General features: G+C 57.5%; 198 protein-coding genes, 12 tRNA genes, 2 rRNA genes and 1 pseudogene (2 of these 213 only partly in view). 124 read left to right on the forward strand and 89 right to left on the reverse strand.

The window, feature by feature from the left end:
- Both O3C79_RS05460 and O3C79_RS05465 read right to left on the reverse strand, forming a co-directional pair.
- Positions 1-432, reverse strand: partial view of a winged helix-turn-helix domain-containing protein gene (locus O3C79_RS05460; RefSeq protein WP_494385112.1) — the 5' portion only. The gene continues 264 nt to the left of window position 1, outside the view; only the first 432 of its 696 coding nucleotides appear in the window; it begins with the start codon at positions 430-432; the stop codon falls past the left edge of the window.
- A 115-nt stretch (positions 433-547) separates the two neighbouring features.
- Positions 548-1,324, reverse strand: a complete 777-nt coding sequence (locus O3C79_RS05465; protein ID WP_494385113.1) for a helix-turn-helix transcriptional regulator — start codon at positions 1,322-1,324, stop codon at positions 548-550.
- A gap of 188 nt (positions 1,325-1,512) precedes the next feature.
- Here O3C79_RS05465 and O3C79_RS05470 point away from each other — a divergent pair, with 188 nt between their 5' ends.
- From O3C79_RS05470 to O3C79_RS05485, 4 genes are read left to right on the forward strand one after another with little or no spacing between them, the layout of a single operon-like run.
- Complete coding sequence (locus tag O3C79_RS05470; protein ID WP_494385114.1) at positions 1,513-2,646, forward strand: aromatic ring-hydroxylating dioxygenase subunit alpha; 1,134 nt, start codon at positions 1,513-1,515, stop codon at positions 2,644-2,646.
- A 21-nt stretch (positions 2,647-2,667) separates the two neighbouring features.
- Positions 2,668-2,988: a 2Fe-2S iron-sulfur cluster-binding protein gene (locus tag O3C79_RS05475; protein ID WP_494385115.1), complete on the forward strand. Its 321-nt coding sequence runs from the start codon at positions 2,668-2,670 to the stop codon at positions 2,986-2,988.
- Positions 2,989-3,007: 19 nt separating this feature from the next.
- Entirely contained in the window at positions 3,008-4,216 is a 1,209-nt protein-coding gene (locus tag O3C79_RS05480) for an NAD(P)/FAD-dependent oxidoreductase (protein WP_494385116.1), read from the forward strand.
- Between the two features lie 42 nt (positions 4,217-4,258).
- Positions 4,259-5,311, forward strand: a complete 1,053-nt coding sequence (locus O3C79_RS05485; RefSeq protein ID WP_494385117.1) for a TRAP transporter substrate-binding protein — start codon at positions 4,259-4,261, stop codon at positions 5,309-5,311.
- 61 nt (positions 5,312-5,372) lie between these two features.
- Here O3C79_RS05485 and rimK read toward each other — a convergent pair whose 3' ends face one another.
- The 3 genes from rimK to O3C79_RS05500 form a co-directional block, all read right to left on the reverse strand.
- A complete protein-coding gene (gene rimK, locus O3C79_RS05490) occupies positions 5,373-6,278 on the reverse strand; it encodes a 30S ribosomal protein S6--L-glutamate ligase (protein ID WP_494385118.1) in 906 nt (301 codons plus the stop codon).
- The gene (locus O3C79_RS05495) at positions 6,275-6,757 is read right to left on the reverse strand and encodes an ATP-dependent zinc protease family protein (RefSeq protein ID WP_494385119.1); all 483 of its coding nucleotides are present in this window, start codon (positions 6,755-6,757) and stop codon (positions 6,275-6,277) included. The genes rimK and O3C79_RS05495 overlap by 4 nt, the downstream gene beginning before the upstream one ends.
- Positions 6,758-7,260: 503 nt before the next feature.
- A tRNA-Leu gene (locus tag O3C79_RS05500) sits at positions 7,261-7,347 on the reverse strand.
- A 147-nt stretch (positions 7,348-7,494) separates the two neighbouring features.
- Between O3C79_RS05500 and queA the strand changes: the two genes are divergently transcribed.
- The 6 genes from queA to rnr all read left to right on the forward strand — a co-directional run bounded on the left by queA (position 7,495) and on the right by rnr (position 15,500).
- Complete coding sequence (queA, locus tag O3C79_RS05505) at positions 7,495-8,547, forward strand: tRNA preQ1(34) S-adenosylmethionine ribosyltransferase-isomerase QueA (protein WP_494385120.1); 1,053 nt, start codon at positions 7,495-7,497, stop codon at positions 8,545-8,547.
- Between the two features lie 14 nt (positions 8,548-8,561).
- On the forward strand, positions 8,562-9,680 hold the full coding sequence (tgt, locus tag O3C79_RS05510; RefSeq protein ID WP_076463582.1) for a tRNA guanosine(34) transglycosylase Tgt: 1,119 nt from the start codon (positions 8,562-8,564) through the stop codon (positions 9,678-9,680).
- Positions 9,681-9,718: 38 nt separating this feature from the next.
- Positions 9,719-10,054: a preprotein translocase subunit YajC gene (yajC, locus tag O3C79_RS05515; RefSeq protein WP_417533914.1), complete on the forward strand. Its 336-nt coding sequence runs from the start codon at positions 9,719-9,721 to the stop codon at positions 10,052-10,054.
- 68 nt (positions 10,055-10,122) lie between these two features.
- Complete coding sequence (secD, locus tag O3C79_RS05520; RefSeq protein ID WP_494385121.1) at positions 10,123-11,976, forward strand: protein translocase subunit SecD; 1,854 nt, start codon at positions 10,123-10,125, stop codon at positions 11,974-11,976.
- A gap of 10 nt (positions 11,977-11,986) precedes the next feature.
- Positions 11,987-12,910 (forward strand): protein translocase subunit SecF, encoded by a 924-nt coding sequence (gene secF, locus O3C79_RS05525; protein WP_494385122.1) that lies wholly within the window; start codon positions 11,987-11,989, stop codon positions 12,908-12,910.
- Between the two features lie 106 nt (positions 12,911-13,016).
- The gene (rnr, locus tag O3C79_RS05530; protein ID WP_494385123.1) at positions 13,017-15,500 is read left to right on the forward strand and encodes a ribonuclease R; all 2,484 of its coding nucleotides are present in this window, start codon (positions 13,017-13,019) and stop codon (positions 15,498-15,500) included.
- Between the two features lie 33 nt (positions 15,501-15,533).
- On the opposite strand, the gene O3C79_RS05535 is transcribed toward rnr, so the two are convergent.
- A complete protein-coding gene (locus O3C79_RS05535) occupies positions 15,534-16,919 on the reverse strand; it encodes a VTT domain-containing protein (RefSeq protein WP_494385124.1) in 1,386 nt (461 codons plus the stop codon).
- A 70-nt stretch (positions 16,920-16,989) separates the two neighbouring features.
- Between O3C79_RS05535 and serB the strand changes: the two genes are divergently transcribed.
- Positions 16,990-18,213 carry a phosphoserine phosphatase SerB gene (gene serB / locus O3C79_RS05540; protein WP_494385125.1) on the forward strand — a complete coding sequence of 408 codons (1,224 nt, stop codon included), beginning with the start codon at positions 16,990-16,992 and terminating at the stop codon, positions 18,211-18,213.
- A 26-nt stretch (positions 18,214-18,239) separates the two neighbouring features.
- On the opposite strand, the gene O3C79_RS05545 is transcribed toward serB, so the two are convergent.
- From O3C79_RS05545 to O3C79_RS05570, 6 genes are all read right to left on the reverse strand, one after another.
- Complete coding sequence (locus O3C79_RS05545; RefSeq protein ID WP_494385126.1) at positions 18,240-20,390, reverse strand: EAL domain-containing protein; 2,151 nt, start codon at positions 20,388-20,390, stop codon at positions 18,240-18,242.
- 88 nt (positions 20,391-20,478) lie between these two features.
- Positions 20,479-20,553: transfer RNA gene (locus O3C79_RS05550), tRNA-Gln, on the reverse strand.
- Between the two features lie 11 nt (positions 20,554-20,564).
- Positions 20,565-20,641 (reverse strand) — tRNA-Met (locus O3C79_RS05555).
- A gap of 9 nt (positions 20,642-20,650) precedes the next feature.
- A tRNA-Gln gene (locus O3C79_RS05560) sits at positions 20,651-20,725 on the reverse strand.
- A gap of 11 nt (positions 20,726-20,736) precedes the next feature.
- Positions 20,737-20,813: transfer RNA gene (locus O3C79_RS05565), tRNA-Met, on the reverse strand.
- A 163-nt stretch (positions 20,814-20,976) separates the two neighbouring features.
- A complete protein-coding gene (locus O3C79_RS05570; RefSeq protein WP_494385127.1) occupies positions 20,977-21,975 on the reverse strand; it encodes a helix-turn-helix transcriptional regulator in 999 nt (332 codons plus the stop codon).
- Positions 21,976-22,133: 158 nt separating this feature from the next.
- On the opposite strand from O3C79_RS05570, the gene O3C79_RS05575 reads away from it, so the two are divergent.
- From O3C79_RS05575 to O3C79_RS05590, 4 genes and pseudogenes are all read left to right on the forward strand, one after another.
- A complete protein-coding gene (locus O3C79_RS05575; protein WP_494385128.1) occupies positions 22,134-23,090 on the forward strand; it encodes a helix-turn-helix domain-containing protein in 957 nt (318 codons plus the stop codon).
- A 120-nt stretch (positions 23,091-23,210) separates the two neighbouring features.
- Positions 23,211-28,157, forward strand: a complete 4,947-nt coding sequence (locus O3C79_RS05580; RefSeq protein WP_494385129.1) for an autotransporter domain-containing protein — start codon at positions 23,211-23,213, stop codon at positions 28,155-28,157.
- Between the two features lie 231 nt (positions 28,158-28,388).
- Positions 28,389-29,036: pseudogene (locus O3C79_RS05585) on the forward strand (ESPR-type extended signal peptide-containing protein); the annotation flags it as partial.
- A 306-nt stretch (positions 29,037-29,342) separates the two neighbouring features.
- On the forward strand, positions 29,343-33,635 hold the full coding sequence (locus O3C79_RS05590; RefSeq protein WP_494385777.1) for an autotransporter family protein: 4,293 nt from the start codon (positions 29,343-29,345) through the stop codon (positions 33,633-33,635).
- A gap of 85 nt (positions 33,636-33,720) precedes the next feature.
- Here O3C79_RS05590 and ychF read toward each other — a convergent pair whose 3' ends face one another.
- From ychF to O3C79_RS05625, 7 genes are all read right to left on the reverse strand, one after another.
- Positions 33,721-34,812, reverse strand: a complete 1,092-nt coding sequence (gene ychF / locus O3C79_RS05595; protein WP_076463556.1) for a redox-regulated ATPase YchF — start codon at positions 34,810-34,812, stop codon at positions 33,721-33,723.
- A gap of 21 nt (positions 34,813-34,833) precedes the next feature.
- Entirely contained in the window at positions 34,834-35,421 is a 588-nt protein-coding gene (gene pth / locus O3C79_RS05600) for an aminoacyl-tRNA hydrolase (protein ID WP_494385130.1), read from the reverse strand.
- Between the two features lie 21 nt (positions 35,422-35,442).
- Positions 35,443-36,033, reverse strand: coding sequence for a 50S ribosomal protein L25/general stress protein Ctc (locus tag O3C79_RS05605; protein WP_010322675.1), 591 nt, complete (start codon positions 36,031-36,033; stop codon positions 35,443-35,445).
- Between the two features lie 121 nt (positions 36,034-36,154).
- A complete protein-coding gene (locus O3C79_RS05610; protein ID WP_010322674.1) occupies positions 36,155-37,096 on the reverse strand; it encodes a ribose-phosphate pyrophosphokinase in 942 nt (313 codons plus the stop codon).
- A 63-nt stretch (positions 37,097-37,159) separates the two neighbouring features.
- A tRNA-Gln gene (locus O3C79_RS05615) sits at positions 37,160-37,234 on the reverse strand.
- A gap of 111 nt (positions 37,235-37,345) precedes the next feature.
- Positions 37,346-37,915: a lipoprotein insertase outer membrane protein LolB gene (lolB, locus tag O3C79_RS05620; protein ID WP_494385131.1), complete on the reverse strand. Its 570-nt coding sequence runs from the start codon at positions 37,913-37,915 to the stop codon at positions 37,346-37,348.
- Positions 37,912-39,639 carry a tetratricopeptide repeat protein gene (locus O3C79_RS05625; RefSeq protein ID WP_494385132.1) on the reverse strand — a complete coding sequence of 576 codons (1,728 nt, stop codon included), beginning with the start codon at positions 39,637-39,639 and terminating at the stop codon, positions 37,912-37,914. Before O3C79_RS05625 ends, lolB begins: the two co-directional genes overlap by 4 nt.
- A gap of 193 nt (positions 39,640-39,832) precedes the next feature.
- On the opposite strand from O3C79_RS05625, the gene hemA reads away from it, so the two are divergent.
- The 5 genes from hemA to O3C79_RS05650 are packed head-to-tail and all read left to right on the forward strand — an operon-like array spanning position 39,833 to position 44,228.
- Positions 39,833-41,101 (forward strand): glutamyl-tRNA reductase, encoded by a 1,269-nt coding sequence (hemA, locus tag O3C79_RS05630; protein WP_494385133.1) that lies wholly within the window; start codon positions 39,833-39,835, stop codon positions 41,099-41,101.
- Positions 41,102-41,128: 27 nt separating this feature from the next.
- A complete protein-coding gene (prfA, locus tag O3C79_RS05635) occupies positions 41,129-42,214 on the forward strand; it encodes a peptide chain release factor 1 (protein WP_076463538.1) in 1,086 nt (361 codons plus the stop codon).
- Complete coding sequence (gene prmC, locus O3C79_RS05640; protein ID WP_494385134.1) at positions 42,207-43,049, forward strand: peptide chain release factor N(5)-glutamine methyltransferase; 843 nt, start codon at positions 42,207-42,209, stop codon at positions 43,047-43,049. Before prfA ends, prmC begins: the two co-directional genes overlap by 8 nt.
- Positions 43,050-43,054: 5 nt before the next feature.
- A complete protein-coding gene (gene moeB, locus O3C79_RS05645; RefSeq protein ID WP_494385135.1) occupies positions 43,055-43,819 on the forward strand; it encodes a molybdopterin-synthase adenylyltransferase MoeB in 765 nt (254 codons plus the stop codon).
- A complete protein-coding gene (locus O3C79_RS05650; RefSeq protein ID WP_010322667.1) occupies positions 43,809-44,228 on the forward strand; it encodes a CoA-binding protein in 420 nt (139 codons plus the stop codon). Before moeB ends, O3C79_RS05650 begins: the two co-directional genes overlap by 11 nt.
- On the opposite strand, the gene O3C79_RS05655 is transcribed toward O3C79_RS05650, so the two are convergent.
- The 4 genes from O3C79_RS05655 to O3C79_RS05670 all read right to left on the reverse strand — a co-directional run bounded on the left by O3C79_RS05655 (position 44,229) and on the right by O3C79_RS05670 (position 47,039).
- A complete protein-coding gene (locus O3C79_RS05655; RefSeq protein ID WP_494385136.1) occupies positions 44,229-44,849 on the reverse strand; it encodes an ankyrin repeat domain-containing protein in 621 nt (206 codons plus the stop codon).
- Positions 44,850-44,862: 13 nt separating this feature from the next.
- Positions 44,863-45,819 (reverse strand): AEC family transporter, encoded by a 957-nt coding sequence (locus tag O3C79_RS05660; protein ID WP_494385137.1) that lies wholly within the window; start codon positions 45,817-45,819, stop codon positions 44,863-44,865.
- 120 nt (positions 45,820-45,939) lie between these two features.
- Complete coding sequence (locus O3C79_RS05665) at positions 45,940-46,830, reverse strand: DMT family transporter (RefSeq protein ID WP_494385138.1); 891 nt, start codon at positions 46,828-46,830, stop codon at positions 45,940-45,942.
- 86 nt (positions 46,831-46,916) lie between these two features.
- The gene (locus O3C79_RS05670) at positions 46,917-47,039 is read right to left on the reverse strand and encodes a hypothetical protein (protein ID WP_494385139.1); all 123 of its coding nucleotides are present in this window, start codon (positions 47,037-47,039) and stop codon (positions 46,917-46,919) included.
- A gap of 144 nt (positions 47,040-47,183) precedes the next feature.
- On the opposite strand from O3C79_RS05670, the gene O3C79_RS05675 reads away from it, so the two are divergent.
- Positions 47,184-48,137 carry an AEC family transporter gene (locus O3C79_RS05675; RefSeq protein ID WP_494385140.1) on the forward strand — a complete coding sequence of 318 codons (954 nt, stop codon included), beginning with the start codon at positions 47,184-47,186 and terminating at the stop codon, positions 48,135-48,137.
- On the opposite strand, the gene O3C79_RS05680 is transcribed toward O3C79_RS05675, so the two are convergent.
- From O3C79_RS05680 to O3C79_RS05695, 4 genes are read right to left on the reverse strand one after another with little or no spacing between them, the layout of a single operon-like run.
- Positions 48,129-48,752 (reverse strand): HvfX family Cu-binding RiPP maturation protein, encoded by a 624-nt coding sequence (locus O3C79_RS05680; RefSeq protein WP_494385141.1) that lies wholly within the window; start codon positions 48,750-48,752, stop codon positions 48,129-48,131. The two genes, O3C79_RS05675 and O3C79_RS05680, sit on opposite strands and share 9 nt — an antisense overlap.
- Positions 48,749-49,546, reverse strand: coding sequence for an HvfC family RiPP maturation protein (locus O3C79_RS05685; protein WP_494385142.1), 798 nt, complete (start codon positions 49,544-49,546; stop codon positions 48,749-48,751). The genes O3C79_RS05680 and O3C79_RS05685 overlap by 4 nt, the downstream gene beginning before the upstream one ends.
- Positions 49,527-50,381, reverse strand: coding sequence for an HvfB family MNIO-type RiPP peptide maturase (locus O3C79_RS05690; RefSeq protein WP_494385143.1), 855 nt, complete (start codon positions 50,379-50,381; stop codon positions 49,527-49,529). The genes O3C79_RS05685 and O3C79_RS05690 overlap by 20 nt, the downstream gene beginning before the upstream one ends.
- Before the next feature lie 55 nt (positions 50,382-50,436).
- Positions 50,437-50,775: an HvfA family oxazolone/thioamide-modified RiPP metallophore gene (locus O3C79_RS05695; RefSeq protein WP_417533936.1), complete on the reverse strand. Its 339-nt coding sequence runs from the start codon at positions 50,773-50,775 to the stop codon at positions 50,437-50,439.
- A 344-nt stretch (positions 50,776-51,119) separates the two neighbouring features.
- On the opposite strand from O3C79_RS05695, the gene O3C79_RS05700 reads away from it, so the two are divergent.
- The 3 genes from O3C79_RS05700 (at position 51,120) to O3C79_RS05710 (ending at position 53,383) form a co-directional block, all read left to right on the forward strand.
- Positions 51,120-51,704, forward strand: a complete 585-nt coding sequence (locus tag O3C79_RS05700; protein WP_494385144.1) for a histidine phosphatase family protein — start codon at positions 51,120-51,122, stop codon at positions 51,702-51,704.
- Positions 51,705-51,849: 145 nt separating this feature from the next.
- Positions 51,850-52,473, forward strand: coding sequence for a TetR/AcrR family transcriptional regulator (locus O3C79_RS05705; RefSeq protein WP_494385145.1), 624 nt, complete (start codon positions 51,850-51,852; stop codon positions 52,471-52,473).
- A 157-nt stretch (positions 52,474-52,630) separates the two neighbouring features.
- The gene (locus O3C79_RS05710) at positions 52,631-53,383 is read left to right on the forward strand and encodes an enoyl-CoA hydratase-related protein (RefSeq protein ID WP_494385146.1); all 753 of its coding nucleotides are present in this window, start codon (positions 52,631-52,633) and stop codon (positions 53,381-53,383) included.
- A 31-nt stretch (positions 53,384-53,414) separates the two neighbouring features.
- Here the strand turns inward: O3C79_RS05710 and O3C79_RS05715 are convergent, their stop codons facing one another.
- Entirely contained in the window at positions 53,415-54,419 is a 1,005-nt protein-coding gene (locus O3C79_RS05715; protein ID WP_494385147.1) for an AraC family transcriptional regulator, read from the reverse strand.
- Positions 54,420-54,654: 235 nt separating this feature from the next.
- Between O3C79_RS05715 and O3C79_RS05720 the strand changes: the two genes are divergently transcribed.
- From O3C79_RS05720 to O3C79_RS05745, 6 genes are all read left to right on the forward strand, one after another.
- Positions 54,655-55,839: an acetyl-CoA C-acyltransferase family protein gene (locus O3C79_RS05720; RefSeq protein WP_494385148.1), complete on the forward strand. Its 1,185-nt coding sequence runs from the start codon at positions 54,655-54,657 to the stop codon at positions 55,837-55,839.
- Between the two features lie 188 nt (positions 55,840-56,027).
- Positions 56,028-58,154, forward strand: a complete 2,127-nt coding sequence (gene fadB / locus O3C79_RS05725) for a fatty acid oxidation complex subunit alpha FadB (protein ID WP_494385149.1) — start codon at positions 56,028-56,030, stop codon at positions 58,152-58,154.
- A 91-nt stretch (positions 58,155-58,245) separates the two neighbouring features.
- Positions 58,246-60,024: an acyl-CoA dehydrogenase family protein gene (locus O3C79_RS05730; RefSeq protein ID WP_494385150.1), complete on the forward strand. Its 1,779-nt coding sequence runs from the start codon at positions 58,246-58,248 to the stop codon at positions 60,022-60,024.
- Between the two features lie 136 nt (positions 60,025-60,160).
- Positions 60,161-60,910, forward strand: coding sequence for an electron transfer flavoprotein subunit beta/FixA family protein (locus tag O3C79_RS05735; protein ID WP_494385151.1), 750 nt, complete (start codon positions 60,161-60,163; stop codon positions 60,908-60,910).
- A gap of 12 nt (positions 60,911-60,922) precedes the next feature.
- On the forward strand, positions 60,923-61,852 hold the full coding sequence (locus tag O3C79_RS05740) for an electron transfer flavoprotein subunit alpha/FixB family protein (protein ID WP_494385152.1): 930 nt from the start codon (positions 60,923-60,925) through the stop codon (positions 61,850-61,852).
- Positions 61,853-61,988: 136 nt separating this feature from the next.
- Entirely contained in the window at positions 61,989-63,635 is a 1,647-nt protein-coding gene (locus O3C79_RS05745; protein ID WP_494385153.1) for an electron transfer flavoprotein-ubiquinone oxidoreductase, read from the forward strand.
- A gap of 184 nt (positions 63,636-63,819) precedes the next feature.
- Here the strand turns inward: O3C79_RS05745 and O3C79_RS05750 are convergent, their stop codons facing one another.
- Positions 63,820-64,623: a YbaY family lipoprotein gene (locus tag O3C79_RS05750; protein ID WP_494385154.1), complete on the reverse strand. Its 804-nt coding sequence runs from the start codon at positions 64,621-64,623 to the stop codon at positions 63,820-63,822.
- 73 nt (positions 64,624-64,696) lie between these two features.
- Between O3C79_RS05750 and O3C79_RS05755 the strand changes: the two genes are divergently transcribed.
- Both O3C79_RS05755 and O3C79_RS05760 read left to right on the forward strand, forming a co-directional pair.
- Complete coding sequence (locus O3C79_RS05755; protein WP_494385155.1) at positions 64,697-65,644, forward strand: diacylglycerol/lipid kinase family protein; 948 nt, start codon at positions 64,697-64,699, stop codon at positions 65,642-65,644.
- Positions 65,635-66,465 (forward strand): metallophosphoesterase family protein, encoded by an 831-nt coding sequence (locus tag O3C79_RS05760; RefSeq protein WP_494385156.1) that lies wholly within the window; start codon positions 65,635-65,637, stop codon positions 66,463-66,465. Before O3C79_RS05755 ends, O3C79_RS05760 begins: the two co-directional genes overlap by 10 nt.
- Here O3C79_RS05760 and O3C79_RS05765 read toward each other — a convergent pair.
- The 6 genes from O3C79_RS05765 to O3C79_RS05790 are packed head-to-tail and all read right to left on the reverse strand — an operon-like array spanning position 66,426 to position 72,799.
- Positions 66,426-67,934 (reverse strand): MFS transporter, encoded by a 1,509-nt coding sequence (locus tag O3C79_RS05765; RefSeq protein WP_494385157.1) that lies wholly within the window; start codon positions 67,932-67,934, stop codon positions 66,426-66,428. The two genes, O3C79_RS05760 and O3C79_RS05765, sit on opposite strands and share 40 nt — an antisense overlap.
- 25 nt (positions 67,935-67,959) lie before the next feature.
- On the reverse strand, positions 67,960-68,661 hold the full coding sequence (locus O3C79_RS05770; protein ID WP_494385158.1) for an ABC transporter ATP-binding protein: 702 nt from the start codon (positions 68,659-68,661) through the stop codon (positions 67,960-67,962).
- Positions 68,661-69,428: a high-affinity branched-chain amino acid ABC transporter ATP-binding protein LivG gene (livG, locus tag O3C79_RS05775; protein ID WP_494385159.1), complete on the reverse strand. Its 768-nt coding sequence runs from the start codon at positions 69,426-69,428 to the stop codon at positions 68,661-68,663. The genes O3C79_RS05770 and livG overlap by 1 nt, the downstream gene beginning before the upstream one ends.
- Entirely contained in the window at positions 69,425-70,681 is a 1,257-nt protein-coding gene (locus O3C79_RS05780) for a high-affinity branched-chain amino acid ABC transporter permease LivM (protein ID WP_494385160.1), read from the reverse strand. The genes livG and O3C79_RS05780 overlap by 4 nt, the downstream gene beginning before the upstream one ends.
- A 12-nt stretch (positions 70,682-70,693) precedes the next feature.
- Positions 70,694-71,620 carry a high-affinity branched-chain amino acid ABC transporter permease LivH gene (gene livH / locus O3C79_RS05785; RefSeq protein ID WP_010322640.1) on the reverse strand — a complete coding sequence of 309 codons (927 nt, stop codon included), beginning with the start codon at positions 71,618-71,620 and terminating at the stop codon, positions 70,694-70,696.
- 57 nt (positions 71,621-71,677) lie between these two features.
- On the reverse strand, positions 71,678-72,799 hold the full coding sequence (locus O3C79_RS05790; protein ID WP_494385161.1) for a branched-chain amino acid ABC transporter substrate-binding protein: 1,122 nt from the start codon (positions 72,797-72,799) through the stop codon (positions 71,678-71,680).
- 176 nt (positions 72,800-72,975) lie between these two features.
- Here O3C79_RS05790 and O3C79_RS05795 point away from each other — a divergent pair, with 176 nt between their 5' ends.
- The 7 genes from O3C79_RS05795 (at position 72,976) to O3C79_RS05825 (ending at position 80,285) form a co-directional block, all read left to right on the forward strand.
- Entirely contained in the window at positions 72,976-73,530 is a 555-nt protein-coding gene (locus O3C79_RS05795) for a hypothetical protein (RefSeq protein WP_494385162.1), read from the forward strand.
- Between the two features lie 36 nt (positions 73,531-73,566).
- Positions 73,567-73,917, forward strand: a complete 351-nt coding sequence (locus O3C79_RS05800; protein WP_010322637.1) for a putative quinol monooxygenase — start codon at positions 73,567-73,569, stop codon at positions 73,915-73,917.
- Between the two features lie 142 nt (positions 73,918-74,059).
- Complete coding sequence (locus O3C79_RS05805) at positions 74,060-74,482, forward strand: hypothetical protein (RefSeq protein WP_494385163.1); 423 nt, start codon at positions 74,060-74,062, stop codon at positions 74,480-74,482.
- 19 nt (positions 74,483-74,501) lie between these two features.
- Positions 74,502-74,891 carry a hypothetical protein gene (locus tag O3C79_RS05810; protein WP_494385164.1) on the forward strand — a complete coding sequence of 130 codons (390 nt, stop codon included), beginning with the start codon at positions 74,502-74,504 and terminating at the stop codon, positions 74,889-74,891.
- A 68-nt stretch (positions 74,892-74,959) separates the two neighbouring features.
- The gene (locus O3C79_RS05815; protein ID WP_076463379.1) at positions 74,960-75,550 is read left to right on the forward strand and encodes a CBS domain-containing protein; all 591 of its coding nucleotides are present in this window, start codon (positions 74,960-74,962) and stop codon (positions 75,548-75,550) included.
- A gap of 126 nt (positions 75,551-75,676) precedes the next feature.
- On the forward strand, positions 75,677-79,291 hold the full coding sequence (nifJ, locus tag O3C79_RS05820) for a pyruvate:ferredoxin (flavodoxin) oxidoreductase (protein ID WP_494385165.1): 3,615 nt from the start codon (positions 75,677-75,679) through the stop codon (positions 79,289-79,291).
- Positions 79,284-80,285, forward strand: a complete 1,002-nt coding sequence (locus O3C79_RS05825) for a dihydroorotate dehydrogenase-like protein (protein WP_494385166.1) — start codon at positions 79,284-79,286, stop codon at positions 80,283-80,285. The genes nifJ and O3C79_RS05825 overlap by 8 nt, the downstream gene beginning before the upstream one ends.
- 31 nt (positions 80,286-80,316) lie before the next feature.
- Here O3C79_RS05825 and thpD read toward each other — a convergent pair whose 3' ends face one another.
- Positions 80,317-81,240 (reverse strand): ectoine hydroxylase, encoded by a 924-nt coding sequence (gene thpD / locus O3C79_RS05830; RefSeq protein WP_494385167.1) that lies wholly within the window; start codon positions 81,238-81,240, stop codon positions 80,317-80,319.
- A gap of 249 nt (positions 81,241-81,489) precedes the next feature.
- Between thpD and O3C79_RS05835 the strand changes: the two genes are divergently transcribed.
- Complete coding sequence (locus tag O3C79_RS05835; protein ID WP_494385168.1) at positions 81,490-83,241, forward strand: sensor domain-containing diguanylate cyclase; 1,752 nt, start codon at positions 81,490-81,492, stop codon at positions 83,239-83,241.
- Here O3C79_RS05835 and O3C79_RS05840 read toward each other — a convergent pair.
- Positions 83,238-84,143, reverse strand: coding sequence for a MurR/RpiR family transcriptional regulator (locus tag O3C79_RS05840; protein ID WP_494385169.1), 906 nt, complete (start codon positions 84,141-84,143; stop codon positions 83,238-83,240). The two genes, O3C79_RS05835 and O3C79_RS05840, sit on opposite strands and share 4 nt — an antisense overlap.
- Before the next feature lie 218 nt (positions 84,144-84,361).
- On the opposite strand from O3C79_RS05840, the gene O3C79_RS05845 reads away from it, so the two are divergent.
- The gene (locus tag O3C79_RS05845; protein ID WP_494385170.1) at positions 84,362-85,627 is read left to right on the forward strand and encodes a pyridoxal phosphate-dependent aminotransferase; all 1,266 of its coding nucleotides are present in this window, start codon (positions 84,362-84,364) and stop codon (positions 85,625-85,627) included.
- Between the two features lie 54 nt (positions 85,628-85,681).
- Here O3C79_RS05845 and acnA read toward each other — a convergent pair whose 3' ends face one another.
- The 5 genes from acnA to O3C79_RS05870 form a co-directional block, all read right to left on the reverse strand.
- Entirely contained in the window at positions 85,682-88,399 is a 2,718-nt protein-coding gene (gene acnA, locus O3C79_RS05850) for an aconitate hydratase AcnA (protein WP_494385171.1), read from the reverse strand.
- Between the two features lie 106 nt (positions 88,400-88,505).
- Positions 88,506-90,893 carry a Lon protease family protein gene (locus tag O3C79_RS05855; protein ID WP_494385172.1) on the reverse strand — a complete coding sequence of 796 codons (2,388 nt, stop codon included), beginning with the start codon at positions 90,891-90,893 and terminating at the stop codon, positions 88,506-88,508.
- 16 nt (positions 90,894-90,909) lie between these two features.
- The gene (locus O3C79_RS05860) at positions 90,910-92,160 is read right to left on the reverse strand and encodes an MgtC/SapB family protein (protein WP_494385173.1); all 1,251 of its coding nucleotides are present in this window, start codon (positions 92,158-92,160) and stop codon (positions 90,910-90,912) included.
- A 112-nt stretch (positions 92,161-92,272) separates the two neighbouring features.
- Positions 92,273-93,790 (reverse strand): succinyl-CoA:acetate CoA-transferase ScpC, encoded by a 1,518-nt coding sequence (gene scpC / locus O3C79_RS05865; protein ID WP_494385174.1) that lies wholly within the window; start codon positions 93,788-93,790, stop codon positions 92,273-92,275.
- A gap of 321 nt (positions 93,791-94,111) precedes the next feature.
- A complete protein-coding gene (locus tag O3C79_RS05870) occupies positions 94,112-95,494 on the reverse strand; it encodes a DEAD/DEAH box helicase (RefSeq protein WP_494385175.1) in 1,383 nt (460 codons plus the stop codon).
- Positions 95,495-95,742: 248 nt separating this feature from the next.
- On the opposite strand from O3C79_RS05870, the gene O3C79_RS05875 reads away from it, so the two are divergent.
- The 9 genes from O3C79_RS05875 (at position 95,743) to O3C79_RS05915 (ending at position 105,389) form a co-directional block, all read left to right on the forward strand.
- Positions 95,743-98,367 (forward strand): ATP-binding protein, encoded by a 2,625-nt coding sequence (locus tag O3C79_RS05875; RefSeq protein ID WP_494385176.1) that lies wholly within the window; start codon positions 95,743-95,745, stop codon positions 98,365-98,367.
- On the forward strand, positions 98,364-100,115 hold the full coding sequence (locus O3C79_RS05880; RefSeq protein WP_494385177.1) for a putative bifunctional diguanylate cyclase/phosphodiesterase: 1,752 nt from the start codon (positions 98,364-98,366) through the stop codon (positions 100,113-100,115). The genes O3C79_RS05875 and O3C79_RS05880 overlap by 4 nt, the downstream gene beginning before the upstream one ends.
- A gap of 118 nt (positions 100,116-100,233) precedes the next feature.
- Positions 100,234-100,698: a C40 family peptidase gene (locus O3C79_RS05885; protein ID WP_494385178.1), complete on the forward strand. Its 465-nt coding sequence runs from the start codon at positions 100,234-100,236 to the stop codon at positions 100,696-100,698.
- A gap of 445 nt (positions 100,699-101,143) precedes the next feature.
- Positions 101,144-102,109 carry an ABC transporter substrate-binding protein gene (locus O3C79_RS05890; protein WP_494385179.1) on the forward strand — a complete coding sequence of 322 codons (966 nt, stop codon included), beginning with the start codon at positions 101,144-101,146 and terminating at the stop codon, positions 102,107-102,109.
- Positions 102,106-104,895 carry an EAL domain-containing protein gene (locus O3C79_RS05895; RefSeq protein ID WP_494385180.1) on the forward strand — a complete coding sequence of 930 codons (2,790 nt, stop codon included), beginning with the start codon at positions 102,106-102,108 and terminating at the stop codon, positions 104,893-104,895. The genes O3C79_RS05890 and O3C79_RS05895 overlap by 4 nt, the downstream gene beginning before the upstream one ends.
- A gap of 82 nt (positions 104,896-104,977) precedes the next feature.
- Positions 104,978-105,065 (forward strand) — tRNA-Ser (locus tag O3C79_RS05900).
- Positions 105,066-105,088: 23 nt separating this feature from the next.
- A tRNA-Asn gene (locus O3C79_RS05905) sits at positions 105,089-105,164 on the forward strand.
- Positions 105,165-105,217: 53 nt separating this feature from the next.
- A tRNA-Lys gene (locus O3C79_RS05910) sits at positions 105,218-105,293 on the forward strand.
- A 20-nt stretch (positions 105,294-105,313) separates the two neighbouring features.
- Positions 105,314-105,389, forward strand: a tRNA-Lys gene (locus O3C79_RS05915).
- Positions 105,390-105,515: 126 nt separating this feature from the next.
- On the opposite strand, the gene greB is transcribed toward O3C79_RS05915, so the two are convergent.
- Positions 105,516-106,013, reverse strand: coding sequence for a transcription elongation factor GreB (greB, locus tag O3C79_RS05920; protein ID WP_494385181.1), 498 nt, complete (start codon positions 106,011-106,013; stop codon positions 105,516-105,518).
- A gap of 73 nt (positions 106,014-106,086) precedes the next feature.
- Between greB and O3C79_RS05925 the strand changes: the two genes are divergently transcribed.
- Both O3C79_RS05925 and O3C79_RS05930 read left to right on the forward strand, forming a co-directional pair.
- Positions 106,087-106,518, forward strand: coding sequence for a hypothetical protein (locus O3C79_RS05925; RefSeq protein WP_494385182.1), 432 nt, complete (start codon positions 106,087-106,089; stop codon positions 106,516-106,518).
- Between the two features lie 58 nt (positions 106,519-106,576).
- Positions 106,577-107,494 (forward strand): DMT family transporter, encoded by a 918-nt coding sequence (locus O3C79_RS05930; RefSeq protein ID WP_494385183.1) that lies wholly within the window; start codon positions 106,577-106,579, stop codon positions 107,492-107,494.
- On the opposite strand, the gene O3C79_RS05935 is transcribed toward O3C79_RS05930, so the two are convergent.
- The 11 genes from O3C79_RS05935 to O3C79_RS05985 all read right to left on the reverse strand — a co-directional run bounded on the left by O3C79_RS05935 (position 107,459) and on the right by O3C79_RS05985 (position 119,668).
- Positions 107,459-108,433 carry a zinc transporter ZntB gene (locus O3C79_RS05935; protein ID WP_494385184.1) on the reverse strand — a complete coding sequence of 325 codons (975 nt, stop codon included), beginning with the start codon at positions 108,431-108,433 and terminating at the stop codon, positions 107,459-107,461. The genes O3C79_RS05930 and O3C79_RS05935 overlap by 36 nt on opposite strands.
- Before the next feature lie 24 nt (positions 108,434-108,457).
- The gene (locus O3C79_RS05940) at positions 108,458-108,850 is read right to left on the reverse strand and encodes a hypothetical protein (protein WP_494385185.1); all 393 of its coding nucleotides are present in this window, start codon (positions 108,848-108,850) and stop codon (positions 108,458-108,460) included.
- Positions 108,816-109,115 (reverse strand): hypothetical protein, encoded by a 300-nt coding sequence (locus tag O3C79_RS05945; protein ID WP_494385186.1) that lies wholly within the window; start codon positions 109,113-109,115, stop codon positions 108,816-108,818. The genes O3C79_RS05940 and O3C79_RS05945 overlap by 35 nt, the downstream gene beginning before the upstream one ends.
- Entirely contained in the window at positions 109,112-109,939 is an 828-nt protein-coding gene (locus O3C79_RS05950) for a putative RNA methyltransferase (protein WP_494385187.1), read from the reverse strand. Before O3C79_RS05950 ends, O3C79_RS05945 begins: the two co-directional genes overlap by 4 nt.
- Complete coding sequence (gene dapE / locus O3C79_RS05955; protein ID WP_494385188.1) at positions 109,936-111,081, reverse strand: succinyl-diaminopimelate desuccinylase; 1,146 nt, start codon at positions 111,079-111,081, stop codon at positions 109,936-109,938. The genes O3C79_RS05950 and dapE overlap by 4 nt, the downstream gene beginning before the upstream one ends.
- A gap of 80 nt (positions 111,082-111,161) precedes the next feature.
- On the reverse strand, positions 111,162-112,193 hold the full coding sequence (gene dapD / locus O3C79_RS05960) for a 2,3,4,5-tetrahydropyridine-2,6-dicarboxylate N-succinyltransferase (protein WP_010322603.1): 1,032 nt from the start codon (positions 112,191-112,193) through the stop codon (positions 111,162-111,164).
- Positions 112,194-112,254: 61 nt separating this feature from the next.
- Complete coding sequence (locus tag O3C79_RS05965) at positions 112,255-112,605, reverse strand: ArsC family reductase (RefSeq protein WP_494385189.1); 351 nt, start codon at positions 112,603-112,605, stop codon at positions 112,255-112,257.
- 11 nt (positions 112,606-112,616) lie between these two features.
- Positions 112,617-113,813 carry a succinyldiaminopimelate transaminase gene (gene dapC / locus O3C79_RS05970; protein ID WP_494385190.1) on the reverse strand — a complete coding sequence of 399 codons (1,197 nt, stop codon included), beginning with the start codon at positions 113,811-113,813 and terminating at the stop codon, positions 112,617-112,619.
- Between the two features lie 88 nt (positions 113,814-113,901).
- A complete protein-coding gene (locus O3C79_RS05975) occupies positions 113,902-115,275 on the reverse strand; it encodes a class II fumarate hydratase (protein WP_494385191.1) in 1,374 nt (457 codons plus the stop codon).
- A gap of 20 nt (positions 115,276-115,295) precedes the next feature.
- Entirely contained in the window at positions 115,296-118,409 is a 3,114-nt protein-coding gene (locus O3C79_RS05980) for an efflux RND transporter permease subunit (RefSeq protein WP_494385192.1), read from the reverse strand.
- A gap of 2 nt (positions 118,410-118,411) precedes the next feature.
- Complete coding sequence (locus tag O3C79_RS05985; RefSeq protein WP_494385193.1) at positions 118,412-119,668, reverse strand: efflux RND transporter periplasmic adaptor subunit; 1,257 nt, start codon at positions 119,666-119,668, stop codon at positions 118,412-118,414.
- Positions 119,669-119,870: 202 nt separating this feature from the next.
- Between O3C79_RS05985 and O3C79_RS05990 the strand changes: the two genes are divergently transcribed.
- Positions 119,871-120,872 carry a hypothetical protein gene (locus tag O3C79_RS05990; RefSeq protein ID WP_494385194.1) on the forward strand — a complete coding sequence of 334 codons (1,002 nt, stop codon included), beginning with the start codon at positions 119,871-119,873 and terminating at the stop codon, positions 120,870-120,872.
- An 18-nt stretch (positions 120,873-120,890) separates the two neighbouring features.
- On the opposite strand, the gene O3C79_RS05995 is transcribed toward O3C79_RS05990, so the two are convergent.
- Positions 120,891-121,583 (reverse strand): hypothetical protein, encoded by a 693-nt coding sequence (locus O3C79_RS05995; protein ID WP_494385195.1) that lies wholly within the window; start codon positions 121,581-121,583, stop codon positions 120,891-120,893.
- Between the two features lie 117 nt (positions 121,584-121,700).
- On the opposite strand from O3C79_RS05995, the gene pdxH reads away from it, so the two are divergent.
- Positions 121,701-122,348 (forward strand): pyridoxamine 5'-phosphate oxidase, encoded by a 648-nt coding sequence (pdxH, locus tag O3C79_RS06000; protein WP_494385196.1) that lies wholly within the window; start codon positions 121,701-121,703, stop codon positions 122,346-122,348.
- Between the two features lie 9 nt (positions 122,349-122,357).
- The gene (locus O3C79_RS06005) at positions 122,358-122,828 is read left to right on the forward strand and encodes an FKBP-type peptidyl-prolyl cis-trans isomerase (RefSeq protein WP_494385197.1); all 471 of its coding nucleotides are present in this window, start codon (positions 122,358-122,360) and stop codon (positions 122,826-122,828) included.
- A 33-nt stretch (positions 122,829-122,861) separates the two neighbouring features.
- On the opposite strand, the gene O3C79_RS06010 is transcribed toward O3C79_RS06005, so the two are convergent.
- Positions 122,862-123,134: a hypothetical protein gene (locus O3C79_RS06010; protein ID WP_494385198.1), complete on the reverse strand. Its 273-nt coding sequence runs from the start codon at positions 123,132-123,134 to the stop codon at positions 122,862-122,864.
- A gap of 545 nt (positions 123,135-123,679) precedes the next feature.
- Positions 123,680-123,874, reverse strand: a complete 195-nt coding sequence (locus tag O3C79_RS06015; protein WP_010322592.1) for a hypothetical protein — start codon at positions 123,872-123,874, stop codon at positions 123,680-123,682.
- 189 nt (positions 123,875-124,063) lie between these two features.
- On the opposite strand from O3C79_RS06015, the gene O3C79_RS06020 reads away from it, so the two are divergent.
- Positions 124,064-124,204, forward strand: a complete 141-nt coding sequence (locus O3C79_RS06020) for a hypothetical protein (protein ID WP_175612017.1) — start codon at positions 124,064-124,066, stop codon at positions 124,202-124,204.
- A 109-nt stretch (positions 124,205-124,313) separates the two neighbouring features.
- A complete protein-coding gene (locus tag O3C79_RS06025; protein ID WP_494385199.1) occupies positions 124,314-124,943 on the forward strand; it encodes a YigZ family protein in 630 nt (209 codons plus the stop codon).
- On the opposite strand, the gene dacB is transcribed toward O3C79_RS06025, so the two are convergent.
- Positions 124,940-126,349, reverse strand: a complete 1,410-nt coding sequence (gene dacB / locus O3C79_RS06030; RefSeq protein WP_494385200.1) for a D-alanyl-D-alanine carboxypeptidase/D-alanyl-D-alanine endopeptidase — start codon at positions 126,347-126,349, stop codon at positions 124,940-124,942. The genes O3C79_RS06025 and dacB overlap by 4 nt on opposite strands.
- Positions 126,350-126,433: 84 nt before the next feature.
- Here dacB and O3C79_RS06035 point away from each other — a divergent pair, with 84 nt between their 5' ends.
- From O3C79_RS06035 to O3C79_RS06050, 4 genes are all read left to right on the forward strand, one after another.
- Positions 126,434-127,042 (forward strand): DNA-J related domain-containing protein, encoded by a 609-nt coding sequence (locus O3C79_RS06035; protein ID WP_494385201.1) that lies wholly within the window; start codon positions 126,434-126,436, stop codon positions 127,040-127,042.
- A 92-nt stretch (positions 127,043-127,134) separates the two neighbouring features.
- Positions 127,135-128,505 (forward strand): efflux transporter outer membrane subunit, encoded by a 1,371-nt coding sequence (locus O3C79_RS06040; protein ID WP_494385202.1) that lies wholly within the window; start codon positions 127,135-127,137, stop codon positions 128,503-128,505.
- Positions 128,502-129,704: an efflux RND transporter periplasmic adaptor subunit gene (locus O3C79_RS06045; protein ID WP_494385203.1), complete on the forward strand. Its 1,203-nt coding sequence runs from the start codon at positions 128,502-128,504 to the stop codon at positions 129,702-129,704. The genes O3C79_RS06040 and O3C79_RS06045 overlap by 4 nt, the downstream gene beginning before the upstream one ends.
- Positions 129,701-132,850 (forward strand): efflux RND transporter permease subunit, encoded by a 3,150-nt coding sequence (locus O3C79_RS06050; RefSeq protein WP_494385204.1) that lies wholly within the window; start codon positions 129,701-129,703, stop codon positions 132,848-132,850. The genes O3C79_RS06045 and O3C79_RS06050 overlap by 4 nt, the downstream gene beginning before the upstream one ends.
- On the opposite strand, the gene O3C79_RS06055 is transcribed toward O3C79_RS06050, so the two are convergent.
- Positions 132,844-135,561 carry a DUF2339 domain-containing protein gene (locus O3C79_RS06055; protein WP_494385205.1) on the reverse strand — a complete coding sequence of 906 codons (2,718 nt, stop codon included), beginning with the start codon at positions 135,559-135,561 and terminating at the stop codon, positions 132,844-132,846. The genes O3C79_RS06050 and O3C79_RS06055 overlap by 7 nt on opposite strands.
- 99 nt (positions 135,562-135,660) lie before the next feature.
- Here O3C79_RS06055 and O3C79_RS06060 point away from each other — a divergent pair, with 99 nt between their 5' ends.
- On the forward strand, positions 135,661-136,044 hold the full coding sequence (locus O3C79_RS06060) for a DNA-J related domain-containing protein (RefSeq protein WP_010322584.1): 384 nt from the start codon (positions 135,661-135,663) through the stop codon (positions 136,042-136,044).
- Positions 136,045-136,113: 69 nt separating this feature from the next.
- On the opposite strand, the gene O3C79_RS06065 is transcribed toward O3C79_RS06060, so the two are convergent.
- Both O3C79_RS06065 and O3C79_RS06070 read right to left on the reverse strand, forming a co-directional pair.
- Entirely contained in the window at positions 136,114-137,439 is a 1,326-nt protein-coding gene (locus tag O3C79_RS06065; protein ID WP_494385206.1) for a multiheme c-type cytochrome, read from the reverse strand.
- Between the two features lie 11 nt (positions 137,440-137,450).
- Positions 137,451-137,990, reverse strand: coding sequence for a cytochrome c3 family protein (locus O3C79_RS06070; RefSeq protein ID WP_494385778.1), 540 nt, complete (start codon positions 137,988-137,990; stop codon positions 137,451-137,453).
- 136 nt (positions 137,991-138,126) lie between these two features.
- Between O3C79_RS06070 and O3C79_RS06075 the strand changes: the two genes are divergently transcribed.
- From O3C79_RS06075 to O3C79_RS06085, 3 genes are all read left to right on the forward strand, one after another.
- The gene (locus tag O3C79_RS06075) at positions 138,127-138,681 is read left to right on the forward strand and encodes an NMCC_0638 family (lipo)protein (protein WP_010322581.1); all 555 of its coding nucleotides are present in this window, start codon (positions 138,127-138,129) and stop codon (positions 138,679-138,681) included.
- A gap of 7 nt (positions 138,682-138,688) precedes the next feature.
- Positions 138,689-139,102 carry an alternative ribosome rescue aminoacyl-tRNA hydrolase ArfB gene (gene arfB / locus O3C79_RS06080; RefSeq protein WP_010322580.1) on the forward strand — a complete coding sequence of 138 codons (414 nt, stop codon included), beginning with the start codon at positions 138,689-138,691 and terminating at the stop codon, positions 139,100-139,102.
- 122 nt (positions 139,103-139,224) lie between these two features.
- The gene (locus tag O3C79_RS06085) at positions 139,225-140,073 is read left to right on the forward strand and encodes a pirin family protein (RefSeq protein WP_494385207.1); all 849 of its coding nucleotides are present in this window, start codon (positions 139,225-139,227) and stop codon (positions 140,071-140,073) included.
- On the opposite strand, the gene O3C79_RS06090 is transcribed toward O3C79_RS06085, so the two are convergent.
- On the reverse strand, positions 140,074-140,619 hold the full coding sequence (locus tag O3C79_RS06090; RefSeq protein ID WP_083703080.1) for a DUF3087 family protein: 546 nt from the start codon (positions 140,617-140,619) through the stop codon (positions 140,074-140,076).
- Between the two features lie 149 nt (positions 140,620-140,768).
- On the opposite strand from O3C79_RS06090, the gene O3C79_RS06095 reads away from it, so the two are divergent.
- The gene (locus O3C79_RS06095; RefSeq protein WP_010322577.1) at positions 140,769-141,254 is read left to right on the forward strand and encodes a nucleoside deaminase; all 486 of its coding nucleotides are present in this window, start codon (positions 140,769-140,771) and stop codon (positions 141,252-141,254) included.
- A 20-nt stretch (positions 141,255-141,274) separates the two neighbouring features.
- Here the strand turns inward: O3C79_RS06095 and O3C79_RS06100 are convergent, their stop codons facing one another.
- Positions 141,275-141,751, reverse strand: coding sequence for a Spy/CpxP family protein refolding chaperone (locus O3C79_RS06100; RefSeq protein ID WP_494385208.1), 477 nt, complete (start codon positions 141,749-141,751; stop codon positions 141,275-141,277).
- Between the two features lie 322 nt (positions 141,752-142,073).
- On the opposite strand from O3C79_RS06100, the gene O3C79_RS06105 reads away from it, so the two are divergent.
- The 7 genes from O3C79_RS06105 (at position 142,074) to O3C79_RS06135 (ending at position 152,138) form a co-directional block, all read left to right on the forward strand.
- Positions 142,074-142,490, forward strand: coding sequence for a putative signal transducing protein (locus O3C79_RS06105; RefSeq protein ID WP_494385209.1), 417 nt, complete (start codon positions 142,074-142,076; stop codon positions 142,488-142,490).
- 133 nt (positions 142,491-142,623) lie between these two features.
- Complete coding sequence (locus O3C79_RS06110) at positions 142,624-144,210, forward strand: ABC-F family ATPase (protein WP_417533997.1); 1,587 nt, start codon at positions 142,624-142,626, stop codon at positions 144,208-144,210.
- Positions 144,211-144,569: 359 nt separating this feature from the next.
- Complete coding sequence (locus O3C79_RS06115) at positions 144,570-145,934, forward strand: SPFH domain-containing protein (protein WP_494385210.1); 1,365 nt, start codon at positions 144,570-144,572, stop codon at positions 145,932-145,934.
- Positions 145,935-146,081: 147 nt separating this feature from the next.
- Positions 146,082-147,383, forward strand: a complete 1,302-nt coding sequence (locus O3C79_RS06120; RefSeq protein WP_494385211.1) for a DEAD/DEAH box helicase — start codon at positions 146,082-146,084, stop codon at positions 147,381-147,383.
- A 111-nt stretch (positions 147,384-147,494) separates the two neighbouring features.
- The gene (locus O3C79_RS06125) at positions 147,495-150,542 is read left to right on the forward strand and encodes a PAS domain S-box protein (protein ID WP_494385212.1); all 3,048 of its coding nucleotides are present in this window, start codon (positions 147,495-147,497) and stop codon (positions 150,540-150,542) included.
- Between the two features lie 71 nt (positions 150,543-150,613).
- On the forward strand, positions 150,614-151,081 hold the full coding sequence (gene ybaK, locus O3C79_RS06130; RefSeq protein WP_494385213.1) for a Cys-tRNA(Pro) deacylase: 468 nt from the start codon (positions 150,614-150,616) through the stop codon (positions 151,079-151,081).
- A 100-nt stretch (positions 151,082-151,181) separates the two neighbouring features.
- A complete protein-coding gene (locus O3C79_RS06135) occupies positions 151,182-152,138 on the forward strand; it encodes an Acg family FMN-binding oxidoreductase (RefSeq protein ID WP_494385214.1) in 957 nt (318 codons plus the stop codon).
- A 30-nt stretch (positions 152,139-152,168) separates the two neighbouring features.
- Here O3C79_RS06135 and O3C79_RS06140 read toward each other — a convergent pair whose 3' ends face one another.
- The gene (locus O3C79_RS06140; RefSeq protein ID WP_494385215.1) at positions 152,169-154,673 is read right to left on the reverse strand and encodes a penicillin acylase family protein; all 2,505 of its coding nucleotides are present in this window, start codon (positions 154,671-154,673) and stop codon (positions 152,169-152,171) included.
- Between the two features lie 174 nt (positions 154,674-154,847).
- On the opposite strand from O3C79_RS06140, the gene O3C79_RS06145 reads away from it, so the two are divergent.
- Positions 154,848-155,723: a LysR family transcriptional regulator gene (locus tag O3C79_RS06145; protein WP_494385216.1), complete on the forward strand. Its 876-nt coding sequence runs from the start codon at positions 154,848-154,850 to the stop codon at positions 155,721-155,723.
- A 57-nt stretch (positions 155,724-155,780) separates the two neighbouring features.
- Here the strand turns inward: O3C79_RS06145 and O3C79_RS06150 are convergent, their stop codons facing one another.
- The gene (locus O3C79_RS06150) at positions 155,781-156,284 is read right to left on the reverse strand and encodes a MarR family winged helix-turn-helix transcriptional regulator (protein ID WP_494385217.1); all 504 of its coding nucleotides are present in this window, start codon (positions 156,282-156,284) and stop codon (positions 155,781-155,783) included.
- A gap of 75 nt (positions 156,285-156,359) precedes the next feature.
- Between O3C79_RS06150 and O3C79_RS06155 the strand changes: the two genes are divergently transcribed.
- Positions 156,360-156,674, forward strand: a complete 315-nt coding sequence (locus O3C79_RS06155) for a DMT family transporter (RefSeq protein WP_494385218.1) — start codon at positions 156,360-156,362, stop codon at positions 156,672-156,674.
- Between the two features lie 60 nt (positions 156,675-156,734).
- Here O3C79_RS06155 and O3C79_RS06160 read toward each other — a convergent pair whose 3' ends face one another.
- The 4 genes from O3C79_RS06160 to O3C79_RS06175 all read right to left on the reverse strand — a co-directional run bounded on the left by O3C79_RS06160 (position 156,735) and on the right by O3C79_RS06175 (position 163,066).
- Positions 156,735-158,672 carry a methyl-accepting chemotaxis protein gene (locus O3C79_RS06160; protein ID WP_494385219.1) on the reverse strand — a complete coding sequence of 646 codons (1,938 nt, stop codon included), beginning with the start codon at positions 158,670-158,672 and terminating at the stop codon, positions 156,735-156,737.
- Positions 158,673-158,998: 326 nt separating this feature from the next.
- Positions 158,999-159,439: a gamma-glutamylcyclotransferase family protein gene (locus O3C79_RS06165; protein WP_494385220.1), complete on the reverse strand. Its 441-nt coding sequence runs from the start codon at positions 159,437-159,439 to the stop codon at positions 158,999-159,001.
- Between the two features lie 185 nt (positions 159,440-159,624).
- Positions 159,625-160,059 carry a host attachment protein gene (locus O3C79_RS06170; RefSeq protein WP_010322562.1) on the reverse strand — a complete coding sequence of 145 codons (435 nt, stop codon included), beginning with the start codon at positions 160,057-160,059 and terminating at the stop codon, positions 159,625-159,627.
- 151 nt (positions 160,060-160,210) lie between these two features.
- Positions 160,211-163,066 (reverse strand): valine--tRNA ligase, encoded by a 2,856-nt coding sequence (locus tag O3C79_RS06175; protein ID WP_494385221.1) that lies wholly within the window; start codon positions 163,064-163,066, stop codon positions 160,211-160,213.
- A gap of 201 nt (positions 163,067-163,267) precedes the next feature.
- Here O3C79_RS06175 and O3C79_RS06180 point away from each other — a divergent pair, with 201 nt between their 5' ends.
- The 6 genes from O3C79_RS06180 (at position 163,268) to O3C79_RS06205 (ending at position 168,176) form a co-directional block, all read left to right on the forward strand.
- Positions 163,268-164,389, forward strand: coding sequence for an MlaE family ABC transporter permease (locus O3C79_RS06180; protein ID WP_494385222.1), 1,122 nt, complete (start codon positions 163,268-163,270; stop codon positions 164,387-164,389).
- Complete coding sequence (locus O3C79_RS06185) at positions 164,386-165,162, forward strand: ABC transporter ATP-binding protein (protein ID WP_494385223.1); 777 nt, start codon at positions 164,386-164,388, stop codon at positions 165,160-165,162. Before O3C79_RS06180 ends, O3C79_RS06185 begins: the two co-directional genes overlap by 4 nt.
- Before the next feature lies 1 nt (position 165,163).
- Positions 165,164-166,102 carry an MlaD family protein gene (locus tag O3C79_RS06190; protein ID WP_494385224.1) on the forward strand — a complete coding sequence of 313 codons (939 nt, stop codon included), beginning with the start codon at positions 165,164-165,166 and terminating at the stop codon, positions 166,100-166,102.
- A gap of 11 nt (positions 166,103-166,113) precedes the next feature.
- A complete protein-coding gene (locus tag O3C79_RS06195) occupies positions 166,114-166,734 on the forward strand; it encodes an ABC-type transport auxiliary lipoprotein family protein (protein WP_010322556.1) in 621 nt (206 codons plus the stop codon).
- A 47-nt stretch (positions 166,735-166,781) separates the two neighbouring features.
- On the forward strand, positions 166,782-167,648 hold the full coding sequence (locus O3C79_RS06200) for a bifunctional methionine sulfoxide reductase B/A protein (protein ID WP_494385225.1): 867 nt from the start codon (positions 166,782-166,784) through the stop codon (positions 167,646-167,648).
- 63 nt (positions 167,649-167,711) lie between these two features.
- Positions 167,712-168,176, forward strand: coding sequence for a YkvA family protein (locus O3C79_RS06205; RefSeq protein WP_494385226.1), 465 nt, complete (start codon positions 167,712-167,714; stop codon positions 168,174-168,176).
- Here O3C79_RS06205 and O3C79_RS06210 read toward each other — a convergent pair.
- The 6 genes from O3C79_RS06210 to O3C79_RS06235 form a co-directional block, all read right to left on the reverse strand.
- Positions 168,145-169,341 (reverse strand): ABC transporter permease, encoded by a 1,197-nt coding sequence (locus O3C79_RS06210; protein ID WP_494385227.1) that lies wholly within the window; start codon positions 169,339-169,341, stop codon positions 168,145-168,147. The two genes, O3C79_RS06205 and O3C79_RS06210, sit on opposite strands and share 32 nt — an antisense overlap.
- The gene (locus O3C79_RS06215; RefSeq protein WP_494385228.1) at positions 169,328-170,548 is read right to left on the reverse strand and encodes an ABC transporter permease; all 1,221 of its coding nucleotides are present in this window, start codon (positions 170,546-170,548) and stop codon (positions 169,328-169,330) included. Before O3C79_RS06215 ends, O3C79_RS06210 begins: the two co-directional genes overlap by 14 nt.
- Entirely contained in the window at positions 170,535-171,218 is a 684-nt protein-coding gene (locus O3C79_RS06220; RefSeq protein WP_494385229.1) for an ABC transporter ATP-binding protein, read from the reverse strand. Before O3C79_RS06220 ends, O3C79_RS06215 begins: the two co-directional genes overlap by 14 nt.
- Positions 171,215-172,348: an efflux RND transporter periplasmic adaptor subunit gene (locus O3C79_RS06225; protein WP_494385230.1), complete on the reverse strand. Its 1,134-nt coding sequence runs from the start codon at positions 172,346-172,348 to the stop codon at positions 171,215-171,217. The genes O3C79_RS06220 and O3C79_RS06225 overlap by 4 nt, the downstream gene beginning before the upstream one ends.
- A gap of 66 nt (positions 172,349-172,414) precedes the next feature.
- Entirely contained in the window at positions 172,415-172,846 is a 432-nt protein-coding gene (locus O3C79_RS06230) for a DNA polymerase III subunit chi (RefSeq protein ID WP_494385231.1), read from the reverse strand.
- Position 172,847: 1 nt separating this feature from the next.
- Positions 172,848-174,377, reverse strand: coding sequence for a leucyl aminopeptidase (locus tag O3C79_RS06235; RefSeq protein WP_494385232.1), 1,530 nt, complete (start codon positions 174,375-174,377; stop codon positions 172,848-172,850).
- A 181-nt stretch (positions 174,378-174,558) separates the two neighbouring features.
- Here O3C79_RS06235 and lptF point away from each other — a divergent pair, with 181 nt between their 5' ends.
- Both lptF and lptG read left to right on the forward strand, forming a co-directional pair.
- Positions 174,559-175,671, forward strand: a complete 1,113-nt coding sequence (gene lptF / locus O3C79_RS06240; protein ID WP_494385233.1) for an LPS export ABC transporter permease LptF — start codon at positions 174,559-174,561, stop codon at positions 175,669-175,671.
- A 2-nt stretch (positions 175,672-175,673) separates the two neighbouring features.
- The gene (lptG, locus tag O3C79_RS06245) at positions 175,674-176,735 is read left to right on the forward strand and encodes an LPS export ABC transporter permease LptG (protein WP_494385234.1); all 1,062 of its coding nucleotides are present in this window, start codon (positions 175,674-175,676) and stop codon (positions 176,733-176,735) included.
- A 163-nt stretch (positions 176,736-176,898) separates the two neighbouring features.
- Here lptG and O3C79_RS06250 read toward each other — a convergent pair whose 3' ends face one another.
- The 3 genes from O3C79_RS06250 to O3C79_RS06260 form a co-directional block, all read right to left on the reverse strand.
- On the reverse strand, positions 176,899-177,420 hold the full coding sequence (locus O3C79_RS06250) for an RDD family protein (protein WP_494385235.1): 522 nt from the start codon (positions 177,418-177,420) through the stop codon (positions 176,899-176,901).
- A 98-nt stretch (positions 177,421-177,518) separates the two neighbouring features.
- Positions 177,519-178,730, reverse strand: coding sequence for a YeeE/YedE family protein (locus tag O3C79_RS06255; protein ID WP_494385236.1), 1,212 nt, complete (start codon positions 178,728-178,730; stop codon positions 177,519-177,521).
- Positions 178,731-178,856: 126 nt separating this feature from the next.
- A complete protein-coding gene (locus O3C79_RS06260) occupies positions 178,857-179,666 on the reverse strand; it encodes a tetratricopeptide repeat protein (RefSeq protein ID WP_010322543.1) in 810 nt (269 codons plus the stop codon).
- Between the two features lie 256 nt (positions 179,667-179,922).
- Between O3C79_RS06260 and O3C79_RS06265 the strand changes: the two genes are divergently transcribed.
- Complete coding sequence (locus O3C79_RS06265) at positions 179,923-181,551, forward strand: methyl-accepting chemotaxis protein (protein WP_494385237.1); 1,629 nt, start codon at positions 179,923-179,925, stop codon at positions 181,549-181,551.
- A gap of 21 nt (positions 181,552-181,572) precedes the next feature.
- Here the strand turns inward: O3C79_RS06265 and gloA are convergent, their stop codons facing one another.
- Entirely contained in the window at positions 181,573-181,971 is a 399-nt protein-coding gene (gene gloA / locus O3C79_RS06270; protein ID WP_010322541.1) for a lactoylglutathione lyase, read from the reverse strand.
- A gap of 145 nt (positions 181,972-182,116) precedes the next feature.
- Between gloA and O3C79_RS06275 the strand changes: the two genes are divergently transcribed.
- A complete protein-coding gene (locus O3C79_RS06275; RefSeq protein ID WP_010322540.1) occupies positions 182,117-182,446 on the forward strand; it encodes a phasin family protein in 330 nt (109 codons plus the stop codon).
- A 73-nt stretch (positions 182,447-182,519) separates the two neighbouring features.
- Positions 182,520-183,035 (forward strand): flavodoxin, encoded by a 516-nt coding sequence (locus O3C79_RS06280; RefSeq protein ID WP_010322539.1) that lies wholly within the window; start codon positions 182,520-182,522, stop codon positions 183,033-183,035.
- Here the strand turns inward: O3C79_RS06280 and O3C79_RS06285 are convergent.
- On the reverse strand, positions 183,008-184,234 hold the full coding sequence (locus O3C79_RS06285; protein ID WP_494385238.1) for an MFS transporter: 1,227 nt from the start codon (positions 184,232-184,234) through the stop codon (positions 183,008-183,010). The genes O3C79_RS06280 and O3C79_RS06285 overlap by 28 nt on opposite strands.
- 157 nt (positions 184,235-184,391) lie before the next feature.
- Between O3C79_RS06285 and O3C79_RS06290 the strand changes: the two genes are divergently transcribed.
- Entirely contained in the window at positions 184,392-184,835 is a 444-nt protein-coding gene (locus tag O3C79_RS06290) for a c-type cytochrome (RefSeq protein WP_010322537.1), read from the forward strand.
- 56 nt (positions 184,836-184,891) lie between these two features.
- On the opposite strand, the gene O3C79_RS06295 is transcribed toward O3C79_RS06290, so the two are convergent.
- Both O3C79_RS06295 and nhaD read right to left on the reverse strand, forming a co-directional pair.
- A complete protein-coding gene (locus tag O3C79_RS06295; RefSeq protein WP_494385239.1) occupies positions 184,892-185,569 on the reverse strand; it encodes a cytochrome b/b6 domain-containing protein in 678 nt (225 codons plus the stop codon).
- Positions 185,570-185,585: 16 nt separating this feature from the next.
- Positions 185,586-187,034, reverse strand: coding sequence for a sodium:proton antiporter NhaD (gene nhaD / locus O3C79_RS06300; protein ID WP_494385240.1), 1,449 nt, complete (start codon positions 187,032-187,034; stop codon positions 185,586-185,588).
- Positions 187,035-187,176: 142 nt separating this feature from the next.
- On the opposite strand from nhaD, the gene prfB reads away from it, so the two are divergent.
- The 3 genes from prfB to ung all read left to right on the forward strand — a co-directional run bounded on the left by prfB (position 187,177) and on the right by ung (position 190,570).
- Positions 187,177-188,271 carry a peptide chain release factor 2 gene (gene prfB, locus O3C79_RS06305; protein WP_494385241.1) on the forward strand — a complete coding sequence of 365 codons (1,095 nt, stop codon included), beginning with the start codon at positions 187,177-187,179 and terminating at the stop codon, positions 188,269-188,271.
- Between the two features lie 23 nt (positions 188,272-188,294).
- Positions 188,295-189,797, forward strand: coding sequence for a lysine--tRNA ligase (gene lysS, locus O3C79_RS06310; protein WP_494385242.1), 1,503 nt, complete (start codon positions 188,295-188,297; stop codon positions 189,795-189,797).
- An 80-nt stretch (positions 189,798-189,877) separates the two neighbouring features.
- Positions 189,878-190,570: a uracil-DNA glycosylase gene (gene ung, locus O3C79_RS06315; RefSeq protein ID WP_494385243.1), complete on the forward strand. Its 693-nt coding sequence runs from the start codon at positions 189,878-189,880 to the stop codon at positions 190,568-190,570.
- Between the two features lie 59 nt (positions 190,571-190,629).
- Here ung and ygfZ read toward each other — a convergent pair whose 3' ends face one another.
- The 5 genes from ygfZ to rsgA form a co-directional block, all read right to left on the reverse strand.
- Entirely contained in the window at positions 190,630-191,622 is a 993-nt protein-coding gene (gene ygfZ / locus O3C79_RS06320) for a CAF17-like 4Fe-4S cluster assembly/insertion protein YgfZ (RefSeq protein WP_494385244.1), read from the reverse strand.
- Between the two features lie 78 nt (positions 191,623-191,700).
- A complete protein-coding gene (gene asd, locus O3C79_RS06325) occupies positions 191,701-192,564 on the reverse strand; it encodes an archaetidylserine decarboxylase (protein WP_494385245.1) in 864 nt (287 codons plus the stop codon).
- A 25-nt stretch (positions 192,565-192,589) separates the two neighbouring features.
- Positions 192,590-193,429 (reverse strand): sulfurtransferase, encoded by an 840-nt coding sequence (locus tag O3C79_RS06330; protein ID WP_494385246.1) that lies wholly within the window; start codon positions 193,427-193,429, stop codon positions 192,590-192,592.
- Between the two features lie 31 nt (positions 193,430-193,460).
- Positions 193,461-195,104, reverse strand: coding sequence for an HDOD domain-containing protein (locus O3C79_RS06335; protein ID WP_494385247.1), 1,644 nt, complete (start codon positions 195,102-195,104; stop codon positions 193,461-193,463).
- 3 nt (positions 195,105-195,107) lie between these two features.
- The gene (rsgA, locus tag O3C79_RS06340; protein WP_494385779.1) at positions 195,108-196,133 is read right to left on the reverse strand and encodes a small ribosomal subunit biogenesis GTPase RsgA; all 1,026 of its coding nucleotides are present in this window, start codon (positions 196,131-196,133) and stop codon (positions 195,108-195,110) included.
- Positions 196,134-196,228: 95 nt separating this feature from the next.
- On the opposite strand from rsgA, the gene orn reads away from it, so the two are divergent.
- Positions 196,229-196,771 (forward strand): oligoribonuclease, encoded by a 543-nt coding sequence (gene orn, locus O3C79_RS06345; RefSeq protein ID WP_010322524.1) that lies wholly within the window; start codon positions 196,229-196,231, stop codon positions 196,769-196,771.
- Position 196,772: 1 nt separating this feature from the next.
- Here the strand turns inward: orn and queG are convergent, their stop codons facing one another.
- The gene (gene queG, locus O3C79_RS06350; RefSeq protein ID WP_494385248.1) at positions 196,773-197,924 is read right to left on the reverse strand and encodes a tRNA epoxyqueuosine(34) reductase QueG; all 1,152 of its coding nucleotides are present in this window, start codon (positions 197,922-197,924) and stop codon (positions 196,773-196,775) included.
- A gap of 103 nt (positions 197,925-198,027) precedes the next feature.
- Between queG and O3C79_RS06355 the strand changes: the two genes are divergently transcribed.
- The 11 genes from O3C79_RS06355 (at position 198,028) to O3C79_RS06405 (ending at position 210,671) form a co-directional block, all read left to right on the forward strand.
- On the forward strand, positions 198,028-199,536 hold the full coding sequence (locus tag O3C79_RS06355; protein WP_494385249.1) for an NAD(P)H-hydrate dehydratase: 1,509 nt from the start codon (positions 198,028-198,030) through the stop codon (positions 199,534-199,536).
- A gap of 16 nt (positions 199,537-199,552) precedes the next feature.
- Positions 199,553-200,032, forward strand: a complete 480-nt coding sequence (gene tsaE, locus O3C79_RS06360; protein WP_494385250.1) for a tRNA (adenosine(37)-N6)-threonylcarbamoyltransferase complex ATPase subunit type 1 TsaE — start codon at positions 199,553-199,555, stop codon at positions 200,030-200,032.
- On the forward strand, positions 200,025-201,359 hold the full coding sequence (locus tag O3C79_RS06365; RefSeq protein WP_494385251.1) for an N-acetylmuramoyl-L-alanine amidase: 1,335 nt from the start codon (positions 200,025-200,027) through the stop codon (positions 201,357-201,359). Before tsaE ends, O3C79_RS06365 begins: the two co-directional genes overlap by 8 nt.
- A gap of 17 nt (positions 201,360-201,376) precedes the next feature.
- On the forward strand, positions 201,377-203,263 hold the full coding sequence (gene mutL / locus O3C79_RS06370; protein WP_494385252.1) for a DNA mismatch repair endonuclease MutL: 1,887 nt from the start codon (positions 201,377-201,379) through the stop codon (positions 203,261-203,263).
- Positions 203,263-204,210 carry a tRNA (adenosine(37)-N6)-dimethylallyltransferase MiaA gene (gene miaA, locus O3C79_RS06375; protein ID WP_494385253.1) on the forward strand — a complete coding sequence of 316 codons (948 nt, stop codon included), beginning with the start codon at positions 203,263-203,265 and terminating at the stop codon, positions 204,208-204,210. The genes mutL and miaA overlap by 1 nt, the downstream gene beginning before the upstream one ends.
- A 124-nt stretch (positions 204,211-204,334) precedes the next feature.
- A complete protein-coding gene (gene hfq / locus O3C79_RS06380; RefSeq protein ID WP_010322517.1) occupies positions 204,335-204,574 on the forward strand; it encodes an RNA chaperone Hfq in 240 nt (79 codons plus the stop codon).
- 8 nt (positions 204,575-204,582) lie between these two features.
- Positions 204,583-205,881 carry a ribosome rescue GTPase HflX gene (gene hflX, locus O3C79_RS06385; RefSeq protein ID WP_494385254.1) on the forward strand — a complete coding sequence of 433 codons (1,299 nt, stop codon included), beginning with the start codon at positions 204,583-204,585 and terminating at the stop codon, positions 205,879-205,881.
- 68 nt (positions 205,882-205,949) lie between these two features.
- A complete protein-coding gene (gene hflK, locus O3C79_RS06390) occupies positions 205,950-207,152 on the forward strand; it encodes an FtsH protease activity modulator HflK (protein WP_494385255.1) in 1,203 nt (400 codons plus the stop codon).
- Positions 207,152-208,036 (forward strand): protease modulator HflC, encoded by an 885-nt coding sequence (hflC, locus tag O3C79_RS06395; RefSeq protein WP_494385256.1) that lies wholly within the window; start codon positions 207,152-207,154, stop codon positions 208,034-208,036. Before hflK ends, hflC begins: the two co-directional genes overlap by 1 nt.
- A 120-nt stretch (positions 208,037-208,156) precedes the next feature.
- Entirely contained in the window at positions 208,157-209,338 is a 1,182-nt protein-coding gene (locus O3C79_RS06400; protein ID WP_494385257.1) for an ATP phosphoribosyltransferase regulatory subunit, read from the forward strand.
- Positions 209,339-209,375: 37 nt separating this feature from the next.
- Positions 209,376-210,671: an adenylosuccinate synthase gene (locus tag O3C79_RS06405; protein ID WP_076463215.1), complete on the forward strand. Its 1,296-nt coding sequence runs from the start codon at positions 209,376-209,378 to the stop codon at positions 210,669-210,671.
- 86 nt (positions 210,672-210,757) lie between these two features.
- Here the strand turns inward: O3C79_RS06405 and O3C79_RS06410 are convergent, their stop codons facing one another.
- Positions 210,758-211,573 carry an inositol monophosphatase family protein gene (locus tag O3C79_RS06410; protein WP_029511017.1) on the reverse strand — a complete coding sequence of 272 codons (816 nt, stop codon included), beginning with the start codon at positions 211,571-211,573 and terminating at the stop codon, positions 210,758-210,760.
- A 128-nt stretch (positions 211,574-211,701) separates the two neighbouring features.
- Here O3C79_RS06410 and O3C79_RS06415 point away from each other — a divergent pair, with 128 nt between their 5' ends.
- The 22 genes from O3C79_RS06415 to O3C79_RS06520 form a co-directional block, all read left to right on the forward strand.
- Positions 211,702-212,460: an RNA methyltransferase gene (locus O3C79_RS06415; protein ID WP_076463214.1), complete on the forward strand. Its 759-nt coding sequence runs from the start codon at positions 211,702-211,704 to the stop codon at positions 212,458-212,460.
- Positions 212,453-213,286 (forward strand): serine O-acetyltransferase, encoded by an 834-nt coding sequence (gene cysE, locus O3C79_RS06420; RefSeq protein ID WP_076463213.1) that lies wholly within the window; start codon positions 212,453-212,455, stop codon positions 213,284-213,286. Before O3C79_RS06415 ends, cysE begins: the two co-directional genes overlap by 8 nt.
- A gap of 82 nt (positions 213,287-213,368) precedes the next feature.
- Positions 213,369-213,863, forward strand: coding sequence for a Fe-S cluster assembly transcriptional regulator IscR (iscR, locus tag O3C79_RS06425; RefSeq protein ID WP_010322507.1), 495 nt, complete (start codon positions 213,369-213,371; stop codon positions 213,861-213,863).
- 19 nt (positions 213,864-213,882) lie between these two features.
- The gene (locus O3C79_RS06430) at positions 213,883-215,097 is read left to right on the forward strand and encodes an IscS subfamily cysteine desulfurase (RefSeq protein ID WP_494385258.1); all 1,215 of its coding nucleotides are present in this window, start codon (positions 213,883-213,885) and stop codon (positions 215,095-215,097) included.
- A gap of 31 nt (positions 215,098-215,128) precedes the next feature.
- The gene (gene iscU / locus O3C79_RS06435) at positions 215,129-215,512 is read left to right on the forward strand and encodes a Fe-S cluster assembly scaffold IscU (protein ID WP_010322505.1); all 384 of its coding nucleotides are present in this window, start codon (positions 215,129-215,131) and stop codon (positions 215,510-215,512) included.
- 43 nt (positions 215,513-215,555) lie between these two features.
- Positions 215,556-215,879, forward strand: coding sequence for an iron-sulfur cluster assembly protein IscA (gene iscA, locus O3C79_RS06440; protein ID WP_010322504.1), 324 nt, complete (start codon positions 215,556-215,558; stop codon positions 215,877-215,879).
- Between the two features lie 24 nt (positions 215,880-215,903).
- Entirely contained in the window at positions 215,904-216,434 is a 531-nt protein-coding gene (gene hscB / locus O3C79_RS06445; protein WP_076463210.1) for a Fe-S protein assembly co-chaperone HscB, read from the forward strand.
- A 10-nt stretch (positions 216,435-216,444) separates the two neighbouring features.
- The gene (gene hscA, locus O3C79_RS06450; RefSeq protein WP_494385259.1) at positions 216,445-218,325 is read left to right on the forward strand and encodes a Fe-S protein assembly chaperone HscA; all 1,881 of its coding nucleotides are present in this window, start codon (positions 216,445-216,447) and stop codon (positions 218,323-218,325) included.
- Positions 218,325-218,663 carry an ISC system 2Fe-2S type ferredoxin gene (gene fdx / locus O3C79_RS06455; RefSeq protein WP_010322501.1) on the forward strand — a complete coding sequence of 113 codons (339 nt, stop codon included), beginning with the start codon at positions 218,325-218,327 and terminating at the stop codon, positions 218,661-218,663. Before hscA ends, fdx begins: the two co-directional genes overlap by 1 nt.
- 11 nt (positions 218,664-218,674) lie before the next feature.
- On the forward strand, positions 218,675-218,875 hold the full coding sequence (gene iscX / locus O3C79_RS06460; protein WP_175612016.1) for a Fe-S cluster assembly protein IscX: 201 nt from the start codon (positions 218,675-218,677) through the stop codon (positions 218,873-218,875).
- A 124-nt stretch (positions 218,876-218,999) separates the two neighbouring features.
- Positions 219,000-219,407: a nucleoside-diphosphate kinase gene (ndk, locus tag O3C79_RS06465; protein ID WP_010322499.1), complete on the forward strand. Its 408-nt coding sequence runs from the start codon at positions 219,000-219,002 to the stop codon at positions 219,405-219,407.
- 57 nt (positions 219,408-219,464) lie between these two features.
- Complete coding sequence (gene rlmN, locus O3C79_RS06470) at positions 219,465-220,598, forward strand: dual-specificity RNA methyltransferase RlmN (RefSeq protein ID WP_494385260.1); 1,134 nt, start codon at positions 219,465-219,467, stop codon at positions 220,596-220,598.
- A gap of 9 nt (positions 220,599-220,607) precedes the next feature.
- Positions 220,608-221,381 (forward strand): type IV pilus biogenesis/stability protein PilW, encoded by a 774-nt coding sequence (gene pilW, locus O3C79_RS06475; protein WP_494385261.1) that lies wholly within the window; start codon positions 220,608-220,610, stop codon positions 221,379-221,381.
- Entirely contained in the window at positions 221,378-222,373 is a 996-nt protein-coding gene (locus O3C79_RS06480; RefSeq protein WP_494385262.1) for a RodZ domain-containing protein, read from the forward strand. Before pilW ends, O3C79_RS06480 begins: the two co-directional genes overlap by 4 nt.
- Positions 222,374-222,436: 63 nt before the next feature.
- A complete protein-coding gene (hisS, locus tag O3C79_RS06485) occupies positions 222,437-223,675 on the forward strand; it encodes a histidine--tRNA ligase (RefSeq protein WP_494385780.1) in 1,239 nt (412 codons plus the stop codon).
- 36 nt (positions 223,676-223,711) lie between these two features.
- On the forward strand, positions 223,712-224,371 hold the full coding sequence (locus O3C79_RS06490) for a YfgM family protein (protein ID WP_494385263.1): 660 nt from the start codon (positions 223,712-223,714) through the stop codon (positions 224,369-224,371).
- The gene (gene bamB, locus O3C79_RS06495) at positions 224,368-225,522 is read left to right on the forward strand and encodes an outer membrane protein assembly factor BamB (protein ID WP_494385264.1); all 1,155 of its coding nucleotides are present in this window, start codon (positions 224,368-224,370) and stop codon (positions 225,520-225,522) included. The genes O3C79_RS06490 and bamB overlap by 4 nt, the downstream gene beginning before the upstream one ends.
- Before the next feature lie 73 nt (positions 225,523-225,595).
- Entirely contained in the window at positions 225,596-227,029 is a 1,434-nt protein-coding gene (der, locus tag O3C79_RS06500) for a ribosome biogenesis GTPase Der (RefSeq protein ID WP_076463202.1), read from the forward strand.
- A 589-nt stretch (positions 227,030-227,618) separates the two neighbouring features.
- A 16S ribosomal RNA gene (locus O3C79_RS06505) occupies positions 227,619-229,158 on the forward strand.
- An 85-nt stretch (positions 229,159-229,243) separates the two neighbouring features.
- Positions 229,244-229,320: transfer RNA gene (locus O3C79_RS06510), tRNA-Ile, on the forward strand.
- A gap of 100 nt (positions 229,321-229,420) precedes the next feature.
- Positions 229,421-229,496, forward strand: a tRNA-Ala gene (locus O3C79_RS06515).
- 214 nt (positions 229,497-229,710) lie between these two features.
- A 23S ribosomal RNA gene (locus tag O3C79_RS06520) occupies positions 229,711-230,686 on the forward strand; it runs 1,909 nt beyond the window's last position.
- Together the 16S and 23S rRNA genes with 2 tRNA genes alongside form the textbook arrangement of a ribosomal RNA operon.

Below are 230,686 nucleotides of genomic sequence, written 5' to 3' on the forward strand. Positions count from 1 at the left end.
AAGTGCCTGCTTATTGAGCGTCCATTCGCTATTATAAGCAACATTTTTTTGTTTTAAACGTTCAATCCAGCGTTTGGCTGAGCGTATTTTAACGCACAGCATGCTGTCATACTGAGTGCTACCGTGAAAATCATCCACGCCGGCATTACGAACAATATATTCATCAGCACTGTTGAGCTGATCAGAGGCCAAAAGAATAGGGATATCGGTTTCGGCACGCAGTTTGAGCACCCAGTCCATAATACAGGCGTATTTGCGCTGGGTGATAATAACAAGCAGATTGTGCTTGCTGTCGAGAAGGGCAGTGTTGGCCTTGATTGCCTGAGGAGAAAAGTCGTCCTCTGTCAGCCGTTCAACAGGGACACGGAAGTCAGATTCTACTCGGGCAAACAGTTGGGCATCCGAGGCGTCAGAATAGATCATGATCTTCATACAGCAACCTGAATCTTATATTTATTGATAAGGCGTAATCTAGATTCAGGTCGTCAAATCGTCTTGAAGGTTCTTGATCTCTCTTGGTACAAAATTGAGCCCTCCTACTAAAGAACTAAAAGGGCAGGCGTCCTTCCACAACCAGTGCAAACAGCTGATTCTGAGTGCCAATACCCACTTTTTCATACAGGTTTTTGCGGTGGGTCAGCACGGTATTCATCTTGATGCCCAGGTCCAGCGCAATCGCTTCCGAGTTGTAGCCCAGTACGATCCGGGCGCCTACAGCCAGTTCTCGCGCAGTCAGCAGCTCTCCACAGGCACCTTGCAGGCGTGCCAGCACCCAGGGCAGGTCAAAGCGTACCTGCTGCTGTCCGGCAAAGGTGATGTGTCGCTCCAGTACCGATGCCAGCAGAGTGCCACCCGCTTCCAGCTGGCTGGCATCCAGAGTACGTGATGAAGAGTCGTGCAGTTTGTAGAGATTGAGGCAGAACGGCTGGCCGTTGCTTTGCCCCATGAAGGCCAGCTTCTCACGAATGCCGCAGCGGTCCATCAGTTGATGACGGTACTCGGGATCGCTCAGCTCTTCCACTTGAAGGGCTTGAATCTGGGGAGCGCTCACGGGCTTTCCGGCCTGCAGACGAGGCAGGTTGGGATCGCGCTGGTACAGCACTTCGTCGTACAGACGCCGGCATTCCTGTGCCAGCCCGGACTGGATGGCACCGGTGGTGAACAGGGTATAGGGATGCTGGGTGTAGGCCGGGTAGGACACCAGAATACAGTGATCGGCGCCGGTAAGTCGGTGCATGCTGTGGCTCAACACCTGATCAAAGCGGCGTTGTCCGATACTCGAAATGAGATGGTCGAGTGGCCATTGGTCGAGCGTTGGGTTCATCTGACGGCCTCGCAGGTCTCTTTATTGTTATGCAGTCGCCGATGGCAATGCGACGTGGACCGATCAAAGCAGTATTGCACGCGACTGCGTATTTATCGAGCCTCACAAGATCTTGTGAGTGCCTGGCCAGGGGCTCTGGATTAGCGTGTGCATACAGGCTAATCAACAACAAGAATCAGGAGAGCCTCATGTCACTGACACGAGTTCAGCGTGCCGCACAGGTTGCCGGCCGCAGCATGGCAGGTCGCAATACGCCCTTTATCTACAACGAATGGTACGTCGTCGCTCTCAGTCGTGAAATCGACCGTGAGCTGATGGCGCGCACGGTGCTGGATCGTCAGCTGGTGTTGTTCCGCAAGGAAGACGGCACCCCGGTGGCACTGGATAACCGTTGCGGCCACCGTTCTTTCCCGCTATCTCGCAGTGCCCTGGAAGGCGACACCGTAGTCTGTGGCTACCACGGTCTGCGCTATGACGAAAACGGCCAGTGTGTCGAAGTGCCTTCGCAGTGCAGCTGCGCGGGTATCTCCATTCGCAGTTATCCACTGCATCAACAGGGGCCGGTGGTCTGGATCTGGATGGGTGAGCCTGAAGAGGCAGATATCAGCAAGATTCCGGCCATGCCGATGCTGGAAGAGGGCTGGGTAACCTCAGAGGATTACATGCCGCTCAAGGCCAGCTACGTCTATCTGCATGAGAATCTGCTCGACCTGACTCACCTGAGCTTTCTGCATGCCAAAACGTTCGGGACACCGGATTATGCCAAGGCCGAGTTCGATACCGATATTGGCGACGGCCGTTTCTTGCTAAAGCGCTATGTAGTGCCGACACGCCTGCCCCCGGTCTGGGCAAAGCCGACTGGCCTGGAAGGCAAGGATGCGGCTCGCATTACCACCTCCGACTTTGTCTCGCCGGCTTTGCATATCGTGCACGCCCAGTTCTATGACATCTCGCTGGATGAGTCCGAGCGCCCGGACCAGCGCATCAAAACTGCACACATTCCGACCCCGGAGACGGGTACTTCAACACATTACTTCGTCGTGCACGGTCGCAACTTTGCGCTGGAGGAAAACGACGTCACTGACTTTATGCATGAGCAGCTGATGGCCGCCTTTGATGAGGATGTGGTAGGCCTGGAGGCGCAGGAAGAGTTGCTAGCATCGCGCCACGAGGATGATGACTTCTTCGAAATCTCGCTCAGCGCCGATGCCGCCAGCGTGGCCATGCGGCGCTACCTGAAACGCCGTGCGGAAGATGAAGCGGTCGTCCGCGAAGCCAAGAAAAAACCGTTCAGCGTCAAACCGACCGCTGCCTCAGCCTGAGCATTCGTTGGAGAAAACATCATGAGCATTGAAATCCATGTAACAGACGACCTGGGTGAGACTCAAACCCTGAGCGGCGAACCAGGTGGCACCCTTATGGAGCTGCTGCGCGATGAAAGTTCCGGCGTTGAAGGCATCTGTGGAGGCTGTGCTGCCTGTGGTACCTGCCACATTGTGGTCGACGAACCCTGGCAGGCTGGCCTGGGTGAGCCGGGCATGGATGAACAGATTCTGCTGGAAGCTCTGAACGAACGCACCACCGGCTCACGTCTGAGTTGCCAGCTGCGACTGGCGCCGGAAATGAGCGGCATGTCCCTCACCATTGTGCCTGCTGAATGTTGAACAGAAGAGGAGTCGGGCCATGCAGAAGTTGGTGATTGTGGGTGGTGGTCATGCCGCTGCCCAACTGATTCGCACCTTGCATAAGCGCGGTTTTGACGGCGAGATTGCCCTGATTACCGAAGAGTCGGTCCTGCCCTATAACCGACCACTGCTATCCAAGGATTACCTGTTCGGAGAAGTGGGTGAAGCCCAGCTGCCATTATTGCCCGCAGCAATCTACGACAAGCTGGGAGTGCAGGTGCACCTGAGCAGCCGGGTAGAGGAAATTGATCGCACCCGCCGTTGTGTACGTTTGCAGGACGGTCAGCAGCTGCCCTATGACCAGCTGGTACTGGCCACCGGCGCCAACCCTCGGCAACTGGACGTACCGGGCTGCCAGCTGGAGGGTATCCATTATCTTAAAACCTTGAACGATGCGCGCCGGTTACAGGAAAGTTTCGAGCCGGGTCAGCACCTGAGCGTGATTGGTGGTGGCTACATTGGTCTGGAGATTGCCAGCGCAGCGCGCAAATTGGGCCTTGAAGTGGATCTGCTTGAACGTGGCGAACGCATTCTGGGGCGTGTGGTAGCACCGGAAGTGGCAGGCTACTTCCACACTTTGCATGAAGATCAGGGTGTGGGTATCCGCACTGAAACCCAGGTTGCCGAGTTTCTGGGTGATGGCCAAGTTACCGGTGTTCGTCTGGAGAGTGGGGAATGCCTGCCCACCGATCATGTGGTGATCGGCATCGGTGTGGAGCCGGCCGAGCAGCTGGCGCTTGCGGCAGGCCTCCGGTGCGATAACGGCATTCTGATTGATGCCAGTTGCCAGACCAGTGATGCAGCGATCTATGCACTGGGCGACTGTGCGCGCCAATACCATCCCCATTACCAACGCTGGTTACGTCTGGAGTCGGTGCAAAACTGCACCAGCCAGGCTGCCATGCTGGCCAGCGCCTTGTTGAACGCCGATACGCCAGCCCCCGAAGTGCCCTGGTTCTGGTCCAGCCAGTTTGATCGGCGTCTGCAGATTGCCGGTTTGAATACGGGCTATACGCAGGTGATCCAGCGCGGCAGCGAGGCTGACTGCAGCTGGCTTTATCTACAGGACGGGCAGTTGATCGCCTGCGATTCCATCAACCGGCCGGCCGACTTCCTGCAGGCCAAAAAACTCATTGCCAGCCGTGCACGGCTGAACCCCGAACAGGCTAGGGACCTCTCCCGGCCCCTGACCGAGTGCATCTGCTAACAGATGCTGATACCGCCAAGACAACAATAAAAAGGTACACCTATGCTGAATCGATACTCTGTCAAAGCCACCCTGGTGGCCCTCTCGTTTGCGGCCAGTTTCAATGCCAAGGCCGACGAACCCATTATCATGCATGTGGCTACCGCAGGCCCGCCGGGACATGTGCAAAACAGTGTCGTCCTGCCCACCTGGGGCAAGTGGATTGAAGAGGCCACCGAAGGCCGCGTCAAAATGAAGCTGGAATATGCCCTGGGTGAGCAAAGTTCCTACTTCAATCTGGTGGAGGATGGTGTTGCTGATGCGGCCTGGAGCTTTCATGGCTATGTACCGGGTCGCTTTCGCCTGACCAAAATGGTGGAACTGCCCAACGCCGGTGTGAATGCTGAAGCCGCATCGGCCGCTTACTGGGATGTGTATCAACAGTATTTTGCCAAGGCCGCGGAGCATGAAGGCGTGGCGCTGATGGGACTGTTTACGCATGGCCCGGGTCAGATATTCTCCAAGCAACCCATTAATAAGCTGTCAGACCTGGAGGGCAAAAAAATTCGCCTGGGCGGCGGTATTCAACAGGACCTGGGTGAGCTGTTGGGCGTGTCGCCGGTATCCGCACCGGGCCCCAAGGTTTATGAGTTGATGCAGCAGGGCATTGTCGATGGGGTCTTCATGCCGGCCGCCAGCGAGAAGGATTTCCGTCTGGCTGAGGTCGCCCCGCACCTGACTCTGATGCCGGGTGGTCTATACATGGGCAGCTTTGCCATAGTGGCCAACGAAGACTTTCTCGACAGTCTCAGCCCTGAAGATCGGGAAGCGGTCATGAAGGTGTCCGGGGCGAAGTTATCGGCTCTGGCCGGTAAGGCCTGGGATCAGTCCGACAAGAACGGCATTGCCGAAGCGTTGAAGTATGAAGTCACTATCAGAGAAGTGGCTGAGGAAGCGCCCATGACGCAGGAGTTTCAGCAGCTGACCTCCGGCTTCGACCGGAAATGGGTGGAAAGCGTCAGCGATATGAATGTTGATGCTGCCGAGGCACTGGAAGCCTTCCGCAAGGCGGCGCGCCAGTATCAGGCGGAGGACGCATCAGTGGCTGAACGCTAACAATTGCAAACCGATAAAATGCCCTCCCGGCAGTGTCGCGAGGGCATTTTTACTGTCTGGCTTAACCCTTGCCGCGTGTGCGCGTTTTCCAGGGCTTGGCGCTTTTCTCAATATGCTGAACGATCATGCCGGCGATATCCTTGCCGGTCGCGTTCTCGATCCCTTCCAGCCCGGGTGAGGAGTTCACCTCCATCACCAGAGGGCCGCGCGAAGATCTCAGCAGGTCCACACCCGCGACACCCAGCCCCATTGCTTTGGCGGCGTCAATCGCCGTTTTGCGTTCCTGTGGCGTTATGCGTACCAGAGATGCGTGGCCGCCCCGGTGAAGGTTGGAACGGAATTCGCCCTCTGCCCCCTGGCGTTTCATGGCTGCGATGACACGGTCACCGATGACGAAACAGCGAATGTCAGCGCCGCCGGCTTCCTTGATGTATTCCTGAACCATAATGTCGGCCTTAAGCCCCATAAAGGCTTCAATCACGCTTTCGGCCGCCTTGCGGGTTTCTGCCAGTACCACACCAATGCCCTGGGTACCCTCCAGCAGTTTTATCACCACGGGGGAGCCGCCCACCATGTCCAGCAGGTCTTTTACATCGTCAGGTTTGCTGGCGAAGCCGGTTACCGGCATGCCGATGCCTTTGCGTGACAACAACTGCAGTGAGCGCAGCTTGTCGCGGGAGCGGGTGATGGCAACGGATTCGTTGACGGGGTAGACCCCCATCATTTCAAACTGACGCAGCACCGCACAGCCATAAAAGGTAACCGAAGCACCAATGCGTGGAATGATGGCGTCAAAGCCGACCAGGTCCTCACCCTTGAAGTGGATAGAAGGCTTTTCCGAGTTGATGTTCATGTAGCAACGCAACGCGTCGATCACCTTGACCTCGTGCTCGCGTTCTTTGCAAGCCTCAATCAGTCGGCGTGTGGAGTAGAGCGACGAGTTGCGCGACAAAATACCGATTTTCATAGAGCCTCTGCTTCGATTGAAAGCTGATAGGAAAGGGATGGATCAATCACCAGACGTCCGTTCATGGTGGTTCTGCCCACCAGCATGCGGAACTTCATGGTGTCGCGGTTGGTCAGCGTAAACTCTGCCGGCCAGCGCATGCCTTTGAACTCAATCTGGGTCCTGATCACATAGCGCATTTCGCGATGGCCACCGGAGTCGGTTACGGCACGGAAATCAGCCACCTCGGCTTCGCAGGTGACCACATGTTCAACATTGTTCTGCTCAGGGTGAACACTAAAACGCACCCACTGAGCGCCGTCCTTTTCAAAGGGTTTTACCTCGAATGCGTGGATACAAGACGTGCGTGCGCCGGTGTCCATCTTCGCCTTGATGCGGAAAATTCCCAGCTCGGGAAGGGAGACCCATTCCCGCCAGCCAGCGGTGTGTAGCCTGTGCTCCCTGGTTGCAACAGGGGAGCTTTCCTTCATACATTCCATACAGTTCTCACTGCTATCAATGAAGCCTGGAAAACGCCGGATATTGGCATAACTCCCAGGCAAATACACTGGATTTTAGCTGCTCGATATCACGAAAAATGCAGTATGACCGCCGGCTTGAAAGTGGCTGGTCAAAATCATCAGTTTAAGGGTAGTAGAAATGGGCTTGTTCTGCGGAGTTGAGGGCTGAACGGGTGTGTAATCGGTGACAGCAGTCTGGAAAAGCCTGTGCTATTTGAGATGACGGAGAATAGTCACTGAGATAGCAGTAATGTCTGTTTCCGTGCCTTGGAAAGAGCGTTACAAAAGTACGATTCAGTGATGCGTCAGCAAAGGCTGCAGAAACACTCGGCAATTAGTTCATACAGATGACGATATCGTCAGACTGAACCCGCTGAATCAATGTGGACACTTTGTGGATACTTCGAGCAAAGATGAGGAATCAGCCGCTTAAGTGCTGACTTGGCTTGCTCTGTAACTTACTGAATATACTTGGAAAGTAGTGGTACCAGCGGCCGGACTCGAACCGGCACACCCGTTAAGGCGGGGGATTTTGAATCCCCTGTGTCTACCAATTTCACCACGCTGGCACTATCTGACGGGGCCTGATGATCAGTGGCTCCGTGCAAGTGAAGGCGCATATTATATTTGTCTTTACTCGTTCGTCAATCAGGACTGAAAAAAACCTTCCATTCAGGTAGAATCGGCGCTTTCCAACAGGCTTCCAGTTTGAATTCATGCAGGTAAAAGATTTCTACTTCGAGCTCCCGGAGGAGCTGATTGCGCGCTACCCTCTGGAGCAACGCAGCGCCAGCAGGCTGCTGTGCGTTGACGGCAATACGGGCGAACGTACCCACCGTCAATTTTCCGATCTGCCCTCCATGCTGCAACCCGGCGATCTGCTGGTGTTCAATGACACCCGTGTGATCCCGGCCCGCTTGTTTGGCCATAAGGCCAGTGGCGGCAAAATCGAGATGCTGATTGAGCGCGTGACGTCTGACAGCGAAGCGCTGGCGCATATCCGTTCCAGCCGTGCTCCTAAACCGGGCACTGCATTGACGCTGGAAGGGGGGCTTGAAGCCGAGGTGGTAGGCCGCCAGCAGAATCTGTTCGAGGTGCGCTTTACTAACCTTGAGGGGCATCTGGTCAGTGCGCTGGAAGAACATGGTCATATGCCGCTGCCGCCGTATATGAATCGTGAAGATCAGCTGTCGGACCGTGAGCGCTATCAGACGGTCTATAACCGCAAGCCCGGTGCCGTGGCTGCGCCGACAGCCGGTCTGCATTTCGACGAGCCGCTGCTGGAACAGCTCAAGGCGATGGGCGTGGAGCAGGCGTTTGTGACCCTGCATGTGGGCGCCGGAACCTTCCAACCGGTGAAAGTGGATAATATCCATGAGCATCACATGCATGCTGAATATATTGAAGTCTCTGAAGAGGCCTGTGCGGCGGTGAAAGCAGCGCAGGCGCGCGGTAACCGTGTTATTGCCGTTGGGACCACCAGCGTGCGTTGCCTGGAGACCGCGAGCCAGTCAGGCGAAATCGAGCCGTTCTACGGCGATACGGATATTTTCATCTACCCCGGCTATCGCTACCGCACCGTGGAAGCCTTGATTACCAACTTCCACCTGCCCGAATCGACCCTGCTGATGCTGGTCAGCGCCTTCTCCGGTCATAAGGCGATGATGGATGCCTATGCCGAGGCCGTGGCCGAGCGTTACCGTTTCTTCAGTTATGGCGATGCCATGTTTTTGACCCGTCGCGAGGCGACGGACGAGGAGTCAGCGTGAGAAAAGAATGTTTCATGAAGTTCGAAACCACGACCACTGAAGGCAAGGCTCGTCGTGGTCGTCTGACCTTCCCTCGTGGTGTGGTAGAAACTCCGGCGTTCATGCCGGTCGGTACCTACGGCACGGTGAAGGGCATGACGCCGCGTGATATCGAAGCCACGGGCGCTCAGATTATCCTCGGCAACACCTTCCATCTGATGCTCCGCCCCGGTACCGAAATCGTGCAGCAGCACGGCGATCTGCATGATTTCATGCAGTGGAAGGGGCCGATCTTAACCGATTCCGGCGGCTTCCAGGTGTTCAGCCTGGGCAAGATGCGCAAGATCAGCGAGCAGGGCGTGACCTTCCAGTCACCGGTGAACGGTGACAAGGTACTAATGACGCCAGAAAGCTCCATGCAGGTTCAGCGCGAACTGGGCTCAGACATTGTCATGATCTTCGACGAATGTACGCCTTATCCTGCGACCCACAAGGAAGCCGCTGATTCCATGCGCCTGTCCATGCGCTGGGCACAGCGTTCCAAGGATGCCCATGGCGACAGCCCTTCAGCGCTGTTCGGCATCATCCAGGGCGGTATGTATGAAGACCTGCGTGACGAGTCTCTGGAAGGCCTGACCGAGATCGGCTTCGATGGTTATGCCATCGGCGGCCTGTCCGTGGGTGAGCCCAAGGAAGACATGAAGCGTGTGCTGGATCATCTGGCGTGGAAAATGCCTGAAGACAAGCCGCGTTACCTGATGGGTGTAGGTAAGCCGGAAGATCTGGTTGAAGGCGTCCGCCGCGGTGTGGATATGTTTGACTGTGTGATGCCGACCCGTAACGCGCGTAACGGTTTCCTGTTTACCCGCAACGGCATCGTCAAGATCCGTAATTCGTCCAATAAAACGAATACCGCACCTGTGGATGAAACCTGCAGCTGTTATACCTGTCAGAACTTCAGTCGTGCCTATCTGCACCATCTGGACAAGTGCCGCGAAATCCTGGGCGCACACCTTAATACCATCCACAACCTGCACTACTATCAGGAGCTAATGGCTGGTTTGCGCAACGCTATTGAACAGGGTAAATTGAGCGACTTTGTAGACGAATTCTATCGTCAGCGGGGACAGGAAACCCCACCGCTGACGGCGTGAAGCGAATACTTTTCACTGTAATCGGGAGTACAACCTGAATGAGCTTTTTCATCTCTCCGGCGCTGGCCGCTGATGCCCCTGCCGCGGGCGCAATGGATCCGGGTATGTTCAACATCCTGTTCCTGGTCGGTTTCGGTCTGATTTTCTACTTCTTCATGTGGCGCCCCCAGGCCAAGCGCGCCAAAGAGCACAAAAACCTGCTGGCTAACCTGGCCAAGGGTGATGAAGTGATCACCGCTGGCGGCATCATCGGTAAGGTTGTGCGTCTGAACGACGACTATGTGGTACTGGAAGTGTCTGAAGGTACCGAGCTGAAGTTCCAGAAAGCCCATGTGGCAGCCGAACTGCCGAAGGGAACGATCAAAAGTATCTGATCTCCCGTCTGAGTGATCCAGCGCCACTGTTCAGGTGGCGCTTTTGTTTTTGGTGAGGACCGAGCACGATGCTCAACCGCTACCCCCTGTGGAAAAACCTGATGATCCTGCTGGTACTGGTGATTGCCGGTATCTACGCAGCCCCCAACCTCTATCCCGATGATTTCGCTGTCCAGGTATCCAGCACTCGTACCACCGAGGTGAATGCCAATACCCTGACGCAAATTGAATCCGCCTTGCAGGCGTCTGGTGTTGAAACCAAGGACGTAGCCTTGCAGGAAGACGGGGGTGCTCTGGTGCGCCTGGGCACGTCCGATGCTCAGTTGGCCGCCAAGGAAGCGATCGCGGATCAGCTGGGTAGCGACTATGTGGTAGCGCTGAACCTGGCACCGACGACCCCTGACTGGCTCAGCAGTCTGGGGGCAGGCCCGATGAAATTGGGCCTCGACCTGCGTGGCGGCGTTCACTTCCTGCTGGAAGTGGATATGGCGCAAGCTGTAGGTCAGCGTCTGGATGTCTATGTCAGCGAGATCAAGACCAAACTGCGTGAAGAAAAACTGCGTTACCGTGTGGTTGATCACCTGGATGATGGCCGTCTGGCGATCCGCTTTGTTGATGCCGAAGCCCGTGATGCCGCGTCCAGCCTGCTGCTGCGCACCTATCAGGAGTTTCTGGTCGACAGCCAGGACGTGGACGGCGACGCCTGGTTGTACGTCAACCTGACCGAGCAGACCATCCGTGAAATTGAAGACTATGCGATCAAGCAGAACCTGACCACGCTGCGTAACCGCGTCAACGAGCTGGGTGTAGCCGAGCCGCTGGTTCAGCGTCAGGGTCGTAACCGTATCGTGGTGCAGCTGCCGGGCGTGCAGGATGCTGCCGCTGCCAAGCGTATTATCGGTAAAACGGCCAACCTGGAGTTCCGCCTTGAAGCCGGGCCGGATGCGAGCCGTGCCACAACCGAGATGTACGGCTTCCGTGATACACCGGAACGCACCGCTAACCTGGAAAAAGACGTAATCATCACTGGTTCCAGCGTGTCCAACGCTCAGGCAGCCTTTGATGAAAACGGCATGCCCCAAGTATCCATTACGCTGGACGCCAAGGGCGGTCAGATGATGAGCCGTGTGACCCGTAACGCCATCCAGCGTCGCATGGCGGTACTGTTTGTTGAGCACAAACAGCGCATGCTGGTGCAGACCATCGATGGCGAGCGTGTCGAGAAGCGTATTCCGTACACCGAGAAAGGCATCATCTCGCTGGCAACCATTCAGAGCACCTTGGGCAACTCCTTCCGTATCACCGGTCTGGATAGCGCCCAGGAATCCTCCGAGCTGGCGCTGCTGCTGCGTGCCGGTGCCTTGGCGGCGCCAATCTACTTCGTAGAAGAGCGTACGGTTGGCCCGAGCCTGGGCGCTGAAAACATCGAACTGGGTACCCTGTCGGTCAAGATCGGCTTCGCGCTGGTGCTGGTGTTCATGCTGGTGTACTACAAGGTGTTCGGTCTGTTGGCCAACGTGGCACTGACCTTGAACCTGGTGTTGCTGGTGGCGGTGATGTCGCTGATGTCGGCAACACTGACCTTGCCGGGTATCGCCGGTATCGTGCTTACCGTGGGTATGGCGGTGGATGCCAACGTTTTGATATTTGAACGTATCAAAGAGGAACTTAAAAACGGTCAGCCGGTCCAATCGGCTATCCACAGTGGTTTTGCTCGCGCGTTCACTACCATCCTCGATGCCAACGTTACAACGCTGATTGCTGCAGTAATCCTGTTCGCTATGGGCACAGGCCCGGTCAAGGGGTTTGCCGTAACCCTGTCTGTCGGCATCCTGACCTCCATGTTCACCGCGCTGCTGGTTACCCGTGCACTGGTTAATCTGGTGTATGGCGGTCGCACGCTGAAAAAAGTGATGATCTGAGGAGATACCCATGGCTACAGGTAAAATTTACAACTTCATGGGTGTTCGCAAGCTGGCGCTGGCGTTCTCCCTGATCCTGATGCTGGTTTCGATCGGCTCTCTGGCCGTTAATGGCCTCAAGTTCGGCCTCGACTTTACTGGCGGCAGTCTGGTTGAAATTGGTTACGAGCAGGCAGCAGATCTGGAGCAGGTGCGCTCCAGTTTGCAGACCGCAGGCTTTGAAGATGTCACGGTGCAGACCTTTGGTTCGCCGCGTGATGTGCTGATCCGCCTGCAGGCCGACCACGATCCCAAATTGGGCGACAAGGTGCTGGAAGCGCTGGAAACGGGTTCCGGCCAGAACCTGGAACTGCGCCGTAACGAGTTTGTCGGTTCTCAGGTGGGTGAGGAGCTGCGCGAGCAGGGCGGTCTGGGCATGCTGTTGGCATTGTTCATGATCATGATTTACCTGGCCTTCCGCTTCCAGTTCAAGTTCTCCATCGGAGCGGTGGTTGCGCTGGTACACGACGTAATCGTGGTACTGGGCTTCTTCTCCCTGCTGCAGGTGGAGTTCGATCTGACGGTACTGGCGGCCGTACTGGCGGTGATCGGTTACTCCCTGAACGATACCATCGTGGTGTATGACCGTATCCGTGAAAATTTCCGCGTACTGCGTAAGGGCGACTCCACTGAGGTGATGAACACCTCGTTGAGTCAAACCCTGAGCCGTACATTGATGACCTCCATCACCACATTGCTGGTGTTGGTGGCCCTGTTCTACTTCGGTGGCGAAATGATCCATGGCTTTGCCATGGCGCTGCTGGTGGGTGTGTTGATCGGTACCTACTCCTCGATCTATGTGGCGGCCAACGCGTTGTTGATGATGAATGTCACGCGTGAAGATCTGCTGCCGCCGCAAAAGGAAGAAGGTGAGGAAGGCGAAGAACTACCCTGATCTTACAAAGCCGGCTTCTGCCGGCTTTATTTTTTACATCTGTAGCAGCTATTCTGAAATGCATAAGCCAAAAAGGCGCGCGGTTACAGACAAAAATGGAATATGAATGACTAAGAATTGGCAAGAGAAAGATCCCAATGCTCAGCTGGAAGCTGAAAAATATTCGCAGCCGGTCCCGAGCCGCGACTTCCTGCTCAACTTTCTCGAAAAATGGGGTGCACCGATTGGTCACCCTGCACTCTGCCGTGAACTCGGCATCGAAGATGAAGACGGCATCGAGGGCGTGCGTCGCCGCCTGATCGCCATGTGCCGTGATGGCCAGCTGATCTCCAACCGTAAAAATGAGTATGGCCTGATCCGCAAGATGGATCTGATTTCCGGCCGTGTTATCGGTCACCGTGACGGCTTTGGTTTCCTCAAGCCGGATGCCGGTGGCGATGATCTCTTCCTCAGCCCGCGTAACATGCGCGAAGTGTTTGATGGCGATCGCGCTCTTGTCCAGCCAATCGGCATGGACAGTCGTGGGCGACGTGAAGGCAAAATTGTCGAAGTGCTGGAACGCAGCACCACCAAGCTTGTGGGGCGCTTTGATGGTCATGGTGGCTTCGGTAGCCTGATCTGTGAGAACCAGCGTATCACCAACCAGGTGATGATCATTCCTGACCCGACCACGGGTCTTGAGTATGAAGACGGCCAGCTGGTGGTGGCGGAGATTATCCAGCACCCGAACCGCAAGCAGCCGGCGCGTGCGCGTGTGATTGAAGTACTGGGCGACCGCATGGCGCCGGGTATGGAAATCCAGGTTGCCATCCACAATTACGAAATTCCTGACGAATTCCCGGAAGATGTACACCAGGAAATCGGTGAGCTGACACCGGAAGTACGCGAAGAGGACAAGCAGAACCGTGTGGATCTGCGTGATCTGCCGTTCGTCACTATTGATGGTGAAGACGCCAAGGACTTCGATGACGCGGTGTACTGCGAGAAGAAGACCTTCGGTGGCTGGCGCCTCTGGGTCGCCATTGCGGATGTATCCTACTATGTTCGCCCGGATTCGGCGCTGGACCAGGAAGCGGTCAAGCGCGGTAACTCGGTCTACTTCCCCGAGTTCGTGGTGCCCATGCTGCCGGAGCTGCTGTCCAACGGCCTGTGTTCACTGAACCCCAAGGTCGATCGTCTGGCCATGGTGTGCGAGATGACGGTTAGCCGCGCCGGCAAGCTGTCCGGTTACAAGTTCTACGAAGCCGTGATCAACTCCAAGGCGCGTCTGACCTACACCAAGGTTGGCGCCATGCTGGATCAGGAAAACGAGAGCTGTGCACCCTTGCGCCAGGAATATGCACATGTGGTCAAGCATATCGACCAGCTGCACAATCTGTACAAATCACTGCGCAAGGCCCGTGACGAACGTGGCGCCATCGACTTCGATACGGTGGAAACCCGCATCGTCTTCGACCAGGTGCGCAAGATCGATGAAATTGTGCCGGTACATCGTAATGATGCGCACAAGATCATTGAGGAGTGCATGCTGATTGCCAACGTAGCCACGGCACGTTTCCTGGCCAAATATGGCAAGCCGGCGCTGTACCGTATCCATGAAGGGCCCAAGGCGCAGAAGCTGGAAAACCTGCGTGCCTTCCTCGGTGAGCTGGGGCTGAACCTGCCGGGTGGCGAAACGCCTGAACCCAAGGATTACCTAAAGCTGGCTGAAGCGATCGACGGACGTCCGGATCGCCATATTATCCAGACGATGATGCTGAGATCCATGCAGCAAGCGGTTTACAGTCCTGAAAATCTCGGACACTTTGGCTTGGCCTATAACGCCTATGCTCATTTCACGTCGCCTATCCGTCGCTACCCGGATCTTCTGGTTCACCGTGCCATCCGTGGTGCCATTCACGGTGAGGCCAAGGTGAAGGGCGTCGAGCGACCGAAGAAGTTCGAGGCCAACAGCGCCTTCAAGTATCCGTACAGCAATGAGCAGATGCTGGTGCTGGGTGAGCATTGCTCCATGACCGAGCGTCGTGCCGACGATGCCACCCGTGATGTGGTCTCCTGGCTCAAATGTGAGTACATGCAGGACCAGATCGGCGAAGACTATCCGGGTGTTGTGGCTGCTGTTACAGGTTTTGGTGTCTTCGTTGAGCTGGAAGACCTGTATGTGGAAGGACTTATCCACATCACAGCTCTGCCCAGTGACTATTATCACTTCGAAGCGGCCAAGCAGCGCCTGGTCGGTGATCGCACTCGACGCGTGTTCAAACTGGGTGACCGTGTTGATGTTAAGGTCGTACGTGTCGATCTGGATGAGCGCAAGATCGACTTCGAACTGGTCGGCGAGCCGGATCAGGGCAAACCGAAAAAGAAGCTGAGCCAGCGCGAAAAACTGGCCAAGGGGCAGGTAGGTGATGGGCGCGGCAAGCCCAAATCACGGTCGCGCGGAGGTCAACGCGGAAAAAAGCCTGAAGGGCGTGCCAAGGGTGCCGGTCATGGTGACAAGAGCGGTGACAAGAGCGAAGCGCCCAAGCATAAGCCCAAGAAGGCCCGTAAACCCAAGCATCCACCCAAGGCCCGTCGCAAGAAGGCCTGATGCACACTCCTGGCTGGCCGGGTGTCTGTCGGTTCAACTGATCCGGTAGGTCTCGGCCGCTGGCCCCAGCTGCCAGGCGATATATGCCAACGCGAGTATAAGCAGTGCTCCCAGCCAGCCTAGGGGGGCCAAAGCTCTTGCTGGGTGGCGGTACAGCCAGATCCGATACATGGCTGCGACCGCCAGCCCCTCCGCAATACCCGCCACCACATCCAGTGGCCAATGAACCCCCAAAAGACAGCGCGACAGCCCGATCAACAGAATCAGTGGTGCCGCCACCAGGTAACAGTTGTGCCGTACTGCGTGGGGCCGATTATGTGCCCACCAGGCACTGGTCAACCCCAGCCACGCGGCGGCAGCAGACGCATGACCACTGGGAAAGCTGAAAGTGGTCAGGGCTGCCTGCTCCGGCCGGTCAATGGCAAACAGATGCTTCAGCAAAACATTCAGCCCCACCACCGCAAGTGTTCCCAACAATACGCCCCAGGCTTGGGGCTGGCGCAACCACAGGGCGCCAAACAGGCTGGTGGCCAGAGCGAGCGTCAGCGCCAGCTCCAGATCACCCAGCAGGGTTACGGCCAACACTGTTCTGGGCAGTAGCGTGCCCAACTCGTTCAGTGTGGGCAGTAGAGCCTGGTTCAGAGCCAGTCCTGACGGGCTTGGCGCCAGGGTGCTGATCAGCAGCAGCAGGCTGGCGGTGCCGGTCAGCATCACCAGCGGTGCAGGTGGCCAGGGACCTGGCAGCCACTGCGCCAGGCGGCGTGAGAACAGAGTATCGGGGTGCAGGCGATGGTGAATTTGCTGCCATACCAGCAGGACCATGACCAGGCAGGCCAAAAGCCAGAGCAGGGGCTCCAGTGCGGGCGGCATGGACTGAAGGCCACGGCCGGTAAAATAACCGGGCAGTAGATAGGCAGGTGCCCAGCCCAGCGCCGACAGCAGGTTGTACAGCATAAATCGAGGTGTTGGCATCTGACAGCTGCCGGCAACAAAGGGAATTACGGGCCGAAGCGGTCCGATAAAGCGCCCCAGTAAAATGCTGAGGCCGCCCCAGCGAGCAAAAAAGCGCTCTCCCTGCTCCAGCCAGGATGGATGGCGTTTGACCAGGCCCAGATTACGGATGCGATCAGTGCTGTGTTTGCCCAGCCAGAAGCTGATGCCATCCCCCAGCAGGGCGCCGGCCAGTGCCATCGCCAGGCAGGTGCCCAGGTCCATGCCAGTGGAGCCAGCGGCAAAAGCCAGGGCAAACAACAGCGCCACGCCAGGCAAGACCAGGCCGATGAAGGCCAGAGACTCGGCGGCGGCAACCAGTAAAATCAGGCTGAGCACCGCCCAGATGGGCAAATCGGGTAGCGTAATAAGGCTTTCTTCGGGCACAGGTAAAGTCCATTTCTGGTTGGGCTCAGGCATACGGGCCATTGGCCTGTCTGATATAATTGCAGTCTAGTGCTGGTGATGCCAGCGGTGCTTTATCAAACGGAAGGGTTCGATGAACGAAATCATCCTGCTGACAGTCTCCGGCGATGATCGTCCCGGGGTTACGTCTGCAATCACCGGAATTCTTGCTCGCTATAACATCAACGTCCTCGATATCGGCCAGGCCGTTATCCACAACACCCTGTCACTCGGGGTGTTGATTCAGGTGCCTGAAGAATTGGAGTCTTCGCCATTGCTGCGGGATCTGCTGTTCAAGGCGCACGAGATGAAAATGCAGGCGCGCTTTGAGCCGGTGGAAAGTGAAGCCTACGAACATTGGGTGGCGGGGCAGGGTAAATCCCGTCATATCATCACGCTGTTGTCGCGTCAGATCAGTGCCGAGCATATCGCCCGTGTCACCACCATTGCGGCGGATCACGGTCTGAATATCGACAACATCAGTCGTTTGTCCGGTCGTATCTCTCTGCAGCAGGAAGCCTGTAACAAGACGCGTGCCTGTGTTGAGTTCTCGGTACGTGGCCTGCCGGCGGATGCGGCAGCTTTACGTGAAGAGTTCCTTAAGGCGGCCAGTGATCTGGGTGTTGATATCGCCTTCCAGAAGGATGATATCTATCGTCGTAACCGCCGCCTGGTGGTGTTCGATATGGACTCGACGCTGATTGAAGCCGAGGTCATTGATGAGCTGGCTAAGGAAGCCGGTGTCGGTGATCAGGTGATTGAAATCACCGAAGCAGCCATGCGTGGCGAGATCGATTTCGACGAAAGCTTCCGTCGCCGTGTGGCACTGCTGAAAGGGCTGGACGCTTCGGTACTGGAGCAGATTGCCGAGCGCCTGCCGCTGACCGAAGGTGTGGCCGAGCTGGTGTCTCACCTCAAGGCGATGGGGTTCAAAACCGCCATTCTGTCTGGTGGTTTCACCTACTTTGGGCGTTACCTGCAGGACAAGCTGGGCTTTGACTATGTCCATGCCAATGAGCTGGATATCAAGGATGGCAAGGTGACCGGTGAAGTGACCGGTCAGATCGTCAACGGTGAGCGCAAGGCTCAGCTGTTGCGTGAGATTGCCGAGCGTGAAGGTGTACGTCTGGAGCAGACCATTGCCGTCGGTGATGGCGCCAATGACCTGCCTATGCTCTCCATTGCCGGTCTGGGGATTGCCTTTCGAGCTAAGCCGCTGGTGCGCCAGAGTGCCAAGCAGGCCATCAGCACGCTGGGGCTGGACGGCATTCTCTATCTGATCGGTTTCCGCGATCGCGACAGCGAAACGCTGATCTAGCCTCTCCTGCCCTATGGCCGGCCAGGTTAGCTGCCCTGGTCGGCCTCGCCAAAGAAGTCGTAATCCATATTCTCACGCGGTGGCTGCAGGTAATGCCCCTGAATCAGATGAATGCCGGCACCGTATAGCTGCGGAATCACCTGAGTGTTTTCCACCTGAGGCGCTATCAGTGTCCGTTTCTGATGCAGCAGAGGCTCGACCAGGGTGCCCAGTGTTTCCATATCCAGGCTGTCACTCTGCAGATCACGCATGTAGGAACCGTCGAGCTTGACGAAGTTGGTGCGCAACTCCTGACGGACATGGTTTGAATTGGGCGAACTGCCGAAGTGTTTCAGGCAGGTGCGGCAGTTCAGTTGCAACATGGCACCCACAAAGCGCCGTGCGGACATCAGATCCACGGCGGCATCACTTTCACTGAGCTGGAAAATCAACTGAGACGGGCTGATCGACGTTTCCGTCAGCTTCAGTGCCAGCCATTCCGGCAACTTGTTACAGCGAATCGATGGCCCTGACAGGTTGATAAAGAGGGATACGTTCTGCGCTTTGCATTCCGGTGACTGTAGAGCCTGGAGTGCGTGCTCGATCACCCAGCGGTCCAGCTCCCGGAGAATCTCGGGCTCAATGGTCTGAATAATAAACGCATTGGGCGAGATCGCCTTGTTGCTGTCGCTGACCAGCCGCAGCAGCACTTCGTAATAGGCGGATGGATGTGCCATGCGCAGGGGGACTACGGGCTGATACAGCAGGCGGAAACGGTCACGTTTCAGGGCATTCGCCAGGCGCTTGTTCATGCGCCCGTCCAGCTGCGTCAAATGGCCTTGCTCGGGATTATACAGCTGTACTCCGTTGCCGGGGCGATTGCCCTGGTGGAGGCTGGCGGCGGCCTTGCGTGCATGATCAAGCAGAGTGGCCGGGTCGGGTGTGCTGTCGTTGATCATGGCGATGCCCACCGACACCGTCGTATGAATAGATACCTGATCAACGTCACATATGTGATTGCGAATCGCGTGGCATAGCCCCTGGCCCAGGCTGATTGCCTTGTCAGGGTCAGCGTTGTGCATCAGGACCATGAAGCTGTCATCATCCAGGTGGCCCAGCAAGTGTGCCGGGCTCACTTTTTGCGTCAGAATGTGTGCAATCGCACGCAGTATTAACGCTTCGCCATCGGTACCTACCTCGGCACGAATAATCTTCAGGTGGTCCAGCCGCAACAGCAGCAGGCTACGGTCCTGGCCCCCGCGCAGAGCCCGCATGCATGCGGCTTCAAGCGCCTGCATACAGGCATGCTCATTCTGCAGGCCCGTCATTGGGTCCAGACTGCGGAAGGCTTCTTCCTCGCATTCGGGTTCACTGATTTCCACCGCGTGGCACATTTTGCCCTCAAATATCACGGGTGACAGGCTGAGCATGCCTTCGAAATATGTCTTGTCCGGGCGTGTAAAGGTGAGCGTTTGAGGCTTGCGATCGTCGGCTCCGTTTTCTGCCTGGCGCAGGCAATGGGTCAGGCGATCCTGTTGGTTACCAACAACGAAAGAATGCAGCTGTCGGTTGGACAGGTGAGCATGATCGGTGTATCCGAGCAGGCGAGCAAAGCTGTTGTTGCTGTATACAATCCGGCCTTCATGCAGGTAGCAGATGGCACTGTTGGAGTGTTGCACCAGATACTGGTTGCGCTCACGGAGCTGTTTCAGCTCCGCAAGTGTTGTGCGCAGCTCGCGGCGTTGGCACAGTTGCAGATATTGGCGCTCTATTTCATGGATGACCCAGTGATGGTCCGATTCGGGTACCAGGGCGGCTACCCCCAGGTCATGCAGTTCATTAGGCGCCATAACCTGCGGCTGGGGGGCCAGGACGATGACCGGCAGGTCACGTTCTTGCAGTTTGATCCAGTCTAAAGCGCTCTCAGGGCTCAGGGCTGGCCTGTAATCGTTTTTCCAGGTGAAGACCAATAAATCCCAAGTGCGCCTCTCAAAGGCCTGCTGCAGGGCTTCCAGGTTCTCTATGGCAAGGCCACGAGGTGCAAAATCCGTGTTGCGCAAATTGCTCAGCAGCAGTTCCATAGCGGCGCCGTCGCACTGTGCAAACAGGATGTTGATATTGCGACTGCTCGCATCGTTATCCCGGTGGGTGGGATGCTTGGAAAGTGCGGATAGGATTTGATCGGTTGAACTGGTCATGCACACTCCGGGGGCTATCTGAACGCGTGTTCGTTCATCTTAGCTTAAACATGGAGTGAAGGAGAATATACAAGAACTACTAGGAGGATGGCAGGGGTAGCAGGATTCGAACCTGCGCATGCTGGAATCAGAATCCAGTGCCTTACCGCTTGGCGATACCCCTGCAATGTAAAATGGTGGCAATAGCGGGACTCGAACCTGCGACCCTCGCATTATGAATGCGATGCTCTAACCAACTGAGCTATATTGCCACGCATAAGTGGCTGGGGTAGCAGGATTCGAACCTGCGCATGACGGGATCAAAACCCGTTGCCTTACCGCTTGGCGATACCCCAGCATTTGAAAGTGGTGGCAATAGCGGGACTCGAACCTGCGACCCTCGCATTATGAATGCGATGCTCTAACCAACTGAGCTATATTGCCAACTGCTTTCAAGGCCGCGAATTATTCCCTGTTTTTGAAATGCTGTCAACACCCTGAAAGCAAAGAAGTTTAAAAAAATGAGGGGTGGTCATAATCGGGCACAAACAGGGGATCGATTGCCGTATCAGATGGCACAACAGGTTCTGCCAATGGTATCTGCCAGCTACTCATCAGCGCTCGTATCGATGGTGCTCAGCCGCAGTGTTTGCCCTGGCGTTTCGCCAAAATAATCACGATAGGCCTTGGAAAAGTTGCTGACATGGCTGTAGCCCACTGCATTTGCAACCATCTTGACCGGAGCCCCTTCCTGTTCGATCAGCGACCGTGCGTGCTCAAGTCGTTCACGGCGCAGGAACTCTCTGGGAGAGCACTGTGCTGATACCTGAAACAGTTGGCTAAGCTGGCGCCGGGTAATGCCGAAGCGTTGGCATATATCATCTGCCTTGAGGGGCGCGTCCAGGTTGCTGCGGATGTAGGTCGTCAGGTTACTGAAAATCTGCTCCCCCCAAAGTGAGGCTCTGTCTTCGCACTCCGTATCGCCGGCCCGTATGGCTCGAGCCAGCTCTGCCAGAATAGACATGGACACCCCTTCCAGCGCAATTTCCTGCAGCGGGTCGGATGCGCAGGTGCCGGGTGCAAACACATTAGCTAACAGACTGCGCAAGCGGGTGTTGACCGGCACTTCACGGCTGACAACGCCAGACTCGGGAAATGAGGAAAAGCAGGCGAGGGCGCCGGGCAGTGTCTCGCCTAGCTGCTTGTGAAGGCCGGATATTTTACCGGCCACGCCTATATGTCGAAGCGTCTGGCCGCCTTTCATAAGAAAACGGGTGCCGTTATCACGCACGCGGTAGACGATGCCGGACTGAGGCGTGATCTCGTATTGTTTGCCATCCGGGGTTTCCAGCAGCATTTCGCCGCTTAACAGGAGCACGCTGCAGAGCAGGTTGGGCAGTTCGGATTCGCCTGCGCTGGTATCGATCACACAGTCGCGCTGGACCCGGAATTCGGACCGATAAAGCCGCAGCACATCATTGAAATCAAAGCGTTGCAGACGCCCCATGCCGCCGCCATCCGGCAGTGGAAAGTCCTGAGCCTCAAAGTCCCAAAGGGCACGGCTATCGCTGTTCAGGTGTTCAAAATCATTTTTGTTTTTATTCATGGCAGGCCAAAGGCTGAGTCAGTTGGGGGCAAGACCACACAGTCCTTTTTTACGCTACCAGAACTGATCGAGTGTTCAAAACGCATAAAAATGCGCGAAAATCATAAAACAGAATACTTGAAGTGCATATCATTCGAATGCATCGTTAACCGATGCACATGGATTGGAAGCAAACACATTTCTCATTGAGCGATGCCTCGTTGCAGGCGGCTGCCCAGCCCTGGCTTGATCTGGAAATGCACCAATTAAGCGGAGGGCCCTACGAGGGTGAGTGTTCAACACTGACACTGGACGACATGCACTTGGTGCATGAGCGCCAGAATCAGGCCGTCCACAAAAGCGGCGTTACCCAGGGTAACCTCTGTGCAATTTCCATCGCGAAAACAGTCTTTCCCGGGATGCGCTTCTCCCAGTTTTTAAACCCGATGGACTCCTGGCTCTATTTTTTGCCCAAGGATGCGGAGCTGGATATCCGGGTGATGCCGGAAAGCGAAACCTTCTACCTCTGCCTTGATCAGGACTGGTTACTGAGGGGCGCGCAGATACTTAACCAGCATGAAGGGGCAAAGCACCCGGCTGCTCCCCAGGCTTTCCATAGTCGACATACGGCCAGGCTTATGGCCGATTTCAACGCACTCATTCACCACAGCAGCCCGGCAAGGCTGATGCAGTCAGACAACTGCGCCCGGCTGCTGAGGGACAGTGTTGTCATCGCACTCAGCCAGGCTACCGCGATTGATACCGGTGTCTGCCGCAGCGTCCGTGCCGGCTGGCGAGCCCAGCGGCTGGTCTCGACCGCGCGGGAATACATGGGTGCCTGCCTGCAAACAGGGCAGGTGCCTACCCTCACCGATATCTGCGCGACGACTGAAGTGTCGGAGCGCACGCTGCAATATGCCTTTCGCAGTGCCATGCAGCTCACGCCCGTCGCCTACCTGCGTACCCTGAGGCTCAATCGGGTACGTACCGACCTTTTACTCGCTCAGCCAGCTCACACAACCGTGACCCAGATCGCCATGCGCTGGGGCTTTGTGCATCTGGGTGAGTTTTCCCAAGAGTACAAGCGCTTGTTCGGGCAGCGGCCATCCGAAACCCTCGCGCAACGCCCGGATTAAGCCTAAGGGACAACCTTGCTTTGCGGAATTCCGATAGTTGGCCAACACTTGTTTGACGATAATCCAGTATTAAAACTCGAGCCAGCCATCGGGCCATCAAGCGTTTACAGGGAGGTACTCATGAATCACGCCTATCGTGTTGTCTGGAATCAGGCGCTTCAGATCTGGATGGCGGTTGCCGAGATCAGCCGCAGTAAGGGTAAAACCAAAGCTTCGGTCCTGCTCAGCGGCCTGCTGCTGGGGGCATCGCCCGCCGGGGCGGTGGAGGAAACCTTTACGGCGCCTTCCGGGAACTGGTCGGTTGATGGCAACTGGGCGGACGGCTCGGCACCGGTTCCCGCGACGGACCTGCAGCTGAATTTTGACAATACTGCAGACCCGACTTTCGCGACGACCCACGATCTTGGTGATCTCACCGTGAACAGGCTGAGCTTCTCCACCTCGAACCCGATTTTCCCAGTTATTGTCGTCGATGCCGCTAGTGCCGCAGACAAGCTCACTTTTGACGGGGCCGACGCGACAATTGATGTGTCATCACCTTTGGATGCTTGGTTTGATGTAGATATTAACCCCGAGGTAGTGCTCGACAGCACCCTTAGGGTAGCTTCCAGTGGTCCAACATCGAACAAAAATGTCTTTTTTAAGAGCGGTATATCGGGAGCGGGGGGGCTCACGGTTTCAGAGGGTGTGGCCGTTCATCTGGCCGCCAATGATGGCGGGCTTTATACCGGCGACACTACCATTGCAAGTGGCGGGGTTTTGGCGAATGTTTGGCGCACGTCGAACACTCTTAGCGCCGCATCCCGACATATCGTCCATGGCGAACTCATGTTGCGTGAGTCTGGTGCCATAGGAAGTCTTGAAGGTAGTGGCCAGGTGATGATAGATGACGAGAAAAGCCTGGAAGTCGGTGCCTTGAATACCGACACCCTCTTCTCCGGGGTAATAAGAGAAGATGACTCATCCTTTCCCGGCAGTCTCATTAAAACCGGCACCGGCACCCTGACCCTGACCGGTGCCAACACCTACACCGGCGGCACCACCATCAATGGCGGTGCGCTTCAGATCGGCAACGGCGGCACCTCCGGGTCTATTGCGGGCAATGTGATCAACAACAGTTCGCTGGTGTTCAACCGTGCTGATGACTCGACCTTCGCCGGTGCTATCAGCGGCAGTGGCACCGTATCCAAACAGGGCACCGGCACCCTGACCCTGACCGGCACCAATACCTACACCGGCGAGACCCGCATCTCCAACGGCACCCTGTCAGTCCAGGATGGCGGCAGCATCAGCCATGGCGCTGTGCAGATGAGTGTGGGCGATACCGCCAGCCAGACCGGCACCCTTGAGATCGGGGCGGGCAGCTCTGTGACGAGTCACCGGTCCTCTGTCGGCTTAGGCGGTACCGGGGTGGCTCGCGTCGGTGGCAGCGGCGCGCTGTGGCAATTGACAGAACAACTTTACGTTGGAGTCCGTAGCGAGGGCACCCTGGAACTCCACGATGGTGGTGAGGTAGAGGTTGCCAGCGTGCTTTACGTGGGCACTAACCCGGGTGTAACTGGTCGGGTAACCGTGGATGGCGCCGGGGCGGAGCTCAGGGCGTGGCGACTGGCCGTGGGGGACCCTGGAAACGGCACCCTGACCCTGGCGAATGGAGGCACGGTTTCAGTTGACGAGGGCACTGGAACGGTTTATGTAGGCGCCCAAGTCAATGGGCATGGCACCCTGAATTTCGGCGCCTACGACCTTGCTGATCCGACCACTGCGGGCGTGCTCGGCGCTGACCGTCTCGAAATCGACCCTATTTCTAGTGGAGGTACGGGCACCATCAATTTCAACCAGACCGATGCCCTGAACCTGGCGGCCGATATCGTACAGGGCGGTGGAACGTCCAGCGTCAACCAGCGTGGCACTGGCACCACTATCCTGACCGGCACCAACACCTACACCGGCGACACCACCATTTCCGATGGTACCCTGCTGGTCAATGGCTCTATCCAATATTCATCAGTCAACGTCAACGGCGGTACGTTGGGTGGCAATGGCTTGTTGACGGGGGTTACGACAGTCAATACTGACGGAACCCTGGCCCCCGGCAACTCCATCGGTACGCTCAGCACCGGCGATGTGACGGCTAACACCGGCTCTACCTTGCAATTCGAGGTGGACAGTAGTGGGGCCTCGGACACTTTGGCGGTGGCCGGTGGGGTGACCCTGAACGATGGTGTGATCATCGACATCATTGCCCTGGATGCTCTAGACAGCCTGCCAATCCATAGCCAGCACACCCTGATCGATAATGATGGGGCAGATCCCATCGCTGGCAGCTTTACTCCGGGTACAGGCAGCCTCGGCAGTGACGGTGAACTGTTTTCTGTGCTTTCTACCACGGGCGGGGATGGCAACGACCTGGCGGCTGACAGTTACCGTACCGGCATTACCCTTGCCGATGGCGCTACCTTCAGTGATGACCTGGCCTTTCCGGATCACTTCCCCGGTTTTACGTTTACCGTGGAGAGCGCAGACAGTGCAGCCTTTAGCGGCATTTTGGGAGAAAGCACCACGCCGGTATCCCTGAGCAAAAATGGCTCCGGTACCCTGGTTGTTACTGGAGCCAACACCTACACCGGCGGCACCACCATCTCCAACGGCACCCTGGCCGTGCGCGATGGCGGCAGCATCAGCCATGGCGCTGCAGTGATGACCGTGGGTGATACTGCAGGACAGACGGGCACTCTGGAAATTGGGCCGGGAAGTCTTGTCGCTAGTGCGCAAGCCACCATTGGGCAAGCAGGCGCGGGTGAGGTCGATATTGGCGGTACCGGTGCCCATTGGCAGGTTGATGGTCGCATCGATATGAATAGCGGCGGTTCTGGCATCCTGAGAATTCATGACGAAGGTGTTGTGGACGTCGCCCACGAGTTACGTGTTAGTTCTGACTCTGCGGTAAGGGTCAGTGGTCCTGGGTCTTCGCTGAATGCCGATAGTCTGTGGGTTGGGCTACGTGGCAGTGGTTCGTTGACACTGGAAAATGGCGGCAATGTATCGGTTGGAGAAGGGGGTCTATACCTGTCGGGGGACGACGGTACAGGGGTGCTCAATTTTGGCGGGTACGATTTGTCTGTCGCAAGTACTGCTGGGTCACTTGGAGCCGATACTATTGTAGTCGGTTCGGATGATGGGGGTGGTATGGGTATTATCAATTTCAACCAGACCAATACCCTGACTCTGGCGGCTGATACGAGAGAGAGTCGCGGTTCGGGTAGCGTTCATCAGCGTGGTAGCGGCACAACCATCCTGACCGGCACACACTATTACACCGGCGATACCACCATTTCAGATGGCACTCTGCTGGTTAATGGCTCTATCGAACGTTCATCGATCAACGTCAACGGCGGTACCCTCGGTGGCAGCGGGTCGGTGGGTAACGTCACCGTCAACAGCGGTACTATCACTCCGGGTAACTCCATCGGCACGCTCACGGTTGGCGGCGACTGGACCCTGGGGGCTGGGGCTACCTACGAGGTGGAACTGATCGGTGGCGGCACCACCGCCGGCACCCATAATGACCTGGTGGATGTGGCCGGTACTGCCACCATTGCTGATGGAGCCCTGTTCCATGTGACACCAGAGAATGGAACGGATACAGGGCGCACAGGCTATTCCGATGGTGCCATCTATACCGTGGTTCAGACAGGTAGCGGTTTGACCGTCAACGGCCAGCAGACCGTGACCGATGACTACGCCTACCTGGATTTCCGTACCGACGATGACGGCAATGCCTATTACCTGATCAGTGATCTGCGGGTCATCACGCCGCCACCAGAGCCGGAGCCGGAACCGGAACCCGAGCCGGAACCGGAGCCAGAACCTGAGCCTGAGCCGGAACCTGAGCCTGAACCTGAACCCGAGCCTGAACCGGAACCTGAGCCTGAGCCAGAACCGGAACCTGAGCCAGAACCAGAACCTGAGCCAGAACCTGAGCCAGAACCTGAGCCGGAACCCATTCAGAGCTTCTGTCTCGATGGCATGTCCGGCAACCAGTGTCGTACTGGTGATAGCGCCTTCAGACTGGCAGCGGGGCATCCTATATATGATCAGGTTCTGAATATGAGTGAAGCTCAGGCAAGGGCGGCGTTGAATGCGTTGTCGGGTGAGCTGCATGCCAGTGTCCGCGCCCAGCTGGCGACCCAGAGCGACGGTATTCGCCTGGCGGCACTGGAACGGCTGCAGTATGCCCCCAGGGATGAGAGCAGTGGTCTATGGTTCGACATGTTGTACGGCGACGCTGAACTGAATGGCAAGAGTGGCATCGCGACATTGGATAGCCAAAGCCGGGGCCTGTTACTGGGCGCTGATGGCCAACTGCAAAACGGCTGGCGCCTTGGGGTACTGGGTGGCTATCAGGACAGTAATATGGACCTTGCTGCGCGCTCATCCTCTGCGGAAGTGGATAGTCTGTATCTGGGTGTTTATGCCTCTCGTCACTGGGACAACAACTGGCACCTGGGCTTAGGGGCTACGTTCGGGCAGCACCAGTTGCAAACGCAACGCCATGCGCTGGGCCAGACACTGAAAGCCGATTACGACGCCAGTAGCTGGCAAGCCTTTGCCGAAAGCGGCTATCGCTTCGAGTCTGATCATGGCTGGGTACAGCCGTTTGTGGGCCTGTCCTGGCTGAACCAGCGTAATGATAGGTTCACGGAATCTGGTGGCTCGGCGGCTCTGGCGGTGGAACGCACGGAGTCGAGTACCGGTTTTGCCAGTGTCGGTGTGCGCGGTGGTGCTGAGCTGGGCGCGGATCCTTTACCGGTTCGTGTGCAGGGCTCTATCAGCTGGCGCCATGCAGTTGAGGATATTGATACGGTCAGTGAGCACCGCTTCCTGGGTGGTGACAGCCGCTTTACGATCAAGGGCGCGCCGATTGCCGAAAATACGGTTGTACTGGATGCGGGGCTGGTTGTACCGGTATCGGAAAATACTGATATCAGCTTCGGCTACCGGGGTGAGCACTCAGACGAGAGTGATGTGCAGGAAGGGTATATTCAGATGAGTGTGCGCTTCTAGTTCGGGCGTATTGGTCATGCGCTGGGGCTGTGTTCACCTGGGTGAGTTTCCCGTGAGTATAAACGCCTGTTTGGGCAGGGGCCGTCGGAAACCCTCGCGCAACGCCCGGGTTAACTCTCAAGGCAGGAGTTGTTTGCGGATATCCGATAGTGGGCCAACAGTCGTTTGACGATAATCGCGGATTAACATTCGAGCCAGTTTTGCATTAAGCAGTTACATGGAGCCGTAACCATGAATTTCACTTTCCGACTACGTTACAACGCCAGTCTTGGTCTGTGGCAGGTAGCTGCGGAAACCTCGAAAGCACGGGGCCGGTCGTCTGGCGGTCGCGGTGCTCGTTCGACAGTTTTTTTGTCACTTAGCCCATTCCTGCGGCGGATAATTGCACTGGCCCTGGCAGTATCCCCAATGTCCGCACTTGCCCAGAGTGTTGAATCCACAGGGAATTTGGAAAGTGGGGTTTTTAATGGTGCGTGGACGTACAGCCCCGTTAGCTCCGTATCTCCAATCTGGGATGTCCCAGGGGATTCGTTCCATATCGGCCGACAGAGCGATGCAACCCTGGACATACTGGATGGGGGAAAGGTTACCAGCGACTATACAACGTTAGGGACTGGGGCTGGCGTTGATGGTTCTGCGACTGTCTCCGGAGCAGGCTCTATCTGGGATGTGTTGAGTTGGATGGTCATCGGAAGTGCCGGAAGCGGAGTGATTCATCTTCGTAATGGTGGTGTCCTTAATAGCGTGGGAACCGTCGCCCTTGGAGAGCGGGCCGGTGGTACTGGCACTGTCAATGTGGAAGGGGCTTCTACCTGGAATCTAGACGGAAATCTCTATGTGGGCCTCCGGGGCTCGGGTGTCCTGAATATCTCAAACGGTGGGAAAGTCAATATCGGTCGCATCGGTATTGTGGGAGCTGGGCAGAGAGTGTCAGGACCTGATCCTGATCATAGTGGCTCAGGAGTTGTTAACCTGTCTGGTCCGTTTTCCGTGTTGACGGCGGGTGGCAGCCCTGGTAGCCCGTCTAATGACGGGCTATATATTGGAAATGTAGTGGAGGGTACGTCGGGTACTTTTAGTGTCCAGGATGGTGCTCAAGTTGTCACTACCAATACTTTCGTTGGGCGTGGCGAAGTGGGTATTGTCAATCTGGACCAAGGGGCCAGTTGGACGAACTCAGCCAATATGTTTATTGGCGATGGGGGCAATGGCACTGTCACCGCTGACGGCGCTTCTGAAATCAGCAATGTCATTGGTCGCGTTGGCGTCCAGACAGGGAGTCAGGGCACGGTTAACCTGCTCAATGGCTCCAGTTGGGTAAACTCAGACGATCTGCACTTGGGGTTGGGAGGAACCGCCACTCTCAATGTCAGTGGTGGCAGTGAAGTTTATAGCCGTCATGGCAGCCTTGGTTACTACGCCAGTGGTGAAGGCGTTGCCACCCTGACCGGAGGTGGTCTCTGGGAGATGCAGGGAAACCTTCTTATCGGTAATGAAGGCACTGGTACCCTCAACATTGGCAGCTACGACGGAGCGGGAACCGCCGGCGAGCTTGTTGCAACCAGCATCGCGACGGGCAGCGGCAGCGGTACCATTAACTTTAACCAGACAAACACGGCTCAGCTATCCGCTCCTATTGCCGGCAACCTTGAGCTCAACCAGCGCGGCAGCGGCACCACGACCCTGACCGGGAACAACAGCTACAACGGTGGCACGACGGTGTCATCGGGTACGCTGCAAATTGGTAATGGGGGTACATCGGGAAGTCTCGCGGGCACTGTGGTCAATAACAGCTCACTGGTATTCAACCGGTCAGATGACTCCAGTTTCGATGGCATGATCAGCGGAACGGGCACACTGACGAAAGAGGGGGGAGGCTCCCTGACGCTCAGTGGCAATAATACTGTTACCGGGAATACCACGGTCAATGACGGCACCTTGCTCGTTGAAGGGTCGCTGGGTAACTCTAACATCCAGATAAATAATGGCAGTCATCTTGGCGGGTCGGGTACCGTTGGTAACACCGAGATTCAGGATGGCGGCACTCTGACTCCAGGGAGTTCACCCGGCCATTTGACGATAGCCGGTAACCTGTTCCTGGCTCCAAACTCTGCATTGAGCTTTGAGCTGGGGGATCCTTCAGGAACGGCGGGGGTTGATAGCGACCTGATTGACGTCAGCGGCGACCTGACATTGGATGGCACGCTTGACGTGGCGGATGCGGGCGGTTTTGGCCCGGGCTTGTACAGGTTGATCAATTACGGTGGAGCGCTCACGGATAACGGGCTTGAGGTTGGCGCAAGCCCCCGGGGGTACATCTCCGATGATGTTGAGGTGCAGACCAGCACATCGGGACAGGTAAATGTGCTGGTGTCTTCTCCCTCTGTTTCCGCACTCACCTTCTGGAACGGCTCGGCCTTAAGCGCCACCGGTTCTGTTGAGGGTGGAGATGGAGTCTGGGAGCTGAACCGTGCCAACTGGACCGACCCTGTGGGGGCGACGGCAGGTGTATACGACCTCGCAGGACTTCTGGTGTTCTCTGGTGACAGTGGCAGGGTGATCGTGGACAACAGTGATGGTCAGGTGACTCTGAACGCGGGTGCCGGTCTGCAGTTTGCTGCGGATGGGTACCGGCTAGAGGGTGATTCACTTGAATTTGTGGCCGCAGACACCACCCTTCGGGTCGGGGATGGAACCTCAGCTGGCGCGAGTTACAGTGTGACCCTGGCCAACGATCTGACAGGGTCTGGAGGCTTTGCCAAGACAGACCTGGGGGAGTTGGTGTTGACCGGAGACAGCTCTCTGGGCAGCCTTGCTTCCGTCCGGCAGGGTACCATGAGCATCAGGGATGGTGGTCGCCTGTCCAGCAATGCTGAAGGCCGTGTTGGCTATGCCAGTGACGAGGAGGGGAGAGTCACCGTTACCGGTCCGGGGTCCGCCTGGGTCAGCTCGGGGGATCTGCGGTTGGGGTCTGAGGGTGAAGGAAGCCTGCAGGTTCTGGGCGGGGCAACCGTCAGCAATCAGGAGGGGCTTGTCGCTCACCAGGATGGGGCCGTTGGCCACGTGTTTGTGTCCGGCGAAAATAGCCACTGGCATAACCAGGGCTGGCTTTACATCGGAGTTGAGGGAGACGGTGAACTCAAGATCGGTGATGGGGCCCAAGTGAGCAACACCGTTGCTTACGTCGGCCGGGGTAGTCTGGGCACGGGCAACGTGACGGTAACCGACGCCGGTTCCGAGTGGAATAGCTCCGATGACCTCTACGTCGGAGGCTGGGGCAGGGGAACCCTGAACATTCAAAATGGTGCGACGGTCAGCAGCCGCAATGGTCGCTTGGGCTACTTTCCGACAGGGGATGGAACAGTAACAGTAACAGGTGGGGGCGCTTGGAATAATCAGGGCAACCTTATTCTTGGGTATGAATCCACCGGAACCCTGAATATAGGAAAGGTGGACCTGAGCGATACCGCCGGGCAGGTGACGGCCAGCGAACTGGTCACGGGGACTGCTGGCAGCGGCACGCTCAATTTCAACCAAACCGACGATATCACCTTCAGCATACCCATCGCCGGGAATATCGTGGTGAATCAGCGTGGTGTCGGTACTACCATTCTGACCGGCACCAACACCTACTCGGGCGACACTACTATTTCCGATGGTGCTGTGCTGGTTAATGGCTCTATTATTAATTCCCGTATAGTGGTTGGTGGCGGCACTCTGGGTGGCAGTGGCTCCTTGAGTGATGTTGAAGTCAATAGTGGTAGCCTTTCGCCAGGTAACTCCATTGGCACCCTGAATGTGACAGGTGACTGGAGTCTAGCTAGCGGAGCAACTTATCTGGTTGAACTGATCAGCGGCGGTACAACGGCGGGTACGCACAACGACTTGGTCGAGGTGGGTGGTAACGCTACCATTGACGATGGCGCCCTGCTGCATGTGACGCCCGAGAACGGCAGTGATAATGGCTCCACCTATGCTGATGGCAGTACCTATGCAATTGTCCGCGCCGCAGGGGATATGATGGTAAATGGTACTCAAATCCTGAGTGACGACTATGCCTACCTGGATTTCAGTACCAGCCACGATAGTGATGGTTACTACCTGACCAGCCGTCTTATCAGCGCGCCAGAACCGGAACCTGAGCCCGAGCCTGAGCCCGAGCCCGAGCCCGAGCCTGAGCCTGAGCCTGAGCCTGAGCCTGAGCCTGAGCCCGAGCCTGAGCCCGAGCCTGAGCCCGAGCCCGAGCCTGAACCCGAGCCTGAACCCGAGCCTGAACCCGAGCCTGAACCCGAGCCTGAACCCGAGCCTGAACCCGAGCCTGAACCGGAACCTGAACCGGAACCTGAACCGGAACCTGAACCGGAACCGGAACCGGAACCGGAACCCGAGCCCGAGCCCGAGCCCGAGCCCGAGCCCATCCAGAGCTTCTGTCTCGATGGCATGCCCGGCAACCAGTGTCGCACCGGTGATAGCGCTTTCAGGTTGGCGGCAGGGCATCCACTCTATGACCAGATTCTGAATATGAGTGAAGCTCAGGCAAGGGCGGCGTTGAATGCGCTGTCGGGTGAGCTGCATGCCAGTGCCCGCGCCCAGTTGGCGACACAGAGCGACGGCATTCGTCTGGCTGCACTGGAGCGGCTGCAATCCACACCACAGCAAGCAGTTACCGGGCTCTGGTTCGATATGCTCTACAGCGATAGCGAGCAAGAGGGGGGTACCGGCATATCCCGTTTAGATAGCCAAAGCCGCGGCCTGTTGCTGGGCGCGGATGGCTACCTGCAAAATGGCTGGCGCCTAGGGGTACTGGGTGGTTACCAGGACAGCGATATGGACCTTGCTGCGCGATCATCTTCTGCGGAAGTGGATAGTCTGTATCTGGGCGTCTATGCCTCACGACACTGGGGTAACAACTGGCACCTAAGTCTGGGGACTACGTTTGGGCAGCACCAGTTGCAAACGCAACGCCATGCGCTGGGCCAGACACTGAGGGCCGAATACGACGCCAGTAGCTGGCAAGCCTTTGCCGAAACCGGCTATCGTTTCGAGTCTGATCATGGCTGGGTACAGCCGTTTGTGGGCCTGTCCTGGCTGAACCAGCGTAATGATAGGTTCACGGAATCTGGTGGCTCGGCGGCTCTGGCGGTGGAACGCACGGAGTCGAATACCGGTTTTGCCAGTGTCGGTGTGCGCGGTGGTGCTGAGCTGGGTGCGGATCCTTTGCCGGTTCGTGTGCAGGGCTCTATCAGTTGGCGCCATGCCTTTAATGATATCGATACGGTCAGTCAGCACCGCTTCCTGGGAGGTGACAGCCGTTTCAGTGTTAAAGGAACGCCGATTGCCGAAAATACCGTCGTGATGGATGCAGGGCTTGTCGTACCGATATCAGAGAATGCCGATATCAGCTTCGGCTACCGGGGCGAGCATTCAGACGAGAGTGAGGTACAGGAGGGGTATATTCAGATGAGTGTACGCTTCTAGTCCAGAAGCCTGGCCATGGCAGGCGAAAAGCGATATTGCCTGCCATGACGGGGCCTGGCACCGGAGTCGGTGTCAGGCGTCGTGCTTATACGTTGAAGCGGAAGTGGACCACATCACCGTCTTTGACGATGTATTCCTTGCCTTCCAGACGCCAGCGACCGGCATCCTTGGCACCCTGTTCACCCTTGTGCTCGATGAAATCATCGTAGCTGATCACTTCGGCACGGATGAAGCCTTTCTCGAAGTCGGTGTGGATAACACCAGCCGCCTGAGGCGCGGTAGCACCGATGCGGACCGTCCAGGCACGAACTTCCTTAACACCGGCGGTGAAGTAGGTCTGCAGGCCCAGAAGGCTGTAACCGGCACGAATCACGCGGTCCAGGCCCGGCTCTTCCATACCCATATCCTGCAGGAATTCGATTTTTTCATCGTCTTCCAGCTCGGAAATCTCGGATTCCAGCTTGTTGCAGATGGCTACGACTTCAGCATTCTCGGTTGCCGCCAGTTCCTTTACCTGATCCAGGTACGGGTTGTCTTCAAAGCCGTCTTCAGAGACGTTGGCGATGTACATGGTCGGCTTGGTGGTCAGCAGGTGTAGGGTCGGCACCAGTTTCAGCTCGGCCTCGTCCAGCGCCAGAGAGCGGACCGGCTGGCCTTCTTCCAGATGCGGGATCAGTTTTTCCAGCAGCGCCTTGGTGGCGATGGCTTCTTTATCACCACCTTTGGCTGTGCGCTGCACGCGCTGCAGCTGCTTTTCGCAGGACTCAAGGTCTGCCAATGCCAGCTCCAGGTTGATGGTTTCGATATCTTCCAGCGGGTGGATTCGGTTAGCCACGTGGATAACGTTGTCATCTTCGAAGCAGCGAACTACGTGGGCGATGGCATCGGTTTCACGGATATTGGCCAGGAACTTGTTACCCAGGCCTTCACCCTTGGATGCACCAGCGACCAGACCGGCGATATCGACAAACTCCATGGTCGTCGGGATCACCTTCTCGGGCTTGACGATCTCGGACAGCGCATTGAGGCGCGGATCCGGCATGGGAACAATACCGGCGTTCGGCTCAATGGTGCAGAAAGGGAAGTTCTCGGCGTCGATGCCCGCTTTGGTCAGGGCATTGAAGAGCGTAGATTTGCCGACGTTGGGCAGGCCGACAATACCGCATTTGAAACCCATGCTTAGATCCTGTAGTTGAAGTTAGCCGTTGAAGCTGTGCAACTGATTCATCGCCTTGGCCCAGTCACCATGAATGGCGAGGGGCAGGTATCTCAGTGCTTCATCAATCGCCGCTTGCGTTTTGTCACGTTCGGACACCGGGGCCTTGCTCAGGACAAAACCTGACACCTGAGCGGCGCTGCCAGGATGGCCGATGCCAACACGCAAGCGGTAGAAATTCTTGTCGTTCCCCAGTTTACTGATGATATCGCGCAAGCCGTTATGACCGCCGTGACCGCCGCCCTGTTTAAGGCGCGCTGTTCCCGGTGGGATATCCAGCTCATCATGCACGACCAGTATGTCACTGGTGGGAATCTTGTAGAAATTGGCAAGTGCTGCCACGGCCTGACCACTGCGATTCATGAACGTTGTCGGGATCAGCAGATGGACGGGGCGGTGGTCGATCAAGACCTTGCCGTAGAGGCCGAAGAATTTCTTCTCCGGTTGCAGGGGGGAGTGCTGGTGGGCAGCAAGCTGCTCCACCAGCTCGGCACCGGCATTGTGACGGGTTTTGCTGTATTCGTTCCCGGGGTTGCCGAGACCGACGATCAGTTGAATCCGGTCTTTCATGCCAGTGCCTGTCGCCTAAGCTTACTTGCCGGCTTTGGCGCCACGCGGAGCGTAGCAGTAGCCAACGCTCTGGTCGTGGTCTTCGCCGCGACGCAGGGCAACGATCTCAACACCTTCCGGCAGAGTGATGTCGGACAAGTGAGCAATCTGACCCAGTTCGATCTTGGACAGATCAACTTCCAGAACTTCCGGCAGATCTTTCGGCAGGCACAGGATTTCAACAGTAGAAGCTTCCTGAGCGAACTTGGCAGCAGCCTTGGAGGCAGCAGATTTTTCGAAGTTCACGAATGCCAGCGGCACCTGCAGTTTGATCTTCTGGTTGTCATCGATGCGCTGGAAGTCAGCGTGCAGAACAACCGGCTTGGACGGGTGACGCTGCAGGTCCTTGATGATGACCTTCTCTTCTTTACCTTCCAGGTTCAGAGTCAGGATAGAAGAGTAGAAGCCGTCTTCCAGCAGCATGCGGTACAGTTCACGTGCGATAACGGAAACTGCTTTCGGCTCGGAAGAACCGTAGATGATGCCCGGAACCAGACCTTCACGACGCAGGCGGCGGCTCGCACCCTTCCCCTGATCGTTACGGTCAACAGCGTTTACAGTAAAAATTGCCATGTTTAATACACCTTATATATTTAAACCGCATGCCTCCGCGACCAGATGCATGCGGTATGTGGTGGCTCCAGAGGAGCCGGACAGTTACACGGGGTTGAGCCCGTGGGTCAGCGCCTGTTCCTTATCGGAACATTGCACTAATGGATTCTTCGTTGCAGACGCGGCGTACCGCTTCTGCCAACAGGGGTGACAAGGACAGCTGACGGATCTTGTCACACTTCTGCGCCTGCTCGGACAGCGGAATGGTGTCGGATACGACCATTTCGTCCAGCTCAGAGGCGATGATGTTATTGATGGCCGGGCCGGACAGTACCGGGTGGGTCACGTACGACACGACGCGCGCAGCGCCCTTGTCTTTCAGTGCCTTGGCGGCCTTGCACAGGGTACCTGCGGTGTCGCACATGTCGTCGACCAGGATGCAGGTACGACCGGTAACGTCACCGATCAGGTTCATCACCTGAGCTTCGTTGGCGCGCTCACGACGCTTGTCGATGATGGCCAGGTCGCAGTCCAGCTGCTTGGCAACGGCACGGGCACGTACAACGCCGCCCACATCCGGGGATACTACGATGACGTCGTCGTATTGCTGGTCGACGATGTCGTCGAGCAGGATTGGTGAGCCGTATACGTTATCAACGGGGATGTCGAAGAAGCCCTGGATCTGGTCAGCGTGCAGGTCGACGGTGAGGACACGGTCGATGCCGACGCTGGAGATCATGCTGGCTACAACCTTGGCACTAATGGGTACACGGGCAGAACGCGGACGGCGATCCTGGCGGGCGTAACCAAAGTAGGGGATAACCGCGGTGATACGGGTAGCTGATGCGCGACGCATGGCGTCAGCGAAAACGATCAGCTCCATCAGGTTATCGTTGGTTGGGGCGCAGGTGGACTGGATAATGAAAACGTCCTTACCGCGGACGTTTTCCTGAATTTCTACACTGACTTCGCCATCGCTGAAACGGCCTACATGTGCTTTGCCCATTGGGATATCGAGGCGTTCGACAACTTTCTGAGCCAGCTCCGGGTTTGCATTGCCGGTGAAGACCATCATTTTAGACACGGCGATTACCTTCTCGATTGCGTCGGAATTTGATGAAGAAGAGAGGAAGTCAGTCATGGTAATTGGCTGGGGTAGCAGGATTCGAACCTGCGCATGCTGGAATCAGAATCCAGTGCCTTACCGCTTGGCGATACCCCAGTCGTCTCCTGTGGTGCGAACCACGCTAAGAAGGCGCATATTCTCTACAAACCTTTTGTAGAAATCAACCCCTGCGTCGCGAAATTCTGTCGGTTGTAAATCGGGACCACTTCAAGTTTCCCAGCGACTGAGGATTACGGTAAGGCGCAGATCCTCATGTTGCAAGCGTAGCTTCTCAGGCAGTGTCTGTCCTGCTTGAACGGAAAAACGCATATATTCTACGCGCCAGCCGGCCTGAGTGAAACCGATAGCAGGGGCGGCCAGAGGCGTAGAGGGGAATTTGGGGTCGGTAAGGCCGCGAATCCAGAAACGAGCCTGTGACAGGGGCAGGTGCCAGCCCAGCAGTTTCTGCATCAGCGCTTCGGGGCTGCTGGCGCGATAAACCTGGTCATCACCGGACTGGCGCAGGCTGACGCCCGTATTGTCGCCTTCGATGCGCAGGCCACCCTGGCCCAGAGGGCCGGTGAGGGCAATGCGGTATTCGTCCTGCTGCTGCCACCAGTCCAGGTTGGCACTGTGGCTCTCGCTGGCCATACGGATACCGATCCGGCCTTCGGCCTGCCAGCTGTGTAATTGTGCAGCACTGGCCGGGTTGAATCCTTGCGGCGGAGCCGGTTGCCGGGCGAACTGGCTGCAGCCGGCCAGTGCAAGGCTAAGTGTCAGGGCAAGCAGACGCTTCATGGTTGTTCATCCAGAGCGTCGACAGCCTCCTGCAGGTGAAGGTTGTCAGGTGTTTGTTCCAGACCTTCCTGCAGCATTTTCCGAGCAGTATCTTGTTCGCCCAGTGCCCAGAGTACCTGTACCAGATGGCTGCGCACCTCCGGGTCCGGGTAGGTGTCGAAAGCACGCTGGAGAAAGTTCAGTGCTTCGCGGTTGCGTCCCAGTTTGTGCAATACCCAGCCCATGGAGTCGAGAATGGCGGGGTCGGAGGGTTCCTGTTCCAGTGCCAGACTGATCAATTGATGCGCTCGTTCGATCTGATCGGGGGCATACAGCGTCAGGGTATAACCCAGTGCGTTCTGGATCATGGCGCTGTCCGGTTCAAGGGAATAAGCCTTGCGCAGATCGGCCAGCATGGATTCGCTCTGATCCGGTGTGGCAATCATGGCGCGGGTGTACAGCAGGTCGGCACTGGGCGGAAGGCTGTCGATGGCGTCGGTCAGAATTTCCCGTGCGGTATCGATGAGATCCTGACGTTGCAACCACTCTGCATAAAGGATGGTCAGGGTTTCGCGGCGCTGCGGGTGCCGGGCGACGTGGTCTTCCACCAGCAGCTCAACCTCGGCTACCTGATGTGGCTGGTCATAGAGTGACAGGGCGCGGCTGAATGCCTGCACGGCGTTGGGGCCGTCTTCAACCAGCAGGAAGTGGTCCAGAGCCTGTTGACGGTGGCCCTGCTCCTGAGCGATTACGCCCAGATAAAAGTGTGGCTGCAGGTTGTCAGGCTGTTTTTCCAGCAACTGCTGCAACAGCCTCTGGCTGTATTCGGGGAGATCATTCTCCAGCAGCAGTAGCGCGAAATAGTACTCCAGCTGAGGGTCTACCCCTTCCTGCTCTACTACCTGCTGGATTGCAGTCCAGGCTTCTTCTGTTCGACCAGAGAGTAGCAACAGTTGGGCTTGTACAGCAGCCAGTCGGGAATGGTTGGGGTTGTCCTGCATCGCCTTTTGTACCAGTGCCAGCCCTTTTTCCGGCTGATCCTGTCGACGATAGAGTTCCGCCCGCTGCAGTACCAGTTCGGCCTGGGTCGGTTCTACCTGTAAGCCCTGGTCGAGCAGAACCGCTGCCGCGTCCGGCTGCTGCAGGCGTTGCAGCAGGAGAACGCGGGTGAGCAGATAATCCAGGCGTTCAGGGTCGTCACCGCTGATGCGGGTGAGCAGCTGGTAATACTGACCGGCCACTTCCGGCGACATATGGTCAGCCTGAGTCGTGATCAGGGTTAATGCTTCATCGCCACCCTGTTGCAGCACCTTTTCCAGCAAGGGAGCTGCTTCTTCAAAGCGACCTTCGTGCAGCAGGATATTGGCCTGAATGTGCAGAGGCTCCAGTGCGTCAGGCGCATAGCGGCTCCAGAGGGTGCTGGCTGCCAGCACCCGTTTGGGGTCACGCAGGAATTGAGCGATGCGTGTGGCGCGTTCGGCAACGGCTGCGTCCCGGGTGGCCTCGGCCTGGCGCAGATAGGCTTCCAGCGCTTCGTCGAAGCGGCCCTGTTTGCCCGCCAATTCAGCGCTGAGCAGGTCGTAAAGACTGTCGGCATTGAGCTCTCCGGGCACCTGGGGAGATACCTCGAACGGCCGAGTAGAGACCGACTCCGGGGCCTGGGTAAGGCTTTGTTGGGCACATCCGGATATCAGCAACAGGGCTGTAACGCTGATCAGCTTGGGAAGAGTCCTCAGTATATACACGGTTCCATTCCTGCCGAGGGGGGTAAGCCCCACTATAGAGTAGAGGGCCGGAGCTTGTCATGGGGCTGACGAGCCCAGGCTGAACAAAGGTCTATTGATCAGTGTACGGTAAGGAAGCGCAGATGGGTTAATCCCGAGGCGGCAAAGGTGTATCATGTCGCGCTTGTCTGTAACGGGGTGACGCGAACCTTATATGGCTCTGCTGGCGTTAGGTATCAATCACAAGACGGCCTCTGTCGAGGTCCGGGAACGGGTGGCGTTTGCGCCGGAGGCGTTGGGCGAGGCACTGCAAGAAGCCAAGTGCCGGGCCGATCTCTCCGAAGTGGCGATTCTGTCGACGTGTAACCGTACCGAGCTCTACTGTTCAACAGAGCTTGAGGGCACGCGCGCGCTGCTGGAGTGGCTGGGCCAGTACCATGGTCTGGACGTGGACGAGCTGCAGAACTGTTCCTATGCCTATTGGAACGAGGAAGCCGTGCGTCATATGATGCGTGTCGCCAGTGGCCTGGACTCGCTTGTATTGGGTGAGCCGCAGATTCTGGGGCAGCTCAAGTCCGCCTATTCCGTGGCACAGGAAGAAGGACTGGCCAGTGTTGAACTGGGTCGCCTGTTCCGCACCACCTTTAACGTGGCCAAGCAGGTCCGCAGCCAGACCGCAATTGGTCAAAACCCCGTTTCCGTAGCCTACGCCGCCGTTAGCTTGGCCCAGCATATCTTTGCCGATATCAGCAGCAGCCGTGCGTTGTTGATCGGTGCCGGTGAAACCGTGGAGCTGGTTGCCCGCCATCTCAAACGGGCAGGTGTACAGAACATCACCGTTGCCAACCGTACCCTGGCACGTGCACTGGCCGTGGCCGAAGAGTTTGATGGCCGTGCCATCGAACTGAGCCAGATCCCGGATGAACTGCCCAATACCGATATTCTGATTGCATCCACCGCCAGCCAGTTGCCGATTCTGGGCAAGGGGGCGGTGGAAGCGGCGCTGAAAAAGCGCAAGCATCGCCCCATCTTTATGGTCGATATTGCTGTTCCGCGCGATATCGAACCCCAGGTGGGCGAGCTGGATGATGTCTACCTCTATACCGTGGATGACCTGCGTGAGGTGATCGAGGAAAACCAGCGCGAGCGCCAGAGCGCCGCACTGGAGGCGGAAGGCATCATCGAAACCGGTGCCCATGAATACATGCGTCAGCTGCGTGAGCTGGATGCGGTAGGAACACTCCGATTGTTGCGTGAGCAGGCCATTGCCGTGGCGCAGCAGGAGCTGGAGAAGTCCCGCAAACAACTCAGGAACGGCAAGGACGCAGAAGAGGTGCTGCAACGTCTGGCCCACGGCCTGACCAACAAGCTGCTGCACCAACCTACCGTACAATTGCGCAAGGCGTCGTCCGACGGCCGCTCCGATCTGCTGCAGCTGGTACAGGAACTGTATCAGCTGGACGGACCCGACAACCGCGACTGATCGTCCTGCCACAGGAGTGAACCTGTCATGAAAGCATCCATCATCACCAAGCTGGAGGCGCTGTGCGATCGCCATGAAGAACTGGCGGCGCTGCTGAGCGAACCCGAGGTGATCGCGGATCAAACCCGCTTCCGCGACTACTCGCGTGAGTATTCCGATCTGGAAGAGGTGACCAAGGCCTTTAATGCCTGGCGCCAGGCCGGAGAGGATCTTGAGTCGGCCCAGTTGATGCTGGAAGACGATGATCCCGATATGAAGGCGATGGCGCAGGAAGAGATCGATGCGGCGCGTGAGCAGATCGAAGCGCTGGAAGCCGAGCTGCAGATCCTGCTGTTGCCGCGCGACCCGAACGATCATCGCAGTGTGTTCCTGGAAATTCGTGCCGGCACGGGCGGTGACGAGGCGGCTATCTTCTCCGGAGACCTGTTCCGCATGTACTCCCGTTACGCCGAGCAGAAGGGCTGGCGCGTTGAAGTGATCAGCGCCAACGAAGGTGAGCACGGCGGTTACAAGGAGATCATCAGCCGGGTCGCCGGTGAAGATGTCTATGCCCAGCTAAAGTTCGAGTCTGGCGCCCACCGCGTTCAGCGTGTGCCGGAGACCGAGTCCCAGGGTCGTATCCATACCTCTGCCTGCACCGTTGCGGTAATGCCGGAGATGGACGAGTCGGCCGAGGTAGAAATCAACAAGGCCGATCTGCGTGTGGATACCTACCGCGCTTCCGGTGCCGGTGGGCAGCACGTCAACAAGACCGACTCCGCGATCCGTATTACGCACTTGCCCACCGGGCTGGTGGTGGAATGTCAGGAAGAGCGCTCGCAACACAAGAACCGCGCCAAGGCGATGGCGTTGCTGGCATCGCGTCTGCAGCAGGCCGAGATCGACAAGCAGCAGGCGGAACAGGCCAGTGCGCGTAAAAGCCTGGTAGGCTCTGGTGACCGCTCCGAGCGTATCCGTACCTACAACTTCCCGCAGGGGCGCTTGACCGATCACCGCATCAACCTGACCATCTATCGCCTCAATGAAGTGATCGCCGGTGATCTGGATCAGGTGATTCAGCCGCTGCGCAACGAATATCAGGCCGAGCAGCTCAGCAGTCTGTCCAATGACTGATGTTTGTGTGGCCGATGCGCTGGCAAAGGCCGAGCTGCTGGTAAATGTCAGTGACAGCCCTCGCGTGGATGTGGAGCTGCTGCTGTGTGAGGTACTCGATAAGCCGCGCAGTTGGCTGTTTACCTGGCCCGATAAGACGCTAAGCCAGGAACAGCAGGAACAGTTCGATCAGCTGCTGGCGCGTCGCCTGCAGGGTGAGCCGGTGGCCCATCTGCTGGGCTATCGTGATTTCTGGACCCTCAGGCTCAAGGTCAGCACCGATACGCTGATCCCGCGACCGGACACCGAATGTCTGGTGGAACAGGCGCTGAGTCTGTTGCCGAATCAATCTGCACGTGTAGCCGACCTGGGCACAGGCACCGGTGCCATCGCACTGGCGCTGGCCAGTGAGCGGCCCGCGTGGCAGTTACAGGCCACCGATTTCCACCCCGGCGCCGTGGCACTGGCTCGCACCAATGCAGAGCTGAATCAATTGAATAATGTTGAGGTGCTGCAGGGGAACTGGTGTGAGCCTTTGACCGGGCGCTACGACATGCTGGTCAGTAACCCGCCCTATATCAACCCTGAAGATCCGCACTTGCAGCAGGGTGATGTCCGTTTTGAACCTCTTAGCGCCCTGATTGCCGAAGAAGAAGGCATGGCTGATATTCGCCAGATTGCCGAACAGGCTACCCGCCACCTGTGTAACGGTGGCTGGCTGCTGTTTGAACACGGCTATGATCAGGGCGATGCCGTCCGCCAGTGCCTGACGCGTCTGGGCTATGCCGAGGTGGAAACGGTACGTGATCTGGGAGGCAATGAGCGCGTAACCCAGGGGCGCTGGCAGGAGAAATAATAAAGATGATGAATGATCAGGAACTGATGCGCTACAGCCGCAGCATCATGCTGCCGGAAGTGGACATTGCCGGTCAGGAAGCCTGGCGTCAGGCGCGTGTGTTGATTCTGGGCCTTGGTGGCCTGGGAGGACCGGTTGCCGCGTATCTGGCGGCGGCCGGCGTCGGTGAGCTGGTGCTGGTGGATGATGACGAAGTCGAAGCCAGTAATCTGCAGCGTCAGATTATCCATAGCGAAGAGGCCTGTGGGCAGGCCAAGGTAGAGTCCGCCGCTGCCAGCCTCCACGCCATTAACCCGGGCGTCAAGGTTGTTACACGTGCAGAACGCCTGCAGGGCGAGGCTTTGCAGCAGCAAGTAGCCGATGTGGACCTAGTGCTGGATTGCAGTGACAACTTTGCCACCCGCTTTGCGCTGAACAAGGCCTGCTTTGCCACCGGTACCCCTATGGTATCCGGCGCCGCCATCCGCTTTGATGGCCAGATCAGTGTCTATGATCCGCGTGACCCCGAATCGCCCTGTTATCAATGCCTGTACCGCACTGGCGATGATGAAGCGCTGACCTGCAGCGAGTCAGGTGTATTCCCGCCGCTGGTGGGTATCATCGGCAGTATGCAGGCGATGGAAGCACTTAAACTCTTGGCCAGGGTGGGCGAACCCCTGACCGGTCGTCTGCTGTTGCTGGATGGCCAACGAATGCAATGGCGCAGCCTCAAGCTGCGTCCCGACCCCGAATGTCCCATCTGCAGAGGAGAACACCGGCATGCAGGATAATCAGATCAAGTCATTGCTGGAACGTACTCAGCGTATCGCCCTGGTGGGAGCCAGTGCCAAGTCTCACCGTGCCAGCTATCAGGTGATGTCCTTCCTGATCGAGTCCGGTTATGAAGTCATTCCGGTTAACCCGGCTTTGGCCGGTCAGGAGCTAATGGGCCAGACCGTGGTTGCCAAACTGGCGGATATCGAAGGGCCTGTGGATATGGTGGATATTTTCCGCAACTCGGTAGATGCCGGCTACGTGGTGGATGAAGCAATCGAGATTGGTGCTCGTGCCGTGTGGCTGCAGCTGGGTGTCATCAATGAAGTGGCTGCAGAGCGCGCGGAAGCGGCCGGGCTGGAAGTGGTCATGGACCGCTGCCCGGCGATTGAGTTGCCCCGATTGGGCGTTATCTCGGCGGCCTGATCAGCCGCCCAGCATCATTTTACGGATGCGAATATCTTCCTTGACTCGCCTGAGCTGGAGCGCCAACGCCTCGTCTTCCAGTTGCTCCAGCCAGGCATCCTCACACTCGGCGCCCGATTGAATCAGAAACTGCAGCAGGGCCTGGTCGCTCAGTGGAATCAGCTTTTCCAACAGTGCCCGCCCGGCCTCATCCCGCGAATCCAGGTCGGCACCGTATTCCAGAAGCCGGCTGATATGCACCATCAGGCTGGTGGATGGACAATGCTCGGCACAGTGATGCAGCAAGGGCTGTCCTTGATGACTCAGGTTGGCATCTTCGCCGGCCTGGAGCAGAGCGCTCAGCTGTGCAAGGCTTTTGGTTTGCTGAAGGGCCAGTACTGTTAAGGGTGAGCCACAGCTGGCCGCAGGCAGAGGAGCCTGACATTTCTGCAGCAGCAGCTGCAGAAGCCTTGGTTCCTCCGCCTTGAGAGCATGTTCCAAAGCATGGCAGCCGTCCGCGTCTGTCTCATAAATGCTGTCGACCTCCACTTTGGCCAGCAGGCGGGCAAGCTTGTCTACATCGCCAGCCTGAATCGCCTTGATCAAACGCTGCTGCGGTGAGTTGAACAGTGACTTCAGCATCAGACCTCCTTAATCAAATAACGCCCAGCAGGCGCAACAGGTAGATGCCACCACTGAGGGTCAGTACCGAGCCCAGTGTGGTGGTCAGTACAATATTGGCCGCCAGTTGTGCATTGCCGCCCATCGCCTTGGCCATGACAAAGCTGGCCGCTGCAGTCGGGCAGCCGAACAGTACCATCAGAATCGCCAGATCCTGACCGCCGAAGCCATAGAGCCAGGCGCCCAGTGTCAGTACCAGCGGAATAATCACTAGTTTGAGCGCCGTGGCCCAGAAGGCCTGTGCCGAGGTGTCGTGCAGGCTTTTCAGGTTCAGCGAAGCGCCGATGGTCAAAAGCGCCAGAGGCAGGGTGAGGTTGGCGAAATAGGTTCCGGTTTTGGCAACTACCTGTGGCAACTGGATACCGAACCAGGATACCGGCAGGGCAAATATCACCGCCAGAATCAGCGGGTTTTTCAGTACTTCCAGCAGGGTGCTGCTGAGCTTCATGCTTTCGCCGCGCTGCATGGGCACGCTGAGGCAGAGAATCGACAGCACGTTAAACATGGGAATCACCAGTGCCAGCAGCAGCGATGCCTGGGCCAGTCCGGTATCGCCGAACAGGTTGAAACTGACCGCCAGGCCGATGATGCCGTAGTTACTGCGAAACGAGCCCTGGATAAACACGCCCAGATCTTCCGGTGCCTTGATCCAGCGTGCGGCGGCCCACCAGATCAGGCCAAAGGAGACCAGAATGCCCACCAGCACAAAGCCCATCTGCTCGGGATTAAATACGGCATGAAAGTCCATGCGGGCGATGGACATGAACACCAGCGCCGGCAGGGTAATCACAAACACCAGCTTGGAGCCGGTGGCGACAAAGGCCTCGTCAATCAGACGCAGGCGACGTAGCAGATAGCCCAGAAACAGGATGAAGAAGATCGGGGCAACGATATTGGCAGTATAGCCGAGGGTTTGCAGGTAGAGGTTCAAGCGGGGTCTCCGGCTGCGGTGAGAAGAAAGCGTATTTTACTGCAAAAAAGACTCATTTACTGGAATGGCGATGCAGCCTGGAATAGACGTGCCAGCGCCGGGGCGCTGGCACGTACTGATTCAGTGTACGGGGCTCCGCGCCGGTTGCAGTCGGTGTCCCCAGAAGAACAACCCAAGCCCAGCGACGACCAGCAGACAACCCTGCCAAAGCCCGGCGGTAAGCGGTTCGTCATTGAGCAGGTGGCCCAGCATCAGGGCGAAGACCGGTGTAATCAGTGTCACCAGGGCGACCGTGCTTGGCGGCAGATGGCGTAACACATGGAAGTAGCAGACAAAGCCCAGCAGCGAGCCGAAGGTGGCCAGGTAGAGAATCGACCAGAAGGAGCGGCTGCCCACCTCAATGGCCAGGCTGTCCGTGCCCGTAAACAGGCCGACCAACACAAACCCCGGCAGTGACCAGAGCAGGGAACCGACGGTATGAGCCAGCGGGTTGAGCTGACCGTTACAGCGCTTGACTAGAACCGCACTGAGGCTGAACAGGGTCACCGCCAGCAACAACAGCAACAGGCCGGGCAGACTTTCCGGCCCCAGCGCCACATCGTCGGTAAAAATAACCCCCAGGCCGGCAAAGGCGAGGAAGCAGGCGACCCAGCGATAGGCACGGAAACGCGCTTCATCCAACAGCCATTGCCCCAGCACGGCCGACAGGATCGGCGCTAGGCCGAACATGATGGAGATCAGGCCCGAAGGCACGTAGCGCGAGGCCAGGTAAGCACAGCACATGGCTCCGAACACGCCAATAGCGGCACAGGCATAGGTTTTTTGCGCACGGCGGTTCAGCGGCAGGGGTTCACGCAAAACAGCCAGCAGGACCAGACCCAGCAGAGCGGCGATCGCCATACGCAGGCCGGCCGCCACGACTGGATCAACGGATTCGCTGCTCCAGGCAATGGTTAAGGGTGTGGTGGACCAGATCAACACCACCGCGAGATAGGAAACAGGTACCGACATAACCACTCCGTGTCAGTCGACCGCAGCTGCAACGACAAAAACCGCAGCAACTGCTGCGGCCATGAGTCAATTTAATTCAGAACAGATCAGGGCTGGGCAGCTTCGCACAAGGGCGCATCTTCGGCGGTACGCCGACGACAGATTTTCGTCGTGGTAGATGGCATGGATAGTTGCTGGGCTGCATGCTTGGAGTCCTTATTGATCGGCATTCATCATCCACCATCCTCCCCCGCGCGGTCAACCATGAAAAAAATACACCTGTTGGCTGAGAATTAATCGTTTTAGCCACGCGCGTAAAAGCTGCACAATGTCGCATATAGTTAATATGTTAATTAAATGCCCTCGGAGGTGCGATGTTTCAACTTTTTCTCCTGACTTTGCCAATCTTTATGCTGATCGCGATCGGCTATTTTGCTGTCCGTGCCGGTTGGGTCAGCGAATCGGCCTTGCCGTCTCTTGGCAGCTACGTGATCAAGCTGGCGTTGCCGGCGCTGCTGTTTCAGTCAATGGCATCCCGTCCGGTGGAGGAATCGTTGAACCTGGATTATATCCGCGCCTATGCCCTGGGCTCGGTGGTGCTGCTGCTGGCGGCATTTACACTCAGTGCCAAACTGCGCAAGGCCAGTTGCTGGGAGTCCGCATTTCAGGGGCTGGGCGCAACGTTGGCCAATAGTGCCTTCATCGGTCTGGCGGTGGCGGGTGAACTGTTCGGCTCTGCGGCGGCGGTCGCGGTTGCACTGACCATGCTGGTGGATCTGCTGATTCTGATTCCGCTGGGGCTGGTGCTGGCCGAGCTGTGCAGTGGTCAGGGTGGAGCAGGCAAACGTGCGCTGGAACTGTTCAAACGTACCCTGACCAACCCGTTGGTGCTGGCGATTCTGGCCGGCCTTTTGGTGGCGGGGCTGGAAGTTCGTTTGCCGGATGCTCTGGATCAGGCAGTTGGCATGCTGGGCCGTTCGGCGGCTGCTGTGGCCCTGTTCGTAATTGGTGGCAGCCTGGTGAGCAGCTCCGTGAAAGGGCGCATGGCCGATATCGGCCAGATGACCGTCTTCAAGTTGCTGCTGCATCCGGCGGCGGTCGCATTGGCGGTTTGGGTACTGCCCGGCTTTGACCCCGCCATGCAGACCATAGCGATTCTGATGGCGGCCATGCCCATGGCCAGTGTGATCTCCCTGCTGGGCGAACGTTATGGGCAGGCCGCGCTCTGTGCGCCGGCACTGGTGGTAGCGACCGGCCTGTCCTTCATCACCGTCAACCTGGTGCTTTGGTTGCTTGGGTTGGCCGGTCGGTTACCGATGTCACTCTGATTTGTCTGCGACACCCAGTCCGGTGCGGCGGGCCAGCCAGTAATCCACACTGGTGAAACGCCCGCCACCGGTGAAAAACAGGCTCAGCAGCATGACAAAGTAGGTAGCCGCAAACTCGATACCGTTATTGAGAATGACCACGCTGCCGCGACCGGTGAGCCAGTCATAGTTGCCATATTCCTGCAGAATCGAACGGGCACGCTGCAGGCGTTCGGCTGATTCCATTACCCGGTCATTGGCGAGCCAGCTGGAGGTGTCGGCAATGGCGAGCCAGCCGTTATCCCAGTGCACAGTGAGGGCCGCGACCAGCATGGTGATCATCAGCGGAATGCTGACCCAGCGCACGGCAAAACCGATCAGAAGTAGAATACCGCCAAAGAACTCGGTACCTGCGGCCAGTGCGGCCATCAGCTCGGGGAAGGGCAATCCCAGTCCCCAGTCCGGGTTGCCGAACCAGGCGGCGGTGTCTTCGAAGTGGCTGAGCTTGTTCCAGCCGGCCTGCATCATGATGGGCGCGAGATAGAGTCGCAGCAGCAGGGGCGCAATACCGTCGCCCCACTGCAGATGCTGCAAGGCGCCCTGGAAGGGGCGGTAGGCAGTTGTTAAGCGGTTCATGATCCTGTCTCCTCACAGGGGGCCGTGGCGAAAATGATGTCCCGACTGACAAACTGCTGCATCAGATCCAAACCGCCCTGGAAAACGGTATCGGCAGGCAGCTGGGGCAGTTCGTCGGCCATCTGCTGCAATATGTCCTGGCCGCTGAGTTCAGGGTGTTGATTCAGGTTCCATAACAGATGAGCACTGACCGCGTTCAACTCCATAAATTCGACGCTATCGGCACGGTTTCGGTACACCAGCAGCCAGGTGGGTTGGTCCGGTGGCGTGTCTGGCTGATAGTCGGCGCAGATCTGATGCACGGGCCACTGGTAACTGAGCGACCAGGCCAGCGGTGAAACCAGCGGGTGTTCCTGCAGCAACTGCTCGGCCGTTACCGAGGCGGTCGACACACCTGTAAAGGGATCGTCTTCGGCAATATCCAGTACCAGTTCCACCCATTCATAGTGCAGTAACTCCTGCAGGAAAGGCGGGTCTTCGGGCTGGGGGGCACGGCTGTGTTCGACATAGTCGCGGTAGGCCTGGGCCAGGTCGCGAAACAAGGGGCTCTGGGAACTGTATTCCTGCATGAAACGACGAACTTCTGCAGCCCAGAAATCATCGCTGCACAGGCCGCGGTAGATCGGAAACGCCCCTTCCAGAAAGCCTGAAATATTGCTGAAGAACAGGTCCACATAGACCTGCATGCGTCGCGCTTCGATACCCTCGGGTACACGCTGATCGGGGTTGCGAATCTGGTCAGCAAAACGCCGCTGGCGTTGCACAAAGTCGGCTTCAGGCACTGAGGCGGTCATGATATTCAGCTCCCTGTTGCTGGTAATGACGAATCTGGCGCACCTCTTCCATCAACTCATGCAACGGAGGCAGGTTGAAGTCGCGCTCCAGCAAGGTGGCAACCGGACCCACACGGGCATAGGTTTTTTCCAGCAACGACCAGACCGGATCGATAATGGGCGCACCATGGGTATCGATCAACAGGTCTTCGGCTTCCTGGTAATGTCCGGCCACATGCAGACAAACCACGCGCTCGGTGGGCAGACTGCGCATGAAGGCTTCTGCATCGTAGCGATGGTTCACACTGTTCACGTAGATATTGTTCACGTCGAGCAGCAGGTCGCAGTCGGCTTCCTCCAGCACGGCGCGGGTAAATTCGGCTTCGCTCAACTCGGTGGCGAGCGGGGTGTAATAACTGACGTTTTCGATGGCGATGCGGCGCTGCAAGCGATCCTGCACCTGGCGAATACGCGCGGCCACATGCTGCACGGCCTCTTCGGTAAAGGGGATCGGCATCAGGTCGTACAGATGGGCATGGTCGCTGCAGCTGCTCAGGTGTTCGCTGTACAGCAGAATGCCATGCTGATCGAGAAAGCGACCCACCTGATCGACAAACGCCATATCCAGCGGCTCGGGACCACCCAGGGAGAGGGAAAGGCCATGAGCACTGAACGTATGCTGTTCGGTCAGGGCACGAAACTGGCGGCCCAGACGGCCTCCCATCTGCATCCAGTTTTCCGGTGCGACCTCAAAGAAGCTGACATCACTGAGGTCTGCATCCGGCAGTTCTTTCAGCATGGCACGTCTCAGGCCAAGGCCGGTGCCCTGTAATAGCGAGGGAGTAAGTTCACGCATGGAGCCTCCTGTTGAGTGTTCACCGGCTCCCGTAGGAACCGGTGACTAGGCTGGCTTAAGAGTTACCACCGCATTTGGCTTCACCACATTTGCCTTCGCCATCGGCTTTAGGCTTTTTATCTTCGCCGCACTTGGCTTCACCACATTTGCCTTCGCGATCAGCCTTGGCTTTGTCTTCGCCGCATTTGGCCTCACCGCATTTGCCTTCACGTTCAGCTTTATCTTCACCACATTTGGCTTCACCGCACTTGGCTTCGGCCAGTTCAGCATAGCCGCTGCTGAGAGGCTGAGCAGCGAAAGGATTCTCGGCGGCAGTAGCGCTTGATGTCGCACCCAGGCCCAGCAGAAAAGCAGTACCTACGGCAGCAATGGTCGGTTTGGTATGGTTAGACATTGTGATCACCTTATCGTTGGTTATATGTGTCCGTGTCGGCCAGGACGTTGTCCTGTACCGTTTTGTTGTGCTTCCTGATCATCAGTCGAGGTAAGACAGGATTCCTTACAGCCAAAATAAAATTTTTTTGGATTTTTTTGTGAAGGGTCTGCAGCCGAGGCTGAGTGATCAGTTAACCGAGGTAACAATCGATCCCGGTTATATCTTCGTACGTGTGGGTAAGCTGTTTTGGGTTTGTCAGGTTTCAGATCGATACTGCGTGCCTAAAATACGCGTTCGCCCACTCGGGAAAGCCTCGCGTGTGATCTGTATTCTTGGCATGCCGTTAGTGAGGAGGAGAGATAATGAAAGGCTTCTTGTCTGTGTTGGGGTTACTTGCATCACTATTTACAGCTCAGCATCTGGTTGCTGCTGACGCCAATAACGAAGAAAAAGCACTCTGGGATGCGCTGCGCTCGCCCAAACATTTTGCTCTGATGAGGCACGCACTCGCTCCGGGCACGGGTGATCCGGCCAACTTTACTTTGGGACGCCGTGAAACCCAGCGCAATCTTTCCAAGCAGGGCCGGCAGCAGGCACAACGTATTGGCGCGCTGTTCCGTGAAAACGGCATAGAAAGCGCTCAGGTGTTTACCAGCGAATGGTTTCGCTGCCGGGATACGGCCGAACTGCTGGGGTTGGGGGCGGTAACGCCGCTGCCAGCACTGAACTCTTTCTTCCGTAATTATGAGCAAAAAGAGCCACGCACCGAGGCACTGAAGCGCTGGCTATCTCAGCGGGATATGGATGAGCCTCTGGTGTTGGTGACCCATCAGGTCAACATTACGGCGCTAACCGGGGTGTATCCCGCTTCGGGTGAAGTCGTTGTGGTGGCACAGGATGCCGAAAACGGGCTGAAAGTGCTGGGCAGTATCAGAACCGATCTCTAAAGGTAGTTTCTTCATTCGACAGATTCTGGGTGCTACTTCTCTCATTGACTGAAGTTGCTCATGATTGATGCTTTCGTCTGTATTTGCCTGAATGAGAGGTGTCTGCAGGCTGGCTTGACGCTGTCTAGATTTTGTTTAGACTGTCATGATGAATCAAACAAAGACCTCATATCACCACGGTGATTTGCGAAGCAGTTTGCTTGAAGCGGCTACACAGTTAATTGCTGAAGGTGGCGTGGATGCCTTGAGCATGCGCAAGCTTGCTGATCGCGTTGGTGTATCTCGAACAGCGCCTTACCATCATTTTAAAGATAAACATGACTTGTTATCGGCTATTGCTGAAGACGGGTTTAGATCCTATGAACGCGCATTGCGTGAAGCCTTGGATGATGACCGCGCGAAAGAAGATTGGCTGAGCTGTTTTGTCCGTTTTTACCTTAATTTTGCTCAGTCATATCCCGAAACCTACAACCTGATGTTTGGCCATGATGTTTGGAAGTCAGGGCAGCCTACTAATGAACTTAAGACTCAGGCCCATGGATGTTTTCGTAAGCATGTGGACAGGGTTTCCCAATGGCAACAACGTGGATTAATCGGGAGTGATATTGATCCGCTGCGTTTCGCTCAAGTTACCTGGAGTACTCTTCATGGCTTGTCACGACTGCTGCTGGATGGCATCTATGTGGATAGCAAACAACTTGATGATGTTATTGATTTGTCCATAAAAATGTTCCGCTCAGTAGGCATTCACCCAGAAGAAACGGGATAAGCGGTATCTTTCTTACCCGTTGAGATAATGATACTGGTTTGATGTGAGGTAGCAGGGCAGCCTGAATAATATCTTTTAGCCTTAAACTTGACGTCGTCAAAATGATTTAAAATGAATAACCGAAACCGATAATTGCAATAATAAAGGAGGTTGAAGTATGAGTGACGCGATTCTCAGCCGTATTGAAGAGGGAGTGCTCTATCTGAGCATTAACCGTGCCGATAAAAAAAATGCCCTGACACTGGCCATGTATCAGACGCTGTGCGATGAGCTGGTAGCGGCTGACGAAAACCCCGAGGTGGCGGTTATTCATCTCACCGGCAGTGGCGACAGTTTCTGTGCCGGTAATGATATTGCCGATTTTGTCGAAGCAAGCCGTGCCGGTAATACCAAAACGCCGGCGCTGGATTTTCTGTTGCAGCTGAATGCCCAGCGCAAGCCGGTTGTGGTTGCGGTGAACGGCATTGCCGTGGGGATCGGCGTAACCCTGTTGTTGCACTGTGATTTTGTCTATGCCGCCAAAGGTTCCATGTTCCGCATGCCCTTTGTCGATCTGGGGCTGGTACCCGAAGGTGGCAGTAGCGTTGTAATCCCTCAGCTGGTCGGCCATCGCAAGGCTGCGGAACTGCTGCTGGCCTGTGATGCCTTTGATGCAGATGCAGCAGAAGGGTACGGCATCGTGAACAAGGCGGTTGCACCGGATCAGCTGCTGGCCACCAGTACCGATATGGCCAAACGTCTGGCCGCCAAGCCGCCTTTGGCATTGTTGCAGGCCAAGGCGATGCTCAAGGCCAATGTGGGGCAGCCGCTGGAGCAGGTGATTCCGGCGGAAGTGGAGTTGTTCATGCAGCACCTGGTCTCTGAAGAAGCCTCGCGCACCCTGGCTGCACTCTTTGGCGGCAAGTCATAACGCCGCCTCTGTTCTATATCTGATGCGGCGATCAGTGCTGGCGGAACGCCTTGGGTGTGACGCCAGTCCACTGCTTGAAGGCCCGTGTGAAAGCCGCCGGCTCTGAAAATCCCAGCTTGCGCGAGATTTCAGAGATCGGCAGTGAGGGCCGGCTTAAAAAGTGAATGGCGGTATCACGCCGCACACCGTCCTTCAATTCCTGAAACGTCGTGCCTTCCTCCGTCAGTTTGCGTCTCAATGTGCGGGTGGTCACATGCAAGTCATCGGCAATGCTCTCCATGCTGGTGTGGAGCAACCCATCTTCTTGTTCCAGGTGATCCAGTACCCGCCGTGTATAGGCTGGATAGTAGGCCTGGCGCATGAACCAGTCCAGGGGCACTCGGCGCAGGTAGGCGCGCAGGGACTTGGGCGTCTGCACAACCGGCGCGCTCAGTATGTCGGCATCAAACACCAGGCAGGTCTCCGGCTGGTCAAAATAGGCCGGGCAGGGAAACAGTAACCGGTACTCCCTCTTGTGATCAGGCGCTGGGTGGGCGAGATGGATCGCCCTCAGCGGGATGCGCTGTCCGATCAGCCAGCTGGGGAAGCGGTGCCAGATCAGCATCAGGAACTCGCACAGAGAGTGCGAGGGGTCCAGTTCCGGTTTGGTCAAGCGCATGGAGAAGCGGACTTCATCACCCTCAATACTCAGGTTGAGAGTCAGCGCGTCTGCCAGCAGATTATAGAAATGGCTGATGTGATGATATACCGCTCTCAGGTTCTGACAGTGTACCGCCTGCTTGGACATCAGCGTAAACACCCCATGGCGTGACGGCTGGCTGCCCATGCCCAGAAACTCATCGTCACTGGCCTGCCAGAATGCCCGCATCAGGCGGGCAAACTGGTTAGGTGTAATCCTCAGCTGTTCACTTTCCAGAATTACCCGGTTAAGCCCTGCCTCTTCCATCAGCTGTTCCTGATCCATCTCCAGACGGCCAGCCGAGGCCAGAATACTGCGTGCGTAATGGGACGAGATGGAGTGATGCTCAATGCTCATGGGATGACTCTTGTTGTATGCCTTTAGTCGCATGCCGGGGGCAGGCGTGACGTCCATTGTAAAACCCATGTCCGAAAAAGTTAATTATCAGGCTGGAATTGTCATTGTTGAAAAAGGCCCCTGAACCGAAACTAGATTCACCGGAGCACAGGGCTGAATCAGCAGCCCGATATGCTCATACCAAAACAACAACGGGTACCGAATCTGGCCATAGCGCCTGGAAAGGAGAAAACCGATGCAGAAACGTGAAGTGGTTGTCGTCAGTGGTGTTCGCACAGCAATTGGTGGCTACGGTGGCAGCCTGAAAGGTCACGCTCCCCACGTACTGGCTTCCATGGTAACCGACGAAGCGATCAAGCGTGCCGGTATTGCTCCTGAAAAGGTTGGTCAGAGTGTATTCGGTAATGTCCTGCCGACCGAACCCCGTGATGCTTACCTGGCCCGCGTGGCAGCGGTGAATGCCGGTGTACCCGAGTCAACCCCGGCCATGGGTGTTAACCGTCTGTGTGGCAGTGGCCTGCAGGCGATTCTGACCGCTGCACAGCAGGTGGAACTGGGTATCTCCGAAGCCGTTATCGCGGGTGGCGCCGAGTCCATGAGCCGCGCGCCTTATCAGCTGCCGGCCGCCCGTTTCGGTCAGCGCATGGGTGACGGTGTCATGGTTGATCCGGTTGTGGGTGCGCTGCACTGCCCGTTCAACCAGGTCCACATGGGTGTGACTGCCGAGAACGTTGCCGAGAAGTATGGCATCTCTCGCGAGCAGCAGGATGAACTGGCCACCCTGAGCCACAACCGTGCCCAGAATGCGATTGAGCAGGGCTACTTCAAGGACCAGATCCTGCCGATCGAAATCAAGGGCCGCAAAGGGCCGGTTGCCTTCGATACTGATGAGCATGTCCGTTTCGACTGCACTCAGGACGATCTGGGCAAACTGAAGCCGGTATTCAAGAAAGACGGTTCCGTGACGGCAGGCAACGCTTCCGGCATGAACGACGCGGCGGCGGCCATTGTGATGATGAACCGTGAAGCGGCTGAAGCCCAGGGCGTGAAAGCCATGGCGCGTCTGGTGGATTACTCCGTGGTTGGCGTTGATCCGAAGGTCATGGGGATCGGTCCGGTACCGGCGATTCAGGAGATCCTGGAGCGCAACAGCCTGAGCGCGCGCGATATCGATGTGTACGAAGTGAACGAAGCCTTTGCCTCTCAGGCACTGGCGGTCTGCCAGCAGCTGGACCTGCCGCGTGAGCGTGTAAACCCGAACGGTAGCGGTATCTCTCTGGGGCACCCGATCGGCGCGACCGGTGCGGTGATCACGGTGAAGGCGCTGTACGAACTGGAACGAGTCAATGGCCGCTACGCCATGGTCAGCCTGTGTATCGGCGGTGGCCAGGGTATTGCCGCACTGTTTGAGCGTGTTTGATCGGAACGATTGAACACCTTTGGGGAGTAACACCAGATGTCTGCTCTATTTGACCAGGGAAGGTCTCTTTTTAACTCCCCTACACTTGAAAGATTTTGGATTGTCTGCACCGAAGCCAGGAAGTGCCTTTAACTGGGCCAGCAATGGCCCATCTTTTTTCGCTGCAGACATGACTGAGGAACGCAACAATGTACAACGGCCAGGCTGTAAGCCTTAAAACACTTGAATCCGGCATGGTTGAGCTGGTACTGGATCTGCAGGGTGAATCGGTTAACAAACTGAATGCCCTGACCCTCAATGAGCTGGGCGATGTCGTCAAGCTGCTGTCTGAACAGAACTCCGTAACCGGTCTGCTGATTTCCAGTGCCAAGCCGGCATTTGTCGTCGGCGCGGATATTACGGAATTCCTGGGCATGTTCTCCCTCGCGGATGCTGAACTGCACCAGCGTATTGCTCAGACTCACGACCTTTTCTCCCGCCTTGAAGCACTGCCGTTCCCGACCGTTGCCGCCATCAATGGCATGGCGCTGGGCGGTGGTTTTGAACTGGCCCTGAGCACCGATTTCCGCGTGCTGGCCAGCGATGCCCGTGTGGGCTTGCCGGAAGTTGGCTTGGGTATCTGCCCGGGCTGGGGTGGCACTGTACGTTTGAGCCGTCTGATCGATACGGCCAGCGCCACGCAATGGATGCTGTCCGGGAAGCCACAGAAAGCCAAAGCTGCGCTGGAACTGGGTGCGGTTGATCGCGTTGTCGACGCGGCCGAGTTGCGCACCGAAGCACTGAACCTGCTGCAGTCTGCGGTGAATGGCGAGGTGGATCATCTGGCCAATCGTCAGCGCAAGCAGCAGGCACTGGAAAACGGTGCTGAAGTTGAAGCCGCTGCCGAGCAGATGGCGAAGAAGCTGGACCCGAACTACCCGGCTCCGCTGCAGATTCTGAAGCTGGTCAGCACGCATGCGACCCTGCCGTTTGACGATGCCCTGAAAGCCGAAGTGGATGCGTTTGTTGCGCTGGCAAAAACCGATGCGGCTGCCAGCCTGATCGGCCTGTTCATGAACGATCAGCTGCTGAAGAGGAAAGCACGTGGCTGGACCAAACAGGCAGCGCCGGTGAAGAAAAGCGCGGTGTTGGGTGCCGGCATCATGGGCGGCGGTGTTGCCTATCAGTCCGCTTCTACCGGCACGCCGATCCTGATGAAGGATATCCGGGACGAAGCCCTGGATCTGGGTATCAATACCGCTACCGGCCTGCTCAACAAGCAGATCGAAAAAGGACGTCTGGATGAGGCAGGCAAGGAAAAAGTCCTGAGTGCCATTGAGCCGACACTGGAGTACACCGGCTTCGATACTGTGGATATCGTCGTTGAAGCAGTGGTTGAGAATCCGAACGTGAAAGCAGCGGTACTGGCCGATGTGGAAAAAGCGGTACCGGCCAATGCTGTACTGACGTCCAACACCTCTACCATCTCTATCGATCAGCTGGCCAAGAGCGTGTCACGTCCGGATCAGTTCTGCGGTATGCACTTCTTCAACCCGGTACACCTGATGCCGCTGGTGGAAGTGATTCGTGGCAGCCAGACCAGTGACGCAACCATCGCGCGCACCGTCGCCTATGCTGCAGCCATGGGTAAAACTCCCATCGTTGTTAACGACTGCCCGGGCTTCTTGGTGAACCGAATTCTGTTCCCGTACTTCAACGCTTTCAACCGTCTGTTGGTGGATGGCGTGGACTTCGAGCGTATCGACCGCGTAATGGAAGGTTTCGGCTGGCCGATGGGCCCGGCGTACTTGGCCGATGTGGTCGGCATCGACACTTTGGTGCATGCCGACCACGTGATGCAGGAAGGCTTCCCGGGCCGTATGGGGCATGACGCCGATGTGGTTGCCGAGGCGCTGCTGGATGCTCAGCACCTGGGTCAGAAAAACGGCAAGGGCTTCTACGAGTACGGTAAAGACGAAAATGGCCGTCGCTTCAAGAAAGCCTCTGCGGTGGCTCAGGAGCTGATCGATGCCCGCATCAAGGCCAGGGTTGAGCTGACCGATCAGGACATCATCGATCGCATGATGATTCCGATGTGCATGGAGGCCGCACTTTGCCTGGAAGATGGCATCGTCGATACCTCGGCCGAAGCGGATATGGGCCTGATTCTGGGGCTTGGCTTCCCGCGCTTCCGCGGCGGTGCGCTGCGCTACATCGACACCCTGGGCCTTGAAGAGTTTGTCCGTCGTGCCGAAGCACACCAGGCCAATGGCCCGCTGTATCAGCTGACCGAAGGCTTCAAGGCGCGTTTGGCGGAAGGCCGTACCTACTATTGATGACATCAGCCCCCCGCCAGCCGAGGCAGGCGGGTCGGCCATAACAAGACAGGCTTGCAGATAAGCATCTGCAAGCCGGGAGCAGAAGAACATGAGCGAATACAAACACCCTCTTACCGATGCTGAATTTGCCCTCAATGAAGTGGTGGGCTTCGACGCCCTGTGCGCCGAAAACGGCTTTGACGATATCAACTCTGAACTGGCCTCTGTCATTCTGACCGAAGCGGGCAAGTTCGGTACCGGCGTTCTGTCTCCGCTGAACGTGATCGGCGATACCCAGGGCGTCAAATTGACCGAGAAAGGCGTTGAAGAAACGGCGGGTTTCAAGGATGCCTACCAGCAGTTCGCCGAAGGCGGCTGGAACTCTCTGATCGCTGACGAAGCCTACGAAGGCCAGGGCCTGCCGAACGTGCTGGGCACTGCTGTTAACGAAATCTGGCAGTCTGCCAACATGGCATTCGCGCTGTGCCCGCTGCTGACGCAGGGCGCGGTTGAAGCCATCGCCCACCACGGCAGCGACGAGCTGAAACAGACCTACCTGCCGAAAATGATCTCCGGCGAGTGGACCGGCACCATGAACCTGACCGAGCCGGATGCGGGTACCGATCTGGCGGCGATCAAGACCAAAGCTGTGCCGAACGGCGATCACTACCTGATCACCGGTCAGAAGATCTTCATCACCTGGGGCGACCACCAGATGACCGACAACACCATCCACCTGGTGCTGGCGCGTCTGCCGGATGCACCGGCGGGTGTTAAGGGTATCTCCCTGTTTGTTGTGCCCAAGTTCCTGCTGGATGAAAACGGTAATCCGGGTGCCCGGAACGATGCCCATTGTGTATCTGTTGAGCACAAGCTGGGTATCCACGCCAGCCCGACCTGTGTCATGAGCTACGGCGACAACGAAGGCGCGGTTGGTTATCTGGTGGGCGAGGCGCACAAGGGCCTGGCTTACATGTTCACCATGATGAACTGCGCCCGTCAGGCGGTAGGTCTGCAGGGTGTGGCCATTGCCGAGCGTTCCTACCAGCAGGCGCTGGAATACGCCAAGGATCGTCTGCAGGGTACCAAGAAAGATGGTAGCCGTTTCTCCATCATCAAATTCCCGGATGTGCGTCGCATGCTGATGCAGATGAAATCCGGTACCGAAGCCATGCGTGCGCTGGCGCTGGTGGGCGGTGCGGCGGTTGACCGTGCCGCTCGTGCCACTGATGAAGCCGCGCAGCGTAAAGAGCAGGCGCGCCTGGAGTTGCTGACCCCCATCGTAAAAGGCTGGATCACCGAGCTGGCACAGGAGCTGACCTATCTGGGTACCCAGGTCAACGGCGGCATGGGCTTTATTGAGGAAACCGGATCTGCGCAGCACTACCGTGATGCCCGTATTCTGACCATCTATGAAGGCACCACCGGTATCCAGGCGCTTGACCTGGTTGGCCGTAAAACGCTGCTGAACAAGGGCGAAGCGCTGGCCGACCTGCTGGCAGAGATCGAAGAAACCGTCGTTGCACTGGAAGGTGAAGCCGCCTTTGCCGAGCAGGGCAAGGCACTGCGCGAAGCACTGGACGCCGGTCAGGAAGCGCGCACCTGGTTGCTGGAAAATGCCGAGCAGGATCCGGCTGCTGCGGGCGCCGTCAGCGTTCACTTCATGATGCTGTTCGGCTTCCTGTGCGGTGGCTGGCTGATGGGCAAATCGGCCCTGCGTGCCCAGGCGCTGCTGGATGCCGGTAACGGTGATCCCGAGTACCTGAAAGGCAAGCTGGTAACGGCGCAGTTCTACTCCGAGCACCTGCTGCCGCGCACCAAGGCGAGCCTGGACACCATTCGCAAGGGCAGTGCCAGCATCATGGCACTGAGCGAAGATCAGTTCTGATTCCCCTGAGGTATGGCCGGATGGGGATGTCCCGTCCGGTTGCCTGACCCGAGACTGCCGTTGCTGCGGCAGGCTCAATAACAAGAAAGACAATCCCGGGCCGGTGTGATGGCCCGAGGTCTGAGTGAGGTAGAGCATGAAAGCACTTGTCGCTGTTAAGCGCGTCATAGACTACAACGTCAAGGTACGCGTCAAGTCGGACAACACCGATGTGGATCTGGCCAACGTCAAAATGGCCCTGAACCCCTTCTGTGAAATCGCGGTAGAAGAAGCCGTACGCCTGAAAGAAGCGGGCACCGTGTCTGAAGTCGTAGTTGTGTCCATTGGTCCCAAGGCCTGTCAGGAGCAGATCCGCACTGCGCTGGCACTGGGCGCTGACCGTGGTATCCAGATCGAAACCGACGAAATGCCGGAATCTCTGGGCGTTGCCAAGCTGCTGGCCAAAGTGGTTGCCGACGAGCAGCCGCAGCTGGTGATTCTGGGCAAACAGTCCATCGATTCCGACAACAACCAGACCGGCCAGATGCTGGGCGCGCTGCTGGATATGCCGCAGGGTACTTTCGCCTCTGAAGTGAAGGTTGAAGGCGACAAGGTCAACGTAACCCGCGAAGTCGACGGCGGTTTGCAGACCGTTGCGCTGAACCTGCCAGCCATCGTCACCACCGACCTGCGCCTGAACGAGCCGCGCTATGCCTCGCTGCCGAACATCATGAAAGCGAAGAAGAAACCGCTGGATGTTAAGACCCCGGCTGATCTGGGCGTTGAGCTCAAGGCGCACACCCGCGTGCTGAAAGTGACGCCGCCGGCCGAGCGCCAGGCAGGCATCCGCGTCAGCAGCGTGGATGAGCTGGTCGACAAACTGAAAAACGAAGCCAAAGTACTGTAAGGGGGTGATCTGATGGCTATTCTGGTAATTGCAGAACATGACAACAGCACCCTGAAGGGTGCCACACTGAACGCCGTCACCGCGGCTTCTCAGGTCGGCGGTGAGCTGCACCTGCTGGTCGCCGGCGAAGGCTGCGGTGCGGCTGCTGAAGCGGCCGCTCAGGTGGCCGGCGTCAGCAAGGTGCTGGTAGCGGATAATACTGCCTACGCGCATCAGCTGGCGGAAAACCTGTCTAAACTGGTAGCCGAACTTGGTAAGGACTACAGCCACGTAATTGCACCGGCGACCACCACCGGCAAGAACGTGATGCCACGTGTTGCGGCACTGCTGGACGTGGCTCAGTTGTCCGATATCACCGCGGTCGAATCCGACAACACCTTCCAGCGTCCGATCTACGCCGGTAACGCCATTGCCACCGTCGAGTCGCTGGACCCGATCAAGGTGATCACCGTGCGCGGTACCGCTTTTGATGCGGCCGCTGAAACTGGTGGCAGCGCCAGCGTAGAAGCCGTTGCAGCCGTTCACGACGCAGGTATATCTGCCTTTGTAGGTGAAGAAGTGGCTCAGTCTGACCGTCCTGAACTGACCTCCGCCAAGGTGGTGGTATCTGGTGGTCGCGGTATGGGTAACGGCGAAAACTTCGCCATTCTGGAAAAACTGGCCGACAAGTTGGGTGCTGCTGTGGGTGCCTCCCGTGCCGCGGTCGATGCCGGCTTTGTACCCAACGACATGCAGGTGGGGCAGACCGGCAAGATCGTGGCGCCTGAGCTCTACATTGCTGTGGGCATCTCCGGTGCCATCCAGCACCTGGCCGGTATGAAAGATTCCAAGGTGATCGTTGCGATCAACAAGGATGAAGAAGCGCCGATCTTCCAGGTCGCGGATTACAGCCTGGTGGCCGACCTGTTCGAGGCGGTACCGGAGCTTGAGTCCAAGCTGTAAGGGCTTGACGTCCTGTTGATCCGATCCATGCCCTGTCCTTGAGCCAAGCACAGGGCATTTTTTTCCCAACCCTATGTGTAAAAAAACCGAGCGCAGCCTCAGGCGCTTGGAGGCGTACGCCCTTTAGGAGTAAGTCATGCGCGAATCGATGGAATTCGACGTCGTCATCGTCGGGGCCGGCCCAGCGGGTCTGTCCACCGCCTGCCGCCTGATGCAGCAGGCACAGGAAAGCGAACAGGAACTGACCGTCTGTGTGGTCGAAAAGGGCTCTGAAGTCGGCGCCCATATTCTGTCCGGCGCGGTGGTTGAAACCCTTGCCCTGGATGAGCTGTTCCCGGACTGGAAAGAGCAGGGCGCACCGCTGAATACGGCGGTGACCGAAGACGAAGTCTATCTGCTCAAGGATCCCAAACAGAGTACCAAGGTGCCCAACGCGTTCGTGCCCAAAACCATGCACAACCAGGGCAACTACATTGTCAGCCTGGGTAACCTGTGCCGCTGGCTGGCGGAGCAGGCGGAAGCGCTGGGCGTTGAAGTCTTTCCCGGTTTTGCTGCCTCCGAAGTGCTGTTCAACGAGGATGGTAGTGTCAAAGGCATCGCTACCGGCGATATGGGTGTCACCGCCGAAGGCGAGCAAGGCCCCAATTACATGCCGGGGATGGAACTGCATGCCAAGTACACCATCTTCTCTGAAGGCTGCCGCGGCCATCTGGGCAAGCAGCTGATCAACCAGTTTAATCTGTACAAGGGCGCTGATGCTCAGCATTACGGCTTGGGCATCAAGGAGCTCTGGGATATCCCGGCGGAACAGCACCAGCCGGGTCTGGTGGTGCACGGTTCCGGCTGGCCGCTGGACAAGGAAACCAGTGGTGGCTTCTTCCTCTACCACACCGATAATAATCAGGTGGTGGTCGGTCTGATCATCGACCTGAACTACAAGAACCCGCACCTGAGCCCGTTCGACGAATTCCAGCGCCTCAAGCATCACCCGGTACTGTCGCGTCATCTTAAGGGCGGCAAGCGTGTGTCCTATGGCGCCCGTGCCATTACCAAGGGCGGTTACAACTCGTTGCCGAAGATGACCTTCCCGGGCGGTCTGCTGCTGGGCTGTGATGCCGGTACGCTGAACTTCAGCAAGATCAAGGGCACCCACACCGCCATGAAGTCGGGCATGCTGGCGGCTGAGGCGTTGTTCGAAGCGCTCAGCAATGGCGACGAAGGTGGCAAGGAACTGGAGCGCTTCAATGAACTCTATAAGGGTTCCTGGCTGTACGACGAGCTGTACCGCTCACGCAACTTCGGTCCGGCCATGCACAAGTTCGGTCAGCTGGCCGGCGGTGCCTTCAACTACATCGACCAGAACTGGTTCGGCGGTCGTATTCCGGTAACCCTGCATGACAACCACCCGGATCATGCCCAGCTGGCACCGGCGGACCATTATGAGCCGATCAAGTATCCCAAGCCGGATGGCGAGCTGAGCTTCGACAAGCTGTCGTCAGTGTTCCTGTCCAACACCAACCACGAAGAGGATCAGCCCTGTCATCTGAAGCTGGCCGATGCAGATATCCCACTCAAACAGAATCTGAAGCTGTTTGCAGAGCCGGCGCAGCGTTACTGCCCGGCGGGGGTGTATGAAATCGTGGAAGATGAGGCGGGCAAGCGGTTCCAGATCAACGGCCAGAACTGCCTGCACTGTAAGACCTGTGACATCAAGGACCCGGCGCAGAACATCACCTGGGTGACACCGGAAGGCATGGGCGGCCCTAACTATCCCAATATGTGAAGCGCCCAATATGTAAAAAAGCTCAACATCCAACCCTCTCCGACGGCGGCAAGCATGCCGCTGTCGGCTTTATGTGCCAGCCGACTCACACCTCACTCAAGAGCGTCTCACCCACGTTTTGTACTCGAGTCGTGCTGGCGCGCCATCCCTGGCTGCTCCCGCAGTGATATATCGGAAGAGCTGTTTACTGCAAATAAACAGCCTTGAAACGGGCTTCTTCACCGCTTTCGGTATTTTTCAGAATCAGCAGATCGCCCTGAACTGACCAGCTCAGCTCGCCCTGCAGCAGTTGCAGGAATGACTGTTCATAGGCGGCAGCCGGTACACAGGCACGCAGGGTGCCTGCGACTGGCCCCAGTTCAAGGCGGTTTGCCTTCTGGGTGTATTGGCCCATAAATTGGTTACAACCGGAGAAACCCTGCAAACGCTGATTGTTCTTGAAAATCAGGTGGGCTTCGCGTTGCTCCGGGGTGGCTGCAACCGGCATGTTACCCAGGCGTACCAGTTTCCAGTAGGTGTTGACCAGGCTGGCATTCGGCGTCTGCTGTTGTTGAGGCGCACGAGCCACTTTTTTCATGATCAGCTGATAGGGCTGTAGTTGTTCAGGATTGACAGGGTAGGCAGTGTCGGTGGTGAAAATCAGTTGCTCGCCCTGACGAATGCTGGCGCGCAGGTTGTAACGGTGCCCCGGCTGGAACTGGTCATCATCCAGGCTGAATTTAAACGTATAGGGTGGCGTGCCCGGGTTCTCACTGCGGCTCTGTGCCAGCAGTTCGGCAGGTGCATCCGCGAGTGAAACGTCCTCAAGGCGCACTTCCAGAATGCTGTTGGGCGGGAGCATGATGCGCTCACGATAGAGAGCCTCGCCGGACACGGTGATATCGGCTGCGGGTGTGCTATCCATCAGGTTATCCAGGGATGAGCAACCGGACAGCATAACCGTAGCCGCCAGCATTGAGGTCAGGTAACCTGAGCGTGAACGAAACATGTGGGGGTCTCCTTGCCTTGTATCTGCTCTGTGACCCGAGACCTGTGTTCGGGTTCCGCTGAGGAAGAGGGAAATGCACAAGGATCAGTATACACGACATTTTCTCGTCGCCATTAACCCCGGCGCGGGTGACCAGGCGGACGAAGCGCTAAAAGCCGAATTACGCACACGCATACCCGAGCAGCAGCTGGACCAGCTGGTAATGCTCAAGCACAGCAAATACGGACTGGAGCCACAGCTGCTGAAACTGGCCAAAATTTGCGCCGAGACAGGAGCCGTGTTGGTGGTGGCCGGTGGTGACGGTACCCTGAATGCAGCCCTGAAAGTGCTGATGAAACAGCCTGTCACGCTGGGCGTGATTCCCCGTGGTACCTTCAATTTCTTTGCTCGGGACCGCCAGATTCCCGAGCAAACCGAGGCCGCCATTGAAGTGCTCTTGCAAGGTGCTGAGCGAGAATTCCCCCTGGCCAGCGTGAATGGCTACCCCTTTTGTGTCAGTGCCAGCCTGGGCGTATATCCCAAGATTATTGCCGCACGTGAACAGGTCAGTGCCATTACCGGCCGTAACCGCCTGGTTTCGTTGCTGAGTGGGGTTTGGGTATTTCTCACGCGGGCGCGGGGTCGGCGTCTGGTGTTGGCGCATGATGGTGCTCGCCATACCGAAACCGCGCCCATGCTGTTGGCCAGTGTCAGCCCCAACCAGCTGGGCAACTTTGATCTGCCTGAAATCGACCGGATACGTCAGGGTGGCATGCTGGTGTTTGTCATGCGCTCTGACTCCTTGCTGTCCCTGCTGAGTTATCTCTGGGCCAGTATCAGGGGACAGCTGCACAAACTGGAAAAGCTGGATTACTTTATTACCAGAGGCCTGCAGGTGTCGACGCGGCGGCAAAAGGTGACGCTGGCCATTGATGGTGAGCTGCACCGCTTGTCGACCCCACTCAAATTTTCCATGCAGCCGAATGCCTACCGCTGCCTGGTGCCGGCGGAGACTGAATCCGGGGAGGATAGGTGCGTATAGTTCAACTCTCCGACCTGCATTTCGGCACCGAGACGCCCGCTGTTCTGGAAGCGTTGTTGGCGGCCTGCGCTGAAATAGAACCTGGCCTGGTGCTACTCAGCGGTGACCTGACCCAACGGGCCCGGCGTCATGAGTTTGATGCCTGCAGACAGTTGATAAAGCGGCTGGCGCCTGCACAGGTGCTGGCGGTACCGGGCAATCATGATCTGCCGCTGTTTAACGTCTGGCATCGGTTTCGTGCGCCCTATGCCGGCTTTAGACGCGTGTTTGGCTGGCAGCTGGAGCCGGTATTTGAAACGCCCGAAGTACTGGTAGCCGGGGTGAATACGACCGATCCCAGACGCCATGTGGATGGCTATTTTGATTCCCGCTCGGTCGATCAGGTAGCGCGGCAGCTGCAAGCCAGTTCGGCAACATTAAAGCTGGTGGTGGGACACCATCCGGTGGATGCCGTGCTGGCATCGGATGAACAGAATATAGCCGGCGGCGCACATGCGGCCATGCAGCGATGGAGCGAGGCGGGCATGCAGCTGTATCTGGCCGGGCATATTCATTACCCGTTCTTTGCTCCGCTCTGCCAGCGTTATCCCGACTTGCCGGAGCAGGCCTGGACTCTGCAGGCGGGGACGGCCATTTCGCGTCGTACTCGCGATGGCAAACCCAACTCCTTCAACCTGATCGAGTCCGATAGCCAGGACAAGACACTGCTCCTCTGTCGCTGGGACTTTGTAGCGGGGGGGGCCGATAATGGCAGCGGCGAGTTTGTCGCTGCCGAACGGGTTCAATTACCTTTGGGGGGGATCGCAGAACGGTCTGACTGATCCGGATCTGAAGGTGCCTGCTCGGCAGGTGCTGCCGGGTCAATGGTCCCCTGCTCGGAGCCGTCTGCCGGGACCGAAGTGGTATGAACGGTCTCAGGATCGGTCGTCGGCATCAACTCGCCCTCATTACCGGGCTCAACCCTGGATTTGCTCGCCTGTTCCGGCATCAGCTCACTTTCATTACCGGGCTCGGGAACGTCATCCTGAGGCGGAAAGAGGTCGGTCAGGGGGGTGTCAACAAAGGCATCATTACGCGGATCAATATCCGGAATGACATGCGTATCCGGTATGGCCGGGATGAAGTGCTCCTGGGCTTCCACGGGCAAGGGGGCCACACGCTGACGCCGGTACAGGGTAAAGCCGGCCAGTGCGGCCAACACCAGAGCCTGCAGCTGGAACAGGGCTGCCGGGCCAAAGACTTCCATCACCGAGGAGCTGAGCAGTGGGCCGGCCACGCTGCCCAGGCCGTAGCTGAGCAGCAGACCGGCGCTGGCAGACATGATTTGAGAGCTGTCCATCATGTCATTGGTGATCGCTACTGCCATGGAATATACCGTGGACGCCAGCCCCATGCAAAGGCAGAGCAGCACCAGCCTGGGGACGAACTCCTGCTGCACAAAGAAGGTGTTGCCCAGGCTGGCTGCGGCCGCCAGAACGCCGACGATCATCAGTACCGAGCTACGATGGAAACGGTCACATATCCAGCCTATGGGCCAGGCCAACAGCATGGCGGTCAGAATGGCACCGAACATGTAGTAGGAAATCTGATTGTTGTTGAGCCCGGTTTGGCTGGCAAACAGAGGAACCAGAGCATAGAAGGAACCGAGGAATATACCACTGGTAAAGGCAGCGCTGACGCCTACCGGGGCCTTGCGTGCCAGTGTCAGCAGCGACATGCGCTGGGTGCTTTCGTGGATCTCCGGCGAGTGCATGCGCGACAGCGACAGGGGGATAATACCGGCCACGATAAACAGCGCCGACAGTGAAAACAGCGCATAGTGGATCGGGTTGCCAAGACCAACCAACAGCTGGCCACTGGCGGCGGCCAAATAGGCTGCGATCTGGTAGATGGCAAATATCTTGGAGCGGTTGGCGTTGGTCGCGACCGCGCTGAACCAGCTCTCGATGGTGACAAACAGGGCGGCAATACTGATGCCGCCAAGGCCACGCAGAATGCCCCAGTGCCAGATATTGTAGGTCATGGGGTAGATCAGGGCGGCCATTGCCGCAACAGCAGCGAACACGGCAAAGGCGCGAATATGGCCGACCCGTCTGACGACGCGGTCGGCATAGAGGGATCCCAGCACAAAGCCGGCGGAGTAGCACACCATCACCATACCGATGGTGGAGGGCTCGATCCCCAGAGTGCTGAAGCGCAGGCCCAGCAGGGTAATCAGGAAGGAGTTGCCGACAATCAGTAGCGAAAGGCTGGCAAAGAGTGCCAGCAGTGAGATGACCAGCAGGTGCATGTGGGGGCCCTTCCGTCTACAACCATCAACCGCCGAGGTAGGCTTTACGCACGCTATCATCATTGAGCAGGGCTTCGCCCGTGCCACTCATGACGATACGGCCGTTTTCCAGCACATAGCCGCGGTCGGCAATCTTCAGTGCCTGGTGCGCATTCTGCTCAACCAGGAAGATGGTGACACCTTCCTCGCGCAGTTTTTCGATGATTTCGAAAATCTGCTGGATGATGATGGGCGCCAGACCCAGTGACGGCTCGTCCAGCAGCAACAGGCGAGGCTTGCTCATCAGTGCACGGCCGATAGCCAGCATCTGCTGTTCACCACCGGACATGGTGCCGCCGCGCTGGCTGTAGCGCTCCTTCAGGCGAGGGAACAGCTCCAGTACGTGCTCCAGCTGTTCCTCGGACTCCTCCTTGCTGCGGAAGAAGCTGCCCATGAACAGGTTCTCTTCCACCGTCATGGCCGAGAAAATACGGCGTCCTTCCGGAACGACCGCTAGTCCCTGACGCATGATGTCGGAGGTGTTCAGGTGCTGGATCTGCTGGCCGTCGAACTCGATATGGCCACCATGGGCACGGGGATCACCGCAGATGGTCATCATCAGGGTGGTCTTGCCCGCGCCATTGGCACCGATCAGGGTGAGGATCTCACCCTGGTTCACTTCCAGCGAGACGTTATGCAGCGCCTGAATCTTGCCGTAGAAGGTTGAAACGTTATCCAGTCGTAGCATCAGCTTTCCCCCAGGTAGGCTTTGATCACGTCGGGGTTTTCACGGATCTCTGCCGGGGTGCCGTCGGCCAGCGGGGCGCCCTGGTTGATCACGGTGATGTGATCGGATATCCCCATCACCAGTCCCATGTCGTGCTCGATCAAAAGGACGGAGATGTCCTGCTCATCACGCAAACGCATGATCAGCTGGTCCAGCTCCGATGTTTCCTTGGGGTTAAGCCCGGCCGCTGGCTCGTCCAGCATCAAAAGGCCCGGTTCGGTCACCATGCAACGGGCAATCTCCAGACGGCGCTGCTGGCCGTAGGAAAGGTTGCCGGCTTCACGGTTGGCGAATTCAAGCAGGTTGACCTGACGCAGCCAGTGCTCGGCCCGATCCATCGCCTCACGTTCACGGCGACGGTAGGACGGTGTTTTCAACAGACCAGCGAAATAGTTGGTGTTGAGGTGGCGGTGTTGTGCCACCAGCAGGTTTTCGATCACCGTCATTGTGGAAAACAGGCGCACGTGCTGGAAGGTACGTACCAGACCCTGCAGGGAAATATGGTTACTGCTCATCCCCTGAATAGCCTTGCCGCGATAGCGTACGTCACCGCCCGTGGGTTTGTAGAAGCCACTGATGCAGTTGAACACGGTGGTTTTACCGGCCCCGTTGGGGCCGATTACGGAATGGATCTGACGTGGCTTTACCTGCAGGCTGACGTTATCCACCGCCAGCAGCCCGCCGAAGCGCATCATCAGACCCGAGACGTCTAGCAGATTCTCGCTCATGAGGTTTTCAGCTCCAGGTGGGGACGTTTCATCGGCAGCAGACCCTGCGGGCGCCACAGCATCATCAGGACCATTACGCCGCCGAACATCAGCATGCGGTACTCCTGAAACTCACGGGCCAGCTCCGGCAGGATAGTCATGGCGATGGCCGCCAGAATGACACCGAACTGCGAGCCCATACCACCCAGCACCACGATGGCCAGAATGATGGCCGACTCGATGAAGGTGAAAGACTCGGGGCTGATAAAGCCCTGACGTGCGGCGAAGAAACAGCCCGCAAAACCGGCAAAGGAGGCGCCCATGGTGAAGGCTGACAGCTTGATGATCGTGGGGTTGAGCCCCAGTGAACGGCAGGCGATGTCATCTTCACGCAGGGCTTCCCAGGCGCGGCCGATCGGCATGCGCTGAACCCGGTTGATCACATAGATGGTCAACAGCACCAACAAAACGGCCACCAGGTAGAGGAAGATCACCTTATGGCTGCTGTCATAGTCGATGCCGAAAAACTCATGGAAGGTCTGGCTGTCTTCACTGGCGCGACGGCTGAATTCCAGCCCGAACAGGCTCGGCTTGTCGATACCGCCAATGCCGTTGGGGCCGCCGGTGACGCTGGTCCAGTTGTTGAGCAGGATACGGATGATCTCGCCGAAGCCCAGCGTCACAATTGCCAGATAATCACCGCGCAGACGCAGTACCGGGAAGCCCAGTATGCAGCCGAAGGTCGCGGCTAAAAGCCCGGCAATCGGCAGGCAGGCCCAGAACGAAAGACCGAAGTATTCCGATAGCAGCGCGTAGGTATAGGCCCCCACGGCATAAAAGGCCACATAGCCAAGGTCGAGCAGGCCGGCAAAGCCCACCACGATATTCAGGCCCAGACCGAGCATTACATAGATCAGCGTGAGCGTAGCCAGGTCGACCGCGCCACGCGACACCATGAACGGCCACACAAACAGACCCACAATGATCAGCGAAAACAGCCAGGGCTTGAGCCGGTTGCGCATCTGTTCACTTGGCAGCAGGCCGGTGGCATCAGCCGAAGGTATGCGCTGCTTGAGGCGACTGATCGGCCCCTGGAACAGCTGGAATAAAAAGACCACAACCACCGCAAAGGCGATCCAGCCCCAGGTACTGGCATCGGCGCCGACCACGGTCAGCGTCGGTCCTTCCTGTTCCAGGCGAACACCAATCACCAGACAGGTCAGCAGGAAGGTTACGCCCGCGGCAAACAGCGCGGGAAAGAGTGCACGTTGCATCATCGACTCCTTTTACACCTTCTCCACTTCCGGCTTGCCAAGCAGACCGGTCGGGCGGAACAACAGAATCAGAACCAGCAGGCTGAACGCCACCACGTCCTTGTACTCGGACGGGAAGAACGCAGCCGTTAATGCTTCGGTTACCCCCAGAATCAAGCCACCCAGCATGGCGCCGGGAATCGAGCCGATGCCGCCCAGCACCGCAGCGGTGAAGGCTTTGAGGCCGGCCATAAAGCCGATATAGGGGTTGATGGTGCCGTAATACAGACCCAGCAGCAGGCCGGCCACAGCCGCCAATGCCGCACCGATAATGAAAGTCAGGGCGATAATACGGTTGGTGTCGATGCCCAGCAGGTTGGTCATGCCCCGGTCCTGAGCACAGGCGCGGCAGGCACGCCCCAGGCGGGAACGGGAGATGAACAGCGCCAGCGCCGTCATGGAAATAAAGGTCACAACCCAGATAATCAGCTGCATCCAGGAAATGCTAACTTCAAATACTGCAGGATCACCGAACTCGATACCGCCGCTGATCAGCGCCGGCATGGCCAGGTCACGGGAACCCTGGGCCAGACGGATATAGTTCTGCAGGAAGATGGACATGCCGATAGCAGTAATCAGCGGAATCAGACGGGGGCCACCACGTAACGGCCGGTATGCGACGCGCTCGATGGCGTAACCATAGGTCGACGAAATTATGACCGCGGTCATCAGGGCCAGTAGCAGGATAATCGGCAGCGAGCCGACACCCATCGTCAGCAAGCCAATGATGGTAATGAATGCGGTATAGGTACCGATCATGTACACCTCGCCGTGGGCGAAGTTGATCATGCCGATAATGCCATACACCATCGTGTAGCCGATGGCGATCAAGGCGTAAGTAGAGCCGATGGTCAGTCCGTTGATCAGCTGTTGAAGTACATAGAGACTTGTTTCAGTCATCACTCGCCCTCAAACAGAGGGCCCTCCCTTGTGGGGAGGGCCCTTTGGATGCAGTGTTTACTTGCTGACAGGAGTTTTGCTGCCGTCAGCGTGGAGGGTGTAGATCTCGAACGTCGGTTCGGTCAGGTCGCCTTTGGCATCGAAACCGATTTCACCGATGGTGGTGTTGAAACGGTTGGCACGCAGGTACTCAGCCAGTTCGAACGGATCGGTTTTACCGGTTGCATCCATCGCCTCGGTCATCACCTGGATGGCAGAGTAGGCCGGGAATACGAACGGGCCGGACGGGTCTTCATTACGCGCTTTGAAAGCTTCTACCAGGGCGGCGTTTTCCGGGCTCTGGTCAAAGCTCTTCGGTGCGGTTGCCAGAACACCTTCCATGGCATCGCCAGCGATGGCCGCCAGGTCGGAGTTTACGACACCCTCAGGTCCCATGAAGGCAGCATCGAAGCCCTTTTCGCGAGACTGACGCAGGATCAGGCCCAGCTCCGGGTGGTAGCCACCGTAATAGACGAAGTCGATGTTGTTACGCTTGAGTTTGGCGATCAGGGCCGAGAAGTCCTTGTCACCCGGCGTCACACCTTCAAACATCACGGATTCGATACCGGCATCGCCCAGGATCTCTTTCACCGTGGTGGCGAGGCCTTCACCGTACTGCTGCTTGTCATGGATAACGGCCAGGCGCTGCGGCTTGATCTTGTCCTTGATGTAGTCAGCGGCCAGAGTGCCCTGCAGGCTGTCGAGACCGATGGTACGGAAGATCAGCTCATAGCCTTTCTCGGTGATGCTTGGAGAAGTGGAAGCGGCGGTGATCATCATCACGCCTTCTTCTTCGTAGATGTCAGAGGCCGGCTCGGTGGAGCTGGAGCACAGGTGACCAATGACATGGCGGATATCGTCATTGACGATACGGTTGGCGACAGCCACTGCCTGTTTGGGGTCACAGGCATCATCGTAAATAACACCTTCCAGAGTCATGCCGTTTACGCCGCCGGCTTCGTTGATCTTATCGATGGCCATCATGGCACCGATTTTCTGCATGTCACCATACTGGGCTACCGGGCCCGTTACGGGACCGGCAATGCCGATCTTCAATGTATCTGCATGTGCCGCGGTGATAGCGGCCATCAAAGTACCGGCTGCAACCAGAGTCTTGCCGAAGGTAGCTTTCTTCGTCATACAGTCCCCCTCATGGGTTAAGCTGAGCTCAGCAACACGGGGTGCGCTGATTATTATGATTTTTGTTAACGTCCAGTGAATATTACACAGTTAATATGGCACTGCGTAGATGCCTGAGCGAGTAAAATAGGCATCTGTTAGACTCCCAGATCAATGAAACTCCCTGGAGCCCCCTCATGCGTACCCTCAAGTACTCACTTGTCCTGCTTTGGATGCTGGCCAGCCCGCTGCAGGCGGCCGGCCTGAGCACAACAGCCATTGAAGCCTATCTGGAGACTTTGCCACAGGTCAGAGCGTTGGCGGAACAGCTGGAAGCCAAGGGGCAGGGCGACTTCCTCAAGCGTGAAATCATGCCGGGTACCGAACATTTCGACCCGCATCAACGCGGGGTTCGTGCACTGGAACAACAGGCGCCTGATGCCCATGCCGAGCTGGGCCGTATCGTGACCGCCAGTGGTTTCACCAGTGCCGGTAACTGGGCACAAACCGGTGACCGCATCGTACTGGCCTATGGCGCTGTCAAAGTGGAAGCGGAAAGCCCGGAAATACTGGCGTTGGCTCAGTCCGGTGCCAGCCTGGATCCGGCCATGTTGCAGATGCTGAGCCCAGAAATGCGAGTGCAAATGCAGCAGGCCATTACCATGGCCAAAGCGATCGCCCAGGTGCCTGCCGCTGACAAGCAGATGATTCATCCCTATATCGCTCGCCTGGATCAGGCGTTCGAGCAATAACCCCCGGGTTTTAACCCTCTTTAACAAGGAGCCCCTATGTCCTCTCTGGTCTATTGCACTGCCCAGTTCAAACCCAAGCCCGGCAAAGAGCGCGAACTTTTCCGCGTCCTCCAGTCACTGGAACCCAATGCCCACCGTGAAGATGGCTGTGTGCAGTACACCGTGACCCGCCATATCAGCAGCCCCTTTGCCGAGGGCACCAGCTTCCCGATCGTGTTCCAGGAGATCTGGAGCGACATGGAGAGCTTTGAAGCACATTGCCAGCGCAAGGAGATCGTCGACTTCTTTGAGCGTTATTGCCAGGCTGATGATGGCCTCGCTGAAGATTGGAACGTCTGTGTTTACACGGATGAGCCGGAAGAGTTCGATGCGCCCCAGCTTGGGTAGGGCTGCACCATTGTAGTGCCTGCTGCAGGTGGTTGCGGCAGGTAAATTGCAGTGGAGCGGTTTTGGCCTGTGTTGGTTCGTTTATTGCAAGGTTGTGGTGGAAAGCCATAAGGAACCCCAAGACGGATCAATGGAGGCCGCTATGGAAACTGGCTCTGCAGGTTTTGACGCCCTGAAAAAGGCACTCTTTACCCGCCTGGATGCGGGTACCACCGGGACGCTGTTTGTGGCGACAGACGACAACCACGCCGCCCAGATTGTGCTGTTCAAGGGGCAACTGCTGGGACTTGCCTATGCGGGGACGAGCAATGCCGATGCGCTGTCCGCATTGATGCATCTGAAGACCCTGCGTTTTTCCTTTACCCCGGAGTTGGTTTATCCGCTGGCTGATACACTGTTGCCGGATCAGTCGCAGCGGCTGTTGCAAGGCATCGGTTACCGTCCCCAGCCGAAACAGCTTGAGGCGCAACCGCAGCCTGCTCCCGAGACTGAGCCCGCAGAAGCGGCGCCGCGCTCGAAAACGCTCAGAGTCTATCGTGGGCAAGTGATTTCCGGTTCCCTTTAATCTCGACCCGATAAGGTCTATGCTGAGAATCAGAGCGCTCACTCAGCGCAACGAGGTTCCGGCAGTGCATTCAGGCTTTATCACATATCTGCGCCAGCGGCTGCATCTTGAGCAGCAGGCGGAGAACTATGCCTTGCAGCTGGTACTGACCTGCCTGTTGGCCTGGGCGCTGCTCTGGACGGTCGCGCCGGCACAGGCTGAAGTCACCACTTCCTTCGTATCCAGCCACCTGTCCTGCGACCTGGGACAATCCGATGTTTCCCAGGATCCACCTGACTGCACCAAGCACGCCGCTCTGGCTGTCGAACAGCAAAAACAGCGTGTGCTGGCGACGGCATGGCTGCCGCTTTTCTCTCCCGATTCTGCTTACTCCACTCCACAGGCGCGGGCACCGCCGGCACTGGTCTGACTGTTTGAAACATTTCAGAACATTTGCTGTAGCCATCATTCGCGCCTGCGGGCGTGTGGAGTATTACCATGCACAAGTATCACGAACTCAAAACCGTTAGCCTTGAGACCTTCAAAAGCCTGTCCGGCAGTGAGAGTGCCGAAGGCATTGATCTCAATTCACCGGCCGAAACGGTCATGACCGACTTCCGCCATGTCCGCCCCCTGACCATGAGCCTCAATGAAAGCGTCAACGATGCTACCCAGGCCATGCGCAAGGTTCACGTGCGTTCGGTGATTGTCACCGACAGCAGTGACCACTTCCGTGGCATCCTGACGGTCATCGACCTGGAAAGCCGCAAGGTACTGAGCCAGGCTACCAGCCTGGGGCTCAAGCGTGAGGACCTGAGCATCAAGGATGTGATGATCCCGCGTGACAAGCTGCGCGGTGTGCCGCTGGCCGTATTGCAGCAGGGCAGTATCGGCGACCTGTTGAAAACCCTGCAGAACGAGGGCAGTCAGCACATGCTGGTGGTCAACCCGGATAACGAAGAGATCTGCGGCATCATCTCCGCCAGCGAAATCGCGCGCAAACTTCAGGTGCCGGTGGAAATCAACCTTCAGGCCACCAGCTTCCGTGAACTGGTGGATAACCTGTTTGGCCGTGGTGAGGTCGCCTGATAATCGCCGAAAACACTCGCCAATAGTCATTGGCGGGTGCCGGGTAAGGGGGTTGGCACAGATCAACTCCGTACCCGGGTATCTTTGCCATACTGATGCAAAACCCTGCTGCAATAGGAGGTGAGCATGGTCAGGCCTGAGATACGGATGATGGACGGCAACGAGGCCGCCGCCCGCGTCGCCCACCAGCTCAATGATGTCATTGCCATTTATCCCATCACCCCGGCTTCGGTGATGGGCGAGCTTGCCGACAGCTGGAGCAACCGTCGGCAACCCAACCTCTGGGGCACTGTTCCCCAGGTTATCGAACTGCAAAGTGAAGCGGGTGCTGCCGGTGCCGTTCATGGTGCCTTGCAGGCCGGTGCCAAAACCACCACCTTCACAGCCTCACAGGGGCTGCTGCTGAAGATCCCCAACATGTTCAAGATTGCCGGTGAGCTGACGCCCACGGTCTTCCATGTGGCGGCGCGCTCGGTGGCAACCCATGCACTTTCCATTTTCTGCGATCACAGCGATGTGATGGCAGCGCGCTCGACCGGTTTTGCGATGCTGGCCTCCAGCAATGCGCAGGAAGTGATGGACCTGGCCTGTATTGCCGAGATGGCGACGCTGGAAGGGCGGGTGCCGGTGCTGCATTTCTTTGACGGCTTTCGCACCAGTCATGAGATCAGTCGAGTGGAGGTGCTGACAACCGAGCAGCTGCAACAGCTGATTGATCCCACCCTGCTGAAAATCAATCGTGACCGAGGATTGTCGCCGGTGCATCCTGTGGTACGCGGTACTTCACAAAACCCGGATCTGTTTTTCCAGTCCCGTGAAGCGGTTAACCCCTACTATGACGCCTTTCCGGTGATCATGCAGAACGCCATGAACCGTTTTGCTGCCGTCACAGGCCGGCAGTACCGCCTCTATGACTACCAGGGGGCAGAGGATGCCGAGCGTGTCATTCTGGTGATGGGCTCTGCTGCACTCTGTGTTCAGGAAACGGTTGATCACCTTAATGCCGAGGGTGCGCGGGTCGGGGTGTTGAACGTGCATTTGTTCCGTCCCTTTGCGGCAGAAACCCTGCTGGCGGCGTTGCCGAAAACGGTTAAGGCTCTGGCGGTACTGGACCGTACCAAAGAGCCAGGCGCTGATGGCGAACCCCTGTTCAAGGACATTGCCACGGCTGTCTTTGAGGCCTGCAGCGAAGGGCGCTGGCCGGGCGAGGGATTGCCGCGCGTGCTGGGCGGCCGTTTCGGCTTGTCCTCGAAGGAGTTCACGCCGGGGATGGTGAAGGCCGTGTTTGATCATCTGCAGCGGCCGGGCAGTGCACGCACTTTCACGGTCGGCATTGATGATGACGTGACGCGGTTGAGCCTGCGCTGGGATGACCATTTCCGCACCCAGGCTGCAGCCCGGCAAACCCAGGCGGTGTTTTATGGCCTGGGGGCTGATGGGACGGTATCGGCTAACAAGAACAGCATCAAAATCATTGGCGCCGGCGAAGCGCGTTATGCCCAGGGGCACTTTGTCTATGACTCGAAGAAGTCAGGGGCTGTCACCGTATCGCATCTGCGTTTTGGCCCCGAGCCCATTCGCTCCAGTTACGAAATCCAGGACGGTGAGGCGGACTTTGTCGGCTGCCATCAGCCGCAATTTCTGCAGCGTTATCCGATGCTGGACAAGGCCGCTCAGGGGGCAACCGTTCTGATCAACACCCACCTCAGCGGGGATGCCTTCTGGCAAAGTTTGCCGGCGCCCGTGCAGCAGGCAATGATCGACAAGTCGCTTAAGGTCTGGCTGCTGGATGCTTACCAGGTTGCAGCTGACGCAGGGCTGGGCAAGCGCATCAATACCATCATGCAAACGGCCTTTTTCGCCCTCACGGATATTTTGCCTCACGAAGAAGCGATCGCTCAGATCAAGGCCGCGGTGGAGTCAAGCTACGGCCGGCGCAGCCGGCGCATTGCGGATATGAATCTGGCTGCCATAGATAATGCCCTGACCCACCTGATTGAGTTTAAGGTTCCTCAGCAGACTGACAGTCTCATACCCCTGCATGAAGTAGATCCGGGGGATGCCAGCCCCTTCGTTAAACGGGTCACCGCAGAGCTGATCGCAGGTCGCGGTAACCAGGTGCCCGTCAGCCGTGTGCCCACCGATGGCACCTGGCCGGTGGGCACAGCTGCTTATGAGAAGCGTGATCTGGCGCGGGAATTGCCCCAATGGGAAGAGGATCTGTGCACGCACTGTGGCAAGTGCGTCTTTGTGTGTCCGCACTCGGTGATACGCTCCAAGGCGTTCGATGCGGAGCAGATGCAACGGGCACCGGAAGGCTTCAAGGCGGTGCCGATCAAAGGCAAGAAGGACTTTCCTGACAACACCCTGATCAGTTACCAGATATCCCCCGATGATTGCACAGGCTGTACGCTCTGCGTGGAGATATGTCCGATTCACGACAAATCCAACCAGAGCCGCAAGGCGCTGAATATGGTGCCCAAAGAGGAAATCGCCCAGCGGGAGCGGGAAAACTGGGACTTCTTCAGCCAGCTGCCGGAGTTTGATCGCACCGAACTGAAGGTGAATACGCTCAAGGGCTCGATGCTGATGCAGCCACTGTTCGAGTTCAGCGGCGCCTGTTCCGGCTGTGGTGAAACACCCTATATCCGGTTGTTGAGTCAGCTGTTTGGCGATCGCATGCTGGTTGCCAATTCCACCGGCTGTTCCTCCATCTACGGCGGTAACCTGCCGACGACGCCCTGGACCCACAACGCTGAAGGCCGTGGCCCGGCCTGGAACAACTCCCTGTTTGAGGATAACGCCGAGTTCGGCCTGGGCATGCGGGCGGCGCTGGATAAGCAGACCGAATATGCATTCGAGTTGCTGGACGCCCTGAGCGAGCAACTGGATGCTGAGCTGGTGGCGGCAATCAAGCAGGCGGATGAAAGTGATGAGGCGGGTGTGCAGGCGCAGCGTGAGCGAGTCGCACGCCTGCGCGGGCGTCTGGAATGTCTGGATGACCCGCGTGCGCACGAGTTGGGACGGCTGGCAGACAAGCTGTGCCGTCACAGCGTCTGGATCGTTGGCGGTGATGGCTGGGCCTATGACATCGGTTACGGCGGGCTGGACCACGTGCTGGCCTCAGGACGTAATGTGAATATCCTGGTACTGGATACGGAGGTGTACTCCAACACCGGTGGCCAGACCTCCAAGGCTACGCCGCGAGGTGCTGTAGCCAAGTTCTCGGCAGGCGGTAAGCCGGTGGCGAAGAAAGATCTGGCGCGCATCGCCATGGATTACGAACATGTGTATGTGGCGCATGTGGCCTATGCTGCCAAGGATGTACAGACCTTGCACGCCTTCCAGGAGGCCGAGAGCTGGGATGGGCCCTCTCTGATCATCGCTTACTCGCCCTGTATTGCACATGGCTTTGACCTGTCCGATAACCATGAGCATCAACGTCTGGCGGTTGAATCCGGCCACTGGCCGTTGCTGCGATATGACCCGCGCCGTGCAGAGCAGGGACAAAATCCGCTGAAGCTGGATTCCAAACCTCCTTCCATTCCCTACCAGGCGTTTGCCCGTACCGAGGCTCGTTTCAGCATGCTGGCCCGCGCCAACCCGGCTGCCGCCAAAGCCTTCCTGGAGCAGGCCCAGCGTGAGGTCAGCGAGCGTTATCATCGATATGAACAGCTGGCAGGCCTGAGCTGGGAGAGCGGAGAAATACCGGCGGGTGCCGAGGAGGGACAGGATGACTAAATCATTGCAAACAGAGTATCTGGGGCTGGCGCTGGATAGCCCGCTGGTGCCTTCGGCGTCACCGCTCACCGCAACCCCGGCGGGTGCCTGTGAACTGGAAGATGCGGGGGCAGCAGCCATCGTCATGCATAGCCTGTTTGAAGAGGAGTGCACCCGCGATCACGAGTTGCTGCACCGGTTTCTCTACGAACAGGAAATTGGCCATTTCGAAGCGGATGACTTTTTGCCCGTGCCCGATGCATTCAAAACCGCCGAAGAGCATTATCTGGAACGGCTAAAGGGCATGAAGGAGCGCCTGCAGATTCCCGTGATCGCCAGTCTCAACGGCGTCAGTCCGCGCGGCTGGGCTGAGTATGCCGTGCAACTGGCTGAAGCCGGCGCCGATGCATTGGAATTGAATATATTCCATATTGCGGCATCGGTGACCGAAAGCGGGACAGCCGTTGAGCAGCGCTATCTGGATATTCTCGATGGCGTGCGCGCGGCGGTGCCTGACCTGCCATTGGCGGTGAAGCTGTCTTCCCGGTTTTCCAGTCCGGTACACATGGTGGCGCAACTGAAACACCGGGGCGCCGATGCCGTGGTGTTGTTCAATCGTTTTCTGGAGCCGACACTTGATCTGGACGCTCTGGAAATCAGGCCGCAGCTTCAATTGTCGACGCCCTCGGAGTTGAACGAACGTCTGCGCTGGACAGCGATAGTCAAAGCCCAGGTGGCGCTGGATGTGGCGATTACCGGTGGTGTTCACAGCGCTGAAGATGTGATCCGAACCCAGCTGGTGGGTGCCGAGGTGGCACAGCTGGCCAGTGTGCTGATGCAGCAGGGCCCCGAAGTGATGCAGCAGATGAAACGGGGCATGAGCGAGTGGCTGGAGCAGCATGAGTACGCGTCTCTGGATCAGCTCAGGGGCAGTGTCAGCCATGCCAATGCGGCGAACCCGTCCGCCTGGGAACGAGCCAACTACGTTGATTCACTGGATCTGTGGCGCCCTTGAGCAGGCAGGGGCATACCCTGCCTGGAATGGATCAGCCGACTTTGCGTTCCCGGGCAGTGTTGTGCGGGGGCAGTATGGAAAATGTCTCCCGCGTGGCGAGAAACTCCGGCCGCGGCGGCTGGTTACAGAAAGGGGCAACACAGCGGTTACTGACCGCGTTGTAGACAAAGAACAGGTTACTGCGTGGCATGGGGGTAATGTTGCCGTTGGAGCCGTGCATCAGGTTGCAGTCAAACAGCAGTACTGAACCGGCAGGTGCCGCCGTGGACTCCAGGCCGTATTCCTTGTGCAGGCTGGCAAGGCTGTGGTTGTCGGGCGTACCCACGGTTTGCTGCTGCAGCGAGTGGCGGTAATACCCCTCAGGGGTTTCGCCTACGCAGCTGACATACTGGCGATGTGATCCCGGCATCACCATGAGGGAGCCATTGAAGTCACTGTTATCGGTGAGCAGGATAGAGGCGCTGAGTGCGCGCATGCGGGGCATTCCATCCTCTACGTGCCAGGTTTCAAAATCCGAGTGCCAGTAGAACTCGCGGCCATTAAAACCGGGCTTGAAGTTCAGGCGTGACTGATGAATGTAAAGATCATCGTCCAGAATAAAGCGGGCTATGTCCGCAACCCTCGGGTCGGCGGCGACCTGGCTGAACAGGGCATTGTATTGATGGATCTGGAAAACCGAGCGCAGCGCACCACTTCCCGGTTCTGTAATGGCGCGTTCAGAGTCAAGCAGCGTCTGGTTTTGTTGCATCTGCTGGAGCTCGTTGAGGAAGCGGCTTACCTCAGCACGGCTGAAAATTTCGGGCAGAAGCAGAAAACCCTTTTCGTCGTACTGGTTCAGCAGCTCCTCACTGATGGGCGCTGCACTGAAATCGGTACCGTGAATAACAGGATCCTGACGGTCCAGAATGACCGGCTGAGCGCTGGTTCGGGACGGATAGAGATCCTTGGCTGGCATATTACCTCCTTTTGTCTGGGCACCCGGACAAAGGGAGTGGTCGGCACAGCGAGCCGACGAAGACCGGGTGCTGGCAATAGAAATATAAAACCCGATGGAAATCTGGGGGTTAATCGGGGATATTTCAACCCGTTAAAGCCACAATTTATGGGTTGTCAGGCTACGCAGCCAGATGAACATGTTCTATAGTAGATTGTTATTCGGAACACACTGACGTTTTCAGTGGGATAGATTCAACAGGGGGTTCCGTTGAACCTGAAGGCCAGACTGAGCTTTCTGGCGTTGTTATTGATATTGGCATCGGCTTCAGCAGTTTGGGTAGCGGTACAGACCCTGGCCGAGCGCATTATTACCGAATGGGCGCAACGCTACGTAGAAAAGCAAGTGCTGTACGACAAGGAGCGTGTACTGCAACCGCTGCTGCGTGAAATTGTGCTCGCTCGGCAGCTGGCCAGCTCTCCAGTGGTGCTGGAGTGGCTGCAAACCCCTGATGATATAGTTCTTGAATATCAGGGGCTTAGAGAATTGGAACGCTACCGTCAGGCGTTCCGCAACGGCAACTACTTCCTCGCCGTAGCAGGCAATGGCCATTACTACTACAACAACGCTGAAAACGAGTTTGGCTCTGATCAGCTGCGTTATATTCTCAACCGGCGTGAACCTGGTGATCGCTGGTTCTACGAATTCCTCAAACAGGACCGTGACCTGGTCATCAACGTCAACCCGGATATCCATCTCGGGGTGACCAAACTGTGGATTGATATCATGTTGCGCGGCCCGGATGGCGAGAGCCTGGGCGTGGCTGGTACGGGTATTAATTTGAGCGGGTTTCTCAATGATTTCGTCGACAGTGGTGAAGAGGGCATCACTACCATGTTCGTCAATCATGATGGCGCGATCCAGCTGTACCGTGACCAGAGCATGATCGACTTTGCCAGCTACACCAAGGGGGCCGAAGAGGGCAACCACCTGGGGAAAATGGTCAACAGCCGTGATCAGGCGCGCCTGCGTGAAGTCATGACCCAGCTGGAAGATTCACCCCAGCAGGTGATGAGCCGGTTTGTCGAGATCGACGGCAAGCGTTATCTGGCGGGGATGGCATACCTGCCCGAGGTCGGCTGGTACGAAATCACCCTGATGGACCTTGAGCAGCTGCTGCCGATGAGCCTGTTCAATACCATCCTGCTGGTGTTCTCCATCTGCTTGCTGATTACCATATTGCTGTTCCAGCTGGTACTGGGGCGCTGGGTTGTGGAGCCGCTGTCAGCACTGGATCGTGCCATTCGCTCTATTCGCCGTGGTGAATATCGTGGTGAGCCGCTTAATATTCATGCCTCAGGTGAGGTCGGGCGGCTGGTGCGCGAGTTTGAACTGATGAGCCGGGAGGTATTTGAGGCCCGGGCCAATCTTGAGTTCAAGGTTCAGGAGCGGACCGAGGCTCTGAACCGCTTGAGTCAAACCGATGCCCTCACCGGACTGTTGAACCGGCGTGGTATGGACCAGAAAATTCTGGAGGAACTAAAGCGCTGTGAACGTGAGGCCCGTGCTTTAGGTATCATCTGGATCGACCTGGACTACTTCAAGGAGATCAACGACATCTACGGTCATGCCGTGGGTGATGACGCGCTGGTGCTGGTGTCTCAGGTACTTCGCTCAGTCCTGCGTGAGTACGATGCCGCCGCCCGCTGGGGTGGGGACGAGTTTCTCATTATCCTGCGCGATGCCGAGCCGCTCATGATCAGGTCCATCTGCGAGCGGTTGCTCAGAGTTATTCGCAGTCAGGTGCTGGAAAGCCCAAATGGCGCCAAAATATGCATGACCTTCAGTATCGGTGCCTGTCTGGCGCAGAGTTCAGACCCTGAAACCGCACTGCACCGGGCGGATGCGGCACTCTATGCCGCTAAAGAGGCCGGTCGCAACTGCTACCTCATTGATGGCGAAACCACACCCAGTGGTCAGCAGAAACTGATGTCCACCTCACACGATCCCAACCTGCATTAAAATTCGTCGTTCAAGCGGTTTATCAACTCTTCGCGACGACTCAACTGGGCCACGGCCTTGTCCCCCAGCTGCCGTGCCGTATGCAGCAGCAGGGTTTCCATCATGAAGACCGTGGCGACCATGCTGTTGGTATAGAGCGGGCTTGCGTTCTGTGTAAGCAGACTGGCATCGGCCAGCTGCGCCAGTGGCGAGTGATAGCTATCAGTGAGTGCCAGCAGTGGCAGCTTCAGCTCGCAGGCAAGCTGCGCCAGCGTCACCGAGTCACGGCTATATGGCTCAGAACCAAACATTACCAACAGATCACGTGAATCCAGCTCGGCTAACGTCTGTGCCTGGCCCTCGCCAGCAGCACCAACGACGCCAACACCGCCGCGAATCAGCCCCAGCATGTAGTTGAACATGGTAGCCAGGCCATAGGACTGGCGCCGGCCGGCGATGCGTACGCGTTTAGCCTTCACCAGCAGTCGTGCCGCCTTATTCAACTCAGCCTCATTCAGATGTTCAGCCGTACGTAACAGGTTTTCGGTCTGGCGTTGGCAGTGACTGTTGATACGTGAGCTCAGGCTGCTGTTCTGATCGCTGCTAACCAGGGCCGAGGCCTGTTCACTGTAATAGCGCCCCGGTTCGCTGACAGCATGGCGAAACAGCGCCTGGAACTGGACGAAGCCGGTAAACCCCAGCAGCTTGGCCAGCCGGGTCAGCGAGGCAGGGCTGACACCGGTCGCTTCAGCCAGCTCGGTAATGGTGTGAGTGGCGACCAGTTGAGGATCATCCAGCATCAGACAGAGCGCCACCAGCAGGCGTTTGCCCATGGGCAGGCTCAGCTCACCACGCTTGAGCAGTGATGGCAGCTTGCGCAGTTGCGACAGGGATTTGGGGGGGAAGCTCACCGGCGTGGACATAAGATCATTTCCATTGTTTTCAATCGCTTTGAAGCGGGTTTTTGCAACTAACTGAATTAAATGGTTTTTATTTCTTCTCTGAGTAAGTGTATCGGATATTTTGAAAATTGCTTTTCATTTTATATGTCTTGATTGAAAAGATTTTTATAGCGGCGATAGTTACCCCCATAGCCAGTTGCATTGCAGGGCTGTAGCCACTTCCAATCAGGACCCAAAACATGTCTATCGATGAATTCTTACGTCCGATCAACCATTCGGAAACCCTACTGATCAATGAACGCTCCGACTCTCTGGAACAGGCCCGCCGTGTGTTCCGCTTCGGTTTCGGTCAGTCACCTTTCCCGGTGCCGGCTTCGGTAACCGCCGTATTGGCCGAGCATGCCGGCGAGAAAGCCTATATGCCGGTACAGGGCTGGCGCCCATTGCGAGAAGCAGCTGCTGCGTTTCACCGCCGTGCTGATGGCGTTGACTGGCAACCCGAGCGGGTACTCGTTGGCCCCGGCAGCAAGCTGCTGATCTACGCTGTGATGGCGGCGTTCACTGAAGCTGAAGTGCTGCTGGTGTCGCCCAGCTGGGTGTCCTATGAGCCTCAGGCGCGTCTGGCAGGTCACAGTGTTCATCGTCTGCAAACCTCCGCAGAGACCGAGTGGCGACTGACAGCGGAACAGCTGGATGTTTTCTGTGCTCAGCGCGAACAGCCGCAGCGCCCGCTCATTCTGGTATTGAACTATCCGGGTAACCCCAGCGGCACGACGTATAGCGAGGCCCAGCTGGAGGCACTGGCCAAGGTGATGCGCCGCCATCAGGTACTGGTGATCAGTGACGAGATCTACGGCATGTTGCATCATCAGGGACAGCATCGCTCCCTGGCGCGTTACTACCCGGAGGGCACTCTGGTGACCGGTGGTCTGTCAAAATGGTGTGGTGCCGGTGGCTGGCGTCTGGGTGTCATGCATGTGCCTGAAGCCCTGGCCGGTAACCTGATGCCGAGGCTGTTGGGGGTGGCGTCTGAAACCTGGTCCTGTGTGGCATCTCCTGTTCAGCATGCGGCAGAAGTGGCCTATCACTTTGGTCCCGAGGTAGAGGCCTATGTTGAGGGCGAGCGCCGTGTGTTGAGTCATATCGGCAACCGTGCTGCAGAACGACTCAACAATGCGGGTGTGGCGACGGCCGCACCTGAGGGCGGATTCTACCTGTTCCCGGACTTTGCCGACTGGCGTGAGCTGCTGGCACAGCGTGGCATCCACACTTCCGATCAGCTGTGCGAGCGTTTGCTGGAAGAAGCCGGGGTGGCACTGTTGCCGGGTACGGCATTTGGTATGCCGGCCGATGAGCTGGTGGCACGCCTGTCCTATGTGAACTTTGATGGCGCGGCGGCACTGAATGCCCCGCTTGAAGACCTGGAGGCTATTGCTGCACCGGTTATGGATGGACTTGATGCCATTCGTGGCTGGCTGGGCGACCGGCAGCAGGCTGCGGCCTGATACCGGTGCCCGCGTGGGCTCAGGCAAGGGTCGCCTGAGCCGAGGCAAGAGCCATCAGGCCTTGCCGATCATACGGCGCAGAACATAGTGCAGAATACCGCCGTGTTGGAAGTAGGCCAGTTCGTTGCCGGTATCGATCCGGCAGCGAACATCCACCTGCTCCGTGCGACCATCCGGATAACCTATCTCCAGTTTCAGCTCCTGACGTGGGCTCAACTCCGCCAGCCCCTTGAGGCTGATCTCTTCTTCACCGGTCAGACCCAGCGCCTTGCGATCCGTGTCGATAAACTCCAGAGGCAGCACACCCATGCCCAGCAGGTTGGAGCGGTGGATACGCTCAAAGGACTCTGCAATGACGGCGCGTACGCCCAGCAAACGGGTGCCCTTGGCAGCCCAGTCACGTGACGAGCCGGTGCCATATTCGCGCCCGGCAATGACGACCAGCGGGCGGCCTTCATCCTGATAGCGCATGGCGGCATCATAGATGGCGAGCTGATCGCCACTGGGGTAGTGGCGCGTTTCTCCGCCTTCCACGTTTTCCAGCATCTCGTTGCGGATACGGATATTGGCGAAGGTGCCGCGCATCATCACCTCATGGCTGCCACGCCGGGAACCATAGGAGTTGAAATTCTCCGGAGTAACGCCCTGATCCTGCAGGTAACGACCGGCAGGACTATCCGCCTTGATCGCGCCAGCGGGGGATATATGGTCCGTGGTGACCGAGTCACCCAGCAGGGCCAGTACGCGTGCCTTGTCGATATCTTCGACCGGTTCCGGCTGCGGAGACATGCCAGTGAAGAACGGTGGCTGTTGAATATACGTGGATGTGGGCCAGTCATAGGTGTTGCCGGTAGCCATGTCGATTGCCTGCCAGTCCGCATCGCCATCAAAGACGGCACCGTATTCTCGGCGGAACATGTCGGTGTTGACCTGCTCCAGAGCGTCAGCAATCTCGGCCTGGCTGGGCCAGAGGTCCTTAAGGTAGACCGGTTGACCGTTGGCATCTTCGCCCAAGGGGGCCTGCGACAGATCGATATCCACTCGCCCGGCCAGAGCAAAGGCGACGACCAGCGGCGGCGAGGCCAGCCAGTTGGTTTTCACGGCCGGGTGCACGCGGCCCTCAAAGTTGCGGTTACCGGATAGCACTGAGGCCACTGTCAGATCACGCTCGCGAATGGCTTGCTCGATCGGATCGGGCAGAGGACCGGAGTTACCGATGCAGGTTGTGCAGCCATAGCCGACCAGGTTGAAGCCCAGCGCATCCAGTGGCTTATCCAGTCCTGCTGCCTTGAGGTATTCGGTGACTACTTTGGAGCCCGGTGCCAGCGAAGTTTTCACCCAGGGCTTGCGTTGCAGGCCTTTCTCGACGGCTTTCTGTGCCAGCAGGCCAGCGGCCAGCATCACGCCCGGGTTGGAGGTGTTGGTACAGGAGGTGATGGCGGCAATGACCACGGCACCCTGATCCAGGGTGAAGCGCTGTCCATCCAGTTCAACCTCAGCCGTTACCGGTGTGTCGTTCACCGGCTGGCCGCCTTCGGCTTCCAGCTTGCCTTCGGCGCTGCCGGGGGCCGGCGTCAGGCTGAGCGCCATAAGCTCATCGAAGCGGGACTTGAGATCGCTCAGCGTAACCCTGTCCTGCGGGCGTTTGGGGCCTGCCAGCGAGGCTTCGACGCTGCCCAGATCCAGTTCCAGTGTGCTGGTAAATACCGGCTCGTCGCCGGGCTCGCGCCAGAGCCCCTGTTCCTTGCAGTAGGCTTCGACCAGCGCGACCTGTTGCTCGTCACGCCCGGACAGGCGCAGATATTTCAGGGTCTCTTCATCCACCGGGAAGAAACCACAGGTGGCGCCATACTCGGGTGCCATGTTAGACAGGGTAGCGCGGTCGGCCAGTGGCAGCTGGGCCAGGCCATCGCCATAGAACTCGACAAACTTGCCCACCACGCCATGCTGGCGCAGCATTTCGGTAACGGTAAGTACGAGGTCGGTGGCGGTGATGCCCTCACGCAGGGCGCCGCTCAACTTGAAGCCCACCACCTCAGGAATCAGCATGGAGACGGGCTGACCCAGCATGGCCGCTTCCGCCTCGATGCCGCCCACACCCCAGCCCAGAATGCCCAGTGCATTGATCATGGTGGTGTGGGAGTCGGTACCCACCAGCGTATCGGGATAGGCCCAGTTTTCGCCGTCAATCTCCTGAGTCCATACGCTTTTGCCCAGGTACTCCAGGTTCACCTGGTGGCAGATTCCGGTACCGGGCGGTACCACGCGGAAGTTGTCGAAGGCTTTCTGGCCCCAGCGCAGGAAGGCATAGCGCTCGCCGTTGCGTTCCATTTCGATCTGCACGTTATCGCGAAAGGCATCGGGGCTGGCGAAGTGGTCCACCATCACCGAGTGGTCGATCACGAGGTCGACAGGGGATAGCGGGTTAACCTTCTGCGGATCTTCACCCAGTTCGCTGACCGCATCGCGCATGGCGGCCAGGTCGGCGACACCGGGGACACCGGTAAAATCCTGCATCAGCACGCGAGCGGGTTGATAGGCAATTTCGCGATCCGAGCGTCCGCCCTGATGTTGCCAGTCCACCAGGGCCTGCAAGTCTTCCGGTTGCACCGCGTCGCTGTCGTGACGGCGGAGCAGGTTTTCCAGCAGAACCTTGAGTGAGCGCGGCAGGCGATCAACCGACCCCAGCTGCTCAGCGGCCTTGCGCAGGCTGCTGATACGGTAGTCCTGGTTGCCCACGGTCAGGGTGTGCGTTGTGTCCACTAGCCTCATGTCGAGCCTCTCCTGAGTTGTACGCAGAAAATTCAGAGTAGCCTACTCTGATGACCTTGGGACGACAGAACGACACTTCAACCCCCGCAGGTCCAGAGTATGGGTATCAGTCCTTGCCGCCAGCATGCTTTTGCGCAAGCTCCGACCAATCCGCCAGTTGCTGCTGTACCAGCCCGTTCACGGTGCTTGGCGCATAGCGACCGCCGGCATCCGCCTTGCCGGCAGGGCGCTCAAACAGCAACTCGATCAGCTCATCCAGCGTCGCAACAGCATGGATCTGGAAGAGGCCTTCCCGACAGGCGTTCACCACCGCCTCATTCAAAATCAGGTGCGGGATATTGGCTGCAGGAATGACCACGCCGTGTTCACCATCCAGCCCTCGGCTTTGGCAGAGCTCGAAAAAGCCTTCGATTTTCTCGTTAACGCCGCCTATGGCCTGGATATCGCCTTGCTGGTTGATGGAGCCGGTAACGGCCAGGCTTTGCTTGATCGGTAGCTGGGCGATGGCTGATATCAGTGTGCAGAACTCGATAGCGGAGGCGCTGTCTCCGTCCACCGGTCCATAGGATTGTTCAAATACCAGGCTCGCATTCAGAGACAGAGGACGGTTGCGGGCATAGCGAGCCCCGATACAGGCGCCCAGAATCATGACGCCCTTGGTGTGAATGGCCCCGCCAAGCTTGGTTTCGCGTTCGATATCGAGCATGCGGCCATTGCCGATGCGGGCGGTGGCCGAGATCCGGCTTGGCTTGCCAAAACGCTGGTCGCCCAGCTGGAATACCGACAGGCCATTGGCGCGCCCGACCTCCTTGCCCTGGGTGTCGACCATTTGCAGGCCGCGTTCGATCTGCTCCTGCATCAGTTCGGACAGCTGGCTGCTGCGATAGCGTTGTTGGGCAATCGCCTTTTCCACATGGGCTCGATTGGCCAGTGAGTCTCCCTGGCGCAGGGCCCAGAAGCTGGACTCACGCAGCAGGTCGATCAGCTGACCACGGTGCAGTGACAGTTTTTCGCTGTCGTCCATGCGTCTGGAGCTGTACTCGATCAGGGCTTCCAATCCGGAGCGATCAAAGTGGGTCAGCCCTTCCTCACGCACCAGCATGCTGATCAGTCCCAAGTAGGCGCTCAGATTATCGCGGATTCGATCAAAGCCCTCGGCAAAATCGGAATAGACCTTGAACAGGGAGGTGAACTCGGGATCGTACTGTTTTAGCAGGTAGTAGAGGCGCCGGTCGCCAATCAGAATAACGCGGGTGTCCAGCTGCACGGGCTCCGGGTCCAGGGCACGGGTGCCGCTGACACCATAGATTTTCTCCAGTGAATCCAATCGCACCTCGCGGTTGCGAAGGGCGCGTTTGAGGCCTTCCCAGGCGAAGGGGTAGCTGAGCAGTTTCTGTGCATCAACGATGAGGTAACCGCCATTGGCGCGATGCAGGGCGCCGGGCTGAATCAGACTGAAGTCCGTGCTCAGGGTGCCGAAGTGGGCTTCGTATTCCACCCGTCCGACCAGGTTCTGATAACTGGGGATATCTTCATGAACCACCGGTGCACCGTCGGTTTCATGGTGCCCAACCAGCACATTGATCTGGTAGCGACGAAACTTGGCGGAGCGTGCGCGCTTGTGCAGCGGGGCGCGTTCCTCCTCTTCGCTGGGGAAAAAGTCGTCCACATTTTCGATCAGGTCCTGGTGCAGGGCATCGAGAAAATGGAAGGTGGCGCTGTGTTCGCCATATTTCTGACGCAGGTTGTTGAGGGCCGGGTCGATGACACCGCGGGTGGTTTCCTGCTCCAGATCGCGAATGCGTGCCTGGTGTTGCTGGTGCAGGCGGGGCACTTCATGAATCAGCTCGGTCAACTCCTCATTGAGGCTTTCCAGCTTTTCTTTGATTCGGTTTTGCTCGTCTTCGGGCAGCTCGCTGAACTGGTCCGGGGTCATCAGCTTGCCATCTTTTATCGGCCCAAGGGTGTAGCCACCGGGAGTGCGCATCAGGGTAATGCCGGATTCTCGGGCGGTCTTGCCCAGTGCCTTGAAGCCGGCTTCTTCCAGGTGCTGAAACTCGTCATTAAGCGCCTGCAGCTGGTTGCGGTACTCCTCGCTTTTGAACTGGGCGGGAATGCGCAGTAGAAGTACTTCGATCAGACGGCGCAGGTCTTCATGCAGTTGCTGCCCGGTACCACGCGGCAAAATGAGTGCGCGTGGCTGGCTGGGGTTGTCGAAGTTGTGGATATAGCAGTAATCCGAGGGGACCTCGCCGCTGGCGGCTTCGGCGCTTATTATGCGCGAGACCAGTTCACGCTTGCCAAGCCCGGTTGAGCCACTGACAAACAGGTTGTAGCCGCAATGGTCCATGCCGATGGCGAACTGGATGGCATCCACTGCCCGTTCCTGTCCCAGCGCGGAGTAATCCGGTGTGATATCAGCCGATGAATCTATGCCCAGTTCACTCAGGTCACAGGCGTGACGCAGGTGTTCGGGGCTTAGCAGTGTTGTCATGTCCATATCCTCCCGCTCAGGTCAGGAATAAGGTTAGCAAAGCCAGCGCGACGGCCAGCACCAACCCCGGCCAGAGCCGTTTACAGAGCGCCCAGTGGCCGGCAAAGAAGGCCAGGCCGCCCTTGACCAGGGTATTGGTAATTGCTGCCAGAGTGATACCGGTGACGGCGGTCTCCTGGCTGATGGTGTCACGTGCCATACGGGCCAGGGTCAGGGTGATCGCATCCACATCGGTTAGGCCGGCGACAATCGCGACCAGCCATAACCCCTGCTCGCCCATATGTGCCTTGATGCCATGGGATATCAACATGATCAGTGCCAGCAGAAAGCCGAACTGCAGGGCCGGCACCAGCTGGAAGGGCTCGGTGATAAGCTGGGAGGTGTCCAGGTTGCCGAAGGGCTCACGGGTGCGCCACAGCCAGATAGCCCCGGCAGCACAGCCCAGTGCCATGGCACCCATAGGCAACCAGAGGGCGTCCAGCAGGGCGGCATTGACCACCGCCACTTCCAGCAAAATACGCGGATACATGATGGTGGCTGCCAGCAGAATGCCGCAGGCCAACAGACGTGGCAGCGGCAGGCGGCTGGTCATGCGGGCCAGGCTTAGAGTCAATGCGGTGCTGGATGCCAGCCCGCCCAGCAGGCTGGTGATAATCACACCCTTGTCCGGACCGGCCAGGCGCATGGCAAAGTAGGCGGCCAAGCTGATGCCGGCAATCAGGACAACGAGAAGCCAGATCTCATAGGGGTTAAGCGCATCCCAGGGGCCGTAGGTTGCATTGGGCAGTACCGGCAGCAAGACAGCGGAAATAAGCGCCAGTTGCAGAATGCCGCGGATCTCATGATCGCTCAGGTGCTCCAGGGCACGATGCAGAGCCTGCTTGAAATGCAGCACTATTGTAGTGAGGACCGCGATGGCCACAGGCAGACTGAGGTCGGTCAGTACGGTCATGGCACCTAACAGGTAAGTCACGATCCCAGCGACGACCGTGGTGATGCCGAAGTCCTGATCATCGCGGGAGTCGAGCCAGTGCGCCAGTCCCAACAACAGGGCGGCCGCAATACCGATACCGATGGTAATGCCCGGTCCCAGTGGTTCGGCCAGCAGAGCTGCCATGGCACCGCTGAGGGCCAGCAGACCAAAGGTACGTATTCCACCGATGCGACCACCAGCGCGGGTGTGACGTTCATGCCAGCCACGCTGAAGACCGATCAGCATGCCCAGCGCCAATGCTACCAACACTAAAAACAGAGGTTCTTGAGTCACCAGTGCCTCCTGCTGCCTGCTTCCCTATCAATGAGACTAACAGAAATGGCAGGGTTTGCAGCAGCATAAAAAAGGGCGCCTCCAGGGACGCCCAAAAGGCTTAGAGCATGATCTACATCTGTCCGCTTTGTTCATAGCGCTGGTGCCAGCTCAGCGCTTCTTCGAGCAGATGCGGGGTGTGCATGCCGCGACCCGAGTGCAATGCACGTTCGTAGTAGTCGATCAGTGCAGGGCGGAAGTCCGGATGGGCACAGTTGTTAATGATTTCATGGGCGCGCTGACGCGGTGACAGTCCGCGCAGGTCGGCCAGACCCTGCTCGGTGACGATGATCTTGACGTCGTGCTCGGTATGATCGACGTGGGAAACCATCGGCACGATCGCCGAGATAGCTCCATCCTTCGCTGTGGAGGGCGAGACAAAGATCGACAGATAGCCGTTACGGGCAAAGTCGCCGGAGCCGCCGATGCCGTTCATCATACGCGTACCCATGATGTGGGTGGAGTTCACGTTGCCGTACAGGTCGCATTCGATCAGACCGTTCATGGTGATCACGCCCAGACGACGGGCCAGCTCAGGGTGGTTGGAGATGTCCTGCTGGCGCAGAATGATCTTGTCCCGATAAAAGTCGATGTTGTCATCGAACTCCTGAATGCCGTCCGGACTCAGCGAGAAGGCTGTCGCGGATGCAACCTTCAGGGTGCCGGACTTGAGCATCTTCAGCATGCCGTCCTGAATCACTTCGGTGAACGCGGTCAGGTTCTTGTAAGGGCCGGCATCCAGGCCTTCCAGCACCGCGTTGGGGATGTTGCCCACGCCAGACTGGATCGGCAGCAGCTCTTTCGGCAGGCGGCCCAGCTCGATCTCCTTGTTGAAGAACTCGAGGATATGCCCGGCGATCTTTTTTGAAACCTCATCGCTGGGTTTGAAGGGCGAGTTGCGGTCCGGCGCGGCGGTTTCCACCACGGCGATCACTTTCTCCGGTGGGCAGGCCAGGTACTGCTCACCGATGCGGTCAGCCGGGTCGGTCAGCATGATCGGCTTGCGGTTCGGCGGTAGCGCGGTACCGTAGTACACGTCGTGCATGCCTTCCAGCTTGGCATTCTGCCTGGAGTTGACCTCCAGAATGATCTTGTCTGCCTGCTCAATCCAGGTTTTGTTGTTACCGATGGATGAAGAAGGAATCAGGCTGCCGTCTTCACGGATGCCGGCCACTTCGATCAGGGCGATATCCATCTTGCCGAGGAAGCCGGACCAGGCGTACTGGGACACCTCGGAAAGGTGGTAATCAACATAATCCATGGTGCCATCATTGATACGGTTGCGGCAGATGGGGTCGCTCTGGAACGGCAGGCGCATCTCGATGCCATCAACCTCGGCCAGCACACCATCCAGCTCGGGCGCCGTGGAGGCCCCTGTCCACACATTGATACGAAACGGCTTGGCATTGGGCTGACTGTTCAGCTGTCGAATGCGTTGCGCCAGAGCGCCCGGGACGGCTTTGGGGTAGCCGGCACCGGTGAAACCGCTCATGCCTACATTGGCGCCTGCCGGAATCAGCTCGGCAGCCTGTTCGGCGCTCATAATGCGTTGTTGCAGGACAGGGCAGAGGATTCTTGAGTGATCAGACATAGGGACTCTCACGCCAGATTGTTGACAATTATATTTATGGCCTGGGTTCGCAGTTTTGCGCAGGGTATAAAGATTGGCCGTATTGCAGGTTATGCAGGCGTATTTTACGAGCAGGACTTTAACTAGCTGTAGTTCTTTAGTCTAGTTTTGTGAATAAATTGTAGACATTGTTGCGGGTTTGTGGAAACTGAGTTGCATTATGCGCAACCCATGCCTTTCTAAATATTCGGTTTAAACGGTCTAAAGGGGCACAACTGATAGGGTGTTTCGGGCACAAAAAACGGGCCCGAAGGCCCGTCGTTTTACTGGAAGCGAATGCGTTTATTCGCTGTCCGGTTTTGGCTTGCGTTTCATCATCGGCATGGAGCCATCGCCCAGACTGGGGCCTTTGGGCGCCGGGCTGGCGCTGCTACTGCCCCGACGCTTGCCGACCTGTTTGCGGTCGCGTTCGCGCACCTTGCCGCTGCTCTTCTTGGCGCCTTTGGCGTCAGTTTTCTTTTTCTTGGTACCGGTGGCCTTGCCAGAGGCTTTCACCTTCTTGGGCCCCTTGTAGCTGCCTTCCAGTCCTTTCAGTGTGCGCCGCTCAAACTGGAGCTTGAGGTACCGTTCGATGCTGGACATCAGATTCCACTCGGTGTGTGAAATCAGGCAGACCGCCAGGCCTTCGCGTGATTGGCGACCGGTACGGCCCACTCGGTGAACATGCTCGTCACCCTTGCGGGCCATATCAAAGTTGATGACCAGGTCCAGGCCTTCAATATCCAGGCCGCGTGCCGCCACGTCCGTTGCCACCAGAACATTGATTTTGCCGCTGCGCATCAGTCCCATGACATGCTTGCGCTCATCCTGGGTCATTTCGCCATGCAATACACCGGAGCGGCGGTTCTGGCGCTGCAGGCTTTTGGCCAGCCACTGCGCCTTGTCGCGTGTATTGGTAAAGATGATCGCCTTGTCGTACTGCTCGTTGGCCAGCAGCCACTCCATCAGGCGTTCCTTGTGCTTGTCGTCATCCGCCAGAATGATTTGCTGGCGAATGGATGCCTGGGCATCCTGAGGCGTGTGAAGCAGAAGCTCTTTAGGGTCATTGAGTACCTGCGGCAGCAGCTCCCGCACGCCGCGGTGGGTCAGTGTGGCGGAAAAGACCATGGACTGGCGTTGAGGGCGGCAGATATCAACAATGGCCATCACCTCGTCACGGAAACCCATGTCCAGCATGCGGTCGGCTTCGTCCAGTACCAGATATTCCAGATCATCCAGATCCAGTGTCTGTCGCTCCAGGTGCTCGGCCAGACGGCCGGGCGTGGCTACCAGCACTTCCGGATTCTTGCGCATTTCTGCAGCCTGCTCCTTGAAGCCGGTGCCGCCGCAGACGGTCATGACGTTGACGCGGGTAAAGGCGGCGAGATCCTTCACCGACTGGCAGACCTGTTCCGCCAGTTCTCGTGTTGGCGTCAGGATCAGGCCACGGGCACCCGTATTGGGCGAGGGGGTATCCAGAAAGTGTTGCAGCATCGGCGCTACGAACGCCAGTGTCTTGCCACTGCCTGTCTCGGCACCGACGATCAGGTCATGTCCGGCCAGGGCTTCGGGCAGGGTTTCCAGCTGTACCGGAGTCGGCTGGGTGAACCCCAGTTTATCGATCGCCTTGAGCAGGCGTTCATGTAGCATCAGTTCTGCAAACACGTTGAAATCTCGCATGGACATTAGACTGCGAATCCTAGCAAATTAAGCGGCGCTTGAGGATGCGAAATGATCGCTGGCTGCCAAGTCCCGCCGCATATCGCTTCAGCAGTGCTGTACGGAGGTTGTTCAGGGGGTTGTCCACAAAAAGCGTGGATAACTTTGAGCTTGATCGAAGCCCGGGCAGTGGACGTATACCGATTGTTGATTGCGATATTAACCAGATTGTCTGACTATGGCGTCTATATCCCATTTGCCCGGTGCTCCTTGCCATGATTCAAACACCCAAATCGTCAAATACAAAAGCTGAGCGCTTGTTGGCTCTGGATGCACTTGGCCTGTGGGGCACAGATCCTGATCCTGCTTTTGACAGCCTGGCAGAGCTTGCGGCAGCGCTGTTTGATGTCCCCATTGTCCTTGTTTCATTGATCGACGCAGAGTATCAGTGGTGCAAGGCTGCGTATGGGCTTGAAGCAAGACAGTGGCAGAAAGACCAGCTGCCTTGCGAGAATGCGCTTGAGCGGGACGCCTTGCAGCAGGCCCCGAACCTGACACAGGTCCCGGGTATTAGATCATCGCTGGTTGAAGAGCAGGGGCTTAAATTCCATGCCGCCGTGCCGCTGCATTACAAGCAGCAGGCTGTAGGTGCTCTGACGTTGCTGGATCGCCGCGTCCGTCAGTTCGATGAACGTCAATTACAGCAATTGCAGCAACTGGCGCTTCAGGCGGAGCAGTTGCTGGAGTTGTTTGCCTGCCGACAACAGCCCAATGAGCAGAGCTTTGCCGGCGCCGGTGAAGCACGCTACAAGGCGATCATTCAAGGAGCCGCAGCGGGGGTCGTTCGTATCGATGGTCGTGGCCGTATGCTGGCTGCGAACCGTTTTGTTCAGGAGATGCTGGGATATCAGGAATCAGAACTGATTGGTCGCAACGTTAAAATGCTGATGCCTGACCGCTGGAGTCAGCATCATGATGGCTACCTGCAGGCCTATCAGCGCACCGGAGATGCGAGGGTTATCGGTACCGGGCGAGAGGTGGAGGCGTTACACCGTGACGGTCATACCATTCCTGTTCACCTTGCTGTCAGCGAGGTAAAGACCGATGGCCAGGGGCCGGACAGTCGTGAGTTTATCGGTATTCTCTCCGATCTTTCGGATGTGCATGCAGTGCGTCAATCCCAGGAGCGCCAGCGTGCGCTGCTTGAAGTCCTGCATACCGGGTTGACCGATTACAAGGCACTGGTTACGGGCAATACACTCTGGGAGTTCCTTAAAGAAGCCCTGCGTGAATTGACCGGTAGTGAGTACGCCCTGATCGGTGAGGTTGTCAGTGATAGCGAGCAGCCGGCGCTCACACTGCACGCCATTACCGATCTGTCCTGGAGTGAGGACTCGAGGGAACTGATGCGCAAGCTGGTCAGTGGCGATATGCGCCTGACCAACCCCAATAGCATGCTGGGACGAGTGTTTGCCGGCGGGGAAGTTGTGTTGAGCAATGCCATGGAGCAGGATCCACGGGGTGGTGGCTTGCCGCCGGGACATCCCACGCTGTACCGCTATCTGGGGGTGCCGATACTGGACCATGGTCAGGTAATCGGCATGTATGCCATCGCCAATGCCAATGAGGACTATGACCCCGAGTTGGTACAATGGCTGGAGCCTTTTACTTCAACCTGTGCCCTGTTGATCAATCTGTATCGGCAGATGAATGAGCAGCAGCGGTTGAACGAGGCGCTGAAAACAGAGCACGAGCGTGCCGAGCGCGCCAGCCAGGCCAAAACCGAATTTCTTTCTTCCATGAGTCACGAGCTGCGTACGCCGCTGAACTCCATTCTCGGATTTGCCCAGTTGCTGCAAAACAGCCGCACACCGCTGACCGATCGGCAGCACCGCCAAACGGAGCAGATTATCCGCAGTGGGCGCCATCTTCTGAGCCTGATAAACGAAGTGCTGGATCTGGCCCGTATCGAAGCAGGTAAAATGCAGGTATCCATTGAGCCTGTGTGCCTGGGTGATGTGATTCAGGAAGCGGTGGAAACTCTCAGCCCGCTGGCGAGCGAAGCGGGAATAAAGCTCAAGTGGCTACAATCCGAAACCTGCCGTCATCGTATCCGGGCTGATTACACGCGTCTGCAGCAGGTGCTGATAAACCTCATCAGTAATGCAATCAAGTACAATCGTCCCCAGGGGCGGGTGGAGTTGTTCTGTAATGTCCTTGAAGGTACTCGCATAAAGGTAACCGTAAAGGATACGGGCAAGGGTATTCCGGCACAGCGCATGTCAGAGCTGTTTCAGCCTTTTAACCGGCTGGATGCCGACAATGGCATGATTGAGGGCTCGGGCGTGGGGCTGGCGCTGACCCGTAAACTGGTGCATCTGATGCAGGGTGAGATTGGCGTCGATAGCGTTGAAGGTGAAGGCAGTGAGTTCTGGTTTGAACTGCCCCTGGAGAATAGGGCGGCTGTATCCGAGCCGAGCGACGAGGCTGAAGCACCAAGTGCCAACCTGCCATTGCCTGAGCAGCAAGTATTGTATATCGAAGATAATCCTGCCAATCAGCGCCTGATGATAGACCTGTTCGAAGAGCTGGAAAGTTGTGATCTGGTGTGTGTCAACAGTGCTGAAGAGGGCATAGAGCTGGCTTGTTCGGAGCCGCCGGACCTGATTCTGATGGATATCGACCTGCCAGGTATGAGCGGTTTTCAGGCGCAGCAACTTCTAAAGGGGAACCCGCTGACGATGCAGGTGCCCGTGCTGGCGGTGTCGGCTTCGGCGTCAACGCGTGATATTCGCAAGGCGCGCGAGGCCGGTTTTGTGGATTATCTGACCAAACCACTGGATCTGATGCTGTTCATGGACAGGGTGGCACAGATACTCGATCAGGGAGAGGATTCATGAGCGCACATCTGGGTGCCGACATCCTGATTGTTGACGACAACGCGGTTAATGTTGAGCTGCTGGAGAATCTTCTTGAAGATGCCGGATACCAGCAGCTGGAAGGTGTAACCAGCCCCTTTGCGGCCGAGTCTCGCATTCATCAACGTTGCCCGGACCTGGTGCTGCTGGATATCCGCATGCCGGGGATGGATGGTCTCGAGCTAATGCAGCGTCTGCAGACCCGTTTGGGAGAGCGGATGCCGGCAGTGATTTTCCTTACCGCACAGATTGATGAACAAACCCGCTACCAGGCGCTGTCACTGGGAGCACAGGATTTTATTACCAAGCCATTCGACCAGACTGAAGTACTGCAGCGCATGACCAATACGTTGCAGCAGCGACTGTTGTTACGTGAACACAGCGAGAAAGCAGACCTGATGGAGCAATTGGTGGCTCAGCGTACCGCCGAATTGCACCGTCAGGCACGTGAAGATCCGGTGACCCGGCTGCCAAACCGCCGTGCCTTGCTGGAAATTCTGCAGCGACATTTGCATCACTCAGGACCCGTTGCTGTCCTGTTCCTGGCTTTGGAAGGGTTGGAAAGCAGTGCACGTCTGCACGGCTATGGAGTTGCTGATCAGCTGGCGCAGGCCTTGGCGCAGCGTCTGCGGGAGCAGTCCCGGCCTGGGGCGCTTATTGCGGGCGTATGGAACAGTCACGAATGGCTTTTGATCATGCCGCAATGGCCCGGTGAAGCGGAAGGCGAGCGTAATCTGGATAGTCTGCTGGGATTGTTCCATGAACCTGTGCAGGCCGGTGGCGTGCAATTGAAACTTGGGGTGCGTATAGGCGTTAGCATCAGTGATGATCGTTGTGATGCAGAGCAACTCATTCGCATGTCGGCGCTGGCTTTGCCGCAGGAGTCAGGCCATTGGCAGCGCTATGATGCGGAGCTTGAGCAGCAGTTGCGACAGCGTCAAATCATGCAGGATGAGTTGGCTGACGCCCTCGCGGCGGATGAATTCCAGCTGGTGTTTCAGCCCAAAATTGATATTAACAGTGGCCGTCTGAGTGGTGCCGAGGCTCTGTTGCGCTGGCACAATAAACAGCTTGGGCAGGTCTCGCCCGTACATTTCATCCCCCTGGCCGAAGCCGGGGGCGACATTATTGCCATCGGGGACTGGGTTCAGCAGCAGGCTCTGCAACATGTCGATGCCTGGTATCGCGCAGGCAAGGTCGATAACGACTTTACCCTGGCGTTCAATGTGTCCAGTGTTCAGCTGATGCAACCCACCTTTGCGGAGCGGCTGATCGAGCAGATATCGGCTTTGCAGCTGCCACCTGCCATGGTTGAGGTAGAAGTCACGGAGTCCGGCCTGATGGATGACGTCGAGCTGGCAAGAGCGCAGTTGGAAACCCTGGCCGACGCCGGTGTAGGTGTTGCCATTGATGACTTTGGTACGGGCTACTCATCTCTGTCCTACTTGAAAAGCCTGCCGGTCTCGGTGCTGAAGATTGATCGCGCGTTTATCCGTGAGTTACATCTCAGCTCCCAGGACCAGCGACTGGTTGAGACCGTGATCGATATGGCGCGCCATTTTGAATGCAAGACCGTGGCCGAAGGGGTCGATCAGGTTGAGCAGATGGACATGTTGCGGCGTATGGGCTGTGACCAGGTGCAGGGGTTTCTTTTATCCCCGCCGCTGCGAGAAAAGGCTTTTCTTCAGCTGGCCCAGCTCGGCTTCGGTCATCTGTTTCAGGGTGAATAACCCCCTGGCCTGAACGCTGGGGAACTGACGCCATATGCTTGTGGCGTTATGATGATGGTTCTGAGCTCTGACGGTCGCTGGCTGTCAGCTGGAACTCGGCCAACCCTGGGAGCTTGTTATGGCCCTGCGACCGCTTATTGTGCTTCTGCTGCTAAGCCTTGTGCTTGGGGGGTGTAGTAACCAACCTTCCCAACCGGCAAGCATCGCCTTTGATCATCCGGTTCGTCAGTCCTTACTGGGGCATTATGCCGAATGGGCTGGTACACCCTACCGTTTCGGCGGTGTCTCTCGCAGCGGTGTTGATTGCTCTGGTTTTATTCAGCAGGTCTATCTGCAGGCTGATCAGCGACAGTTGCCTCGTTCCACGGCTGACCAGTCTCGCTTGGGGGGACGCGTGCCAAGGCATGAGCTCCAGCCGGGTGATTTGGTGTTTTTCAAAACCGGTTTCAAACAGCGTCATGCCGGAATTTACCTTGGCAACAGCGAATTCATGCATGCTTCAACCAGTCGCGGTGTGATGATTTCACGCCTCACCAACCCCTATTGGTCAGACGCCTGGTGGATGGCGCGGCGCCTTCCCTGAGGTGGTAAAAGCGGTTATTCACAGGCTTTGTATACTGAGCACAAAATTTTTCTGCCCTGTGAATACAAACTCTTGATTATTGTGATTTCAGTTGGTTTGGTTATTAAATAACCGTCTCTTCGGGGTTGACAATTTCTGCTTGAGGACAACTATACCGGCACCGCTCAATAAATATACTGTTTTTTAAAGTTGTTTCAAAACAAAGGGTTATATTGTCGCTTTGTGAGCTTTCCAAAACTTATCCTAAAGGTTTTGCACAGAAAGTGTGAGCAAAAAAAGAATGTTTTCAACAATTCGTGCTACTTCTGGATTTTGTGAGTAAAACTGTGAGCGGAATTCGCGCGGTAGTACCTGACAGTGTCTGTTAACGGGTCGTTCAGAGACTTGGGTGATGCACTGCGTCGCTTGCGTTAAACTGGGGATATTGTCCGAATGGAGTTGCCGGATGCATATTCGATCTCGCCTTGTCGTGCTAACCCTGATGCTGTTAGCAGGAGCCTTACTGGCTGCGTCCTTTCTGTTAACACCATCCAAGCCCATTAAATTGGGAACCAACCTTTGGCCCGGGTATGAGCCACTCTATGTGGCCCGAGAACAGGGCATATTGAGCAGTGATGACGTGGCGCTGGTTGAGCTGTTATCGGCCAGTGAGGTGATGCGTGCCTTTCGCAATGGCGCCATTGACGCAGCAGCTCTGACACTGGATGAAGTGATTAACCTGAGGGTGCTGGGGCTCAGGCCGGTCATTGTGCAGGTCACCAATATCTCCATGGGCGCTGACGTTATTCTGGCGCAGCCGGGTATTACCTCCTTTGAAGAATTGAAAGGCAAACGGGTGGGTGTCGAAGCAACTGCGCTGGGTGCCTACATGCTGTCACGTGCGCTGGAGCTCAATGCCATGTCGCTCGATGATATCGACGTGGCCCACCTCGAGGTAAATGAGCATGCCGAGGCGTTCAGAGCCGGACAGGTGGATGCGGTTGTCACCTTTGATCCGGTGCCACAACAGATTGGCGAGGACCAGTCGGTTCAACTGTTTGATTCCACTCAAATACCTGGCGAAATTGTCGATGTATTGGTGGTACGTGAACGGACGCTCGCTGAGCGCAAGGATACGATTCGCCAGCTGATCAGAGCCTGGCATGAGGTGCTGGCATTTATTGACGATAATCCCGACGCCAGCGCTCGTATAATGTCTGAACGTTTGAAAGTCACGCCGGTGGAAGTGAAGCATAGTCTGCAGGGGCTAATGCTGCCTGATCAGAAGGCGAGCCTGGAGTTATTTGACGGGAATCCTTCTCCCTTGCAGCGGCAGGTCGAGCGCCTGGCCGAAACCATGCTCAGGGATGATCTGATTGATGATATCCCGGACCTGAAAGACGTAGTGTATGGCGGGTACCCCGACGCATGAACAGGATTAATCAAATCCCGCTAAGGCGCCTGCTGCCTGGCGCCATCATTCTGTTAGCGCTGTTGCTGCTGATCATGGCGCTGGGGGTACTCAAGCCAATGGTCACAGGCATCCTCTACGACAACATGGAGGAGAGCCTGAGATCGACCCTGAACCGCATTCAGGGTACGACCGAATACATGCTGAGCCGGGGAGACCTGGCCGGCCTGAAGCGTGAGGTGGCGGTGACCAGCGCACGTAACCAGGTTAAGCATCTGCTGATTATTGATGCTGACAGCAATGTGATTTCGTCCAGTCGGCTGGCTCATGTTGGCAAGTCGGTAGCTGAACTGGCCCTGCATTTGGATCCGAGCTTGCTTCCACGCGCCCGTGAAGAGATTGAACCCTTGTATGTGAGGCAGCTGGAAGGTGAAAACACTCTGTATGGTTTATCAGCCTTTCGTTACCCTGACCCTGACAACAGCCTGCGGGATCGTCAGGGCCTGATCATTATGGAGCTGGATGTCCAGCAAGTGTTACGTCCTGTGACCTACAAGCTGGATATGATTTTTGCTGCGTTGACGCTTGGGGTTGTGTTGTTCGCCTTTATGGTATGGCGACTGCTGGAGGGAAGCATTACCCGTCGGCTGCAGCAAATTACGCAGGCGGTGGACGGGCTGGCACAGGATGATTTCAGCCAGCGCACAGGCCTGCAGGGCGCGGATGAGCTGGGACAAGTGGGCCAGGTGCTGGACCAGCTGGCGGAGCAGCTCGAGCAGAGCCGTGCCCAGATTGTGACGTTCAATAAGCAGATGGAGAACATCCTCAAGCACATCCCTTCGATGGTGTATATCAAGGACCGCGAAGGGGTGTATCGGCTGGTTAATGAGCGTTTTGTGCAAGTGCTGGGGCAGCCCGATGCCTCCGGTGATACGGTGTTCGATCTTCTGGAAGAGCCTTATGCCCGCTTTATTTCGGAACGCGATCAGCAGGTGCTGGAGCAGGGGACCCCGGTGCAATTCCAGACGGAGTTTCCGGTCAATGATGAATTACACCGCTGGTTTATGGTCAAGTTTCCTCTGGTGGATGAGCAGGGGCATTGCTATGCCGTGGCTACGGTGGCAACGGATGTAACCGAGCAGGAGCGTAACGAAAACCTGGCGCGAATTGCCCGTCGCGTGTTCGAGCACACCAGTGAAGGGATCATGATCACCGATGCGGATAACCGCATTGTCGATGTGAACCAGTCTCTGGTCAGGATGAGCGGCTATAACCGTGACCAGTTGATAGGGGAGTCACCGAATATCCAGAACTCGGGGCGACAGGACCCGGTCTTCTACCACCGTTTCTGGCAGGCGCTCGAACAGCAGGGTAACTGGACTGGCGAGATGGAAAACCGACGTGCAGATGGCAGCCTGTACCCGGTACGTCTTTCAGTCAGTGCCATCTATGACCGTTCGGGAGGCCTAGATGGCTATTTCGGTATTTTCCAGGATATCACTCACGAGAAGCAGGCCGAACAGGACCTGCACCGCCTGGCATACCATGACTCCCTGACCGGGCTGTTCAACCGAACCGAATTTCAGCGTGTTTTGAGCGAGGCAGTTCACCGTGGCGAGCGCTACGGAGAGCCGTTCGGCCTTCTGTTTATCGATCTTGATCTGTTCAAGGAAGTGAATGACTCACTGGGGCATGCGGTAGGTGATCAGCTCCTCTGTGAAGTGGCCAACCGTTTGCGCAGCTGTATCCGTGACAGCGACCGGGCCTTCCGCCTTGGAGGTGATGAATTCACCCTGCTACTGCCTCAGGTGAAACGCGACAGTGAGCTTTCCGCTGTGGCTGAAAAAGCCCTGCAGGCACTTAAAAAACCGTTTTTCATTGACGATCGTGAAGTGCGCATAGGCTGTAGTATTGGTGTGGTTAGTTATCCCCGTGATGGTCACGGGGCGGATATTCTGCTGGGACATGCTGATGCCGCCATGTACTTTGCCAAGGAGCTGGGACGTGGCCGCTTTGCGTTCTTTGATCCGCAGATCAACGAACGCAATCAGCGGGCAATGAAGGTTAAAGCCGAGTTGCCCAAAGCGCTGGAGCGTCAGGAATTCAGTCTGGTGTACCAGCCGAAGCAGAAGCCGGATGGTGCGGTCACCGGGTATGAAGCCTTGATGCGTTGGCAAAGTGCTGAGCTGGGTGCGGTGTCACCGGCGGAGTTTATACCCTTGGCAGAAACCAGTGATGCACTGGAGCTGATGACTGACTGGCTGTTGCAGCAGGTTGTGGCCGACCTGAAGGACCCGAAGCTTTCGGGCAAGCAGATCGCCATCAACCTGTCGCCGCGACAGTTCCAGGGAGGCAACTGGGCCGAGAGCCTGAAGCAAACTATCGAGACCAACAACCTGCGTCCTGAGCAGCTGTGTATCGAGGTGACCGAAGGTGCACTGGTGGAAAACTTTGCTACTGCTGCCGAGCAGCTGTCGGCCGTGCAGGCGCTGGGTGTTGAGGTCGCGGTGGACGACTTTGGCACCGGCTACTCCTCTCTGGAGTATCTCAAGCGTCTGCCCATCGATTATCTGAAGATAGACCGCTCCTTCGTGCGCGATATTGAAACCGATGCCGATGATCGGGTTATTGTCGAAACCATCATCGTGCTGGCGCACTCACTGGGGCTGCAGGTGGTGGCTGAAGGGGTCGAGACCCGTGCGCAAGCGGACTTCCTCAGCGAGCGTGGTTGTGACGAACTGCAGGGCTATCTGTTCTCGGCACCGCGCCCCTTGTCCGAATTGGGTGAACAGCAGGTAAAAATTTAACCATTTCAGATAATTATGTGGTTTTTTTTACAAAGGGTGTTGACAGAAAATCTGAACTCTATAAAATCTGCGCCCATCCTTTGGAGGGGTGGCTGAGTGGTCGAAAGCACCGGTCTTGAAAACCGACGAGTCGAGAGGCTCCCAGGGTTCGAATCCCTGCCCCTCCGCCATTTAGGATGATGATTTGAGCAGTTCCTCGATAGCTCAGTTGGTAGAGCAGTAGACTGTTAATCTATTGGTCGCTGGTTCGAGTCCAGCTCGAGGAGCCAAATCATGAAGATCTAGCCTGTCTGGCTTGATCGATGCGTAGAGCATAAAGAGCGGGTCGTTAGCTCAGTTGGTAGAGCAGTTGGCTTTTAACCAATTGGTCATAGGTTCGAGTCCTATACGACCCACCACTCTTCTCTTCGCAACCGGAGGGTCGTTAGCTCAGTTGGTAGAGCAGTTGGCTTTTAACCAATTGGTCATAGGTTCGAGTCCTATACGACCCACCATTTCCGGTTTTCTTCCTTGTTTTACTTCTTTTGTTTTCTTCCGGCTTTTAATGTCGTTTCTCACTGTTTTTAGCACTGTCTTTACGACCTGATGCCTGCGTTGCTGTCTGGTGTTTGCGCCGACCATCAGTATTCGATGGCCAGCACTTCCAGCCAGAGCTCGTCCTGCTCGGGACGCTCAATGACCACTTCATCGCCCACCTGTTTTTTCAACAGCTGCCGTGACAGCGGTGCATCTATGCTGATGTAACCCTTGGCAGGGTCTATTTCGTCTGCACCGACGATGCGATAGCGGCGCTCCTGGTCCTCTTCGTCCACCAGCGTGACCCAGGCACCGAAAAAGACGCGGCTCTGATCATCCGGCGCACGATCGACCACCTTGATGTGTTCCAGTCGCTTGGACAGGTAACGCACGCGTCGGTCGATTTCACGCAACTGCTTCTTGCCATAGATATATTCGGCATTCTCCGAGCGGTCGCCTTGAGCGGCGGCTTCCTTAACGGCTTGAGTGACTTCCGGGCGTTTTTCCTTCCACAGGTATTTCAGCTCCTTTGTGAGCTCGTTGTAGCCTTCCTGGGTGATATAAGGCGAACTCTTCGCCTGAGGGGGGCGCCAGCGTCCCATCGGTAGGTCTCCGTAAGAAAAAAGTAAAGGATTACAGCTGTTTGCCGATAATACCAGTCACTACGGAGGGATGATGCAAACAGAGCAAATTCAAAATCGAATTGAGACCTATACGGCCTCACTGCCACAGGCAGTGCAGTCGCCCAATGGTGCCCAATTCGCCTTTCTGCTCAGTCTCATCGCCTCGAATCAGGAGATTTACCAGCCGCAGAAGGCGGCTGCACCCGCGGGTGAGGGTTTTGAGCTGCCCACAGCTCCCGGCCTTAGCTACCCTGATCCCACCGAGTTGCACACCCCTCAGGTGGTTGACCGACTCAATCATTCCATCAATGACCCCAATCCGGGCGACTACGCGTTTCAGGTGTCCCGCCTGGAAGTACAGGCCCGTACGCCACGTGCTCAGGCACTGAGATCCGACCGATTCGAGCAGGTTGCTCTGTATGCAGCCAGCAACCTGGCGGGCGAAATCGAGCAGGCGCGCAGCTCTATCCATGTAGAGGCCTGACACAGGGCCGCAAATATGTTTTCCTAGCGCGTTTTGTCCCCCACCTGAGGTTGTTCGGATGTCGGAGAAATCCCAGTCACGCGCCATGCTGCTAGGTCTGAGCGCAGTTCTGCTTTGGTCCACGGTGGCCACGGCATTTAAACTCTCTTTGCAGACCCTCAGTCCACTGCAGTTGCTGGGCTGGTCCGGCCTGTTTTCGACCCTGGTACTGGCCGTGGCGGTCAGCTGGCAGCACCGCTGGGGTGAGCTGCTGCAACAGCTGCGTCGACGTCCCGGCTACTATCTGGCGATGGGTGCGCTGAATCCCTTTCTGTACTATCTGGTGCTGTTCCGTGCCTATGATCTGCTGCCCGCACAGCAGGCTCAGGCGCTCAACTATACCTGGGCACTGACGCTGGCATTGCTGGCTGTGCCCTTGCTGAAGCAGAAACTGCATCGAATCGATATCATTGCCATGCTGTTGGGGTATCTGGGCGCGCTGGTGATTGCCACTCGCGGCAACCTGCTGGCGCTGGAATTCGATAGCTTGCCCGGAGTGGCACTGGCACTGGGCAGTACCCTGATCTGGGCGCTGTACTGGATTCTCAACACCCGCGCAGAAGGAGCGCCGGCGGTGACGTTGTTGCTCTGTTTTCTGCTGGGTACACCCATGGTATGGGCATTGATGGCCTGGCAGGGTGAGCTGGTGGTGCCGTCTCTGCAGGGGCTGCTGGGGGCGGCTTATGTAGGGCTGTTCGAGATGGGGGTAACCTTCCTGCTTTGGCTGGGGGCGATGCGGGCGGCGACGCATGTCAGCCGTATCTCGAACCTGATTTTCCTGTCACCTTTTCTGTCGCTGGTGTTTATCCGGCTGTTCCTGAATGAGCCCATAGTGCCTGCCACCTTTGTGGGGCTGGCACTGATTGTGGGTGCAGTGGTACTGCAGCAGAAAATGAAGCCTTCAGAGCCAGCGCCAGCGGCGGAACAGCCAGAATAACCCGCCCACCATCAGGCTCAGGCTGACTAGAAACATGAGGAAGGCGTTGTCGTTGTCGGCACCGGGAATACCGCCAACGTTGATGCCCAGCAGGCCGGTAAGAAAGCCCAGCGGCAAGAAGATGGCGGAGATGATCGACAGTACGTACATGCGCTGGTTGAGCTGCTCGCTTTGTTGGCTGGCCAGCTCTTCCTGTGCCATGGCGGCACGCTCGCGCAGCATATCCAGGTCTTCAATGTGGCGCAGCAGGCGGTCGCTGATCTCCCGCAGGGCCAGGCGGTGATCGGTACTCAGCCAGTCCAGGCGCTCGCCCTGCAGCTGGTTGAACGCATCACGCTGAGGTGAGTAGTAGCGACGCAGGCTGATGCACTGACGGCGCAGGTTGCGCACGCTGTGGCGCATTTCACTGTCTGCGTCGGTCAGCAGGTTCAATTCCAGTTCCGAAAGCTCATCATCCAGTGCTTCCACGGTCAGCCCCATGCGCTCCACCAGCCCTTCATTGAGCTGCACGATCAGATCGGCACTGGTGCAGGGGCCCTGACCGGCATGCAGCTGTTCTACCAGCTTGATTACCGAGAGCAGGCGACGTTTACGGGTGGAGATTATGCAGTTGGAGGAGATGCACAGGCGAATGGAGACCATGTCCTCGGGGTCTGCGCCCGGGTTGGTGTTGACGCCACGCAGGGCCAGCAGCAGGTGTTCGCCCAGCAGGGCTGCACGGGGGCGAGTGTTTTCCGCCAGCAGGGATTCGATGGCCAGTTCCGACAGCTTGCTCTGCTGCTCCAGCCACTGTCGGGAGGCTGTGTCGGTGTAATCCAGGTGCAGCCACAGCAGACCCTGATCAGGCTGCCAGGTATCCAGCTGATCCGGTGTCAGGCTGGTGGCGCCGCCCTGACCGTCGAGTAATAGCGCGTGTAGCGGGGGAGATTCGAGCGTCATGGCGGCTTTCCTGTGCAATCGGCCTTATTCGGTACGCCAGGTGATTTTTTCGGTGTTGCCGTTTTCGATGCGCCACCATTCGTCGGGATCATCTCCGTCTTCCCAGCCGGATACGATACAACGCACCTGCGTGTCCAGTCCCTTGGCAGCGGCTTCGGCGCAATCCAGGTCACGTTCCCAGGGAGTGGCGTCGGAGCGGAACCAGAGGCTGGTCCAGGCCTTGCCCAAGGCGCGCTCATGGATCATTACCGGAATGATCTGGCCCTTGATGGTGCAGGACAGGTGGTGGGTGGTGCCGCTGGTTTGGACTTCCTGCAGGGATTCGCTGAGTTGCTCCAGCCAGGCCAGGATTTGCTCCAGTGAGCGGCTTTTGATGTAAATCTCAATGTCGGGGTGGCGTGTTGTCTCGTCGCTCATCATCGTCGTCCAGAAAATGCCAAATTCGCAGCAGGCTGAGGCTCAGATAGCCATACAGGGCGAGTATGCTGCCGAGGCTCAGCAGGATCAAGCCTGCAAGCGCCAGCATTTCAGCCTTGAGGCCACTCGGCAGGCTGTACTGGGCCATCATGATGGCGCCCAGGCCTATAAAGAACAGAAAGGCGCCGCTCATCAGATTGCGCAGGTTGGCGCGGCCGTCTTCTGCCTGGCGGCGCAATCTGGCTTTGAGGCGCTGCCAGTTCATCGTTTGTGGAACAGGTACAGGGTAAAGTCGGCCTGTTCCTGCAGTTGCTCACACTGGTTGAGGCGAGTGCGGGCCTCGGGCTTGAGGCGTTGACCGTGCGGCGTCATGGCCAGCAGGTCCTGTATCGCCTGAGCAGTGTTCAGGGTGAAGTCGAAACTGAGTGATTCGCAGGAAACGGGCTCGAACTGCTCTGTCAGTAACGCCGCGGGGTCATAACCGGATGTCGCACGCACGTCGGTATAGATAAGACGGCGCAGTTCCAGCAGATGATTAGGGCCGGGAATCACGACCAGCAATAGCCCGCCGGGTTTGAGTACGCGTGCAGTGGGTTCCGGCATCAGGCGGCTGAATACCAGTGTGGCGGCATCGACGGAAGCTTCGGCCAGCGGGATATCGGCGCCGGTCGCTACCAGCCAGTGCACGTCTTTATTGCGCTTGCAGGCGGTTTTGATCGCGTCCTTGGAGATATCCAGCCCGGTGGTACAGCAGCCCAGCTGGCGTGCCAGGCGGTCGGTATACCAGCCTTCGCCGCAGCCCAGGTCCAGCAACTGTGTCTGCTCGTCGGGGGTGAGTTCGGACTGCAGCAGCTGCCCGATGCGCTCCGCCAGCGGCGTGTAGTAGCCGGCTTCCAGAAAACGCTGTCGGGCTTGCACCATTTCGGCATTATCGCCCGGAGCCTTGCTGCGCTTTTTCTGCGGCAACAGCAGGTTCCAGTAGCCCTGACGGGCGCGGTCGAAGCTATGCCCGTTGGCACAGCTCAGCCGCTTGTCATCCAGTACCAGTGCCTCACGGCAGACCGGGCAGGCCAGTGCAGGCTCGCTCATGCCTTGGCAACCAGCAGGCGGGCCAGGATGTTTTCGTACAGGGACGAAAGGTCATCCAGATCCTGGGCACGCACGCGCTCGTTGATCTTGTGGATGGTGGCGTTGCACGGCCCCAGTTCCACCACCTGTGCACCGGTAGGCGCGATAAAACGCCCGTCAGAGGTGCCGCCGGAGGTGGACAGTTCGGTTTCGTAACCCATGATCGCCTGGATCGCTTCACGGCTGGCATCAACCAGGTCGCCGGCAGGGGTCAGGAAGGGGTTGCCGGACAGAATCCAGTCGATATCCCACTCCAGGTTGTGCTTATCGAGAATATCGCGCACGCGGGTCTTGAGTTCGTCCGCCGTCACTTCGGTGGAGAAGCGGAAGTTGAAGGCCACATCCACTTCACCCGGAACCACGTTGGTGGCACCGGTACCGGCGTCGATGTTGGAAATCTGGAAACTGGTCGGCGGGAAGAAATCGTTGCCCTCGTCCCAGGTGGTCGCTGCCAGTTCGGCCAGTGCCGGCGCCGCTTCATGAATCGGGTTGCGCACCAGGTGCGGATAGGCCACATGACCCTGAATGCCGCGTACCTTGAGGCTGCCGCTGAGGGAACCACGACGTCCGTTCTTGATGATATCGCCCAGCTTGTTGGTGCTGGAGGGTTCGCCGACGATGCACCAGTCGATCTTCTCGTTGCGGGCTTCCAGGTGGTCGATGACGCGGGTGGTCCCGTTCACGAAGGGGCCTTCTTCGTCGCTGGTGATCAGCAATGCGATGGAGCCTTCATGGTCAGGGTGGTGCTCGATAAAGCGTTCTACAGCCGTTACAAATGCGGCCAGGCTGCCTTTCATGTCGGCGGCACCACGGCCGCAAAGGTAGCCCTCTTCAATAACCGGCTCGAAGGGCGGATGATCCCAGTGTGCTTCGGGGCCGGATGGCACCACATCGGTGTGGCCGGCAAAGCAGAATACCGGACCGCTGTCGCCACGACGGGCCCAGAAGTTGGTCACTTCTTCGAACGGCAGGCGTTCAATCTTGAAGCCCAGAGCTTCAAGGCGGCTGATCATCAGTTCCTGGCAGCCGGCATCTTCCGGGGTGACCGAAGGGCGGCTGATCAGGTCCTTGGCCAGTTCAAGAGTGGGCGAGAGCTGTGTCATGACGGGTATCCTGCTTGGCAAAAGGTGAAAACCCCGCAGGCCAGGCCGGCGTGCGGGGTCAGGTACGCTGAGGTCGCTGCTTAGTTGTGCGAGTGCAGCTCAGCGTTCAGTTCGATCGCGCTCTTGTTGGTTTTCACCTCGATACGACCGTTCTGGGAGTTACGACGGAACAGCAGGTCCGGCTTGCCGGCCAGCTCAGCGGCCTTGATGACGCCAACCGAGTTGTTCTGGTCGTCCAGCAGGGTGACCTTGGAGCCGCCCGTTACGTACAGACCGGCTTCGATGGTGCAGCGATCGCCCAGCGGCAGGCCCAGACCGGCGTTGGCACCCAGCAGGCAGTTTTCACCCACGGAGATCACTACGTTGTTGCCACCGGACAGGGTGCCCATGGTAGAAGCGCCACCGCCAACATCGGAGCCGTTACCCACGACAACGCCGGCAGAGATGCGGCCTTCAACCATGCTCACGCCCAGTGTACCGGCGTTGAAGTTGATGAAGCCTTCGTGCATGACAGTAGTGCCTTCACCTACGTGCGCGCCCAGACGGATACGGGCCGCATCACCGATGCGGATACCGGCCGGAACCGCGTAGTTGGCCATTTTCGGGAACTTGTCTACAGACTGAACGTCCAGCACGCGGCCCTGGGCGCGGGCAGACAGCTGACGACGCGGCAGGTCTTCCAGTGCCACGGCGCCTTCATTGGTCCAGGCCACGTTCGGCAGCAGCGGGAACATGCCGCTCAGGTCCAGACCGTGCGGCTGAACCAGACGGTTGGACAGCAGGGACAGCTTCAGATACACCTCGGCAGTGGTCTGCGGTGCCGCATCGGTTTCCAGAATGCACAGTACAACCGGCTGAGAAGTGCCTTCCAGAATTTCCACCACTTCAGCCTGAGCTTCAGCATCGACGGACAGGAATGCCGCTTCCAGAGATTTCAGCTGGGCTGCGTCCAGTTCGATCGCCTGGTTACCGCCTTCGTAACCCACTTTCTCGGCTACGGCTGCAACCAGTGCATCGTCTGCGTTCAGCAGCGGTGCGTTGTAATAGACTTCCAGCCAGTCACCTGCGGAAGATTTGGTGCCTACACCCAGACCCAGTGCGAAATTCGCCATTGTTAACTCCGTTCTTCAAAAAGTAAAAATGTGTTCAGTAATCGGTATTGGTTGGCCCGGCTCAGTTGCCGAACAAGGCGGCATAGCTGTCCGTCTTGAAGCCGATCTCGATGCGGCCGTCGTCCAGTTCCAGCACCGGACGCTTGATCAGCGTGGGCTGCTCCACCAGCAGCGCCTGCAGTGCGGCTTCATCGGTGGTGGCCTTGACCTCATCGGGCAGCTGGCGCCAGGTGGTGCCGCGCTTGTTCAGAACCTTGTCGATACCTGCGGCTGCGCACCAGCGGGCAACCTGCTCGGCACTCAGGCCCTGTTTGCGAAAATCATGAAACTCGAACTCAACCGCTTCTGCTTCCAGCCATTTGCGCGCCTTGCGCACCGTATCGCAGTTGCTGATACCGTAGATGGTTGTCATGCCGGCTCCCGTTACAGCGATTCAATGTAGCGGCGGATTCGCTCGGCCGCTTCGACACATTCAGACACGGTGGCGACCAGTGCCATGCGCACAAAGCCAGCGCCTGGAACCACGCCGTCGATTTCGCGGGACAGGTAGCGACCCGGCAGTACAGTCAGGTTCTGCTGCTCGAACAGCCCCTTGGCGAACTCGTCATCGGCGATGGGCGTCGGCGCCCAGAGGTAGAAGCTGGCATCGGACTGTTTCACGTCCATGACCGGCTGCAGCACGCGCAGTACGGCTTCGAACTTGTGGCGGTACTGGCTGCGGTTCTCCAGTACGTGTGCTTCGTCGTTCCAAGCAGCGATAGAGGCCAGCTGGTGTTGAATCGGCATGGAGCAGCCGTGGTAGGTGCGGTACAGCAGGAAGGGCTCCAGCAGGCTGGCATCACCGGCGATGAAACCGGAACGCATGCCTGGCAGGTTGGAGCGCTTGGACAGGCTGTGGAACACGATGCAGCGGGCGTAATCGCTCCGGCCCAGTTCAGCACAGGCCTGCAGCAGACCGGCCGGCTTGTTGTTCTCATCCGGGTACAGCTCGGAGTAGCACTCGTCGGAGCAGAGGATGAAATTGTGCTCATCCGCCAGCGCAATCAGCTTTTTCAGCGTGTCCATGTCATGCACGGCGCCAGTGGGGTTGCCCGGTGAGCAGACAAACAGCAGCTGGCAGCGCTGCCAGACATCGGTCGGAACGGCGTCGTAATCCGGAATAAACCCGTTTTCCGGCAGGCAGTTCAGATAGTGTGGCTCGGCACCGGCCAGATAGGCGGCGCCTTCATAGATCTGGTAGAAGGGGTTGGGCGCGACCACCAGCGCATCGGGCTTGCGTGATACGGCGGCCTGTGTGAAGGCGAAGATCGCTTCACGGGTACCGTTCACCGGCAGCACGTTGCGGTCCGGGTCCACATTGCCCGCACCCAGCTCAAAGCGACGCTCACACCAGCCGGCGATGGCCTGGCGCAGTTCCGGCATTCCCTTGGTGGTGGGATAGTTCGACAGGCAGTTGAGGTTATCCGCCATTACCTCCAGCACGAACGGCGGGGCCGGGTGCTTGGGCTCACCGATGCCGAGCGAAATGTGCTCAAGGCTGGTCGGTGGCTGGACGCCGGCTTTGAGCACGGCCAGCTTTTCAAACGGATAGGGCTGGAGTCTGTCGAGATCTGGGTTCATGCGCTTTTCCTGTCAGGCCCTGCTACTCACAAAAAAAGCAGGGTTTTTCGCTCACGTTTGGGGGCGAAAGTATAGCGGATGGCGCCTGTCAGGCGCCAGTGAGATGCCGGGGATTGAGCAGCTGTTCCAGCTCCTCGCGGCTCAAGTCGGTTTCTTCAGCAACCACGTCGATGATGGGGCGACATTCGGCATAGGCCTGCTTGGCCAGTGCCGCTGCGCGTTCGTAGCCCAGAACCGGGTTCAGTGCCGTCACCAGCACCGGGTTGCGGGCAAGCGTCGCCTCGATATGTTCGTTGTTGATGCTGAAGCCCTGAATGGCCTTGTCGGCCAGGTGTTCGGCGGAGTTGGCGACCAGCGTCTGGCTCTGCAGCAGGTTATAGGCAATCAGGGGCAGCATGGTGTTGAGCTGGAAGTTGCCGTGCTGAGTGCAGATGCTGATGCTGGTGTCGTTGCCGCTGACCTGGGCTGCGGCCATCATCACCGCTTCCGGGATCACCGGATTGACCTTGCCGGGCATGATTGAAGAGCCGGGCTGCAGCGTGGGCAGTGCGATCTCACCCAAGCCTGCCAGCGGGCCGGAGTTCATCCAGCGCAGATCGTTGGCGATCTTCATCAGGCTGGTAGCGCAGGTTTTCAGCTGGCCGGACAATTCCAGCGCCGTGTCCTGGGTTGCCTGGGCACTGAAATGGCTGGCGGCCGGTTTGACGGTCAGGCCGCTGCGGGTGCTGAGATAACGGCAGAACAGACGGGCAAAGGTGGGCGGCGCATTGACGCCGGTGCCGACGGCAGTGCCGCCCTGGGCCAGTTGGGTCAGGCGCGGGCGAATATTCTCCAGCCGTGTCAGGTTATCTTCAATCTGCTGCTGCCAGGCGGCCAGCTCCTGATCCATGCGGATCGGCATGGCATCCATCAAATGGGTACGGCCGGTTTTCACCACATCCGCCACTTCATAGCGTTTGCGGGTAAGGCGCCCGACCAGGTGGCGCAGTGCCGGCAGCAGGCGGTTCTCCAGCATCAACAGGTTGCTGACATGGATGCAGGTGGGAATCACATCGTTGGAGCTCTGGCTCATGTTGATGTGGTCGTTGGGGTGCAGCTCAAGGCCCGAGTGATGCTTGACCAGCGAGGCCAGCACTTCGTTCATGTTCATGTTGGTGCTGGTGCCGGAACCGGTCTGGAACACATCAACCGGGAAATGCTCGGCATAGCCACCTTCGATAATGCGGTCGGCGGCGGCGACAATGGCGTCGGCCTGCTCCTTCTCCAGCAGGCCCAGCTCGGCATTGGCCTGGGCGCAGGCTGCCTTGATACGCGCCAGGGTGGCGATGAAATGATCCGGCAGTTTCAACTCGCTGAACTGGAAATTGTCCACCGCGCGCTGGGTTTGAGCACCGTAGAGTGCCGCTTCGGGAACTTCCACTTCCCCCAGACTATCGTGTTCGACTCGGGTGTTATTGGCCATTTCGTGATCTCCTTGCCCGATCAGGGCAGCACTTTTTTCACTTTGGACTTCAGCGTCTTGCTCTCTTCCAATAGACTCAGCATAGCGGGTATGACCACGAGTATCAGCAGGGTTCCGTAGGCCAGACCAAACACGATAGAGGTGGCCATGGGAATGAGGAAGCGTGCCTGCAGCGAGGTTTCGAACAGGATCGGCATCAGGCCGCCGATGGTGGTCAACGATGTCAGCAACACCGCACGCAAGCGCTGGCAGGCCGCTTCGATGATCGCCTCACGCACCGCCATGCCCTGTTCGCGCAAGCCCTTGTAGAAGGTGACCAGAACGATGGAGTCGTTGATGACGATGCCGGACAGGCCAAAGAGACCGAACAGGGACAGCACGGTCAGGTCCAGACCGCTGAGCAGGTGGCCGTAGATGGCACCGGTGAGGCCCAGGGGAATGGCCAGCATGACCACCACGGGCCAGCTCCAGGAGCCGAACACCCAGGTCAGGATGATGTAGATCAGGGCCAGTGCCAGCAGCAGGCCGGCTTTCATATCGGCCAGGGTTTCGCGCTGGTCACGGTTCTTGCCTTCAAAACTGGCGCCGACACCGTACTCGCTGGTCAGTGAAGGAATAACCTCTTCCTGCAGTTTGGCGATGACTTCGTCAGCGTTGGTCACGGCCTCGTCCAGATCGGCAGACACGTTCAGGGCCAGCTGGCCATCGATACGTTGCAGGCTGTCCAGACCCGGTCGTGCCTCGAAGCTGACAACGTTGCCAATCGGGGTGACGCGGCCATCCGGCAACACCACCGGCAGTGAGCCCAAAGTGCTGAGCTGATCGCGGGCGGCGTCAGGCAGCATCACGCGTACTTCGATCTCGTCCCGTCCTTCGTAAAAGGCCTGTACCTTCTGGCCATCAAAGGCGGATCTTAGCTGACCGCCCAGCGCGTTCAGTGTCAGTCCGGCAGCCTGCGCCGAGGGTGTCAGGCTGTAGATCAGCTGGGTACTGCCCCAGGGCAGATCGTCGTCCACGTTGGACAGCCCCGAGTAACGGGACAGACGGTCCTGCAGTGCCAGTGACGCCTGCTTCAGCGTGCTGACGTCGGGGCCGGTCAGTTTGACCTCGATGGGTTTGCCGGGCGGGCCGGCCTGCGCCAAATCGATGCTGAATTTCTCAATACCGGCGGGCAGCTGGATCTGTTCACGCCAGTGACGGATCAGCTGCTGGTTGGTCACCTCACGATCATCGGCCGGCTTGAGTTCCACATAGAGCGAACCGTAGGTATCGCCGGTGAAAGCCGTGGCTGAACTGCGCGGGAAATTGGCCATGCCGGATTCGCGCAGCCGAACCTTGACCAGGTCACCACCCAGCGCCTCATCCGTATTGCCCAGCGTACTGTCCAGATGCGCCAGAAAACGATCCACGTGGATACGGTCGGTACCGGCCACAAACTTGACGTTGGCGGTGAGGGTGTTGGTATCCACGCTGGGGAAAAAGGTAAACGACAGGCGGCCACCGGCGATCAGGCCAAATCCGACCACCAGCAACCCCAGGGCCAAGGCGAGGGTAGCGCCACGGTGATGCAGGGCCAGGGTGATAAAGCGGCGGAACTGGTGTTCACGGAAATGGTGGAAGCCCGCGTCCAGTCGCAGGCGCAGTTTGGATGGGCGCAGATCCTGGATACTGCGCAGGCTGTGGCTCAGGTGACCGGGCAGAATCAGCAGGCACTCCAGCAGCGACGCCAGAATGACGCAGATGACTACCGTAGGAATGTCGATCAGGATGCTGCCGATAATGCCACCCACCATCAACAGCGGCAAAAAGGCAGCAATGGTGGTGAGCGAAGAGGCGATTACTGGCGCAGCCATGCGCTTGGCGCCACCGATGGCCGCTTGCAGGCCCGGTTCGCCTTTTTGCACATGGGTCAGGGTATCCTCGCCCACCACGATGGCATCATCCACGATGATCCCCAGGGCCATGATGAAGGCGAACAGGGACATCATGTTGATGGAGCCGCCAATACCCCAGAGCACTGCCAAAGCCGTCATGAATGAAACCGGAATACCGACACAGACCCAGAAGGCGACGCGGGCATTGAGGAACAGGAACAGCACCAGAATCACCAGAATCAGGCCGCTGATGCCGTTTTTCACCAGCAGCTGGATACGGTCGCGCACCAGTTGCCAGCTTTCATTGAAGGCCACCAGCTCGACACCCTGCGGCAGGGTGGGCCGGGTATCGGCGAGCCAGGTATCAAGGATCGCAGCCGCTTCCAGAGTGTCGTCTGCTTCCGTGCGTTTCAGTTGCATCAGTACGGCAGGCTGACCCTGCCAGGACAGCAGCACGGAACGGTCGCGCGGGCGTTGCTCCACCTGAGCGACATCACCCACACGAACCAGTCGCCCCTGAGCATCGGTAAGCAATGGCAGTTGGCGGAAGCCTTCGCTGTCACGCTCCTGGCCCAGGCTGCGGATCTGGCGCGCGCCTTCACCGCGGGCGGCGGTGCCGGCGGGTAGATCCCGGCTGTGTTCACGGATACGGGCGGCGATCTGTTCCAGGGTCAGGCCCAGCTGCTGCAGTTGCTCGGGCGGCACCTGGATGGCGATCTCCTGCTCCGGCAGGCCGATGAAATCGATCTTGCGCACACCACGGTCCAGCAGCTCCTGTTCCAGCTGATAGGCCAGCGGACGCAGCTCATCCAGCGAGGCTTGATCCGAGGTGAGAATAACGTCGGAGATGCCTTCGTAATTGATGACCTTCTGGATCAGCGGCTCTTCGCTGTCGCTGGGCAGATCGGCGCGAATGGCATCGACCTTCTGGCGCACTTCAGTGAGGGCGTAATCCACATCCGTGCCTTCTTCCAGCTCTACGCGAAAGGCCGCACGCCCCTGATTGGCGGTGGCATAGAGCGTATCCACACCGTTGACCGAGCGCAGCTCCTGCTCCACCGGCAGCAGAATAGAACGCTCCACATCCTCGGCGCTGGCGCCGCTCCAGACCACTTCCACCGTGACAATGTCGATATCAAAGGTGGGAAAGAACTGGGTGTTGAGCTGGCGTAAACCGTACAGGCCACTGAGCAATAACAGCAGCATCAGCAGGTTGGCGGCGACACGGTGGCTGGCAAAAAGGGCGATGAATCCGTGCATGCTTATTCCACCACCTGTACCGGCAGCCCGCCGATGGCATTGGGCAGCTGCGTGGTAATGATCCTGTCACCGCTGCTCAGGGCATCGGCACTGACCAGCACCTGTTGCTGGCCATCAGGCAGTTGGCGCTGACCAGCCAGCTCTACCCTCACGGCTTGCAGGCGCTCATTCTCATCCAGACGGTATACGCGGTTGGTGCCGTACAGGGCTTCCGGCGGCAGGGCGAACAGCGCGTCCTGTTTCGGTAGCTGCAAGCGGATACTGAGGGTTTGTCCCGGCAATGGTAGCTGGCCTTGTGGTGGCAAGCTGAACAGGGCATCCACGCCGGCCTGGCCGGGGTTGATGCGGGCCGCCAGGCGTTGCATTTCCAGCGACACTGTCTCTCCGGCCAGTTCGGCACGTGCCTGCAAAGGTCCCTGCTCAAGGGCTTGCCCCAGGCGCTCGCGCCAGTGGTCAGGCACCTGTGCTCTGAGCTGAATACGGTCCAGGTCGTAGAGTGTAATCAAGGCATCCCCCGGGCGTACGCGGTTGCCGACCGCGGTTTCGATACCGAGGATGCGGGCATTGAATGGGGCCTGAATGCGGGTGCGCTCCAGGTCCAGCTCAGCCAGTTCAATCTGGCTTTGGGTACGCTCACGCTCGGCTTCCAGTTGGGCTAGCCGGTTGGGATGATCGGCGATGGACTGGCGTCGTGCTTCGATAGCCAGCGCCTGCTGGCGCAGGGTCTGGCGGCTGGTATCCAGTTGCTCCTGGCTGAGCAGGTTACGCTGTTGCAGGCTCTCGGCGCGATCGACACGGTCCTGATTCAGCCTCTGCACATCCTGTTCCAGCTTAAGTGAACTGCGGTCGTGCTCATAACGCACCTGCTCTGCGTTGATACGAGCGTTGATGGCCGCCAGTTCGGCCTTGCGCTGGCGCAATTGGAGTTCAACCTCACGTGCATCCAGTTCCAGCAACAGGCTGCCTCGAGGCTGTTGCTCACCCTCGGACGCGAGGATACGGCTGACATCGGCGTTGAGGGCACTGCTCAGGCGCGTGGTCTGGGGGGGCTCAAACTGGCCGTAGAGCGTCAGTTCGGGGGCCGCTGAAATACTGTTCAGTTCGGTGGCGGTGACGTTCCAGCGTTTGATCTGGGCTTCTTGAGCCTGGGGTTGCTCACGGGTTTTGACCAGCGCAAAGGTGATCAGACCGGCGATGGCCAGAATCAGTAACGGCAACAGACGCTTGAACAGAGAGTACGTCCCGACAGAGTCACGCATGAGGCATCCTTGGTGTCGATGAGTAGTGTCGCGTACAGAAGAGACCGCCGCTTACGGAACCCGGCGGAATTTGGATCTATGGTATGGCAATCACTGGGGGTTATCCACAGCACCGAATGCCATTACTGCGGATATCACCCGAGATTGCAACTGGTGTAGACTCTGTGCCCTTATCCACAGGTCGATCATGCAAGGAGACCCCATGAGCCTACTGACACGTTGGCCCCGCAATCAGCTCTGCCTTTCCGACGAGGAGCGCCGCCATGCGGTCAGTGCAGTGGAGCAGGCGTTTGCAGCCACGCTGGAATCGCTCAAGGTGGATATCGGCCTGAAAGAGATGTTTGAAGAGATCTACGTGCCGCTGGCCGCCTGGATTCTGGCACGACAACGGCGTCAGGAAGGGCCGCTGGTGCTGGGTATCAATGGTGCCCAGGGCGCCGGCAAATCGACCCTGTTCAACCTGCTGGAAGTCATTCTGGGTGAAGGCTTCGGCCTGCGCGTAGTGGGGTTTTCCATTGATGATCTGTACAAGACCCGCGCGGACCGTGAACTGTTGGCGGAGTCGGTGCACCCTCTGTTGGTAACCCGTGGTGTACCCGGCACCCATGACGTTGAACTGGGAGTCGAGATCATCGACAGCCTCTGTGCCGACGATCCTGATCGCATCACCAAGATCCCGGTGTTCGACAAATCCATTGATGACCGTTGTCCCGACTCTGTCTGGCAGGAGTGGGTCGGTGGTGCAGATCTGATCGTGTTCGAGGGCTGGTGTGTCGGTGCCCAGCCACAATCTGAAGCGGAGCTGGCTGACCCGGTTAACGTGCTGGAACGTGACGAAGATACAGACGCCGTCTGGCGTACCTACGTGAACGAGCAGTTGAAAGGGCCTTACAAGGCGCTGTTCGAGCGTCTGGATGTGCTGCTGATGCTTTGTGTACCGAGTATGGATGCAGTCTATGAGTGGCGTTCTCTGCAGGAGAAGAAACTGGCGGAGCGGGTACGCTATATCTACGACACCCAACAGCCCACCGATCACCTGCGCATCATGAACGAGGACGAAATTCAGCGCTTTATTCAGCACTATGAGCGTCTGACACGTGCCATGCTGGAGCAGATGCCGGAGCAGGCGGATGTCACCCTGTTCCTCAACGAGAATCACAAGATAGCCGATATCCGCGTACTCAAACCCCTGAGGGATTGCTGACTAGAGAGGGCGAGGGTCTCAGATCGGCAGCAGTGTGGTTGACGCGATGCCATGCACCACCGTGTTAATGGCGCGGTTGGTGGAGTCCGAGACGATGCGCGCCATCATGTCCTGGTGCGCAATCAGCTTGCCGAGCAGGCGCTCAAAGCTCAGGTTGGCCGGACTGTTGCTGAGCAGAAAAGGCGTACCGTCGGGCTGGCGATAGGTGTTCAGGCGCCAGGCCACGGCTTCCAAGTTGCGTGCCGAGTTGTACAGCTTCTGCTGGTCGATCTCGTTCAGCATGTAGAACTCATCGCGGTAGTTGTAGGACGCATGCAGCATACCGGTAATACCGATCATCAGCGCGAATACCCGGTCACCCTTGAAGCTCGGGTCAAAGGCCAACGGGATCGCCTTCTCCGCGTACCGGTTATTCAACTCGGCGTGGCGAATGGGACGCGGCGACCCCAACAGCAACTCCAGGCGGCGGGATACCGTCATGCCGGGCACCTTGGCCAGCTCACGGGGGTTACGCTTGTACAGCTTGATGGTCAGTTCGCGTGCCAGCTGGTTGACGGTTTCGATATGCAGATCGGTGACCATGTCGATCTCCGACTTGGCCAGATTCTTGAGTTGAAACGGGCGAGGCTTGCCGGTGGTGGTACAACCGCCGAGCAGCAAGCTGGCACTCAGAACCAGCAGCAAGGCGGTGCGTATCGGCTTCAATGTCATCGTCCTGTTCTCCACTGCCGTAAAATCGGTGAAAATGCCTCACCCGTGATCAGGGGCAGTATAACCCCCAAGCCATGCTTTATAGTATTGGCCTGTAGCAAACGACTGGAGATAGCGATGAGTGAATCCTCTGAAATCAGTGCCCTGCGCCGGGAATATGTTGCAGCAGGGTTGCATCGAGAGCAGATGCAGGCAGACCCTATGCTGCAGTTTGAAGACTGGATGCAGGCCGCGCTGACCGCACACCCGGATGACGCCACCTCAATGACATTAGCCACCGCTGATGCCGAGGGCTGGCCTAGTGCACGTATCGTACTGCTCAAGCGCTATGACGAACGCGGCTTCTGCTGGTTCACCGATTTCCGCAGTGAAAAGGGGCAGCAGCTGGCGCAGAACCCCAAGGCCGAGTTACTGTTCTACTGGCGTGGTCTGGAGCGTCAGGTACGTATCCGTGGTCGGGTTGAGCAGCTGCCCTTTGCTGACGGCGAAACCTATTTCCACCAGCGCCCGCGTGGCAGCCAGCTCAGTGCCGCCGTGTCTGATCAGACACAGCCCATCGATCACCGTATTACCCTGGAGCAGCGAGTCGCCAAACTGGACGATGAATATGCCGGTCAGGTCGTGCCCTGTCCGGAAACCTGGGGTGGTTACTGCCTGGTGCCGGAGCATTTCGAGTTCTGGCAAGGCCGTGAAAACCGTTTGCACGACCGTTTCCGCTATACTCTGGCCGCCGATCAATGGCGTCTGGAACGCCTGCAACCCTGAGGACCCGCTGTGAACATTACCCGCGACACCCATGTCAGCTTTCATTACGCCCTTGAAGGCGCGGATGGTGAAGTACTGGACGGCTCCCGTGATGCCGAACCGCTGACTTACATCCACGGCCACCGCCAAATCGTGCCAGGTCTTGAACAGGCATTGGAAGGGCGAGCTGCGGGCGACACCTTCCGTCAGGAAGTGCCGCCTGAGCTGGGCTATGGCGAACGGGATGAAAGCAAGGTACTCGAACTGGATCGAGAAGCTTTCGCCGGCATGCCGGGCCTTAAAATCGGCCTGTTCTGCCAGATCGAAGACGAACAGGGCGAAGTGCGTTTGGGCAAAGTGGTTGCGCTGGATACACGCGAAGTTCGTGTGGATACCAACCATCCCTTTGCCGGCCAGACCCTGGTGTTCGATGTTGAGGTTGTGGCCGTGCGTGCTGCAACCCAGCAGGAGCTGGCCGGTTTGGCTGACTCCAACCGCTGAATCACTCCGATGCTTAAAACCAACCCGAACCGGTTAGCCTCCGGTTCGGGACACCTTTTCCCGCCACTGCAATTCACCGATCTGCACATTCAACCAGTCGAAACCAATTCGACGTGCCACGGCTGATGCGCCATCCAGGCTTTTGAACTCACGTTCATGTTTGGAGCGCTGCAGGTTCAGCGTCACCACATCCTGATCCCGAGTGATGAATTTCAATGTCCAGCCGCGTGACATCGAGATCGGAATCGCCTGACAGGATTCAAACACTCCCGCCTTGAATAACAACTTGATTTCCTTCTCTTGCATTGTCTTATTTCTTTTTTGATTAATCTTTAATCGACATTGATCATTATATTTACAGTTATGATTAATGGCAAATAAACAGCCTCACTTTATGATTCGTATCTCTTTGAAATAAAAGGATTTTTTATACTCAAGTTCAGCTCTTGTAGATATGAAAGGAAATTCCCCTAAGTCTATGATTTACATGGTCTTTTATTTTTAATCTGGTTAGATTGTTTGGTTATTTAAATATGTTTTTGATATGTATTTAATAAATATTGATTGGTCTTTATTAAATTATGATTAGTCAATAAAGAATTAAGAAATATTGAAGCCGAATTTGAGCAAAACAAGGAAAAGTGGGAATAGAGCGCGCGGAGGAGCGTGCGGAGTACAGTTACAGCCAGGAAGCCGTCTGCTGTTATCAACCAGCTTCAGACTGAAGAAGGTTGATCAGGGCACGCCCGATCCGATGGCTATGGCTGTCATCAGGCGTGATGGTCAAGCAGAGAAAAAACGGGGGAACAGGGCAGACAGAACCTGTCTGCCGAAGGAAGAATCAAAAAGGATCAGTTTTCGCGGGTGGCTTCCAGGCGGGCTTTCAGAGCGGCCTCGACAGCATCGAGTTTGCTTTGCATCTGGGTGGTGGAGCTTGCGTCTGCATTGGAGGGTGAGTACTGGAACATGTCGAGCATTTCGACCAGGAAGCTTTCCTCATTCATCTTGCTCAATTGCTCCGCAGTCCACTGTTTGCGCTGGTACATGGATGAGTTCCTTGTATTGAGTTGACATACTCAGATATGGCTCAGAAATTGACGAGAATCAAGCTGGAATAGGGCTATGATGGAGTGTTTAAAAAATGAACAAAATCTGTTGAGCCAAGTCAATAGTCCCCAGTCTTTATGGGAGTAATCTGACCCTAACATTAGATGCAAGCGATAAAGGTGATTGCTATGTTCGGGATCGATGCTTACAGCTTTGGTACTCTCTGGCCCAGCCTGCTGGGTGTTGCCGGTATGGCAGCTGCGATGATCTGGGGCTTTATCAAGGTGCGCAAGTTGATGTCTGAAGACGCGCACAAGCACGGCAAATAAGCTCTGCAGGTCTGTCTGGAAGCCCCCGCTGAATGCGGGGGTTTTTGTTTCTACTCCCCGCCAGCGACTCTGATACCATATCCCGGTGAATTCATCCGCTGGAGTTGCTGTGTCCCGCCCTCAAAGCTACCAGATCCCCTTGGCCGAGGCCGAGGCCGAGATCGAAATCAAGAAAAGCCGTTTTATTGCCAGCCTGAAACCGGTCCAGTCCGAGGCGGATGCCAAGGCATTCATTGAGCTACAGCGACAGCGCTTTCCGGGCGCCAACCACCACTGCTGGGCCTTTGTGGCCGCCGAGCCTCATGCCTTGACTGGCCTGGGTAGCAGCGATGATGGCGAACCCTCAGGTACCGCCGGGCGCCCCATGCTGGCTGTTCTGACAGGGGCCGATGTGGGGCAGGCCTGCGTGGTGGTGACTCGCTTCTTTGGCGGCACCAAGCTGGGGACCGGCGGGCTGGTGCGGGCCTATTCCCAGTCGGTGCGTGCCGTGTTGGCCGAAACCGAGATGCAGCACTGTGAACCCCAGGCGCAATACCAATTAACCTATGGCTATGGGCTGACCGGGACAGTGGAAGGGCTGTTGAACCGCTTTGACGTCAGCATACGTGACCAGCAGTTTGCCGAGCAGGTGCAGCTGGCCTGTTCTCTGGACCTGAATCGGTGCGAGCAGTTCGAGGCTGAGGCCGCCGAACTGCTGCATGGTGAAGCCACAATCAAACGACTGGATGACAGCGTCTAGCCGTTGGCGTGTATCCACTCCAGTAAAGAGCGCTCGAAAACTGTGAGCGGTGTCGGCCGAGGCATTCTTTCCGGCAGGCTGAGGCCGCTGATCATGAGTACGAAGACGTAACGCTCGCCCGATGCCGTATCCATATAGCCTGCCAGATTCCGTGTGCCGTTCACGGTGCCGCTTTTGGCCTGGATAGCCCCCGCTAAAGGTGGCTTGCGGGTGCTGCGCCGGTACTTGAGGGTACCGTTCTGTCCACTGACCGGTAGTGCGCTGTGACTGATCATTTGCGGATGTTCGGCCAGCCAGCGTAACAGTTGAGCCAACTGGCGTGCCTGTACCAGGTTGTCGCGGGACAGGCCTGAGCCGTCTTCCATACGGGCCAGCGTCAGGTCGATACCGGTTTGCTCAATCAGTATCTGCTTCAGCTTGCGTTCGCCCAGGGCAAAGCTGCCTGCCTGTCCACCCAGTGCACCCAGATTTTTGAACGTCAGGTCGGCAATGAGGTTGTTCGAGTCCTGCAACATGGTCGCCAGCAACTCGCCCAGAGGTGCCGAGCGGACTTCAGCCACCAGTTGCCACTGTGGGTCACGTTGGCCAAATTTGATATCACCGCGCAGTACGATGCCAAGACGGGTCAGTTCCTGCTGAACCACGGCCCTGCCGTAGGCAAAGGGATCGTTGACGGCAAAGTTGAGCGGCAGCACTTCACGCTTGCTATTGATGCAGCCGCTTAGGTGGTAACGGTTTCCGGGGCCAAGGCGGGCTTCCAGGCTACACAGTGATTCCCGCATCTGCGCGGGCGGTACCGCCTCTACATCCGAGGTGACCTCAACCGGCTGATGAGCGGGGACAAAAAAGCGGGCCGGACGATTGTCGCCTCGGCTGGTCAGGCTGGCGGCGACGCAGTTTCCTTCCAGGGTCAGGGCTGCTGCCGGTGCGCTGTAACAGACGCCCAGGTTATTCCAGGGCCAGCCGATGGCGCGATCATAGCCGCTGAAGTGGCTGGTATCGAGCAGCAGGTCGCCCTTGATCTCGCGGATCTTGCGTTGGCGAAGGTTGTCCAGCAGGTCAGCCAGTTGGCGACGTGTCAGGTCTGGCGCGCCGGTGAACTCCAGCAGCCAGTCACCATGCCATTGGCCACCTTTTTGCTGACCTCGACTCCATAACCCGGTGGTAAAGCGATAGTCCGGTCCCAATGACAGTTCAGCGGCACTGGCCGTAAACAGTTTGAGGGTACTGGCGGGCGGTAAAAAGCGATCGTCCCGGTAGTGTATCTGCAAGGGTGCGCTGGCCCTGAGCGGCTCCACCACCAATGCGACCTGACTGCCTTCCGGGGCCTGGTCGATCAGGTTTTTCCAGTCGCTGGCGTGGACAAGCGGTGCCAGGATCAGGAGGATAAGAAAGCGTAGCAACATGATCGTCTGTCCTGCAGTGAACCTGAGCCTCATTCTGCCAGAGGGGAGGGAGGCATGACAGGAAAATGCCACAGCGGAGAGCAGATGACTGACGCCATAAGCCCCAACCCCCTGATACCCGAGCTGCTGGACCTGCTGCGCGGTGCCCCTGAGGGGATCAGTGAATTTTCCCTGATGAAGGGACTGGAAACCCATCCGGCCTTTGCCGAACTGGCAGACGACTACCAGCTGCGCCTGTTTCAAAAGCATTTCATGATCATGCATGGCCTCTACAGTCTGCAATCGCGGTTGTGGTATGAAGAGGGGCTGCGCCTGGAAATATCGCCTTTGAGCGTGCGTCTTTATACCGATCCTGTGCCCATCGCTGAACAAAGTGCGGATCTGCCGGATCAGGAAAGCAAGCTGCGTGCCTACTACCTGGACTGGCAGCAGCTGGAGCAGACCAGCGCCGAAGATGTACGTCGTCTGATGAAAGGCTTTGCCATGCAGTGTGCCGATCCGGATGTGCGTCAACGCGCGTATGAAACGCTGGGCCTGGAAGCGGGCGCTTCGGCCGAAATGGTGCGCAGCCGTTATCGGCACCTGGCTGCCCAATGTCACCCGGACAAGGGCGGCGACAGCGAGGTCTTTATTGAGGTGCGGCGCGCCTATGAATTCCTGCGCAATGCGCAACGGTCTGATCAGCGGTCGTAAAGAAATGTAAAAGGCGCTGAGATTGCGGGAACAATTCTCTACTATTAGCGCTCACAGGGCCGAGTTCTTTTCAACCAGATCAGGGAGTAGATGTGCGCGTCTATTTGATGTTGCCGCTTGTGGCACTTTTGAGTGCCTGCAGTACCCCACCTTCATTACAGCCACCCGCACCTGACATTCAGGACAGCTGGCAGGCTGAAGCCGATATTGGCAGCGCCAGTCCCGGTTGGCTCAACACTCTGCAAGATCCCGCCCTTGAAGGCCTGGTTGAAGAAGCAATGAACAATAACCCGGGGCTGGCAGCCGCACGCCAGAGCCTGATTGCGGCTCGTCAGCAATGGCTCGCCACTGGCGCCGATGCCTATCCGCAACTGTCGCTGGAACTGGGTGCGCGGCGGCAGGAAAACACGGATCGCGCCGACTCCCTGAGCCTGAACCTGAGCTGGACCCCTGATATCTGGGGCGAAATGGACGCGCGCACCCAGCAGGCTGCCTTTACCTACGCAGCGGCAGAAGCGGCGCTGGAAGAGCAGCGCGAAGAGCTTGTGGCTGATGTGAGCCGCACCTGGTTTGAAATCCAGGAAGCGCGGCTGCTGCTCGAACTTTATACCCGCCGCCATGACACCCTGGAACAGAGCCTGGATATCATCGAATCCGGTTACCGTCAGGGCTTGAATGAGGCGCTGGATCTGTATCTGGCGAGGAACAACGTCAATTCGGAAGCGGCGCGGCTGGAGCAGCAGCGCCAGATACTCAGTGAGCTGCAGCGTGAACTGGAGCAAACACTGGGTCGTTATCCCGCCGCCGCATTGAGCAGCAGTGGTTCTTTGCCGCTGTTGGATTCCGACGTGCCGGCCGGTATGCCGGCGGATGTGCTGCGTCGCCGGCCCGATCTGCAGCAGGCTTGGCTGCGTTTGTTGGCGGGTGACGCTGCTCTGGCAGCCGCCCATCGCGACCGTTTTCCCAGCCTGACCCTGAGTGCTGCCGAGGGCGGCAGCAGTGATGCGCTGAGTGACCTGCTACGCACCGGAAACCTGGCCTGGAGCCTGGGGGCATCACTGACCCAAACCCTGTTCGATGCTGGCCGCAAGGAGGCCGTGCAGGCTCAGGCACTGGCTAACCGGGCAGAGCAGGAACAGCTCTGGCTGGAAGCGGTATATGCGGCACTGACCGAAGTTGAAAATGCCCTGTCTGAGCGGCGCAGTCTGCACAACCGTTATCAGCTGTATCTCAAGGCTGAGCAGAATGCACTCAATGCCGAGGCGCTGGCATTCGAGCAGTACCGCAAGGGTCTGGAAAGTTTTACCACGGTACTCGAGGCCCAGCGGCGATCGCTGGATGCCCAGACCAATGTCATCAGTCTGCGCCTGCAGCTGCTGCACAACCGTATCGAACTCTATCGCGCACTGGGCGGACGCTTCAGTGCCGACACGACTGCTGAACCGGAGCCGGACACCCCATGATCAAACGCCTACTGCCGTTTTTCGTTATTGGCCTGCTAGGCTTTGCCAGCTGGCAGATTACCCAGAATCCGCCCCAGGCCCAGCGTGGCGCTCCGCCCGAGCCCAAGCGTATCAGTGTTGAGGTGCTGCCGATTGAAATGGACAGTTTTCATATTCAGGTGCGCAGTTACGGACGCGTAGAGCCTCGAACACAGAGCACGCTGCTGCCACAGGTTTCAGGTGAGGTGGTCTGGCTCAACCCGGATTTCCGAGCCGGCGGCTTCTTTGAAGCGGGTGAAGAGCTGATTCGACTGGATGACCGTGATTACGAAGCGGATCTGGCCCAGGCTGAAGCCACCTTGATGAGTGCGCGTCAGGCACTGGCGGAAGAGGTGGCACGCAGTGCCCAGGCAGCTGCTGACTGGAAACGGCTGGGTAATGCCGGTGAAGCGCCTCCGCTGGTGCTGCGCAAACCCCAGTTGAGTGCTGCGCAGGCGACGCTGGCGTCGGCTGAAGCGGCGGTCAAACAGGCTCGACTGAATCTGGAGCGCACCCATATTCGCGCCCCTTATGCCGGTCGTGTGCTGGAAAAATCCGTCGACCTGGGGCAGATCGTCTCAAGCGGAACAACCCTGGGCAGTATCTACGCAGTTGATGTTCTGCAGGTGCGCCTGCCCCTGCAAAACCGTGATCTGGGCTATCTGGAGCTACCCGAAGAATACCGCGTCAAAGGGGCTACGCCGGTTCAGCCCAGTGTGGCGATTCACTCTGACCTGATCCGACCCGAAACCTGGCAGGGCAAGGTGGTACAGACCGAAGGTGCCATCGATGAAGACAGTCGTCAGCTGCATGTGCTGGCACAGATTGAAGACCCATACGGCGAAAAAGCGGTGGACCGCATCCCGCTCAAGGTGGGGCAATATGTCACGGCCGCCATTGAAGGGGTGCAGGTTGAAGACGCCATCGTGATTCCCAACAAGGCGATCTACCAGGGCAGTTATGTCTATGTGGTGGAAGAGGGCGTGCTGCAGCGCCGCGAAATTGAAGTGGCCTGGCAGGATGACACCCAGGCCTTGATCGACAAGGGCCTCAAAACAGGCGACCGGCTGGTACTGACCTCGTTGGGTCAGGTGGTATCGGGTACACCAGTCAGGGTGCAGGGTGAGTCCGCCAGGGTCGCCAAGCCTACTGCGGGTCAGGCTGATGGAGACCGCTCATGATCGCCTGGTTTGCCCGCAACCATGTGGCCGCCAACCTGCTGATGGTCAGCATTCTCTTTGCTGGCTTGATGTCACTTAAACTCAATATTCCGCTGGAAATTTTCCCCAGCTTTGAGCCGGATTCAATCAGTGTGCGCATCAGCCTGCGCGGTGCTACCCCCGAAGATGCCGAGCTGAGCCTGGCGACCCGAGTAGAGGAATCGGTCAGTGACCTGGAGGGTGTGGAAGAGATTCGTAGCCGTTCGGTGGAGGGCGGGACCACTGTCACCATTGAAGTGGATAAGGGCTATGATCCGCGTGAGTTGCTGGCGGATGTGAAATCCCGGGTCGACGAAATCGGTACCTTCCCCGCCGAAGCCGAAGAGCCGGTGATTGCGCTGGCCACGTTCAAGCGTGATGTGATCACGGTGTCCGTGGCGGGTGATCTGAGTGAGCATGAACTGCGCAGTTATGCCGAGCAGGTACGCGATGACATTCTTCAACTGGATGGCGTAACCCAGGCCGAGCTGGATGGCGTGCGCAGCTATGAGATCGGTGTCGAGATCTCCCAGGATCAGTTGCGTGCCTATGACCTGACCCTGGCGCAGGTGGCCGAGCGTATATCCTCCAGCTCGCTGGATCTGTCCGCCGGTAACATTCGCACCGATGGTGGCGATATCCTGATTCGCTCCAAGGGCCAGGCCTACAGCCGTGACGAGTTTGAAAACGTCATCATCAAAACCCATCCCGATGGCAGCCTGCTGCGCCTCGGGGATCTGGCCAGCGTCAGCGATGGCTTTGAAGAAACGGCCCTGAGAACCCGTTTTAACGGACAGCCGGCGGCGATGATTGAGGTCTATCGCGTGGGCAACCAGAGTGCCATCGCGGTGGCGGATGCAGTTAAAAACTATATTGCCGAGCAGCAGCCCCTGCTGCCGGAAGGCCTGCATCTGGGCTACTGGGACGATGATTCCGAAATCGTCAAAAGCCGTATCAATACACTGACCACCAATGCCATTCAGGGCGGGGTGCTGGTCTTGCTGCTGCTGACCCTGTTCCTGCGTCCTTCTATCGCCTTTTGGGTGTTCATTGGCATTCCGGTCAGCTTTATGGGTGCCTTCCTGTTGATGCCGGTATTCGGTGTCACCCTGAACGTGCTGTCCCTGTTCGGATTTATTCTGGTACTGGGGATCGTGGTGGATGACGCCATTGTCACCGGTGAGAATATCTACAGTCATCTACGCGGCGCCGAGTCGGGTCTTCAGGCGGCGATTCGAGGTACCCAGGAAGTGGCGGTGCCGGTGACCTTCGGTGTGCTGACCACCATTGCCGCATTCCTGCCCATCGCGTTTATCGAAGGCCATCGTGGCGCCTTCTTTGCCCAGATTCCGGTGGTGGTCATCCCGGTGCTGCTGTTCTCGCTGATCGAGTCCAAGTTCGTGCTGCCGGCCCACCTCAAGCACCTGAAGCTGCGCCATGAAAATGTCGAAAGCCAGGGGCGGCTGGCCAAACTGCAGCAAGGCTTTGCCGATGGGTTTGAACGACTGATCGTGCGTTACTACAAGCCCTTGCTGGGGGTGGCGCTGCGCAACCGTTTGACCACGCTGGCGCTGTTTATCGGCGTGTTCATGCTGATCATGTCGATGGTGACATCCGGCTGGACCCGCTTTGTGTTTTTCCCGCGCGTGCAGGGTGATACCGCACGTGTAACGCTGACTATGCCCAGTGGTACACCCTTTGAAGTGACCGACCGTCACATCTTTCGCATGGTGGAAGCGGCTCGTGAGCTGCAGGATGATTACCGTGATCCGGCCACTGGTGAAAGCGTGATCATGAATATCTATTCCACCACCGGCTCCGGCGGCAGTGCCGAAGTGGGCCGAGTGCGTTTTGAGCTGGTGCCTTCGGAAGAGCGTGAGGTGGAGATCAGCACGCGCCAGATCGTCAGTGAGTGGCGCCAGCTGATCGGACCGATCCCGGGTGCAGAAACCGTTGCCTTCCGCGCCGAGATTGGCCGTGGTGGTGATCCGGTGGATATCCAGCTGCGTTCGACGCGCATCCAGGACCTGGAAGCCATGGCGGATCAGGTGAAAGAACGGCTGGCTACCTATCCGACGCTGTACGACATTGCCGATAACCTGTCTGACGGCAAGGAAGAGTTGCAGCTGGAGTTGACCGAGCAGGCACACCTGCTGGGGCTGACGCGCAGTGACATCATCCGTCAGGTGCGACAGAAATTCTTCGGCATTGAGGTGCAGCGCGTACAGCGTGGCCGTGATGATGTGCGCGTGATGGTGCGCCTGCCGCTTGAGGAGCGCCAGGCCATTGCCGGCTTGCGCGATGTCTTGATCTCCACCTCCACCGGTCAGGTGCCGCTGGACTCGGTAGCACGGCTGGTACCGGGGCAGAGCCCCTCGGCGATCTACCGGGTGGATCAGCAGCGCACGGTCAGTGTGGTAGCGGATATGGACAAGGAAAGCACCAATACCACGGTGCTGAACCGGGATCTGAGCGAGTTCCTTACGGAGCTGGTGCGGCAGTATCCTGGCTCGTCCTACAGCCTGGAAGGGGAGGCGCGTGAACAGCGTGAATCCTTCACCTCATTGGCGATCGGTCTGGGCTTTGTCTTCTTTGCCATCTACAGCTTGCTGGCGATTCCGTTCCGCTCATACCTGCAGCCGCTGATCGTGATGTCGGTAATTCCCTTTGGTGCCATCGGTGCCATCATTGGCCACTGGATCATGGGGATGGATCTCACCATCATGAGCCTGCTGGGCTTGATGGCCCTGATCGGTGTGGTCGTGAACGACAGCCTGGTGTTGGTGGACTTCACCAACCGGCGCCGTCAGGAGATTCAGGAAGCAGGTGAGCACTCACATTACGAGGCGACCCTGCAGGCGGTACTGGTGGCGGGGGTGGCCCGTTTCCGTCCGGTCATGCTCACCTCGTTGACCACCTTTATCGGCCTTATGCCACTGCTGTTCGAAAAGGCGGTACAGGCGCAGTTCCTGATTCCCATGGCGGTTTCGCTGGGCTTTGGCATTATCTTCGCAACGCTGGTAACGCTGATTATGGTGCCGGTGAATTTCATGCTGCTGGAAGATCTGCGCCGCCTGGCACGACGCCTGTCTGGTCAGGCCAAAACCACCGACACGGCCACTCACTGAGTGGCCGTCGGGTCCCCGGTTGCGGAGGGCGTTGGTGTAAAGCGCTGATGCAGCCAGGCCAGTGCCAGCAGGGCCAGCCCCAGTCCCATGAAGGAAGCGACGCGCCAGAGGCCGGTCAGGTCTGACATGTCCACCAGGAACAGCTTGGCGACCACGACCAGCAGCAGTGCCATGCCGCCTCTATACAGGTTGCGCCGCTGCAGCCAGTTACCCAGGATCATGGCCGCCGAGGCCAGCAGCAACCAGACGATTGAATAGGTGTACAACTCGCCATCCGACGTCGGGTTGGCCAGATTGACACTGCCGCCCTGCCAGAGATGGCGAATCTCCAGTGATACAAACAGCAGCAGGCTCAGCCCGGATGCCAGTGCCATCCAGCGTCCCAGCGCATGCGGCAACTGTCGCCAGAGCACCAGCAACAGCAGGCAGGGCAAGCCATAGCTGAGCAGCAGCAGGTTCCAAATGGGGGTATCGCTCAGCGGCGAACTGCTCCACATCGGATTTTCCCGCAACAATACGATCAGCACATGGTTGGCGGCGGCCGCCAGCAGGTGAAGGCTGGCGATGATCTGGTAGAAACGTTTCAGATGACGGCTGAGCGTTGCGCGCCAGAGGTAGACACAGCCGGCCGTACCCCAGATCAGAGTGTTCAGGCTGGCTTCGATAAAGCCGTACTGCTGGCGGAAAATATCGCCGTCATACAGCCAGTAACGTACTTCTGCTGCCAGCGTCAGCACCAGCAGATGAGCACCGGCCCCTTGCAGCCAGGCCGTCATTTTGTCGTCGCTGCGCAGAATCCAGGCACCTGCAAAGGCACAGGCAGTAGCGCCGCCGTAGGTCCAGAGCGACCAGTGCGTACCCATATCGTAGCTGAGCAGCCAGGGGTTAAAGGTCAAACGGCAGACCACCACCGCCAGTAACAGTCGAATCACCCAGGGCAACAGGCTTAGCTGGAAACGCTGTTGCAGCAGCGACAGACTGACCAGTTGCAGCGCCAGGGCGAGAGTGAGCGTGGCATCGGTGAACCAGATTACAGCGGCCAGTGACAGGCCCAGATGCGCGCCACTGAACAAGACTGTTTTGATCAGGTCATTGCCGCCGCGCTCCAGCGCCAGCCGTGCCAGTGCCAGGTAACTCAAGCCCAGGATCAGTGCAGCACCACCCCAGGCCCAGTCAGCACTGAACGCGGTAAACAGGTAGTACCCCATCGCCAGCATCAGCAACGGAGTAAAACAGCCCAGCGTAACCCAGAAGCCCGGGTGTTCGATACGACGCTGCAGCAGCCAGGCCGCTGCGGCCGTGTACAGCAGCGTCAGCATGACAAAGCGGGACACCAGTGCTGCCTGAGTATCGGCATCAGGCGGGGTGAACATCAGTTGATCACCCATATAAGTCAGCATGGGCATGACCACGGCCAGTGCTGTGGCGATCAACATTAACGCGGGTAAAGGGTTCAGCAGTGGTCGGCGGCTGGCCACCAGCAGAAGCAGTGCCGGCAGCAACAGCAGAGTCGGGTAGGCTGCCTGAGGGACTCCTTCCGTCGCCAGAGTATAGCCTTGCGCCAGCGTGATCAGACCCAGCGTCGGAATGACTGGCCAGTGGACCGACTCACGTACTCCCTTGAGACGGTTCAGCCAATTGGCTGTTGGGGCTTCGGTTTTAGTCAGCAGCCAGTCATAACCGGGCACGGCCAGGAACAGATATGCCAGTGCCAGCAGGTAGGCCGAGCGAACGCCGTCTGCCGGGCTGGCACCCAGGCTCAGTAGCCACCAGAACAGGCTGCCGCCAATCACGCCGAGCCAGAGCCAGCGGCGCTGCACATATCCGAGTAACCAGAGAGACGCCAGAGTCAGAATGCCGATATAGACCAACGCCAGCTCGATATTGCCGCTGCCGGTGTTGACCAGAATGGGTACCAGGTATCCACCCAGCATGCCCAGCGCGGCCAATATGGGGCCGTGCCTCAGTGCGAGCACCAGGGTGGCAAAAGAGACCAGTGCCATGGCAAGGAACAGCAGACCTGGCGCGATACCCGGCAATAGTTTGAAGGCCGCGAAAAGGGCTGAGTAGAGGATGATACTGGCACCGCCAGCCAGCGCGGCGAATACGTTGTTCTGGCCCTGGCGTCGTCGTAACCTCTCGGCCAGTACGTGCAGGCCTGCGCCCACCAGCAGGGACAGAATAACCCGTGCTTCGGGCCCCAGCAGGCCCTGCTCTATGGAATAACGCACCATAAAGACACCGGCAAGACCCACGCAAAGGCCGCCCAACCAGGTCATCCAGTGCTCGCGAATACTGACCTGAAGCCGATCAAGGAACCCGGGCTGTGCCGGCGTTGTATCCACTACAGGCTTGGTGGAACCCTCACTGGCTTGGCTGGTATCGGGAGAGGTGGAGGTGTTGGCCGTTGGCCCCCAGGTGGTGGCAGGCTCGGGCGCAGGTGAGGCTGCTGCGTAGACTGTGTCAGGTTCGGCAGAATCTTCGGGCTCTGGGGGAGGGGTAGTCTCTGCGCTTTGCGGTGGTGGTTCGGCCTGCTGTGGGCGGGCCGCAGTCTGCCCGACCCCCTGGTTTTCATAGTGGGCCAAACGGTTGTGCAGGTGCTGTATCTCCTGGCGCAATTGATGCGTATTCAACCAGGCGCGTATGCCCAATATTGAGCCAAGCAGCAGAAACAGCGGAAACGCCAGCAGTAACAGCCAAAGGGCATCCATTCAGATTCTCCGTCCCAGTGCCACCCAGGTGGCAGTCCATATGCTGCTGACTATACTTTAGGCAGGCCCCTTTACCAAAGCAAAGCCTCAGGGGGAATCATGGTGAATCCGGTACTGCCACAGGTCCTGAGTGAAATCAGACAACATCCGGAAGGCGTAAGTGAGTACTACCTGATGCAGCAGCTCGAGCATCAACACCTGTTCGAGGACTTGCATGCAGAAGGCTCTCTGGCGCTTTATCGCAAGCACTTCATTATCATGAACGCGCTCTATGATCTGCAGAATGTGCTTTGGGATGAGGAGCAGCGTGTACTCAGCATTTCGCCCATGCATATAGAATTGCATGAACCGGGTACCGACTGGGAAGGCTATAACCCCAACCCTGATCTCAGCACCTACTATCTTGATTGGCACAACTTTGAAACCACAACGGCAGAAGACGTGGAAACACTGATGCAGTCCGTGTCCGGCACGCGCCATTAATGTCATTACGTCCCTTTTGAGCCAAGGGTTAAGCAGACCGGCCAAATGGCCGGTCTGCTTTCATCGTCTTCAGTCTTCGATCTCACCTGTTTCCAGGCGCTTGCGGTGGATAGCCTGCAGTTTGTACAGGGACTGCTGCAGTTCAAAGAACCCGTGCCAGTGGGCATAGTCCGGTCCGGCCATCATAGCGCCGTGACGGGCGCGGCGGCCCTCGTGATGCCAGAGGTGATAGAAGGTGATCTGGAATTCATCGGTCCAGGGATTTTCCTTCAACAGGCCCTTGGCTTCCAGCTCATCCAGCATCTTCTTGGCCGGGTCGTAATATTCCACGTTGTAGAGTTTAACCGCCTTATCACCCTGGGTGAAAAAGCCTTCGGTATGGGAGTCGCCGTGGCAGGAGCCGCATACGGCTTTCATTTCCTCACGGCCCTGGGGGCCGTTGCCCAGTAATGGGCTGAGAACATCGGTGGAGTTACGCACTTCCGAACGCTTGGCCCAGAGGTTCCAGTACAGACGCTGGCTGATATTGTGTGTTGGCGCCAGCTCGCCAACGCCACTCATGTGGCAAGTGGCACAGGTGGGAGCACGGTAGTCGCCAGGCTCCCAGGCATCTGCCGGCGCATCCCAGTTCCACTCATGGCCTTCGGCGGCAAACACCTGGCCGTGCTTGCTGTTTTCGAACACCTCAATATCCGGGTGGTCCGGTCCCAGGTGGCAGCTGGCACAGGCCTGGGGCTTGCGCGCTTCGGCAATGGAGAAGCGGTGGCGGGTATGGCAGGCACCGCAGTTGCCGGTGGAACCGTCCGGGTAGATATTACCCATGCCGGAGTTGGGCCAGGTGCTGGGATCCGGCTTACCACCCTCCAGCAGTTTGATTTCGGTGCCGTGGCACTGCATGCAGCCGGTTTCGCCCGGTGCGTTGCCCAGTTCCGGGTTGTCACGCCCTTCGTGGAATTTGACCAGCGCGTGCAGGCTGTCCTTGGGGATAATCTGGCGGTAGGCACGGAAGTGGCCACTATGGTTGAACTCGGCCTGTTCCTGAGCGTGGCAACGGCCACAGGTACCCGGCGACACCAGCGGAGAAATATACACATTCTGCAAACCTTCCTGGTTGTGCAGCTGGGCATCCGGTTCCCCCTTGCTGGCCGCATGGCAGTCATTACAGCCGACGCCAACATGACTGTGGCGGCTGTTTTTCCAGTCTGCGACTACGCCGGGGTGTTCCTCCTGGTGGCAGCTGACGCACTGCTTGTCCAGCTCGGTCAGGCTGCGGCTGAAGGCCAGGGAGCGTACTTCCGGGTTGATTTCGATGCCTTCACTGGTAGCCGATACACCGAGCGACGGGATCAGCAGGGTCAGCAGGCAACTCAAAAGCAGGGGCAATCGGAGGTTCATCGGGGTTCTCCTTATCCGTCGGTAGCCGCAAGAGGGGAAGAGGGCAGGTTGCGTTCCAGGTCGGTATGACCCACGCGGTGGCAGTCGATACAGGTTTTATCGATGGTGCCGAGAAAGTAGGGTTTGTGGGCAACGAACTGAGCATTATCCAGTTCCGAGCCCTGTTGCAGGTTGTTGTGGCACTTCAAGCAGCCCGAGTCATAGACGAATTCGTTCGCACGGGCCCGCTTGGCATGCCAATCCACATCCTCGGCGCCCAGCACAAACTCCTTCCAGACATCCCAGGCACCATTGCGGGCTTTCATCCAGAGGTAATTGACGGTGCTGTCATGGGGCAGGTGGCAATCGGTACACTCGGCCTGTATGCCGGTGGTGGAGCGTCCGCCATGTGGGTCGCGCAGAAAGGAGGCTTGCATGGGCTTCATGCTGTGACAGCTGCCACAGAACTCCTGCCCCGAAGTGAGGTGCAGTGCCTTGTCGGTGAGGGCCCAGGCCAGCAGAGAACCACCGCCCAGCAGGGCCAGTATGAGTAGCGCCTTGATCCAGAATATCTGCCGATATCCTTATTCAATGCAGGTTTATTATTATGTTCATCGCAGCTTAGACAAGGCTGGCAGAATTGCCAGTCCACTTGTCAGTCTGTTGATCTGCGTTCAGACTGGGAGCCGAATGACGAGGACCTGATTGATGAAACAGACATCCCTGCTTGGCCTGCTGCTGAGTTGCCTGCTGTTCCCTGCCGTTTCCGTGGCCGATGAAAATGCCGGTTTCCTGCAAAAGATCTATCTGTCCTTTTGTGTGAAACACCTGGAAAACTATGGAACCCTGAGAGCCCAGCTGGAGCAGCAGGAGCTGCCCAAACTGCCACCTGAACAGGCGAGGGCCTTTTTGCATAACAAACCGGGCGATGCCTGGCCGATTCCTTTCAAAGGGCAGTTCGGCTTTTTTGTGATGGCGCTGCCTGAAGGCGACCAGGAATGCCGGGTCATGGCGCGCGCCGGTGATGCGGCGGCCAACCGACGCTGGTTTGCACGTATGGCCGAGCAGGCACCGGCTCCGCTTCAGCCCAGTATGCTGGCAGATGACCAGCTGGAATATCCGTTAAGCGGCCCGTCCGGCCGTTTATCCTGGCAGTGGGCAACCGAGCATGCCCAGCGCAGTCTGGTTCTTACCCTGATCACCGCCCAGGAGCCGGAGGCACCCATTCAGGCGCAGGTGTCGCTGGCACTGGCCAACCGTTGAGACTAACGTGCCCAAAATATCCAATGCAGTTGACCTGCCTGAACATGAAATTGAACTCAATGCCATCCGTGCTCAGGGCGCGGGTGGGCAGAACGTTAACAAGGTATCCAGTGCTATCCACCTGAGGTTTGATATCCAGGCCTCCTCCCTGCCGGCCTTCTACAAGGAGCGCCTGCTGGGGCTGAGTGACAGCCGCATATCCAGTGATGGCATCATCGTCATCAAGGCGCAGCAATACCGTACCCAGGAACAGAACCGTGAAGATGCTTTGATGCGTCTGGTCGAACTGATCCGCAATGCGGTCAAAGTGGAAAAGAAACGCCGCCCCACCAAACCGACACGCAGTTCGCAGCGCAAGCGTCTGGATAAGAAAAAGCAGCGCGGCAATATCAAATCCATGCGGGGCAAAGTCGGCCCTTGATACAGATTGATCGTTTTATCCGATCATAATCCGCCACTTTTTCCCGTTCATCATCAAGAGAATCGATCTCACAATACTGGCATATCTGATCAACACGGCAATAAGCTTAGAGGAGGCCAGACATGTCCGATCGCACAATTAACCGCCGTATCCCTGCCCGAGAAAGCCGCGATGGCGCCGGTGTGCGTTTGCTGCGCAGTCTGGGACGCTCGGCGCATCACCGCATCGATCCCTTTTTGATGCTGGATAATTTCTTCTCGGATAATCCGGATGATTACATTGCCGGCTTCCCGGCCCACCCGCACCGCGGTTTTGAAACCGTTACCTATATGCTGGATGGGCGCATGCGCCACCGTGACCATCTGGGGAATGAAGCCGTGCTGGAAAGTGGTGGTGTGCAGTGGATGACAGCCGGGCGTGGCGTGATTCACGAAGAGATGCCGGAACAGGAAGAGGGGCTGATGCGCGGTTTCCAGCTTTGGGTCAACCTGCCTGCAGCGGAAAAGATGACGCCCGCGCGTTACCGTGATTTCAATGCTGATGAGATTCCCCAATACGAAGATGCTGTCACGGGCGCAAGGATCAAGCTTATCGCCGGCGAGATTGAGATTCACGGTGAGCCGCTACAGGGTGCAGTAAAAGGCATCAGCCGTAATCCCTTAATGCTGGACCTGCGATTGCCGGCCGGTGCCGAATTGCGCCTGCCTCTGGCAGATGAGCGAGCCGGCTTTGCCTACCTTTTCGAGGGTGAGGCTCAGTTGGGAGGCCAGCCGTTAAACCTGAATGAAGCCGCAGAGCTGGGCAGTGGTGATCAGCTTCATTTCACGGCCGGTACTGAAGGCGCAAAGATTTTGCTGCTGGCGGCCCAGCCCATTGCCGAGCCTGTCGCCCAGTATGGTCCTTTTGTGATGAACACCATGGCCGAGGTGGAGCAGGCGATCGAGGACTACCAGGCCGGTCGTCTGGTGTGATCAGCGTTTGGACTTTTTGGCCGGCTTGAGCTGCTCGATCCAGCGCGGGTCCAGTGATGGCTGATCAGCTTCCAGGCCCTGTGCCAGCATCTTGTCACGGTGACTTGCGCTCTCCTGCTGGAGATCATGCAGCTCGCTCTGGTTGTTCTCCAGCCGGTACATCTGTTCCAGACCCTGATGATAAAAGCGCATGACACGCATGGCGGTGGGGTTGTCACGTTCAACTCCGGCCTTCACCTCATGCAGGATGTTGGTCACGCTCATCAGGCTGCGTTTGAGCTGCCAGCCGTATTTGGCCTCATCCATCCATGGCTGATGCCAGTAGTAGAGTTTGAATATGGCGGTGGTCACCAGGACACCTGCCAGTACGCCCCCCAGGTTCCAGACAAAATTACCGCCTTCCGGGCTGCCGAATACCCTGACGCTTAGAGTGGCCAACGCCATTGCCACCAGGGCAAAGGTCAGCATGATGATCATATTGCTTTTGCGTGTGGCCTGACGGTAGTGCTCGGGGTCACGGCTTTCCAGCGTAAATATGTCCGACATTCGATTGTCTCTTCAGAGCAGGGCTAGACTTGGGATAGCAGAGGTTAGCAGTTAACCTGGCTGTGGCAAACCAAAGTCGTGAAGCGCCGGTCAAGCTGCTAGGCTGAGACCTGTCTGAGCTTTTAAATACTCTGGAAACAGGAGGTTATATGTGGTCTGAGTCGGATTTGCAGCATCTGCGTCGGGCAATTGAGTTGGCTGAGGAGGCTTTGAAGTCGGGTGATGAGCCCTTCGGCTCGGTACTGGTCAGTGCAGAGGGAAAGGTGCTGGCCGAGGACCGCAACCGCATTGTGGCCACCGGCGATAATACACGTCACCCCGAGTTTGAACTGGCGCGGTGGGCTGCTGAAAACCTCACGCCCGAACAGCGTCGGGAGGCCACGGTGTATACCTCGGGTGAGCACTGTCCCATGTGCGCAGCGGCCCACGCCTGGGTTGGTCTGGGTCGCATTGTTTACGCCAGTTCATCACGCCAATTGTCGCGCTGGTTGAGGGAGATGGGGCTGTCTCAGCCGCCGGTCAGCACGCTGTCGATACGTGAAATAGCGCCAGGAGTACCGGTCGAGGGGCCGGTACCCGAACTGGTTGATCAGGTGCATGCCCTGCATCGGCGCAGGCACCAGACCAACCAATAAAAGCACTACCGGGGCGGTGGTTACTGGCCGCCCTGATACATCCGCTGGTGCATCTGCCACATTTGCTGGCGCTGCTCTTCAGTCAGCACTTTTTGCATCTCTTCCTGCATTTCAAGACGCTGTTTCAGCATCTCATGTTGCTGTTTTTGCATGTCACGGTGGGCGTCCAAAATTTGTTCGCTGTCGGGTTTGCCATCCTGCCAGAGCTTATGCATGGATTGCTGCCGACCCCACATTTGCTGCATGTGCTCTTGCTGCTGTTGCCAGAGCTTTTCTCGTATCTGTTGCATTTTCTGTTGCTGCTCACTGCTCAGCTGCAGCCCGGGGCCGCTGCCATATTGCATGCCGCCCATCATGGGGCAGGGCATCATCTCCATGTTGCCCATCATATGGCCGCCATGCATCATTCCCATGCCCATTCCGCTTCCCATCATGGGACCGGCCATGCCATAGCCACCGTACCCCATCATGTGGCCGGGCATTCCGTATCCCATCATCGGTCCGTAACCTTGCATCATGCCGGGCCCCATTCCCTGGCCAGGCATATTGTTTGGGCCTGAGTGCATCATGTGGTTTTGGGCACTGAGGGGGGCGGAGAGTAATGCAGCGGTCATCGTCGCAATTACATAAGGTGGAAGTTTGGACATGTTCATGTCGAGTCTCCGTATTTGAGTGTTCGACGTTGGTAACCTGATTGAAGCGTGGCACAGGTCGGTGGTATCGCAAGGTTGGAGGGCTGTGCCAGATCAATGCCGGGGATTTTGACATGCGTCGTATAGCGGGCATGATTAACAAGGAAGCAGTTGAGAGGCCGGTATCATGTTAGTGACCATTGCCCGCTATACCTATCTCTACGAAGCCCAGATTGCGCGTGCATTGCTGGACAGCGAAGGTATCGATGCATTTATTGCCGACGAGCAAACCATCAACATGCAGTGGCTGTACTCCGATGCCCTCGGTGGTGTCCGCCTGCAGGTGGCGCAAGAGGATGTAATGCGGGCGCAGCGTATTTTGCAGGATGATCGAGAAACGCCTCTGGTTGAGCTGGAAGGAGAAGATCGGCCGGCATGTCCAGTGTGTGGCAGCCGGGATACGGAATATTATCAGATTGGCCGACGCTGGGCGTTCTTGATGTTTCTTGCTATCGATTTCCCGCTGTTTCGGGTGCAGGACGGCATTCGTTGCCACAGTTGTGGTGCTATCAGCAAGCAGCATTCTGACGCTGCCCGGCACTGAAATTCACGTCGTTTTGTGGCATAATTCATCACCTGAAACAAACACCCTCTAAGCTATCCAGATTGCCCCGCCTTCGCTTCCGGCTTTACTGTTTGGGCTTTCATTTCTTTTCCAGACAAGCGAGATCACTCCATTGCTGACCACAGCCAATATCACCATGCAGTTTGGTGCCAAGCCACTGTTTGAGAACATTTCCGTCAAATTCGGTGACGGCAACCGTTACGGCCTTATCGGTGCCAACGGCTGCGGCAAGTCCACCTTCATGAAAATCCTCGGTGGTGACCTGGAGCCATCGTTCGGCACCGTATCCAAGGACCCGAACGAGCGCCTGGGTAAGCTGCGTCAGGACCAGTTTGCCTACGAGGAATACACGGTGGTGGATACCGTGATCATGGGGCACGAAGAGCTTTGGGCCGTGAAGTCCGAACGTGATGCCATCTATGCCAAGGCAGAAATGACCGAAGAAGACGGTATTCGCGCCGGTGAACTGGAAGCTGAATTTGCCGAGATGGACGGTTACACCGCCGAGTCCCGTGCCGGTGAACTGCTGTTGGGTCTGGAAATCCCGGTGGAGCAGCATTTCGGTTTGATGAGTGAAGTGGCGCCGGGCTGGAAACTGCGTGTGCTGCTGGCGCAGGCACTGTTTTCCGATCCGGATATCCTGCTGCTGGACGAGCCGACCAACAACCTGGATATCAATACCATCCGTTGGCTGGAAGGCGTACTCAACCAGCGTAACTGCACCATGATCATCATCTCGCATGACCGTCACTTCCTGAACAGTGTCTGCACCCACATGGCGGATATCGACTACGGTACGCTGAAGGTCTATCCGGGCACCTACGATGATTACATGCTGGCATCGACCCAGGCACGTGAGCGCATGCAGGCCGACAACGCCAAGAAAAAAGCCCAGATCGCCGACCTCAAGGCGTTTGTGAGCCGCTTCTCGGCCAATGCGTCCAAGTCCCGTCAGGCCACGTCGCGTCTGAAGCAGATCGATAAAATCCAGTTGGATGAGATCAAACCCTCCAGCCGACAGAACCCGTTCATCCGCTTTGAGCAGGCGAAAAAGCTGCACCGTATTGCGCTGGAAGTGGAAGGGCTGGCCAAGTCATTTGACGAAGAGCTGTTTTCCGGTCTGAACCTGCAGGTCAACGTGGGGGAGCGCATTGCGATTATCGGCCCCAACGGTATCGGTAAATCCACCCTGCTGAAATGCCTGGTAGGGGATCTGGAACCCAATGCCGGTGAGGTGAAGTGGTCTGAAAACAGCGAAATCGGCTACTACGCCCAGGACCATGCCCACGAGTTTGAGGAAGACAAGAACCTCTACGACTGGATGAGCCAGTGGGGCAAGGAGGGTGATGATGAGCAGGTGATCCGCGGTACGTTGGGTCGCATGCTGTTCTCCCAGAAGGAGATCGATAAGTCAGTGAAAGTGATCTCCGGTGGTGAGCAGGGCCGCATGCTGTTTGGCAAGATGATTCTGCAGAAGCCGAATATCATGCTGCTGGACGAGCCCACCAACCACCTGGATATGGAGTCGATTGAGTCGCTCAACATGGCGCTGGAAAACTATCCGGGCACACTGCTGTTTGTCAGCCATGACCGTGAGTTCGTCTCCTCGCTGGCGACCCGCATTATTGAGCTGACACCCACCGGTATCGTCGACTTCCACGGCAACTACGAAGACTACCTGCGCTCGCAGGACGCCTGATTGCGGCCTGAATTGATTGGCGATTGAAGCTTAGCCCGATGTGTCCAAGGAACGTCGGGCTTTTTGCTTTCAATCTGTAGCCAAATGCTGACTTGCCAAGGTCGCAGCGGCATTGCAGACTTACGCCCTTGTAACCCATGGAACCGGGTATCCCTCCCATAAGGAACAGGATAGGTGTCTCATCCTCTTGCGCCTGATGGCTGGCTTGTTGAGCCAGTAACGGCACCCGTACTCCCCTGGTTATCGCTATACCCCAATACTCTGGTTTTGAATGACGGATCTTTTTCTGGGCGCGCTGTTGACCCGGAAGCGGATTCTTCTCACAACCCGCTGCTCCCACGACAAGGAATCATGCAAGCATGGATGAAAAACCGACAGTTAAATTCCCCTCGTTCAACAAGGTCAAGGTGGCGGTCGGCGCCGTCCTGGCCCTGATTATCGGCTATGTACTCTCGCAATCCTTTTTCTATGCCGAACCCGGTTACATTTATCACGTGCGAACGGTGACCGGTAACGAAGCTGTGGTGACCGAGGTCGGTTACAAGTTCTATCCCTTCGGTCGTTACAATTCCTGGAAGCGCGCAATGACGGTCCAGGCGGTCTCAGGCTCCAGCCAGGATGCCATTACCTCGGAAAAGGATGCCAACAACGCTTCTGCCAGTCTGCCGCCCCTGAGCATCATGTTCCTTGATCAGGTGGATGCTCATGCCCAGGCTACCGTCCGTTTCTCCATTCCCTCTGATGAAGAATCCTTCCTGAAACTGGCCCATGAATACCGCTCGCCGGAGAACCTGCTAAGGACTGCACTGTTGCCGGTGTTCAAGGAAACCCTGCAGGCGAATGCCTCGTTGATGACGGCGGAAGAGTACTACGCCGGCGGGCGTACCGAGTTCAACTCTGAATTTGAAAACCAGATGCGCAGTGGTATCTATCTGGTGAAACGTGAAGAGGTCAACGTCAAGTCCGGGCGCTCCGCGATTGGTTCTGCCAATATTGCGCTGGGCACCGACCAGGAAGAATACGGCGAAGACGACAAGACCATCTTTGTGGTGCAGAAGGTGCTGGATGCCACTGGTCAGCCGCGTCGTAAACAGCAGCGTTTCACGGATTACGGCATTACCGTGGTATCGGCCCTGGTAACGGATATCAAACCGAACCAGAAATTCATTGAGCGCATGCAGCTGAAGCAGAAGGCTTCCGCCGACCGTGCCATTGCCCGCGAACAGCGTGTCCAGGAAGAAGAGCAACGCCTGCTGGCCATCGCCCGTGGTGAGCGTGAAGTCGCTGAACGTCAGGCCAAGGCAAAGGTGGATCAGATCCAGAAAACCACTGAGGCGCAAACCGAGAAACAGCTGGCGATCACCCGTGCTGAAAAGCTGAAAGCAGAAGCGGAAATTCAGCGTGAAACCGCCGAAATCAATCTGGAAAAAGCCCGTATTGAAGCCGAGACCCAGCGTACCCTGGCGGATGCGGAAGCTTACCAGAAGCAGGTGATTCTGGAGGCGGATAACGCGCTGGCTCAGAAGCTGGAAGCCGAGATCAAGATTCAGCAGTTGTGGGCCGAGGCTTATGCCAAGCGTAAGGTGCCGACCAATGTGTTTGGCAGTGGCAGCGGGAGTGGCGCGCCGGTGGGCAACGACTATGAAACCAAGGCATTCATGCAGATGCTGACGCTGGATGCGGCCAAGCGACTCAGCTATGACCGCGATATGGTCAAGGAATAAGCCAGCATCCCCAGTCATATCGACTTTTTGCAGGCCCGGAAAAATCCGGGCCTGTTTCTCTACATATCTCGCCCTGTTTGCTGGCGTGTCAGTTGGGCCAGCCGGTTTGGCGTGCGATAATGTCGGTTTTTAAGCCGAGCCAGCCACGTGACCACTTTCGCCGATCTCAACCTTTGCCCGGAACTCATGCATACGCTGGAAGAGCTGGGGTATAAGACACCGACGCCGATTCAGGCACAGGCGATTCCAAAAGTACTGGAGGGCAGGGACTTGGTTGCCGAAGCTCAAACCGGCACCGGCAAAACCGCCGCATTTACCCTGCCGATGATCCAGCGCCTGAGCCGCACGCCGGTTGAGGGTGAGTATCATCATATTCGTGGATTGGTGCTGGTCCCGACCCGAGAACTGGCCGTGCAGGTCGGCGATAATGGCTTGGCCTATGGCCAATTGCTGGGCATGCGGGTGATCTCCATTTTCGGCGGTGTCCGTTTTGATAACCAGATCCGCAAGATGAAGCGAGGCGCCGATATTCTGGTGGCGACACCGGGGCGTCTGCTGGACATGCTCAAGCAGAAAAAGCTGTCGCTTGCACAGTTGGAAATACTGGTGCTGGATGAAGCGGACCGCATGCTCGATCTGGGCTTTATCAACGATATCCGTCAACTGCTCGGTTACATGCCTGAGCAGAAGCAGACCCTGCTGTTTTCCGCAACGCTCAATGGCTCGGTGGAAGCCCTGGCTGAAGCCCTGTTGCAACAGCCTGAGCGGATTCAGGTGGCTCGCCGGAATACCGCCAGCCAGCAGGTCAAACAGAGCGCTTATGCGGTCACCAATGCCGATAAAACCGATGTGCTTCTGTATTTGATTCGTGGCGGCAACTGGCAGCAGACGCTGGTGTTTACCCGAACCAAGCGGCGCGCAGACCAGGTGGCTGAAGAGTTGCAACAAGAAGGTGTCAGTGCTGTGGCCATTCATGGCGACCGGCATCAGCGTGACCGTCTGGCCGCACTGGAGGCTTTTACCCAGGGCGAAGCTTCCGTGCTGGTGGCAACCGATGTGGCGGCACGAGGGCTGGATATCGAAGCGCTGCCACAGGTGGTGAATTATGACCTCCCCAATCAGCCCGAAGCCTATGTGCACCGCATTGGACGCACCGGTCGTGCGGGGCTGAAGGGTTGGGCTGTGTCATTGGTGGCCCCTGAGGAGCGCCGTTTCCTGAAAGGCATTTCGGATCTGATCGGCAAGTCACTGCAGGTACAGCCTGTACCGACACTGGAAAACGGGCAGCTGGTTGAAAGCGGTGCTCAGGCTGTGACCGGCAAACGCAAGGGGACCAAACCCTCTGCCAGGAAAACCAGCAAGCCAACCACCAACGCGGTTGATACTTCCGCTGACAAGCCGGCCAAGCCCAAACGTTCAGCGGGTCGTCGTTCTCTTTTTGGTGGTTAACCAGGCTGCCGCTTATTGGGTATCCAATATGCGACCAAGGAAGGAGCCTGTTTAGTTGAATCCAGCGGGCTACCGCTGCAAGATGTAGGAAAAAGTCTTGGTATACTGCCCATGACGGTTTCTGCTTACTTCAGCAGGAAATGGATTGTCCGCTGTTTCATTCTCGCACTGGCCTACTTTGTGGCCGGCATCATTGGTCTGTCGGTACCCTTTATCGATAGCCATATCACGTTGATCTGGGCTCCCACCGGTATAGCGGTTGCCGCTCTGTTACGCTGGGGTATGTCGCTTTGGCCCGCATTGGGGGCTGGGGCGTTTGTTGTAAACCTGTGGATCGGCAGCTCTCCCGGGCTGGCACTGGGCATTGCCGTTGGCAATACGCTGGGGCCTTTGCTGGCAGTCAGCCTGTTGCAGCGTTTCCATTTTAATATCGACCTCAAGCGGCGCCGAGACCTGCTATTGTTCCTGAGTTGTGCAGTCTTTGGCGGCATGGCACTGACCGCATCCAACGGTGTGTTTCAGCTTTGGTTCGCAGGCGTTATTCCTGACCCGGAGGTCGCGGCAGCCTGGGCCGTCTGGTGGTTGGGTGATGCCATGGGCGTTCTGGTCTGCGGTGTGCCCCTGCTGACATTCAACTGGGCCCGGTTGAAACGATCACTGCAGCCGCAGCGCCTGCTGGAGTTGGGGCTGGCATTTTCCCTGCTGATCATCTCCGGTGTTCTGATCTTCAACGGGCCGGTAAATAACGCGGCTCTGTACCATCCAGTGTTGTATCTGCCCTTTCTGCTGCTGGCCTGGTTGGCCATACGAGGGGGGATTGCCGTTGCGTCTACAGCTGCTCTGCTGCTCTCGATTCAGGCCGTGTGGGCGACCTCTCAGGGCATAGGCCCCTTCCAGTCCAATGATGTGCACTTCAGCCTGGCGATGCTCTGGGGTTACATGATGTCGGCAACGGTTATCCCGATGCTGATCACCATTTTGATTGGCGAGCTGGTGGAAAGCCGGCGGGCACTGCAGCAGAGCGAGGCACGCTACCGCCTGCTGCTGAGCAATTCGCCTTCTGGCATCTTGAATTATGACGCCAACTTGATCGTCACATTTTTTAACGTCCGTTTCGCTGAAATCATTCATGCACCTGAAGAACACTTGCAGGGGCTGGACTGTCATACGCTGAGGGATTCCCGTGTTATCCCCACCATGGAAAAGGCCTTGAGAGGTGAAACATCCAGCTATGAAGGCTCTTACAGCACGTCTTACAGTGGTGTGGCTATCTGGATCTCGCTCAAGTGTGCCCCGGTGCTTGATGCCAAGGGCCGTATCACGGGCGGGATAGCGCTGGTCGAAGATATCACGGCACGCAAGCAGGTCGAGCAGGCCCTGTTCAAGTTCAAATTCTTCAGTGATAACGCCAGTGATATGCACATGTTGGTGGATGACCAGACCCGTATTCGTTATGCCAACCGTCTGGCCTGTGAAACCCTGGGATATACCCAATCCGAGCTTCAGGGAATGAGCATTCCGGATATCGATCCGCACTTTTCCCGGGTGCAGGTTCAGGAAGTTGTTGAGCGCAGTAAAGCCGGGCCGATTTCCTCCTTTGAAACCGAGCACAGCCGACGTGACGGCTCTCTGGTCCCGGTCGAGATCACGGCCAGGGCGCATGAGTTTAACGGCGAATGGCTCTGCTTTACCTCGGCCAGGGATATCAGTGATCGCAAGGCACTTGAGGCCCGCGCCCGACGCCAGCGGGATGGTCTTGCGGCACTGAATGAAGTAGCGGCCTTGACTCACCTGTCCTTACAGGAGCAGCTCCGTGAAGCTCTGGGAATCGGCAGTCGTTACTACGGCCTTGAATTTGCCATTGTCAGCCGGGTCGAAGGTGATTCTTACACGGTTTTGGCACAGGTAGCGCCGCCGGATAGCCTCTCGGATGGGCAGGAGTTTCCTCTGGCGGATACCTACTGCGATATTACGCTCAAATCCGGCGATGTCTTTGTAACTGAAAACATGGGGCACTCCAGCCACAGTGACCACCCCAGTTATGAAAACTTCGGCCTGGAAACCTATTTGGGCGCACCGGTACATGTGGGTAAGGAGCTGTATGGTACGGTCAACTTCTCCAGTCCTGCTCAGTATGAGCGTGTATTTGATGAAGGGGATCGCGAATTCATGCGCCTGCTGGCGCGCTGGATAGGCTCTGTCATTACCCTTAATCAGAACCGCGAAGCCTTGGCAGCACGAGAGGCCTGGTTGCAGACCATCATTGATACCGAGCCTGAGTGTGTGAAAGTTGTCTCCCCTGAAGGGCAGCTGCTGCAGATGAACCAGGCAGGGCTCAGCATCCTGGAAGTGGAAAGTATTGAGCAAATCAACCAGATTGGCCTGATGGAGTTTGTGGATGAGCCTTTCCGAGAGGCTTTTGAGGCGCTGAATACCCGTGCGCTACAACAGGGTGACTCGGGCGCACTTGAATTTACCATTACGGGGCATCATGGCCGCGTCCGTTGGCTGGACACACATGTGGCGCCCTTGCGGGATAACTCCGGGCAGATCGTATCGGTGTTGTCGGTGACACGTGATATTACCCAGCTGAAGGAACAGCAACAGAAACTGGAGCTGTTGGCGCATTATGACAGCTTGACCGGCCTGCCCAACCGTACTCTGCTGGCGGAGCGCATGCAGCGTGAACAGGCGCTGTCACATCGAAACGGCTCCGGCTTTGCCATTTGCTATATGGATCTTGATGGCTTCAAGCCCATCAATGACGAACTGGGCCATGATGCCGGTGACAGTATCCTGAAAGTAATCGCTCAGCGGTTACAGTGGGTATTGCGTGAGGTGGATACTGTCTCCCGTTTGGGCGGTGATGAGTTCGTGCTGATTCTAAGCGATACCCGCTCGGCCAGCGCCTGTTTGCCGGTACTGGACCGGGTGCTGGCGGCCATTGCCGAGCCGATTACCGTCAGCGGCCAAAACCGTCAGGTTTCGGCCAGTATCGGTTTGGCGCTTTATCCCGATGACGGGGACGACCCTGAAACACTTCTCCGGCATGCGGATCAGGCCATGTATCAGGCCAAGGGGCAGGGTAAAAACCGCTACTGCGTTCATGGTGTCGGCACGCCTGAGCCCTCCCTTGACGACTCTGAGCGTGTACACTAGGCGCTTTTGCAACGCGCTCATTAGAGTAGAGTGGGCTCATCAGAGCCAAGTACAAAAGGGAGATCAGGGCGATGACGCCAGCGATCAATACGGCGCGCAAGGCCAGGGTTCAGCATCAGGTACACGAATATCAGCATGATGCATCCAGCGAATCTTACGGCACGGAAGCGGCTGAAAAACTGGGACTTTCCCCGGCAGAGGTGTTCAAAACACTGGTGGTAAGCCTGGATGGTAAAACCCTGGCAGTCGGTATCGTGCCGGTCAGTGGTAAATTGAATCTCAAACAGATGGCCAAGGCTGCCGGCGCCAAAAAAGCGGCCATGGCAGATCCTGCAGATGTGGAGCGCGCCACCGGATACGTGATGGGAGGCGTCAGCCCCCTGGGGCAGAAAAAGCGCCTGGCGACATTTATCGATGCCAGTGCCCAGCAACTCAAAAGCATGCATGTCAGCGCCGGGCGGCGCGGGCTGGAAATTGAGCTGGCACCGGATGATTTGGCACGCTTGACATCGGCCCGCTTCGCGCCGATCGCCGGTTAAAGACTGCCACCGCTCAAGTCGTCAGATATCAGTCACAGGCTGACGTTCGGCTTCGCTTGGCATACACTCAAGCCTCTACAACCACATCGGAGCTTGCAGAATGGAGATGCTTCCCGATCAGGACACCCTGAGAAGCCTGGTACAGCACGCGGTACTGGCACCTTCCAGCCATAATACCCAGCCCTGGTTGTTCCACATTGAAGACCGCGCAGTACAGCTGCATGCAGATCCGTCGCGAGCGCTTCAGGTCAATGACCCAGAGGGGCGAGAGCTTCTGATGAGCTGTGGTTGTGCCCTGTTTAACCTCAGGGTTGCCGCAACGCATGCGGGGTGGAGCTATAACATCCAAATGTTTCCTGATCCTGAACAGCCTGATTATCTGGCACGTTTTGAGCTGGATGAAGATGAGTTGTCCTGTGACCTGAGCCCGCTGTTTGATGCACTTCTACTGCGGCGAACCTACCGCAATCGTTTCCAGAAGCGCCAACCCACGGAAGACGTTCTGAGCCGCCTGGGCGAAGTAGCCAAACTGGAAGGGGCCGGCCTGACTCCGGTGGATGAAAAGCGCCGGGATGCGGTCATTGATCTGGTGCGCGAGGGAGATAACCGCCAGTGGCAAAACGAAGACTGGCGCAAGGAGCTGGCCGAGTGGTTGCATGGCAGTCGCAAAGGGGATGGCCTGGCTGTGCCGGGGCTGGTGGCTCCGCTGGTGCGAGGTGTTGTCCGTCGTTTCGATATGGGCAAAAGTGTGGCCTCTCAGGATGACCTCCTGGCTTCGGAATCGCCGCTTCTGTTACTGCTCTCTACCCGTGAAGACAGTCGCGATGCCTGGGTCAGAGCCGGACAGGCCCTGCAGCGGCTACTACTGGAAGCGCAACGTGAAGGCCTGCAGGCGTCTTACCTGAATCAGCCGATACAGGTTCAGGCGTTAAGGCCCGAACTACAGGCGCTCTTTGATAGCCAGGGGCATCCGCAAATGCTGATGCGCATGGGCTACCCGGAAGAAACGCTGACAGCTTCACCGCGACGTCCGCTGGAAGACGTGATCCGCGCATGAAAAAGCCCGTCAAGTGACGGGCTTCTGAGGTCAGTGATCGGTATTCAGGCGTGTTACTGACTGTGTATTGGCATCCACCTGCTCCGGTGCCAGCCAAGTCTGCTTGTAGTCAAAGTCTGCATACAGCTTCAACTGGTCATCATAGTGCGGCGAAGGCGTACCATCTGGCGCGATAAAACCGCTTTGTCCCGGTGCTACCACTTCATGGGTTTGCACCTGCTGACCGTTGAATACCACCAGGTTGTTTTCGGTGCCACGGTTCATGGCGATATGCGTTTGTTTCTCCTCGCCCTTACCTGCCTGAGGCATGCCCAGAAAGTTGTTGGTGAAGAAGCGCATGGGCACGACCGGCAGCTTCCAGTTGGCCGGGTCATCACCATGCTTCTGTTTAACTTTCTTCAGCGCGTTGTCCAGACTGGACAGGAGCAGTTCATTGGCTGAGCGGCCATTGAGGAAATCGTATCTCTGCTCAACGCCTGCATCCTCGCCTCGCAGGGCCTGCAAAAGAGCCTTGGTGCCCGGCTGGATATTCACGCTGGAACGCAGCGGTGACTCGGGAGAGGGATAACCGGCGGAGGCATACCAGTTGAAGAAACTGCCTGGAATATCGTCCTTGAAGGTCACGGCCAGCATCTCGGGTAACCAGGCCTGAAACAGCGTGGTAGCCGCTTCGTCGTAGAAACCGTCCCGATCCTTGTCATGACTGGTCATGGCCCAGTCCAACAGCAACTGAACCGCCTTGCGACGTTCGTCATCGGTGCTCAGTGTGCGAGTCGCCTGATCCAGGAAGGGAATGAAATAGCGTGCATTGACGTCGGCATAGGAGACATCCTCCATCATCTGCTTAATATCTTCAGCCGTGAACTTGTCCTTTGAACCCATGATGGCACGCATGGTATCCACGCGATCCGCTTCGCTCCAGGAGTACCAGAACATGTCCGGGGCGATGAAGTCGTCAGCCGGCTTGTTGTTCCAGTTGGCAATGTAACCGGAGCTGGGGTTATATACCTGAGGGTTGCGTTCGAACGGCTTGATGCCCAGCCATTCCTGATCGCCTTCGCCGGAAGCTGGCAGGCGGTTATCATGGCCTGGTTTACGCTCAGGGTACTTGCCGGTGAAGGCATAACCGATGTTGCCCTGTTGGTCGGCGTAGTAGAAATTGATGTTGAAGGCGCTGCGAGCCGCCTGTTTCAACCAGTCTGCATGATTGCTTGCCTGTCCCTGGCGGGTCCAGGCCATCAGCGTTTCAACTTCACGACCCTGCCAGGCACGTTTCTTGGCGTAGGCAAGGTTCTGGGCATCGTCCCGGCTGATCAACAGACCGTGCACGGTTTTGTATACCTTCAGCTCGACCGGATCGGCACCTTTTACCTGAATGGTTTCGGTGCGCACTTCCATTGGCCGGTAGCGACCTTCAAACAGGTACTCATTCGGGTTTTCCGGGTTCAGCGTTTCGCGGTAGATATCCACCACATCGCCCGCGCCCCAGGTACTGCCCCAGGCGATATCGGCGTTGTTGCCGAACAGAATGCCGGGGTAGGCGAAAGGTGTGTTACCCACCAGATCAAACCCGGCACCATGCAGGCCGATGGAATAGGTGTAGGCCGGGTTGTACCAGCCAAACTGGGGACCGTTCAGCAGGATGCTGTTGGCACCCTTGGCTTTCTGTCTGCCGACCACAATCATATTGGAGGTCTGGGGATATCCGGCCACACCGGTGAGGCCGAAGTCGCGGAATTGCCGGGTGTTATAGTGTTGAGCCTCAGCCCGTGGCAGGTTCAGCACCCCGCCATCCTGACCGATTGCCAGTCGGGCAATATCAGCTTCAGTTTTGTCTGAAATGGATGGGCGCTGGGCCAGTTCTACATGGCGCTTATCAAAGGTGCCTGACCAGTCGCCCTTGGGTATGGTGGTGGGTGCACTGGGATCATTCAACGGATTGAGCTGGTTGAAGATGGCCCAGCCATCGGTTTCACCATGCTCTTTGATCAGTGCATCCAGCAACTGCTGGTTCTCAATTTCGGTGTTGTAATCACCAAAGCGGTTGCCCATGGAGCCGACAAAAATCATTGCTACATCGAAGGCTGTCCAGGTTTCGGGGACGAAGTCATTATCGTGGAACTGCTTGGCCAGCAGGCTATCCTGTTTAGACAGAACCTGCTCGATCCAGGCGTTCATGCCGGCGGCATAGCCATCCAGAATGGCGCGATCATCGGTACTCAACGCATCGATCTGGCGCTGGATGGAGGTCGGGTCGTAGTTGCGACGAATTTTCTTGTCGTACTCGACATAGTCCGCCCCCAATACTTCCGCCATACGCCCCTGGGTTGAGCGTTTGGCGATTTCCATCTGATACAGGCGGTCTTGCGCCACGGCATAGCCATAGCCGTAGAAAAGATCGTGTGTTGTTTCAGCATAGACATGAGGTACGCCCCAGGTATCACGTTTGATGGTGATTTCGCCGGCATCGGCAAACAGGGGCAGGGCCGCCAGAACAGCGGTCGACAGCAGGGTGCGTGTCATTTTTTTCGGCATGGTTTCACCTCTGTCACAAGGCGAATAAAAGCTTCTGTGAGATACAGCATCATTGCGCCTCGCGGGATTCTTGTTGTTATATGCGTGTCACTCTGAGTAACGACCTCACCTTAGCAATCCGTTTTTTGATAATTAATGACGGATATTTCCTCTATTTTTGTATCAGGTGAAACAATGCTGAACCTGCGCGATTTCGAAGCCTTTATTGCCTTGGCGCACCAACTGCACTTTCAGGACACGGCAGACCGGATGAATATATCGGCTGCCACTCTGAGCCGTATCATTAGCAGGGTAGAGGAAAAGGTGGGAACGCGCCTGTTTGACCGGACGACCCGCTCGGTCAGCCTGACAGTGGCTGGTCAGGCGTTTCTGGTCGAGGCCGAGCAACTGCTGAAACAGCAAAAGCGGGCCATGCAGGTAGGCCAGGAGATTGGCCAGGGTATCACCGGCCATCTGAAGTTGGGCTACGGAGGAGTGGCCATGGAAACCTTTCTGCCCGGCATGTTAAGCCGGTTTCGCGCCCGCTTCCCGCGCGTTCGCATTGACCTGAACCTGTTGCCGATCAGTGTGCAAGAAGAAGCCTTATTGGCACGGGAACTGGATATCGGTTTCTTCACCGGCAGCACCCGTAACAGTGAGCTGAGAATGGAGTTATGCCACCGCGAGCCCTTATTGTTGGTTATGGCTGAAGGGCATCCACTCAGTGCCAAATCCAGCTTACTGCTGGCGGATTTGGCACCTTACGGATTTGTGTTTGGCAAACGGGAAAAGTGGGTCAATGTGTATGACCGCTTTCTGGATGCCTGTGGCCAGCATAACCTGGATATTCGTGTTGAATATGAAGCCGATGATGTGGCCAGTGTTATGGGGGTGGTGGCTGCCAGTGATTTGTTAAGCCTTTTCCCGGAGGGGAATTCGTTGATGAGGCGGCAGGGCATCGTTTGGCGAGCGCTGGATGATTTCAGCGATGAGACTCAGGTTAATGGCATTTGGCGCCGTGATAACGATAACCCGGTGCTGAGGCACTGGTGGGCCTTGATGCATGAATGAGTAGGCAAGACGAAAGGCTTGCCCCCAGGTATCCAGTTGGCAACTAAACGCTGGACGTTATGCCTTATGCGCATCCTCCAGGTTTTCCAGCCATTGCATCAACAGCTGCTCCAGCTGGTCTGACTGTACGGCTTTTTCAATCAAGACAGCTTCCTGTTGCAGTAATTGTGCCGTAACTTCTTCGATCAGTACTTTTCCCTTGTCCGTCAGCCCAACCAGCCGGCTGCGTGCGTCTTCAGGGTTGGCCGGGCGCTCAATCAGCCCCTTATCTTCCAGCCGAACCAGGATTTTGGTCATCCCCCCAGAGCTAACCAGCAGTTTGCGGTAAAGCTCTGTTGGAGAAATCCGGTAGGGTTCGGGGCTGTTGCGTAGGGCACAGAGGGTCTCAAACTCGGCGCCCTGTAGTGAGTACTGCTTGAATAAGCCGTCTGCCAGAGTGCTCAGGTGTTCGTGCAGTCGGTAAATTGCGGGGGCAATGGAGCTGACACCCTCGGTAGACTCTGGCCAGTGCTGTTTGGAGCTGTCGAACAGTTCGGTGAAGCTGATGCGTTCACGGGGCATGCTTGACTCCTTCTTGTGTTTATCTTTCCGGGAAGATAATATCACGCCAAAGTGTCTTTCTGGAAAGATAGTTGTATGTCGTGGGTATATTTGATTATGGCCGGCCTGTTTGAAGTCGGTTTTGCAGTGGCGTTGAAGCAGTCCGAAGGTCTCAGTAAGTTGTGGCCTTCGTTGATGTTTGTATTCCTGGGGGCATGCAGCTTTTTTCTGCTGACGCGGGCCATGGCGAGTATTCCACTGGGCACCGCCTATGCCATCTGGACCGGAATCGGTGCGGTGGGCACGGTGCTGGTGGGCATCCTCTGGTTTGGTGATCCTGCCGGTGGGCTGCGTCTGCTGTTTCTGGCATTGTTATTATGCTCACTGGTCGGGCTGAAACTGGTGTCCTGACAGCTACCAAGCTGGCCCTGGTCGATCAAAGAGCCAGCCCGGTTTGTCGTTGTATGCCTGTCAGACTTTGAAACGTTGCATCAGTTCACTGAGTTGCGCTGCAAGATCGGCCTGACGGGTTGAGTGGTCGGCCACATCAGAAGAAACCCGGTTTACTTCCTGGGCAGCGCCATGAATGGCTTCAATGTTGACGTTAATGCTTTCGGATACCTGGTGCTGCTCTTCGGCGGCACTTGCGATCTGGGTGGCCATGTCAGTGATCTGATCCACTGACAGCTTGATACTTTCAAACGCCTCATGCGCCTGGGCTGAAAGCTGCACCGCTTTTGAGGACTGTGTCTGGCTTGCTGCCATGGTGTTGACGACCTGTGTTGTGCGCTGGTTCAAACGACCAACCAGTGAGCCGATCTCCTCTGTGGAGACCTGAGTTCGCTGGGCCAGAGATCGTACCTCATCAGCCACTACGGCAAAGCCTCGTCCCGATTCACCTGCACGCGCTGCTTCGATAGCTGCGTTTAACGCCAACAGGTTGGTTTGCTCGGCGATCCCCCGAATCACTTCAAGAATGTTATTGATCTGGGCCGTTTCCTGCTCCAGCTCGTGAATATGGGTAACCGAGGTGGCGACTTGATCCCCCAGTTCACGCACGCCCTGTTCAGTCTCGGACATGACGCGTTTACCTTCCTCGCTGGCCTCCTGACCGGCTTCCGCGGCATCTGCCGTACGTGCGCAACTGCTGGCGACTTCGTTCGCAGTTGCCGACATCTCATTTACGGCAGCCACCATGGTTTCAACTTCCCGCACCTGGTTTTCACTGGCGCGGTCAACTTCGCGCACACTGTTCTGTGCCAGGGACGATACCTGAGCAATTTCCTCAGCACTGCGATTGACCTGGCTGACCAGTGCTTGCAGAGAGTCTAGAAAATGGTTGAACCAGGTCGCCAGTTCCCCGGCTTCATCACGGCTGACAACCGGCAGCCGGCGGGTCAGGTCGCCTTCACCCTGGGCGATCTCTTTCAGGCCGTTGCTCACCAGCAGGACCGGTTTGACCAACATGCCTGACAGCCAAAAGGCGAGGGCACAAACCAGTACTAGCACTAGACAGGTAATGCCCAGGGTCGTCCACATCAGGGCTTGCGCCGGTGCCAGAATTTCATGACGGGGCATCAGCGCGATCATCTTCCAGCCAAGCGATTGAGAGGTGAGAATCCGGGCACTGTAATCAACACCGTCTATGCTGACGCGCATCAAACCAGAGTCAGTCTGTTGGAACTGCCGGTAGGCGTCCCCCTGAAGTTCCCGAATGTTTTTGAAGTTGTGATCAGGCTGTGCAGCATCCACCAGTACTGTGCCCGTGTCCTCAACCAGTATCAGGTAGCCCTGTTCTCCAAGTTTTACTTCCTGTGCCATATCGGTAAGGGAGGAGAGGGAGACATCTGCCGACATCACACCCACGATCTGGCCGCTCTCATTTTCGACCGTACGCGCTACTGGAACCAGTGTCACGTCATCACCGGCCCAGTAGTAGGCGTTTTGCACATCGACCTTGCCGGGCGTTGACATGGCTCCCTTGTACCAGGGGCGTGTACGGGGGTCATAGCCGGCCGAAATCTTGCCTTCAGGCCACTGGACAATACCGCCCTGTGCAGTACCGATGTACACATAGTTAAACCCGGGATGGGTTTCACCAAAGAGTGCGAGCTTGTTGTAGATATCTGTTTCCAAACCGCCTGCTTGTGATGGCCGCATCATCATCTCTGGCCCATCCTTGTAGCTGGTTATACGCTCATCAACCTGGCCAAGGAGCGGGGAGAGTGCGAGGTTACTGATATCCTTCCTGATGTCCTCGAAAAAACTGGTGAAAGAGTCATCGACTGCACCGAGTTTTTGTTCACTCAGTTCGACAAAGCGCGCTTCAGCAGCTTTGCGCTCCTGAATAATACTGTAGGTGGATAGCAGTACGCTGGGTACCAGAGTTGTGACCACGAAAGCGAGCATCAATTTTCGTTTTATTTTCATTGCAGGTGCGCTCAGCAGGTTTGTATAGAGCCGTCCTTGTACAGGCTTCCGATGTCGGAAATGTCCAGATTCTGCTTATAAGATAGTCAATGTTGCGGTTCGTCAACAAAAATAGTGCAGCCAGATTTAAAAGCCTGGTGAACCTGTGATTAGCAGGAATCACGCATCTATTGCAGGGCCATGGAGGGTTGCCAGGTGGAAACGAGGATGAAAAACGAATCGGCACAAGCTGCTTGGGCATGAACGCTTGCCTGCTGTCACTTTTCTTGGTCCTCTTGGCCAAATGGCCTCTGAGCACCGAGATATCAGCGTGTTTCAAGCACCATCGGAAGCCGAGTGTACACCCAGGCACTTTGCCCGTCGGCCAGTGTCATTTCAGTGCGTTCATAACGAATACCCAGCCGTTCATAGCGATCCAGATCAATCAGGTTTTCCCCTGTCACGACCATTAGCTGGCCTGGCGTACGTGCCCCGGCCTGCGGCACCAGGTTCAGGCCGTCACGATAGTAGCCCTTCAACTGAGCCGGCCGGGTATCAATCTGTTCACCGGTAACCAGCCACCGGACCCAACCTTGTGTGAGCGTGCCATACACAAACACTCGATACTCTTCAGTGGGGATAACTGCAGGCAGTCCGGCGGGCATTTTGTACCCCCAGGGGCTCAGCAGGTTATACCAAAGCCAGGCAAGGAAGAGGCAGAGGGCCAGTACAGGCAGCAGAAGCAGTGTGCGGGTTCGTCTGTTCATATGGCTTGGGTACGCGGCTCTTTGGTAACTCGTTCAGAGCCATGATGAACCAGAGAGGTATGTGTTTGAAGGGGCTATTCGCGCGCGGAGCGCGCTCCCACAATGTGAGGGGCCTGGGTTGGGTGTGGGAGGCCAGTCCTCTGGCCGAATGGCGGCGTTGAAAGGACTGGCTCAGGAGCTGGGTGTCAGGTCAATTTGGGTCTGAAGGCGGCTTTGGCTTCTTCGCCGGTTGCCTTGGACAGGTTTTTGGCCAGGTCGCCGGCCAGTGCCTTGGATACGCGGTCGTCCATGGCATTGCGCAGCAAGCCCAGGAAGTGGGGTGGAGCAGCCATATAAAACTGGCGAATCCGGTTGTCATTCAGAGCGTGCCGAACCTGGTCGATCACCTCCTTGGCAAAGCGTTGATCCTCTGCTTCCCGGGGCGAGGCTTTTTCCTCCATGCCATGGCTGCCGGAGCCGCCGTTGGCTTGAGCACCTGGACTGTCGCTGACCAGGTCGCCGTTGTGCATGCGTGCCTCGGGGTGAACAAGGGTGTGAATTTCCTCGGCTGGGTCTTTGGGGCCGTCGTGTTGAAAGATGCGTGCCTTGGCGGCATCAGCAACCAGGATCCATGTTGGCATAAACTTTCCCCCTTATTATTCAGTTAGGTCCCACAGGTTCGACCTGCGATCTCTAAGTATCGTTCAAAATTCGGCAGAGGAAAGTCGAGGCCAAAAAGAAGGGCCGGCAAATGCCGACCCTTGGTGGAGCTGAGCGTCAATCCGGAAAGGATTAGAGCGCTTCGATCTTGGCGTATTGCTCCTTGAGCTTGTCGTAAGCGGCCTGGGAGTCAGCGATCTTCTCTTTCTCCTTGGCGACAACTGCTTCAGGTGCATTGGCGACAAATTTAGCGTTGGACAGCTTGCCTTCGACGCGCTTGATCTCGCTGGTCAGGCGATCCAGCTCTTTCTGCAGACGGGACAGCTCGGCGTCCTTGTCGATCAGGCCGGCCATGGGCACCAGTACTTCCATCTTGCCAACCAGCTGAGTGGCGGCCATCGGCGCTTCATCGTCCGCTTCCAACCAGGTCAGGCTGCTCAGCTTGGCGAGCTTCTTGAGGAAGTTGGCGTTGGCTTCAAGACGCGCCTTGTCGTCGGCGCTGCCATGCTGGAACAGCACGTCCAGATCACGCGACGGCGGGATCTTCATCTCGCCACGGATGTTACGCACACCGGTGATCACGCCCTTGAGCCATTCGATATCGTTTTCGGCCTGAGTATCGACTTTGGCTTCGTCCGCAACCGGGTAGGGCATCAGCATCAGGGTTTCACCCTCGACACCGGCCAGTTCCTTGATGGACTGCCAGATCTCTTCGGTGATAAACGGCATCAAAGGATGGGTCAGGCGCAGGATCGCTTCCAGTACGCGCACCAGAGTACGGCGGGTACCACGCAAAGCTTCAGCAGAGGCGTTCTCGTCCCAGAGTACCGGCTTGGACAGCTCCAGGTACCAGTCGCAGTACTGGTTCCAGATGAAGTCGTACAGGGTCTGAGCCGCCAGATCGAAGCGGTATTCGTCCAGGTGTTTGGTAACGGTGGTTTCGGTGCGCTGCAGGGCACTGATGATCCAGCGGTCCGCAGTGGACAGCTCAACATCTCCACCGTTCTGGCCGCAGTCTTCACCTTCGGTGTTCATCTGCACGTAGCGGGCGGCGTTCCAGATCTTGTTACAGAAGTTGCGGTAACCTTCCAGACGCTTCATGTCCCAGTTGATGTCGCGACCGGTAGAGGCCAGCGCCGTCAGGGTGAAACGCAGGGCGTCGGTGCCGTGGGCGGCGATGCCTTCCGGGAACTGTTTCTCGGTGCGCTTGCCGATCTTTTCGGCCAGCTGCGGCTGCATCATGTTGCCGGTGCGTTTCTCGAGAAGGTCTTCCAGGCTGATGCCGTCGATCATGTCCAGCGGGTCGAGCACGTTGCCCTTGGACTTGGACATCTTGTCACCGTTCTCGTCTCGGATCAGACCGGTGACGTAGACGTTTTTGAAGGGTACCTGCGGTTTGCCATCTTCATCCTTCATGAAGTGCATGGTCATCATGATCATGCGCGCCACCCAGAAGAAGATGATGTCGAAGCCGGTAACCAGGGTATCGGTCGGGTGGAAGGTCTTCAGGCGCTCGGTGTCTTCCGGCCAGCCCAGGGTGCCGAAAGTCCAGAGCGCGGAGCTGAACCAGGTGTCGAGTACGTCGTCGTCCTGGCGCAGTTCCAGTTCCGGATCCAGGTTGTACTTCTGGCGTGCGGCTTCTTTATCGGCAGCCACGTAGACATTGCCTTCGTTGTCGTAGAAGGCCGGGATACGGTGACCCCACCACAGCTGACGGGAGATACACCAGTCCTGAATGTCACGCATCCAGGCGTAGTACATGTTTTCGTACTGCTTGGGCACGAACTTGATATCGCCGTTTTCAACCGCTTCGATCGCCGGCTTGGCCAGAGTCTTGGCATCGCAGAACCACTGGTCGGTCAGCATCGGCTCGATGACTACGCCGCCACGGTCGCCGTAGGGCACGGTCATGTTGTTTTCTTCGATCTTCACCAGCAGGCCGGCGGCTTCCATATCAGCCACGACAGCCTTACGCGCCGCGAAGCGCTCCAGACCCTGGTAGGCTTCCGGCAGGCTCGGATCGATTTCGCTGTTGTCGCTGCCATCAGTGTTGAACGTCTGGGCTTCCTTACGGATATGGCCGTCCAGCGTCAGCACGTTGATCATCGGCAGGCCACAGCGCTTGCCGACTTCGTTATCGTTGAAGTCGTGCGCCGGGGTGATCTTCACACAACCGGTGCCTTTCTCCATGTCGGCGTGTTCGTCGGCAACGATGGGGATACGACGGCCAACCAGCGGCAGCTCGACAAACTTGCCGATCAGGCTCTGATAGCGCTCGTCTTCCGGATTCACCGCCACACCGGTGTCGCCCAGCAGGGTTTCCGGACGGGTAGTACCGACCACGATGTGGTCTTCACCGGCAGCCGTTTTGACACCATCGGCCAGCGGGTAACGCAGGTACCACATCTTGCCTTTGACTTCGCGGTTCTCCACTTCCAGATCGGAGATGGCGGTGTGCAGTTTCGGGTCCCAGTTGACCAGGCGCTTGCCACGGTAGATCAGCTTGTCGTCGTAGAGGCGGATGAACACTTCCTGGACAGCACGGTAGAAACCGGAGTCCATGGTGAAACGCTCGGTGGGCCAGTCCACGGAGTTACCCAGACGGCGCATCTGGCGCGTGATGGTACCGCCGGATTCTTCCTTCCACTCCCAGATCTTTTCGATGAAGGCGTCACGGCCCAGGTCGTGGCGGGTCAGTTCCTGCTCCGCAGCCAGCTTGCGCTCTACTACCATCTGGGTAGCGATACCGGCGTGGTCGGTACCGACCTGCCACAGGGTGTTGCGGCCCTGCATGCGGCGGTAGCGGGTCAGCGCATCCATGATGGTGTGCTGGAACGCGTGGCCCATGTGCAGGCTGCCGGTGACGTTGGGCGGCGGGATCATGATGCTGTAGGCGTCGCCTTCACCGGAGGGGGCAAAGTAACCTTTCTCTTCCCAGGTCTGATACCAGGATTTCTCGATCTCGTGTGGCTGGTAGGTCTTATCCATTGGGGTCCGTATCTCTGATCTTGTGGCCGCTCGGGTGGCTGCCGCGGGCGCTCGCTGCATACGCTGTGGTACGGGGCGCCGGCAACTCGGTCGAAAACCGGACATTATACAGTCTGGGCATGGACGATGACAGGGCTGGAAGCCGCTTGCAGCACTGCAAAGCTGAGGCGACAATGACCCCCTGAGGAAGTGGGAGACACAATGAACGAGGGTGTTAAATCGTCAGCGCCGTTACTGGAAGACACAGGTTCAGGACTGCAGCTGAGCGGCAGCTGGACGCTGGCTCAACACGGCGTATTGAAGCGCCTTTTGGCAGCCACGCCAGCGCCTGATGCGGATATATCGCTGGAAGCGATAACCGAGCTGGATACGGCCGGTGCCACCCTGTTGGGCAAGTGGCTGGGCGTTGAGCGGCTGGGGAAGCTGGTACAGCAGCAAAACCTGACACCGGAGCGCCGGGCGCTACTGGAAACACTGGTCAAGGCGATGGGGCGGCCACAGCCAGAACCCCCGCCGGAGCCCGGTCGTATTACCCAGATGCTTGAGTTTCTGGGGCGTAACACCCAGAGCCTGGGGCAAAAGTGGTGGTTGCAGAGCGGCTTTATCGGTCTGGTTCTACAGGCAACACTGGGAATTATGTTCCGTCCGGCCCGTTGGCGCATGACGGCACTAGTGAACCAAATTCATCAAACCGGTTTTAATGCGGTGCCAATCGTTGCCTTGCTGACCTTTCTGGTGGGGGCTGTGGTTGCCTTCCTGGGCGCGACGGTCCTCAGCGAATTCGGGGCCGAAATCTACACCGTTAACCTGGTGGCCTACTCCTTCCTGCGTGAATTTGGTGTGCTGCTGACCGCAATCCTGCTGGCAGGCCGAACCGCCAGTGCCTTTACTGCCCAGATCGGTTCCATGAAGGCCAATGAGGAGCTGGATGCGCTGCGTACCCTGGGTCTGAACCCTATCGAGTTGCTGGTCATCCCCCGGGTGCTGGCGCTGATGCTGACCCTGCCGTTACTTACCTTTGTCGCCATTATTGCGGGCCTGACGGGTGGTGCGCTGGTATCCCTCGTATCGCTTGGAATTCCGTTGGATCAATATCTTGGCATTCTGGCCGATGTGGAACTCAGGCACTACCTGGTTGGTTTGGCCAAGGCGCCCATGTTCGCCTTCGTGGTGGCGACCATCGGTTGTCTGGAGGGTTTCAAGGTCAGTGGCAGTGCCGAGTCCGTGGGTCGGCACACCACCTCCAGCGTGGTGCAGTCTATCTTTATGGTCATCCTGCTGGATGCCCTGGCAGCAATGTTCTGCATGGAGATGGACTGGTGAGTCGAAAAAGCATCATTGAAGTGCGCGGCCTGTGTAACCGTTTTGGTCGCAATTCGGTCCATGAAAATCTTGATCTGGATCTGTACCGGGGTGAAATCCTCGGTGTTGTCGGCGGCTCGGGTACCGGTAAATCGGTATTGTTGCGCTCCATCGTTGGCCTGAATCGGCCTGTGGCCGGTGAGGTAACGCTATTCGGCCAGAACCTGCTGGCATTGCCGGCAGCCGAACGCTCTCGGCTTGAGCAGAGGTTGGGCGTTTTGTTTCAGGGGGGCGCCCTGTTCAGCTCACTGACGGTACGGGAAAATGTCGCCCTGCCGCTGGTCGAGCATGCGGGCCTGTCCCGCAAGGATGCCGAGGAACTGGCCGAGGTCAAACTGGCGCTGTCAGGTCTGGCACCGCATGCGGGTGACCTCTACCCTGCTTCTCTGTCCGGGGGCATGGTTAAACGTGCTTCGCTGGCGCGCGCGCTGGCACTGGACCCGGATGTGGTGTTCCTGGATGAGCCTACGGCAGGGCTTGATCCTATCGGTGCGGCCGCCTTTGATCAGTTGATACTGACCTTGAGGAATGCATTGGGCCTGACCGTATTCATGGTAACCCACGACCTGGACTCGCTCTGGACCGCCTGTGACCGCATCGCCGTGCTGTCACAAAAGCGTGTTCTGGTGGCTGATGAGCCGGCCAAAGTTGCTCAATACGACGATCCCTGGATTCGGGATTATTTCAACGGCCCGCGTGGCCGTGCTGCCTATCAGGCAGTGCAGGAGAGCTGATATGGAAACACGTGCACATCATGTCATTATCGGGTTGTTTACCCTGGTCGGTTTGTTGGCCGCCCTGGCGTTCGGGGTCTGGCTGGTAAAATCGGGCAAACAGCAGGAAACTCATGCCTATCGGGTGGTGTTCGAGGAAGCCGTCACCGGTCTGGTGGTGGGGAGCCTGGTGCAGTACAACGGTCTACGTGTGGGCGAAGTACGTCAGCTGCAGCTGGATCCCAAGAACCCGCGCCGCGTGTTGGCTGATGTTGAAGTCAGTGCCGCCACACCGATTAACCAGGCGACTCAGGCCCGTCTGGCCATCGCCAACATCACCGGTGCCGCCAATATTCTGTTGACCACGGATAACTCCCAGGCTCCTCCCATCGACCAGATGGCCGATGGCATGCCGGTCATTCTGGCCGAACCCTCGGCAATCGGCACGCTGCTGGGTAACAGTGAAACGCTGTTCAGTAACGTCAATGCGCTGGTTGAACGGGGTGCGGAGCTGATGTCGAAGGAAAACATCGATCGTATCGGCCGTATCATCCACAACCTGGAGCAGGTAACGGGCGAACTGGCCGAGTCTCGCACCGGTGTGGGTGAAACCCTGGATGAATTGACCCAGGCGGCGCGTGAGGCTCAGGCGGTGATGCGCGGTGCCCAGACCCTGTTGAGCCACGCGGATGAAATGCTGACACGTCAGGGCGGCCCTATGCTGGCGGAAGGGCAGCGTGCCATGCAGGCGCTGGCCAGTACCGGTGAGCAGCTGGATCAGCTATTGAGCCGCAATGGCGGTGCTTTGGACAAGGGCCTGCAGGGTGTCAGTGAAATCGGGCCGATGGTGCAGGAGATGCAGCGTAGCCTGAGTACTCTGAACCGCATACTCTCGCGCCTGGAAGACGATCCGGCCGGCTACCTGACCGGTCAGCCCCCCACCCGTGAATTTACACCCTGAGGATTCTGTTGATGAAAGCCCTGATATCTGCCGCTTTGCTGTCTGTACTGGCACTGTCTTCAGGTTGTAGTCTGCTGCCTGAGTCCGAACCAGTGCAGATCTGGCAGCTAAGCCCTGCTCCGGCAGTTGAGGAGCAGGGGCCTGAGTTGACCGGACTGCGTGTTCTGCGCCCCCAGTCTCAAGACCTGCTCAATGGTCGTCATATTCTGGTGGTGCCGGAAGGCGAACCGGTGAGCGTCTATGCCGATGCCCGCTGGAGTGCCATGATTCCCAATCTCTGGCGCGATTACCTGCTGGATGCACTGCAGCGGGATAGCCGTTTTGCCCGTGTCAGCAGTGAGGATGTCCGCGTTCAGGCCCGCTACGAGCTGGTGAGCCGGCTGGATGCCTTTCAGACCGAATATCGGGGGGGACAAGCGGAGGTGGTGATCCGCGGTTACCTGCAACTGGTACAAATGGACAGCCGCGAAGTGCTGGCTGAACGCCGAATGGATTTCAGGGAACCTGTACCGGGGGAGGCGTTGTCTGAGGTAGTGACAACCTATTCTGGTCTGATGGCCCGACAGAGCGATGAAATTCGCCGCTGGTTGCTGGAGGCGGCCACAGCCAAGACTTCAGTTTCCCAGCCCTGAGCACCGGCGTAAAGCCTGCACACCGAACAATGATGTAGAGGTACCCGATGAGTAACAAGACACTGACCCCGGAAGAGCAGTACGTCATTCTGCAGAAAGGCACCGAACGGCCTTTTACCGGCAAGTACAATGAACACTTCGAGACTGGTGTCTATGCCTGCAAGCAGTGTGGGGCTCACCTGTACCGCTCGGAAGACAAGTTTCCCTCCCATTGTGGCTGGCCCAGCTTTGATGATGAGATAGAAGGCGCGGTTCGCCGCGAGGTTGATGCCGATGGCCGCCGTATTGAAATCCTCTGCGCCAACTGTGATGGCCACCTGGGCCATGTGTTCGAAGGTGAAATGCTGACCCGCAAAAATGTGCGTCACTGCGTCAACTCCATCTCCATGGATTTTATCAGTGCTGAAGAATTGGCCCAGCAGCAGGGCGGCAGCCTGCAAACCGCCTATTTTGCCGGCGGCTGCTTCTGGGGTGTCGAGCACCTGATGCAGCAACAGCCGGGTGTGATTTCCGTGGTCTCCGGTTACATGGGGGGGCATGTGGATAACCCGAGCTACGAACAGGTGTGCAGTAAACAGACCGGCCATCTGGAAGCGGTGGAAGTACTTTACGATCCGTCCCAGGTGGATTTCGAAACACTGGCCAAACTGTTCTTCGAGATTCACGATCCGACCCAGGAAGACGGCCAGGGCCCGGACCTGGGGCCACAGTATGGCTCCGCCATCTTTGTCCATAATGATGAAGAGCGGGGAGTCAGTGAAAAGCTGATTGCGCTGCTGGAAAATCAGGGGCTGGATGTGGTGACCCGTGTATTGCCGATGGCGCAGTTCTGGCGTGCGGAAGAGTTCCATCAGGACTATTACGTGCGCACCGGCAAGGTGCCGTACTGCCACCGTTACCAGAAGCGGTTTTAACTCTGACGACCGAAGCAAAGGCTGCTGTCTACACCTGTAGAGGGCAGCCGTAAGGGGGGAGTGATGGCCAGGATCCCGCATCCCGACGATCCGGAAGATGTAAAACGAAGCGATGCGTACCGGCAATCCCGACGCAAAGCGGATGAGTATAAAACTGACCCCGAAAAACTCGGTTCGCTGCTTCAAAATGCGCAGAAAAAGGCGCAGGGAAAACGCGGTAAGCTGAAAGAGGTTTGGGACCAGCTGCAGGCGGGTTTTCGACTGATCAAGGCCTATGCCAAGGGGGAGTATCAGGAAATTCCCTGGTCATCCATGGGATTACTGATTGCCTCGGTGGCCTATTTCGTCATGCCGGTCGACCTGGTGCTCGACTGGCTGCCCTTGGCAGGTTATCTGGACGATGCGGCCCTGCTTGCCTGGACATTTCAGTCGATAGCCAGGGATATTGATGCCTTTCTGCTCTGGGAAGCGGAGCAACCTTCCGGGCAAGACACCTCTACTCGCTCTGCAACGCCAACACCGGATTAAGCCTTGCGGCACGTCGCGCCGGCAGCACGCCGGATACCAGACCGACCAGAGCCGACAACATCAATGCCAATAATAGATAGAACGGATCCAGCTGAATCGGCAGGGTGGGCAATGAGAGTGCCATCCCGCCCAAGGCCAGGCCGCTGACCAGTATGCCCACGACGCCGCCAACCAGCGCCAACAGGGTGGCTTCGCCCAGAAACAGCCACATGATCTGGCGTTGAGTGGCGCCCAGCGCGCGCATTAACCCGATCTCTGCACGCCGTTCCTGCACGCTGGTGACCATGATGGTGATGATGCCGATGGCACCCACAACCAGCGAGATCCCGCCTAATCCGCCAATAGCCAGTGTCAGCACGGCAAGAATACGATCCAGGCTTTTGAGCATTTCGTCCTGAGTGATCAGTGAAAAGTCTTCACCACCGTGGCGCGCGATCAGGCGTTGGCTGACTTGCTGTGCCATGGCATCGGCACTGATACCGGGGCGATAGGTGACATCGATTTCCATCAGGCCGGTGCGGTTGAACAGGCTCAGCGCACGCTCCACGGGGATATAGACAATGTCGTCCAGGTCAAAGCCCAGCATCTGACCCTTGGCAGCCATAATGCCGACGACACGGTAGCGCTCGCCACCGACCCGGATGAATTGCCCCAGTGCCGTCTGTTCGCCAAACAGTTCCTGTTTGACCTTGTGCCCCAGTACAGCCCAAGGCTGTGGATAACCTCCACGGCTGTCCGGGAGAAAGCGGCCACGAGCGACTTCAAAGCGCCAGGCGCTGGCCATTTCATTGCCGGTACCGATGATATCGGTGTAGCGCACGCGACGGCCGAATTCGATGGCACCGCTGCCCTGCACCACAGGCACCACATATTCCACGTAGGGCAGGCTACGCAGGCTGTCTGCATCGGATACCAGTAAGGGGCGGGTGCTGGCCAACAAACCGCCGGTGCCGCCGGTCTGTGATTTGCCGGGGTTGATAGCGATGATACGGCTGCCGAACTGGGAGAAGTTTTCCAGTACATAGAGGCGCAGCCCTTCGCCCAGTGTGGTCAGCAATACAACGGCGCAGATGCCGATGGCGATGCCCAGTACGGTTAGGCTGGAGCGCATGCGGCTGGCCTTGAGTGTGCGCAGAGTGAGGCGCAGATAATCAGCGCTGCGCATGAGTGAGTCCTTTCAACGCCAGAACCGGTGGCAGCCGTGCGGCCTTGCGTGCCGGCAGCCAGGCAAAAATCAGCGCCACACCAATGGCCAATAACAGGGCGCCGACCAGTGCCCAAACGGGCACCGACACCGGAAATTGCGGCCACAACCAATGGCCGGTCCAGAGCAGCCCATAACCGATAGCCATACCGATGGCGGCTCCGAGCAGGGTCATCATAAGGGCTTCACTGAGGAACAACCGGTGGACCTGACGCTCACTGGCGCCCAGCGCCTTGAGCAGGCCAATTTCGGCCGTCCGCTGGCTGACGCTGATCAGGGTGATGTTCATGATCAGAATGCCGGCCACCACCAGGCTAATGGCGGCAATGGCCCCGACGGCCAGCGTCAACAGTTGCAGTATCTCGTCAAATACACCCAGCAGACTGTCCTGAGTAATCAGCGTGATGTCGCGCTCGCCTTGATGCCGGGCCTGGATCAGATCTAGAATCGAAGGCTTGATGCTGTCGATCAGCTCCAGATGTTGCACCTGAACAAAGAGGCGAAACAGGCCCTGGGTATTGAACAGTTGCTGGGCGCTGGCCACGGGAATCAGCACGCTATCGCTCAGGTCGGTGCCCAGTGACACGCCGCGTGATTCCAGCACGCCGATAACACGACAGCGACGGTCGCCGGTTCTGAGCCAGCGACCCAACACCGGCTGCTGGTCAAACAGGCTGGTACGGACTTCGGGGCCGATAACACAGATCGACTCGGCTCGATCCAGAGGCATGTCAGGCAGCACGCGGCCTTGCTCAGTAATGAGCTGGCGCATGCGGAACAGCTCGGCACTGGTACCGACCACCATCAGTTCCCGGTTGCGGCCCTGTGCCTCCACTTCGGTCAGCCCCACAATCAGGGGTGCCACCGCCTGTACACCCGGCAGTTTCAACAAGGCTTCTGCGTCGCCCAACGTCAGGTCGCGGGTGCCTTCACCGGTCAAGGGAGGCAGGCCGCCGCTGGTTTCCTTGCGGCCGGGTAAAATGATCAACACGTCGTTGCCCAGCAGGTTGAATTCATTCAGGACAAAACGGCGGGCACCTTCGCCCATACCGGTGAGTAAAAGTACGGCGGCCACGCCCACTGCGGTGGCCAGCAGGGTCATCAGGGTACGGAACCACTGCCCAGTCAGCAGGCGGCCGTTGAAGTGAAGCAGGTCAAGCGTGCGCATCCTGCTCGTCCTTCAAAAGCTGACCATCCTGCATCCACAGGCGACGTCGGGCGCGTCGACCCATAGCGGCATCGTGGGTGACCATAATGAGGGTTATCCCTTCGGTGTTGAGCTCTTCCAGCAGTTCGATGACGTCATTGCCGGAGTGGCTGTCCAGGTTGCCGGTGGGTTCATCGGCCAGCAGGAGCTGAGGTTTGCGGATCACCGCGCGGGCGATGGCAACGCGTTGGCGCTGGCCCCCTGAGAGCTGGTGCGGCAGGTGCTCTGCATGACGCTCCAGTCCCAACCGCTGCAGCAGTTCATTCACTCGGGGGCGGCGCTCTGAAGGTGCCGTACCGTTGAGTAACAGCGGCAGTTCGATATTTTCCCGTGCGCTCAGGCGGTCGATCAGATGATAGGCCTGAAACACGAAACCGATACGGCGGTTACGTTCCGCAGCCCGGCCTTCTTCCGACAGTGCGGTCATTTCCAGCTCATCGAGCCAGTACTTTCCACTGTCGGGCTGGTCCAGCAGGCCCAGCATGTTGAGCAGGGTAGACTTGCCGGAGCCGGAAGGTCCCATGACGGAGAGGTACTCACCGGCGTTGATGCTCAGGTCCACATGATCCAGCGCCTGCACCGGCTCATCGCCCAGCTGGTAGCGTTTGCACAGCTGCTGCAGTCGGATCATGACGCCGGTACCACCCGTGCACCGGCTTCGGCCCCTTCGGCATCCAGGGATTGCAAAATGCGATCACCGGCCTCAAGGCCGGATATAATCTCGGTCCAGGTCCAGTTCCCCAGTCCGGTCTCGACTTCGACGAATTCCAGGGTGCCGTCCGCTTCATTGTACTTCAGTACCCGGTTGCCCTGCAGCAGGGTTTCGGTGGGGGCGCGCAGCACGCCATCACGGCGTTCGATAATCACTTCGATATCGGCACTGTAACCGACCAGCAAATGCGCATCTTCAGGCGGCGGGGTAAAACGCACATCCACGTCTACGGTACGGGCCTGCTTTTCCAGCTCGGATACAAAGGGGGCGATACGTTGCAATTCGCCCTCGAAGCTGCGGCCACGGAAGGCATCCAGGGTGATGCGAACGGGTTGTCCCACCTGAAGACGGGCCGCTTCCACCTCATCGATGGGGGCGCGTACATAGAGACAGCTGTCATCAATCAGGTCCACGGCCGGGGGAGTCGGCACGCCGGGGGGCGATGGGGTGACGTATTCGCCGACTTCACCGTTGATCTCGGCGGCCACGCCTGCGAAGGGTGCCTTGAGTATGCGGTCTTCCAGTAATACCTGATGCAGCTTCAGAGTGGCGCGGGCCTGTTCACTCATCGCACGAGCCTCGTCGCAGGCCAGTGCGGTTCGGCGGGCTTCGGTCTGGCGTTGATCCAGCATCTCTTCCGAGGCCAGTCTGTCCCGCGCCAGGCGTTCGGCTCGCTGTGCTTCACGCTGCGCCAGTGCGGCGGTATTGCAGGCGCCTCTGGCCTGGATCTCCCGTGCCTTGAGGGTGGCGGTCACCTCTTCGACCCGTGCTTTGAGATCATCACTCCAGAGTGTCAACAGGGCTTCACCGGCTTTTACCCGGTCGCCTTCCTGTACCAGCAGCTCATCGACCCGTCCGCCCTGGGGCATGGACAGGCGTGAGCGGCGGCAGGCTTTAATGGTGCCGGCACGACTGTTGGCGGCAATCTGCTCCACCGGGCCGGGCGACAGCTCGGTCAGTCGGACACGGACGGGGTCGGGACGGTTGAGGAAAAAGAGGGCTGCGGCCACCAGGGCCAGAACCAGCAGGCTTGTGAACAGCGTCTTCATGCGGCTTCGCTCCTTGCTCTACCGATGCAGTATAGGAGAGTGCGCTGGTCGCTGAGTTGATAAGGCTCAACCGCGCTGGCGCATATCCGTGCGATGCAGCTCAATGCCGCGATCACGGCAGCGGGCATAGTTGTCGCGGGTGGCGGCCAGCACCTCGGGGGTCTGAACCACAATTTCCACGATACGCTCGAAATCGAAGGCGGCATCCGGCAGTTTGGCAGACAGGTTGACGAACACCTGGCGGTGCTCGGGCAGCTGCTCGCCCCAGCCGATTTCGATGGGCGATTCCGGGGTGTTGCCCAGCAGGACATGGGGCACAAAGCTGTCGGGCCTTGCACTCCAGAGTTGCTGGTCGAGGCGGCGAGCATCGCTTTCGTGCTCGGTACTGATGAAGACCCTGAGGCCAAGCCCCAGGATCTTGTCACACAGCCGGCACAGAAAAGCGGCCCGGCTGTCCGGGTCGCTGTCTGGCAGGATGTAGTAGTCGGCGCGGGACAAATCAGGCCTCGTGCGTGTGGTCGTGCTCGTCCACTTCGACCTGCTCGGCCAGGTCCAGCAGGTACTGGCTCAGCAGCGGAACGCAGCGACCGGTTGCCCCTTTTTCCTTGCCACTGCTGTTCCAGGCAACGCCGGCAATATCCAGATGCGCCCAGCGGTACTCTTCGGTGAAGCGGGACAGGAAGCAGGCAGCGGTAATGGTGCCGGCCGGACGACCCCCAATGTTGGCAATATCGGCAAAGTTGGAGTCCAGCTGTTCCTGGAACTCGTCCCACAGCGGCAGCGGCCAGCCACGGTCGGAGGCATAGTCACCGGAATCCATCAGCGCGCCGGCCAGTTCCTTGTCGTTGGACAGGATGCCGGTGGCATGGTGACCCAGGGCGATGATACAGGCGCCGGTAAGGGTGGCGATATCCACCATGGTTTCCGGCTCGTAGTTACGACCGGCATAGGTCAGGGCATCACACAGCACCAGACGTCCTTCGGCGTCGGTATTGAGGATTTCCACGGTCTGGCCGGACATGGTAGTGACCACGTCGCCAGGCTTGGTGGCCTGGCTGCCCGGCATGTTCTCGGCGGCGGCAACCACACCGACTACATTCAGCGGCAGCTGCATTTCGGCCACGGCTTCCATGGCACCGAATACGCTGGCAGCGCCGCACATGTCGAATTTCATTTCGTCCATGCCTGCGCCCGGCTTGAGGCTGATGCCACCGGTATCGAAGGTGATGCCCTTGCCGACCAGTACATGCGGTTTTTCGCCGGTTTCACCACCGTTGTATTCCATCACGATCAGGCGTGAGGGCTGGGCGCTGCCACGGCCCACGGCCAGCAGACAGTTCATGCCCAGCTCGGCCATTGCATCTTCGTCGAGAATCTTGGTGTGGATGTCGTCAAATTCTTCCGCCAGTGCTTCGGCGCGTTCAGCCAGGTAGGTCGGGGTGCAGATGTTGCCCGGCAGGTTACCCAGTTCACGGGCGGTGCTGACGCCATTGGCGATGGCGACACCATCCAGCAGGGCGCCTTCGCCCAGCTCGGTGTCATCTTCGCTCAGCAGAATCTGAATATTCTCCAGCTTGATCGGGTCAGACTTTTTGCTCTTGGTTTCATCATACTGATAGAACTCGGCAGAGACCCATTCCACCAGCTGGCGGGTAGCGCGGTACACATCGTCGCGGTAGCTGGCGCAGCCGTCGAAGGCGAAAGTTACTGAGCTGATGCCGGACTTCTTCAGGCTGGCGGTGATGCCCTTGAGCATTTTGCGGTAGTGGCGGTCCTTGCGCTCCTTGGCAGTGCCCAGGCCGACCAGCAGCACTCGGCGTGCTTTCACACCCGGTACCTTGAACAGCATCAGCTGCTCACCGGCCTTGCCGGAGATGTCGCCGCTATTGACCAGCTCGGTCAGATAGCCGTTGGCGGCCTGGTCGACGGCAGCGGCAGAGGGGCAAAGCGTACCCTCGGCTTCCAGAGCTACTACGAGGCATTCGGTTTCCAGTGCGGTAACACTGCCGTTAATAATCTCAAAATCCATGACGACTCCGTACAAGACCAAGACATTGCAAACTGATTGCGCGATAATGCGCCGATTCAAGGTCGACCAGCCACTGATGGCAGTGGTGAGGTCACGATCGGGCGCGTCCTATCACGATTTGTACCGCGCACTATAAACCATTTCTCCGATTGGAAACCATGGCGGCGAAAGGGAATCTGTTTTGATCATCTTCCGATATCTGGCCCGTGAGGTGCTGGTCTCAACTACCGCGGTTACTGCGGTTCTGCTGCTGATTATCAGCAGTGCTCGCCTGATCAAGTATCTGGCGGAGGCGGCGACGGGCAAGCTGGACGCCAGCTTTGTATTTCTTGTCATGTTCTGGCGTATACCGGGCTTTCTGGAATTGCTGCTGCCGCTGGGCCTGTTTCTTGGCATCCTGCTGGCACTGGGGCGCCTGTATCTCGACAGCGAGATGGTTGTATTAAGGGCCTGCGGCATCAGCCAACGACGTCTGGTGCTCTATACCTTGGGGCCGGCATCGCTGGTGGCGGGGCTGGTGGCCCTGTTGTCGCTCTGGGTCGCACCCATGGGGGCAGCCAAAACGGAGGCTATTCTGCAGGTGCAGGAGTCCCGTAGTGAGCTGGAAATGCTCACGCCGGGCCGTTTCCTGTCGCAGACCCGCGGGCGTCAGGTGACCTATGCCGAATCCTATGATGCCGAAGCCGACGAGCTGCGTGACGTATTTATTGCCCAGCGTGATGAAAACGGCCAGCCGGTGGTGCTCATGGCCAGTCGTGCCCAGCGCCAGGATATTGCCAACTACGATGGCCGTTTTCTGGTACTGGAAGACGGTTATCGCTATGACGGTGAGCCCGGGCTGTCGGATTACAGTCGCACCGGCTATGATCGCTACGGCATCCGTCTGCCGGAAGCGGAGCTGGTAACCGAGATTACGGAGCTGGATGCACTCTCCACCCCGACTCTGATGCAGGCGGAAGATCCCTCCCATCAGGCTCGTCTGCACTGGCGCCTGTCCCTGCCGGTACTGGCGTTCATTGTCACCCTGATTGCGGTGCCCATGAGCAAGACCAACCCTCGGCAGGGACGCTTTGCCAAGCTGATTCCATCGATTGTGGTGTACCTGCTGTATCTGTCGCTGCTGACCAGTACCCGTTCGGCGGTGGAAGAGGGCGAGCAGTCGGTATGGCTGCTGTGGGTGATTCATGGTGGCTTCCTGCTGTTTGCCGCCAACCTGATTCTGGCAGAGCATTTCTGGATGCGGGTGCGTAACCGCCTGCCGTCACTGCCACGACTGCGCAGGAAGGAGGCGTGATGATGATGCGACTGGATATGTATATCGGCCACCACATTCTCGGCGCCATTCTCGCAGTGCTGCTGATCGTGGTCGGTCTGGATCTGGTTTCGGCCCTACTGGATCAGCTGGAAGATGTGGATGACTACTATAGCTTTACCGACGTGCTCCAGTTTCTGGGGCTGACGGTACCGCGTCGACTCTATGAATACATTCCCCTGAGTAGCCTGGTGGGGTGCCTGATCGGTCTGGGTGTGCTGGCCAGTCACAGCGAATTGACCGTTATGCGTGCGGCGGGCTTCTCCACAGCGCGTATTCTGCTGGCGGTGTTCAAACCCGTGATGCTGCTGGCGGCGCTGGCACTAGTGCTGGGGCAGTATGTGGCCCCTTATGCCGAGCAGAAGGCCCAGAGCTTCCGTGCCCTGGCACAGTCCGGTGGCGGGGCTCTCAGCTCCAAGTACGGTATCTGGCACCGGGAAGGCCCGCTGTTTATTCATATCAACGCGGTGGAGCCGGGTGGCGTCGTCCACGGCGTAACGCGCTATCGCTTCAGTGAGGATAATCAGCTGGAGTCATCCAGTTTCGCCCGCATGGGCTGGTTTGAAAACGAACAGTGGCAGCTGCAGGATGTGCGCCTGACCCGTTTTACCGATGCGGGTACGCAGGCTGAAACGCTGCCCATTGAAAGCTGGGAAAGCGGCCTGACGCCGGAGCTGTTGTCGGTGATTGTGGTCGACCCGGTGGATCTGTCGATCAGTGGGCTCTGGTCCTACTCGCAGTATCTGCAGGAGCAGGGCGTAAAGGCAGACAGCTATCTGTTGGCGTTCTGGGGCAAGGTACTACAACCCTTCGCCATTCTGGCGCTGGTGCTGATCGGGGTGTCCTTCATTTTCGGGCCCTTGCGCAGTGTCACCGTGGGTCAGCGCATTATCGCCGGGGTGATATTTGGCCTGATCTTCAAGTTTGCCCAGGACCTGCTGGGGCCAGCCAGTACTGTATTCGGTTTTCCGCCGTTTATAGCGGCATCGGTGCCGATTCTGATCTGTGGCCTGGCCGGTGTTTGGCTGTTGCGGCGGGCCGGTTGACCGCTGCTTTAACAGGTTGTCGAAAATCTATCTGCGTTGCCGAATGCAGCGTTAAAAACAGTCTCAAAATGCTCATTTAGTCCACTAAACTGCGCTTTTTCGCCTGTTTTTGCCCCTAGCCTCGGCGGCCTCGATGACGCTTTTCAACAACCTGTTAGAACCCTTATTTGCCGGCTTTCTTGCCTTTCGCTGGCTTCCCTTTCTGCTCCTTCTTTGCCCTCTCCGGTTTCGGCAGCTGAACCATACAGCTGCCGGACCAGCGGTCGTGCAGGCTCAGGCGCTCGTCCGTCAACAGCATCCACAAAAAACCGATTCCGAAGAATCCCACCGAGGGGATGGCCAGCATGAAGCGGAGCAGGGCCTGGGTCCAGGTGATGCGATCACCCGTGAGGCTCTGTACGCGCAGGCGCCAGGCCAGCATGCCCAGGGTCTGACCGTTACGGGTCCAGAAAAAGCCGAAGAAGAGGAAGGTGGCGCAGAACAGGGCCGAGTTGAACAGGGCGACAGCGAAGGTCGGGCTGGTTTCGAGGCTGATTGCTTCACCATCGTTCAGCGCGACGCTGATAGCGGCGATGACCATCCACAAGGCCACGATCAACAGGCAATCGTAGACCATGGCCATCAAGCGCTTGATAAAAGACGCGGGCGTGGTGTTGGTGAAGTCCTGTTTGAACGGGCGCTGCATGCTGTCGATTCCTCGATCCGGTAGGGATGGATGTTGGAGCCGGATTGTAGCACCTTGCGCTGGCCGGGCTAAGGCCCGGACAGCAGGGATGGCGAGAATCAGGTGCGGGGCAGGCGGAACAGCGGGCGCAGCCAGGTGCCGACGAAGCTGCCGGCAAAGGCTGCTACCAGCCAGAGCCAGCCGTGCAGGCTGCCGGAGGCGATGCCACCGAAGAAGGCGCCGATGTTGCAGCCAAAGGCAATGGTGGCGCCATAGCCCAGCATCAGGCCGCCAATGATGGTGGCCAGCCACTGCATGACGGGCATCTTCCAGCTCAGGGACAAACGGCCAGCCAGAGCGGCGGCTACCACGGCGCCAAAGATGACACCGATGTTCATCAGGCTGGCGCTGTCCTCAAGTAAGCCACCCATCAAGGCAGTATCGCGACCGGGCATCATCCAGTAACCCCAGAAGTCCACATCCAGTCCCAGATTAAGTGCTTCGGCGGCTTTGGCACCCCAGAGCGGGTAGGCCAGAGCCACAGCCCAGGGGCGGCCGATCAGTGCCAGGGTGGCAAAATTGATGACTGCCAGTGCGATAGCGCCCCAGATAAACGGCCAGGGGCCGCTCAGCAGACGCTTGCTCAGGGGCTGGTCTTTGCCGGCGTCATCGGCTTCAACACTGCCGAACTTGCGCTTTTCGATCACACGAGTGAGCTGGGCAATGGCGGCAAATACCAGCAGGTTCAGGGCGATGGCGGGCACCACACCCAGGCTGCCAATGAGGTCTACCGGCGCCAGTGACGGCTGCGTTGTCCACCATTCATAGTCACGGGTGGCCCAGAGCGCACCTGCGGCAAAGCCGATCATACTGGGTATGGCACGAATCTGCCCTCCACCGGCATGGTAGAGGTTACCCGAGGCGCAGCCATTGGCGATCTGCATGCCAATGCCGAAGATAAAGGCACCAAAAACAACGGAGACGCTCAGAGGGCGGACAAAGCCAAACACCTGTTGACCAAAGAGTTCACCGGCCGCCAGAGCCGGGAAAAACAGGCAGACCGCAATGGCAAGCATCAGCATCTGGGCACGTACGGCGCGCCCTCGCCCCGTGGTTACCAGCGTGCGCCAGGCTGTCGTGAAACCAAAGGAGGCATGGTACAGGCTGATACCCAACGCAGCACCCAGCAGCATGACCAGTCCATTGTGCGTGCTATAGCTGTCCATCAGGTAGATGAAAAATGCGGCCAGGGAGGCAGCGGCTACCGACAGCGCCAGAGGCTGTCGAGCAAGCGGTGAAGAGGGAGTGGCTGTAAGCGTGGAAGCAGGCATGAGGTATCGCCATAAAACTGGTTAAAGGATGCGCATTTTAACGCCTGCTAATATGCGCATCCAAGAATATAATCGAACCAGTTATATGTTTTGGTTATATGCTCTGAGATTTCAGGGCGCAGTTTTTCACTGCTTGAAGGGGTCTACATATTCCTGTTTGTAACGCTCTGCCAGAGATTCAGCCGCCTGCATCTGGTCGGCATTCAGCTTCAGCTTGAGGCGCGTTTCGATGGTGGCTGCGGTGGTGTTACCCAGCAGGGCTGCGTTGTGCATCCAGGCGTAAGCTGCCACATCTGTATCGACGCTCTCGTCCTGACCATGGGCATTTGAATAGAGGGTTCCCATAAAGAACATGGCTTCCATGTGGCCTTTCTCGGCGGCTTTGCGGTACCAGGTTTCTGCTTCCGCGTAGTCCTGTTCCACGCCGGTGCCAAAATTGTAACAGCGGCCGATATTGTGCCAGGCAGCTACCACATTCTGATCAGCCGCCTTACGGTACCATTCAATGGCCTTGTCGCTGTCACGTTCAACGCCGTAACCGAATTCGAACATTTCACCGATGCGGTTCTGTGCGTCGCCATCACCGTTCTCGGCCAGCGGCATCAGTTTGTCGAATTCGATTTTGTAGGCACGGTTTTTCAGGGCGCGCAGGCTGTTTACGCTCTCCAGGTGGCCTTGGCGAGCACCTTGTTCATACAGGCGCTGTGCCTGTTCCAGGTCCTTATCGACGCCCCAGCCGTTCTCATACAGCTGACCCATCAGGTTCATGGCGGCCGGGTCCTGGGATTTCACCAGTGATTCCAGTTCAGAGCGCGCCTGGGAGTAGTCGCCATTGTCGATAGCGCGCTGTGCAGCATCGGTGCTGGCTGCGGCAGCGGTAGTGGTGTGCAGGGAAAACAGCAGCCCGGCCGCTGCAAGTAGTGCAGATTTGTTCATTGAAGCCATGCCTTCATCATCAGATTTGATGCGTTCAGGAAGTCGTCGAGAACGGCTTCCGCCGAGAAAACGTATTAAGATAGAAACAAATGTTGTACTGCTGGTTCAGGGAGGGCCATAATAAACAAGCCCCTAACCCCTATACAGGATCACCCTAACGTATAAGGTGATTCTAATGTTTTTCATTGTACCCTAAAATGCCCCCCCAACGCATCCGGTGCCGGATGCTTCGATCCGCCTGTACGGGAACAAAACCATGCTGAATCGAATGACTATTCGCAACAAGCTCATTCTGGGATCAGTGCTGCCCTTGGTAGTTTTACTGTTGGTCGTCGTGACGGCGATGATGGCTTTGGATAAGGCCAACCAAAGCGCTGATAGCCTATACAGGGATCGTATAGTTCCGCTGGAAAAACTGAAGAAGGTGGCCGACCTCTATGCCGTTAGTGTGATTGACGCCGTCAACAAGGTCGACCATGCCATGGTCAGTGCCGAAGACGCCCTTGCGGGGGTACGCCAGGCCAAAATCGATATCAAACAGAACTGGGACAGTTACACCGCAACAAAGTTGACTGAGGAAGAGGCACGGCTGGTCAAGGAAGCACAGCAACTGTTTATACCGGCCGACAAGGCCGTGGATGACCTGATCAATGCCTTGTCGGCTATGTCGGGTCTGTCCAGTGGCGAGATGTATGCTTTCAATGGTCCGCTGTACGCCTCTATTGATCCGATTGGCGACAAGATTGGTGAACTGGTCAGCCTGCAGCTTTCGGAAGCCGATAACATGATTGCGGAGATGGCTCGTATTAATGCCCGCCAGCACAACCTGCAGCTGATAGCCTCATCTGTCACCATTATCCTGTTGGGGCTTCTGGGTTGGCGCATTTATCTGTCCATTCGGCGACCGCTGAATGAGCTTCAGCAGTGTATGTCACAGGTAGCGGATCACTCTGACCTGCGTGTGCGTGCCAATATCGAAGGCAAGCATGAGCTGGCGCAGATTGCCGGCGGTTTCAACCACATGCTGAACCAGATGCAGTTGCTGGTGGGCGAGATCTCCAATGCCACCTCACAGTTGGCCGCTGCAGCGGAGGAGATGAGCAGCATCAGCAGTCACTCCAGCCAGATCATCAACCGTCAGCGTGCTGAGGTTGAGCAGGTGGCAGCTGCCATGAATGAAATGGTTGCCACGGTGCGTGATGTGGCCGGCAGTGCCGAAAATGCAGATCTGGAAGCCAAGAATACCCTGGATGCCTCTGAGCGCGGTGGCCAGGTCGTCAATCAGGCGGTTGCGGCCACCGGTGATCTGGTCGGTCAGGTAAGCCGCGTGGCAGAGGAAGTGGCCATTGTTGAAAAGGACAGCGAAGCCATTGGCAGTGTTATTGATGTGATCAACGGCATCGCCGAGCAAACCAACCTGCTGGCATTGAATGCGGCGATTGAAGCGGCGCGTGCGGGTGAGCAGGGGCGTGGTTTTGCCGTGGTCGCTGATGAGGTGCGCTCGCTGGCCCAGCGAACTCAGGAATCAACCGCCGAAATCCAGCAGGTAATTGGCCGTTTGCAGGGCGGGACCTCCAACACGGTTGTGGCCATGCAGGTCAGTCAGGAGCAGGCGGTGAAAACCGGTTCCCAGGCGGAAGAGGCAGGTGTTGCCTTGCTGGAAATTGCCGAAGCCGTTCGTCGTATCAGTGATCTCAATACCCAGATTGCCAGTGCGTCTGAAGAGCAGAGCAGTGTAGCGGAGGAGATTAACCGTTCGCTGGTGGCGATCAATGATGGGGCTCAGGAGTCCGCAACGGGCGCAACCCAGGCGGAAGAAGCCAGTCATGAGCTGTCGCGTCTGGCCAGCAGTCTGCAGGATATGTCGGCCCGGTTCCGGGTCTGATATTCGGAACCGGGGAGTTGCTCAGTCCTTGCGGTTGGGGCTGAGCAGCTCGATCATGTAACCGTCCGGGTCTTTGACAAAGGCCAGAATGGTGCCCGAGTTGCTGTTTTTCATAGGTCCGGCTTCACGAACAACTTCACCACCACGGGCCTTGATGTCGTCACAGGCCTGGTAGACATCGTCCACCTCGATGGCAATATGGCCATAGCCGTTGCCCAGATCATACTCACCGGAATCCCAGTTGTGGGTCAGCTCCAGCACGGTGTTCTCGTTTTCATCCCCGTAGCCCACGAAGGCCAGGGTGAACTTGCCTTCCGGATAATCCTTGCGGCGCAGCAGGCGCATACCCAATACATCGGTATAAAACGCCAGCGATTTTTCCAGGTCGGCAACCCGGTACATGGTGTGCAGCATGCGCATGATGAAAACCTCTAATTTCAGTTCTGACAGATCCAGAGCAGTTAACAACCACTCTTAGGCTTTAGTTTAACGAAATCCGCTTGCGGCTTTTAGCCTACAATGGTTAATTGAGAGCATGAATAACAACAGCCAAGGGGGCTAGACAATGTTCCAGGACATGACCAAGCAGATGACTGAATCGATGGGACCCTTCCGTGAGTTGGTCAACATTCAGACCAAAATGCTGGAAGAACTGACCCGTCAGCAGATGGAGTGCACCAAGGCCTGCATCGATGCGACCATGCAGCAGACCAGCGAACTGCAGAAGTGCAAGACCCCCAACGACTTGCTCGAGCTGCAGCAGGCTTACGCCAAAGAGCTGGAACAGACGCTTCGAGCAGCCAACGAACAGAACCTCAAGGCATTGACTGCTGCCCAGCAGGCAATGCAGCAGCTGACCCAGGAGTCGGTTGAGGCAATGACCGGCAAAAAGTAAAGTACACACCTGATGTTCATGATCGAAAAGCAGCCCAGGTGGCTGCTTTTTGTTTGTCGGAAGAGGAAACCCCATGCCGGGCAAAATAGGGCTGTTTTACGCGAGCACCACTGGTAATACGGAAAGCGTTGCGCAGCAGATAGAAAACCTTGCGGCCGAGCAGGTTCAGCTGCATGACATTGCGGCTCAGGGCGTAGCTGCCATGCAGGAATACAATGCCCTGATTATCGGCATCCCGACCTGGGACTTTGGTGAGCTGCAGGAAGACTGGGATGAATACTGGCAGGTGTTCTGCGGTATTGATTTCAGTGGCAAGAAAGTGGCGCTGTTCGGGCTGGGTGATCAGTTGGGGTACGGCGAATGGTTTCTGGATGCCATGGGTGCCGTTAATGACCAGGTGCTGGCAGCCGGTGGCGAAGTGCTGGTGCCCTGGCCGGTTGAGGGCTATGACTTCGAAGCGTCCAAGGCACTGACTGCCGATGGCAGCCATTTTGTAGGTCTGGCCCTGGACGAAGATTGTCAACGCAGTGAAACCGAAGCCCGCCTGCAACAGTGGGTGCCTCAGGTGCTGGCAGTCTTGCTGGACTGACGGTAGCGGCACAGCAGGAACCAGCACAGGCCCAGAGCTTGCACAGCTGTTCCTGCGGCCAATGCAAAGCGGTAGGCTTCAGGCGGGTAGTGACCATTGGTATCTGCCTGCCAAAACCCCGCCAGCGCACCCATTCCCCACTGCAACAGGAAAGCGGCCAGAAAAATCCCCAAATTCAGGCTGGTACTGATGCGGCCGCTGAGTGCGGCTGGAAATGCCTGGCTCAAGCCGGCAAACATCAGCGTGCCGGAGGTGCCAAAGCAGCCGAACAGCACCCAGGCAGCCCAGGGCGCCTGATCGGGCTGTAGCTGAATCCAGAGCAGCGACCCCAGAAAGACCAGCATCCCGCAATAACTCACCTGCATGACTGTAATGCCGAATCTGGCCAGCTGGCTGGCAAGGCTGCCCAGCAACAAAAAGCCGGCAGCCATACTGGCGGCTGACAGCATCAGCATGTCGGCACTGTCTGTGGCGGAAAGCCCATTGACCTGGCGTAACCATTCTCCGGCCCATAATGATTGTACGGCTACAAACAGCGCCTGTGACAACATGCTGGCGGGTGCCCGCTGATAGAAGGCAGGGGTGCGAATGACCTGTAGTACCTGACGCAGGTCTTGGGCAAATGTCTGTGATGAGCGCTGAAGTTGGCTGGCCGGGACCAGTTGACGGGTTAGTAGCGCGACCGCAATACACAGGCCGGCGAGCCCTATAAACAGGGTGCGCCAGTCGGTCAGTGCCAGTGCCCACTCCACAGGCACTGTTGCCGACAGGGCGCCCAGTCCCCCGAACATCAGCTGCAATCCGTTGGTCATGGGCAGTTGTTCAGGTTTCAGCCAGAGGGTGTAGGTTTTGAAGGCCGCCATCAGGCAGGCCGACACCCCGATACCGATAAGGCCGCGCCCGATCCACAGCATTGTAGTGGATTCAGCCAGACCGAAAATCAAGCTGCCGGCGGCGGCGACGCACAGCAGTATGCTGGCAATGGTGCGCGTCTGGTAGCGGTCCAGCAGGATGCCAAGGGGGAGCTGGCAAGCAGCAAACGTCAGAAAATATGCGCTGGACACCAGCCCCAGTGTGGCGGCATCCAGTTGCAGGCTGGCCATGATATCGGGGGCAACAACCGCATTGATGACACGGAATACATAAGACAGCCAGTACCCCAGGGCAAAGGGCAACATCAGGCGCAGCAATAAAGGCATTGAACTTTTTGTCCGAACAGGTGACTGAGGATCTTGGGTCGTTAGGATATTATACCGATGCAGGGTATTTTCGCCCTTAAAGGCTCAGTAACGATTGAATTTGTAGATTAGTTTTGCCTAATATTGGCGTTCTCAAACCATTACAAGGGACACTGTCATGAAAAAAATTGCAGCAATGGGACTGGCCGGTGCACTGGCCATGGCAAGCACGGTCGCAGTTGCCGTGAAACCGGAGGATGCGATTGACTACCGTCAGGGCGTATTCCAGGCAATCAAATGGCATTTCGGCACCATGGGTGCGATGGTAAAAGGCAAGATGGATTACGACGCTGATGACTTTACTCGTCGAGCCGAGATCGTTTCTCAGCTGAGCCATCTGCCATGGGAAGGTTTTGTTGAGGGCTCCTATAGCGGTGATACTGATGCGCTGCCGGCCATTGCCGACAACTGGGACAAGTTTGAAGGCGGCTCCAATATGCTGATGGAGAAAACCGCTGCACTGGCTACCGCTGCCAAGACCGGTGATATGGACCAGATTCGCCCGGCTTTTGGTGAAGTGGGCAAAACCTGCAAGGGCTGCCACGACAACTTCAAGGACTGATACTTTCAGCCTCGAATGTTTGCAGAGGGCGCCGGGTGGCGCCCTTTTTTGTGGCCTCAGGTCAGGTTGAGCAGGCTCCAGATCGCTGCAGCAGCGATAGCGGCCAGTACCAGGCCGCGTACCCAAGGGGTCTTGCCCGCTTCTGTTGTGCCGGCAGGTAGCGGCTTGCGGCCGTGTAACATGCCCTGAATCAGCTTTTCACCGCGGACTCGCTGGTGCCAGACAACGCCCAGCAGATGCAGCCCGATAGCGATCAGCAGGCCATCAAAGATCATCTTGTGCCAGCGCGTGATCTCCACACTCAGGTCGTAGCTGACGAGGTGAACCAGCGGGCCTTCGGTAAAGATTTCATCGTTGGCGAACAGGCCGGTACCGGCCTGGGCCGCGCTCAGCAGCAATAAAGCCACGACCATCCAGCCGCCCAGCGGGTTGTGACCTGCATAGTGGGGCTCTTCTCGGCGCACAGCCTTGAGACCATAGTCAACCGTATGTTCGGGGCTGCGGATAAACTCGGCAAAGCGCGCGTAATGCGTACCGGCGAAGCCCCACATCAGGCGGAAGAGTACCAGGGTGAGAACGGTATAGCCGGCGTACATATGCCAGCTCATCCAGTTGCCGCCCTGTTCACCGCTCCACCAGGCAAACAGGATACTGGCGGCCAGCAGCCAGTGAAAAATCCGGACATAGGGGTCCCAGACACGGGTTGAAAGGGTTGAATCGGGTTGTTGTGTCATGCGTATGTTCCGTTGCTTAAGTTCCATTTAACCAGATGTGGCAGAAGATGCTGGCGCTGTAGCCCAATAATATGGCCCAGCTCCACTTGAGATGGCTCAAAAAGGTATAGGTTCCCTTGGCTTGCCCCATCAGGGCAACGCCCGCGGCGGAGCCAATGGATAACAGTGAGCCGCCAGTGCCAACGGCCAGGGTTGCCAGTAGCCACTGTTCCAGACTCATGCCCGGGTCCATATTCAATACGGCAAACATGATGGGAATATTATCGACCAGTGCCGAGAGCAGGCCGATCAGGCTGTTGGCTACATTGGTTCCCATGCTGCCGTACAGCAGTTCAGACAGGTGCGTCAGGTAGCCCAGCGTTGCCAGTCCACCGACACAGAGTACAACACCGTAAAAGAACATCAGCGTATCCCAGGACTCGCGTTCCACTACCTTGAAAATATCGAAGCGGCGCACGACGCCGGTGTGATCACCGCGCAACATGCTGTGGCGGCTGCTGTTCTCGGCATGGTGATGGGTGATATGGCCCTGTTCTCGGTAGATCGGGTCGTGCAGGCTGAGAAAATAGCCATAGATCTTGAGGACGCCCAGTCCGGTCATCATGCCCAGAACCGGTGGCAGGTGCAGCAGGCTGTGAACCAATATGGACAGGGTGATGGTGGCCAGGAACAAAATCATAATGGTGACCCCGCCTTTCTTCATGCGCTGGCGGCGCCGCTCCCCACCAGGACGGGCGCTTTCAATCACGCTGGACATGATCAGTGCCGGGATTAGCCAGTTCACCAGGGAGGGCAGGAACAGTTGAACAAATTCGACAAAGCGTACGTTGCCCTGTTGCCACACCATCAGGGTCGTAATGTCGCCGAACGGGCTGAACGCGCCACCGGCGTTGGCTGCTACAACTACATTGATACAGCCAACCGAAATGAAATGCAGGTGATGGTGACCAACTGCCAGCACAACGGCCCCCATCAGCAATGCTGTTGAAAGATTGTCGGCAATGGGTGAGAGCAAAAAGGTCAGTGTGCCGGTGACCCAGTAGATTTGCCGAAGGGTGAATGCGCGAGTGACCAGCCAGGTACGCAGGGCTACGAACACACGACGCTCTTCCAGCATATTCACGAAAGTCATGGCGGCGAGCAGAAACAGGAATAGTTCCGCATAGTCGAGAATGTATCGGCGCAGTTCGATCCCGGCAGCATAAGGCTCATCGGACTGTTGGTAGGCCAGAGCAACCAGAATCCAGATCAGACCGGCCGCCACAATCACCGGTTTGGATTTACGCAATTCCAGGCGCTCTTCCAGTACAACGCAGATATACCCGAGCAGGAAGATCATCAAGGCCAGGTAACCATAGGTGCTGCCGGTCAGGTCCAGCAGTTGTGTCGTTTCCAGAGTGGAGGCTTGGGCCCGGGGAGTAGCCAACAGCAGAGGGAATAAAAGCAGCGCGGGCATCCTGTTCATGAGTATCTCCTGATATAGGGCCGCATTTTAACCCCTGAGGTTGACAAGTCGAGTGCTCAGAGCGGGACAATCATTCAAACAAGGCGCCTGATCAGTTAAGATACTCCTCTTTTTTATAGCCAACGAGTGTCCAAGTACCACGATGGAAATCAACCCGATTCTCAACAGTCTGAAAGAGTTCAGCGAGCGTACCCTGGCGCTGCGCACCTACCTGGATTACGACGGCAAGCGTGAGCGCCTGGAAGAGGTGGAGCGCGAGCTGGAAGATCCCAATGTCTGGAATGATCCGGACAATGCCCAGCAGCTGGGTAAGGAACGCTCCGGACTTGAGAATGTGGTCAAGACCATCGACGAGCTGGAAACCGGTATCAGCGATGCGGGCGACCTGCTGGACATGGCTGTCGAAGAAGATGACGAAGACACCGTTGCTGAAGTGGAGGCTGACGTAGAGCGTCTGCGTACCATGCTGGAGCAGCTGGAATTCCGTCGCATGTTCTCCGGTGAAGCCGACGCCAACAATGCCTTCCTGGATATCCAGGCCGGCTCAGGTGGCACCGAAGCCCAGGACTGGGCTGACATGATGCTGCGCATGTACCTGCGCTGGGGCGAAAGCAAGGGCTTCAAGACAGAGCTGCTGGAAGTCTCTGCGGGTGAAGTGGCCGGTATCAAATCCGCTACCATCCGTTTTGAGGGCGAGTACGCCTTTGGCTGGCTGCGGACCGAGACCGGTGTCCACCGTCTGGTACGTAAATCACCGTTCGACTCCGGTGGCCGTCGTCACACGTCATTCTCTTCCGTCTTCGTGTCACCGGAGATTGATGACAACGTTGACATCGAAATCAATCCGGCCGATCTGCGTGTCGACGTATACCGCGCCTCCGGTGCCGGTGGTCAGCACGTTAACCGTACCGAGTCTGCCGTGCGTATCACCCACGAGCCTTCCGGCATCGTGGTACAGAGCCAGGCGGCCCGTTCGCAGCACCAGAACCGCGACACCTGTATGAAGCAGCTGCGCGCGAAGTTGTACGAAATGGAAATGCTCAAGCGTCGTGAAGCCGCTCAGGAAGTGGAAGACACCAAGGCCGATATCGGCTGGGGCAGCCAGATCCGCTCCTACGTGCTGGATGACCAGCGCATCAAGGACCTGCGTACCAACGTGCAGACGTCCAACTGTGATCGCGTTCTGGATGGCGATCTCGACCAGTTTATCGAAGCCAGCCTCAAGGCCGGCCTGTAAGTATTTGTTTTAAGGTAACCCCGATGTCAGACAACACAGTTCAGCAAGATGAAAACCGCCTGATTGCCGAGCGCCGCGAGAAGCTCGCCGCTCTGCGTCAGGACGGGAATGCCTTCCCCAATACCTTCCGCCGTGACAGCTACGCGGAAGACTTGCAGCAGGCCCATGGCGAGAAAACCAAGGAAGAGCTGGAAGAAGCCGGAATCCGTGTATCCGTTGCCGGTCGCGTGATGCTCAACCGTGGTGCTTTCATGGTGCTGCAGGATATGAGTGGCCGCATTCAGCTGTACGTGAACAAGCCTGCGCGCCCGTTCGCCAAATCTGTGGATCTGGGCGACATCATCGGTGTCAGCGGTGTGCTGCATAAATCCGGCAAGGGTGACCTTTACGTCGACATGGCCGAGTTTGAAATGCTGACCAAGAGCCTGCGTCCGCTGCCGGACAAGTTCAAGGGGCTGCAGGACATGGAGATGCGTTACCGTCAGCGTTACGTTGACCTGATCATGAACGATCAGTCACGTAAGGTGTTCGAGATGCGCTCCAAAATCGTGGCCGGTATCCGCAAGTACCTGATCGACCGTCGTTTCATCGAAGCGGAAACGCCGATGCTGCATCCGATCCCCGGTGGCGCAACCGCACGCCCGTTCGTGACGCATCACAACGCGCTGAACCTGGACATGTACCTGCGTATCGCGCCGGAGCTGTACCTGAAGCGTCTGGTCGTGGGTGGCTTCGAGCGCGTCTTCGAGATTAACCGCAACTTCCGTAATGAAGGGCTCTCGACCCGTCATAACCCGGAATTCACCATGATCGAGTTCTACCAGGCCTATGCGGATTACAAGGACCTGATGGACCTGACCGAAGACATGCTGCGCACTGTCGCTGAAGACGTGTTGGGTACCACGCTGGTGACCAACACCGTTCGCAACGAAGAGGGCGAAGTGCTGGAAACCTTTGAATACGACATGGGCAAGCCGTTTACCCGCATGAGCGTGTTCGACTCCATCCTGCACTATAACCCGGATATCACTGCTGAAGCCCTGGCCGATGAAACCGCTGCGCGTCAGATCGCCCAGCGCATGGATATCGACGTTAAGGACGGCTGGGGTCTGGGCAAGGTACAGATCGAGATCTTCGAGAAGACCGTTGAACACCGCCTGCAGCAGCCGACCTTCATCACTGAATACCCGACAGAAGTCAGCCCGCTGGCGCGTCGCAGCGATCATAACCCGCATGTGACCGACCGCTTCGAGTTCTTCGTGGGAGGTCGTGAGCTGGCCAACGGCTTCTCGGAGCTGAATGACGCTGAAGATCAGGCTGAGCGCTTCCGCAAGCAGGTGGAAGAGAAGGATGCCGGTGATGATGAAGCCATGCACTTCGACGACGACTACGTACAGGCACTGGAATATGGCCTGCCGCCGACGGCCGGTGAAGGTATCGGTATCGACCGTCTGGTGATGCTGTTCACCGACTCACCGTCGATTCGTGATGTCCTGCTGTTCCCGGCCATGCGCCCGCGCGGCTGATCGCGACTCGTCAATCGGAGTTATCCACAAGGGCCACTTAACGTGGCCCTTTTGCTATGCAATATATCGGAGAGAAGCCAATGGCACTGGATAAGGCACCCAGCTGGCAACCCTGGTTGCAGCCTGAATTTGATCAGCCCTACATGCAGTCACTCAAGGCATTTCTGCAGGCCGAGAAAGACGCGCACAAGGTGATCTTTCCGCACTCTTCCAACTGGTTTCATGCCCTGGAGGCAACGCCGCTGGACCGGGTGAAAGTGGTGATTATCGGGCAAGACCCTTACCACCAGCCGGGGCAGGCACATGGTCTCTGTTTCTCGGTAAAACCGGGCGTGCGCGTACCGCCGTCACTGGTGAATATCTACAAGGAACTGAATGCTGATCTGGGCATTCCCCCCGCCAGTCATGGCTTTCTGGAAAGCTGGGCGCAGCAGGGCGTGCTCCTCCTCAATGCCGTGCTGACAGTGGAGCAAAGCAACGCCAATGCGCATCAGGGCAAGGGCTGGGAGCAGTTCACTGATCGTGTTATTCAGCTGGTCAACGAACAGTGTGAACACGTGGTATTCATGCTCTGGGGCAGTTATGCACAGAAGAAGGGGGCGCGTATCGACCAGAGCCGTCACTTGGTGCTGAAATCACCGCATCCTTCCCCTCTGTCGGCACACCGCGGCTTCTTCGGCTGTCGCCATTTCAGCCAGGCTAACCAGTGGTTGCAGGAACAGGGACGCGAAGCGATCAATTGGCAGTTGCCGGAAGCTGTAGAGTCAGACTAGGTAGCTTGACGCTATGCCTACTAAAAAGCCGGCATTGCCGGCTTTTTGAGTTTACCCCCTTAGCGCTTGCTTTCGAATAGGCGAGGGTCAAGTTCGTAGGGAAGCTGAGACAGTTTCAGGCAGGGGCCCTCGGTGGACTCCAGATGAATGGACTGCTGTTCAGCCTGGTCCTTGATGATAACTGCCAGGACGCGGTAGAGGTTGTCTCCGGCTTTGGCTGCACGCACAATTTTGCCTACGCTGGGCTTGGCTTCGCTGACCAGTTCGGTGCCGGGCAGAACAGGCTGGCTGGATTCAACTTTGGCCAGATACATGGGTCGTTTGAGCTGACCACGATGCTGCAGGCGGGTGACGATCTCCTGGCCGGTGTAGCAGCCCTTGGTGAAGCTGACCCCTTCAAATACCTGCAGGTTCACCATCTGCGGGATAAAAGCTTCGCGGGTGGCCGGGAACAACTCGGGAATAGCGGCTTCGACGCCTGCCAGCTCCCAGTCGTTGCGAGTGGCCAGTGGCGCTTCTGACTGCAGGGCGTCCAAGGTGGCTTCCAGCTGGTCAGCCGGTAGCCAGATCTCACTCAAGTCTTGGCTCAGGCTGCAGCAGGCGCCTGTCTGCGGTGTGTGTGTCTGGCTCAAGCGCTGGCTGTCAGGCCCGATCAGGCCGATACCCAAAAGCTCGGCTTCCAGCTCTGCTTCTGCCTTGGAAAAAATGATGTATTTTTTCAGCAGGGCAAGTGCGTCCTCAGCCATATCAGTACGAATACGCAGCCAGTAACGCTCTTCACCGGCGGCAATTACTTCATACAGGCTGTGCATATGGCCCTTGATGTTGCAGTGGGCGCCCGGTAGCTGGCCTTCACGGTCAACCCCGGCAAGGTCACAGCTGAGCTGACCCTGCAGGAATTTATGTGCATCGGGGCCGGTAATGCTAATGATGCTGTAATCGGTCAATGCGACACTTCGGTTGGGGCTGTCACTGGCCGGAACTGCCGTTACCAGATCTGTGCTCATTTCCACACCGGGGCGGTTAAGCCATTGTTGCCAGCTTGCATGCATAACTGCGTGATCTCCTTTGCCACTGATGCTCTCAGTGTAAACCAGAAGCGGGGGCTGATCAGCCCGTACTTAAAAGGGTTATTCCGGGGTGTTGGCGCGTCCGAGCGTGCGCCCCATGGTAACGCTGCTGCCTGCCGTAAGGGACTCTTGCCAGCTGACAGCATCGGCGCCGAATAACAGAATAACGGTTGAACCCAATTTGAAGCGGCCCATTTCCGCACCCTTTTCCAGCGTGACAGGCGTTTGTTCGAAGTTGCGATCTAGGATGACAGGGCGTTTGCTGGCGGGTGCGACCTGACCATTCCAGACCGTTTCAATACCGGCCACAATCATGGCGCCGACCAGCACCATGGCCATGGGGCCGTATTCGGTATCAAAAATGGCGACCAGACGCTCGTTGCGGGCAAACAGGTTATCCACACCTGCGGCCGTCACCTGATTCACTGAATACAGATCACCCGGTACATAGATGGTTTCGCGTAGGGTGCCCGTGACCGGCATGTGCACACGGTGATAATCCCGGGGAGACAGGTACACGGTGGCAAAACTGCCGTTGATGAAGGGAGCAGCGCGTTCTGGGCTGCCGCCCAGCAGGGTGCTGAGCCCGTAACTGCGTCCCTTGGCCTGGAAAATACGGCCATGTTCAATGGGACCGAGCTGGCTGATGGCGCCATCGGCGGGTGAGAGTATGGCGTCGATTTCGCTGTCCAGCGGTCGGGCGTCGGGCTTGAGCGCACGGGTGAAGAAGGCGTTGAAGTGTTCATAGGCTTCAGGGTTGGGCTCCTGAGCCTGGCTCATATCGACGCGGTAGCGCTTTCGGAACCAGTTGATAAACAGGTTCTTGATCCAGGTCGTGCGGCATTCGGCCAGGCGTCCAACCAGTCGCGACAGCAGGTGTTGAGGCAGCAAGTGCTGCAGCAGAATAAACAGGGCGTCTTTCAAGATGTTACTCGCTTTATCAGTTGAATCAGCCGGCTTCTACGGGCAGATCGGGGCGGTTGCCCCATTCAAACCAGGAGCCGTCATAGCAGGTCAGGTGTTTGCAGCCTGCCCAGGTACCTGCCAGCCAGGTCAGGCCCGAGCGGCGGTGGGTCTGGCAGTGCGTCACCATGGCCTGGTCAGGATTTAGCCCACGTGCATTCAATAGCTGCAGGATTTCATCCTGTGGCTTCAGCAGGGGAATATCGCCATCCTGCAGCAGGTCGGTCCATTCCAGGTGACGTGCTCCGGGAATGTGCCCTCCGTGCTGGGCATTGACCACTTTCTCGCCCGTAGATTCGGCCGCTGTACGTGCATCCCAGACCTGTAATTTGCCCTCGTTGATGCCCACCAGTACCTGTTGAGCATCCAGGCGCAAGGGTATTTGCATCCGGGCTGTAAAATTCGAGGCGGTTGCCTGGCGGGCCTGATGCTCAAGAGGGAGGCCTGCGGCTTGCCAGGCTGCCAGCTGGCCGTCTAGCACGCTGACACTGCGGTGACCGATGCAGTGTAGGGTCCAGGCCAGACGCCCTGCCCAGGGGCCTTTCTGGTCATCGTAGGCTACGACCTGAGTATCAGCGGTCAAACCCAACTCAGAGAACAGCTGGCTCAACTGTTCGGGTGTCGGAATGAGGTTGGGGACAGGGCCTTCGCCGCGCAGCAGGCGTGTTGCACCCATGTGCACAGCCCCCGGAACATGACCGGCAGCGTAGGTATCAGCACTGGACAGATCCAGTATCAGCAGGTTGTCGGCGTTCAAATGGGACTGCAGTTCGGCAGCCGAAATGACCAGTGGCAGCATGGCGGGTTCCGTTTCAAAGTTTGGCATGATCTTATCTGAGCGGGCGCCTGAGGCAAAGTTATCCCGGCAGGTGTTTCAGGCGCAGCGTCGCGGCGGCACAGAGCTGGCGGAACTGCTCATACTGAAACTCCGACAGCGTCGCATGTGTCGGCAGATCGTCCGCATAGATCAGCGCCAACGGTTTGTCGTCCCGAAAAACGGACATCAGCAGGCAGTCGTGGTCGCCCAGTGCCGTGGTAAAACTCTCCGGCAGCATGGGGGCCAGGGTGCTGCGCTTTTGCGTGTCCAGCCAGATGCCGGCTGGCTTTTCACTCAGGCGTTTGAACAGGCTGGGGACCTCAAGGCTGAGGTTAAGCTCCGCCATCGGGTGCCCTTTGGGCAGCCCCAAATTACGCAGGCTTTCTGCCCGGGTGCCCTTGATTACCATCAGGTTGAGTCGGGCCAGGCCGAGGCCCTGATGTAGTCCCTGAATCAGGGCCTGCAGAATATGGGCTGGTTTGGTGTAGCCGTCAAAACCTTTCTGAAAGCGTTCCAGCACCTGTTGGTAGATATGCGGGTGCAGGTGTTCTGTGACCGGAGGTGCCGGTTTGTCGACTTGATCCTGCTCAGGCTTGGGCGGCTTGGGTTTGACCGGTCTGGGCGCTGTTTTGGCCAGGCGGGCAATCTCTTTTTCGCTCAGCACGCCCAGGTGTTGGGGTGATGAAGGAATAAAAAGCATCTCGGTAGCTGGGCTCAGGGTACCGGGTACATGAAACTGGCGCGAAGCTTCAGCGCAGTTGGTGTGTAGCTGCCCCAGTATCTGGTTGGCATCACTGCTCAGGTAGTCGGCCATCACATCGAACAGGCGCGCCGCCTTTTTGCTGTGCCAGCCACGCGTAGTGGTGAGGGCCAGCCAGTTACCCAGTTTGACCGGGAAGAAACGCTGCTGTGCCAGCTGGTTGATCTCGCGCTGTTCCAGTTGGCCCAGACGCGGGTCCTTGACGGCACGTCGGTGCAGCTGGTTCAGATCATGATGGCTGGGGGAGGTGCCGTGATCCAGGGCTTCACAGGTCAGTTCCGGCAGGTCCCAGCGCTGTGCCAGCTCGGCGCCCAACTCCTGTGCGGTACAGCCAAACAGATCCTGCTCGGCGAGGACAACATCAATGCCATCTTCCAGTACACGTTTCTGATACAGGTGCTTGTGTAGCGGCGCATGCAACCAGAGCATCCAGTGCACAAAGCCGTACAGCAGGGCGGCCAGACGTACCTCTTCTACAAAGGGGAGGCCGCGCTGACGGCACAGTTCAGCGGCCTGCAGGGAGGCGTGCTGGCTGTCGGCAATGGCGCGGAAGTACATTTTCTGCTGCACGCTGGTCGGGTTGACCTTGAGGGTTTCCAGCTGACGGCACAGTTGCTCCAGTGGCTCCAGTCCCAGGGAGCCAACCGCATGCTCGATGCCGGTAACGGTCGAGCCCTTGGCTCGGTGTTTCTGCTGAGCCAGACGCGTGACGTGCAGGCACAAGACCGGGTCCTGGCGTACCAGTTGGGTCAGTTGTTGCAGAGTCGTATTGTCGTTATTGAGCAAGCGGCGCAGGCGCGCCTGTACACTGACCCTGACCGGAAGAGACCGGGGTTCCAGATAATCAGCCCAAGATTCCAGGCCAAACAGGTCGGCGCTGGCATCAGCGGGTTGTTGTACCGGGTCCGAGGGTGTGCTGCTCATTCGTTAACGACTGTCCTGCATGGAATTCAGAATCTGTTGGAAACTGGCGAAACGCTGTTCACTGATGCTGCCATCTTCCAGTGCAGACAGGAAGGCGCAACCCGGCTCCTGATCATGACGGCAGTCACGGAAACGGCAATGACCCTGGAGTTCGGCCAATTCACGGAAGCCGTGCAGCACCTGCTCTTCAGTCATGTGCCAGAGCGCAAATTCGCGGATTCCGGGCGAGTCGATCAGGTCGCCCCCGTCGGGGAAGTGGAACAGGCGTGCGGTCGTGGTGGTATGGCGGCCCTTGCGGCTCTGCTCGGACAGGGCGCCTGTTTTGAGATCGGCGCCGGGCAGCAGGCTGTTGATCAACGAGGACTTGCCGACACCGGACTGGCCCACAAAGACACTGATATGGCCGGCCAGCATCGCCTTGAGTTCATCAAGTCCGTGGCTGCTGGAGGTGGAGGCGGTCAGGGTACGATAGCCCAGCTCCTGGTACTGTGACAGCAGGGGCTCCAGGCGTTCACGATTGTCGTCGTTGAGCAGGTCGGCCTTGTTCAAGAGCAGGACAGGCTCAATGCCACTGGCCTCGGCTGCGACCAGATAGCGGTCGATCAGGTTGGCATGGGCATAGGGCTCAACCGCGATCACGATGACAATGTAATCGATGTTGGCAGCGACCGGCTTGAGTTCACCCTGGTTGTTGGGGCGCAGCAGTTCGCTGTGGCGATCCAGTGCCGCTACGACTACGCCGCTGTCGGGCGAGCGGCGCCAGATGACGCGGTCACCGGTGACCAGTTGGCCCAAATGCGTTCGCATATGGCAGCGCTGGATTTCACCGCGCTGTTCGCCTTCCAGTACTTCGACATCTACCTGGCGGCCGAAATGAGAAATGATCAGACCCTGTTGTTCGGGCCCCAGGTCGCTGCCTTCAAGCTGGTCCTCGATAAGGGCGTCACGTTTTTCGGCGCGGGCGGCCCGCTCCTGCTGAATTTTGTTGATGCGCCAGGCCTGGCGTCGATTTACCTTGCGTTTTCCCATTCCGGAGGCTTTGCTCATTCACTGCTGGGGTAGTTGACGTGCTAAGGTATTCCAAACCGAACCAAATTGACAGTTTTGCCGACGGAGAAGCGTGGATGGCGATCAAGGACAACCTGATCTGGGTCGATCTCGAAATGACAGGTCTCAACCCGGATACAGACCGGATTATCGAAATGGCGGCCATTGTAACGGACAGCGATCTTAATCTGATTGCTGAAGGCCCGGTCATTGCGGTACATCAGGCCGATACAGTGCTGTCGCACATGGGTGAATGGTGTACGCGACAGCACGGTCAGTCCGGTCTGACGGATCGGGTCCGTGCCAGCAAAATCTCTGAAACTGAAGCAGAACAGCAGATGCTGGCGTTCCTGCGTCAGCACAGTGAGAAGGGTGTGTCACCCATGTGTGGCAACAGCATTGGTCAGGACCGCCGTTTCCTCTGGCGCTACATGCCGGAACTGGAAGCCTTTTTCCACTACCGCAACCTGGATGTGAGTAGCATCAAGGAGCTGGCCAAGCGCTGGAAGCCTGAGGTGATGGATGGTTTCCGCAAGCAGGGTACGCACTTGGCACTTGATGATATACGTGAGTCCATTGAGGAGCTGCGCCACTACCGCCGCCACTTCTTCCGCCTCTGATTTACTCCGGCAGGCGACGTGCGCCGGGATGGGCCAGTATGGGCAGGGCTGCAGACGGCTCCTTGTCACAACTGGCCCTCTGTCTTTCAGCCAGTTGTGCCAGTGCCCAGTCGATATGCTCCCTTACCAATTCACTGGCGTCAGTGCGCCTGGCGCGCAGAGCGTCGATGATCGCTTTGCCACCTCGGCTGTTTCCCAATGCGACGGCCAGGTTACGCTGCCAACCTTCATAGCCGGTACGGCGAATCGCCGACCCTTCGGTTCGCTTCAGGAAGGTCGGCTCATCCCATCGAAACAGCTCCAGCAGATCGGCCTGCTCAAGGCCATGGCGGGGCTGGAAATCCGTTTCATCGCTACGTTTGGCAAAGCGGTTCCAGGGGCAGATCAGCTGACAGTCATCACAGCCGAAAATGCGATTGCCCATCAGGGGGCGCAGCTCCGGCGGAATCGCAGCCTTGCTCTCAATGGTCAGGTAGGAAATACAGCGGCGCGCATCAAGCACGCCCGGCTCGGGAAAGGCTTTGGTTGGGCAAATATCGATACAGGCGCTGCAGCGGCCACAGTGTGATTCGGTTTCGGGTGGGTCGATCGGCAGCGGCAGATCGATAAACAGCTCTCCCAGCAGGAACCAGGAGCCTGCACTGCGATTGAGCAGCAGGGTGTGCTTGCCGATCCAGCCAAGACCTGCATTCCGCGCCAGCGGTCGTTCCAGTACCGGTGCGCTGTCCACGAAAGGACGGAAGCGTACTTCCCTGTCGCCCAGCTGTTTCTCCAGCCATTGTCCCAGCTGCTTGAGGCGCTTGCGCATGGTCTTGTGATAGTCGCGCCCCAGGGTATAGCGCGCGATGTAAGCCTTATCAGGATTGCGCAACACGCCCGTAACCGGTGCGCCTTCTGGCAGGCAGTTCATGCGCAGCATGATGATGCGCTGGGTGCCGGGAACCAGCAGTGTCGGGTCCAGGCGTTTGTCGATATTCTGGTTAAGGTAATCCATGCTGCCCTGGTAGCCCTGCTCCAGCCAGTGCAGCAGGTGTTCGGCTTCCGCACTGGCATCGGGCAGGGTGACGGCACAATCGGCAAAGCCAAGTCGCAGAGCCTCCTGCTTCAGCTCGGCTTTTAGTTGCTCCAGTTGTGTTGCACTGAATTCGGGCATAGTGTCCAGAGGGGTTAGATGTCCGGCTGTTGAAAGTCTCGGGAACCGGATGTGTATTGGCCAGTCCATCTTCTATAATGAACTGATAACAAAGGAGAAAGCCATGACGAGCAGAGCCGATCTACCCGCTGCATTATACACGGCAGAGCAATGCCGTGCGCTTGATCGCACCGCAATAGAGCAGTTTGGCGTACCTGGCTTTCGCCTGATGCAGCGTGCCGGGCATGCGGCATTTGTGGAACTGCAAAGCCGCTGGCCGCATGTGAAAAGGCTCACGGTTGCCTGTGGTGCAGGCAATAACGGCGGTGACGGTCTGATCATAGCCGGGCTGGCTCGCCAGCAGGGCTTGGAAGTGCAGGTGCTGGTGGTACAGGACGATTATGCTGCTCGTCTGCAGGGAGAGGCCCTGGCGGCCTGGCAATGGGCCGAGGCTGTTGGTGTTGAGCTGGAGCGCTGGCAGCCTGAGCAGGAGCTGACAGGTGAGGTTCTGGTTGATGCGCTGCTGGGTACGGGGCTGAACGGCCCTGTGCGCGGTGACTGTGCCAAGCTGATTCGCCAGTTCAATCGCAGCCCGCGGCCTGTCATGGCTGTGGATATTCCCTCAGGCCTGTGCAGTGATACCGGGCAGGTGTTGGGCGTTGCGGTTAAGGCCGAGCGCACGGTGACGTTTATCGGTCTCAAGCAGGGGCTGATGACCCATGAGGGCGTTGATCACTGTGGCGAGCTGCTGTTTGATGCCTTGATGGTGCCAGAGGAAGTGTACGAAGAGGTGCCCATGAGTGCCTTTCGTACTGATCGTGATGATCTGGCAACGCTGCTGCCGCCACGCAAGCGCTCCTCGCACAAGGGGCTGTTCGGTCATGTCATGATTATCGGTGGTGACTATGGCATGGGCGGTGCGGCCCTGATGGCGGCCGAGGCGGCTGCCCGTAGTGGTGCGGGGCTGGTATCACTGGCAACGCGTCCTGAGCATGTGGCTGCTGCCCTGACCCGTGCGCCGGAGGTGATGGCGGCCGGGGTCAACTCGGGGCAGGATGTGCAGCCGCTGCTGCAGAAACCCGATGTGCTGGTGGTGGGACCAGGGCTTGGGCAAAGTGCCTGGGCAGACCAGTTGTTACAGCAGGCATTGAATACTGGACTGCCGCTGGTACTGGATGCAGATGCGCTCAACCTGCTGCGCACGCGTCTGGGGAGCCATGCCGGCAAGCATGACTGGGTGTTGACGCCTCACCCCGGGGAGGCGGCGCGTTTGCTGGGCTGCCAGACCGAGGATGTTCAGGCTGACCGTTTTGCGGCTGTACGTGAGCTTCAGGCCATGCTCGGTGGCACCGTAGTGCTCAAGGGGGCCGGCAGCCTCACCTTTGACGGCGATATGGTGCATCTTTGCAGTGCCGGTAACCCGGGAATGGCCTGTGGTGGCATGGGGGATGTGCTCTCCGGTATCATAGGTGCCTTGCGGGCACAGCGCCTGAGTACGGTCGATGCCGCACGAGCGGGGGTGTTTGCCCATGCCAATGCCGCCGATCTCTGTGCAGCAGAGCAGGGGGAAAGGGGCTTGCTGGCGACCGATCTGGTCGCGCGAGTGCGACGGGTTCTTAACGGGATTGGATGACGAAAGGGTAGTCTGAATGAAACAGGTGCTCGCTGATGAGCAGGCCATGGCGGCGTTTGGTGCCGCACTGGCGGCCAGTGTTACCGAAGGCGGTGTGATTTTTCTGCGTGGTGATCTGGGCATGGGGAAAACAACCCTGAGTCGAGGTGTGCTGCGTGGTTGTGGTCATACAGGTTCGGTTAAAAGTCCTACCTATACGCTGGTCGAACCCTATGACACCCCGTCCGGCCCGGTATTCCACTTCGACCTTTACCGTCTGTCCGATCCGGAAGAGCTGGAGTATCTGGGCATTCGCGATTATTTTACTGAACATGCGCTATGTCTGATTGAGTGGCCCGACAAGGGGGCTGGTGTGTTGCCGAGCCCGGATCTGGAGATTCAGATCGAACTGTCGGGCACCGGTCGGTCGTTGTTATTGACGCCGGTCACTCAAAAAGGACATGCCATGGTCGATAACCTTAGTAATACAACGACTGAATTGGCGGGTGATGACTAAACTGCTGCGTGCTTTCACAGTATTGATGCTGCTCTGCGTGCCGGTGTTGAGCCTGGCAGGCCAGGAGGTGCGCAATGTGCGTGCCTGGCTGGCGCCGGACAATACTCGGCTGGTGTTTGATTTGAGTGGCCCGGTGGAGCACAAGCTGTTCACCCTCAATGGTCCGGATCGCGTGGTTATCGATATCGATGACACCCGGCTGAAGGCCTCGTTGAAGGGTCTGGGGCTGGAGAAAAGCCCTATCGGCGACATTCGCTACAGCCATCGTGATGAAGGTCTCAGGGTTGTATTGGACCTCAAGGATAAGGTACGTCCCAAGAGCTTTGACCTGGCTCCCAATGATCAGTACGGCCATCGTCTGGTGGTCGATCTGGCAATGCAGGCCAAGGCTACGGTCACCAAAACCGTGGTGCCTGTGCCGGGCGAAGGCGGCAAGCGGGACATTGTTGTCATGATCGATGCCGGTCATGGTGGCGAAGACCCTGGGGCCATAGGACCGGGCGGTGTGCGGGAAAAAGATGTGGTTATGGCCATTGCCCGCAAGCTCAAATCGATGGTCGATGCCAAAAAGGGTTATCGTGCTGTCTTGACCCGTACCGGGGATTACTACATCAGTTTGCGCGGTCGTACCAGTAAAGCACGCAAAAGTAACGCTGACCTGTTTGTTTCCATCCATGCGGACGCCTTCAAGGATGCCCGGGCCCGTGGCGCATCCGTGTGGGTGCTGTCGGGCCGGGGCGCAACCTCCGAAATGGGCCGTTGGCTGGCGCGCCGGGAAAACAGTACCGACTTGATCGGTGGTGTGGGCAGTTTAAGCCTGGATGACAAGGACGATGTGCTGGCCAGTGTTCTCTTGGATATGTCGATGAATGCCAGTCGCAAGGACAGTCATCAGGTGGCGTCCCGCATCCACGGCAATATGGCAAGCTTCGCCCGCATGCACAAGAAACACGTAGAGCAGGCCGGCTTTGTGGTACTCAAATCGCCCGATATTCCCTCGATTCTGGTGGAGACCGGGTTTATTTCCAACCCGGGCGAGGCGCGCAAGCTGAAAACCTCGTCCTACCAGAAGCAGATGGCAGAAGCGATCTTTCGCGGTATTACCGACCACTTCTGGAGCAAGCCGCCGGCTGCAACCTATATCGCCTGGCAGAAGCAGAATGGTAAGCGTGATGCCGGGCCGCGGCTGTATAAGGTTGTGTCCGGTGATACCCTGTCCGTCATTGCCCAGCGTAACGGTGTCTCTCTCAAGCAGTTGCGTCGGGCCAACAAACTCAGCAATGACCGCATTCGAGTCGGTCAGGTGCTGCGCATCCCCGCAGGCTAACGTTTAATCAGGATTTTATGGCTGCAATTCACCTGCTGTCGCCGCAACTGGCTAACCAGATTGCGGCGGGCGAAGTTGTTGAACGTCCCGCATCAGTGGTCAAGGAGTTGCTTGAGAACAGCCTCGATTCGGGTGCGGATCGGATCGAGCTGGATATCGAGCAGGGCGGCGTCAAGCTGATCCGTCTGCGTGATAATGGTTCAGGTATCGAAAAAGACGACCTGCCGCTGGCGTTGAGTCGCCATGCTACTTCCAAAATTCTCCAGCTGGAGGATCTTGAGGCGGTGGGCAGTCTGGGGTTTCGCGGTGAGGCCCTGGCCAGTATCAGCTCCGTGTCCCGCTTTACGCTGACATCACGTACCTCAACCCAGGATGCGGCCTGGTCCGTGTCGGCCCAGGGGCGTGACATGTCCACTGAAGTGGTGCCGGCGGCTCATCCGGCTGGCACAACGGTGGAGATGCGTGATCTCTTCTTCAATACACCGGCACGGCGCAAGTTCCTGAAGACGGAGAAAACCGAGTTTCGTCATCTTGAAGAAGTGGTAAAGCGGCTGGCGCTGAGCCGCTATGATGTAGGCTTTGGTTTGCGCCATAACGCCAAGGTAGTGCATCAGCTGCGTCCGGCGGATACCGAGATCGCCCGTGAGCAGCGCCTGGGGCAGTTGTTGGGCAAGGCGTTTGTCGAGCAGTCCGTAGCGCTGGATGTGGTCGCCGAGGCTTCGGGGCTGAGGCTTTGGGGCTGGATGGGGCTGCCGACGTTTTCCCGTTCCTTGCCGGATCAGCAGTATTTCTTTGTAAACGGGCGCGTGATCCGTGACAAGGTCGTCACCCATGCGGTGCGTCAGGCCTATCAGGATGTGCTCTTCCATGGCCGTCATCCGGCCTATGTGCTCTATCTGGAGCTGGACCCGGCGCTGGTGGATGTAAACGTTCACCCGACCAAGCACGAGGTCCGCTTCCGCGAAAGCCGTCTGGTGCATGACTTTATTTTCCGCACCCTGTTCCGTGTGATTGCCGACCTCCGCCCTCAGGATCAGGCGCCGGCTCAGGCTGAGCCCGCTGGTGCTGATACAGGTATGGCGCAGGAGGCTTTGCAGCCACCGCAGGCGAGAGCGGATCTCTCATCCCTGCGCCAGCGCCCCATGGGGTTTGATTATGGTGCTGGTCAGCGCGGAACAGGTAATGCTCCGGATACTGCATCCCAGGTAAATGACCAGATTCGGGCCTATGGCGCCCTGCATCAGCCTTCCGGGACGGCGCCATCTTCCGCCATGCCGGCTGTGGGGGCTTTTGCCATGCCGACGGAGCAGGAAGGGGAGGCTCCGCCGCTTGGTTATGCGCTGGCACAGCTGCACGGGATCTACATCCTGGCGCAGAATACAGAGGGGCTGGTGCTGGTCGATATGCATGCAGCCCACGAGCGTATCGTCTACGAACGCATGAAGCAGTCCTTTGAACAGGATCGAATTCGCAGCCAGCCATTGCTGGTGCCGGTTAATCTCTCGGTCAGTGCCCGCGAAGCGGATATTGCCGAGGAGCTGCCGCAGGAGTTCCACCGCCTCGGGTTCCGGCTGGAGCGCATGGCGGAAGAATCGTTGGTGATCCGGGAAGTACCGGTGGCGCTGGCAAAAGCCAATGTGGAACAACTGGTGCGAGATGTGCTGGGTGATATGCTGCAATTCGGTACCAGTGATCGCATTGAAGCACACCTTAACGAGCTGCTGGCGACAATGGCCTGCCATGGTGCAGTTCGGGCCAACCGACAGCTGACCGTGCCTGAAATGAATGGCCTGCTGCGAGATATGGAGCAAACCGAGCGTAGCGGTCAATGTAACCATGGCCGACCCACCTGGACCCAGCTCAACCTGGGTCAGCTGGATAAACTGTTTTTACGAGGGCAATAATGCTGACAAGCAAGGGGCAAAAGCCGAAGGTGATCTTTGTGATGGGGCCGACGGCCTCGGGCAAGACCGACCTGGCCATGCAGCTGTGCGACCGACTGCCCTGTGAATTGATCAGTGTGGACTCGGCGATGGTATTCAAGGAGATGGATATAGGCACGGCCAAGCCTTCTGCAGAAGAATTGGCGGCCTATCCGCACCGCCTGGTGGATTTTCTTGATCCTGCTGAAGCCTATTCGGCTGCCCAGTTTCGGGAGGATGCTCTGGCTGCAATTGACGATATTCAGGCCGCTGATCACATTCCGGTACTGGTTGGCGGAACCATGTTGTATTTCAACGCTCTTAAGCAGGGGCTGGCCAAACTGCCGGAAGCTGACCCGGAGCTGCGTCAGCGTATTGAAGCGGAAGCGGCTGAAAAGGGCTGGCCCGCGATTCATGCGCGGCTGGCTCAGGTTGACCCTGAAGGCGCCGAGCGCTTGAAGCCGAATGATGCGCAGCGCTTGCAGCGTGCGCTGGAAGTGTTTGAACTGACCGGTCGTCCCATCAGTGACCACTGGCGTGAACAGGATGAGGTTGAACTGCCGTTCGAGATTATTCCCATTGCCCTGGCACCGGATGATCGCGCTGTCTTGCATGAGCGTATAGAGCTGCGTTTTGATCTCATGTTGAAGGCCGGGTTTGAGGATGAAGTAAGGGCGCTGTGGCAGCGGGGTGATCTGCATGCCGGCATGCCCTCGATTCGCTGCGTCGGCTATCGCCAGATGTGGTCCTGGTTTGCCGGTGAATATGATCGTGAAACCATGCGTCAGAAAGGGATTGTGGCAACCCGGCAGTTGGCAAAACGCCAGTTAACCTGGTTGCGAGGTTGGGATGGGGTTAACTGGTTGCCAACCGGAGACAGTAATTTGCTGGTGCGCGCCTTGAAACTGGTCGACCCTGCCGTTATATAATGAATTCGGGTATGATCGCGCGCAAACTCTGTTTGCATCATGCAGGTGCATGACGCCGAGTCGGCATAACCGTATACATACAACTACACTTATAAATTGATTTCCATTCTGGAAGGAGTTTGCAATGTCAAAAGGGCAGTCTCTACAAGACCCTTACCTGAACGTCCTGCGCAAGGAGCGTATACCTGTATCCATCTTTTTGGTGAACGGTATCAAGCTGCAGGGCCAGATCGAATCCTTTGATCAGTTCGTGATCCTGCTGAAGAACACTGTCAGTCAGATGGTGTACAAGCATGCCATTTCAACAGTAGTGCCTGCGCGCCCGGTGAAACTGCCGGTGGCCGACGACAAGCCTGCTGAATGAGGTATTAATTGTTTTTTGAGCGTCCCGAATCGGGCGAGCGCGCGATCCTCGTCCATATCGATTTTTCCAGTGAAGAAGATCGCGAAAACCCCCGAGAACTCGAAGAGTTAGCCCTCTCCGCCGGCGCCGATCCAGTCGAATTTCTGACCGGGTCGCGTGCCGACCCCAGCCCCAAGTTTTTTTTGGGTAAAGGCAAGGTTGATGAGCTGGTGGACCTGGTGCGAATGCACGAGGCCGAGCTGGTTATCTTCAACCATGCCCTGAGCCCGGGTCAGGAGCGCAACCTGGAGCGTGAACTCAAGTGTCGGGTATTGGACCGTACGGGTTTGATACTGGATATTTTTGCTCAGCGCGCACGTACCCATGAGGGTAAGCTGCAGGTGGAATTGGCCCAGCTTGAACACATGTCGACCCGCCTGGTCCGTGGCTGGACCCACCTTGAACGACAGAAGGGTGGTATCGGTCTGCGTGGTCCGGGTGAAACCCAGCTGGAAACCGACCGACGCCTGCTGCGCGCACGCATCAAGGCGATCCTCAAGCGTCTTGAGAAAGTCCGCAAGCAGCGCGACCAGGGGCGACGCGCCCGTCAGCGTGCCGAGATCCCCGCGGTTTCACTGGTGGGGTATACCAACGCGGGCAAATCGACGTTGTTCAACCGCATGACCACATCCGAGGTTTATGCGGCTGACCAGCTGTTTGCCACCCTGGATCCCACCCTGCGCAAGATTGAGCTGGCTGACGTGGGGCAGGCGATTCTGGCCGATACCGTTGGTTTTATCCGTCACCTGCCGCACAAACTGGTCGAAGCCTTCCGTGCAACCCTTCAGGAAACCACGGATGCAAGCCTTTTGCTGCATGTCATCGATTGCTACGATGAGGAGCGTCGAGAGCATATTGAGCAGGTTGATGCGGTGCTGGAAGAGATCGGCGCAGCCGAAGTTCCCGTATTGCAGGTATACAACAAGATCGACCAGCTTGAAGATGCCGAGCCGCGCATCGATCGCGATGAGGACGGAGTGCCTTGGCGTGTTTGGGTGTCGGCTGTCAGCGGTGAAGGCATTGATCTGCTGCTTGAAGCCATCAGCGAGCGATTGGGCGAGGAAATGTTCCATGAGGTGTTGGATCTGACACCGGCAGATGGCAACTTCCGTGCTCAGCTCTATGCTCAAGGTGGTGTAGTAAAAGAAGCGGTGGACGAGCAGGGGCATATTCAGCTGGAAGTGCGTCTGCAAATGAAGGATTTCAAGCGGCTTTTGAGTCGTCTGGGGTTGAAACAGGAACAATACGTGCCGCAGGCGGTCGATTAACGGGACCGTTGCGGTCATAATCGCAGCATCAATAACAGGTAACTCAGCGGTTTAATACGGAGAACACTATGGCCTGGAATGAGCCCGGCGGGAATGGTGATAACCATGACCCCTGGAGCGGCGGTAGCAACCGCGGCAAACGTGGCGGTGGCAACGATCAGGGACCGCCCGATCTAGACGAGGCAATGCGCAAGCTGCAGGACCGCCTTGGCGGCATCTTCGGTGGCGGCAAGAAGCGCGGCGGCTTCGGCGGCGGTGGTGGCAAGGGTGGCAGCAGCGGCTTTTTTGTCGTGCTGATCGTCCTGGCTGCACTGTTCTGGGCCGGTATGGGCTTCTACACAGTTGACCAGCAGGAGCGTGGTATCGTTCTGCGTCTGGGTAAGTACCATGACACGGTACAGCCCGGCCTGCAGTGGAACCCGCCGCTGATCGATGAAGTGCAGAAGGTGAATACCACACGTCTGCGTACCTATGACCATCGCTCTCTGATGCTGACGGCCGATGAAAACATCGTAGATGTGGACATGACCGTGCAGTACGTGGTGTCTGATCCGGCACAGTTCACGCTCAAGGTGCGTGACCCCAGTGACAGTCTTGCGCAGTCTTCCGAGTCTGCCCTGCGTCATGTGGTCGGTACCTCTGACATGCACGGTATCCTGACAGAAGGGCGTGATACGCTCGCACTGCAGGTGCAGGCACGTTTGCAGAGCTACATGGACAACTACACCACTGGTCTGACGATCTCCAAGGTCAACATCAAGAATGCTCAGGCACCGCGACAGGTGCAGGATGCATTCGATGATGTGATCAAGGCGCGTGAGGACGAGCAGCGTGCCAAGAACGAAGCCGAGGCCTATGCCAACGGCATCGTGCCTGAGGCCCGTGGTCGTGCGCAGCGTCTGCTGGAAGAGTCCAACGCATACCGGGAAGAAGTGGTTGCCAAGGCAACGGGTGAAGCCAGCCGTTTCAAGGCGCTTCTGGGCGAGTACCAGAAGGCTCCTCAGGTTACTCGTGAGCGTCTGTACATTGACACCATGCAGGATGTGATGGGTCGTACCGGCAAGGTGATGGTTGATGTGGAAGGCGGCAACAACATGATGTACCTGCCTCTGGATCGCCTGACATCTCAGCAGCCGCTGACAGGTGGCAGCAATACGGCCAACCGCAACATTCGCCTGGATGACGAAACCGTGCGCCAGATTACCGATCAGGTCCTGGAAGAAACACGCAAGCGCACGCAGTCCACTTCTGGTCTGAGGGAGGGACGCTAATGAAACCTACTTCAATGTTCGGACTGATCGCGCTGCTGCTGGTAGTGATGATCGGCTCCAAATCTGTCTATATCGTCAAGGAAACAGAGCGTGCCATCAAGCTGCGCTTCGGTGAGGTTGTGGAAGCGGATATCCAGCCGGGTCTGCACTTCAAGATTCCGTTTGTGAACACCGTGCGCAAGTTCGAAGGTCGAACCATGACCCTGGACGCGCGCCCCCAGGCGTTCCTGACGCTGGAGAAGAAGCGTTTGATCGTGGACTCTTTCATCAAGTGGCGTATCGACAATGTCGAGAAGTACTACACCGCCACATCGGGTGATGAGTTCCGTGCGGCCGACCTGCTGTCCTCACGTATCGAAACCAGCCTGCGTAACCAGTTTGGTGAGCGTACGCTGACCGAGGTGGTATCCGGTGCGCGTGAAGAGGTGATGGGTGATGTTATCCGCGCCTTGAGCGATCTGGCGCAGTCAGAGTTGGGTATCGAAGTCATCGATGTGCGTGTGAAGCGTATCGACCTGCCGCAGGAAGTCTCTTCTTCAGTGTACGAGCGTATGCGTACCGAGCGTCTGCGTTTGGCACGTGAGCTGCGTGCACGTGGTAAGGAGCTTGCTGAAGGTATCCGTGCGGATGCGGATCGTCAGCGTACCGTTATCCTGGCAGATGCCTTCCGTGAAGCCGAAACCATTCGTGGTGAGGGTGATGCGCAGGCAGCGGCTATCTACTCTGAGGCCTTCCAGCAGGACCCTGAGTTCTACGCGTTCTACCGTAGTCTTAAGGCCTATCGTGAGTCCTTTGCCAGTGGTGGCGACCTGTTTGTTCTGGATCCGGATAGCGAGTTCTTCCGTTACCTGAACAGCTCTCAGGGCATGAGCGTTCCACAATAGTCGAACAGAGTACTGCTCAAATCGGGTGCCTATGGCACCCGATTTCGTGATAGGATTAATTAACCGGGTCTGCGCCCGGTTTTTTTGTGAATTACAGACCACATGACAGCGGAGTAACGCATGGCATTGGCAGATCGCTGGTTGCTGCCCGACGGAATTATGGAGCTGCTGCCGCCACAGGCACGGCAGGTTGAATTAATGCGCCGGAAGGTCCTGGACCTTTACCATCGCTGGGGTTACGAGCTGGTGATGCCGCCTATCGCGGAGCATCTCGAATCCCTGCTGACGGGTGTAGGTCATGATCTTGACCTGAATACCTTCAAGGTAACTGATCAGGTTAGCGGGCATACCCTGGGTGTGCGTGCCGATATGACGCCTCAGGTGGCGCGTATTGATGCTCACCGTCTGCGCACAGAAGGCCCCAGCCGCCTGTGTTACTGCGGTTCAGTTCTGCACACACATCCTGCCAATATGCTGGCATCGCGTAACCCGCTGCAGTTGGGTGCCGAGCTATATGGCCATGCCGGTTCCGACAGTGATGTCGAGGTCATCAGCATGATGCTGGAAACCCTGCGCGAAGTGGGTCTGGAGGCTACGATCAGCCTCGACCTGGGTCATGTGGGTATTTTCAGTCGTTTGATGGAGTTGTGCCAGCTCACAGCTGAGCAACAGGCCGATTATCAAGACATGCTGCAACGCAAGGCGCTGCCTGAGGTTGACCGCTTCGTTGCAGGTATTAACAGTGGTTCCGAGCAAACGCGTGAATGGCTGCGAGAGCTGCCGCGTCTGAACGGCTCTGAGGCCGTGCTTGAGCGTGCAGGGCAGCTGTTTGGTCACGATGCGGCCTTGGCTGAAGCGATTCGCTATCTGGGTGGTCTGGCAGCACGTGTTAAGGCTCGCTATCCGGAGGTTGAGGCCTATTTTGACCTCAGCGAACTGCGTGGCTATCACTACCACACCGGTGTGGTGTTTGCGGCTTATACCCCTGAATATGGTCAGGCGCTGGCCAAGGGCGGTCGCTATGACAATATCGGTGAAGATTTCGGGCGTGCGCGCCCGGCAACAGGCTTCAGTGCTGATCTGAAAACCCTGTTGGATCTGGCCGGGTGCCTGGAATTGCCGTCCGAATCGGTAATTTTTGCACCTGCAGGTGATGCTGAAGGGCTTCAGGCGGCTATCGCTGCGTTGCGCAGTGCAGGCGAGCGTGTTGTACAGCAGCTCGACGGTGAAACGATTTCTAGCGGGCAGGCTGGCCGGCATTTGGTTGCCGAAGCTGGTGCCTGGGTCGTCAAAGACCTCTAAGCGTTTTTTTTGAACTTTAAGAGTATTCGAGACAGCAATGGGTAAAAACGTCGTTGTTCTGGGCACCCAATGGGGTGATGAAGGCAAGGGTAAGATCGTTGATCTGCTGACCGAGCAGGTTGCCGCCGTGGTCCGCTTCCAGGGTGGCCATAACGCAGGCCATACGCTGGTCATTGATGGTGAGAAGACTGTTCTGCACCTGATTCCCTCCGGCATTCTGCGTCAGAATGTTCTGTGCCTGATCGGTAATGGTGTGGTGCTGTCCCCGGACGCGCTGCTGAAAGAAATTGCCGAGCTGGAAGAGAAGGGTGTCCCGGTTCGTGACCGCCTCAAGCTGAGCCCGGCCTGTCCGCTGATCCTGGCGAGCCATGTTGCTCTGGACCAGGCGCGTGAACTGGCGCGCGGTAATGCCAAGATCGGTACAACCGGTCGCGGCATCGGTCCTGCCTATGAAGACAAGGTTGCACGCCGTGGTCTGCGCCTGGGTGATATGGCGGACCCCGAGCGTTTTGCAGCCAAGCTGAAGGATGTGCTGGAATATCATAACTTCATGCTGCAGAACTACTACAAAGTCGACGCCATCGACTTCCAGCAGACCTATGACAGCTGCATGGAAATGGCCAAGACACTGGTGCCGATGATCACTGACGTGACGGCCAAGCTGCACGAACTGCGCAAGCAGGGTGCAAGCATCATGTTTGAAGGTGCCCAGGGTTCTCTGCTGGATATTGACCACGGTACTTACCCGTTCGTAACCTCCTCCAACACAACGGCGGGTGGTACATCCACCGGCAGTGGTTTCGGTCCGCTCTACCTGGACTACATTCTGGGTATCACCAAGGCATACACCACGCGAGTGGGTGGCGGTCCTTTCCCGACCGAACTGCATTGTGATGTGGGTCAGCGTCTGGCCGAGCGTGGTCATGAGTTCGGTGCGACTACAGGTCGTGCGCGTCGTTGTGGCTGGTTCGATGCCGTAGCACTCAAGCATGCGATCCAGATCAACTCTGTCTCCGGCATCTGCCTGACCAAGCTGGATGTACTGGATGGCCTTGAGCAGATCAATATCTGTGTTGGCTACCAGGATGAAAACGGTAATCCGGTCAGCTCTCTGAGCGGCAGTGAAGACTACGAAGTCATCAAGCCGATCTACGAAGAGGTGGCTGGCTGGACTGATTCAACGGTGGGTGTTAAGTCCATCGATGAGCTGCCGGCCAATGCGCGCGCTTACATCACGCGTCTGGAAGAGCTGATTGAAGCGCCGATTGATATCATCTCGACCGGTCCGGATCGTAACGAAACGATTGTACTGCGTGATCCGATGAGCGTCTGATTCCGGAGCGCTGGATACAAAAAAACCGCATCATTCGATGCGGTTTTTTTATGCCCGGCCTGCAGAGCAGGCCGAAACGGAAGTGATTAACGCAGGCCTTCAGCTGTAGCAGGGTGCAGCGTGCGCAGCAGGGCCTTGAGTAGTTTGGCGTTACTGGTGATCAGATTGCCGCGCTCGTTGTACTGGTTGCCACCGGAGAAGTCGGATACCAGGCCGCCGGCTTCACGGATCAGCAGCAGGCCGGCTGAGAGCTCGGTGCTGTTGAGGCCGATCTGGTAAAAGCCGTCCAGGCGACCCGCTGCTGTGTAGGCCAGGCTCAATACCGGGGAGCCGCTGTTATGCAGGGTCGCGCCAACCTGCATGATTTCCTGCATCATGCGGGTGTGGGATTCGATCCAGGGCTTGTCGCTGCTGCGGGCATGATAACCGGTGCCAATGATGGCGCCTTCAAGGCTGGTACGGTTGCTCACGCGCAGGCGTTTGCCGTTCAGCTGGGCACCCTTGCCGCGGCTGGCGGTGAACTCTTCGCCGAACATGGGGTTAAGAACCACGCAGTGTTCGGCGCGGCCGTTAACAAAACCGGTGATGCTGAGGGCAAACATCGGCAGGGCGTTGGAGAAGTTGGTCAGGCTGTCAATCGGGCTGACGTGCCATTCGCATTCACCGGGGCCTTCACCGATCGGGGCGTGGTGGCCGCTGTATTCGCCGATCAGGCTGTGATGCGGGTAAGCCTTCTGGATCTGAGTCACGATGGTGCCTTCTGCCTGCTGGCAGAGGTCACTGATGAACTTGGCCACATCGGCCTGTTCGGATTTGATCAAATCAAGGCGTTCCAAAGCGCGAGAGACCTGTTCACCTGCGGTGCGGGCAGCTCGCAGGGCAATATTAACCATTGGTTGCATCAGTGTTGGTGTCCAGTTTCAGAGTTGGCAAAGTCATATTGTAGCTTAGTACGGTGCTGCGCTGAACAGGTGGTCTTCAACTCGTCAATGATCTGTTAGAATACCCGCCTTTTAGCGGCGTATCTGAGATGTCTGATCACATTCGCATTGTACTGGTGAACACAACCCATCCGGGTAATATTGGTGGCGTGGCACGTGCCATGAAGAACATGGGGCTGAATGATCTCTGTTTGGTGAGCCCCAAGTGTTTTCCCCATCCGGATGCTGATGCGCGTGCCTCGGGTGCGACCGACGTGTTGGAGCAGGCGCAGGTTGTGGATAACCTCGATGAAGCGCTTGCCGACTGCGAACTGGTATTCGGCACCAGTGCGCGTGAGCGGCATATCCCCTGGCCGCTGGTTAACCCGCGTGAGCTGGCGGCGATTGCAGCACCCCTCAAGGGCAAGGCGCGAGTGGCGATTCTGTTCGGGCGCGAAGACCGTGGTTTGACCAATGAAGAATTGCAGCGTTGCCACCACCACGTGCATATTCCTGCGGTTGAAACGTTCAGCTCGCTGAATATTGCCGCTGCGGTGCAGGTCATTACCTACGAACTGCGTATGGCTGAAGTGGCAGAAGAGCAGGCGGCGCGCCCGCAGTGGGGTACTGACTGGGATATTGAGCTGGCCCCTCAGCGAGAGCTGGAGCTGATGTTCGAGCATCTGGAGCGTACGCTGGTGAAGATTGATTTCCTCGATCCTGATAATCCACGCCAGCTGATGCCGCGTCTGCGCCGGCTGTTGCAGCGAGCAGTGCCGGATAAGGTAGAAGTGAATGTGCTCAGGGGTATTTTGACCGCCATGGAGAAACAGGTCGCGCAGCCGCAGCGAGGAGAGGGCGATGATTGAGCAAATGAAAGAAGACATACGTTCGGTATTTCACCGCGACCCGGCTGCCCGCAATGCTTTTGAAGTACTGACGGCCTATCCGGGGCTGCATGCCATCTGGTCGCACCGCGTGGCCAATGCCCTCTGGCGCCGTAACTTCAAATGGCTGGCCCGTATGGTGTCCAACCTGGGGCGCTGGCTGACCGGGATTGAGATTCATCCGGGCGCTACCATTGGTCGACGCTTTTTCATCGACCACGGTATGGGCGTTGTGATCGGTGAAACGGCCGAAATTGGTGATGATGTCACCCTGTATCACGGCGTTACCCTGGGTGGAACCAGCTGGAACAAGGGCAAGCGCCATCCGACTCTGGGCAATAATGTGGTCTGTGGTGCCGGCGCCAAGGTGTTGGGGCCGATCAACATAGGTGCAGGTGCCCGCGTTGGTTCCAATGCTGTGGTTACCCGGGATGTGCCCGAGGATGCCACGGTGGTTGGTATTCCGGGGCGTATCATCAAGCGCCAGCCGGAAGAGGAAAGCCCGGAAGAACTCAAGCGACGTCAGATGGCCGATAAGGTCGGCTTTGATGCCTATGCTGTAACCAAAGAGGTGTCTGACCCGGTGGCGCATGCCATTCGCTGCCTGCTGGATCATATGCAGGCGATGGATCACAAGGTTGATGGCATGGGTAAGGCGCTGTGTGAGCTTAAGCCCGAGTACTGTGATGAGCAGCTGCCGGAGCTGAAAAGTGAGGATTTTGAAGCGGCTGTAGATGATTGCAGTGGCATGCCGGGGCAATCCGATACGGAAGCGCCGGGCGAACAGGTTAAGGAAAAGACCGACTAAAATACTCGGGTTAATAGTTGACTGGTTTACTGGGGAATTGCATAATGACCTCATGCTGTAAAGCGTGAATACGAGGATTGTTATGCGATTGACCACCAAGGGTCGCTACGCTGTGACCGCGATGCTGGACTTGGCCCTGCATGAAGGCAAGGGTCCGATTAGTCTGGCCGACATTTCCGAGCGGCAGGGGATTTCACTCTCTTACCTGGAGCAGCTTTTTGCCAAGCTGCGCCGCAATGAGTTGGTGCGCAGTGTGCGAGGCCCCGGCGGGGGTTATCAGCTCAAGCGCGAGCAGGGGCAGATCAATGTGGCCGAGGTCATTGATGCGGTCAACGAGTCTGTCGATGCGACGGGATGTCAGCATAATGGCGGTTGCCAGGGCGGGGAAGTCTGTCTGACCCACCACCTTTGGTGTGACCTGAGTGACCAGATTCACGGTTTTTTGAGTAGCATCAGCCTGGCTGATCTGGTGGCGCGTCGCGACGTACAACAGGTTGCGGACCGTCAGCAGCGCCAGGTCGATCAACTGATTGCCAGCAGCACCAAACAACCAGCGCGTAACAAAGCAGCTGTGTGAGAGTTTTTGGAGAGACACGATGAAACTGCCGATCTATCTTGATTATGCCGCTACCACGCCGGTTGACCCGCGTGTGGCAGAGAAAATGACCGCTTGCCTGACTCTGGATGGCAACTTCGGTAACCCGGCATCTCGTTCTCACCTGTTCGGCTGGAAGGCCGAAGAGGCGGTGGAGAATGCCCGCCGTCAGGTGGCCGATACGCTGGGCGCTGACCCGCGTGAAATTGTCTGGACATCCGGCGCGACCGAGTCCGACAACCTGGCGATCAAGGGTGTGGCGCGTTTCTACAGCAAGAAAGGCAAGCACATTATTACATCCAAGATCGAGCATAAGGCCGTTCTGGATCCCTGCCGCCAGCTGGAGCGTGAAGGTTTCGAGGTAACCTACCTTGAGCCGAACAGCGATGGCATCATCGCGCCGCACCAGGTTTCTGAAGTGCTGCGCGACGACACCATTCTGGTATCGCTGATGCACGTGAACAACGAAATCGGCACCGTTACTGATATTGCCGCCATCGGTGAAATCACCCGTGCCAAGGGTGTTCTGTTCCATGTGGATGCGGCGCAGAGCGTAGGTAAGCTGCCGATCGACCTGAAAGAAATGAAAGTTGATCTCATGTCGGTCTGTGCACACAAGATTTATGGCCCCAAGGGTGTCGGTGCTCTCTACGTACGCCGCAAGCCGCGTGTACGTCTGGAAGCGTTGATCCATGGTGGCGGTCATGAGCGTGGTATGCGCTCGGGTACACTGCCGACCCACCAGATCGTGGGTATGGGTGAGGCTTTCCGTATTGCAACTGAAGATATGGAAGCCGAGCAGGCACGCCTGGAAACCTTGCGTCAGCGTCTGTGGAATGGCGTCAAGGATATGGAAGAGGTGCACATTAACGGTTCTACCGAACAGTATGTGCCGGGCGTTCTGAACATCAGCTTTGCCTTCGTTGAAGGTGAATCGCTGCTGATGTCCATCAAGGATCTGGCGGTGTCTTCCGGTTCCGCTTGTACATCTGCAAGCCTGGAACCGTCCTATGTGCTGCGTGCACTGGGCTTGAACGATGAGCTGGCGCACAGCTCGATTCGTTTTTCGCTGGGCCGTTTTACCACCGAAGAAGAGGTGGATTACGCCGTCGCACAGGTACGCACCGCAGTGGAGAAACTGCGTGAGTTGTCACCTCTGTGGGACATGTTTAAAGACGGCGTGGACCTGACCAAGGTCGAGTGGGTCCACCACTAAGGTCCGCAAGTAGAATAATTGGAGACTAGTCATGGCTTACAGTGAACAGGTAATTGATCATTACGAAAACCCGCGTAACGTCGGTAAGATGGACGCGGAAGACCCGCATGTCGGCACCGGTATGGTGGGTGCGCCCGCCTGTGGTGATGTCATGCGCCTGCAGATCAAGGTTAATGATGAGGGTGTCATCGAAGATGCGCGCTTCAAAACCTACGGCTGCGGTTCTGCCATCGCATCCAGCTCCCTGGTGACTGAATGGGTCAAGGGTATGACGCTGGATCAGGCGAGCGAGTTGAAAAACGCGACTATCGCTGAAGAACTGGCGCTGCCGCCGGTGAAAATTCACTGCTCGGTACTGGCTGAAGATGCCATCAAGGCCGCAGTGGACGACTACCGTAAGAAGCAGGATAAGTAATATACCGCAACGGGGAGCCTGGCTCCCCGTGAATGGGGTTTCTATGGCAATAAGCATGACACAGGCTGCGATCGATCACGTATCACGTTATCTGGAATCGCGTGGCCACGGTGAAGGTATTCGTCTCGGGGTGAGAACATCTGGTTGCTCGGGTATGGCCTACGTACTCGAGTTCGTTGACCAGAGCGAGCCGGAAGACGAGATCTTCGAATTTGGGGGCGTGAAAGTTGTGATCGACCCCAAGAGTCTGGCTTACCTGGACGGGACCGAGCTGGATTTTGTGCGTGAAGGGCTTAACGAAGGGTTTCAGTTCAACAACCCGAATGTCCGCAGCGAATGTGGCTGTGGTGAGAGCTTCAACGTCTGACCCGTTCGGGTGAATGAGGTCGGTATGGATATTACACGCAATTATTTTGAATTCCTGGGGCTGCCGGTTGGCTTTGATGTTGACCAGTCCCAGCTGTCCGAGCGTTACCGCTCACTGCAGCAACAGCTGCACCCGGACCGCCATTCGCATCAGTCCGACCGCGAACAGCGTCTGGCCGTGCAGTACAGCACCTATCTGAATGAAGCGCTGGCGACGCTCAAGTCCCCCCTCAAGCGCGCCCAATACCTGCTTTCCCTGAAGGGGATCGATACCCTGTCCGATTCTCGCTCCCAGCTGGACCCCATGTTTTTAATGGAGCAGATGGAGTTGCGCGAGCGCGTTGCCGAGGCTGCCGATCACGCTGATCCCGAAGCCGAGCTTGAAGCGCTGGACCAGCAGGTTACCAAGGCTCTGAAGCAGCTGCAGGCTGAATTTGCCCAGGCCTGGGCTGATGCCGCGCTGGAGCAGGCAGAGCAGGCGGTCCGCAAAATGCAATTTATGGTGAAGCTGCAGTCTGAAGTGGAAGCGCTGGAAGACAGACTGTTCGACGACTAACGGAATTTATATGGCACTGCTGCAAATAGCTGAACCCGGACAGAGTCCGGAGCCCCATGCCCGCAAACTGGCGGTGGGGATCGACCTGGGGACGACTAACTCGCTGGTAGCCACTGTGCGCAGCAGCGAAGCGGTTACCCTGCCGGATGCGCAGGGCAGTCATCTGCTGCCATCCGTGGTGCATTACACATCTGCTGGAGCCAGCGCCGTGGGTGCCGAGGCTCAGTCAGAAGCCATCCAGGACCCCTACAACACTATCAGTTCCGTTAAACGCCTCATGGGGCGTGGTGCTGAAGATGTTAAAGGCCTGGGTGAAACGCTGCCGTATCGCTTGACCGCTTCCGAGTCTGGCATGCCTTATCTGCAGACGGCTGCCGGAGACAAGAGCCCGGTGGAGGTGTCGGCCGATATTCTGGGTGCACTGAAGACGCGCGCTGTTGACTCCCTTGGCGGTGAGCTGGAAGGCGTGGTCATTACTGTTCCTGCCTACTTTGATGATGCTCAGCGCCAGGCAACCAAGGATGCTGCCCAGTTGGCAGGTCTCAAAGTGTTGCGTCTGTTGAATGAACCGACGGCCGCTGCGGTGGCCTACGGCCTGGATCAGCAGGACGAAGGCGTCATCGCTGTTTATGATCTGGGTGGTGGTACCTTTGATATTTCGATTCTTCGCCTCAATAAGGGCGTGTTCGAAGTGCTTTCCACCGGCGGCGATACCGCGCTGGGGGGCGATGACTTTGACCGCCTGCTGGCAGAGCAGTTGCTGCAGGCGTCGGGTCTGGGCGACGCCCTGAATGCCTCCTCCGCGCGTTCACTGACGGCGATGGCTCGGCGTATCAAGGAAGGGTTGAGTGCCAGCGACTCGGTGGTTGAGTCCATTGAGCTTGATGGCCGCAGCTTCAATGTTGAAGTGACACGCGAGCAGTTTGACGCGCTTATCGATCCGCTGGTCAAACGTACGTTGCGTACCTGTCGTCGCACCCTCAAGGATGCCGGCGTTGACGTTGATGAAGTGGTCGAAGTTGTCATGGTTGGCGGTTCCACCCGAGTGCCGAGTGTTCGTGAAGCCGTCGGTGAGTTCTTTGGTCGCCAGCCGCATATCGATATCGACCCGGACCGGGTTGTAGCTATTGGTGCGGCATTACAGGCTGATGTGCTGGTGGGCAACAAGCCGGACAGCGACATGCTGTTGCTGGACGTGATCCCTCTGTCTCTGGGGCTGGAAACCATGGGTGGCCTGGTGGAAAAGATTATCCACCGTAATACGGCCATTCCGGTGGCGCGTGCACAGGAATTTACCACCTACCAGGATGGCCAGACAGCCATGGCGATCCATGCTGTCCAGGGCGAGCGTGAACTGGTTCAGGATTGCCGTTCTTTGGCGCGATTTGTCCTGCGTGATATCCCGCCGATGGCAGCAGGCGCTGCCAAGATCCGTGTGACCTTCCAGGTCGATGCAGATGGCCTGTTAAGCGTGTCGGCAGAAGAGTTGTCCACAGGGGCTGTCAGCAGCATTCAGGTCAAACCGTCCTATGGTTTGAGCGATGACGAAATCGCCCGCATGCTGAAAGAATCATACAGCCATGCGGAAGATGATCTGGAAGCGCGTAACCTGCGTGAGCAGCAGGTTGAAGCTGAACGTATTATTGCCGCCTTGCGCGGGGCCATGGCCTCGGATGGTGACCTGCTGAGTGCCGATGAGGTCACTCACCTGGAACAGGCGATTGCCAAGCTGGCAGCATTGCTTGAGCAGGCTGATTACCGGCAGATTGAAGCGGGTATCGAAGAGTTGGCCAAGGCCAGCGATTTCTTTGCTTCGCGCCGTATGGACCAGAGCATCTCCCAGGCGTTGTCGGGTCATGCCATTGATGAAATTGAAAAGGAGACACACTGATGCCTCAAGTTATCTTTCTGCCGCATGAAGAGCTGTGCCCTGAGGGTAAGGTGATCGAGGCGGAAGCAGGGGTATCCATCTGTGATGTCGCTCTGCAGCACGGTGTCGAGATCGAGCACGCGTGCGAGAAGTCCTGTGCCTGCACTACCTGTCACGTGGTGGTGCGTGAGGGCTATGATTCCTTGAACGAAGCCGACGAGCTGGAAGATGACATGCTCGATAAAGCCTGGGGCCTCGAGCCCGAGTCGCGTTTGAGCTGTCAGGCACTGGTCGGGGATGAAGACCTGGTGGTGGAAATACCCAAGTACACCATCAACCAGGTATCGGAAAATCACTGAGGAGTGATGACATGGGCTTGAAATGGGTCGATGTAAACGACATCGCAATTGAACTGGCGGACACCTACCCTGAGCAGGACCCGCTCAAGATCAGCTTTCCAGACCTGTACACCAAGGTAATGGAGCTGGAAGAGTTCGATGACGATCCGGACCACTGCGGCGAGAAGATTCTGGAGGCCATTCAGATGGCCTGGATCGACGAGGCCGACTGAGTCCTGCGAAAAAGCCCGCCCAGCGGGCTTTTTCATTGCTGGTTGCCGGCTGTTCAGTGCAGGACGGTTTGCGTATAATGCTGCGCTTTATTGACCTATGTACTATAGATTGGGGTATTAAATCATGGCAGTTGAACGCACTCTTTCCATCATCAAGCCTGACGCTGTTGCCAAAAACGTGATCGGTGAAATCGAATCCCGTTTTGAAAAAGCCGGCCTGAAAATTGTTGAAATGCAGATGAAGCAGCTGAGCCAGGCTGACGCTGAAGGCTTCTACGCTGAGCACAAAGAACGTCCTTTCTTTGCTGATCTGGTTGCTTTCATGACCTCTGGTCCTGTTGTTGTACAGGTTCTGGAAGGTGAAAACGCTATCGCTCAGAACCGTGACCTGATGGGTGCAACTAACCCGCAGGAAGCTGCTGAAGGCACTATCCGTCGTGACTTCGCTGAGTCCATCGATGCGAATGCTGTACACGGCTCTGACTCTCCTGCCTCTGCTGAGCGTGAAATCGCTTACTTCTTCGGCGCCTGATTGCCGTCCCGGGCCGCCCCGCGGGGCGGCCTAACCCGTAACATGAGTGAACTCGACATGTCCGACTCCGCTACCAAGATCAACCTCCTGGGGCTGTCGCCTGCAAAATTGATAGCCTTTTTTGAACAGCAGGGTGAGAAGAAATTCCGTGCCACCCAGGTGCTCAAGTGGCTGCATCAGCAGGGCGCTTCCAGCTTCGATGAGATGACCAACATCAGTAAGGCCATGCGCGCCAAACTGGCTGAGGTTGCGGAAATCCGTGAGCCTGAAATTCTGCTCGACAAGACCTCCCGTGATGGTACCCGCAAGTGGGTTATCCGCATGGATGGCGGCTCGGCGATCGAGATGGTGTTGATACCTGATGGTGACCGCCGCACCCTGTGTGTGTCTTCCCAGGTAGGCTGTTCACTTGACTGCAGTTTTTGCTCTACCGGCAAACAAGGCTTCAACCGTAACCTGTCGGCGGCAGAGATTATTGCCCAGCTGCGTGTTGCCATCCGCTCCTGTGGCCCCTTTGAGCCGTCCAAGCGTCATGTCACCAATGTGGTGATGATGGGCATGGGCGAGCCCTTGATGAATTTTGAAAACGTTGTTGATGCCACTCAGTTGATGATGGATGACAACGCCTATGGTTTGTCCAAGCGCCGTGTGACCCTGAGTACAGCCGGTGTTGTTCCGGCCCTGGATAAATTGAGCCAGGTCAGTGATGTGTCACTGGCGATTTCATTGCACGCGCCCAATAATGAGCTGCGCGACCAGCTGGTACCCATCAACAAGCGCTACCCGATTGAAGAGCTGATTGCGGCCAGTAACCGCTATCTTGAAAGCCTTCCGGACAAGCGTGCGGCGACTGTCGAATACACACTGATTGATGGTGTAAATGATCAGCCGGAACATGCCCGCGAGCTGGCGAAACTGCTGAAACAGCTGCCCTGCAAGCTGAACCTGATTCCGTTCAACCCTTTCCCGAACTCGGGTTATCGCCGTCCCAGTGAACAGGCTATTCAGCGTTTCAAGGATATCCTGGTGCGTGCGTCCATTATTACCACGGTACGACGTACCCGCGGTGATGATGTAGATGCGGCCTGTGGCCAGCTGGTTGGGCAGGTAGAGGACCGCACCCGCCGTAGCCAAAAATACATTCCTGTGGTACAAGAAGAGCCTGCTCAAGGGAAGATGTCACAGGTATAAGGGGGATGTGTGAAAGGGTCCGGTTTGGTTGTACTGCTTGCAACGGCGGTGCTGTTGTCCGGTTGCGCCTCAAACACTGCCAATACGGCAGCGGGGCGTAGTACCGAAGAGACCCTGGAAGCCTATACCAGTCTGGGGGTCCAGTACCTGCAGGCCGGTAACACGGTTAACGCCAAGCTTTCACTGCAGCGTGCGCTGGAGCTTGATGATGATTATGCGCCGGCGCTGAGTGCGCTGGCGTTGGCGTTCCAGTCTGAACAGGAATATGAGTTGGCCGAGCGTTATTTCCGTCTGGCGCTTGATGCTGCCCCGGAATCGGCTCGTATTCACAATAATTTTGGTACTTTTTTGTTTTCGCAGCAGCGCCATGAAGAGGCCTGTCAGCAGTTTGCGATGGCCAGCGAGGATGCCTTTTATCCACGCAGGGACTGGGCACTGGAAAACCTTGGCCGCTGCAATGAGTTGACTGGCCGCCAGGCTGATGCAGAAGAAGCCTACAGCCGTGCGCTGGCTGTAAACGGCAATCGTCCGCTTTCACTGGTCCGGCTGGGGCTGTTGGAAATGGAAAAGGGTGATGTCGCTTCGGCCTCCCGTCGTTTCAATCGCTTCCTGATGCTGGTCGAACAGCGTCGTACCGATCATACCGCTGCCAGCCTTTGGCTGGGTATTCAGCTGGCCCGCGTCGAACGCAACACCTCCAAGGCATCGACCTACGCCCTCATTCTAAAAAACACCTATCCTAACTCGGCGGAATACCGACGTTATGAGGAGAGTACACAGTGAGTGAGCTTGACCCGACCGTCACGACTCCGCTGGCATTTCCTGGTGAACAGCTCAGGGAAGCGCGTGAACGTCATGGCATCAGTATTGATCAGGTTTGTAACCAGCTGCACCTGCATGCGGCGACTGTAGCAGCAATTGAAGCTTCAGATATCGACCGACTCAAGGATCCGGTTTTTACTCGCGGGTATATCCGTGCCTATGCCAATTACCTGAAGCTGGACCCGAAGCCGTTTGTGGATGCCTACAACCAGGCAACAGGGCAACAGACAACGTCTGCTGACGTCAAAGCAATTGGTACCGTGTCGATGGTGCCCGGTCGTCGTCAGGGCCACCCGGTACTCAAGATCGGTAGCTGGCTGTTTTTGCTCGCGCTGATTGCGGTATTTGTCTGGTGGTGGCAGGCACAGTATGGCGTTAATGATAATGCCGGTTTGTCGTCTCTGGACGAGCCAGTGTCTGTTGAAACGACAGATGGCAATACGCTGGTGCTGCCTTCAGTTGATGAAGAGGAAGCGCCACTGCCGGAAGTTGAGCCTCTGGTGCCGGAGGCTTCCGGTACAGATACAACCGATACGCTGTCGAATCAGGATGATGAGTCCACAGAGGGTATGACTGATACAGCTGCAGGCTCTTCTGAGCAGGCTGCTTTAGAGCCTGAAGTGGATACAGCCAGAGCAGAGGCAGCTAACGAGGAAACTGCTGCGGGTGATGTTGAGAATCCGGTACAGGCTATTGTGGAGTCAGAAGCGTCCCAGGGTTTGGTGATTTCTCTGGTGGATGATTGCTGGCTGGATATCAAGGCTTCAAATGGCCGCTCGCTTTACTCAGGAGTCGCCAAGGCGGGTACCACACTGGAGCTTGAGGGTGAAGAGCCGCTGGCCGTTGTGGTTGGTCGTGTCAGCGCAGTAGAAGAATTCAGCTATGCGGGTCGCACTATTGATCTGGCCGCGCGTTCTCGTGAAGGCGTCGCTCGCCTGTCACTCCCGCTGTAAGAATATTCGTATTTCAGTTAACAGGAACAACACGTTTTGAGCAAGATTAAAGCCATTCGCGGTATGAATGACATCCTGCCGGATCAAACACCGGTCTGGCAGTACCTGGAAAACAAGGTCAAGACTGTTCTCGGTGGCTATGGCTACTCCGAAATTCGCATGCCGATCGTTGAGCAAACCGATCTGTTCAAGCGTTCAATCGGCGAAGTAACGGATATCGTTGAAAAGGAGATGTATACCTTCGACGATCGTAATGGTGAAAGCCTGACCTTGCGCCCAGAGGGTACAGCCTGCTGCGTACGTGCAGGTGAAGAGCATGGCATGCTTTACAACCAGGCCCAGCGTCTCTGGTACCAGGGCCCCATGTTCCGTTATGAAAAACCGCAGAAAGGCCGTTACCGCCAGTTTCATCAGGTGGGTGTTGAGGCCTTCGGTATGGCGGGGCCTGATATCGATGCCGAGCTGATCCTTATTTCAGCAGCGCTCTGGCGTGAGCTGGGCATGAGTGATGCGGTTGTTCTGCAGTTGAACTCACTGGGCAGCAACCAGGCCCGTGCCGAGTACAAGGATGCGCTGGTTGCTTATCTGAACCAGCACTTCGATAAACTGGATGAAGACAGTCAGCGTCGACTGGAAAGTAATCCATTACGTATTCTCGACAGCAAAAACGAACAGACCCGTGAAATTCTGGAAAATGCGCCGGTTCTGAGCGAGTACCTGGATGAAGAATCCCGTCAGGATTTTGAACAGTTGTGCGCCGTGCTGGATGCGGCCGGTATCCGTTATGAGGTGAACCCTTATCTGGTGCGCGGTCTGGATTACTACTGCAAGACTGTATTCGAATGGGTTACCGATAAACTGGGTGCTCAGGGTACGGTATGCGCCGGCGGTCGTTATGACGGTCTGGTCAAGCAGCTGGGTGGCAAGCCTACGCCGGCGGTTGGTTTCGCCATGGGTATTGAGCGCCTGATTCTGTTGTTGGAAACCCTCGAGGTTGTGCCGGCAACTGTACGTCAGACGTTTGACCTTTATCTTGCAGCTGAACACAAGGGAATTCAGTCTGATGTCATGCTGCTGGCCGAGCGCCTGCGTCGCGAAGTTCCCGGTTTGCGTGTGCGTGTTCACTGTGCCGGGCTGAAGAATATCGCCAACAAGGCCAAGCAGACCGGTGCGCCGGTGATTGCCTTGCTGCGGTCAGATGCGGACAAGGGTGCCTTGCTTTCCCTGTGGCATGATGAAGAGACTGCGTACGACCTGTCACCAGAGCAGCTGGTTGCAGAGTTGACCCGCATCTTTGCCTGATCGGGTGCGTCCCATTTCAAGAGTTAGGAGTTAATCGTGGCAGAACTGCGAACGGAAGAAGAACAGATCAACGCACTCAAAAACTGGTGGAACGAAAATGGCAAGTCACTGGTGCTGGGTGTTGCCGCGGCTATTGCGCTGGTAGTGGGCTGGCAGGCATGGCAGACACGTCAGGAGCAGCAGGCCGCAGCTGCATCCGTGTTGTACCAGAACCTGTCTGAAGCAGTTCAGCTTGCCAGTGTACAGGCCGATGACAGCCAGTACGCCACGGCGAAGCATTTGGCCGAGCAGCTGAAGCAGGAGCATGAGGGAACCGCCTATGCACGTTTTGCTGCGCTCGCGCTTGCGGCTGCTGCGGTTCGCCAGGAAGACTATGCTCAGGCGAGCACTGAACTGGACTGGGCAATTGCGGCTGCCGATGAGACTGATGACATCTCGCGCGTTGCAACCCTGCGCAAGGCTGCACTGCTGCTGCAACAGTCTGAAGAGCAGGCGGCGGTTACGTTGCTGAAGTCTCTTGATGCCGGCACCTTTGAAGCCGAGCGTCAGGAATTGCTGGGCGACGTGCTCAAGTCTCAGGGTCAGAATGAGCAGGCGTTTGCAGCCTATGAAGCGGCACTGGAAGCAGCGGGTGGTGAACAGCTGCGTCCGCTGTTGAAAATGAAACGTGATGATCTGGTGGGAGCTAGCTCATGAAACCGGGACTCAAGCGTCTGGCGCTGGTGACAGGGATCAGTATTGCCTTGTCCGGATGTGGCATGTTCAGTTCGGAAACACCGGTCGACGCACCGTCGCCGTTGGTCGAGTTTGAAGCCGAGCAGAGTCTGGTCGAGCTCTGGAGTGTCGATGTCGGTGGAGATCTGGGTGAGCTTTATCATCAGTTCCGTCCTTCGATTTCAGATGGGCGTATCTTCGCTACCAGCGCCGAAGGTGATCTGGTCGCAGCGGACGTTGATAGCGGTGAGGTGATCTGGCGTCAGGAACTGGATACCGATGTGATTGGTGGCGTAGGTGCCGGCAACGGTCTGGTGTTGTTCAGTACGCTGGAAGGTGAAGTGATTGCGCTTTCAGCAGACGATGGTAGCGAGCGCTGGCGTTTCCAGGCGGGTTCAGAAGTGACTGCCCAGCCGCAGATGAATGCGGAGCTGGTGGTGGTACAGCAGCTGGATGGCAAGCTGGTTGCACTGGATGTGGATACGGGGGAAAAGCGCTGGAGCTACGACAGCCAGATTCCGCGCCTGAGTCTGCGCGGAACCAGTGCCCCGATTGTGGCGGCTGACCTGACACTGGCGGCATTTGCCAATGGCAAAATGGTTGCGGTGGATAACGCCAATGGTCGTCAGGTATGGGAGCAGCGCATCTCACTGGCGGAAGGTCGTTCTGAACTGGAGCGTATCGTTGATATCGATGCCCAGCCACTGGTCTATAACCGCCTGGTATACACAGCCTCTTACCAGGGCCGTCTTGCCGCAATCAGTCCGGGCAACGGCCAGATTGTCTGGGCGCGTGACCTATCCAGCTACCGTGGCGTGGCCGGAGGCTTTGGCAACATTTACGCCGTTACCGATAACAGCAGCGTTCAGGCGTTTGATGCGCGCAGCAATGCCAGTGTCTGGCAGCAGGATGATCTGCTGCACCGTGGCCTGACTTCGCCTGTAGCAATGGGTAACTCAATTCTGGTTGGTGACAGCGAAGGCTATCTGCATGCTCTGTCACAGGTGGATGGCCATTTGACGGCACGTTACCGTGTAGACTCCTCCGGACTGCAGGGCGATCTGCTGGTACGGGACGATGTGCTCTACGCGTTGAGTAATGATGGCCGTCTGGTTGCGCTGAAACTACAATAACCGTGATCTTTATTAATTTCCGGCGGCCTCTGCATTGGCAGGGTGCCGCCGTGTTGTTTTCAGGTAAAACATTATGCTGCCCGTAATTGCTTTGGTAGGTCGTCCCAATGTGGGTAAATCGACCCTTTTTAATCGTCTGACCCGCTCGCGTGATGCGCTGGTCGCTGACCTGCCGGGGCTGACTCGAGATCGTAAGTACGGTGAGGGCCGTCTTGGCAACTGTGACTATATCGTCATCGATACGGGTGGTATCTCTGGGGATGAAGACGGCATCGATCAGCGTATGGCGGAGCAGTCGCTGCAGGCGATTGATGAAGCCAACATCGTTCTGTTCCTGGTAGACGGTCGTGCCGGCCTGAACCCGGCGGATGAGATGATTGCCAACCATCTGCGTCGTCAGGAAAAAGAGTGCTGGCTGGTCGTGAACAAGACCGATGGCATCGATCCTGATGTGGCCATGGCGGACTTCTATGCCCTCGGTATTGGTCAACCGGTACCGATTGCCGCTTCCCATGGCCGTAATGTCACCATGTTGATGGATGAAGTCCTGGCGCCGTTTATCGTTGAAGAAGATGAAGAGGCGGAAGGCGAGCAGGAGCACGATGACAGCATCCGCATCGCTATTGTTGGTCGCCCCAATGTCGGCAAGTCCACCTTGGTCAACCGCATGCTGGGTGAAGACCGTGTTGTTGTGTACGACCAGGCCGGAACCACCCGTGACAGCATCTATATTCCTTATGAGCGTGATGGCCAGGATTACACCCTGATTGATACGGCGGGTGTCCGCCGGCGCAAGAATATCAAGGAAGCAGTGGAGAAGTTTTCCATTGTAAAGACGCTGCAGGCGATAAAGGATGCCAATGTTGTTGTCAGCGTTATTGATGCGCGTGAAGGGGTCACCGAGCAGGACCTGAGCATGCTAGGTTTTGTCATTGACTCCGGTCGAGCCCTGGTAGTCACCCTTAATAAATGGGATGGCATGACGGCGGAAGATCGCGAGCATGTGAAAACACAGGTCGAACGTCGTCTTGAATTTGCCGGTTTTGCACGCTTCCACTTCATCTCAGCACTGCACGGTACCGGGGTAGGGAATCTCTATGACTCCATTAATGAGGCCTACGACTGTGCAATGGCCAAGTGGTCAACCAACCAGTTGACTAAACTGCTGGAAGATGTGGTGGCCGACCATCAGCCGCCAGCGGTGAATAACCGTCGTATTAAGCTGCGTTATGCGCACCAGGGCGGATCCAATCCGCCGATTATCGTGGTACATGGTAACCAGACCAACGCATTGCCCGGCTCCTATAAGCGTTACCTGGAAAACCGTTTCATCAAATACCTGAAGATAAAAGGTACGCCGATCCGGTTTGAGTTCCGTACCAGTGATAACCCCTTTGCCGGTAAGAAGAACACCCTGACACCACGTCAGCTGGCGAAGAAAGAACGTAGCCGTCAGCACGTCAAGGACTTGAAGCACAGAGCCAAGAAAAAGGCACGCGGCAAGTAACAATCACAACGGGCACCCTTGGGTGCCCGTTGTCGTTCCTGTTCTACTCTATCTATATGCACAGGCTGAGACCGTTTCAGTGGGGCGTTTGTTTAGTGTTTTAAAGCCGTTTCACCTTTTTGAAATTATTTTACACAAAACAGTTGACGCCCCATCTCATGTCTGTAGAATTCGCCTCCTCGCTTGAGACGACGGGGTTCACGCAACACTGAACGGCTCGGGAGAGAAGGAGATAAGCTCTTGAAATCACTTAGATTTCTGATGTAGAATTTGCCTCCTTGGTTTTAACCGCTTCGTTGTTTGAGTGCTTCGGCACTGAAACAAAAAACGAAAAAAACGGTTGACACCGAATGAGGATGCGGTAAGATACGCGCCTCGCTTGAGACAACATGTTCTGCCACACGGCAGGTTGCTCAAGCCCGCTCTTTAACAAATTGATCAGGTAATATGTGTGGGCGCTTGTCAGGATTGAGCACACAAAGCTTAATCAAGGCAAGCAACCTAACTGAATATTCATTTAGCGTTGTGTAATACCTTGAGCCGAGTCTGAGGGATCATTCCTCCCTCTTAATATGACTCACAAAGATTTGAACTGAAGAGTTTGATCATGGCTCAGATTGAACGCTGGCGGCAGGCCTAACACATGCAAGTCGAGCGGTAACAGAACTAGCTTGCTAGTTGCTGACGAGCGGCGGACGGGTGAGTAACGCGTGGGAATCTGCCTGGTAGTGGGGGACAACAGTTGGAAACGACTGCTAATACCGCATACGCCCTTCGGGGGAAAGTAGGGGATCTTCGGACCTTACGCTATCAGATGAGCCCGCGTCGGATTAGCTTGTTGGTGAGGTAAAAGCTCACCAAGGCGATGATCCGTAGCTGGTCTGAGAGGATGATCAGCCACACTGGGACTGAGACACGGCCCAGACTCCTACGGGAGGCAGCAGTGGGGAATATTGGACAATGGGGGCAACCCTGATCCAGCCATGCCGCGTGTGTGAAGAAGGCCTTCGGGTTGTAAAGCACTTTCAGATGTGAGGAAAGGTGTGTGGTTAATACCCGCATACTGTGACGTTAACATCAGAAGAAGCACCGGCTAACTCCGTGCCAGCAGCCGCGGTAATACGGAGGGTGCAAGCGTTAATCGGAATTACTGGGCGTAAAGCGCACGTAGGTGGTTTGGTCAGTCAGATGTGAAAGCCCCGGGCTCAACCTGGGAACTGCACCTGATACTGCCAGACTAGAGTACGGTAGAGGGTAGTGGAATTTCCGGTGTAGCGGTGAAATGCGTAGAGATCGGAAGGAACACCAGTGGCGAAGGCGACTGCCTGGACCGATACTGACACTGAGGTGCGAAAGCGTGGGTAGCAAACAGGATTAGATACCCTGGTAGTCCACGCCGTAAACGATGTCAACTAGCCGTTGGGGGACTTGATCCTTTAGTGGCGCAGCTAACGCGATAAGTTGACCGCCTGGGGAGTACGGCCGCAAGGTTAAAACTCAAATGAATTGACGGGGGCCCGCACAAGCGGTGGAGCATGTGGTTTAATTCGAAGCAACGCGAAGAACCTTACCTACTCTTGACATCCTGCGAACTTGCTAGAGATAGCTTGGTGCCTTCGGGAACGCAGTGACAGGTGCTGCATGGCTGTCGTCAGCTCGTGTTGTGAAATGTTGGGTTAAGTCCCGTAACGAGCGCAACCCCTATCCTTATTTGCCAGCACTTCGGGTGGGAACTCTAAGGAGACTGCCGGTGACAAACCGGAGGAAGGTGGGGATGACGTCAAGTCATCATGGCCCTTACGAGTAGGGCTACACACGTGCTACAATGGCCGGTACAGAGGGCCGCGAACTCGCGAGGGTAAGCAAATCTCAGAAAACCGGTCGTAGTCCGGATCGCAGTCTGCAACTCGACTGCGTGAAGTCGGAATCGCTAGTAATCGCGAATCAGAATGTCGCGGTGAATACGTTCCCGGGCCTTGTACACACCGCCCGTCACACCATGGGAGTGGGTTGCACCAGAAGTAGCTAGTCTAACCTTCGGGAGGACGGTTACCACGGTGTGATTCATGACTGGGGTGAAGTCGTAACAAGGTAGCCCTAGGGGAACCTGGGGCTGGATCACCTCCTTAAACGATTGCGAAGTTCTGGCAAGCGTTCACACATATTACCTGATCGAAAGTTAAAGAGAGCGTAATCGGCAGATGCCGAATATGTAGGCTTGTAGCTCAGTTGGTTAGAGCGCACCCCTGATAAGGGTGAGGTCGGTGGTTCAAATCCACTCAGGCCTACCAATTTTGCGCCACTCAGCGTTAAATCCTTCGTTGCTTAGCAGACTATGCGGCCTCGGGATTGGCCTTGATTGACACAAAATGACAACGCGACAACCCTTATGGGGCTATAGCTCAGCTGGGAGAGCGCCTGCTTTGCACGCAGGAGGTCTGCGGTTCGATCCCGCATAGCTCCACCATTCCTCAAATGCCTGGAATGGTCAAGAAAGTTTTAAAACATGCACTCACTTCACACTTGATGTGAAGTTTTTGAGTCCATCTTTTAAAGCTTCAACGCTTTAAACGCTCTTTAACAAATTGGATCTGAAAGATTGTCTTGTATTGTTTGATACAAGCGCCAACCGGCGATAATCGTTACGAACCATTCATTTGCCAGACGCCTTCGGGTTATATGGTCAAGTGAATAAGCGTGCACGGTGGATGCCTTGGCAGTCAGAGGCGATGAAGGACGTTGTAACCTGCGATAAGGTTCGGGGAGCTGGTAAACGAGCTTTGATCCGAACATTTCCGAATGGGGAAACCCACCCGCTTGCGGGTATCTCTTAGCTGAATACATAGGCTTTGAGAGGCGAACCCGGGGAACTGAAACATCTAAGTACCCGGAGGAAAAGAAATCAATTGAGATTCCCTTAGTAGCGGCGAGCGAACGGGGACCAGCCCTTAAGCTGTGTTGTGGTTAGTGGAACACTCTGGAAAGTGTGGCCATAGTGGGTGATAGCCCCGTACACGAAAACCTATACGCAGTGAAATCGAGTAGGACGGAACACGTGATATTCTGTCTGAATATGGGGGGACCATCCTCCAAGGCTAAATACTCCTGACTGACCGATAGTGAACCAGTACCGTGAGGGAAAGGCGAAAAGAACCCCTGTGAGGGGAGTGAAATAGACCCTGAAACCGTGTACGTACAAGCAGTGGGAGCCGTTTTCGGACGGTGACTGCGTACCTTTTGTATAATGGGTCAGCGACTTACTTTCAGTGGCAAGCTTAACCGTTTAGGGGAGGCGTAGGGAAACCGAGTCTTAATAGGGCGTTTAGTCGCTGGGAGTAGACCCGAAACCGGGCGATCTATCCATGGGCAGGTTGAAGATTGAGTAACATCAATTGGAGGACCGAACCGACTGTCGTTGAAAAGCCAGCGGATGACCTGTGGATCGGAGTGAAAGGCTAATCAAGCCCGGAGATAGCTGGTTCTCCTCGAAAGCTATTTAGGTAGCGCCTCATGTCTCACCTTGGGGGGTAGAGCACTGTTTCGGCTAGGGGGTCATCCCGACTTACCAACCCGATGCAAACTCCGAATACCCAAGAGTGCAATCATGGGAGACACACGGCGGGTGCTAACGTCCGTCGTGGAAAGGGAAACAACCCA

The organism is Marinobacterium sp. NO-S09 (genome assembly GCF_059179545.1).

Bases quoted from the DNA above. Each gene is read 5' to 3' on its own strand.
- thpD (WP_494385167.1), bottom strand. From the start codon at position 81,240: ATGCCAGCCAAGGATCTCTATCCGTCCCGAACCAGCGCTCAGCCGGTC.
- dapC (WP_494385190.1), bottom strand. From the start codon at position 113,813: ATGAACCCAGATCTCGACAGACTCCAGCCCTATCCGTTTGAAAAGCTG.
- O3C79_RS05765 (WP_494385157.1), bottom strand. From the start codon at position 67,934: ATGCACCTGCTGGTCATCTCACTGCTGGCACTCTTTGCCAGCCTTTCG.
- O3C79_RS06200 (WP_494385225.1), top strand. From the start codon at position 166,782: ATGAGTAACAAGACACTGACCCCGGAAGAGCAGTACGTCATTCTGCAG.
- O3C79_RS05810 (WP_494385164.1), top strand. From the start codon at position 74,502: ATGCTGAGAATCAGAGCGCTCACTCAGCGCAACGAGGTTCCGGCAGTG.
- dacB (WP_494385200.1), bottom strand. From the start codon at position 126,349: ATGTTGCTACGCTTTCTTATCCTCCTGATCCTGGCACCGCTTGTCCAC.
- greB (WP_494385181.1), bottom strand. From the start codon at position 106,013: ATGGGACGCTGGCGCCCCCCTCAGGCGAAGAGTTCGCCTTATATCACC.
- O3C79_RS06020 (WP_175612017.1), top strand. From the start codon at position 124,064: ATGTTCGGGATCGATGCTTACAGCTTTGGTACTCTCTGGCCCAGCCTG.
- O3C79_RS06140 (WP_494385215.1), bottom strand. From the start codon at position 154,673: ATGCCGAAAAAAATGACACGCACCCTGCTGTCGACCGCTGTTCTGGCG.
- acnA (WP_494385171.1), bottom strand. From the start codon at position 88,399: ATGAGGCTAGTGGACACAACGCACACCCTGACCGTGGGCAACCAGGAC.
- O3C79_RS06330 (WP_494385246.1), bottom strand. From the start codon at position 193,429: ATGCCAAACTTTGAAACGGAACCCGCCATGCTGCCACTGGTCATTTCG.
- O3C79_RS06265 (WP_494385237.1), top strand. From the start codon at position 179,923: ATGCTGAATCGAATGACTATTCGCAACAAGCTCATTCTGGGATCAGTG.
- moeB (WP_494385135.1), top strand. From the start codon at position 43,055: ATGATGAATGATCAGGAACTGATGCGCTACAGCCGCAGCATCATGCTG.
- hscB (WP_076463210.1), top strand. From the start codon at position 215,904: ATGGATATTACACGCAATTATTTTGAATTCCTGGGGCTGCCGGTTGGC.
- scpC (WP_494385174.1), bottom strand. From the start codon at position 93,790: ATGTCTGATCACTCAAGAATCCTCTGCCCTGTCCTGCAACAACGCATT.
- O3C79_RS05780 (WP_494385160.1), bottom strand. From the start codon at position 70,681: ATGCAACGTGCACTCTTTCCCGCGCTGTTTGCCGCGGGCGTAACCTTC.
- ybaK (WP_494385213.1), top strand. From the start codon at position 150,614: ATGACGCCAGCGATCAATACGGCGCGCAAGGCCAGGGTTCAGCATCAG.
- O3C79_RS05485 (WP_494385117.1), top strand. From the start codon at position 4,259: ATGCTGAATCGATACTCTGTCAAAGCCACCCTGGTGGCCCTCTCGTTT.
- O3C79_RS06225 (WP_494385230.1), bottom strand. From the start codon at position 172,348: ATGAAGACGCTGTTCACAAGCCTGCTGGTTCTGGCCCTGGTGGCCGCA.
- O3C79_RS06075 (WP_010322581.1), top strand. From the start codon at position 138,127: ATGAAACAGACATCCCTGCTTGGCCTGCTGCTGAGTTGCCTGCTGTTC.
- tsaE (WP_494385250.1), top strand. From the start codon at position 199,553: ATGAAACAGGTGCTCGCTGATGAGCAGGCCATGGCGGCGTTTGGTGCC.
- O3C79_RS06205 (WP_494385226.1), top strand. From the start codon at position 167,712: ATGGCCAGGATCCCGCATCCCGACGATCCGGAAGATGTAAAACGAAGC.
- O3C79_RS06090 (WP_083703080.1), bottom strand. From the start codon at position 140,619: ATGTCGGACATATTTACGCTGGAAAGCCGTGACCCCGAGCACTACCGT.
- O3C79_RS06050 (WP_494385204.1), top strand. From the start codon at position 129,701: ATGATCGCCTGGTTTGCCCGCAACCATGTGGCCGCCAACCTGCTGATG.
- O3C79_RS06060 (WP_010322584.1), top strand. From the start codon at position 135,661: ATGGTGAATCCGGTACTGCCACAGGTCCTGAGTGAAATCAGACAACAT.
- O3C79_RS05885 (WP_494385178.1), top strand. From the start codon at position 100,234: ATGGCCCTGCGACCGCTTATTGTGCTTCTGCTGCTAAGCCTTGTGCTT.
- O3C79_RS05575 (WP_494385128.1), top strand. From the start codon at position 22,134: ATGGATTGGAAGCAAACACATTTCTCATTGAGCGATGCCTCGTTGCAG.
- serB (WP_494385125.1), top strand. From the start codon at position 16,990: ATGAACGAAATCATCCTGCTGACAGTCTCCGGCGATGATCGTCCCGGG.
- nhaD (WP_494385240.1), bottom strand. From the start codon at position 187,034: ATGAACAGGATGCCCGCGCTGCTTTTATTCCCTCTGCTGTTGGCTACT.
- O3C79_RS06175 (WP_494385221.1), bottom strand. From the start codon at position 163,066: ATGGATAAGACCTACCAGCCACACGAGATCGAGAAATCCTGGTATCAG.
- O3C79_RS05735 (WP_494385151.1), top strand. From the start codon at position 60,161: ATGAAAGCACTTGTCGCTGTTAAGCGCGTCATAGACTACAACGTCAAG.
- O3C79_RS05665 (WP_494385138.1), bottom strand. From the start codon at position 46,830: ATGTCGGTACCTGTTTCCTATCTCGCGGTGGTGTTGATCTGGTCCACC.
- gloA (WP_010322541.1), bottom strand. From the start codon at position 181,971: ATGCGCATGCTGCACACCATGTACCGGGTTGCCGACCTGGAAAAATCG.
- fadB (WP_494385149.1), top strand. From the start codon at position 56,028: ATGTACAACGGCCAGGCTGTAAGCCTTAAAACACTTGAATCCGGCATG.
- O3C79_RS05875 (WP_494385176.1), top strand. From the start codon at position 95,743: ATGATTCAAACACCCAAATCGTCAAATACAAAAGCTGAGCGCTTGTTG.
- O3C79_RS06285 (WP_494385238.1), bottom strand. From the start codon at position 184,234: ATGCCTTTATTGCTGCGCCTGATGTTGCCCTTTGCCCTGGGGTACTGG.
- O3C79_RS05855 (WP_494385172.1), bottom strand. From the start codon at position 90,893: ATGACAACACTGCTAAGCCCCGAACACCTGCGTCACGCCTGTGACCTG.
- queA (WP_494385120.1), top strand. From the start codon at position 7,495: ATGCAGGTAAAAGATTTCTACTTCGAGCTCCCGGAGGAGCTGATTGCG.
- O3C79_RS05815 (WP_076463379.1), top strand. From the start codon at position 74,960: ATGCACAAGTATCACGAACTCAAAACCGTTAGCCTTGAGACCTTCAAA.
- O3C79_RS05880 (WP_494385177.1), top strand. From the start codon at position 98,364: ATGAGCGCACATCTGGGTGCCGACATCCTGATTGTTGACGACAACGCG.
- O3C79_RS05465 (WP_494385113.1), bottom strand. From the start codon at position 1,324: ATGAACCCAACGCTCGACCAATGGCCACTCGACCATCTCATTTCGAGT.
- O3C79_RS05535 (WP_494385124.1), bottom strand. From the start codon at position 16,919: ATGGCCCGTATGCCTGAGCCCAACCAGAAATGGACTTTACCTGTGCCC.
- O3C79_RS05495 (WP_494385119.1), bottom strand. From the start codon at position 6,757: ATGGAATGTATGAAGGAAAGCTCCCCTGTTGCAACCAGGGAGCACAGG.
- O3C79_RS06150 (WP_494385217.1), bottom strand. From the start codon at position 156,284: ATGCCCCGTGAACGCATCAGCTTCACCGAACTGTTCGACAGCTCCAAA.
- O3C79_RS05995 (WP_494385195.1), bottom strand. From the start codon at position 121,583: ATGACATTGAAGCCGATACGCACCGCCTTGCTGCTGGTTCTGAGTGCC.
- fdx (WP_010322501.1), top strand. From the start codon at position 218,325: ATGCCTCAAGTTATCTTTCTGCCGCATGAAGAGCTGTGCCCTGAGGGT.
- O3C79_RS06065 (WP_494385206.1), bottom strand. From the start codon at position 137,439: ATGAACCTCCGATTGCCCCTGCTTTTGAGTTGCCTGCTGACCCTGCTG.
- O3C79_RS05805 (WP_494385163.1), top strand. From the start codon at position 74,060: ATGGAAACTGGCTCTGCAGGTTTTGACGCCCTGAAAAAGGCACTCTTT.
- O3C79_RS06180 (WP_494385222.1), top strand. From the start codon at position 163,268: ATGAACGAGGGTGTTAAATCGTCAGCGCCGTTACTGGAAGACACAGGT.
- O3C79_RS05680 (WP_494385141.1), bottom strand. From the start codon at position 48,752: ATGAACCGCTTAACAACTGCCTACCGCCCCTTCCAGGGCGCCTTGCAG.
- O3C79_RS05470 (WP_494385114.1), top strand. From the start codon at position 1,513: ATGTCACTGACACGAGTTCAGCGTGCCGCACAGGTTGCCGGCCGCAGC.
- O3C79_RS06355 (WP_494385249.1), top strand. From the start codon at position 198,028: ATGACGAGCAGAGCCGATCTACCCGCTGCATTATACACGGCAGAGCAA.
- O3C79_RS06145 (WP_494385216.1), top strand. From the start codon at position 154,848: ATGCTGAACCTGCGCGATTTCGAAGCCTTTATTGCCTTGGCGCACCAA.
- O3C79_RS05545 (WP_494385126.1), bottom strand. From the start codon at position 20,390: ATGACCAGTTCAACCGATCAAATCCTATCCGCACTTTCCAAGCATCCC.
- iscR (WP_010322507.1), top strand. From the start codon at position 213,369: ATGCGATTGACCACCAAGGGTCGCTACGCTGTGACCGCGATGCTGGAC.
- O3C79_RS05985 (WP_494385193.1), bottom strand. From the start codon at position 119,668: ATGCGTGACTCTGTCGGGACGTACTCTCTGTTCAAGCGTCTGTTGCCG.
- ygfZ (WP_494385244.1), bottom strand. From the start codon at position 191,622: ATGCATGCAAGCTGGCAACAATGGCTTAACCGCCCCGGTGTGGAAATG.
- queG (WP_494385248.1), bottom strand. From the start codon at position 197,924: ATGCCCGAATTCAGTGCAACACAACTGGAGCAACTAAAAGCCGAGCTG.
- O3C79_RS05730 (WP_494385150.1), top strand. From the start codon at position 58,246: ATGAGCGAATACAAACACCCTCTTACCGATGCTGAATTTGCCCTCAAT.
- cysE (WP_076463213.1), top strand. From the start codon at position 212,453: ATGATTGAGCAAATGAAAGAAGACATACGTTCGGTATTTCACCGCGAC.
- O3C79_RS05650 (WP_010322667.1), top strand. From the start codon at position 43,809: ATGCAGGATAATCAGATCAAGTCATTGCTGGAACGTACTCAGCGTATC.
- hflC (WP_494385256.1), top strand. From the start codon at position 207,152: ATGAAACCTACTTCAATGTTCGGACTGATCGCGCTGCTGCTGGTAGTG.
- O3C79_RS06055 (WP_494385205.1), bottom strand. From the start codon at position 135,561: ATGGATGCCCTTTGGCTGTTACTGCTGGCGTTTCCGCTGTTTCTGCTG.
- O3C79_RS05945 (WP_494385186.1), bottom strand. From the start codon at position 109,115: ATGAACTGGCAGCGCCTCAAAGCCAGATTGCGCCGCCAGGCAGAAGAC.
- yajC (WP_417533914.1), top strand. From the start codon at position 9,719: ATGAGCTTTTTCATCTCTCCGGCGCTGGCCGCTGATGCCCCTGCCGCG.
- tgt (WP_076463582.1), top strand. From the start codon at position 8,562: ATGAAGTTCGAAACCACGACCACTGAAGGCAAGGCTCGTCGTGGTCGT.
- O3C79_RS05580 (WP_494385129.1), top strand. From the start codon at position 23,211: ATGAATCACGCCTATCGTGTTGTCTGGAATCAGGCGCTTCAGATCTGG.
- O3C79_RS06430 (WP_494385258.1), top strand. From the start codon at position 213,883: ATGAAACTGCCGATCTATCTTGATTATGCCGCTACCACGCCGGTTGAC.
- O3C79_RS05770 (WP_494385158.1), bottom strand. From the start codon at position 68,661: ATGCTACGACTGGATAACGTTTCAACCTTCTACGGCAAGATTCAGGCG.
- O3C79_RS06400 (WP_494385257.1), top strand. From the start codon at position 208,157: ATGGCATTGGCAGATCGCTGGTTGCTGCCCGACGGAATTATGGAGCTG.
- O3C79_RS06410 (WP_029511017.1), bottom strand. From the start codon at position 211,573: ATGCAACCAATGGTTAATATTGCCCTGCGAGCTGCCCGCACCGCAGGT.
- O3C79_RS06260 (WP_010322543.1), bottom strand. From the start codon at position 179,666: ATGAACAAATCTGCACTACTTGCAGCGGCCGGGCTGCTGTTTTCCCTG.
- O3C79_RS06365 (WP_494385251.1), top strand. From the start codon at position 200,025: ATGACTAAACTGCTGCGTGCTTTCACAGTATTGATGCTGCTCTGCGTG.
- O3C79_RS06010 (WP_494385198.1), bottom strand. From the start codon at position 123,134: ATGCAAGAGAAGGAAATCAAGTTGTTATTCAAGGCGGGAGTGTTTGAA.
- O3C79_RS06160 (WP_494385219.1), bottom strand. From the start codon at position 158,672: ATGCTCGCTTTCGTGGTCACAACTCTGGTACCCAGCGTACTGCTATCC.
- iscX (WP_175612016.1), top strand. From the start codon at position 218,675: ATGGGCTTGAAATGGGTCGATGTAAACGACATCGCAATTGAACTGGCG.
- O3C79_RS06220 (WP_494385229.1), bottom strand. From the start codon at position 171,218: ATGATCCGACTGCAGCAGCTGTGCAAACGCTACCAGCTGGGCGATGAG.
- pth (WP_494385130.1), bottom strand. From the start codon at position 35,421: ATGAAAGACCGGATTCAACTGATCGTCGGTCTCGGCAACCCCGGGAAC.
- O3C79_RS06415 (WP_076463214.1), top strand. From the start codon at position 211,702: ATGTCTGATCACATTCGCATTGTACTGGTGAACACAACCCATCCGGGT.
- O3C79_RS05795 (WP_494385162.1), top strand. From the start codon at position 72,976: ATGCGTACCCTCAAGTACTCACTTGTCCTGCTTTGGATGCTGGCCAGC.
- ung (WP_494385243.1), top strand. From the start codon at position 189,878: ATGGCACTGGATAAGGCACCCAGCTGGCAACCCTGGTTGCAGCCTGAA.
- O3C79_RS05745 (WP_494385153.1), top strand. From the start codon at position 61,989: ATGCGCGAATCGATGGAATTCGACGTCGTCATCGTCGGGGCCGGCCCA.
- dapD (WP_010322603.1), bottom strand. From the start codon at position 112,193: ATGGCGAATTTCGCACTGGGTCTGGGTGTAGGCACCAAATCTTCCGCA.
- rnr (WP_494385123.1), top strand. From the start codon at position 13,017: ATGACTAAGAATTGGCAAGAGAAAGATCCCAATGCTCAGCTGGAAGCT.
- O3C79_RS05605 (WP_010322675.1), bottom strand. From the start codon at position 36,033: ATGGCAATTTTTACTGTAAACGCTGTTGACCGTAACGATCAGGGGAAG.
- O3C79_RS05845 (WP_494385170.1), top strand. From the start codon at position 84,362: ATGTCTATCGATGAATTCTTACGTCCGATCAACCATTCGGAAACCCTA.
- O3C79_RS05940 (WP_494385185.1), bottom strand. From the start codon at position 108,850: ATGAGCGACGAGACAACACGCCACCCCGACATTGAGATTTACATCAAA.
- hscA (WP_494385259.1), top strand. From the start codon at position 216,445: ATGGCACTGCTGCAAATAGCTGAACCCGGACAGAGTCCGGAGCCCCAT.
- O3C79_RS06235 (WP_494385232.1), bottom strand. From the start codon at position 174,377: ATGGATTTTGAGATTATTAACGGCAGTGTTACCGCACTGGAAACCGAA.
- O3C79_RS05675 (WP_494385140.1), top strand. From the start codon at position 47,184: ATGTTTCAACTTTTTCTCCTGACTTTGCCAATCTTTATGCTGATCGCG.
- lysS (WP_494385242.1), top strand. From the start codon at position 188,295: ATGTCAGACAACACAGTTCAGCAAGATGAAAACCGCCTGATTGCCGAG.
- iscA (WP_010322504.1), top strand. From the start codon at position 215,556: ATGGCAATAAGCATGACACAGGCTGCGATCGATCACGTATCACGTTAT.
- O3C79_RS06280 (WP_010322539.1), top strand. From the start codon at position 182,520: ATGCCGGGCAAAATAGGGCTGTTTTACGCGAGCACCACTGGTAATACG.
- O3C79_RS05480 (WP_494385116.1), top strand. From the start codon at position 3,008: ATGCAGAAGTTGGTGATTGTGGGTGGTGGTCATGCCGCTGCCCAACTG.
- O3C79_RS05890 (WP_494385179.1), top strand. From the start codon at position 101,144: ATGCATATTCGATCTCGCCTTGTCGTGCTAACCCTGATGCTGTTAGCA.
- O3C79_RS05965 (WP_494385189.1), bottom strand. From the start codon at position 112,605: ATGACAACCATCTACGGTATCAGCAACTGCGATACGGTGCGCAAGGCG.
- O3C79_RS06015 (WP_010322592.1), bottom strand. From the start codon at position 123,874: ATGTACCAGCGCAAACAGTGGACTGCGGAGCAATTGAGCAAGATGAAT.
- O3C79_RS05710 (WP_494385146.1), top strand. From the start codon at position 52,631: ATGAGTGACGCGATTCTCAGCCGTATTGAAGAGGGAGTGCTCTATCTG.
- prfB (WP_494385241.1), top strand. From the start codon at position 187,177: ATGGAAATCAACCCGATTCTCAACAGTCTGAAAGAGTTCAGCGAGCGT.
- hfq (WP_010322517.1), top strand. From the start codon at position 204,335: ATGTCAAAAGGGCAGTCTCTACAAGACCCTTACCTGAACGTCCTGCGC.
- O3C79_RS06125 (WP_494385212.1), top strand. From the start codon at position 147,495: ATGACGGTTTCTGCTTACTTCAGCAGGAAATGGATTGTCCGCTGTTTC.
- O3C79_RS06155 (WP_494385218.1), top strand. From the start codon at position 156,360: ATGTCGTGGGTATATTTGATTATGGCCGGCCTGTTTGAAGTCGGTTTT.
- O3C79_RS05705 (WP_494385145.1), top strand. From the start codon at position 51,850: ATGATGAATCAAACAAAGACCTCATATCACCACGGTGATTTGCGAAGC.
- O3C79_RS06255 (WP_494385236.1), bottom strand. From the start codon at position 178,730: ATGCCTGCTTCCACGCTTACAGCCACTCCCTCTTCACCGCTTGCTCGA.
- O3C79_RS05975 (WP_494385191.1), bottom strand. From the start codon at position 115,275: ATGGCCAATAACACCCGAGTCGAACACGATAGTCTGGGGGAAGTGGAA.
- bamB (WP_494385264.1), top strand. From the start codon at position 224,368: ATGAAACCGGGACTCAAGCGTCTGGCGCTGGTGACAGGGATCAGTATT.
- livG (WP_494385159.1), bottom strand. From the start codon at position 69,428: ATGAGCGAGAATCTGCTAGACGTCTCGGGTCTGATGATGCGCTTCGGC.
- O3C79_RS05825 (WP_494385166.1), top strand. From the start codon at position 79,284: ATGACTAAATCATTGCAAACAGAGTATCTGGGGCTGGCGCTGGATAGC.
- O3C79_RS05895 (WP_494385180.1), top strand. From the start codon at position 102,106: ATGAACAGGATTAATCAAATCCCGCTAAGGCGCCTGCTGCCTGGCGCC.
- O3C79_RS05685 (WP_494385142.1), bottom strand. From the start codon at position 49,546: ATGACCGCCTCAGTGCCTGAAGCCGACTTTGTGCAACGCCAGCGGCGT.
- orn (WP_010322524.1), top strand. From the start codon at position 196,229: ATGGCGATCAAGGACAACCTGATCTGGGTCGATCTCGAAATGACAGGT.
- secF (WP_494385122.1), top strand. From the start codon at position 11,987: ATGGCTACAGGTAAAATTTACAACTTCATGGGTGTTCGCAAGCTGGCG.
- O3C79_RS06100 (WP_494385208.1), bottom strand. From the start codon at position 141,751: ATGATGGGATACGGAATGCCCGGCCACATGATGGGGTACGGTGGCTAT.
- O3C79_RS05700 (WP_494385144.1), top strand. From the start codon at position 51,120: ATGAAAGGCTTCTTGTCTGTGTTGGGGTTACTTGCATCACTATTTACA.
- ychF (WP_076463556.1), bottom strand. From the start codon at position 34,812: ATGGGTTTCAAATGCGGTATTGTCGGCCTGCCCAACGTCGGCAAATCT.
- livH (WP_010322640.1), bottom strand. From the start codon at position 71,620: ATGACTGAAACAAGTCTCTATGTACTTCAACAGCTGATCAACGGACTG.
- O3C79_RS06195 (WP_010322556.1), top strand. From the start codon at position 166,114: ATGAAAGCCCTGATATCTGCCGCTTTGCTGTCTGTACTGGCACTGTCT.
- O3C79_RS05750 (WP_494385154.1), bottom strand. From the start codon at position 64,623: ATGTTTCGTTCACGCTCAGGTTACCTGACCTCAATGCTGGCGGCTACG.
- O3C79_RS05475 (WP_494385115.1), top strand. From the start codon at position 2,668: ATGAGCATTGAAATCCATGTAACAGACGACCTGGGTGAGACTCAAACC.
- O3C79_RS05670 (WP_494385139.1), bottom strand. From the start codon at position 47,039: ATGCCGATCAATAAGGACTCCAAGCATGCAGCCCAGCAACTATCCATG.
- miaA (WP_494385253.1), top strand. From the start codon at position 203,263: ATGCTGACAAGCAAGGGGCAAAAGCCGAAGGTGATCTTTGTGATGGGG.
- O3C79_RS06250 (WP_494385235.1), bottom strand. From the start codon at position 177,420: ATGCAGCGCCCGTTCAAACAGGACTTCACCAACACCACGCCCGCGTCT.
- iscU (WP_010322505.1), top strand. From the start codon at position 215,129: ATGGCTTACAGTGAACAGGTAATTGATCATTACGAAAACCCGCGTAAC.
- hemA (WP_494385133.1), top strand. From the start codon at position 39,833: ATGGCTCTGCTGGCGTTAGGTATCAATCACAAGACGGCCTCTGTCGAG.
- O3C79_RS06290 (WP_010322537.1), top strand. From the start codon at position 184,392: ATGAAAAAAATTGCAGCAATGGGACTGGCCGGTGCACTGGCCATGGCA.
- dapE (WP_494385188.1), bottom strand. From the start codon at position 111,081: ATGACACAGCTCTCGCCCACTCTTGAACTGGCCAAGGACCTGATCAGC.
- O3C79_RS06210 (WP_494385227.1), bottom strand. From the start codon at position 169,341: ATGCGCAGCGCTGATTATCTGCGCCTCACTCTGCGCACACTCAAGGCC.
- O3C79_RS05570 (WP_494385127.1), bottom strand. From the start codon at position 21,975: ATGAATAAAAACAAAAATGATTTTGAACACCTGAACAGCGATAGCCGT.
- O3C79_RS06190 (WP_494385224.1), top strand. From the start codon at position 165,164: ATGGAAACACGTGCACATCATGTCATTATCGGGTTGTTTACCCTGGTC.
- O3C79_RS06035 (WP_494385201.1), top strand. From the start codon at position 126,434: ATGACTGACGCCATAAGCCCCAACCCCCTGATACCCGAGCTGCTGGAC.
- O3C79_RS06115 (WP_494385210.1), top strand. From the start codon at position 144,570: ATGGATGAAAAACCGACAGTTAAATTCCCCTCGTTCAACAAGGTCAAG.
- O3C79_RS05980 (WP_494385192.1), bottom strand. From the start codon at position 118,409: ATGCACGGATTCATCGCCCTTTTTGCCAGCCACCGTGTCGCCGCCAAC.
- ndk (WP_010322499.1), top strand. From the start codon at position 219,000: ATGGCAGTTGAACGCACTCTTTCCATCATCAAGCCTGACGCTGTTGCC.
- prmC (WP_494385134.1), top strand. From the start codon at position 42,207: ATGACTGATGTTTGTGTGGCCGATGCGCTGGCAAAGGCCGAGCTGCTG.
- O3C79_RS06215 (WP_494385228.1), bottom strand. From the start codon at position 170,548: ATGCGCACGCTTGACCTGCTTCACTTCAACGGCCGCCTGCTGACTGGG.
- lptG (WP_494385234.1), top strand. From the start codon at position 175,674: ATGATGCGACTGGATATGTATATCGGCCACCACATTCTCGGCGCCATT.
- O3C79_RS06275 (WP_010322540.1), top strand. From the start codon at position 182,117: ATGTTCCAGGACATGACCAAGCAGATGACTGAATCGATGGGACCCTTC.
- O3C79_RS05935 (WP_494385184.1), bottom strand. From the start codon at position 108,433: ATGACGCTCGAATCTCCCCCGCTACACGCGCTATTACTCGACGGTCAG.
- O3C79_RS05740 (WP_494385152.1), top strand. From the start codon at position 60,923: ATGGCTATTCTGGTAATTGCAGAACATGACAACAGCACCCTGAAGGGT.
- O3C79_RS06095 (WP_010322577.1), top strand. From the start codon at position 140,769: ATGTGGTCTGAGTCGGATTTGCAGCATCTGCGTCGGGCAATTGAGTTG.
- O3C79_RS05930 (WP_494385183.1), top strand. From the start codon at position 106,577: ATGTCGGAGAAATCCCAGTCACGCGCCATGCTGCTAGGTCTGAGCGCA.
- O3C79_RS05840 (WP_494385169.1), bottom strand. From the start codon at position 84,143: ATGTCCACGCCGGTGAGCTTCCCCCCCAAATCCCTGTCGCAACTGCGC.
- O3C79_RS05715 (WP_494385147.1), bottom strand. From the start codon at position 54,419: ATGAGCATTGAGCATCACTCCATCTCGTCCCATTACGCACGCAGTATT.
- O3C79_RS05755 (WP_494385155.1), top strand. From the start codon at position 64,697: ATGCACAAGGATCAGTATACACGACATTTTCTCGTCGCCATTAACCCC.
- O3C79_RS06405 (WP_076463215.1), top strand. From the start codon at position 209,376: ATGGGTAAAAACGTCGTTGTTCTGGGCACCCAATGGGGTGATGAAGGC.
- O3C79_RS06170 (WP_010322562.1), bottom strand. From the start codon at position 160,059: ATGCCAACATGGATCCTGGTTGCTGATGCCGCCAAGGCACGCATCTTT.
- der (WP_076463202.1), top strand. From the start codon at position 225,596: ATGCTGCCCGTAATTGCTTTGGTAGGTCGTCCCAATGTGGGTAAATCG.
- rlmN (WP_494385260.1), top strand. From the start codon at position 219,465: ATGTCCGACTCCGCTACCAAGATCAACCTCCTGGGGCTGTCGCCTGCA.
- O3C79_RS05695 (WP_417533936.1), bottom strand. From the start codon at position 50,775: ATGTCTAACCATACCAAACCGACCATTGCTGCCGTAGGTACTGCTTTT.
- rsgA (WP_494385779.1), bottom strand. From the start codon at position 196,133: ATGGGAAAACGCAAGGTAAATCGACGCCAGGCCTGGCGCATCAACAAA.
- O3C79_RS06045 (WP_494385203.1), top strand. From the start codon at position 128,502: ATGATCAAACGCCTACTGCCGTTTTTCGTTATTGGCCTGCTAGGCTTT.
- O3C79_RS06135 (WP_494385214.1), top strand. From the start codon at position 151,182: ATGGAGATGCTTCCCGATCAGGACACCCTGAGAAGCCTGGTACAGCAC.
- O3C79_RS05590 (WP_494385777.1), top strand. From the start codon at position 29,343: ATGTTTATTGGCGATGGGGGCAATGGCACTGTCACCGCTGACGGCGCT.
- pdxH (WP_494385196.1), top strand. From the start codon at position 121,701: ATGAGTGAATCCTCTGAAATCAGTGCCCTGCGCCGGGAATATGTTGCA.
- O3C79_RS05870 (WP_494385175.1), bottom strand. From the start codon at position 95,494: ATGTCCATGCGAGATTTCAACGTGTTTGCAGAACTGATGCTACATGAA.
- O3C79_RS05790 (WP_494385161.1), bottom strand. From the start codon at position 72,799: ATGACGAAGAAAGCTACCTTCGGCAAGACTCTGGTTGCAGCCGGTACT.
- prfA (WP_076463538.1), top strand. From the start codon at position 41,129: ATGAAAGCATCCATCATCACCAAGCTGGAGGCGCTGTGCGATCGCCAT.
- O3C79_RS05800 (WP_010322637.1), top strand. From the start codon at position 73,567: ATGTCCTCTCTGGTCTATTGCACTGCCCAGTTCAAACCCAAGCCCGGC.
- lolB (WP_494385131.1), bottom strand. From the start codon at position 37,915: ATGAAGCGTCTGCTTGCCCTGACACTTAGCCTTGCACTGGCCGGCTGC.
- hisS (WP_494385780.1), top strand. From the start codon at position 222,437: ATGAATGACATCCTGCCGGATCAAACACCGGTCTGGCAGTACCTGGAA.
- hflK (WP_494385255.1), top strand. From the start codon at position 205,950: ATGGCCTGGAATGAGCCCGGCGGGAATGGTGATAACCATGACCCCTGG.
- nifJ (WP_494385165.1), top strand. From the start codon at position 75,677: ATGGTCAGGCCTGAGATACGGATGATGGACGGCAACGAGGCCGCCGCC.
- secD (WP_494385121.1), top strand. From the start codon at position 10,123: ATGCTCAACCGCTACCCCCTGTGGAAAAACCTGATGATCCTGCTGGTA.
- O3C79_RS05690 (WP_494385143.1), bottom strand. From the start codon at position 50,381: ATGCGTGAACTTACTCCCTCGCTATTACAGGGCACCGGCCTTGGCCTG.
- rimK (WP_494385118.1), bottom strand. From the start codon at position 6,278: ATGAAAATCGGTATTTTGTCGCGCAACTCGTCGCTCTACTCCACACGC.
- O3C79_RS05925 (WP_494385182.1), top strand. From the start codon at position 106,087: ATGCAAACAGAGCAAATTCAAAATCGAATTGAGACCTATACGGCCTCA.
- O3C79_RS06165 (WP_494385220.1), bottom strand. From the start codon at position 159,439: ATGAACAGACGAACCCGCACACTGCTTCTGCTGCCTGTACTGGCCCTC.
- O3C79_RS05655 (WP_494385136.1), bottom strand. From the start codon at position 44,849: ATGCTGAAGTCACTGTTCAACTCACCGCAGCAGCGTTTGATCAAGGCG.
- O3C79_RS06295 (WP_494385239.1), bottom strand. From the start codon at position 185,569: ATGACACAACAACCCGATTCAACCCTTTCAACCCGTGTCTGGGACCCC.
- mutL (WP_494385252.1), top strand. From the start codon at position 201,377: ATGGCTGCAATTCACCTGCTGTCGCCGCAACTGGCTAACCAGATTGCG.
- O3C79_RS06335 (WP_494385247.1), bottom strand. From the start codon at position 195,104: ATGAGCAGCACACCCTCGGACCCGGTACAACAACCCGCTGATGCCAGC.
- O3C79_RS05950 (WP_494385187.1), bottom strand. From the start codon at position 109,939: ATGAGCGAGCCTGCACTGGCCTGCCCGGTCTGCCGTGAGGCACTGGTA.
- O3C79_RS05990 (WP_494385194.1), top strand. From the start codon at position 119,871: ATGAGCCTACTGACACGTTGGCCCCGCAATCAGCTCTGCCTTTCCGAC.
- O3C79_RS06105 (WP_494385209.1), top strand. From the start codon at position 142,074: ATGTTAGTGACCATTGCCCGCTATACCTATCTCTACGAAGCCCAGATT.
- O3C79_RS06085 (WP_494385207.1), top strand. From the start codon at position 139,225: ATGTCCGATCGCACAATTAACCGCCGTATCCCTGCCCGAGAAAGCCGC.
- O3C79_RS05720 (WP_494385148.1), top strand. From the start codon at position 54,655: ATGCAGAAACGTGAAGTGGTTGTCGTCAGTGGTGTTCGCACAGCAATT.